We start from the raw sequence: 228,560 nt of genomic DNA, 5'->3' as shown, positions 1-228,560 counted from the left end.
CGCGGAACGCGGCGAGCGCTTCCCAGTGCAGCGTGAGCGTTTGCGATGCGTCGAACAGCCCGGCTTCCGCCAGCACGAAGCTGCCGGTGTCGATGCCGCCGAGCGTCGCGCCGTGCCGGTTCTGGCGGCGCAGCCAGTCGCCGAGCGCGCGGTCGTAGCACACGAGCGGATCGAAACCGGCGACGACGAACACCGTCTCGACCTGCGCGACGTCCGCATACGCGGCTTCGGCGGCGACCGGGATGCCGTTGCTCGCGGCGACGGGCGCGCCGTCCGCGCTGATCACGTGCCAGCGGTACAGCTCGGTGCGAAAACGGTTCGCGACGCGCAGCGGTTCGACCGCCGACATGAAGCCGAGCGCGGAGAAGCCGGGCAGCAACAGGAAGTGGAAATCCTCGGGCATCGGGGCGTGGGGTGGAATCGGGTGGTCGTCACGGACGCGACGCGGCGCGGCGTGCGACCGGACATACGCACGCCGCGCCCGGCTCGCGCAAGCCGGACGTTCAACGCCCGATTATCGCGGGTTTTGCGGGTGTTCAGCGCGTTTTTGCGCCGCGCACCGTCCGGCGCGCCGTCGTCGAAGGCAGCTCGCCGAACTGGGCCTTGTACGCTTTCGCGAAATGCCCGAGGTGGATGAACCCCCAGCGCGCGGCCGCTTCGCTGATCGGCAGGTCGGATTGCCGTGTATCGAGCAGCAGGCGCCGCACTTGCGCGAGGCGCAGCGAGCGCGTGTAGTTCAGCGGACCGGTCTGCGCGACCGACTGGAAGCTGTTCTGCATCGTGCGCCGGCTCACACGCAACTGCGTGCACAGGCTCAGGATGTCGACGGGCGCCTCCGGGTGCTCGATCACGTAGTCGTGCACGCGCCGCACGATGTCGGCATGGCACGCATGCGTCAGACGATTCAAAGGCTCGGGCATTCGATACGTGAGCAGATCGACGAGCACGTTCGCGACATCGCTGCGCAGCACGGACTGCGCACGCGCCGTGTCGAACGTATCGGGCGCCGACAGCACGCGTTCGAGCAGCGTCGCGAGCTGCACGCTCGCGCGTTCGCGCGCGGCGACCGGCACGTCGGCGACGCCGCGCCGCAGCGCGCGCTCGTCGAGCCGGAGATCGGCAGCATCCTCGATTTGCTGCATCAGCTCGGAATCGACGACCACGCCGATCAGCGACATGTCGTCGGGCGAATGGAGTTCGAAAGGCGAGCCGCCGCGCGCCAATACGATCGTGCCACCCTCGATGCGCGCATCGCCGAATGCGAAGGTGCCCGAGCCGGTGAGCGGCATGCCGAACACCGTATGGCCGTGCGGCAGGCGCCCGCGCTGGATGACCCGCACGTTCGCCGCTTCCTGGAACAGTTGCACGCCGTCGAGCTCCACTTGCTTGACCGCGCTGCGATACGAGCCGGAGCCGATCTGGTCGTAGCGCTGGTCCCAACCGCGCAGCGCCTCGGCATGCCGGTCCGCGTCGTCGAACATCTGATGAAACACGAGCATGGCGCCTCCGGCGGTCGTTCGGACCGCGCAAGATTAAACCGACCGCACGGTCGGTGCAATACGGATGAGCGCTATTTCCGTGGGGTTTTGGAGGGGGCGGAAGATGTCGACCTCGGGTGCCTTTCAGGCGGTTTTCCAATATCCCGAATCGGCACGCACGCGTTGCCGGTACGGGTGCTGAGCGGATTTATTGTCGAACTACATTCGCCCCACATAACGTGAATCCCAACTGGAGGCGACATGAGAACAAGGCGACGCACCGCGGCTTTCGCGGCGACGCTGGCGTTCGCGGCGGCGTGGGCCGGCAGCGCATACGCGACGGAAAAGCCCGAGGAACTGGTCGTGCAGAAGATGCCGCCGTGGCATCCGCACGAGGTGTACGTCGTCGATATCGCAATGCCGACGATGACCGACGGGCGCATCTTCGTGTACGACGCCGATGCGAAGAAGCTGCTCGGTCAGATTGACGGCGGTTTCGCGCCCGGCTTCGCGATCTCGCCCGACCGCAAGACGAGCTTCGTTGCGACGACCTATTTCTCGCGCGGCTCGCACGGCACGCGCACCGACGTCGTCGAGATAACCGACAACACGACGCTCGACCACGCAGGCGAGATCGTGATTCCGGCGAAGCATGGGCAGCACGTGCCGTCGCCGTACAACACGGCGTTCAGCGCGGACGGCAAGCTGCTGTACATCGCGAACATCACGCCGGCCGCGTCGGTGACGGTGATCGATGCGGTGTCGAGGAAAGTGCTGTCGGAGATCGACACCGCGGCATGCGTGCTCGCCTATCCGTCGGGGAACGATCGCTTCACCGCGCTGTGTGAGAGCGGCAAGGCGCTCACCGTCACACTCGACGCCAACGGCAAGGAGGTGAAGCGCACGATGTCCGACGCATTCATCGACGTCGAAAATGATCCGGCCTTCATCAACGCTTCGCGCTACCACGGCGGTTATCTATTCACGACGTACCACGGCAACGTGCGCAGCGCCGACTTCAGCGGCGACAAGCCGACGTTCGGCAAGTCGTGGTCGTTGCTGAGCGACGCCGAGCGCGCCGAAGGCTGGCGCCCGGGCGGCATGCAGCAGACGGCCGTGCAGGTCGGGCAGAACCGCTACTACGTGCTGATGCACAAGGGCGGCGACGGCACACACAAGGATCCCGGCACGCAGGTCTGGGTGTACGACCTGAAGTCGAAACAGCGTGTCGCGCGCTGGGACCTCGCGCAGCTGAATGTCGATCCGCTCGTGTCGATCCAGGTCAGCGAGGACGAGAAGCCGCTGTTCTACGGACTGACGGGCACGTCCGATCTCGTCGTGATGGACGCGCAAACGGGCAAGCCGCGGCACGTCGAGAAGCAGATCGGCAGCACGTCGACGCTGCTCGTGAACCCGTGAGGCCGCAATGATGCTCGATCCCGTACTCGCCACCAGCGCACAGGCAGGCGCGGCCGTCGTCGTGCTGCTCGGCGCCTTCGCCAAGATGCGCCGGCCTGCGACGTTCCGGCAGGCGCTCGCCGGCTATCGCCTGCTGCCCGACGCGCTCACCTCGCCCGTCGCATTCGCGATTCCGCTTGCGGAAGCCGTCTGCGCCACGGCGCTGCTGTTTCCCGACACGCGCACGACCGGCGCGCTCGGCTTGATCGCATTGCTGCTCGTATTCGCGGTCGGCATCGCGATCAACATCCTGCGCGGCCATACCGATATCGACTGCGGCTGCTCCGGTTTCGCCGCCGCGCGCGCGGACGCGCCGCGCGGCATCGGCTGGCTGCATGTCGCGCGCGTGCTGCTGCTCATCGTGCTGACTGCGACCGCGTTCATCGAACCGGGCAGCCGCGCGGTCGTGTGGTTCGACTACCTGACGCTGCTCTCTTCCGTGCTGCTGATCGTCTGCGCGCTGCTCACCGTCGACGTGCTGCTCGCCAACGTACCACGCCTTTCCCACCTGAGGAATTCATGATGCAAACCGCTCTCACCGTTTCCACGGCCTTGCTGTGGGTTGCCGTTCTCGCGCTCGGCGCAATCTGCCTCGCGCTCGTGCGCCAGATCGGCATCCTGTACGAACGCATCATGCCGGCCGGCGCATTGATGATCGACAAGGGGCCGGCGGTCGGCGCGATCGCGCCGACGTTCGAACTGACCGACATTCGCGGCTCGCAGGTGAAGGTCGGCGGTATCGATGCATCGGGCAAGGCGACGCTGCTGTTCTTCCTGTCGCCGACGTGCCCGGTCTGCAAGAAACTGCTGCCGCTGTTGCCGTCGTTGCAGGCGAGTGAATCGACGCCAGTGAACATCGTGCTCGCGAGCGACGGCGATCTCGACGAACACACGCGCTTCGCACAGAAGCACGACCTCGCACGTTTCCCATACGTGCTGTCGCAGGAGCTGGGCCTTGCGTATCAGATCGGCAAGCTGCCGTACGCGGTGCTGCTCGACGACACCGGTGCCGTGCGCGCAAAGGGGCTCGTCAACGCCCGCGAGCATCTCGAGAGCCTGTTCGAAGCGAAGGAGCGTGGCGTTGCATCGCTGCAGCAGTTCGTGCACGGCGATCACGACCATGGCGGTCACGAAGGGCACGCGCAGCACGCGTGACCGGCCGACCCTCTTTCAACGTCAACGGAGAACAACCACATGAGCCTGTTTGATTCATGGTTCGAGCGGTCGGCGCGCGGCGTCGCGCAGCATAGTTCGCGGCGTAGCGCGATGGCGAAGCTCGGCAAGGTGCTGGTCGGATCGGCGATGCTGCCGCTCTTGCCCGTCGATCGCACCGCGTATGCAGCGGATGCGGCGTCGGGCGCATCGGCGGCTTCGGGTGCTGCCGCGCCGGGTGCGAGCGACGATCCGATGAGCTGCGATTACTGGAAATACTGCGCGATCGACGGCTGGCTGTGCAGCTGCTGCGGCGGTACGTCGAGCAGTTGCCCGCCGGGCACGACGCCATCGCCGATCACGTGGATCGGTACGTGCCGCAACCCGCACGACGGGTCGGACTACATCGTGTCGTACAACGATTGCTGCGGCAAGACATCGTGCGGAAAGTGCTTCTGCAATCGCAACGAGCGCGAGAAGCCGCTGTACAAGCTGTCGCTGAACAACGACATCAACTGGTGCATGGCGAACGGAAATTCTAACTATCACTGTTCAGTTTCGGTCCTGCTAGGAGCGGCGAAGCAATGAAAACGAAGCAAGGTGGAAAGTTCGTTGTCGCGTGTGTGGCGGCTGTCGCGGGTTTTGCGTTGCCGGGCTTCGCCGATGCGCAGCAGGCCGTTCACTACCCGGCGGGCAAGAGCCTGTTCGATGCGCAGTGCGCGGTGTGTCACCAGGCGGGCGGCAAGGGGCAGGACGGCCTCGCGCCGCCGCTGACCGAGTATCCGGGCAGGTATGCAACGGCCGACGCGGGCCGCGTGCAGCTCGTCGCGACGTTGCTGCACGGGATGTTCGGCGAGATCACGGTGCACGACAAGCGCTACAACTTCAAGATGCCGTCATTCGCGAGTGCGAGCGATGACGATATCGCGAACGTGCTGAACTATGTCGTGTTCGATCTCAACGACAAGCACGGCGACGCGAAGCCGTTCACGGCGGCCGACATTCGCGCGGCGCGCGCGAACGAGATGGACGGCACGGCCGTTCATGCGCAGCGTGCGGTCGTGACGAAGGGGCTGGGGCTTTGAATGCCGTGCGCATGCGCTTGCGTGGCGGCCGGCGCGCGGCGGCGTGCCCGAACGGTTCATTCATGGCACGGTGCCTGTCTTCGATGCTGGTCACTGCCGCATTCGCGATTGCCGTACCCGCGCATGCCGACGGCGTGATCGACGCGACGCTCGCGCGACAGCACTGGGTGCTCAACTGCATGGGCTGCCACACGGCGACGGGCGGCGGCATTCCGGGCAAGGTGCCGCCGCTCGCGAATTCGCTCGGTTATTTCACACATCTGCCGGCGGGACGCGAGTACGTGATGCGCGTGCCCGGCGCGTCGAATTCGGCGCTGTCGGACGAGGATCTCGCCGACGTGCTGAATTGGGTGCTCACGACGATGAACCGCGATGCGCTGCCGCACGACTTCAAGCCTTATACCGCCGCCGAAGTCGCTGCGCATCGGCGTCCGGCGTTTTCGGACGTCGCGACGGTACGCGCCGGGCTGGTCCGCGCACTGCATGAGCGCGGAATCGCGGGTGTGTCCGAGCGGTACTGATCGGCTTTGCCGATGGCGCTTGGGCGCAGGCGTCGTCCGGTTGCCCCTGCTGCGGCGCGACTCGCGGGGGCGCTTCGTCGAGATGGCGGCGGTGCGCCTGCGCCACGCTCAGATCTGCTGCTGGCCGCCATCGACGAACAGCTCGATGCCGTTCACGAAGCTCGCGTCGTCCGACGCGAGGAACAGTGCGGCGCCCGCGATCTCTTCCGGCTCGCCCAGGCGCCCCATCGGAATCTGCGCGGCCAGGTAATCGGCGAGACCTTGCCGTTGCGCGGCGTCCTGGCCGGCGAGGTCGAGCAGGCCCGGCGTGCGGGTTGCGCCCGGGCTGATCGTGTTCACGCGGATGCGGCGCTCCTTCAGATCGAGAATCCAGCTGCGAGCAAACGCGCGCACCGCTGCCTTCGAAGCCGAATACACGCTGAATGCAGCGGTGCCCGCGCTGCCGGCCGTCGAGCCGGTGAGGATCACCGATGCGCCGTCGGCGAGCAGCGGCAACGCCTTTTGCACCGTGAACAGCACACCTTTCACGTTGCGATTGAAGGTGTCGTCGAAATGTTCTTCCGTGATGCTGCCGAACGGCAGCATCGAACCGCCGCCGGCGTTCGCGAACAGCACGTCGAGGCGCCCGTGTTCTTCGTTGATTTGCGCATAGAGCGCGTCGAGTTCGTCGAGCTTCGTGGAGTCGACGCGTACGCCCGTCGCGTTGCCGCCGCCTTCGCGGATCGCGTTGACCGCGGCATCGAGTTCGGCCTGCCGGCGGCCGGTCAGGTAGACGTGCGCGCCTTCCGCCGCGAAGCGCTGCGCGGTGGCGAGGCCGATGCCGCTGGTGCCGCCGGTGACGAGTGCGATCTTGTTGTCGAGCTTGCGTGCCATGGTGTTTCTCCTTTCGTTCAGTGAGTGGGTGACTGCGTTTCGGTGTTGCGTGCTGCGATGTAAGGAGAATATCGACGCGCCCTTCGTTTCGAAATAGAATTGATCGCAAGTCAACGTTGCATAAATGAAAAGATGAGGGGAAATGGCCAGGCTGCCTGACTTCGAAGGGCTCGCGATGTTCGCCAAGGTCGCCGAGGAAGGATCGTTCGCGGCGGCGGCGCGCGCGATGGGCGTATCCGTGGCGACCGTTTCGCGCGGCGTCGCCCGCCTGGAAGACCGTTTGGGCGGACGACTTTTCAACCGGACATCCCGTCAACTGGCGCTCACCGAGTTCGGCCGGACGATCTGCGAAAAGGCCGGCGAGGTGTATCGCCATGCCGAAGAAGCGGAAAGTGCCGCGCGCGAGATGGCCGTGCAGCCGCGCGGGCTGGTGCGCCTCGCGGTGCCGATGTCGTTCGGGTTGCGCTGGGTCGCGCCGCTGCTGCCCGGTTTCTTTCGTGCATATCCGGACGTGTCGATCGACTTGCATCTGTCGGATGCGTCGGTTGACCTGATCGCCGACGGTTTCGATGCCGCATTGCGTATCGCCGCGCTGCCGGATTCGTCGCTGGTGGCCCGGCGGTTGTGTGCAGTGACGCAATACGTGGTGGCGTCGCCTGCATACCTGAAGCGCGAAGGACGGCCCGCGCATCCGCGCGAACTGGCGGGGCGGCCATGTCTCTCGTACGCGTATCGGGCGCATAGCGATGTGTGGCGTTTCACGAACGACGCGGGTGACGAGGAGGCGGTCATGCCGAACGGTCCGCTGCGCGTGACGAACGCCGATGCGCTGTTGCCGACGCTGCTCGCCGGTCTCGCGATTGCGGAGCTGCCTGAATTCATCGCCGGCGAATATCTGGCCGATGGCCGCCTCGAAGCGATCCTGACCGAGTGGTCGTTGACGCGGGGTGGCCTCTACTTCGTCACGCCGTCCGCGCGCGCACGGCCCGCGAAGGTTGCCGCGCTGTCCGACTACTTCGCCGAACATCTGTCGGATCCGTCCTGGCGATGGCCGAAGTGATCGATTGCCGCAGTGCGCCATGCGGCACACCAAAATCCCCTGACGTCAGACGGCTTTCGCTAGAATCGATCATCGTTCAGGTACAAGCGCAGAAATGCATCGGTGCGGCGGTATCCACTACGCGAATGCCGCTCGCGCTCATCCCATGGTTCATCCTTTACCGGAGGCGAACGTGCCAGGCTTACTTCCCGATGTCGATCGTGACGGGCTTCTCGAATATTCGGTGGTGTACACCGACCGGTCGATCAATCACATGTCGCAGCGCTTTCAGGGCGTCATGCGCGATATTTCCGCGGCGCTGAAGAAGGTCTACAACGCGAAGGCGGTGGCGATCGTTCCGGGCAGCGGGACGTTCGGCATGGAAGCCGTTGCGCGCCAGTTCGCGACGGACACGAAGTGTCTGGTCATCCGCAACGGCTGGTTCAGCTTCCGCTGGTCGCAGATTTTCGACATGGGCCGCATTCCGTCCGAGTCGATCGTGTTGAAGGCGCGTCCGGTCGAGCCGGGCAGGCAGGCGGCGTTCGCGCCGGCCCCGATCGAGGAGGTCGTCGCCGCGATTCGCGAACACAAGCCGGATCTGGTCTTTGCTCCGCATGTCGAAACCGCCTCCGGGATGATGTTGCCCGACGCGTATCTGCGCGCGGTGGCCGACGCCGTGCACGCGGTCGGCGGCATGTTCGTGCTCGATTGCATTGCGTCCGGGACGATCTGGGTCGACATGGAGGCGAGCGGCGTCGACGTGCTGATCAGTGCGCCCCAGAAGGGCTGGAGCGCGTCGCCAGGCTGTGCGCTGGTGATGATGAGTCCGCTTGCGCGCGAGCGAATCGATGCGACGACCAGCACCAGTTTTGCATGCGATCTGCGCAAGTGGCTGCAGATCATGGAAGCGTACGAGAACGGCGGGTTCGCGTACCACGCGACGATGCCGACGGACAGCCTCGCGACGCTGCGCGACGTGATCAAGGAAACGGAAGCGTACGGCTTCGACAAGGTGAGGGCGGAACAGCTCGAACTCGGCACGCGGATTCGCGCGTTGCTGGCCGAGAAGGGGTTCCGGAGCGTGGCGGCGGAAGGCTTCGAGGCGCCGGGCGTCGTCGTGAGCTACACGGACGATGACGACATCCGGTCCGGCAAGAAATTCGTCGACGTCGGCATGCAGATCGCGGCTGGTGTGCCGCTGCAGTGCGACGAGCCGGCGGATTTCAAGACGTTCCGGATCGGCTTGTTCGGGCTCGACAAGCTGCATGATGTCGATGCGGCGGTCGGGCGATTTGCTGACGCGTTGGAACGCGTTCTGTAGCGCGCGTTTTCGATCGGCCGAGGTCGGAAGCCGCCAAATCCGGCGATGACTTCCGACCCAAACAAGCCGGACGTTGCTGTTCGTAAAGCGCTGTTGGACTGCGGACGGTTTCCCGCGCCCGTACTCAACCATTTTGGACAGTGACATGACCGAATGCGCTCTGACATTTGCCAGTCAAACCGAATGGGAAAGCTGGTTGGCGCAAAACGGCGGCACTTCGAGCGGAGTATGGCTGCGTCTGGCGAAAAAAGGTGCCACGCAGCGAACCGTCACCTACGACCAAGCGTTGGAAAGCGCGCTCTGTCATGGCTGGATCGACGGCCAAAAACGGGCTGAGAGCGAGACGTACTGGTTACAACGCTTCACGCCGCGCTCCGCAAAAAGCATCTGGTCCAAACTCAACAAGGACCGGGCCGAAGCGCTGATCGCCGCAGGCAGGATGCGCGCGTCCGGCATGCGCGAGATCGAGAAGGCGCGGCGGGACGGCCGCTGGAAGGCTGCTTATACGTCGGCCAGCAACTCGACCGTGCCGGACGACCTGCAGGTGGCGTTGGACGCAAATTCGAAAGCCAAGGCGTTCTTTGCAACGCTGAATAGCCGCAACCGCTACGCGATCCTGTTCCGGATACAGAATGCGAAAAAACCGGAAACACGGGCGCGTAAAATCGCGGAATTCGTCGACATGCTGAACCGCGGTGAAACCTTCCATCCGTAAATCTTGTGCTTCTGATGGAGATCTTGCGAAACGCGGGCATCGAATCCGTGATGGCCGCTTCTGTCCGGCAGCCGTCATGCGCGGGAAAGGTTGTGTCCGCAACAAATGTCGAAAGTTGTGTCTGCTCGCGTGCGCTTCATTCGGCGATTCGTTGATCGTCCGAAGAATCTCGTCGGCCAGCGCGATATCCGCGCCGGTTGTGGTGCAGACCGTAACCCGCTGACCGATGGGGTCGGCCGTAGCCGACCCCGCATCAACCGCAATTACACGGCCGCGTTGCGATTCGCCTCGATCACCGTCAACGCCGTCATGTTCACGATCCGTCGCACGGTCGCACTGGACGTGAGGATGTTCACCGGCCCGTTGACGCCCAGCAGGAACGGCCCGACCGCAACGTTACTGCCGGCCTCGGTCTTGAGCAGGTTATAGGCGATATTCCCTGCATCGACGTTCGGACACACGAGCAGGTTCGCCGCACCCTTCAGCGGCGACATCGGCAGCAGTCGTGCCCGCAGCGCCTCGTCGAGCGCGCAGTCGCCGTGCATCTCGCCATCCGCCTCGATATCCGGCGCTTGCGCGCGAATGATTTCCAGCGCCCGGCGCATCTTCACGCCCGAAGCCGCGCTCCCCGACCCGAAGTTCGACCGCGACAGCAGGGCAACCTTCGGCGAGAGATTCAGCCACTCCATCTGCCGCGCGGCCGCGATCGTGAATTCCGCGATCTGCTCCGCATCAGGGTTGTCGTTGACGTGCGTATCGACCAGCGCGACCGTCCGCTGATTCAGCAGCAGGATGTTCATCGCGGCGTAGGTCGACGCATCGGGCTTCCTGCCGATCACTTCGTCCACGAATCGCAGGTGATTGTGGTACTCGCCGACCGTCCCGCAGATCATCCCGTCCGCATCGCCGAGCCGCACCATCATCGCGCCGATCAGCGTCAGGCGGCGCCGCATTTCGACGCGCGCCATTTCCTTCGAGATGCCGTCGCGACAGCGCAATTCCCAATACGTCGTCCAGTATTGCGGGAAACGCTCGTCATATTCCGGGTTGGTCACTTCGACATCCTGACCGAGACGCAGGCGCAGGCCGAACCGCTCGATACGCGCGAGCAGCACTTCCGGACGCCCGACCAGGATCGGACGCGCGAGTTTCTCGTCGACGATGACCTGCACCGCGCGCAGCACACGCTCGTCCTCGCCCTCGGTGAACACGATGCGTGCCTTGCCGCCATCACGCACGAGCTGACGCGCGGTCGCGAACAGCGGCTTCATGAACGCGCCCGAGTGGTAGACGAACTGCTGCAGCTGCTCGACATACGCGTCGAGATCCGCGAGCGGGCGCGTCGCCACGCCGCCTTCGATCGCGGCCTTGGCCACGGCCGGCGCGATGCGAACGATCAGGCGCGGATCGAACGGCTTCGGAATCAGGTATTGCGGACCGAAGGACACTTCATCGCCGCCATAGGCCGCCGCGACGATGTCGTTCTGCTCTTCCTGAGCGAGGCCGGCAATCGCGTGAACCGCGGCGATTTCCATTTCGCGGGTGATCGTCGTTGCGCCCACATCCAGTGCGCCGCGGAAAATGTACGGGAAGCAGAGAACGTTGTTGACCTGGTTCGGGAAATCCGAGCGGCCCGTCGCGATCACGACGTCGTCGCGCGTCGCATGCGCGAGTTCCGGGAAGATTTCCGGCGTCGGATTGGCGAGCGCGAGAATCAGCGGACGCGCGGCCATCGCCTTCAGCATCTCCGGTTTCAGAATGCCGCCGACCGACAGCCCAAGGAATACGTCGGCGTCGCCGATCACTTCGGAGAGCGTGCGCGCGTCGGTTTCCTGCGCGAAGCGTTCCTTGGCGGGATCCATCAGCGTGGTGCGGCCGCGGTAGACGACGCCTTCGATATCCGTCGCCCAGATGTTCGCGACCGGCAGCCCGAGGTCGACGAGCAGGTCCAGGCAGGCCAGCGCCGCGGCACCGGCGCCCGACGTCACGACCTTCACCTCGGAAATCGACTTCCCGACCACCTTCAGCCCGTTGATGAATGCGGCGGCCACGGTAATGGCGGTGCCGTGCTGGTCGTCGTGGAAGACCGGAATCTTCATGCGCTCGCGCAACTTGCGCTCGACGGTGAAGCACTCGGGCGCCTTGATGTCTTCGAGGTTGATCCCGCCGAAAGTGGGCTCGAGGCCGGCGATGATGTCGACGAGCTTGTCCGGATCGGTCTCGTTGATCTCGATGTCGAACACGTCGATCCCCGCGAACTTCTTGAACAGCACGGCCTTGCCTTCCATGACCGGCTTCGACGCGAGCGCGCCGATGTTGCCCAGACCCAGCACGGCGGTGCCGTTGGTGATGACGCCCACCAGATTCCCGCGGCTCGTGAAGCGATGCGCGTTCAGCGGCTCGGCGGCGATCGACTCGCACACGCTGGCGACGCCCGGCGTGTAGGCGAGCGCGAGATCGCGCTGCGTCACGAGCGGCTTGCTGGCGACGACGGAGATCTTCCCCGGGGTCGGAAACTCGTGATAGTCGTACGCGGCCTGCTGCTGAGTCTCTGTCTGTTTCATGTTTTTGGGTCCGGGCGTGCGCGCCAGGCCAGTCCCGACGCGATCCATGAGGTGATTCTAGGGATCAGCCATAAGGAGATGATTCTGTTTTAATATCGGTCCATCACTTTTTCATGATGGTGTGGCGGTTCGGCAATGACATTCGACGCGAACGACGTGGTCCGGCGGCTCGGTGCGCGCCTGAAGATGCGGCACCTGATGCTGTTGCTGCAGATCCAGCAGCACGGGTCGCTGACGCGCGTCGCGGAGCACATGGCCAGCAGCCAGCCTGCCGTGACGAACGCGCTGTCCGAGCTGGAAAGCATGTTCGGCACGCCGCTGTTCGAGCGCTCGTCGCGCGGGATGCGGCCGACCGCGCTCGGCTCGGTCGTGCTCGAGCGCGCCCGGGCGATGCTGAAGGACCTCGACCATCTCGCCCGCGAGATGGAGGCGGTCGCCGCCGGCCACGCGGCCCACCTGCATATCGGCGTGATTCCGTTTATTTCGGGCCAGATGCTGTCGGCGGCGCTCAAGCGGCTGCAATCCCGGATGGAGCGCCGCCTGACCGTGACGATCCACGAAGGCACCAGCGACCAGTTGCTGCTCCAGCTCAAGGACCACAGCGTCGATCTCGTGATCGGGCGGGCGTCGTCGGCGGTCGATCTGGGGCAGGTTTCCTTCGAAGTTCTGTACCAGCAGCAGCCGCGGATGATCGCGAGCCGGCGCCTCGCCGCGAAACTGGCGCGCATGAAGCTCGACTGGGAGAAGCTGCGCGAACTGGACTGGATTCTCGGCGCGCCGCATACGCCGATGCGGGAGCAGGTGACGGACCTGTTCCTGTCGGCCGGCATCGCGCCGCCCGTGCCGATCGTCGAAAGCTACTCGTCGAAGCTGATCGGCGAAATGATCGCGTCGAGCGACGACGCCGTATCGATCGTGCCTGCCGATATCGCCGAAGAAATGGTGCGCATCGCCGGCGTGGCGATCGTGCCTTACTCGCTGGTCTGGACGCTGCCGCCCATCGCGCTGTTTACGCGCGCCGCCGAATCGCATGCACCGACGCGGGATCTGCTGGTCCAGGCGTTGCGCGAGATCTGCAGGGAAACCTACGTCGAGGTACCGCGATAACGTGTCGGGCGCCGGCCCGCACCGGCCCGGCCGGAATCGACATCACGCGCGTTCCGGCGCCACCGCCGAAGCACGCTCCGTCGGCATCCGTCACGCCGCATCCGGACAACCCCCGCTTCGCCGAAATTCGCCTCAAACCCCCGCCGCACAAGACATTGCTCGCGCATAGTGGTTTCCACTCATAGTCGCAAATAGTCAAGAAAAGGTCGCCGCCGGTCGTCTTTCGACCAATATGGCTCGTTACTTTTACTCCCACGATGCAGGCCGGGACGCACTCCGCGAACCCGTCGGACATCGGTCCAATCGGGAGAGAAACCATGAAGTCGACAAAGATCGCCGCGTTCGTCGCGGCCGTGCTGGCGACCGGCGCATTCGCGACCGCGGCGCACGCCGAAACGGAAGCAGCGACCTGCCGCAACGTACGCTTCGCGGACATCGGCTGGACCGACATCACGTCCACCACGGCGCTCGCGTCGACGGTGTTCGAAGGGCTCGGCTACAAGCCGACGACGACGATCGCATCGGTGCCGATCTCGTTCGCCGGCCTGAAGAGCAAGCAGCTCGACATCTCGCTCGGCTATTGGTGGCCGGTGCAGCAAAAGCAGCTCCAGCCGTTCCTCGACAGCAAGTCGATCAACGTGGTCGAGACGCCGAATTTGTCGGGCGCGAAGGCGACGCTCGCGGTGCCGAGCTATGAATACCAGGCCGGCCTGAAGACCTTCGATGACATCGCGAAACACCGCGCGGAACTCGACGGCAAGATCTACGGGATCGAGCCGGGCAGCAGCGCGAACGCGACGATCCAGAAGATGATCGACACGAACCAGTACGGCCTGGGCGGCTTCAAGCTGGTCGAATCGAGCGAGGCCGGGATGCTCGTGACGGTCGAGCGCGCGATCCGCGAGAAGAAGTGGGTCGTGTTCCTCGGCTGGGAACCGCATCCGATGAACATCCAGATCAGCATGAACTACCTGTCCGGCGGCGATGCGAGTTTCGGCCCGAACTACGGCGAAGCGCGCGTGTACACGCTGACGGCGCCCGACTTCATCGCGCGCTGCCCGAACGCGGGCAAGCTCGTCGAGAACCTGCGCTTCACGACGCAGCTCGAGAACCAGCTGATGCAGTCGGTGATGAACAAGACGAAACCGGCCGACGCCGCGAAGGCGTACCTGAAGAAGAATCCGCAGGTGCTCGATGCCTGGCTCGCCGGCGTCAAGACGTTCGACGGCAAGGACGGCCTGCCTGCCGTGAAGGCGTATCTCGGCCTGTAACGGCCCGCGCGCGCCGCAAGCGGGCGGCGCGCAGCGACAAATAATCTGCAGTACGACGGAAAACGAGCGACACGAACAGCATCAAGCGAGGGCATTCAGCATGAACCACGAAGTCATCATCACCTGCGCGGTCACCGGCGCGGGCGACACGGTCGGCAAGCATCCGGCGATTCCGGTCACGCCGAAGGAAATCGCGGCCGCCGCGATCGAAGCGGCGAAGGCCGGCGCGACGGTTGCGCACTGCCACGTGCGCGACCCGCAGACGGGCCGCGGCAGCCGCGACCCGAACCTGTACCGCGAAGTGGTCGACCGGATCCGCTCGGCGGACGTCGATGTGATCATCAACCTGACGGCCGGCATGGGCGGTGATCTGGAGATCGGCCCGGGCGAGGACCCGATGCGCTTCGGCAAGGGCACCGATCTCGTCGGCGGCCTCACGCGCCTCGCGCACGTCGAGGAACTGCTGCCGGAAATCTGCACGCTCGACTGCGGCACGCTGAATTTCGGCGACGGCGACTACATCTACGTATCGACGCCCGCGCAACTGCGCGCCGGCGCGAAACGCATCCAGGAACTCGGCGTGAAGCCGGAACTGGAAATCTTCGATACGGGCCATCTGTGGTTCGCGAAGCAGTTGCTGAAGGAAGGGCTGCTCGACGATCCGCCGCTGTTCCAGCTGTGCCTCGGCATTCCGTGGGGCGCGCCGGCCGACACCGGCACGATGAAGGCGATGGTCGACAACCTGCCGCCGGGCGCGCACTGGGCTGGCTTCGGGATCGGCCGCATGCAGATGCCGATGGTCGCGCAGGCGATGCTGCTCGGCGGTCACGTGCGCGTCGGCCTCGAAGACAACATCTGGCTCGATCGCGGCGTGCATGCGACCAACGGCACGCTCGTCGAGCGTGCGCGGGAAATCGTCGAACGCCTCGGCGGCCGCGTGCTGACGCCGGCCGAAGGGCGTCGCAAGCTCGGCCTGCCGGCGCGCGGCGAGCGTCCGCTCGAACGCCGCGCGGTGACCGAATTCGCGTGAGTTTGCAAGGCTGATTCCGATTCAATGCGGCGGCGCGCACGGGCGCGGTCGCCGTCCGATTTCCCCCGATTTGAAGGATGCGTGACATGGCAGTGAAGACCGACATCAAGACGTTCGCCGCGATCGGCACCGGCGTGATCGGCAGCGGATGGATTTGCCGTGCGCTCGCGCACGGTCTCGACGTGGTCGTGTGGGACCCCGCGCCGGGCGCCGAGGAGCGGTTGCGCGCGAACGTCGCGAATGCGTGGCCCGCGCTCGAACGCGTCGGCCTCGCGCCGGGCGCCGATCCCGCGCGGCTGCGCTTCGAGTCGACGATCGACGCCTGCGTCGCCGACGCGGACTTCATCCAGGAAAGCGCGCCCGAGCGCGAGACGCTGAAGCTCGAACTGCACGAACAGATCAGCCGCGCGGCGAAGCCCGACGCGATCATCGCGTCGTCGACGTCGGGGCTGCTGCCGACCGACTTCTACGCGCGTGCGACGCACCCGGAGCGCTGCGTGGTCGGCCATCCGTTCAATCCGGTCTACCTGCTGCCGCTCGTCGAGGTGCTCGGCGGCGCACGCACGTCGCCGGAAGCGGTCGAGGCCGCGATGGCGATCTATCGCAAGCTCGGCATGCGGCCGCTGCACGTGCGCAAGGAGGTGCCGGGCTTCATCGCGGACCGGCTGCTCGAAGCGCTGTGGCGCGAGGCGTTGCATCTCGTCAACGAAGGCGTCGCGACGACCGGCGAGATCGACGATGCGATCCGCTTCGGCGCGGGCATCCGCTGGTCGTTCATGGGCACGTTCCTGACCTACACGCTGGCCGGCGGCGATGCCGGCATGCGACACTTCATGCAGCAGTTCGGCCCCGCGCTCGAACTGCCATGGACGAAGCTGGTCGCGCCGAAGCTGACCGACGAACTGATCGACAGCGTCGTCGAAGGCACGAGCGAGCAGCAGGGCACGCGCAGCATCAAGGAACTCGAACGCTATCGCGACGAGTGCATCACCGAGGTGCTGAAGGCGATCGCCGCGGTGAAGGCGCGGCATGGGATGCGATTCGAGGACTGAACGAACATGACCGGCGATACCCCGCTGACGATTTACCACGACGTCGTGCGGCCCGAGTGGGTCGACTACAACGGCCACCTGCGCGACGCGTTCTATCTGCTGATCTTCAGCTTCGCGACCGATGCGCTGCTCGACCGCATCGGTCTCGACGACGCCGCGCGTCGCGAGCGGGGCCGCTCGGTCTACACGCTCGAAGCGCACGTGAACTATCTGCAGGAGATCAAGGAAGGCACGCGCGTGCGCGTCGATGCGCGGGTGTTCGCGCATGACGCGAAGCGGCTGCACCTGTATCTCGAGCTGTTCGCGGACGGCCATGACGGCGCGGTGTCGGCGAGCGAGCAGATGCTGCTGCACGTCGATACGCGCGACGGCGCGAAATCGGCGCCGTTCGACGACGACGTCGCCGCGCGCGTGGCCGAACTGCATGCGTTGCAGCGCGATTGCGCGGCGCCCGCGTATGCGGGGCGCGTGATCGGACTGCCGCCGCGTCGCTAGCGTCGACGTTCAACGTTCAAATTTCAGCGTTCAACCCTCGACCGCGGAGCGCACACGATGCTCGAACCGGAAATCGCGGCGTTCGTTGCAGCCGTCGACACTTGGTATCCGGCCGACGCGGCGGCGCGCTCGCCCGTCGAGCAACGCCGCATCTACGATCGCTTCGCGGCCGCATGGACGCCCGCCGAACTGCCGCCCGGCATCGTGCAGCAGGACGCCGCGTGGCACGCGCCGGACGGCCGCGCCATCGCACTCCGGCGCTACGCGCCTGCGCACGGCGAGCCGCGCGGCACCGTGCTGTTCTTTCATGGCGGCGGCTTCGTCGTCGGCTCGCTCGACAGTCACGCGCTGATCACCGCGCAACTGGCCGCCGACACGGGGCTGGCCGTGATCGCGGTCGACTACCGGCTCGCGCCCGAGCATCGTGCGCCGGCCGCGCTCGAAGATTGCCTGGCCGTCACGCGCGCCGCGCGCGACGCAGCGGGCTGGCCGTTCAACTCATGCGCGCGACCGCTGACGCTCGCGGGCGACAGCGCGGGTGGCAATCTCGCGGCCGCCGTCGCGACCGCGCTGCGCGATGCGGGCGAAGGCGGCATCGACGGGATTGCACTCGTCTATCCGATGCTCGGCATCGAACCGCAATCGCCGGCGCGCGAGGCGGAAGCGCACGCGCCGATGCTGACGCTCGACGACGTTCATCGCTATCGCGCGCTGTACTGGGGCGATGCGGATGAAACCGCGCTGAAAGACGATCCGCTGCTGCGCGCATCCGTGCCGCTTGCGGCGACACGCTTCGACGGGCTGCCGCCCGTGCTCGCGATCGGCGCGGAACACGATCCGCTGCGCGACGATGCGCGCGTCTACGTCGAACGCATCCTTGCGGCCGGCGGCGCCGCGCGTTACTGGAGGGGAGAGGGGCTGGTGCACGGCTGCTGGCGCGCGCTCGGAACGAGCCCGCAGGCGGCGCGGATGCACCGGATGATCGGCGGGTTTCTGCTCGCACCACACGCGTAGCGGGCGTTTCCGGGAGGCAACGATGCAGGCAGCGCAACACCGTATCGAGGACTGGCGGACCTTTTCCGCCGACGCGGCCATTGCGGCGGCGACGATCGGCGATGGAACGGTGGACGTCGAGTGGAGCGACACGCGACGATCGCCGTTTCACTTCGACTGGCTGCGCGACAACTGCGCGTGTTCCACGTGCGTGCATGCACTCACGCGTGAGCAGGTGTTCGAGATCGCCGACGCACGCGAGGATTTGTCTGCGCTCGCCGTGCATGTCGAAACCGACGGCGCGCTGCACGTCGAGTGGAACGACGGACATCGCAGCACCTGGTCGCCTGGATGGTTGCGTGCGCATGCATACGACGATGCGTCGCGCGCGGAACGCCAGGCCGCGCACGGGCGGCACGTATGGGCCGGCGACGATGCGACGGCGATCGGCGTGTTCGCATGGCGTGACGTGATGGAGGACGACGGCGCGTTGCGCGAGTGGCTTGCCGCCTTGCAGCGCACGGGATTGACGCTCGTCGAGGGCGTGCCGGCCGAACGCGGCCGGGTCGACGAGATCGCGCGTCGTGTCGGCCTGATCCGCGAAAGCAATTTCGGCGTGCTGTTCGATGTCGAATCGAAGCCGCGACCGGACAGCAATGCCTATACGTCGCTCAACCTGCCGCCGCACACCGACTTGCCGACGCGTGAATTGCAGCCGGGCGTGCAGTTCCTGCATTGCCTCGCGAACGACGCAACGGGCGGAGACAGCATCTTCCTCGACGGCTTTGCGCTCGCGCAAGCGCTGCGGCGCGACTACCCGGCCGATTTCGAATACCTTGCCTCGACGCCGTTCGAGTTCTGGAACAAGAGTGCGAACAGCGACTACCGCTGCTCGGCGCCGGTGATCGGCCTCGATGCACGCGGCAACGTGACGGAAGTGCGCGTCGCGAACTTCCTGCGCGGGCCGCTCGATGCGCCGGCCGGATCGGTCGCGGCCGTCTATCGCGCGTACCGGCGGTTTCTCGCGCTCGCGCGCGAGCCGCGTTTCCGGGTGCAGCGCCGCCTGCGGGCGGGTGACATGTGGGCGTTCGACAACCGGCGCGTGCTGCATGCGCGCACCGAGTTCGATCCGTCGACGGGCCGCCGGCATCTGCAGGGCTGCTACGTCGATCGCGACGAACTGCTGTCGCGCTGGCGTGTGCTGTCGCGTGCGGCGCCTGCTGCAACCGCTGGGCGTTGACCGACGCATACGGCAACGCCACGCATACCTCGCCGTGGAAAAAGCGCCCGGACGCAGCGCGCCCGGGCGAAGCCACCCGCTGCCGGGCGGCGGAGGTATGCGTTTCACAAAACAAGACGAGCCCGCATCAGGGGCTCGTCCGGGTACAGCTTCGTCGCGCGATGCGCGGTGCGCCCGCCAGGGGCGCGTCGGCTTACTGGCCGAAGAAGATCGAGTCGCGCGCGTTCGACGACGCTGCGGCGACCGGGGCGCCCGAGTGGACGACCGGAACCGGTTGCGCGCCGTAGCCGCTGGCGTCGGCACCATGAACACGCGCTTCCGCCGACTGGATGTCGTTCGGGTAGTACGGGCTCGACACGCCCGGCTTGTAGCCGGCTTGTTCGAGCTGGACCAGTTCGTTGCGGACTTGCGCGCGGGTCACGGTGCTTTGTGCGAAAGCGCCGAACGAAGCGGACAGGGCGACAGCGGCAACGACTGCGGAAACGAGCGATTTCATGATGACCTCCGGTGTTTTATTGGGTTCGCTTTCGACACCATGTCTGCAGCGATTGACTAAATGTTAGTCACCGGGTCGTGCAGGGTAAACGCTGATTTTGACGATAGATTGTTTCCGGACTGGTAACAGTGGGCCGTTCAGTCATGCTTTCACCAAGCTTTCATTTCTGCGAGTGTAATAAGCATGACAAATGTTGAGGCGAGCGGCGCGTGATTCAACGCACCTCGGTCGCCGGGTCGAACGGCGTGGCGGGCGGGCGACCCTCGGCCACGCCCGAGCTCAGGAAATGCACGCCCGTCGCGGCTTCGGAGGCCTCCCACAGCAGCGCGGCGGTCGCCACATCGCGCGCCGCGCGCGGCACGCTCGCCGGCGCCGGCAGGCCGCTCGACTCGAACCAGCCGGACGGTCCGATGTACGAGCCGCCGGTGAGGTCGGGTGACGTCGCCGCGTGAATCGCGGGAAGCGCACCCTGATCGGCCGGTTGCGCGAGATAACGGTTCGCCGCGCGCATCAACGCGGCGCGCGTGGGCGAACTGTCCATCGCGGGGCCCGCGAACTGGAGATTGGTCGCCGCATAGCCGGGATGCGCGGCGACGCTGATGCCCGCGAACGCCGCGCGCTGGAAGCGGCGCTGCAGTTCGATCGCGAACACGAGGTTCGCGAGCTTGCTGTCGCAGTAGGCGAGATAACGGTTGTAACCGCGCTCGGCCCGCAGGTCGTCGACGCGGATCCGGCCGCCGCGGTTGAAGCCGCTCGACATCGTCACGACCCGCGCGCGCCGGGCGGCGCGCAGCGCGGGCAGCAGATGCCCGGTCAACGCGAAATGGCCGAGGTGGTTGGTGCCGAACTGCATCTCGAAGCCGTCTTGCGTGTGTCGCAGCGGCAGGAACATCACGCCGGCGTTGTTGCAGAGGATGTCGACGCGGCCGTGGCGGTCGGAGACGTCGGCGGCGAAGCGCTGGATCGACGCGAGATCGGCGAGGTCGAGCGGATCGACTTCGACCCGGGCGGCGGGATGGAATCGGCGGATCGCATCGGCGGCCTGCGCGCCGCGCGTGGCATCGCGGCAGCCCATCACGACCGTCGCGCCCTTGGCGGCCAGCGTTTCCGCGATCTGCCAGCCGAGCCCGCTGTTGGCGCCGGTCACGACCGCGACTTTGCCACCTTGCGCCGGGACGTGGCGCGCGCTCCATGCATGCATGTCTGCCTCCATCGGCGTGGCCGGTGCGCCACGACGTGTAATCGTTACATTGAATGCTGTAACGATAGTCCGCGCGGGCGGGGCAGACAAGCGGGGGAACTAGACCGGCGGTTCTAGGCCGGCTTGCGTGTCGCGCGACGGACGTTACCGGCTGCCGGCCAGGGCGAGCACTTCGGCGGCGGAGATCATCGCGGCCGCGTTTGCCGGTGCCGGGCGCTCGGCCGGGCGGAAGACTTCGTCGCCGCGCTGGATGACCTGACGCGACAGCGCGCAGGTGCCGGTGCGCTGCGCGAAGCGGCGGCGCCAGCGCTGTTCGCCGTAGTGACAGCGGCCCGGTTCGACCCAGCGGACGACGAGCAACGTATCGGAGCGTTCCAGAATTTCGACGTGGACGTCGGCGGGATCGAGCACAGGCAGGGATTTGGAGGCCTTCATTTGCCGTTTCCTAAAGCTCGTGCGGTTTCGCTCGTGGCAGTGGATGTCACTACCCAACGGCGATTCCGTAGCGGTTTCCATGAGTGGTGCGCTAAATGTAAGCGTCTGTGACCGGAAAAAACATCCTGTCTGGCTCAAATTACCTTTTGCCGATTTAGAAACAATCGACGCGCATTTTCTTGAAAAACCAACGACAAAAGCGCCCCGGACGCGAACGCCCGGGGCGGAAAATCGGCCCGCGCCACCATGTCTGCTCGCTCAGTCACGTGGACACCGCGGGGGACGGAGGTGCCCGTCAGGGATCTGCGACGGGCGGGGTGCGGTGGTCCGGGCAGCGCGGTCCGGCAACGCCATGATCGCGCGCGCCCCCCGTTGACACCCTGACGGGAACATGACTTTTTTGTCAGTTTCGTCGCGACGGCGGCGCGACACAGGCACCCGAGGCCGGCGCAAACCCGCGCCGGCATTGGCTTTGCGGGGCAAGTGATTGCTCTCCGGAATCAGAAAAAGACGGTAACCGAAGTACGTCGCACCGCCCGCCGGCCCGATTTTGCCGTTCGGGAAAATACTGAATCACGCGATCGTGACAAATCCGGAATCTGTTCCTATGATTGGTTGGACCTTTAGTCCTTTGTGCCAATTGGTCGGCTCGGCCGGCTTCTACAGGAGTGGTGCTCATGAGATTGCAGGGCAAGCGCGCGCTGGTGACGGCGGCCGGGCAAGGTATCGGCCGCGCGACCGCGCTGCGGTTCGCAAGCGAGGGGGCCGACGTGCTGGCGACCGACATCAACGAAGCCGCGCTCGCGCAACTCGCGGCCGACGCCGAACGCGCAGGCGGCAGGCTGGCCACGCGGCGGCTCGACGTGACCGATGCGGGCGACGTGTCGGCACTCGCCGCGCAGGAGCGTGCGTTCGACGTGCTGTTCAACTGCGCGGGGTTCGTGCACCACGGCTCGATCCTCGATTGCGACGATGCCGCGTGGGCGTTCTCGCTGAACCTCAACGTCACGTCGATGTACCGGCTGATCCGCGCGCTGCTGCCGGCGATGCTGGCAGCGGGCGGCGCGTCGATCATCAACATGGCGTCGGCCGCGTCGAGCGTGAAGGGCGTGCCGAACCGCTTCGTCTACGGCACCACCAAGGCGGCCGTGATCGGCTTGACCAAGTCCGTCGCCGCCGATTTCGTCGAGCAGCGCATCCGCTGCAACGCGATCTGCCCGGGCACGATCGAGTCGCCGTCGCTGGAACAGCGGATCGCCGAGCAGGCGCGCACGCGCCAGGTATCGACCGACACCGTGCGCGAGGCGTTCGTCGCGCGCCAGCCAATGGGCCGCATCGGCACCGCGGACGAAGTGGCTGCGCTGGCGTTGTATCTCGCGTCGGACGAAGCGTCGTTCACGACCGGCGCGATTCACCTGATCGACGGCGGCTGGTCGAACTGACCGCGTCTAGCGAACCGCGCCGTTCCATTCACTTTCCGTTTCCTCACACAACATGAAACTGCTGAGATTTGGCGACAAACACCACGAAAAGCCCGGCCTGCTCGATGCGCAGGGAAAGATTCGCGACCTGTCTGGCGTGATCGACGACATCGCCGGCGATGCGCTCACACCCGCGTCGCTCGCGCGGCTGTGTGATATCGACCCGTCGTCGCTGCCGCTCGTCGAAGGCACGCCGCGACTCGGCGCGTGCGTCGGCCGCGTCGGCAAGTTCATCTGCATCGGGCTCAATTATTCCGACCACGCGGCCGAATCGGGCATGGAAGTCCCGAAGGAGCCGGTCGTGTTCGGCAAATGGACGAGCGCGATCTCGGGCCCGAACGACGACGTCGAGATTCCGCGCGGCTCGGAGAAGACCGACTGGGAAGTCGAGCTCGGCGTGGTGATCGGCCAGGGCGGCCGCTACATCGACGAGGCCGACGCGCTGTCGCACGTCGCCGGCTACTGCGTGGTGAACGACGTGTCGGAGCGCGAATACCAGCTCGAGCGCGGCGGCACGTGGGACAAGGGCAAGGGCAACGACACGTTCGGCCCGCTCGGCCCGTGGCTCGTGACGGCCGATGAAGTGCCCGATCCGCACGCGCTGCGGCTGTGGCTCGAGGTGGACGGTCACCGCTACCAGAACGGCACGACTGCGACGATGGTGTTCCGCGTGCCGCATCTGATCAGCTATCTGAGCCGCTTCATGAGCCTGCAGCCGGGCGACGTGATCTCGACCGGCACGCCGCCGGGTGTCGGTCTCGGGCAGAAGCCGCCGGTCTATCTGCGCGCCGGGCAGGTGATCACGCTCGGCATCGACGGGCTCGGCGAGCAGCGCCAGCGCACCGTGCAGGCCTGATTTCCTTTTACGGACCGTTCGTCATGCCTATCATTCGATCGATGCGCGTCCTCGACGTGCGCTTCCCGACCTCGCAGCAGCTCGACGGCTCCGATGCGATGAATCCGGACCCCGACTATTCGGCCGCGTACGTCGTGCTGGAAACCGACCACGACGGGCTCGAAGGCCACGGGCTCACGTTCACCATCGGGCGCGGCAACGAAATCTGCTGCGCGGCGATCGACGCGATGCGTCACCTCGTCGTCGGTCTCGACCTCGACTGGATCCGCGAGGACATGGGCCGCTTCTGGCGGCACGTGACGTCGGACAGCCAGTTGCGCTGGATCGGCCCCGACAAGGGCGCGATCCATCTGGCGACGGGCGCCGTCGTCAACGCGGTGTGGGACCTGTGGGCGAAGGCAGTCGGCAAACCGCTGTGGCGGCTCGTCGCGGACATGAGCCCCGAGGAAATCGTGCGTGCGATCGATTTCCGCTACCTGACCGACTGCCTGACGCAGGACGAGGCGCTCGATCTGCTGCGTCGGCAGGCGCCGGGCAAGGCCGCGCGGATCGCGACGCTCGAGCGTGAAGGCTACCCGTGCTACACGACGTCGGCGGGCTGGCTCGGCTACAGCGACGACAAGTTGCGCCGGCTGTGCCGTGAGGCGGTGGACGCCGGTTTCGACTACGTGAAGCTAAAGGTGGGCGCGAACCTGGAGGACGACATCCGTCGCGTGACGATCGCGCGCGAGGTGATCGGCCCCGACCGCAAGCTGATGATCGACGCGAACCAGGTGTGGGAAGTCGACGAGGCGATCGACTGGGTGCGCGAGCTGGCCTTCGCGAAACCGTGGTTCATCGAGGAGCCGACGAGCCCCGACGACGTCGAAGGGCATCGCAAGATCCGCGAGGCGATCGCGCCGGTGCAGGTTGCGACCGGCGAGATGTGCCAGAACCGCGTGCTGTTCAAGCAGTTCATCGCGCGCGGCGCGATCGACGTCGTGCAGATCGACGCATGCCGGCTCGGCGGCGTGAACGAGATTCTCGCGGTGATGCTGCTGGCCGCGAAGTACGGGCTGGCGGTGTGTCCGCATGCGGGCGGCGTCGGGCTGTGCGAATACGTGCAACATCTGTCGATGATCGACTACGTGTGCATTTCCGGCACGAAGGAAGGGCGCGTGACCGAATACGTCGATCATCTGCACGAGCATTTCGTCGAACCGTGCGTCGTGCGCGGCGCGGCGTACATGCCGCCGACGGCGCCCGGCTTTTCGATCGAGATGAAGCCCGAATCGCTGGAACGGTATCGATTCCGCGGCTGAAGCACGTGGCATGCGGCATGCGGCACGAGAACGCACGATGCACCGCGCGCGGCCCGCGCGGCGACAACATGAACGACGGAGACGCGAAGTGGATTTGAATCTGCAAGACAAGATCGTGATCGTGACGGGCGGCGCGTCAGGCATCGGCGCTGCGATCTCGATGCGGCTGGCCGGCGAAGGTGCGATTCCGGTGGTATTCGCGCGCCACACGCCGGACGACGGCTTCTGGCGTGAACTCACGCGCAAGCAGCCGCGCGCCGCGTGCATGTCCGTCGAGCTTCAGGACGACGCGCAGTGCCGCGACGCGGTCGCGCAAACCATCGCGCGCTTCGGCCGCATCGACGGTCTCGTCAACAACGCGGGCATCAACGACAGCGTCGGGCTCGATGCCGGGCGCGACGCGTTCGTCGCATCGCTCGAACGCAACCTGGTCCACTACTATGTGATGGCGCATTACTGCGTGCCGCACCTGAAGGCGACGCGCGGCGGGATCGTCAACATCTCGTCGAAGACGGCCGTCACCGGGCAGGGCAACACGAGCGGCTATTGCGCATCGAAGGGCGCGCAACTCGCGCTGACGCGCGAATGGGCCGTCGCATTGCGCGACGACGGCGTGCGCGTGAATGCCGTGATTCCGGCCGAGGTGATGACGCCGCTCTACCAGACCTGGATCGCCGGTTTCGACGATCCCGAAGCGAAGCTCGCGGAAATCGCCGGCAAGGTGCCGCTCGGCAAGCGCTTCACGACCGCCGACGAGATCGCCGACACGGCCGTGTTCCTGCTGTCGGACCGCGCGTCGCACACGACGGGCCAGTGGCTGTTCGTCGACGGCGGCTATACGCATCTCGATCGCGCGATCAGCTGAGGGCATCGAGCCATGCAACCTGATCTGAACCCGACCGCCGCACCCGCCGCGCTGATTGCGCTGACCGGCATCGGCAAGCGCTTTCCGGGCGTGCAGGCGCTCGACGATTGCCGGTTCGACCTGCATGCCGGCGAAGTCCACGCGCTGATGGGCGAGAACGGCGCCGGCAAGTCGACGCTGATGAAGATTCTCGCCGGTGTCTATCAGAAGGACGAAGGCGAGATCCGGATGGACGGCCGCGCGGTGGAGATCGACGATCCGCGCGCCGCGCAGGCGCTCGGCATCGGCATCATCCATCAGGAACTGAACCTGATGAACCACCTGAGCGTCGCGCAGAACATCTTCATCGGGCGCGAGCCGCGCGGCCGCTTCGGCGTGTTCGTCGACGAGGACCAGCTCAACCGCGACGCGGCCGCGATCTTCGCGCGGATGCGGCTCGATCTCGATCCGCGCACGCCGGTCGGCCGGCTGACGGTCGCGAAGCAGCAGATGGTCGAGATCGCGAAGGCGCTGTCGTTCGACTCGCGCGTGCTGATCATGGACGAGCCGACCGCCGCGCTGAACAACGCGGAGATCGCCGAGCTGTTCCGCATCATCGGCGACCTGCGCGCGCACGGCGTCGGCATCGTCTACATCTCGCACAAGATGGACGAACTGCGCCAGATCGCTGACCGCGTGACGGTGATGCGCGACGGCAAGTACGTCGCGACCATGCCGATGGCGGACACGTCGATGGACGCGATTATCGCGATGATGGTCGGCCGCCAGCTCGATACGACGTTCCGCACGCCGCCCGATACGTCGGCCAACGAGGTCGCGCTCGAAGTGCGCGGGCTGTCGCGCGGCCGCGCGATCCGCGACGTCGGCTTCATGGTGCGGCGCGGCGAGATTCTCGGCTTCGCGGGGTTGATGGGCGCGGGCCGCACCGAGGTCGCGCGCGCGGTGTTCGGCGCGGACCCGGTCGACGCGGGCGAGATTCGCGTGCACGGCAAGACCGTGACGATCCGCACGCCGGCCGACGCGGTCGCGCACGGGATCGGTTATCTGTCGGAGGACCGCAAGCACTTCGGGCTCGCGGTCGGGATGGACGTGCAGAACAACATCGCGCTGTCGAGCATGCAGCGCTTCGTGCGCCGCGGCATGTTCCTCGATGCGCGCGGGATGCGCGACACCGCGCAGTCGTACGTGCGGCAGCTCGCGATCCGCACGCCGTCGGTCGCGCAGCCGGCGCGCCTGCTGTCGGGCGGCAACCAGCAGAAGATCGTGATCGCGAAGTGGCTGCTGCGCGACTGCGACATCCTGTTCTTCGACGAGCCGACGCGTGGCATCGACGTCGGCGCGAAAAGCGAGATCTACAAGCTGCTCGACGCGCTCGCCGCCGACGGCAAGGCGATCGTGATGATCTCGTCGGAGTTGCCCGAGGTGCTGCGCATGAGCCACCGGATTCTCGTGATGTGCGAAGGGCGCGTGACCGGCGAATTGCGCGCGGCCGACGCCACGCAGGAAAAGATCATGCAGCTCGCGACGCAGCGCGAGTCGACCGTATTGTCCTGATTCAGACGCCGATCCTTAGGCTTACCGACCATGTCCAACGATACGCATCCCGTCCCGCCCCTTGCTTCCGGCGACACGCCGGCCGCCGCATCGAGCCTGAAGTCGCGCTTCTTCAACCCGGCCGCGCGGCAGAAGCTGCTCGCGTTCGCGAGCCTCGTGCTGCTGATCGTGTTCTTCAGCTTCGCGTCGTCGAACTTCCTCGAAGTCGACAACCTCGTGGCGATCCTGCAGGCCACCGCCGTGAACGGCGTGCTGGCCGTCGCGTGTACCTACGTGATCATCACGTCGGGCATCGACCTGTCGGTCGGCACGTTGATGACGTTCTGCGCGGTGATGGCCGGCGTCGTGCTGACGAACTGGGGCATGCCGCTGCCGCTCGGCATCCTGGCCGCGCTGTGCTTCGGCGCGCTGTCGGGCAGCGTGTCGGGCTTCGTGATCGCGAAGATGAAGGTGCCGCCGTTCATCGCGACGCTAGGGATGATGATGCTGCTCAAGGGGCTGTCGCTCGTGATCTCGGGCACGCGGCCGATCTACTTCAACGACACGCCGGGCTTCACGTCGATCGCGCAGGATTCGCTGATCGGCAGCCTGATTCCCGCGCTGCCGATTCCGAACGCGGTGCTGATCCTGTTCCTCGTCGCGGTCGGCGCGTCGATCGTGCTGAACCGGACCATCTTCGGCCGCTACACGTTCGCGCTCGGCAGCAACGAGGAAGCGCTGCGCCTGTCCGGCGTGAACGTCGACGCGTGGAAGATTGCCGTCTACACGTTCAGCGGCGCGGTGTGCGGGATCGCCGGGCTCCTGATCGCGTCGCGGCTGAATTCCGCGCAGCCCGCGCTCGGGCAGGGCTACGAGCTCGATGCGATCGCGGCCGTCGTGATCGGCGGCACATCGCTGTCGGGCGGCGCGGGCAGCATCGTCGGCACCATCATCGGCGCGTTCATCATGAGCGTGCTGACCAACGGCCTGCGCATCATGTCGGTCGCGCAGGAATGGCAGACGGTCGTCACGGGCGTGATCATCATCCTCGCCGTCTACGTGGACATCCTGCGCCGGCGCCGCCGCTGACGCACGCACGAACACACATGTGCTTCACCGCCGGCCCGTCCGGCATTTCAGTCGATACCAACCAAGGAGACGCGAAGTGATCAGGAGCAAGGTGTTGAACGCGATCGTCGGACTGACGTTCGCCGTGGGCGTGACGGCCGGCGCGCAGGCGCAGGAAACCTACATCCCGCTGATTTCGAAGGGCTTCCAGCATCAGTTCTGGCAGGCCGTGAAGGCGGGTGCGATGCAGGCCGCGAAAGACTACAAGGTGAAGGTGACGTTCGAAGGCCCCGAAACCGAGGCGATGGTCGACAAGCAGATCGACATGCTGTCCGCCGCGATCGCGAAGAAGCCTGCGGCGCTCGGCTTCGCGGCGCTCGACAGCAAGGCTGCGCTGCCGCTCCTGAAGAAGGCGCAGGCCGAGAAGATCCCGGTCATCGCGTTCGACTCGGGCGTCGACAGCGACATCCCGGTGACGACCGCCGCGACCAACAACAAGGCCGCCGCCGCGCTCGCCGCCGACAAGCTCGCCGCGCTGATCGGCGACGAGGGCGAGGTGGCCGTGGTCGCGCACGACCAGACGAGCCGCACCGGCATCGATCGCCGCGACGGCTTTCTCGAACGGATGAAATCGGCGCACCCGAAGATGCGGATCGTGACCGTGCAGTACGGCGAAGGCGACCAGCTGAAGTCGACCGAAGTGACGAAGTCGATCCTGCAGGCGTACCCGAAACTCAAGGGCTTGTTCGGCACCAACGAAGGCTCGGCGATCGGCGTGGTGAACGGCGTGCGCGAGATGAAGCGCAAGGTCGTGATCATCGGTTACGATTCCGGCAAGCAGCAGAAGGACGCGATCCGCAGCGGGATGATGGCCGGCGCGATCACGCAGAATCCGGTCGGGATCGGCTACAAGACCGTCGAGGCGGCCGTGAAGGCGATCAAGGGCGAGAAGCTGCCGAAGGTCATCGATACCGGTTTCTACTGGTACGACAAGACCAACATCGACGACCCGAAAATCACGGCGGTGTTGTACGACTGAACGTGACGTGACACGGCGAACGACGGCGAAACGCGAGGACACCATGGGCGCAGTGCGCATCGATTCTCATCAGCACTTCTGGCGTTATCGCGCGGCCGACTTTCCGTGGATCGGCGCCGGCATGGGCGTGCTCGCCCGCGATTACATGCCCGACGCGCTGTGGCCGCAGATGCATGCGCAGGCGCTCGGTGCATCGATCGCGGTGCAGGCGCGCGTCGGACGCGACGAGACGGCGTTCCTGCTCGATCTCGCCCGCGACGAAGCGCGCATCGCGGCCGTGGTCGGCTGGGAGGACCTCGGTGCGCCGGCGCTCGCCGACCGTATCGCTGAATGGCGCAGCCCGAAGCTGCGCGGCTTTCGTCACCTGCTGCAGGACGAAGCCGACGTCCGCGCGTTCGTCGCGGATCCCGCGTTCAATCGCGGCGTCGCCTGGCTGCAGGCGAACGGCTACGTGTACGACGTACTCGTGTTCGAACGTCAGTTGCGCGACGTGCGCGCGTTCTGCGCGCGGCACGATGCGCACTGGCTCGTGCTCGATCACGCGGGCAAGCCCGCGCTCGCCGAGTTCGACCGCGACGACACCGCGCTCGCCCGCTGGCGCGCCGGGCTGCGCGAGCTGGGCGCGCTGCCGCACGTCGTGTGCAAGCTGTCGGGGCTCGTGACCGAGACGGACTGGCGGCGCGGCCTGCGCGGGCAGGACATCCGCCATATCGAGCAATGCCTCGATGCGGCGCTCGACGCGTTCGGCCCGCAGCGGCTGATGTTCGGTTCGGACTGGCCCGTGTGCCTGCTCGCGGCGTCGTACGACGAAGTGGCGTCGCTGGTCGAGCGCTGGGCCGAAGCGCGGTTGTCGGCGGCCGAGCGCGACGCGTTGTGGGGCGGTGCGGCCGCGCGGTGCTATGCGGTGCCGGGCGATACGAAGCCCGGCATATAGAATAGGCGCGAACGGCCTGACGATCCCGCATTCGTCAGACCGTCCGCCACGCAACCGCTTACCTGTATCAACGTATGTCCATCCAGCCGATTCAGAACCGCCGCCTCTACCAGCAGATCGCCGACAAGCTCAGCGCGATGATCGAGTCAGGCGACTTCCCGCCGGGCAGCTACCTGCCGCCCGAGCGCGAACTGGCCGAGCAGTTCGGCGTGTCGCGCACGTCGGTGCGCGAGGCGCTGATCGCGCTCGAGGTGAACGGTCTCGTCAGCGTGCGTGTCGGCGACGGCGTGAAGGTGCGCCAGCCCGAGGCGGCCACCGCACCGCAACCGCAGATCGACACGACGGTCGCGCCTTTCTCGATCGTCGAAATCGATCCGGAGCTCGGCATCGCGATCGACCTCGATACCGAAATCCCGCCGTTCGCGCTGCTGCAGGCGCGCCGGCTGATCGAGCCGGAAGCCGCGTCGCTCGCCGCGAAACATGGCTCGGACGCGCAGATCGAGGGGATTCACGAGGCGTTCCTGCGCAATCAGGAAGACAACCGCAGCGGCTCGCTCACGCATCCGGGCGACCGGCTGTTCCATATCCGTATCGCGGAAGCGAGCGACAACCCCGCGTATGCGCTGATGATCAAGCAGCTGCTCGCGCACAAGTACGACCTGATGTTCCAGCGGCTGCAGTCGCTGTACATGCCGAACGACATGCCGCATCGGTCGGAGCTCGAACACCGCGCGATCCTCGACGCGATCCGCGCGCGCGACCCGGAGGCCGCGCGCCGCGCGATGGCCGAGCATCTCGACGAAGTGATCCGGATCTTCGGCCGCGCGCTCGACTGAGCGCGGGCGATCGGCATCAGAAGCGGTCGGCGCGGTAGGGCGTCGGATCGGTGAACGGCGTCTCGCCGGTCATCATCTCGGCCAGCAGGCGGCCGGAGACGGGGCCGAGCGTCAACCCGTGATGGTTGTGCCCGAACGAGAACCACAACCCGCGATGCGCGGGCGCGGGGCCGATCACCGGCCGCATGTCGGGCGTACACGGCCGGAAGCCGAGCCACGGGTGCGGGTCGAGCCGCTCGCCGAAGCCGAACACCGGGCGCGCGACGCGTTCCGCGCGATCGAGCTGCACGCCCGTCGGCGGCAGGCCGCGTCGGGCGATCTCGACGCCGGTGGTCAACCGCAATCCGCGCCGCATCGGCGCGATCACGTAGCCGTATTCGCGATCGACGATCGGCGCCGACGGCGCGCCGCGTTCGGACGGCGCGTAGTGCATGTGATAGCCGCGCTTCTCGCGCAGCGGAATCTTGTAGCCGAACTTGCCGAACACCGTGTCGGACCACGGGCCGAGCGCGACGACGACGGCCGGCGCGGCGATCCTGCCGTCGTGCGTCGTGACCTGCCAGCCGGGCGACAGCGCGTCGAGGCTCGCGGCATCGCCGGTGAGCAGCGTGCCGCCGCCTTGCACGAAGAGTTGCGCATAGGTTTTGACGAGCGCGGACGGATCGACGACGCTTTTCGGATCGAGCCAGTGCAGCGCGCCGCAGAAGCCCGCGGCGAGGCTCGGTTCCTGTGCGCGAAGTGCCGCGGCATCGAGCGGCGTGATGCCGAGCCCGTGGCGGCGCGCGGTGAGTCCCGCATCGGCGACCGCGCGGTCGAACGCGGCCGGCGTGCGGAACGCTTCCATCCAGCCGCTGGCGCGCACCAGTTCCCCGGCGCCGGCGCGCGCGATCAGCGCGTCGTGCTCGACGATGCAGCGCTCGATCAGCGGCAGCATGTCGCGCGAGGCTGCCGCGTGACGCAGCGGCGCCGATTCCCACCAGAAGCGCGCGAGCCACGGCGCGAACGCAGGCAGCGACGCGCTGTGCCAATAGAGATCGGTGGAGCGGTTGAGCGCATAGCGCATCAGCGTGAACGGGCTGCGCGGGAACGGATACGGTTCGATCGACGAGCGCTCGATCAGCCCCGCGTTGCCGAAGCTCGTGCCTTCGCCGGGCGCGCCGCGGTCGACGAGAGCGACCTTGCGGCCGCGATCCTGCAGGTGCAGCGCGGCGGAGACGCCGACGATGCCCGCGCCCAGAACGATTACGTCGAAGTCCATGAGGGAAGACGAGATAGACGGTTGATGATCGACACTCGGCGTCGGCGACGCGCGCGACGGTCCGGTGCGCGGAACTGCAATCGAATGATCAGCAAGGATACTCGGGAACGCGGTGATGTGCGAATTGCGCTGCGACTTCCCCCGGCTTCGCATCGGTGCATGGGGGAAACCGGTCCGGCGCGCCACTGCGGAACGTATGAAGTTTGCGTCGCGCTGTCGTCCCGTCAGCGGATCAATCTCCGGCATCGCATCGCCACGAACGGCGCCGATTCCGCATACTTTCCGACATGAATCGCGGGTGTATCCCACTGGTTTGGGATACGAATTTTTACCTAAGATGGAAGCACTCGTGCGCGCGACACGGTGCCTGCGCGCGCACGGCAGGCAGGAGGCAGGGCCGGGAACGACTGCAGCAGATGTTTCCATCATGGATGCGAGTGTGTGCGCGACGGCCGCGAGTCATGCGGCCGCATCGACGCCAGCGGGCGCGGCGGCAATCGCCGCGCGGACGGCGTCCGGCCGGTCGGGCCGAGTCGCCGGATTGCGCCACGCGTTCATCGCAATCGTTTGCGTTCTGAGCGTTGCCCCGGCCGTTCTTGCCGGGGCGCCTGGCGATGCCGACGAGCCGAACGACACGGTGCGGCTCGTCGGCACCACGACACCCGTCAATCCCACGAGTCCCGCCTTTTCGTCACACGACTCCGCCGTACGCCAGGTCGTGCTCGGCATCGTCAGTTTCACGCGCTGGCCGACGACGCCCGTTCGCCTGCATCTGTGCGTGACGGGCAGGCCCGACTACGCCGGCGACCTGACCGACTCGATGCAGGCCGGCTCGACCGTGCTCGACGTGCAGCGGGTCCGCTTCGACGACCCCGCGCTCGGCGTCGCATGCGACGTCGTGTATCTCGGCGCGCTCGGAAGCGACGAGCGAAAGCGGGTACGAACCGCGCTGGTCGGCCGTCCGGTGCTGACCATCGCCGAACACGATCCGTCATGCACTGCGGGCAGCATGTTCTGTCTCGCTGTCGAAGGCGAACACGTCACGTTCGACATCAATCTCGACGCCGTCGCGCGCAGTGGCGTGCGCGTGCATCCGAACGTGCTCAATCTCGCGCGGCGGACGCTGACGCCATGACACGTTCCGCACCCTCCATTTCGCCTTCGCGTGTGCCGCGCCCGACGCTGCAAAGCGTGTTGCGCCGCGCGCATTTGCGCCTCGCGTTCGTCGCGGTCGCGATGGCCGCCGTGTCGCTGATCGTCGTCGCCGTGATCGCGCTGCGCGCATACGCCGGCAACAACCTGAACCTGCTGGCGCGCTCGCTCGGTTACACGGTCGAGGCGGCGCTCGTGTTCGGCGACCACGTCGCGGCGAACGAGGCGATCGCGATGATCGCCACCGACGAGGACGTCGCGCAGGTGGTGGTCACCGATGGCAAAGGCCAGTTGTTCGCGACGTGGAAGCTACCCGCCGAAGGCCGGATCGCCCGGCTCGAGCGCGGCGTCGCGGCGCTGGCGCTGCCGGGGCCCGTGAGCGCCCCGGTGATGCACGACGGCATCGTCGTCGGCCAGGTCATCGTGCGCGGTCGCGGGCATCAGTTCTTCGGATTCCTGCTCGGCAGCATCGGCGGCATTCTCGGCGGCCTGGCCGTCAGCGTGCTCGGCGCATATGTCAGCTCGAAGCGTTTGCTGCGCAACATCGTCGCGCCGCTGCGCGCGCTGGCCGGCGTCGCGCACGCCGTGCGGCGCGAGCGCGCGTTCGCGCGTCGCGTCGAGCCGGTGGCGATCGCCGAACTGAATCAGCTCGGCGACGACTTCAATGCATTGCTCGACGAATTCGAAGACTGGCAGAACACGTTGCGCGACGAAAACGCGTCGCTCGAACACAAGGCCACGCACGATGCGCTCACGGGGCTGCCCAACCGCGTGCAGTTCGAGTCGCGTCTGTCGCTTGCACTCTGCGACGCCGTCGTGACGGGGCAGCGGGTCGCCATCCTGTATCTCGACTGCGATCGCTTCAAGGAAATCAACGACGGCCTCGGCCACGATGCCGGCGACGCGGTGCTGATCGGCGTGGCGGCGCGGTTGCGCGCGCAGGTGCGCGAGACCGATCTCGTCGCTCGGCTGGGCGGCGATGAATTCGCGGTGATGCTGACCGCTGTGCGCGATACGGACAGCGTGTGCCGGATCGCCGACGAGATCTTGTCCGGCATGGTGCCGTCGATCGAACTGCCCGACGGACGCATGGTGGCCACCATGATGAGTGCCGGTATTGCGCTGTATCCCGATCATGCGTCCGACGCGAGCGGCCTGCTGCGCGCGTCGGATGCCGCGATGTACCGCGCCAAGCGTGCGCGGCCGGGGTCGTGGCAACTGGCGGAGGGCATAGCGGGACGGGTTTGATGTCTATCGTTTCGCGCCGCGGGCGAGGCCGCGGCGGCGGGATAATAAGCGCGCGCGAAGCGGGCGCGTACGAAGGGGTCGATCATGGATGACTCGTTGCCTGTGAGCATTGGGAGGATGTGCGTCGCGAGCGCGGTGCTTCTGTGCCTGCTGCTCGGCGGATGCAAGACGCCGCCGCTTCATCGTGGGCTCACGCAGACGCAGGTCACGGCGCTGAAGTCGGCTGGCTTCCAGGAGACCGAGCAGGGGTTCGAGTTCGGGTCGACGGGGCCGATTCTGTTCGATTTCGATCGGTACAACCTCAAGCCGGATGTCAGGCGGATCGTCGAGCGGATCGGCAGGACGTTGAGGTCGGCGGGGATCAACGGAGTGCGGGTTTATGGATATTCCGACGAGGAAGGGGAGGCTGCTTACGATCTCGAGTTGTCACGGCGGCGGGCGGAGGTGGTGGCGATCGAGCTTGTGGATGTCGGGCTGGACGGAAAGCGGATTGCGGTTGTCGGGAAGGGGAAGAGCGATCCGGTGGGGGATAACCGGACGCCAGCCGGGAGAATGCAGAATCGGCGGGCGGCGATCGTGGTTTCGCCGAGGTGAGGTGCGTCACGTCTGGATGATCAGCGACGTCAGTTGCCCTGCGCGCGCCACTTCCGTCTTTGTATCGATCGACTTGATCAAGCTTGTGTGCCGCGTGTGGTGCAATGCGAGCAAACTGAGTCAGATCTATCGCGAGGAAGGCACATGCTCAACATAAGCGCAACGTTTCATATCTCGGCGGACGTCGCCGAGCCCAAGGTTCGTGGCGTGCGTAGCGGGTACGCACCCCACCACAGGCTGCCGTTCATTGACCATCTATTCAGTGGACACCATTCCTACGTAGACAACGACCTGCACTACCCGGGAGAGGCCCTGAAGGCTGACATTGCATTCGCGAGTTGGGCGCAATTTTCCGAACACGTAAAAGTCGGAGAGAGGATTGAGGTCCTCGAACTTGAACGGGCAGTGGGCTATCTGATCGTCAACGAAATTTACGGCCATCAAGGCTGAGTGCGCTACAACTGTGAATAGCCGCTGTCCTGCAATTCGAGGGGCAGCTTCCGGTCGCTGCGATCCCTGCGTCCGGCAGTAGTCGGCCATGAGCGGTTGGTCAAGCGAGCCGTTGGAAGCTCATTCGAGAGTCCGTTTTAACACCAGTTGCAGACGCTACAGGGGACGCGTTGTGGCACCTATGCCGATGGGCAAGGCTACGAGGGGTTGGCTTCAGGTATGGCGGTCTTGGAAACTCATAGTCTGCAATTCGAAGATTTGAGCTAAGTTGGGTGCTCAATCTAGCTCCTGTTGGCTACGTTCCATGCAATCTCGCTCTGTGTTTGTGGGACCTGTTACTTGATATGAGCGACCGCTTCAATGGCGCACGGACTTTGAAAATCCGACCTCGAAGCGGAGGATTGTCCGACGACGTTCTGTCAGAATACCCGATTAATCCCCCTGGCCGATCGCGGAATGGAACTCAGACAACTACGCTATTTTCTCAGCGTCGTGGAACACGGAAGCATGGGCAAGGCAGCGCTGGAACTCGGCGTGGTGACCTCGGCATTGAGTCAGCAGATCAGCCGTCTCGAAGGCGAACTGTCCACGCGTCTGCTGCAACGCACCTCGGGCGGCGTCGTTCCGACCGACGCAGGTTTGGCGTTCTGGCGTCAAGCGCAACTCGCGCTGCGTCATATCGACGATGCCGCGCTCGCTGCACGCTCAGCCCGTCTGTCGGGCCATGTCAGCGTCGGCATGGCGCCGAGCACGGCGAGCGTGCTGGGTGTCGCATTCATGCAGGCCATGCGCTCGCGCTATCCCGATGTGCGGCTGCACATGGTCGAAAGTCTCTCCGGCTATCTGGCATCCATGTTGAGCGCGCGTCAGATCGATCTCGCCGTGCTGTTCCGCGAGGAGTCCGCGCAACGCTGGAGTGTGCTGCCGCTGCTGGATGAGCGGCTGTTCCTGATCGGCGCGGGCGATCTCAATGGCATGCCGACGAGCGCATCCGTCCGGCTCAAAAATCTCGGCAGGCTTCCGCTGATTCTCCCCAGCAGCACGCACGGGCTGCGTTCGCTGCTGCTGTCAGCATTCAGACGCGCCGAGTACGAGCCGAACATCGTCGCCGAAGTCGACGGCCTCGCGCTCCTGATGGACTTCGTCCGCACCGGCATCGGCGCGACGATACAGCCGGGCGCGGCGCTCGCAAGGCCCGAGAACGTGATATTGACGAGCGTGCCCGTCGCCGAGAAATACGCCACGCGGCCCAACATGCTCGCCAGCATCTCCGATGACGAACTGTCTCCCGCCGGTCTCGCCGCGCGCGTGGTGCTCGCCGATGTCGCCCGTCAACTAGTGCGGGAAGGCCGCTGGCCCGGCGCACGGCTGCGGGAACGTCAGCCTTCACAAAAAGTGAACACCCGTTGACGGCTGGCTCGTAGCGGCGCGGACACGAGGCCTTTACGATTTGCCCAAAAGGAGGCAAGTCTGATGGTCGATGTGCTCGTAATCGGAGGAGGCAATGCCGCGCTGTGCGCCGCATTGATGGCGCGCGAAGCGGGCGCCTCGGTGCTGCTTCTCGAATCCGCGCCGCGCGAATGGCGCGGCGGCAACTCGCAACACACGCGCAATCTGCGCTGCATGCACGATGCCCCCCAGGACGTTCTCGTCGATGCCTATCCGGAAGAGGAATTCTGGCAGGACCTGTTGAAAGTCACCGGCGGCATCACGAACGAGCATCTCGCGCGGTTGACGATCCGCGCGTCGTCGTCGTGCCGGCCGTGGATGCGGAAGCACGGCGTACGCTTCCAGCCGCCGCTGTCCGGTGCGCTGCACGTGGCACGCACCAATGCGTTCTTCATGGGCGGCGGCAAGGCGCTCGTCAACGCGTATTACCGCAGCGCCGAAGCACTCGGCGTCGATATCCGCTATGAAACGCCCGTCGATTCGCTTGAACTCGACGGTAGCCACTTCATCGCAGCGCGAAGCGGCCGCCAGCGCTTCGAGGCGCACGCCTGCGTGCTGGCGGCGGGCGGCTTTGAATCAAATCGCGAATGGCTGCGCGAAGCGTGGGGGCAAAACGAGCGCGGCGAATGGCCCGCCGACAACTTCCTGATTCGCGGCACGCGCTTCAACCAGGGCGTGCTCATCAAGCATATGGCTGACGCCGGTGCCGACATGATCGGCGACCCGTCGCAGTCGCATTGCGTCGCCATCGATGCACGCGCCCCGCTGTATGACGGTGGCATCTGCACGCGCATCGACTGCGTGTCGCTGGGCGTCGTGGTGAATCGTGACGCCGAGCGCTTTTACGACGAAGGCGAGGATTTCTGGCCGAAGCGCTATGCAATCTGGGGACGGCTCGTTGCGCATCAGCCGGGGCAGATCGGCTATTCGATCATCGACTCGAAAGCAATCGGCCGCTTCATGCCGCCGGTGTTTCCGGGCGAAAAGGCCGACACGCTGCCGGAACTCGCGCGCAAGCTCGGGCTGCCGGAAGCACGCTTCATGGAAACGCTCACGCGCTATAACGATTCGTGCCGCGACGGCACCTTCGATCACACCGCACTCGACGACTGCCACACGGAAGGTCTCGAGCCGCCCAAGACGCATTGGGCGCGTCGCATCGAGACGCCGCCGTTCTACGGTTATGCGTTGCGGCCAGGCATCACGTTCACGTATCTCGGACTGAAGACCAACGACCGCGCGCAGGTTCATTTCAGCGGCACCGCCAGTGAGAACCTGTTCGTGGCCGGCGAAATGATGGCCGGCAACGTGCTCGGCAAGGGCTATACAGCGGGCGTCGGCATGTCGATCGGCACGGCCTTCGGGCGCATTGCCGGGACGCAGGCTGCCCGCGCCGCACTCAAAACAACGGAGGCAACCCGTGCAGCAGTCTGACCCGCTCGCGCCCGAACACACGCGCACGGCCTTTTCGGTCGATACGAAAAAAACGCCACGCGACAGCACAGCGCGCGTGATTCCCATTGTGCCGATGAGCGCCAGCGAAACCGAAGTCGCTCGGCAGATGCAGATCTGCAACGCCTGCCGCTACTGCGAGGGCTTCTGCGCCGTGTTCCCTGCCATGACGCGCCGCCTGGAATTTGGCAAGGCGGACGTCAACTATCTGGCGAATCTCTGCCACAACTGCGGAGCGTGCTATCACGCGTGCCAATACGCGCCGCCGCATGAGTTCGGCGTGAACGTGCCGAAAGCGATGGCCGAAGTCCGGCTCGAAACCTACACCGAGTATGCGTTTCCCGCGTCGTTCGGCGCGCTGTACAAGCGCAACGGCTTGACTGTGTCGGTCGCGCTGGCGGCCGGGCTCGCGCTGTTTCTGCTGCTCGGTACGGCATTGCACGGCGGCTTGTCCGGCGATGTCGCACCCGCGAACTTCTACGCGATATTCCCGCACAACCTGCTCGCGGTGATGTTCGGCATCGTTTTCCTGTTCGCCATTCTCGCGCTCGGTATGGGCGTCACGCGCTTCTGGCGCGACGTGTCGGCAGGACCGGCGAGCGCGCCAGCCGTCGCGGAAGCGGCCAGGAACGCACTGACGCTCAAGTACCTGGACGGCGGCCACGGCGACGGCTGCAACGAAGAGAACGATACGTTCACGCTGGCGCGGCGCCGTTTCCATCACCTGACGTTCTACGGCTTCATTCTGTGCTTTGCGGCGACCGCCGTCGCGACGCTCTATCACTACGCCTTCGGCCTGGAAGCGCCGTATCCGTTTCTGAGCGTGCCGGTGCTGCTGGGAACCGCAGGCGGCATTGGACTGATTGCGGGGCCGGCGGGACTGCTGTGGCTGAACCTGAAACGCGTTCCGGAGCGCGGCGATGCCCGTCAGCGTCCGATGGACCGCGGCTTCATCGCGCTCCTGCTTCTGACGAGCACATCCGGTCTCGCACTGTTCGCGCTCCGCACGACCTCGGCAATGCCGTCGCTGCTCGCGATTCATCTTGGCATCGTGATGGCGCTGTTCGCCACGCTGCCTTACGGCAAGTTCGCGCACGGCATCTTCCGCTCGGCGGCGTTGCTCAAATCGTCGATAGAGAAGCGGCAACGCAACACACTGAGCCTCGGTTCGGATTAGCCCGTTACCCGGGTGCGCGTTGCGCGCCCATCACTATAGACAAGAAGCAGGAGACGCAATGAACCGTACCGAACCGATCGCCGCGACGTCCGGCGTTTCGCCCATGACGAGGGCCGCCGCCGTGTTGCGTGTGACGAGCGGCAATTTCATCGAACAGTTCGATTTCTTTCTGTTCGGTTTCTACGCGACATCGATCTCGAAGATCTTCTTTCCGTCTACCAGCGAGTTCGCGTCGCTGATGCTCACCTTCGCGGTGTTCGGCGCGGGCTTTCTGATGCGTCCGCTCGGTGCGATCTTTCTCGGCGCGTATATCGACAAGGTCGGACGGCGCACCGGGCTGATCGTTACGCTGTCGATTATGGCGAGCGGCACCATTCTGATTGCCTGCGTGCCTGGGTATGCGACCATCGGTCTGCTCGCGCCGGCGCTCGTGCTGCTCGGGCGTCTGTTGCAGGGCTTTTCGGCAGGAGCCGAACTCGGTGGCGTATCCGTCTATCTCGCGGAAATGGCGACGCCCGGCAACAAAGGTTTCTACACGAGTTGGCAGTCGGCGAGCCAGCAGGTGGCTATCGTCATGGCAGCGGCCATCGGTTACAGTCTGAACGAATGGTTGTCCGCACCGCAGATCGCCGCATGGGGCTGGCGCGTGCCGTTCTTTATCGGCTGTGCGATCGTGCCGTTCCTGTTCGTGTTGCGCCGCTCGCTGCAGGAGACCGCAGCGTTCGAAGCGCGACGGCATCATCCGCAGGCACGCGACATTTTTGCGATGCTGCTCGGCAACTGGCGCACCGTGATCGGCGGCATGCTGCTGACGGCAATGACCACCACCACCTTCTATCTCATCACGGTCTATACACCGACCTTTGGCAAGTCGGTACTGAAGCTGTCCACCTCTGACAGCTTGATGGCGACGCTGCTTGTGGCTGCATCGAATTTCGTCTGGCTTCCGATCGGCGGCACGATCTCCGACCGCATCGGCCGCAAGCCGGTGCTGCTCGCCATTTCCGTGCTGGCGATCTTCACGGCTTATCCGGCGCTGTCCTGGCTTGCCGATGCACCGAGCTTTGCGCGCATGCTGATCGTGCTGCTGTGGTTCTCGTTCTTCTTCGGCATGTATAACGGCGCGATGGTCGCCGCGCTCACTGAAGTGATGCCGGTCGAAGTGCGCGTCGCGGGCTTCTCGCTGGCGTTCAGTCTCGCGACGGCGCTGTTCGGCGGCTTTACGCCGGCGGTATCGACGTATCTGATTCAGGTCCTGCATGACAAGGCCGCGCCCGGTTACTGGCTGAGCTTCGCTGCGCTCTGCGGCTTGTGCGCGACGCTCGGGCTGTACCGTCGCCGCGCGGACAGCAACGCGTCGGCGGCATCGTCGGCCTGATAACGATTGCATCAGCGCGTTTCAGTCACCCCGGCTTCGCGCCGGGCTTTCGTTTTCCAGCGGGGGCAAGAAGCGTCGATGCGGTCCAGCTTGCGCAGCAACGCAGGTCACGCCATCTTGCCGTTGGAGCGGCGTGTCCCCCACGCAGCATGTGCCCGTGTCGCACTGAGCAGCGCAGCACGCTGAGCAGGGCAGCAATCACTATCCGCCACCACCAACCATCACCAAGCGATATTGCAAGACGACCGCGATGCTCCCGCACCGCCGGTAGCCGTGCAATGCGAACCCGTGCCGTTGTCGTAGAACGTCCGCGTCACCGGCTGCGGCATCGATGGGTCGTACGGATTCGGCGCACCGTGCGGACCGCGCGCGGCATCGAAAGGTCGCGTGGGTGCATATGAATTCTTGCCGCCAGGCGCTTGCGACCCGTTGGCCCTCAGATAATCAGTCCAGTTCTGCGCGCGCTGTTCGTATCGGGGCAATGCGCGACCGAAGCTATCGCTGCCGCCCGCGCCGAGCGCAACGCGCTTCGAAGGCCATGCAGAATTGCCGGCCCCGTGTTCAACCGAAGGCTGCGGCTCGAGCGTATCGCCCGAAACCCGCAACGGCCGCGTATCAGGCGTATCGAACGGACTACGTTCAGGCGGCGCCGCGTACTTCACGCGCCGCGTCGTTAGCGCGGCACGCGCGTCATCCCTGGCCACAGCCCGGCGTTCCGAACGAAACACATTGGCCCCGCCAGAACGATCAACCAGCGAATCGCGGCCCGAGGCGTCGGCAGTCGAAACAGAAATCGCACAAGCCAGCGCGGCGGCGGAAGAAAAACGGAGAGGATGATTCATCGGGATCCGAACCAGGTGATGTGCAATGAGAAAAAACGGCAGATCACTGGCTGGCGGCTCGGCGACGTATGGGCGTCGAAGCGGCCCTGAAGCGACTGCGAATCGCGGAGAGGCGACTCACAGGAAGGCTGGCTGGATTGCAGAAGCGAGGGCGCATTATTTCATAAAAATAACAAACAGCTTTCGTGCGACTGATGGATGTCGGCAAACAGAAGGATTGGCGGCACAGTCGCATCCCCCCGACACGGTGCGCGCCGACACAATCATCAGTCGATTGATCTTCGGCGATCGGACCCTAAGCATCCAAAAATGCACACGACGCACGACGACAAATCGCCGAAACCTAAACCCGGCAAGGAATCCGTCGACAAGCCCACCCAAAATCGCAACCCAATTGCACCCGCCGCAAACGTTCGCCGCCCACGCCAGTTGCTCCCCCATCGCCACCTTGCGCGAGCCAAGTTTCTCCGTGTTTTCCCTCATAGAAGCGGCATTTTTGACAGACGATTTAAAAACCCCCATATAATTTCGACTGCCTTGCCAACGGCTGTCGGACCATCCCTCCGGACGAGCAGTTGGCAAGCGGGGCAGGCGAAACGCTTGCGCAATGCAAGACGCATCACGATGTCTTTCCGAACCAGACGTCCCCCTTGGGGGACTGCAAGAGCCGGGCCCCGCTACGCAACATCCATCCGCAGGTCCGTCTTCATGTGTCTCGGGCGTGTCCCATGTCCTCGCCCCGGGTGCTGTTCGATTGCGCAAGTCATGCCGCCTTTGCCCGTATGACTAAACAACATCGAGGAGCTCCCAGATGACGCTGTCCCGTCTTACGTCCATTTCCGCCGCCGCCGTGCTGTTCGCCGCCGGCGCCGCCGCCGCGCAAGCGGAAACCGTGAAGATCGCCATCGCTGGTCCGATGAGCGGCTCGGTCGCCCAATACGGCGACATGGTGAAGGCCGGCGCGCTGACCGCGATCGAACAGATCAACGCGGCCGGCGGTGCGGGCGGCAACAAGTTCGAAGTCGTGCAGATGGACGACGCATGCGAACCGAAGCAGGCCGTCGCCGTCGCCAACAAGATCGTCAGCCAGAAGATCAAGTACGTGATCGGTCACGTGTGCTCGGGTTCGACGATCCCCGCATCCGACATCTACGAAAACGAAGGCATCGTGATGGTCACGCCGTCGGCCACCGCGCCGCAGCTGACGGAAGGCAAGAAGCGCCACTTCATCTTCCGCACGATCGGCCGCGACGACCAGCAAGGCCCGGCTGCCGCGCACTACATCATCAACAACGTGAAGCCGAAGAAGGTCGCGGTCCTGCACGACAAGCAGTCGTACGGCCAGGGCATCGCGTCGTCGGTGAAGAAGGACCTCGAAGCCGCGAAGATCCCGGTCGTGCTGTTCGAAGGCATCAACGCCGGCGATTCGGACTACTCGGCGATCATCACGAAGCTGAAGTCGCAAGGCGTCGATTTCGTCTACTTCGGCGGCTACCACCCGGAAATGGGCCTGCTGATGCGCCAGGCGCGCGAGCAGGGCGTGAAGGCCACGTTCATGGGGCCTGAAGGCGTGGGCAACAAGGACGTGACGGCGATCGCCGGTCCGGCTTCGGAAGGCATGCTCGTCACGCTGCCGGCCGACTTCTCGGCCGATCCGGCCAACGCGGCGCTCGTGAAGGCGTTCGCGGACAAGAAGCGCGACCCGAACGGCCCGTTCCAGATGCCGTCGTACGCAGCGGTGAAGATCATCGCCGACGCGATCGCCGGCGCGAAGACGACCGACCCGACGAAGGTCGCCGCGTACATGCACAAGACGACGTTCGACACGCCGATCGGCAAGGTCTCGTATGACGCCCAGGGCGACCTGAAGGCGTTCAAGTTCGTCGTCTACACGTGGCACAAGGACGCGACGAAGACCGCCGCCAAGTAACAACGGAGTATCCGCCCGCGCGCCCGCCCCGTCCGAGACCCGGACGGGGCGGGCGCGCATTCGCGCCGTGCATGACCGCATTGCGCGGCCGACGGGCGGCCCGAGACGACACCGTGCGTTGCGCGCGGCCGAACGCCGTGATCCGGCGACGGCACGCGACCCAGCGCCAACGGGAGCTTCCCGCACATGACTGACTTCTTTCCTCAATTCGCCCAGCAGCTGGTCAACGGCCTGACGCTGGGTGCGATCTATGCGCTGATCGCCATCGGCTATTCGATGGTCTACGGCATCATCGGCATGATCAACTTCGCCCACGGCGAGATCTACATGATCGGCGCCTACGTGGGCCTCGTGACCCTCACCGCCATCGGCATCTCCGCCGGCTATCCGCTGCCGCTCGTGCTCGGCGCCGCACTGATCGTGTCGGTGATCGTCACCGGCCTGTACGGCTTCGCGGTCGAGCGCGTCGCGTATCGCCCGCTGCGCGGCGGCCCGCGCCTCGTGCCGCTGATCTCCGCGATCGGCATGTCGATCTTCCTGCAGAACTACGTGCAGATTGGCCAGGGCGCGCGCGACGTGTCCGTGCCGGTGCTGATCTCCGGCGCATTCGACATCCACCTCGGCGGCGACTACGACGTGACGATTCCGTATGCGCGTCTGTTGATCGTCTGCGTGACGATCGTGCTGATGATCGCGCTGACGCTGTTTATCTCGCATTCGCGGATGGGCCGTGCCTGCCGCGCATGCGCTGAAGACATGAAGATGGCGAACCTGCTCGGCATCGACACGAACCGCGTGATCTCGTTCACCTTCGTGCTCGGTGCGATGCTGGCGGCCGTCGGCGGCGTGCTGATCGGGCTGACGATTGGCAAGCTGAATCCGTACATCGGCTTCGTCGCGGGCATCAAGGCGTTCACCGCCGCGGTGCTGGGCGGGATCGGCAGCATCCCGGGCGCGATGCTCGGCGGCGTGCTGCTGGGCCTCGCCGAAACCTTCGCCGCAGGCTACATGCCGGCCGAGTACAAGGACGTCGTCGCGTTCGGCCTGCTCGTGCTGATCCTGCTCTTCCGCCCGACCGGCCTGCTCGGCAAGTCGGACATCGAAAAGGTTTGAGGGAGACGCAGATGAGTCAAGTCATTTCCGTTCGCCGCCCGGCCGCCGACGCTTCGGTCGGCCAGGCGCTGAAGAATGCCGCGGCCGCCGCGCTGTTGACGGCGATGCTCACGATTCCGGTGCTCGGGCTGCAGCTGAAGCTCGACGGCTATCAGGTCGTGCTGACGCCGCACTGGCGTCCGGTGTGGATCGCGGTCGCGGCCGTGTTCCTGTTCCAGTTGTTCAAGCCGTGGCTCGTGCGCGCGAAATCCGCCGTGAAGCTGCCGGCGATGCCCGCGATGGGCGCGCAGCAGCAGCGCGCGATCATCTGGGTGCTGCTCGCGGTCGGCCTCGTGTGGCCGTTCTTCGGTTCGCGCGGTGCCGTGGACGTCGCGACGCTCGCGCTGATCTACGTGATCCTCGGCCTCGGGCTGAACATCGTGGTCGGTTTCGCGGGGCTGCTCGATCTCGGCTATGTCGGGTTCTACGCGGTCGGCGGCTATACGTACGCGATGCTGAACCAGTATTTCGGGCTGTCGTTCTGGGAGTGCCTGCCGATCGCGGCGATCGCCTCGGCGACGTTCGGCTTCCTGCTCGGCTTCCCGGTGTTGCGTCTGCGCGGCGACTATCTCGCGATCGTCACGCTCGGCTTCGGCGAAATCATCCGCCTGCTCGCCAACAACCTGACGAGCCTCACGGGTGGCCCGGACGGCATCTCGAGCATTCCGAAGCCGACGGTGTTCGGCTTCGAGATGGCGCGCTCGGCGAGCGTCGAGGGCGCGAAGACCTTCCATGAACTGATCGGGCTGGAATACAGCGGCGAGCACATGGTGATCTTCCTGTACCTGATCGCGCTGGTGCTGGTCGGCTTCACGCTGTTCGTGACGAGCCGCCTGATCCGCATGCCGATGGGTCGTGCGTGGGAAGCGCTGCGCGACGACGAGATCGCATGCCGTTCGCTGGGCCTGAACCCGACGCGCATCAAGCTGTCGGCGTTCACGCTCGGCGCGGCGTTCGCGGGCATCGGCGGCGCGTTCTTCGCCGCGCGTCAGGGCCTCGTGAATCCTGAATCGTTCACCTTCATCGAATCGGCGCTGATCCTCGCGATCGTCGTGCTCGGCGGGATGGGTTCGCAGCTCGGCGTGATTCTCGCGGCGATCCTGCTGACCGTGCTGCCGGAAGTCGCGCGCGGCTTCGCCGAGTACCGGATGCTGATCTTCGGTCTGGTGATGGTGTTGATGATGATGTGGCGTCCGCAGGGCCTGCTGCCCGCGAGCCGTCCCCACGTGGAGCTGCCGCAATGAGCGCGAATACGGAACTGTTGAAGGTCGCCGGGCTGCAGATGCGCTTCGGCGGGTTGCTCGCGGTGGACGGTATCGATTTCGACGTGCGCCGCAACGAGGTGTTCGCGATCATCGGGCCGAACGGCGCGGGCAAGACCACGGTGTTCAACTGCGTCGGCGGCTTCTACAAGCCGACCGGCGGCGACGTCGTGCTCGACGGCCACGCGATCGCCGGGTTGCCGAGCCACAAGATCGCCTTGAAGGGTCTCGTGCGCACGTTCCAGAACATCCGCCTGTTCAAGTCGCTGACGGTCGTCGAGAACCTGCTCGTCGCGCAGCATCGCAAGGTGAAGTCGGGGATGCTGCACGGCCTGTTCGCGACGCCCGCGTATCGCCGCGCGGAGAGGGAAGCGCTCGAACGCGCGGCCGTATGGCTCGACCGGATGGGGCTGACGTCGGTCGCCAACCGGCAGGCCGGCACGCTGTCGTACGGGCACCAGCGGCGCCTGGAGATCGCGCGCTGCATGATCACCGAGCCGCGCCTGTTGATGCTCGACGAGCCGGCGGCCGGTCTCAACCCGCAGGAGAAGATCGAGCTGCAGCACCTGATCGACAAGCTGCGCCACGAGTTCGGCGTGTCGGTGCTGCTGATCGAACACGACATGAGCCTCGTGATGGGCGTGTCGGACCGCATCCTCGTGATGGAGCACGGCCGGCCGATCGTGATCGGCACGCCGGAAGCGGTTCGCAACGACCCGCGCGTGATCAAGGCGTATCTGGGGGAAGAGTGATGCTGAAGCTGGAACAGGTCCATACGCACTACGGCGCGGTCGAGGCGCTCGCGGGCGTGTCGATCGAGGTGAACAAGGGCGAGATCGTCACGCTGATCGGCAGCAACGGCGCCGGCAAGACGACGCTGATGATGACCGTGTGCGGCACGCCGCGCGCATCGTCGGGCCGCGTGCTGTTCGAGGGCAACGACATCACCGCGATGTCGACGCACCAGATCATGCGGCAGGGGATGGCGATCTCGCCGGAAGGGCGGCGCGTGTTCCCGAGCCTGACGGTGCTCGAAAACCTGAAGATGGGCGGCTTCTTCGCGAGCCGTCACGAGATCGACGACGGCATCGAGCACGTCTTCAAGCTGTTTCCGCGCCTGAAGGAGCGCGCGGCGCAGCGGGCCGGCACGATGTCGGGCGGCGAGCAGCAGATGCTCGCGATCGGCCGCGCGCTGATGAGCAAGCCGCGCCTGCTGCTGCTCGATGAGCCGACGCTCGGTCTCGCGCCGCTCGTGATCGCGCAGATCTTCGACATCATCCGGACGATTCGCGACGAAGGCGTCACGGTGTTTCTCGTCGAGCAGAACGCGAACAAGGCGCTCGGCGTGGCCGATCGCGGCTACGTGCTCGAAACGGGGCGCGTGGTGCTCGCCGATACGGGCGCGAACCTGCTCGCGAACGACCGGATCAAGCAGGCGTATCTCGGCGGTTGATGCTGGATGCCGCCGGCCTGCAACGGGCCGGCGGCACGTGGTTCCGCTGACGCCGACGGGCGGCCCGCTTACAGCGCGCGCGTGATCGCCTGTTCCAGTAGCGACAGCCCGAGATCGATTTCCGCTTCGCTGACCGTCAGCGGCGGCGCGATCCGGAACACGCCGCCCATGCCGGGCAACTGCACGATGTTCATGCTGAGCCCGAGGTTCATGCACTCGCGCGTGATCTTCGCGCCGAGCCCGTCCGCCGGTTCCTTTGTCTTCCTATCCTTGACGATCTCGACGCCGAGCAGCAACCCGCGTCCGCGCACGTCGCCGATGCAGTCGAAGCGTTCCATCAGATCGAGCAGCCCGCGCCGGAGCCGGTCGCCCATCACGTTCGCCCGCTGGACGAGGCCGTCGCGCTGCACCACGTCGAGCACGCGCAGGCCGACCGCCGCCGGCAGCGGGTCCGACACGTGCGTCGTGTAGAACAGGTAGCCGAGTTCGTGCGCGCGTTCCTCGATCCGCGCGGACGTGACGACGGCCGCGAGCGGCAGCCCCGCGCCGAGCGTCTTCGACAGCGTGAGGATGTCGGGCGTCACGCCGTCGCGCTGGCACGCGAACATCGTTCCCGTGCGCCCGACACCGGTTTGCGCTTCGTCGAGGATCAGCAGCATCCCGCGCTCCTCGCACTTGCGCTTGAGCGCCGCCATGTAGCCTTCCGGCAGTTCGATGATGCCGCCCGAACTGAGAATCGGCTCCGCGATGAACGCGGCGAGGTTGCCGCTCGACTGGCGATCGATCAGGTCGAATGCGTAGTCGAGTTCGGCGAGCGGATCGTAGGCGCCGTTGCGCTCGAAGCGCGGCCGGTACGTGAACGGCGCCGGAATCGCGAACGAACCGACAGTGGCGGGGCCGACGCCCTTGCGGCCGGCGCTGTACGTGGCGGACGCCGCCGCGCCCGTCATCCCGTGCCATGACTGCGCGAAGGCGACGATCTCGTACTTGCCGGTGACGAGCTTCGCCATCCGGATCGCCGCTTCGTTCGATTCCGCGCCGGTGCTCAGCAGCAGCGCGCGATCGAGCCCGGGCGGCGTGATGTCGGCGAGGCGCGTCGCGAGATCGACGACGGGGCGCGACAGCATTCCACTGAACAGGTGATCGAGCTTGCCTGCGTATTCGACGATGACGGAAACGATCTCCGGATGGCTGTGCCCGAGCACCGCGCTCATCTGCCCCGACGTGAAATCGAGGATCGCGCGGCCGTCGGCGTCGTAGACGAAGCTGCCTTGTGCGCGCTCGATGATCATCGGCTCGAACGTGCCGCCGTAGCGGATCAGGTGCTGCCTGGCGTTGTGCCAGAAGATTGCGTCGTCGTTCAGGGACATCGGGCTTCTCCGGACAAGGGCCAGGGAACGCTTGCAGTCTAGGCGCCGGTCTGGTTTTATGGAAACGAATAGTGCTTATGCAAGGTAGAAAGGGAGCTAATACCTTGGGACGTTCGCTCGACATAGACCTGCTACGCTCGTTCGTCGTCATCGCCGAGATGCGCTCGCTGAGCCGCGCGGCGGCGCGGGTCGGCCGCACGCAATCCGCGCTCAGCCAGCAGATGCGGCGGCTCGAGGAGAGCGTCGACCAGCCGTTGTTCCAGCGCACCGGCCGCGGCGTGGTGCTGACGCATCCCGGCGAGCGGCTGCTCGTGCATGCGCAGCGCATCCTGCGGCAGCACGACGAGGCGATGGCCGACCTGTGCGGCACCGGGTTGTCGGGCACGATCCGGTTCGGCTGTCCGGACGATTACGCAGCCGTGTTCCTGCCATCGCTGCTGCGACAGTTTTCGAGCCAGCATCCGCAGGCGATCGTTGAAGTCGTGTGCGGGCCGACGCCGCGGCTGCTCGAACAACTCGACAAGCGGGCGGTCGACCTCGCGATGATCTCGATGCCGGACGACGATTCGAGCGACGATTTCATCCGCCGCGAGCAACTGGTCTGGATAGGGTATCCAGGTCTCGATGCCGCACAGTTCGATCCGTTGCCGCTCGCACTGTCCGATCCCGATACGCTCGATCACATCGCGGCCTGCGACGCGTTGCAGCGAGCGGGCCGCGATTATCGCGTCGCGTATGCGAGCAGCAGTCTTGCGGGGCTGACTGCACTGGTGCGTTCAGGGCAGGCGTTCGCGGTGATGACGCAGACAGCGGTGCCGGCCGATCTGGCGATTCTGGCCGGCGATCGCGGGCTGCCGCCGTTGCCGGCGGTGGGTATTACGCTGCGGTTCGACGGGAAGCGGCCGGCGCATCTGACGGCGACGTTTGCGGAGCATATCCGGCTCATGCTGCCGTTGTTGTGACGCGCGGCGCGAGGTCGACTGGGCTTCGTAAATCCAGATCGATCAGTAAGACTTAATGTTGTGCGGGTCGAATCGCGAGCGCATTCACGCGCTGCTGCCCGACTGCTTCCGCACGAAATCGTGCTGCTCCGACGTTCGACCCAAGGCGGCCGGCAAATCCACTCGTGTCGTCGCGTGCCTATGCGCTCTCTGCATAGGAAATGCCGAAACTTTGCATTGGACCGCATATTTTGCGATTTCTAGAATCGGGCGAACGTCGAGCCTTGTTCGACAGATTCGTTCAGCCACGCCGCGCTTGTCGCGCGGCAGCAATCCCCGAGGAATCGCTCAATGCAGATCAGTACACCCGTCGCCGCACTGTCCGAGGACATGAAAGCGTGGCGCCGACAGATTCACAGCCGCCCGGAAATCGCGTTTCAGGAAACCGGCACGGCCGCGTTCGTCGCGGAGTTGCTGCGCTCGTTCGGCATCGATACGCATACCGGAATCGGCCGCACCGGCGTGGTGGGCGTCATCGACGGCAACGGCGGGCCGGGCCCCACGATTGCATTGCGCGCCGACATGGATGCGCTGCCGATCCAGGAAGAAGGCCGGCCGGTTTATCGCTCGGTCCATCACGGACTGTTTCATGGCTGCGGCCACGACGGACACACCGCGATCCTGCTCGGCACGGCGAAGCTGCTGGCCGGCCGTCGCCAGTTCAAGGGGCGGGTCGTGTTGGTATTCCAGCCGGCCGAGGAAATCGTCAAAGGCAGCCAGGCGATGCTCGACGATCAGTTGCTCGAGCGTTTCCCGTTCGACGAAATCTATGGGTTGCACAACCATCCGCAGCTCGAGCCGGGCAAGATCGGCGTGCGCGTCGGATCGCAGCTTGCCGCGGTGGATTTTTTCTCGATCGCGATTCGCGGCACCGGCAGTCATGGCGGAACGCCGCATCGCGGTGTCGATCCGATCGCCATCGGCGCGTTGCTCGTCACTGCATTGCAGACCGTCGTCAGCCGCGCGATCGATCCGCTCGACAGCGCGGTGCTGAGCATCTGTCAGTTCGTTGCGGGGGCGACGGCGAACGTCATTCCCGATCGCGCGTCGCTGCAAGGCACCACGCGCGCGCTGTCGCCGCTGGCGCGCGAACGCTTGCACCGGCGCATGCGAGAGATCTGCGACGGCGTTGCGCTGTCGCACGGATGCGCGATCGATCTCGACATTTCGCACGGCACGCCGCCCACGATCAACGCGGAAGCTCCGGCGCGATGTGTCATGGCGGCTGCCGATACCGTGGTCGGCGCCGCTAACGTGCTGACCGACGTGGCACCGTTGATGGCGGGTGACGATGTCGCGCGCTTTCTCGAGGTGCGGCCCGGTTGCTATTTCTTTCTCGGGCAGGGCGGTCACATGTGCCATCACCCCGAATACGACTTCAACGACGACGTGGCACCGATCGGTGTCGCGATTTTCGACGAAGTCGTGCGGCGCCGTCTCGGCGTCTGACGGAAAACGTCGCGCGGCCGAAGCATTCATAAAAAAATGGAGGAGAACATCATGGAGCATGCAGTGTTCCGAGCTCGGCGGACGATGGCCGCCCTGTCGGCAGGCGTGTGCGCCGCGGCCCCAATGGGCGCGGCATGTGCGGCCGAAGCACCGGCGCAGCGCGTCGCAAGCGGGTATACGCTTGCGCCGTTTCTGCTCTTCGTCGCGTTGACGCTCGGCATCACGTACTGGGCATCGCGTCGCAACCGCTCGGTTTCGCAGTTCTATACGGCCGGCGGCGGCGTCACGCCCTTGCAGAACGGCTTCGCGCTCGCCGGCGACTACATGTCCGCATCGTCGTTCCTCGGTGCGGTCGGCATGATGGCCGGCTCGGGCTACGACTCCATCATTTACGGCGTCGGCACGCTGATCGGCTGGCCGATCCTGCTGTTCCTCGTCGCGGAACCGCTACGCAATCTCGGACGCTTCACCCTCGCCGACGTCGTCGCGTTTCGTCTCGAGGAGCGTCCGGTTCGGAGCCTGGCCGCGGTGAATTCGCTGGTGATCGTGTTGTTCTATCTCGTCATCCAGCTGGTCGGCGCCGGCAAGCTGATCCAGCTGCTGTTCGGCGTGCCTTACATGGTGGCGATGCTCGCGGTTGGCGCGCTGGTGCTCGTGTACGTGCTGATCGGCGGGATGCTGGCTACCACGTGGGTGCAGATCGTGAAGGCGGTGCTGATGGTCGCGATCGGTACGTATCTGGCGTTCGAGGTGCTGCAGGCGACCGGCTTCAGCGCGAGCCGGCTGATCGGCGCGGTGGTGCAATTTCATCCGGCCGGCACGGCCGTGCTGGCGCCGAGCCGGCTCGTCACGAACCCCGTGGATGCGATTTCGCTCGGCATGTCGTTGATCTTCGGCATGGTAGGCCTGCCGCATATCCTGAGCCGCCTGTTCACCGTACGCGACGGCGCCGCGGCCAGGCAATCGGCTTTCTACGCAACCGCGCTCATCGCGTGGTTCTATACCGCGGTCGTCGTGATCGGCGCGGGTGCGATCGTATTCGTGCTCCGCAATCCCGCTTTCCTGGACCCGGCCACGCACACGCTGATCGGCGGCGGAAACATGGCGGCGATGCATCTGAGTCATTACTTCGGCGGCGAGGTCTTCCTCGGCATCATGTCCGCAGTGGCGTTCGCAACGATCCTGGCGGTCGTCGCGGGGCTCACGATTTCGGGCGCATCGGCGGTCGGTCACGATCTGTACACGCGCATCCTGTGCAGGGGGCAAGCCGATCCGGCACGCGAACTGGCGGTGTCGCGCCGGGCCACGTTCGTATTGGTGGTGGCTGCGCTGCTGCTGTCGCATCTCGTGCAAAACCTGAACATCAGCTTCCTGGTCGGGCTCGCGTTCTCCATTTCGGCAAGCACCAACTTCCCGATCCTGATGCTGTCGATGTTCTGGCGACGATTGACGACGCGCGGCGTACTGGCTGGCGGAATTGTCGGGTTGGTGTCGTCGGTCGGGCTGCTCGTTACCGGGCCGACGATGTGGGTGGGCATCCTGAAGCACGACGGTGCGCTCTTTCCGTACGCGAATCCGACCTTGTTCTCGATGACGCTGGCGTTCGCCGTCGCATGGCTCGCATCGATTACCGACTCGTCTGCCCGCGCGGCGGCGGAGCGTGCGCGATTCGATGCGCAGATGTTCCGCAGCGCGACCGGGATCGGCATCAGCGCCCCCCAAACTCACTGATCAGTGGAGCAACCATGTCGAACCTCAATCACGCGGCAATCGTCGCGCGCAGTACCGATGCGAACGCAAGCGTCGACGCACGCACGCGAGACGTGGTCCGTCTGGTCCGGCGTCGCACACGCCTGAGTATCGGTATGAGCGTGCTCGTGCTGGGCATCTACTTCGCGTTCATCCTGACCGTCGCGTTCGCTCCGGCCGTGTTGACACGTCACTTCCCGGTCGAATCGCCGATGACGATCGGAATCGTCGTCGGGATCGGGCTTTACTGGTTCTGCGCGATCGCAACGGGCGCGTATGTGTGGATAGCCGGTCGCTGGATCGACCCGCTCGTCGGGCGGATTGCCCGATGAACGGGCGGGCGGGTCCGGGTTCGCGATGACGAGGCGCGCCGAATTGTCCGGGAGTTGCGGTCGAGCCGGATGGATGTCCGGCTCGTCGTGAGTCGCGGTAGCCCAAGGTCAGAACGCGTCGTTCGCACGATCCGCATCAGAGCTGTGTCTCCTTGCGCGTGTCAGTCATGAAACTGATACGCGCTTTTTTTTGCGAGGACGGCCATGACGGTCCCGGAGCGCGTTTCGTTCGACGGGATCGAGGCGCGCCGGCTCGTGTTTTCCGCACGCAGTTATCGGAGGGTCATGCAACTCTTGCATCGACTGACAACAAGAATCTCATTGGATGGTGATTTTTTAGCTGAATACGATGCATCGCGGTCTCGAAGATCCACCCGGACGCATGCACCTATGCCGTACATGCAATGAAGCAAATCGGCTGTCTGATGATTCGGTATGCGAATAAAAATGGACGTGCTGTAACGAGCGGGAATGCTTGGGACCGGATCGCAGCACAATCCCAATCAATCGATGGAACGACATGAAACATAAGAAATCAGTGAGGAGACTGGCGACGACCGTGCTGACACTTGCGTGCGCGACGGGGGTGGATGGCGCCCGCGCGCAGGGCTCGGTGGTCATGTACGGCATCCTGGATATCGGCATCCAGAGCTTGACCAATGCCGGATCGAACGGGAAGTCGTCGCTTGGCATGCTGGGCAGCGCGTTTCTGCCGTCCCGCTTCGGCTTCAAGGGCGACGAGGATCTCGGCGGGGGCTACGGCGCAATCTTTCAGCTCGAAAACGGCTTCGACCTCGGCAAGGGCACCCTCGTGACGCCGGGCACGTTGTTCAACCGCCTTTCGAGCGTCGGGTTTCGATCGCCTTATGGGCGGCTGACGTTCGGGCGGCAATACAGCATACAGTTCGACAAGACGGTACTTTATGATCCGACGTATTTCGCCAACGACTCGACGCTTTCGCTGAACGCGATCCCGCTGGCGACGCTGAGGCTGAACAATGCGGTGAAGTTCCAGTCGGAGCCGTTTTACGGATTCAATGTCGAGGCTGAATATGGCTTCGGTCAACAACTGCCGGGCAACGGCCTGGCCGGCCGGTATGTCGGCGCGGCGCTCGAATATGTCCGGGGAGCGCTTGCCGCTCGCGTGCTTTACGAGCAGAGTCGCGGTACGAGCGCGGGCGGCATCGATGCGTCGGGGCGGGTCGATGAGCGGTACAGCGCGGCGCTTCGTTATACGGTGGGCGGCGTGACCGTTTCCGCGGGCGTCACGCGCGTGGTCGGAGACCTCCAGTTGACGCCGCGCGGAGCGGCTTACTGGGGCAGTGTGAAGGGCTTCGCGACGCCGACGATTCAGTGGTACGTGCTGGGCGGCCGCTACGCTTTCCAGAGCACGCCGGGACACCCGACGCTGTTGGTCGGTGGAGGCGAGTATCTGCTGTCGAAGGCAACGTTTCTGTATGCGCATGTCGGCACGGTCTGGAACTCCGACGGGAGCGCGTTCGGAGTCAACAGCTTTTCCGGTGTTGGCCAGCCTGGCAAGAGTCAGGTCGGCGTGAGCGTCGGCATTCATCACCGGTTCTGACGCGCCATGCGGGCGTCCCGATCGCGACGTTGCGGCGAGGGGGAGGCGACTATACTTGCCGCACGTGGGCAGGGTCGCTGCCCGTGAACGCCTGATTTCACATGAATCTTCGCAAACTGCAACATGTCCTCGCGCTCGCTCGGTGCCAGAATTTCAGTCGCGCTTGCGCGGAGGTGCACCTGAGTCAATCCGCGCTGTCCCGCAGTATCCAGTCGATTGAAGCGGAGTTCGGTTTTTCGCTGTTCGATCGCAGCGCGCAACGTATCACGCTGACGCCGCACGGCAAGGTATTCGTCGAGCGGGCGCGCCGGATTGATTTCGAAGTGCGGGAGCTCAGGCGCGACCTCGCGCTGCTCGAGCGCGGGGAGTTCGGCGATCTCTGCATCGGGCTGGGCGCGACGCCAGCTGCATTGCTCAGGCAACCCATCCTGACGTTCGGGGCCGTCAATGCGCCCGAAGTGCGCGTGATACTCAAGCGCGGCAATACCGCCGACCTGCTCGGCATGTTGCTGGCGGAGCGCATCGACATGTTCGTTGGCGATATCGCGTCGCTCACGCCGCAGCCGGAAATCGAGATCATTCCGCTGCCGAGATGGCGGGCCGCATTCTTCTGCGGCCACGCGCATCCGCTTGCGGGTATGGCGTGCGTATCGCCGGAGGATCTATTGAAATATCCGGTCGGCTGCACCCACCTGTCGAAGTACGCGCTCGACGATCTTCAGCAGCATCTCGGATTGCCGATCGCGGATCGCATCAAGCTCCAGAGCGACGATTTCGGCGAACTGGAGGCGGCGGCAGCCGTCAGCGATGTCGTCATTCTCGGCAGCCAGCCCGTATTCGACGAGGCGGTTCGGGCGGGAAGGTTGCATCCGGTGCCGCTCGATCCGCCGCTGGCGGGTTCGGCCCGTTTCGGGATCGTCGTGCTCGCGGGCAGAACCCAGTCGGCCACGATGCTGAGAATCAATGCCCTGGTGCAACGTGTGTTCGACGATTTCGCGGAAGATTTGTCGACAAGCTAGCGTTGCTCCGGATGCGCGCCGCGCCGGTTACGTGCGGGCAAACCGACGTGCGGCCGGCGGTCCGGGAACGAGGAGCACCGCGACATGCGCGGCGTTGGTTGCCCGCGCGGCGCGCCTCGTCGCGCAACGCGTGAGTTGATCTCGGTCCCCCGGATATGGCGGCGCGTCGGCAGGCGATATCCGTTCTTTCCTGAACCGGGCGGACGAGCATTGATGCGTGTTTGCGTGCGGCTCCTCGTATGCGGGAGGCGCAGGTGCGAAAGGGCGCATGCGGATGCGGGCTGCCGTTTGCGCAGTCTCGCCGGCCGGGGTTGCCTCGGTCGTTCCGCAGCAGGCAACAAAAAACCCGCGAAGCCATGCGCTGTCGCGGGTTTTTTACAGATGCACGAAACACGGAAAAACCGCATTTGGTGCCGACGGCGAGACTCGAACTCGCACAGCTTTCGCCACTACCCCCTCAAGATAGCGTGTCTACCAATTTCACCACGTCGGCACTGCAAGGGGCCGAATTGTAGCGTTACATTGCGCGTTTGTGAAGGGGGTGTGACACGGCGAGCGGAGACCCGAATGCGATCCCGGTAGAATTCGGGCGATCGGTCCGACGACCATCGCCATGGCTACCCGTTTTCCACCGTGACCACCACCCTCGAACAACTGCAGGCCGGCCAGCTGTCGGGCGCCCGGCAACTCAAGCTCGCGTGCGGGCTGACCGAATTTCCGCGCGAGATCTTCGATCTGGCGGACACGCTCGAAGTGCTCGACCTGTCCGGCAATGCGCTGTCGGCGCTGCCGGACGACCTGTCGCGGCTGCATCGCCTGCGCATCCTGTTCGCGTCGGGCAATCGCTTTACCGAATTTCCCGACGTGCTCGGCACGTGCGCCCAGCTCGACATGATCGGCTTCAAGGCGAACCGGATCCGCACGGTGCCGCGCGGGTCGCTGCCGCGCGCGCTGCGCTGGCTGATCCTGACCGACAACGAAATCGATGAGCTGCCCGCCGGGATCGGCGATTGTTCGCGCTTGCAGAAGCTGATGCTCGCGGGTAACCGGCTGCGCGCGTTGCCGCCCGAAATGGCCGCGTGCCGTGCGCTCGAACTGGTGCGGCTGTCGGCGAACCGGCTCGACGCGCTGCCGGATTGGCTGTTGCGCCTGCCGCGCCTCGCGTGGCTCGCGTCCGCGGGCAATCCGTTCGGCGCCGCGCCGGAAGCAGCGGCGTCGGCCGAGCCGGGCGTCGCGGACATCGACTGGACGTCGCTCGCGCTCGAACAGAAGCTCGGCGAAGGCGCATCGGGTGTCATTTATCGTGCGCAGTGGCGGGCGGACGGCCAGGTGCCGCGCGCGGTCGCGGTCAAGCTGTTCAAGGGGGCCGTGACGAGCGATGGCCTGCCCGATTGCGAAATGGCCGCGTGCCTGCACGCCGGGCGTCATCCGAACATGATTCCGGTGATCGGCAAGGTGCACGGCCATCCGGAGGGCACGCACGGCCTCGTGATGGAACTGGTCGATCCGGCGCTGACGAACCTCGCCGGGCCACCGAGCTTCGCGTCCTGCACGCGCGACGTATATGCGGTCGACGCGCGATTCGCGCCGGCCGAGGCATCGCGGATCGCGCTCGGCATCGCGTCGGTTGCAGCGCATCTGCACGCGCGCGGCATCATGCACGGCGACCTGTACGCGCACAATATCCTGCACGACGGCAAGGGCGGCGCGCTGCTCGGCGATTTCGGCGCGGCATCGGTCTACGACGTGAACGACCGAGTGCGCGCGGCACGGCTCGAACGGCTGGAAGTCAGGGCGTTCGGCTATCTGCTCGGCGAGTTGCTGGCGCGATGCGAGCCGCGTGCGTGGGAAGGTTCGCATGCGCTCGACGCGCTGGCGGCCGCCTGCTTGAACGAGGAGATCGACGCGCGGCCGTCGTTCGGCGAGATTGCGGCCGTGCTGGCCGCATCGAAGGGCTGACGGTTCCGCCGGTGCCGTGGCACCGGCCGTCACCGCAGGAATGTTTACGCCTGCCGCGCAGTCAGCAGCTTGATCCCGAGGCCGACGAACAGCAGCCCGCTGGCACGCTTGGCCGCGCGTACCCACGGGCCGACGCCGATGCCGCGATGGAGCCGGCGCACACCGAACGAATAGACGCTGTGCACGACGACGACGGTGCATGCGATCGTCACGTACATCACGACGAACTGCATCGCGAGCGGGCGACCATGTGCAATGAACTGCGGCATGAACGCCGACAGGAAGATCATCGTCTTCGGGTTGCTGCCCGACACGAACAGCGCCTCGCGGAACAGCTTCCTGCGGTCGGGCTCGACGATCGCGGCCCGGCCGTCGGGCGAGCGCGCGTTGCGGTCGCCGCGCAGTTGCCGGATGCCCAAAAAGATCAGGTACGCGGCGCCGACGACCTTCATCGCGATGAACAGCGGCGGCATCGCGGCCAGCACCGCGCCGACACCGAACGCGACGAGCATGACCACCGCGCCTTGCGCGACGAGGTTGCCCGCGATCGTCGCGGCGGTGCCGCGCGAGCCGTAGCGCACCGTGTTGCGGATGACGAGCAGCACGTTCGGGCCCGGCGACAGCGTCGTCGCGAGATAGGCAGCGGCAAACAGCATCCAGGTCTGAATCGACATGCGTTGCTCCGAGAGGCGGTTCCGGCGGTCGGGATGAAGCGATGATGCCACGCCAAAATGACGCGGACCGCCGCCGGAACCGGCGCGGCGCGTCAGCGTGCGTCGCGCACGCAGTATGCGGCGATCGACGACGGCGAATCGATCGCGGACGGTCGCGTCATCCACGCGATCCACGCCGCCCATAACCCGCAGGCGATCAGCACGGCGACGTTCAGCGGCGTCCGGTAGCGGACGATCAGGCTGGCCAGCGGCACGCGTTCCTTGCTCATGTGCATCTCCTTCGGTCGTTGCGGATGCGGCGTTACTGGCCGGTGTAGGAAGGCGCTTTCGCGTCGCAGGTCACGGACACCGTCGCGCCGTCGGCGAAATGCAACCGGAACGGCACCTTCGCGCCGGGCGCGACGGGCTGGCGCGGTTCCTCCAGCATCACGTGATAGCCCTTCGGCCTGAACGTCACCGAGCCGTGCGCGGGCACGTCGACCGCTTCGACGTGAACCATCTTCGCGGTGCTGCCGGCCGTCTGCGTTTCGTGCATCATCGCCATCCCGAACGCGGGCGTATCGACGCCCGTGAGCGTGACGGGCTTGTCGCCGTCGTTCTTCAGCGTGAAATAACCGGACGACGGCACCGTCGCCGGCATCGTGCGGATCCAGCATGCATCGGCCTGGACGGCCGATGCGGCGAACGTGGCGGGCGCCTGCAGCGCCAGCAGTGCAAACAGCAGGCTGGTCGGAATCGAGCGTTTCATCGAGTGTGTTCCTGATCGGGTAGGGAAGAGCGCCGCGCGGGCATCGTGCGCGTTATTTCACCGTGAACGTGTAGCGGCCCTGCGTGCGGTGCCCGTCGCTCGCTACCGCAACCCATGCGACCGTGTACGTACCAGGCGTCAGGTTCGCCAGCGCCACATGCATCCGCTTCCGGTTGCCGGCGTCGATGGCGGATTTCCCGTCGGCGACCGATTGTCCGTGGCTGTCGGTGACGGCGATCGAACTGAATGCGGGTTCGAGCGTTTCGCTGAAGTCGATCGTGACCGCGTGCGGCGCGCTTGACAGCGCGGCGTCGGCGGCCGGTTCGAGGTTTTTCGGGTGTGCGTGCGCGTGAGCGGCCTGGGCGACGACGAAGCCGAGTGCGACGAGTGCGCCGCGGACGAAAGCAGTGGTTTTCATGATGGGATGATCCGGTTGGAAATGACAAGGAGAACGATGCATTCGACGAACGGCCGCGCGTTCGTGCACGCGCAACCGCCGGAGGCGGGTGAGCGCACGCACGGCGCGACGCCGCGAGCGATACGGTCGAACATGAGATCGTCCTTCGAAACGTGACACGGCATGCACGCGCAGCGCGCGTGCGGACGGCGTGATGCGCGACGGCATCACGCGCGGTGACGACGAATCAGGACGCGAGCGGCGGGGCGCGCGGTTGCGCGGCCGTAAGCGGCTGCGAGCGGCGCAGGCTTTCGAAGCGGGTTGCTTCGCGATGCCGGAGCGGTTGGAAGTTGGCCGCGAACGTCAGTTCGGGCGCGGGCAGGGCGGGTGTATGGGCGAGCAGGCTGCAATAGCCGCATGCCTGCAGATGGGCCTGCAGGCTTTTCGACGACGCATCGCCGGCATGGTTGCCGCCCGCCGGCCCGGCCGTGCAGTAGCCGGCAAGCAGCGAATCGACGCGGTCTTGCGTCGTCAGCGCTTGCGAGATCGTCGGCGCGAGCGCCGTCATCAGGATGGCGAGCATCCCGATCAGACTGACGATCTTCCGGAAACGACGACTCAGCATGCGATGCGCGGGGCGGCGTATGAACGACGATGGAGCGGATTATGCCACGCACCCGCCGCGAGGGCATGCGGGCACGCGGATTCCGGGAATGATGCGCGGCACGCTTACGCGTGCTTCGCGAGATATTTCGTGATCAGCATCATCTGCGCGGCCCAGCCGTGATCGTTCATCTCGCGCGCCTTCGCGCGACGCGTTGCGATCAACTGGTCGAAACCCGTTTCGGTGATCGTCAGCAGCGTGCCGCCGTTCGCTTCGGCGAGTGCGAACGTGACGAGCGTCATCGGCTCGGACGCGTAATCGATGTTCGGATCGATCGCGAACGGGTGCCAGCGAAAGGAAAACCGTTGCTTCGGCTCGACGCGATCGACGACGATTTCGAACACGGTGCCGGCATACGGCTCCTGTGCCTTGGCGACGTCGTCGTCGACGCGCGTCGGCGTGATGCGGCCGAACAGCGGCCGGTCGGCGACGAACGGTCCGTCGAACGTCACGCCGAACCAGGTGCCGAATTCCCAGGCATTGCTGACGGCTTCCCAGACGCGCGCCAGCGGCGCGGCGAGCAAGGCTTGTTTCTCGATGCGATCGGTGGACTGGGTCATCGCGTTCTCCTGGCGGGCATGCTTGATGCGGGACGGCGCACGGCCGCGCGCCGCGTTCAGTCGATCATCACCGCGTCGGGCACGTCGAGCACGACATCCGAGGTTGCGACGGCCACGCACGGCAGCGTATAGCCGTCGGCCTTTTCCTCGCGGCTCAGGCCCGGCCATTCGATCGTATAGCGTACGCTGCCGCTGACGATCCTGCACAGGCAGCTTCGGCACGTGCCGTTGCGGCACGAGCGCGGCAGCCGGACGTGCGCGAACGCGGCGGCCTCGAGGAGCGTCAGCGAATCGGGCGCGTCGAACGTCGCGCCGAGCGGCTCGATGCGTACGAGAGGCGGGTGGTCGGGATCGGTCATGGGGCGAAGCGGGCGGCGGCGCGGCGGTAACACAAGGCAAGCGCCAAGCATACCCGAAGGCGGTGCGGCCGGCGCCCGTCGGGCAGCCGGCCCGGGACGTCAGTGTCGGCGCAGGTAGCGGTACACGGTATTGCGCGCGAGCCCGAGCTCCCGTGCGGCGGCCGATACGTTGCCGCCGTGCCGCGCGAGCACCGCGTCGATCACCGCGGCCTGGTGGCTCTGCAGTGTGGTTGCTTCGCGCGTGTCGGACGGCGCGGCCTCCGCCGCGGGCGCGTCGTCGCAGTCGAGCCAGAAATCGTCGGGCAGATGCGCAAGCGTGATTTCGGCTTCATCTTCGGCGAGCATGCCGGCCGTGCGCAGCACGTTGGTCATTTGCCGCAGGTTGCCGGGCCAGCGGTGCCGCATGAACGCGTCGAGCACGTCGGTCGCGAGGCGGCTCGGCATCGGCTCGCTGCGACCGAGCCGCGCGAGGATCCGCTCGACCAGTGCCGGCAGGTCGGTGCGCGCGGCGAGCGGCGGCAGCGTGACGGCAAGGCCGTTGATCCGGTAGAACAGGTCTTCGCGGAACGTGCCTTCGGCGATCATCGCACGCAGGTCGCGGTGGGTCGCGCAGACCACGCGCACGTCGACCGGCACCGCGCGTGCGCCGCCAAGCGGCATCACCGCGCGCTCCTGCAGCACGCGCATCAGCCTGACCTGCTGCGCGAGCGGCATGTCGCCGATTTCGTCGAGAAACAGCGTGCCGCCGTCGGCCTGCGCGATCTTGCCGGGGCTGCCGCGCTTGCGCGCACCGGTGAAGGCGCCGTCCTCGTAGCCGAACAGTTCGGCCTCGATCAGCGAATCCGGCAGTGCCGCGCAGTTGACCGCGACGAACGGGCCGTCCGCGCGCGGCGAGGCCTGGTGCAGCGCACGCGCGAGCCATTCCTTGCCGGTGCCGGTCTGGCCGAGGATCAGCAACGGCAGGTCGCGCCCACGAATCTTCGCGACGCGTTCGAGCACGGCGGCCATCCGCGCATCGCCGGTGTCGAGCGTCGCGAACGTGATCGCGTCGGGGTCCGGCGCCCGTGTGCGCGCGGCGGGCGCGGGTGGCGTGACGGCGACGGCCGTCTTGTGCGCTTCCGCGAATTCGCAGCGCGCGAGCACGCGCACGCCGGTCGACAGCGTGAGGCGGAACGGTGCGCCGGGTGCGCGGGCCGCCTGCTGTGCGAGCTGTCCGAAATGCATGCCGAACAGCGCATCGCAGCCTTGATGCTGCAACGCATCGAAGGTCGCGCCGAGCTGGAATTGCGCGCTGCGGTTCGCGGCGATCAGCCCGCCGTCGGGGCCGAACGCGACGAGCCCGGCGAACAGCGAGTCGACGCAATCCTCGTGGGCGTGGAAGCGCAGCCGCAATGCTTCCGCGCACTGGTTCGCGAACAGATGGTTCTCGATCAACTGCGCGGACATCCGCACGAGCGCGAGCGTATGGGGGCTGAAGCCGCGCGGGTCGCCGCTCACGTCGAGCGTGCCGAGCGTGCGGCCGAACGGGTCGATGATCGGCGCGCACGAGCAGGTGAGGATATGGTTCGCGCGCAGGAAGTGTTCGGACCCGTGCACGGCGACCGCCTGGCCCGATGCGAGCGCGGTGCCGATCGCGTTGGTGCCGCGTGCGCCTTCGGCCCACGACACGCCGGTGCACAGCGCGACGCGGTTTGCTTTTTCGATGAAGTCCGCGTCGCCGATGCTGTGCAGGATCACGCCGTCGGCGTCGGTGAGCAGCACGAGGCTTTGCGTGTCGGCGATCTGCGCGTGGAGGTTCTCCATCACCGGGCGCGCGTGCGCGAACAATGCGTGGTTCGTGTCGAGCAGTTCGCGCAGAGCGAGCCGCGACAGCGGCGAGAAATCGGGGCGCTCGTTTGCGCGCAGGCCGACCGCGGTCGAACGGGCATGCGCCTGCGCGAGCAGGTCGTTGCGGCCCGCGGTGGCGGGCAGCACGAAAGGTTGAGGCATGTCTTGTCTCCTGTCGACCAGAGTTAGCGCTTTAGCGCTTACTCTGGTCCCATGCTTCGCGGTCGGCCGGAGTTAGCGCTTTAGCGCTTACTCTGGCCCCATGCTTCGCGGTCGGCCGGAGTTAGCGCTTTAGCGCTTACTGGGGCCCCATGCTTCGCGGTCGGCCCCAGCTCATGCTTTGCACCGCACCATCCGCCACTCGGGCCGCCGCCATCGATATCGCCTCATCATACAAGCGCCGCGCGCGTTGTGCGACTGCGTACAAAACCCCCTTGCTTTTAAGCGTCCGCCTGCAATGATGAAAGTGGAGCACGCACGCGCCGTGTTCCGCATCGCAACATGCATGCGACGTGACATGCATCCGTTCGGGAGACCCATCATGGTTCGGACGGAACTGAGAGTCGTGTTGGCGGCCATCGCCACTTTCATCATGCTGGGCGGCATCGCCGTCGCGATCCACGGTCTGCTGTTCGACCTGAGCGATGCGGTGCAATACGGGGCCGCCGCGATCGCGGTAGGTGCCACGACCGCCGCAATCGCACTGAACATCTGGCCCACCGATCCCCACTGACGCCGCTCGGCAAAACGGTGCCGGATGTCGCGCTGGTCTGATGAAAAAGCGCGTCGGAACGACGCACATCGTAAATTTTGCCTCCTGCGCGAAACCGTCTACAGTGGAATGCAACCGGCACGCATTGTCCGCGCCATACCCCGTGGATCTGCCTCTGCCGGCGAGCCCGCGTAAATTTTCGTCCGGCCGGTAGCGGACGACGGACGCGGTCATTTGCTTTCTACCGGACAAGGCGGCTCCCATGCAGATCCATTTCACGAATGAGAAGCCCGAATATTCGGGGCGCGACCTGATGCTTGGTTTCACGGCGCTGGTCAATGGCGAGCGCGTCCAATGTCAGATCACCGCCGAGGCGCTGGAGGATCATTTCGGTGCGGCATCGCCGCGCTTCGAGGACATGGTCGGTGCGTACGATCAGCACCGCGAGCGTATCGAGGCGGCCGCACGGCGGTTGCTGTCCGAGACGCGCGCGCAATGCGTGACGCTGCGCAGCGGCTACGTGCGCTTCTACGAGGCGAACTGGCGCTGAACCGGACGACCGGGCAGCGACGGAGCGGGCGTCGGATACCGGCGCCCGTGTCATATCGGCGCATGCTCGTCCTGTAGTGCGCCCGCGCGGGGCGATGCCCGGCACGATTCGAACGTCTTGCCGCGCGCTGGCGTGCGCGCATTCCCGCGTTCCCACGTTCCGTTTCGCTCAATCCGCGCCGCTCAGCACGTACGCGTCGCCGGTTGCGCCGTTCGCGCGCGCGATGCGTGCGAAGCCCGTGTCGGCGAGGTGCATGCCCGCAACCAGCAAGTTATCCGAAGCGACTTCGGCGAGCGTGGCCGCGCGCGTCGACGATGCCTGCGACGGATCGTGATCGAACGCGATCGACACGTCGGGGCGAGCAACTTGAATCGGCGCGAAATGCACGAGATCGCCCCAGATCAGCAGGCGCTCGCCGAGCGATTCGACGCGATAGCCGGTGTGGCCGGGCGTGTGCCCCGGCAGCGGCACTGCGACGATGCCGGGCAGCACGTCGCCTGCCGCTTCGATGGTGCGTAGCTGCGCGCGATACACGTCGAACGTGCGCCGCGCGATCTGGAAATTGCCGCGTGCGCGCTCGCTTGCCCGCTCGTACATGCCGTCGTCCAGCCAGAACGCACGTTCCCGTTCGTGAATGAACACCTCCGCTTGCGGAAAGGCCGGCTGTCCGTCCGTGTCGAGCAGGCCGCCGATGTGGTCCGGATGTGCATGCGTCAGCAGGACCGTGTCGATATCGCGTGCATCGATGCCGGCTCGCGACAGCGACGGACGCAGCAGTCCGCCCCAGTTCCGGATGCCGCCGGCGCCGGTGTCGACGAGCACGGTGCGCCCGTTCCCGCGTATGACATAGCAGTTGATGTTGACGTCGGACGGCGCGTGTATGCCGGCCCTGTGCATGATGCCGAACGCGTCGTCGACGTCGATGTTCGACAGCAGGTCGAGGCCGGCCGTCAGCGTGCCGTCGCTGATCGCGGTCACCGTGAAATCGCCGATCTGGCGGCACGGGAAAGAAGGGCGGGGAACGGGGGCGCTCATGGGTCAATGTCGGGCGTGAAGGTGGGTGGTGTCATAGCCGAAGCAGCGGATCCGTGCGACGAATCCGGTGTGGCGAAGAATCTCGTGATCCAGTTCCGTCATGAACCGGTCCATCAGTTCAGTGGTGCGAAATGATGTGATGCGAAAGCGGATCTCCGCGCTGACCGGACGTCCGCAGCCGTGCCGGACCGGCATGTATACGACATGGACCGTGCCGGGTGCGGCGCTCAACACATCGGTACAAAGCCTCTCGCAGGCCGACGACAACGCGTCGAGCGCCGCGCTGGTCGGCATGCTCGCCTCGGGGATCAAAATCGTGACGCTGGGCATGGCTGGGCTCCGGTCAGCGCGCGGTTGTCGATGTCGGTGCGCTGACGAGTTGGTCACCCATCGGCGCATAGAGCCGGATCGCGGCATCGGACGCGAGCCGAGCCTGATCGTGCGCGAGGACGGCCAGCCAGCGTGCCGCCGGCCGGCGATCCAGCGCGACTGCATGCATGGCCGTGGTTGCAATACCTGCTCGCGCGAACGGGGCGAGGTCGTCGCAAACGGCCAGCCATTGATGGCCGGAGACGGCCGGCGCGGGTGCCGCGCAGTCGTATACGTTGCGGCGCCACTCGACGATGTGCGGCTGCCAGCGCGCGAAATTGCCGCCGCCCTTGTCGCGATACTCGGCCGACGTCAGCACGTCCGGGCCGTCGATCGTATGCAGCGCGAGGTAGACGGGGCCGTCGTCGCCGAGCGCGCGAAAGCGTTGCGACGTGCGAAAGCCGGATACGGAAATCAGCGCCGGCAGTTTGATCCGGCTGTAGAAGTCGTTCCATTCGGCTTCGACGGCGGGCTCGGCGATGCTGCATTCAACGGCATAGATCATGACTTCTCCACGTGGGGCGAGCGGCCTTCGGAATCGAACGGCTGGCTCGACGGGTTGAGTTTTTGTCATGATAATGAGCGGCACGACGGGCGAAAAACGATGATTCGTCACCGTTTAATGACATTTGATCAAGCCATGACCGACGGCGGTCGGACCGGGAGCAATCGTGACGCGACGCAGGATTCCGAGCAATTCGGCATTGATGGCATTCGAGGCCGCGGCGCGGCATGGAAGCTTCGCGCGCGCCGCTGACGAACTGGCGTTGACGGAAGGCGCGATCAGCCGGCAGATCGGCCGATTGGAGACGTTCCTGGGCGTCGCGCTGTTCGAGCGGGTCGGCAACCGCGTGCGGTTGGCGCCGAACGGCGTGCGCTACGCGGCGCAGGTTCGCGAAGTGCTGGACCGGCTCGAGCGCGACAGCCAGTACATGATGGGGCAGCCCGGCGACGGCGGCAGCGTCGATATCGCCGTGACGCCGACATTCGCGACGCGCTGGCTGATTCCGCGGCTCAAGGAATTCCAGACGCAGCATCCGAACATCACGGTGCACTTCGCCGATCGCGCGGAGCCGTTCGTGCTGGCCGGCAGCGGTTTCGATGCGGCGATTCACTTCGAACATCCGGCCTGGGCCGGCATGCACACGTACCGGTTGTGCGAGGAGGTGCTGGTGCCGGTCTGCCATCCGTCGCTGCTCGCGGGCGGGCAGCCGGACATGTTGCTGGGCACGCTGCCGCGCCTGCACAAGCGCCAGACGCCCGATGCGTGGTCGGCGTACGTGCAGGAAACGGGGTTGCCGGTGAGCAATCCGGCCGCCGGCGCACGCTACGACCTTTACTCGATGCTGATCGCGGCGGCGCTGGCTGGGCTCGGCGTCGCGCTGGTGCCGCGTCTCTATGTCGACGCCGAGATCGCGCAAGGGTTGCTCGCGGCGCCGTGGCCCGACGGGCGGGGCGTGGTCAAGCGCTTCTGTCTTGTGTTGCCCGATGCGCTGGAACTGGGCGAAGGGCCGCTGCAGACCTTCGCGCGCTGGGTGCTCCGGCAGGCGGAAGCTTGACCGGCGCTCACTCGCACCACGCGCGTAGCCAAATCACGAACACAACAAAAACGCCACCCGAAGGTGGCGTTTTCACTTCATCTTGCAGCGCATGGGGGCGCGCGTGCGTCACTCGCTGCCGAGATAGAAGAAGCGGAACAGGAACACGGCCGCGATGATCCACACGATCGGCTTGACCGTGCGGGCCTGGCCCGTCAGCAGCTTCAGGCCGCCGTACGCGATGAAGCCGAACGCGACGCCGTTCGCGATCGAGTACGTGAACGGCATCAGCAGCGCGGTCAGTGCGGCCGGCACGGCTTCGGTCGCGTCGTCCCACGGCACGTCGACCATCTCGCGCAGCATCAGGCACGACACGTACAGCAGTGCCGGTGCCGTGGCGTAGGCCGGCACGACGCCGGCGAGCGGCGCGATGAACAGGCACGCGAGGAACAGCACGGCGACGGTGATCGCCGTCACGCCCGTGCGGCCGCCGGCCTGCACGCCCGACGCGCTTTCGATATACGCGGTGGTCGACGACGTGCCGAGCACCGAGCCCGCGACGATCGCGGTGCTGTCGGCGAGCAGCGCCTTGTTCAGGCGGTTCATCTTGCCTTCAACGAGCAGGCCCGCGCGGTTCGCGACGCCCATCAGCGTGCCGGTCGCGTCGAACAATTCGACGAGGAAGAACACGAGGATCACGTTGATGATGCCGGTCGACAGCGCGGCGCCGATGTCGAGCTTGAACAGCGTCGCGTCGATCGACGGCGGCGCGGAGAACACGCCGTGGAACTGGTTGTCGCCGAAGAAGAACGACAGGATCGTGACGCCGATGATGCCGATCAGGATTGCGCCGCGCACGCGCAGGTGGTCGAGCGTGACGATCGTGAAGAAGCCGATGATCGCGAGGATCGTGTCGTGCTTGTGCAGGTCACCGAGCGTGACGAGCGTGGCGGGGCTGCCGACGATCACGCCCGAGGTTTTCAGCGAGATGATGCCGAGGAACAGGCCGATGCCGGCGGTGATCGAGATGCGCAGCGATTTCGGAATGCCGTTGACGATCGCCTCGCGCACGCGGAACAGCGTGACGAGCAGGAACAGGCAGCCGGAGATGAACACGGCGCCGAGCGCGGCCTGCCACGTGAAGCCCATCCCCTTGACGACCGTATACGCGAAATACGCGTTCAGGCCCATGCCGGGCGCGCAGGCGATCGGGTAGTTCGCGTACAGCCCCATGATGATCGACGCCAGCGCCGCGACGAGGCAGGTCGCGACGAACACGGATTCCTTGGGCATGCCGGCATCACCGAGGATCGCGGGGTTGACGAAGATGATGTAGGCCATCGTCAGGAACGTGGTGACGCCCGCGAGTATTTCGGTGCGGAAGTCGGTGCCGGCTTCGTCGAAGCCGAAATACCGCTTGATGGATTCCATGAAGGCGTTTCTCCGGTCGGGTTGTCGTGTTGCTTGTTGTTTATGCCGAATTGTTGTAAGGCAGCGCGAGGCCGGCCTACTGTAACCAGCCACTATTGCGACGCTATCGGCGGATTGTAATAGCGCGGATAGCTCGGACGATATAGTTGCGGGGCACGATCGGCAGCGTTCGCGCGACCGGTCGGACAGGCCGGCCGCGCGACGAAGGCGCGCATTTTACCGGTTCGGACGAGGCGGGCAGGTAGAAACGATGGAAACGATTCGATGGCGGGCGGGACGTGTGGGCCGATGCGGGCGCAACGGCATGATCGACACGCAGCGTGCGGCCGCCACGCGACGGCATGCGATGGTACGCGACTGCAACGGCACGCCCGCACGAGGGGCGAACAGAGGACGGACGCAATGCGCGCGCGCATGGCCGGCGCGGGTGCGCGGCGGCGTGCAGCGGCCATTCGTCAGTCCAGGCGGTTGCAGATATCGGGCTATCCTGCGCCGAAGCCGTCGCGTCCGCAACTGTCATTTCGCGGTGCGAGCCGGACTGTGGTTTCTGTGTAAAAGATTGCAAGACGTCATCGCGTTAACCGGCAAGTCTTTCTAGGATAGATACACCGCGCACACACGTCGGCCAGTCGTTGCCGACGCGGGGGAGTCGCAGTCCGTGCAGGCCAGGCGGTGAAGCGCGGTGACGGTCGTTGCGCATTCGGGCAGGCGCGACCGGTTGCGATTGCCCGATGCGGGTTCGTCCGTCATCACGGAGGTCAGCATGTTGAACTGGATCAGCCGTTGGGCGATGCGGCACGCCCCCACGCCGGAAAAAACCGCTGCGTCGATGCTCGTGACGGCGCGCATGGAACTGTTCGCAGCCGAACAGCGCGTCATCGATGCGAAATTACAGGCGGATTACTGGCGTACGCGGGTGTCATTTCTCGAGGAGGTGCAAAAGCAAGGCATCGACCCGTGGGTGACCTCGCAGGCGGCGCAACGCCCCGACCTCGATTCCACGCCTCGCAGCACGGGCCCGCGTCTCGCCGCCAGCACCTGATGCACGTGATGCATGTCAGGGTTGCGCACGGCGCGCGATCGCTCGCGGCACGCACGTGCGTGCCGCGTCATTCGATGCGCACCTGCGACGCGTCGCGTCGCGGGTGCGTCCGTTTTCGGATGCGCTGATTCCGCGCGTCCCGGCATCCCGTCGCGCGCGTGAGCGCGCATCGTCAATCCCGTCTTCGCCATCGTCCGACGAGCAAACGTTGCATTCGCGTGAGCGTGCGTCTCAGCCGTTCGCCGCGCTTCACGTACGCCGTCGTGATCGATGCCTCGGCCGGCCGGTCGTCATCGGTGCCGAGCCAGATGCGATCGCCGCGCGCGATGCGCAGCACGTCGCCGGGTTGTACCCAGTAGTCGTCGACGCTCGGCGGCCGCGTGATCCACAGCGGCGCGCCGTGCGCGCGGATTTCCGCATCGCTCGGCGCGCGCCAGGTCAGCGTCGTGCGCGGCGCGACCGCGAAACGGATCACGACGGTCGGTAACGCGATCGCGCCGGCGCGGCGCGAATCGGGACGGTCGAACAACGGGCTTGCCTGGTCCATCGTCTTCTCCATTCGTTGAGCCGGACGGATGACGCGCACCAGAACAAAAAGGCCTCATCCGTTTCCGGTGAGGCCTTGTGTGACATGCGGTACTGCTCGGATGCTAACGCACAAGCGCCTCCCGTGATCCATTCTTTCGAATGTTCACCGGGCAATGATTCGCGATGGCGGTGAGCTTGAACGTAGGCATGCGAACGAGTTTGTCGATGTCGTACGGCGTTGTCAACGACAATTTTCGAGATATGTGGCGATCACGCGTCGCGCTGGGCGAGGCCGTTGACGAGCAGTTCGGACAGCAGGCCCGTCATCCCGTTCGGATGCGTGGCGGCGCGTGCCTTCAGCTGTTCGACGAGGTCGGCGTTGAGCTTGCACGCGAACGGCACGAGGCCTTGCTCCTGGTCGAGCTTGCGCTGCGCGCGGCGGTCGAGCTTCGCCGCGTCCTCGGCGCCCTTGCCGAAGCGGGCGGAGCCGGACTGCTTCATCGCGTGCGTCAGCTTGAGCGCCTTGTTCTTTTCTAGATCGGTTTTCTTCATGGCCATCGCGGCACCTCCGGGAAATGAAGCCGCGATTGTACGCATTTCGGCCGGCACCCCCGCCGAAACCGTCGCGAACCCGCGTGCGGGCCCGGTCACGCGCCCTTCGTCGTGCCCCAGTTGCCGCCGTGCGCGGCCGCCTGCGCGGCCGGCGAGCGCGCCAGATACGCGAGCGCCTGCTCGGTCGAGCCTTCGTGGTGCGGCGTATAGCCCGGCCTGAAATAGCGCAGCGCCGCGCCGATCACCTTCCAGAACGACGGCAGGTGCCCGCGCCGCGAACCCTTCCACCACGACAGCACGAATCCCGGATAACGGCCGGCGGCGGGATCTCGCCGGTACATGAATTTCGCGCCGCTCGTGATGAAGTAGAGCAGCAGCACGATCACGAACGCCATGTGCACGCAGCGTTCCGGATAGTTGCCGCCCATGTGGTTGTAGATGTCGAACGCGACGGTCCGGTGTTCGACTTCCTCCGCGCCGTGCCAGCGCAGCAGGTCGACCATCGTCGGGTCGGCACGGCCTTCGTCGAGCCCGTGCGCGTTGAGCACCCAGTTGCCGAGATAGCCGAAGAAATGTTCGAGCGACGCGATCACCGCGAGCTGCTGACGCAGCCAGAAGCGCGTGTGGCCGATCTTCAGCCCGAACGGCGCTTCGCCCAGCACGCGCGTGAACAGCCAGTTCAGCTTCTGCGTGAACGGCTTCGTGTCGATCCCGTGCCGGTCGTAGTAATGCTTGAGCACGCCGCCGTGCGAGCGCGAATGCACGGCTTCCTGGCGCAGGAAGCCTTCGGCTTCGTCGCGCAGGCGCGCATCGGTGATGTTCGGCAGCGCCTTGTTGTATACGCGGCAGAACCACAGTTCGCCTTCCGGGAACAGCAGGTTCAGCGTGTTGATGATGTGCGTGCTGCCCGGGTCGTTGGGCACCCAGGTGATCGGCGTGTCGCTGAAGTCGAACTTCACGTGCCGGGCCTTGATCTTGTGATAGTCGGCGGTAGCGGTCATCTGTGTCTCCGTTCCTGTGCGGCGCGCCGCGCCGTCAATGCGATGCCATGCTGACGCGGGCGAGCATCCGGCCGAGCCACGGCATGAAGCGGCCGACGAAGCGCAGCGCGTGCGCCTCGGTGCCCACGGCCACGACCGGCCGGTTACGCAGCACGCCGTCGACCATCGCCTGTGCGACGGTTTCCGGCTTCAGGCCGCGCATCTGGTACAGCTTCGTCGCGCGTTTGCGCAGCCGCGCTTCGTCCTGTGCGTTGGCGCCCGCGTATTGCGTCGACGCCATGATTCCGGTTTCCGCGAAGCCGGGGCAGACGGCCGTCACGCCGATGCCTTTTTCCGCGAGTTCCGCGCGCATGCATTCGCTGAGCATCAGCACGGCGGCCTTCGTCGTCGCGTACGCGGGCAAGTCGCGCGACGGCCCGAACGCGGCGGCCGACGCGGTGTTGACGATGTGGCCGCCCGTGCCGCGTGCGGCCATCTGCTGCGCGAACAGCCGCGAGCCGTGGATCACGCCCCACAGGTTCACGTGCAGGATGCGCTCCCAGTGCCGCTCGCTCGTGTCGAGAATGCCGCCGGCCATGCCGATGCCCGCGTTGTTGATCACGACGTCGGCGCCGCCGAGTTCGCTGCCGACCCATGCCGCGAGCGCTTCCATCTCGTCGGCGGAGCCGACGTCCACGCGTTTCGCATGCGCCTGCGCGCCGGTCAGCCCGAGCAGCAGCGCGGTGCGCTCGGCGCTCGCGAGATCGATGTCGCACGCGACGACGGTCGCGCCTTCGCGGGCGAATGCGAGCGCCGCGCAGCGGCCGATGCCGCTGCCCGCGCCGGTGACGACCGCGACCTTGCCGCTGAAGCGGCCGCTGGTCGCGCGGCGGCGTGCGTTCGCGAGCGCGGGCGGCTCGTCGCCCGATTCGACCGCGTCGATCAACTGTTCGGCGAGACCCGCGAAGCGCGCGGGATCGGCGAGCGGCAGCCAGTGGCCGGCCGCGACTTCGCGGCGGTAATACTGCGGCACCCAGCGCGACAGGTTCTCGGACAGCGCCGGGCTCACGTACTTGTCGCCGAGTGGCACGATCGTCTGCACCGGCGCGTGCGCGTAGCGCTCGCGCGGCGCGAACAGGCAGCGGATGAAGTTCGCGCGATAGAGGCGCACGCCGCGCGCGCCGTCGTCGGCCTGCGTCGGGCGCGGCGTGGCGGGGGTCTTCTCGACCCGTCGCAACAGGCCCGGCCATGCGCGGCCGAGCCACAGCCGCCAGCCGAGCTCGGGGATGAACGGCAGATGGAACAGATACACGTACCACGAGCGCACGAGCTGCCCGCCGAGCCTGGCCAACGACGCGGGCGTCGGATGCAGCACGCGTTCGCGCAGCCAGAAGCCGACGTGGTCGAGGCACGGCCCCGAGCACGACGTATACGACGCGATGCGGCCGGCGAGCCGCGGATCCGTGACGAACTCCCAGCCCTGGATCGAGCCCCAGTCGTGCGCGATCAGGTGCACCGCGCGGCCGGGGCAGAGCGCGTCGATCACCGCGATGAAGTCGTCGGTCAGCTTCGCGAGGTGGTAATCGGCCGTGCGCTTCGGCGCGCCGGACAGGCCCGCGCCGCGCACGTCGTAGGCGATCACGTAGTGCTTGCGCGCGAGCAGCGGCGCGACGTGTTGCCAGACGCTGCTGTCGTCGGGGTAGCCGTGCACGAGCACGACCGGCGAGCGGGCCGGGTCGCCCCAGGTCCTGACCGCGAGCGTCAGGTCGCCGGAGGCGACGGCCGTCTCGCCGTGAACCGATTCGAACAGGGCCAGCGGCGCTTCATCGGAAAGAGGCTGCATCGTGAGTCCGTCGTTCAGGGATTCGGTGGAAGGCGGCGTTCGTGTCAGGCGGCCGCCGGCACGCTCGCGACGGCCTGCGCGCGTTCGGCCTGGCGGCGCTGCCAGCGGCGCACGTGCGGCAGGTCGTCGTCAAGCCAGTACGCGTCGTCGTCGGTGATCACCAGCAGTTCCTCGAATTTCGCGCCGACGCCGGCGAAGCCGAGATGCGGCTCCACGGCCCACAGGCCCGGCACCGGCGCGTGTTCGGAGCGGCGGTCGATCGACCACAGCGGCGACCAGCCCTGCTGCTTCGCCGCGCGGCCCTGGTCGAGCAGCAGGTTGCGCGTCGCGTTCAGCCCGAAGCGCGCGACGAAGCGCGGTGTCGACAGTTTGTGGATCTTCGCGACGCGATGCGCGAGCACCTTGAACGGATAGGCCTTGTGGCGCGGCTCGACGCCCTGGCGGCGGCACAGCGCGTCGACCGCCTGTGCGACCTCGGCCATCGGGCGACGCTCCTTCACCAGCCGCACGATCATGTCGCGATGGTCCATCAGGTCGTCCTGCAGCTGTTCGAGGATCGGGTTCTGGCCGAGACAGTGCGCGTAGCCGACGTCCGCGACGATCCCGTCGAGCACGGGCGCGACGTCGAGGATCACGGGCATGTCTGTCTCGAGCTGGCGGTTGCTCGGGAAGAACGCGAGGTTGAAGCCGCCCATGTGCTTCAGGCCGGAGAAGCCTTGGAACGCCGTGCGGTCGCCGAACCACGCGAACGGCTTGTGCAGCCAGTCGTGCACGCCGTTGTCCTGCAGCCATTCGGTCAGCAGGCGCGCGGCCTCCTTCTCGGTGATGCCGGGGTAGAGCATCGCGCCGACGGTCTCGACGCAGCGATAGGCAAGCTGCTGGACCGCGCGGAATTGCGGCAGCTCGTCGAGATGGACTTCCGGCAGCGGATGATCGGGCATGTTGCGTCTCCATGTATCGGCCTGCGTTCGGCGACGCGGGCGAATTATTCAGTCAGCATTTAATGTGTCATTGATCGATGTAAAGATCATAGCCGGTTCGACGTGGCGCGGAGGTGAGGGCTTCTCCTAATGAAGGCCGAAATGGAGGGGACGCTCTAGGTTTCCGGCGGGCGGGCCGGATGGCCGTCGCCGTGCACGTGGCCGGTGCGGGAGGGCCGGCCGGAGCGCGCGCGCGGTGGCGGCGCCGGCCCGGTATGTCGCGCCGGATCAATTCCCCGTCGTGTCGTGGCGAGACGCTGTCAAATTGCCGAAATAATTTCGTCACATCATTCGCCCCCGATTCGAAGCCTTTCCGGCTTCGCGGAGCGGGTGTGCCGCGCGTTGCGCGGGGCAGCGACCCAAGCCGATTCGACAATTCCACGGAGAGAGACCATGCAACGCCGCAAGTTCATGAACACCCTTGCCGCTGCGACCGCTGCGACGCCGCTGATGCTCAAGGCCGGCATGGCCGGCGCGAAGAGCGCGACCGCGCCGGACGCGCTGGACCCGGGCCGCTGGTCGCCGTTCAACGCCGCGCGCCTGCAGGCGGTGCTCGACCGGCACGGCGTCGCGAGCGCGCGCTACGACGGAAAGCGCCGCCCGTACGCGGTGTTCGACTGGGACAACACGTGCATCATGAACGACTGCGAAGAGGCGTTGCTGATGTACCAGATCAACCATCTGCAGTACAAGCTGACGCCGGACGAGTTCGTCGGCGTGATGTGGAAGGACGTGCCGAAGGGCGCGTTCATGAAGGACTACACGACCGTCGACGGCAAGCCGGTGACGATGGAGGATCTCGCCGCCGACGTCGAGTCCGACTACCGCTGGCTCCATGCGAACTACAAGGGCCTCGGCGGCGACAAGAGCCTCGACGAGATTCGCGAGACCGACCAGTTCAAGGATTTTCGCGCGAAGCTGTACTTCATGTACGACGCGATCTGCGACACGCATCCGCTCGAAGTCGGCTACAAGTGGATCATCTATTTCTACAAGAACATGACGACCGCCGAGCTGCAGGCGATGGCGGAAGCGTCGAACAACTACGGTATCGGCGACGCGCTGCGCAAGGTCCGCTACGAAAGCCCGAAGACGCTGCCGGGCAAGGCCGGCGTGGTGGCCGACACGCATTTCCACGGCATCCGCATTCACGAGGAAATCCGCGCGGTGATGCACACGCTGCGTGCGAACGGCATCGACGTGTACGTGAGCACCGCGTCGCTCGACGATGTCGTGCGCGTATTCGCCGGCAATCCGAACTATGGCTACGGCGTGCCGCCCGAGAACGTGATCGGCCTGCGGCTCGACATGCAGGACGGCAAGTACACGAGCACTTATCCGGCCGGCTGGCATTTCAACTGGGGGCCCGGCAAGACGGTGGGCATCCGCAACGTGCTCGCGTCGAAGAAGGGCTACGGCCCGCTGCTGGTGTTCGGCGACAGCGACGGCGACGCGTGGATGCTGCGCGACTTCAAGGACACCGCGGCCGGCGTGATCGTCAACCGGATGAAGAAGGGCGAGATCGGTGCGGACAGCAAGCTCGCGGCCGAACAGATCGGCAATCCGGACGCGCGTTTCCTGCTGCAGGGCCGCGACGAGCACACGGGCCTGATGATCCCGGACGAGAAGTCGATCAAGTACGGCAAGGCTGATCGCAAGCTGCTGGCTTGACGCGTGGCGGGCGCCGGGCCGCCGCAGCCCGGCGCCCGCGCGCGTCTCACCGCTCGCGCGGCGGCCCCAACCGATCCAGCAACGCGCTCAGCAGATCCACCGGCAGCGGAAAAACGATCGTCGAATTCTTGTCCGCCGCGATCGTCGTCAGCGTCTGCAGATAGCGCAGCTGCATCGCCTGCGGCTGCTGCGCAAGCCGCTGCGCCGCCTGCAGCAGCTTCTCCGACGCCTGCAATTCGCCTTCCGCGTGAATCACCTTCGCGCGCCGTTCGCGTTCGGCCTCGGCCTGCCGCGCGATCGCCCGGATCATCGTTTCGTTCAGGTCCACGTGCTTGATCTCGACCGTCGACACCTTGATTCCCCACGCATCGGTCTGCGCATCCAGCGTCTTCTGGATGTCGGCGTTCAACTGCTCGCGCTCGGCGAGCAACGCGTCGAGTTCGTGCTTGCCGAGCACCGCGCGCAGCGTCGTCTGCGAGAGCTGGCTCGTCGCCTCGAAGAAACGCGCAACCTGGATCACGGCCTTTTCCGGATCGACGACGCGGAAATACACGACCGCATTGACCTTCACCGACACGTTGTCGCGCGTGATCACGTCCTGCGGGGGCACGTCGAACACGACGGTGCGCAGGTCGATCCGCACGACCTGCTGGACGATCGGGATGATCAGCACGAGCCCCGGCCCCTTCACCTTCCAGAACCGGCCGAGCATGAACACGACGCCGCGTTCGTACTCGCGGAAGATGCGGATCGACGATGCGACCAGCACCACGACGAAGACGATCAGGACGCCGCTGAAGCCGAACGTGTAGCCCATCATGACGGTGCTCCCTGGTGTTGTTGTTCGTGTGCCGGCACGTCGTAGAGCGGCGCGACGGTGAGCGTCAGCCCGTGGCGGCCGGTGACGCGCACGCGGCAGCCGGCGGCCAGCGGCGTGCTGCTCGCGACGCGCCAGCGCTCGCCGTGCACGCGCGCCCAGCCCGCCGCAGACGGGGCGGGGCCGGCCGCGTCCTGCGGCTGGTCGGCGCGCAGGCCGTCGTCGAGCACTTCGCCGATGCTGCCGACTATCGCCTCGGCGCCCGTCACGACCGGCCGCCGCCGCGCGCGCAGCGCGACGCTCGATACGCCGGCGACAAGCAGCCCGCCGCCGACCGCGAGGCCCGCGATCACCTGCCACGGAATGCCGTAGCCGGGCACGTCGGTATCGATCAGCATCAATGCGCCGATCGTGAACGACACGATTCCGCCGAACCCGAGCACGCCGAAGGTCGGCAGGAACGCCTCGGCGACGAGGCAGCCGAGACCGAGCAGCACGAGCCCGAGGCCCGCATAGCTGATCGGCAGCAATTGCATCGCGAACAGCCCGATCAGCAGGCAGATGGTGCCGGCGACGCCCGGCAGCACGAAGCCGGGATTCGCGAATTCGAAGAACAGACCGTAGATGCCGATCGTCAGCAGGATCAGCGCGACGTTCGGATCGGCGATGATCGACAGGAAGCGGCTGCGCCAGTCGGGCGCGAGCACGACGAGCGGCGCATGCGCGGTCGCGACGTGCACCGTGCCGGCGGTCGTCGTCACGGTGCGGCCGTCAAGCTGGCGCGCGAGGTCGGCCGGGTCCTGCGCGATCAGATCGACGACATGCTGCGCGCGCGCCTCGGTCGCCGACAGGCTCAAGGCCTCGCGCACCGCGCGCTCGGCCCATCCGGCATTGCGTCCGCGCAACTGCGCGAGGCCGCGGATGTACGCGGCGGCGTCCTGGGTCGCCTTGCGGATCTCGGTCGACTGCGTATCGTTCGGTAACTCGGCCGGCGTTGCAGATGCGGCCGATGCACCGGCCGCACCCGATGCGCCGGACGGCGACGATCGGGGCGCGCCCGGCGTCCCTGGCGCGCCCGGCGCGCCACCGCCGATGCCGAACTGCACCGGCGACGCCGCGCCGAGATTGGTGCCGGGCGCCATCGCGGCGATGTGGCTCGCGTAGACGATATAGGTGCCCGCGCTCGCGGCCCGTGCGCCGCCCGGCGCGACGAACGCGGCGACCGGCACCGGCGAGCCGAGGATCGCCTTGATGATCTGCCGCATCGACGTGTCGAGGCCGCCCGGCGTATCGAGTTGCAGGATCGCGAGCGGCGCGTGCTCGCGCGCCGCGCGGTCGAGCGAGCGGACGATGAAGTCGGCACTGGCCGGCCCGATCGCGCCGTTGACCGGAATCACGAACACCGGCGGCGCGGCCGCGGGTACGGCGGCGGGAGGCGGGGCGGCAACGGCCGCGCACACGACGAGCAGCGCCGCGAACAGCGCGGCGCGCGCGACCCGCGCGGACAGCGGGTGACGGGGGCGGGCGCCGGGCGATGCAGATGCCGGCGGCGGCCCATGACGGTGAATGCGCATCGGGGCGTCCGGGCGGCGCGCGGCCGCACGCCGTCCGGCTCGCGGAAAGGGCGTTGGCCCGATATTTGAAGATTAGGCGGTTTCGGCGGAAAGCGCGAAGGCGACGCGGCAGGCCGCGGAATCAGCCGGCGCCGCCGCCGCGCGCGAGCGCTTCTTCCCGATATTCGGCCGGGCTGCGCCCGCTCCATTTGCGAAACGCGCGGTAGAACGCGCTCGGTTCCGCGAAACCGGTGGCCGCCGCGACGTCGGCGATGGTCCGCGACGGATCGGCCAGCGCCTCGAACGCGAGGTCGCGCCGCAGCGTGTCCTTGATCGCCTGGTACGCATGGCCTTCCTGGTGCAGCTTGCGGCGCAGCGTCGCCTCGGCCACGTGCAGCCGCGCGGCCATCCCGTCTGCGCCGGGCCACGCGGCGGGCGGCATGCCGCGCAGCACGGTGCGCACGCGTTGCGCGAGCGCGTTCGGGTTGCGGTACTTGACGATGAAGCTGGCCGGCGCGTTGCGCAGAAACGTTTTCAGCGTCCTGGCGTTCTGCACGACCGGCAGCGTCGCGAATTCGGGATCGAAATCGACATACGAATCGGGCTGGTTGAACCGCATGTCGTCGCACAGCATCGACGGGTATTCGTGGTCGGCCGGCGGCGTGTCGCAGCGGAAGCTCGCGTGCAGCAGCGGGATGCGCCGCCCGATCAGCCAGCAGGTCAGTCCGTACACGATGATGAAATAGGTCGCGTACGTGAACATCGCGGGCGTCGCGGTGCTGTTGCGGTGCACGAAACGCAGCCGTACGCGCTGCGGGTTGGCGTCGAGCTCCGCGTGCAGGTCGTCGAGTACGCAGTGCATGAAATTCACCGCGCGCGCCATCGCGTGCAGCCCGTCCTGCGCGGACAGCGCCGCCTGGCTCATCGCGATGAAGCTGCCGCTGCGCATCGGATGGCGATCCTGCCCGAAAAACTCGTCGTCGAGCGCGCGCGCAATGGCGTTCCACAGCGCGCCGTATTGCTGCGCGGACACCCGTGCACGCGGCTGCGCGAGCAGCGCCGGCGGGATGCCGGCCTGCGCGAGCAGCGGCTCGGCCGCGACGCCGCGCCGGGTGGCGAGCGCCACGCTGTAGGCGACGAGGCTGATCGCAACGGTTCCCTTGTCTTCCTGCTTCATCGAAGCCGCCGGTATGGCAAAAACGCTCAGTGTAAATGAGCGCCGCGAGCATCGAACAGTCGCGCGCGCTTGCCTACACTTGTTGCATCGAAACGAAAGGTCGGTCGCGGCACGCGGCCGCGGGAGACAGCAGCGCCATGGACGAGCTTTACACCGAAGACCAGCGGATGATCCGCGACGCCGCGCGCGCTTTTGCCACCGAGGTGCTGGCACCGAACGCCGCGCAGTGGGACCACGACGCGCACCTGCCCGACGCCGTCGTCGCGCAGCTCGGCGAACTCGGCCTGCTCGGGATGATCGTGCCGCAGGAGCTGGGCGGCGCGTATACGGATTACGTCGCCTACGCGCTGGCGATGGAGGAAATCGCCGCCGGCGACGCCGCATGCGCGACGATGATGAGCGTGCACAACTCCGTCGGCTGCGGGCCGATCCTCGGCTTCGGCACGCCCGCGCAGAAGGATCGCTGGCTGGCCGAGATGGCGGCGGGCCGCATCATCGGCGCGTTCTGCCTGACCGAGCCGCAGGCCGGCTCCGAGGCGCACAACCTGCGCACGCGGGCGGAACTGCGCGACGGCAAGTGGGTGCTGAACGGCGCGAAGCAGTTCGTGACCAACGGCCAGCGTGCCGGGGTCGCGATCGTTTTTGCCATGACCGACCCGGAAGCCGGCAAGCGCGGCATTTCCGCGTTCCTGGTGCCGACCGACACGCCCGGCTTCATCGTCGGCAAGCCGGAAAAGAAGATGGGCATCCGCGCGTCCGACACGTGCCCGATCACGTTCGAGAACTGCGCGATTCCGGAAGAAAACCTGCTCGGCAATCGCGGCGAAGGATTGAAGATCGCGCTGTCGAACCTGGAAGGCGGGCGCATCGGCATTGCTGCGCAGGCGCTCGGCATCGCGCGCGCCGCGTTCGACAAGGCGCGCCGCTATGCGGGCGAGCGCGTGCAGTTCGGCAAGCCGATCGCCGAGCATCAGGCGATCCAGCAGAAGCTCGCCGACATGGCCACGCAGATCAACGCGGCGCGCCTGCTCGTGCATCACGCGGCGAAGCTGCGCACGGCCGGGCTGCCGTGCCTGTCCGAGGCATCGCAGGCGAAGTTGTTCGCGTCCGAGATGGCCGAGCGCGTGTGCTCGGATGCGATCCAGATTCACGGCGGTTACGGCTATCTCGCAGATTACGAAGTCGAGCGTCACTATCGCGACGCGCGCATCACGCAGATTTACGAGGGCACCAGCGAAGTGCAGCGGATGGTGATCGCGCGACAGCTTTGAGTCCTGAATCGCGACGCGCGCCGCACCGGCAATCACGCAAACAAATAAGTCAGGCAGGCAAGGCACGAAGGCAGCGCGGCAAACGCGGCACGCAACGACGTGACCGTGCGCCGTGCGACACGGAACCGGGCATGCGCGCAGCGCGTGCCCGGTTGACCGCTGGGCATGGAGACTCGAGACGGAGACGACACGATGACGGTACAGGCATTCCTGGACGCACGCGACTTTCTGCTGCGTCATCGCACCGACTACGAAACCGCGTATCGCGATTTCGAATGGCCGGTGCTCGATGCATTCAACTGGGCGCTCGACTACTTCGATCCGATGGCGCGCGGCAACGACAAGCCCGCGCTGTGGATCGTCGACGCGGCAACCGGCACGGGCGACCCGTATTCGTTCGCGCAGATGTCCGAGCGCTCGTCGCGGATCGCGAACTGGCTGCGTGGCATCGGCGTCGTGCGCGGCGACCGGATCCTGCTGATGCTGCCGAACCGTGTCGAGCTGTGGGACGCGATGCTCGCCGCGATGAAGCTCGGCGCGATCGTGCTGCCCGCGACCACGCAGCTGTCGGCCGACGACGTGCGCGATCGCGTGCAGATCGGCGGCGCGAAATACGCGATCGTCGACGAGAGCGAAGCCGCGAAATTCGAACAGGCCGATCTCGGCCTCACGCAGAAAATCGTCGCCGGCGCGCCGCGCGCGGGCTGGCTCGCGATGAACGACGGCTACGCGGCGAGCGTCGCATTCGAGCCGGACGCCGTCACGCATGCGAACGATCCGATGCTGCTGTACTTCACGTCGGGCACGACGTCGAAGCCGAAGCTCGTCGAGCATACGCACCGCACCTATCCCGTCGGGCACCTGTCGACGATGTACTGGGTCGGCCTGCAGCCGGGCGACATTCACTGGAACATCAGCTCGCCGGGCTGGGCGAAGCATGCGTGGAGCTGCTTCTTCGCGCCGTGGAATGCGCAGGCGTGCGTGTTCGCGTTCAACTACGCGCGCTTCGAGCCGAAGGTGGTGCTCGACGCGCTCGTCAAATACCAGGTGACCACGCTATGCGCGCCGCCGACCGTGTGGCGCATGCTCGTGCAGCAGCCGCTCGCGTCGTTCGACGTGAAGCTGCGCGAGATCGTCGGCGCGGGCGAGCCGCTGAATCCCGAGATCATCGAGCGCGTGAAGAAGGCGTGGGGCATCACGATTCGCGACGGCTACGGCCAGACCGAGACGACCTGCCTGATCGGCAACACGCCGGGTCAGCCGGTCGTCGCCGGTTCGATGGGCCGCCCGCTGCCCGGCTACCGGATCGCGCTGCTCGACCCGGACGGCGCGCCCGTCAGCGAAGGCGAGGTCGCGCTGCCGATCGGTGCGGGCGTGATGCGTCCGGTCGGGCTGATGACGGGCTATGCGAACAATCCCGACGCGACGGCCCACGCGATGCGCGATGGCCATTACCGCACGTCGGACATCGCGATGCGCGGCGACGACGGCTACTACGTCTACATCGGCCGCGCGGACGACGTGTTCAAGTCGTCCGACTACCGGCTGAGCCCGTTCGAACTGGAAAGCGTGCTGATCGAGCATCCGGCGATCGCGGAAGCGGCCGTCGTGCCGAGCCCGGACCCGGTGCGGCTGTCGGTGCCGAAAACCTTCATCACGCTGCGCCAGGGCTACGAGGAAAGCCCCGCGCTGGCGCTGGAGATTTTCCGCTTCTCGCGCGAGAAGCTCGCGCCGTACAAGCGCATCCGCCGCCTGCAGTTCGCGGAGCTGCCGAAGACCATCTCCGGGAAGATTCGCCGCGTCGAGCTGCGCCGCCGCGAGATCGAGCGCGGCGACGATGCGGCCACGCGGATGCCCGGCGAATACTGGGAAGAAGATTTCGCCGCGGAACTGAAATGACCTGTCGCGGGCCATGCGCGCCGCATGTCGCGGCCGTCGCCCGCAACACCGATTGAACCGGCCGCGCGTGGCATGACGCTACACGGCCCACTGCAAGGAGAGTGCATCGATGAACGCGAATCCGACGCCCCGCACGGGGCAAGACGTGCCGACGGTCAAGCTGCTGATCGACGGCGCCTTCGTCGAGTCCACCACGAGCGAGTGGCGCGACATCGTCAATCCGGCGACGCAGCAGGTCCTCGCGCGCGTGCCGTTCGCGACCGTCGCGGAAGTCGACGCGGCCGTGCAGGCTGCGCACGCCGCGTATGCGACGTGGAAGAACACGCCGATTTCCGCGCGCATGCGCATCATGCTGAAGTTCCAGGATCTCGTGCGCGCGAACCTGCAGCGCATCGCGAAGACGCTGACGGCCGAGCAGGGCAAGACGCTGCCCGACGCCGAAGGCGACATCTTCCGCGGCCTCGAAGTGGTCGAGCACGCGTGCTCGGTCGGCACGCTGCAGCTCGGCGAATTCGCGGAGAACGTCGCGGGCGGTGTGGACACCTACACGCTGCGCCAGCCGCTCGGCGTGTGCGCCGGCATCACGCCGTTCAACTTCCCCGCGATGATTCCGCTGTGGATGTTCCCGATGGCGATCGTGTGCGGCAACACGTTCGTGCTGAAGCCATCGGAGCAGGATCCGATGTCGACGATGGAGCTCGTCGAACTCGCGATCGAGGCCGGCGTGCCGAAGGGCGTGCTGAACGTCGTGCACGGCGGCAAGGAAGTGGTCGACGCGATCTGCACGCATCCGCTCGTGAAGGCGATCTCGTTCGTCGGCTCGACGGCCGTCGGTACGCACGTGTACAACCTCGGCAGCCAGCACGGCAAGCGCGTGCAGTCGATGATGGGCGCGAAGAACCACGCGATCCTGCTGCCCGACGCGAATCGCGAGCAGGCGATCAATGCACTGGTCGGCGCCGGCTTCGGCGCGGCCGGCCAGCGCTGCATGGCGACCTCCGTCGCCGTGCTCGTCGGCAACGCGCGCGACTGGCTGCCGGACATCGTCGCGAAGGCGAAGCTGCTGAAGGTCAACGCGGGCTCGGAAGCGGGCACCGACGTCGGCCCGGTGGTGTCGCGCGGCGCGAAGGCGCGCATCCTGTCGCTGATCGACACGGGCATCAAGGAAGGCGCGAAGCTCGAACTCGACGGCCGCGACGTGAAGGTCGCCGGCTTCGAGGAAGGCAACTTCATCGGGCCGACGATCTTCTCCGGCGTGAAGACCGACATGACGGTCTACACGCATGAAATCTTCGGGCCGGTGCTGGTCGTGATGGAAGTCGACACGCTCGACGACGCGATCGCGCTCGTCAATGCCAACCCGATGGGCAACGGCGTGGGCATCTTCACGCAGAGCGGCGCGGCCGCGCGCAAGTTCCAGAGCGAGATCGACGTTGGCCAGGTCGGCATCAACATTCCGATTCCGGTGCCCGTGCCGTTCTTCAGCTTCACCGGCTCGCGCGGCTCGAAGCTCGGCGATCTCGGCCCATACGGCAAGCAGGTCGTGCAGTTCTACACGCAGACCAAGACGGTCACCGCGCGCTGGTTCGACGACGACACGACGGCCGGCCCCGTGAACACGACGATCCGGCTGCATTGAGCCGGGGAGGACACGAACATGAAGATCGGATTTATCGGACTGGGTCACATGGGTGCGCCGATGGCGCTGAACCTCCTGAAGGCCGGCCATGAAGTGCACGCGTTTGACCTGAGCGCCGACGCATTGCGCGCGCTGCAGGACGCCGGCGCGCAGGTGGCCGCGTCGCCGCGCGATGCGGCATCGGGCGCGGCGTTCGTGATCACGATGCTACCGGCCGCGCCGCACGTGCGCTCGGTGCTCGCCGGCGAGAACGGCGTGCTGGCCGGCCTCGGCGCCGGCGCGACCGTGATCGATTCGAGCACGATCGACCCGGCGAGCGCGCAGGCGTTCGGCGCGCTCGTGCGCGAGCACGGCGGCGCGTTCGTCGATGCGCCCGTGTCGGGCGGCACCGGCGGCGCGGCGGCCGGCACCCTGACCTTCATGGTCGGCGGCAGCGACGCCGATTTCGAGCGCGTGAAGCCCGTGCTCGCCGGCATGGGCAAGAACATCGTCCATTGCGGCGCGACGGGCATGGGGCAGGTCGCGAAGGTCTGCAACAACCTCGTGCTCGGCATCTCGATGGCGGCCGTGTCGGAGGCGATGTCGCTCGGCGTCGCGCTCGGCATCGATCCGAAGGTGCTGGCCGGCATCGTCAACACGTCGACGGGCCGCTGCTGGAGTTCGGACACCTACAACCCGTATCCGGGCGTGATCGACACCGCGCCGTCGTCGCGCGGCTACAGCGGCGGCTTCGGCACCGACCTGATGCTGAAGGATCTCGGCCTTGCGAACGACGCCGCGAAGCAGGCGCGCCAGCCCGTCTATCTCGGCGCGCTCGCGCAGCAGCTTTACCAGACGATGAGCAGCCGCGGCGACGGGCAACTCGATTTCTCGGCGGTGATCCGCCTGTACCAACCGGCCACGAAGAAGGACGCCTCATGATCGAACTGGACTACGTCGACGACGGCGCGATCGCGTGCGCGACGCTCAAGCGTCCGCCCGCGAACGCCTTTACCGCCGACGGGCTGCGGCAACTGCAGGACACCGTCGCCGAATTGAACGCGAACCCGCGCGTGCGCGCGTTGGTGATCACCGGCGACGGCCCGAAGTTCTTCAGCGCGGGCGCCGATCTCAACACGTTCGCCGACGGCGACCGCGCGGTCGCACGCGCGATGGCCGCGCGCTTCGGCGCTGCGTTCGAGGCGTTGCATGACGCGCGCGTCGTGACGATCGCGGCGATCAACGGCTACGCGATGGGCGGCGGCCTCGAATGCGCGCTCGCGTGCGACCTGCGGATCGCCGAGACACACGCGCAGATGGCTCTGCCCGAACCGTCGGTCGGCCTGCTGCCGTGCGGGCTCGGCACGCAGACGCTGCCCTGGCTCGTCGGCGAAGGCTGGGCGAAGAAGATCATCCTGGCCGGCACGCGCGTCGACGCGGCGACGGCGCTCAGGATCGGCCTCGTCGAGGACGTGGTCGAAAGCGGCGCGGCGCGCGATGCGGCGCTGGCGCTCGCGCGCAACGTCGCGCGGCAGAGCCCGCACGCGGTTGCATACAGCAAGGAACTGATCGGCCTCGCGCGCCGCGCCGTGCCGCGCAGCGCGGCGCTCGCGGTCGAGCGCGAACGCTTCGTCGACCTGTTCGACACGAACGATCCGCGCGAAGGCGTGGCCGCGTTTCTCGGCAAGCGCGCGCCGCAATGGCATACCGATGGAGAGCCGCAACGATGAGCACGCCGGTCACGACTCATGGCAGTTTCGTGGAGCCCGCACCGGAGGTGCTGTTCCGTGTGGTGAACCGCGTGGCGCTCATCACGCTGAACCGGCCGGCCGCGCTCAATGCGTTGTCCTATCCGATGATCGGCGAGCTGGCCGCGCGTCTCGAACGCTGCCGCACCGACGACCAGATCGTCGCGGTCGTGCTGCGCGGCGCGGGCGAGAAGGGCTTCTGCGCGGGCGGCGACGTGCGCGCGCTGCACCGGATGGTCGCGCAGCGCGAGACCTGGCTGCCGTTCTTCGTCGACGAATACCGGCTCGACTACGCGATCCATACGTTCCCGAAGCCGATCGTCGCGCTGATGGACGGCGTGACGATGGGCGGCGGAATGGGCCTTGCGCAAGGCGCGGCGCTGCGCGTCGCGACCGAGCGCAGCAAGATCGCGATGCCGGAGACGCGCATCGGCCTCGTGCCCGACGTCGGCGCGACGCATTTCCTGTCGCGCATGCCGGTCGAACTCGAACTGTATGTGGGGTTGACGGGCGCGATGTTGTCCGGCGCCGATGCGCTGACCGCGAAGCTCGCGGACCTGTGCGTGCCGTCGTCGTGGCTCGATACGTTCGAGACGCGCATCGAGAGCGTCAAGTGGGATGGTGACGTGCTGCCGGCGCTGCGCAAGGTGTTCGAGCCGCCGTGCAACGTCGTGCCGCATTCAGCGCTCGACAGCCAGATGGCGTGGATCGTTCGTCACTTCGACAAGCGCTCGACAGTCGAACGGATCGTCGCGACGCTGAAGCAGGATCTCGAACGCGACGAGCTGGCGCGCGAGCATCGTCAATGGCTGCAGGCGACGCTCGACGCGCTCACCGGCCATTCGCCGACGATGCTGTGCGTGACGCGCGAAGCGCTGCTGCGCGGCCGTCAGATGACGCTGGCCGAGTCGTTCCGGATGGAACTCGGCATCGTGGCGCGCGCGATCGAGGAGGGCGACTTCTGCGAAGGCGTGCGCGCGCATCTGGTCGACAAGGATCGCAAGCCGCGCTGGGCGCCGGCGTCGCTCGTCGAGCTGCGTGCCGAGCGCGTGCGGCATTTCCTGACGTCGCCGTGGAAACTGTTCGCGCATCCGCTCGCCGATCTCGGCGCGGCGTGAAGTGACGCGATGTGCCGACGCGCCCGTGCGGCGCGTCGGCTTCAACCCGTTTTTCTTTCCGCGCTTTCGCGCTCAGCGCTCGATCATCGGCGGCACCGCCTGCACGAGCGCGTCGATCACGCAGCGCGTCTTGCGCGGCAGGTAGCGCGTTTTCGGCCAGATCGCGTGGATGTCGCCTTCGCACACGAAGCAGCGATCGAGCACGACGACCATCTCGCCGCGCTTCACGTAATGATCGAGCAGCCAGCTCGGCAGCCACGCGATTCCGAACCCCGAGGCGCCTGCCGCCGCGATCGCCTGCACGTCGTCGAAACTGAGCTGGTGCGGCATGTCGATGCGCACCGTCGAGCCGTCCGGCGCGCGCAGGTCCCACGGCTGCACGACGCCCGAACGTGAATACGCGATCGTCCGGTGGTGCCTGAGGTCGTCGAGCGATTGCGGTATCCCGTAGCGCGCGAGATACGACGGCGCCGCGCCGAGACTGCCGTATTGCGTGCCGAGCCGCCGCACCGCGAGGCTCGTGCTGTCCGCGAGCGTGCCGATCCGCACCGCGAGGTCGATCCCTTCCTCGACCAGATCGACGAACCGGTCCGTGATCGACACGTCGATCCGCAGATGCGGATAGGTGCGCGCGAGGTCGAGCACGATCGGCGTCACGCAGTGATGCCCGAATGCGAGCGGCACGCTCAGCCGCAGCTTGCCGCGCGCTTCGTTGCGGCCGCTATCGAGATCGGCTTCGGCCGCTTCCAGCTCCGCCAGCGCGCGCACGCAGCGGTCGTAGTACGCCTGGCCGTCGTCGGTCAGGCTCTGGCTGCGGGTTGTGCGCTGCAGCAGCCGCGCGCCGAGCCGCTTCTCGAGCCGCGCGATCGCCTTGCCGACCGCCGAGCGCGTCATGTCGAGCCGTTCCGCGGCGAGCGCGAAGCTGCCGGATTCCACGACCTGGACGAAGGTCGTGACGCCGTCGAGTCTGTCCGTCATGGCAGGATGAGTTGATTGCGTCCTGTGATTCCCCAGTCTGGAGAAATGGTCGCGTCAATGGGGAGAGAAATTCTCACTATAGTACCGATTCCCGTTCAGCGTGCGTTGCCGGCCGCACGCGGCGCATCTTTCTTATCTGGAGGCGCGCGGCCTGTCGCGGGCCGTCGCGCAATACGCATGACGCTATCCGACTCCCGCAGGAATGCGGTCGCGCTCGCGGCCGTCTGTCTCACGTCGCTGATGTTCGGCCTCGAGATATCGAGCGTGCCGGTGATCCTGCCGACGCTCGAACACGTGCTGCACGGCGACTTCAACGGCATGCAGTGGATCATGAACGCGTACACGATCGCGTGCACGACGGTGCTGATGGCGGCCGGCACGCTCGCCGACCGGTTCGGCCGCAAGCGCGTGTACGTGATCGGCACCGTGCTGTTCGGCGCGACGTCGTTGCTGTGCGGGCTCGCGCCGAATGTGCCGGTGCTCGTCGCGGGCCGGCTGCTGCAGGGCGCGAGCGGCGGCGCGATGCTGATCTGCCAGATCGCGGTGCTGTCGCACCAGTTCCGCGAAGGGCGCGAGCGCGGTCGCGCGTTCGGAATCTGGGGGATCGTGTTCGGGATCGGTCTCGGCTTCGGGCCGATCGTCGGCGGCGCGATCGTCGCGCTGGCGAGCTGGCCGTGGGTGTTCCTCGTGCATGCGCCGCTCGCGGCCGTCGCGCTCCTGCTGATCGGCGGCGCGGTGCAGGAGTCGCGCGATCCGCATGCGGGCACGCTCGACGTCGCGGGCATCGTCACGCTGTCGCTGGCCGTGCTCGGTCTCGCGTTCTATATCACGCAGAGCGCGGAGCTGGGGCTCACGAGTGCGGCCGGGCTCGGCGTGCTCGGCGCGACCGTGCTCGCGCTGGCCGGCTTCTTCATCGCGGAGCGTACGAGCGCGCGGCCGATGTTCGACTTCTCCGTGTTCCGGATTCGTGCGTTCACCGGCGCGATCTTCGGCTCGATGGGGATGAACTTCAGCTTCTGGCCGTTCATGATCTACCTGCCGATCTGGTTCCAGGTCGCGCTCGGCTACGACAGCGTGACGGCCGGCCTCGCGCTGCTCGCGTACACGCTGCCGACGCTCGTCGCGCCGCCATTCGGCGAGCGGCTCGCGCTGCGCTACGGGCCCGGTGTCGTGATTCCGGGCGGCCTGTTCACGATCGCGGCCGGGTTCGCGCTGATGCGGATCGGCAGCGGCGTCGAGCCTGCCAACTGGCTCACGATGCTGCCAGGCTGCGTGATCGCCGGCATCGGGCTCGGGCTCACCAATACGCCCGTCACGAACACGACGACGGGCGCGGTGCCGAGTTCGCGGGCCGGGATGGCGTCGGGCATCGACATGAGCGCGCGGATGATCTCGCTCGCGCTGAACATCGCGGCGATGGGCTTCGTGCTGGTCGCGGGGATCGTCGCGAGCCTGAAGGCGGGCGTCGCGGGGGCGGTCGATGCGGGAACGCTGCGCATGCTGGCGCAGCAGATCGCGTCGGGCCGCACCGACGGGCTGCAGGCGATCGCGCCGGCGCTCGCAAAGGCCGACCCGACCGGCACGGCGCTGCACGCGGCGCTCGTGCACGGGTTCGGCTGGGTGATGGTGTACGGCGCGGCCGGCGTGGCCGTGCTCGCGACCGCGAGCGCGGTGGCGTTCGCGCCGGCAAGGCGCAGGGCGGCGGTGTGCGAATGATGCGCGCAGTGTCGCGCGCGGCCGGTTCCGCGCGCTTACGTGCCGTCGCCGCGAGCGTCGATCCGGCGTTGCGTGTCCGCGTCGACGATCGCGCGGATCGCGCCGAACAGCGGCGCCGCGTCGGTGTAGCGCCGGCCGTAGCCGAGATTGAACGCGTAGTCGAAATCCGGCGGATTGCTACCTTGGTTGTGCTGGAGGATCGTTTCGAGCTTGTCGAGTGCCTTCGCGGCGCGCGCTTCCGATGAGGCCGCCGCCTCGTATTCGTCCCACAGTGCGACGATCTCGTCGCGCAGCGCGCGATCGAGCCCGGCCGTCAGCGTCAGCAGGTCGTCGCGTTCATGCGTGCTCTTGTCCGGATGCGCGGCCTGCTCGATCGCGGGGATGTCGCCGTGCAGCGCTTCGCCGAGATCGTGGACGACGCACAGCTTCAGCAGCTTTGTCGTGTCGACGTCCGGCAGCGCATCGGCGAACACGAGCGCCATCAGGCACAGCCGCCAGCTGTGTTCGGCCGTGCTTTCGGCGCGCCCGGTCGACGTATGGCCGCTGCGCAGCACGTTTTTCAGGCGTTCGGCTTCGCGCAGGAAATCGAGCCGCGCGTGGATCGTGTCGAGGTTCATGGCAGTGAAGTGCTGGAATCGAGCCTTCAAGCGTACGTCGCGCGGACGCGATGCGTCCACGCATGAAATATGCGCGTCGCGCTTGCTACAGCGTTTCGACGAGCCGCGCGGCGGAGCCGTCCGATAGCGTCATCCGCGTCCATCGGCAGGTGCTGCCGCGGATCGGCACGATGCGCGACGCATTGGCGCCGGTCGCGAACTCGACGTTCGGCGGCCCCGCGCGATCGTGCCAGCCGAGCGGGTCGAGCGCGGCTTCCATGCGGACGATTTCCGGCGTCGCGTAGCGCCACAGCGATGTACCGAGCAGCATCGGCAGCGGCCGCGAAAACTCGGCCGCGCGCGACGGCGAGCAGGCGAGCAGACGGTGCGTGAGATCGCACACGAGATGCATGCGCGCCGTGCTGCTCGCGATCAGCCGCGCGAGCGCGTGGTCGCCGGCCGAATCGAGACGCGCGGCAAGCAGCCGCTCGGCCATCGCGCGCTCGTCGGGCGACATCTGCTGGATGCCGGCTTCCCAACGCGAAATCGTCGATTGCGCGACGCCGAACAACTCGGCCGCGTGGCTCTGCTTCATGCGATGCAGTGTGCGCCAACGCTTGAGTTGCGGGCCGAGCGGCGAGGTGTGAAGCGGTGAGGCGGGCATGTTCGTGTTCCGTTCGGGATGCGGGCCGTGCTGGCGCCGCGTTGCGAAATGGATGAATCGGCCGTTATTCCAAGGGTGCCTGGATCACGAAGAGCGTGACGTCGGGCGTTCTGACTCGCCGGAATTGTTTTCGCCAGGCTTTCAACCAGCTCCTCCATATCTTATTATTCGGCGAAAGCGGAGCGCGCCGGCTGCCGTTGTTCATGTCGAGGCATGATGCGGCGGTCGGCATGACAGGAGATGCGTGCCAGCGCGTATCCCGAAAATACATACGAGGGCGCCATGGTACGACTGGTCTTGCTGCTGCTGGGCATCGAATATCTGCGAACGCGCTGGCGCGGGCTGACCGTGCTGGGCTGGATGTGGGTCGTCGCGGGCGTCGGCATCTTCGTCGACGCGCTCGATGGTGCGCTGCATTTTCCGATCGAACTGTTCGCGTGGCTGTTCCTGATCGAGGGGCTCGCGACGCTCGCGGTGGCCGGCAGCGGCGTCGGCGGGCAGCGCATCCTGCGCTACGTGAAGGGCATCGCGGTCGTGGTGGCCGCCGGGCTCGTGTTCGCGGGCCATCATCACGGCCACTTCCTGTTGTCGATGATCTTCGGCACGCTGTTCCTCGTCGACGGGCTGCTGCAGTGCACGTCCGCGTGGATGGTGCGTTACCGGCGCTGGAACGTCGCATTCGCGTGGGGCGTCGTCGAGATCCTGCTCGCGGTCTTCTTCTATCAGCCGTATCCGACCCATTATGTGGGCACCGTGCCGTACTGCCTCGGCCTGCTGCTGATGTTCGGCGGGATGCACATGCTGAGCCTTGCCGCGCGCGTGCGGCGGCTGACGCGCAACCCCGCGTTCGTGACGTCGCCGGCGCCGTCGATCGTGCCGGACATCGACGCGGCGCCCGACATCCCGCGCTTCACGCAATCCGAATGGGACGGCCCGCCGGCCGACCACGAGCACGCGCTGACCGTGCACGTGTGGACGCCGACCGGCACGTCGAAAGCCGAAGCCCAGCGCTATCCGGTGATCGACCGCTACATCGCGGCGGTGGACGTCAACGGCGTGATCTCCACGGGTCATGCGGCGCTGGAATCGCCCGAGGGCGTCTACATCAGCCTCTATCCGGCCGTCGAGATCGATCGTTCTCCGGATGAATTTACCCGGATCCTGCGTGCGACGCGCGAGAACGATGTACCGGGCCTGTTTCAGCCCGACTATGCGACCGAGTCGAAAGCGTGGTGTCCGTCCACCGTGCGCGTGCGGATCCGCAATTACGATCCGGCGAAGCTGGCCGCATTCTGGTCGTCGTATCGGCAGACCGTCACGTACAACCTCACGCACCGCAACTGCTCGAGCACCGTGTCGAACGCGCTCGAAGCAGCGCTCGACGGCGCGGTGTGGCGGCTCAGGGGCACGCGGGCCGGGTGGGGCGCATTCATCCGGCTGCTGCTCACGCCCGAGCTGTGGGTCGCCGCGCAGATCCGCAAGCGTGCGGTGACGATGGCCTGGACGCCCGGCCTCACGCTCGACTATGCACGCGCGCTCAGCATGCTCGCCGATCCGCGGCCGTTCGCGTGGTGGAAGGTCGCGCGCTCGGCCGTGAAGGCGATCATGGCGTCGCGCCGCGCGTGGCGCGAGCAGGACAGTGCGGCACTGTCGCCGGGTGGCTCGGAAGCCGCGTCGGTGAAATAATCGCGTGGCGCCGGTCTCGCGCGTGCGCGCACGCAGCTCGGCAGCGGGTCGTGAGCGCGGGGGTGTCGTCGGTGAGCACATGGCTTCGCCCGTTTCCGATCTCGACGCGGTAGGGCTTGCCTGGCCGGGTGGCCGTCATCGTTGGGAGGATCCGTTGCAGGAAACAAGAGGTTCGGCGTTGCACTACGAATTCCTTCGTCCACCTTCATATTGATGCAACGTTGCGCAGGCAACAATCGCGGGCAGACATTCGACAATCTTGCGGCGCATCCCGCGACCGCAAGCCTTTTCCGAGGAAACGCCATGCTCAAGACGCTCGCCCGCGCCGCGGCCGCACTCGCCGTCGCATCCGCCTCGCTGCACGCCGTCGCGCAGACCAGCTACGACTACTTGTTGCTCGCGGCTTCGTGGGAGCCCGGCTTCTGCGCGTCGCACGACACGCCGGAATGTACGAACCTTGCCGGCACGTACGCGGCGACGAGCCTGTCGCTGCATGGCCTGTGGCCGAACAGGTACGACGGCAACCAGCCGTTCTACTGCGGCGTGCCGCAGAGCGACGTCGATCTCGACAATGCGCACCAGTGGTGCAACATGGATGCATATCCGATCAGCACCGCGACCCGCAACACGCTGTCGACCTACATGCCGGGCGTGGCGTCGTGCCTCGACAAGCACGAATGGTTCAAGCACGGCACCTGCTCGAATTCGGCGTCGCCGGATGCGTACTGGAACGAGGCAGCCGGCATGATCAGCCGGCTCGGCAACACGTCGTTCAACGCGTTCCTGCAGGCGAACGCGGGTAAGACCGTGACACGCAATCAGCTGTTGTCCGCGTTCGAAGGCGCGTTCGGCAGCAATACGCGCAGCGCGGTGTCGCTGAAGTGCACGAAGACGAATGGCGTCAGCTATTTCACGGAAGCATGGATCGCGGTCAAGGCGAATGCGACTACCCAGTTTCCGAGCGCGGCGTCGCTCGTGACTGACGGGAATACGCAGGGCACGTGCCCGACGTCGGGCGTGTATATCGCGAAGTAACGCGCGAAGTTGCTTGGGGGCGCCGGTCGGGTGCGTTCCGGCCGGCATGGTGCGGGTGTTGCGTGTTTATGCGAGCAGTCGGAGTGCGTCTGTGAGCGACAGCACCGTCGTGCGCGTCTCGAACGCGGTCGCGAACAGATGCTCGTGCACGACCTCATCCGGGTCGTAGCAGCAGTCCTTCACCGTATACAGCCGGAAATCCGCATCGCTTGCGTGCGCAACCGACGACAGCACGACGCCGGTCGACGCGATCCCGACGAGGATCAGCGTGTCGATGCCCTGCGCGACGAGCCGTGCCTGCAAGTCGGTGCGAAAGAACACGCTCGCGCGATGTGCGATGGTCAGCGGCTCGTTGTCCAGCCGCCCGAGTTCCGGGCACAGGCCGTCGTCGACGAACAGGCCGAGCTGCTTGATTCCCTGGCCGTTCTTGTTGCGTGGACTGACCTCCGGATAGCCGGGGCTGAAGTGGAGATTCGCGAAATAGACATGGACGCCGCCCGCCCGGGCTGCATCGCACAGCTTGCGCGTGTTGGCGAGCAGGGTGGGGGCGACCGATGGAAAGAGACCGAGGATGTCGGTCTGGTAGTGCATGACGATCAGTGCGGTTTGCGCGGGCACGATCGGGGGAATTGGTGTGCGCGTGCGGCTTTCCGCGTTGGCGTGATGAGTCGTTGCGAGATCTGAAGCGTGTTCCGGTTGCATGACTGATGCTCTCCCATGAGTCATTTCGGTGTCTCAGAAAATCGATCGCTCGTTATACGTCGTCAACCATCTCAGTGCAAGGGGGGCGGAACTCGGTCAATATGATTGGACATGCAATCTCTGCGGGCGAGTGGAGAGGTTGTTGACGACTGGGTTCGGCCATGAAGCGACGGTTGCCGCGTGACGTAGTTAGACATTTGAGCGTCAGCAGGAATCCGGAAGCGGCCACCGAATCTAGGAGAGGTAATCGCAGTTGGGTGGCCAGAGCGTTCCTGATAGACTGTCGACGCGAGCAGCAATAATAATTCGCCTTGGACCAAGGCTTGAATTTGGAAAACGAAAATCAATCTATAAATAATGAAGCTTATACATTTTTCGGCTTTTGGTGTTTTTGAGTACATGAGCATATCATGTTCATTTCGACCCGATATAACGTTCATAACCGGAATTAACGGGGCCGGGAAAACAACCGCTCTACGTTTAATTTTGGCGATGTTGAAGGCGAGCCTAAAAGATCTCGATGCCATTCCGCACGCATATGCAACGTTGAATTTTGAGCATGATGATGGAAGAGTTCTGTCGATAACGACATCTTCTGGACCAGAGGGGACGCGCATATCCCTTGCTCATATCGGGGAGGCTTTGACTTATACGAACCTAGACCCTCGGTCGTATAGATTGCGAGCGAGACCCGAAGAGCGACTTGAAGAGCATTATTCCATATTAGAAGAACGATTCTCCAACCATCCGGTAATGCAGTTTCTCAGAAGTGACGTCCGAACACCTATATTCTTGGGACTTGATCGCAAAGGCACGCAGCAATTCACCCCGGATCAATCGAGCTACAACCGCGATCCCGCGCGAATGCGCGCAGGAAGCGATAGATTTTCGAGTGATCATAGCGCTTCTGCCGGACTTGCAGATGTGCAGTCCATGCTTCTCAATGAGGTTCGTCGAGTGCGCGAACGCACCGATAAAAGCGCTGAAAAATTGAGAGCAGATATATTGCTATCTGCTTTTGAGTACGACGCGATTGACGAAATTTGGGATTTTCATACAAGCCGTCAAAAAGATCGCCTAATAAGAGACTTACTTCAGAAGCGGGGGCGAATCGAGCATGGCTTGTCAAGTCTTGGCATTGAAAAGGAGAAGTACTCTCCCCTGCTGAATCGCTATTTCGGAAAATTCGAAGAATTGGCCCGCCCTATTGAGCGCAATGGAAGTGCCGATCAGGTGAAGAGCGCAGAAATAAATCAATTGATGCGATTGATGGCGAGTCGCCCAATGGTTGATCGAATGATTAAGTTGGTTGATTTGCTCGACAAGCACAGCTCGCATGTTTCATCGCTCTGGCGACACGTTAATAGATTTACGGAGCTCGTAAATCGTTTTTTTCGAGATACAGGTAAAGAGCTATTGGTTGATTCGGTAGGACGCCTTCAAGTTCGCATTGAAAATGGAGACAAACGTTCCGTATCTATTCTGTCATCGGGGGAGAGACAGATTGTCGTCATGCTCGGCCATCTAACCATTGCGGCACGGACGCTGCACAAAGGAATTTTTTTAGTCGACGAACCGGAACTTTCGCTCCATTTGAGGTGGCAAGAAAAATTTGTGGAGACGATGCAGGAGGCAAGTCCGAATGCCCAAATAATTATGGCCACTCATTCGCCTGCAATTGTGATGGACATGGATGGCAACTGCGTTGATATTCGGGGTGACCGTGATTAAATGGCCAGAACGCGCTTTGCGCAGCATGCCGGCGTTTTTTCAAGAGTGGAATGATCTTGATGTATACATCGAAGATAAGCGAAAAATTACGCAAAATATATATGTAGAGTTAATTAATAGGGTTGGCAATGGAAAATTCAAAATTGATAGGGTCTTTCCGCTTGGTGGTCGAAAAGAAGTAATCGAAAAGTGCGCTTCCGATGCCGGCTCCTCCAATCGTGCAAGGCTTTATTTAATTGATGGCGATTTGGGTTTGGCGGATGGGGTTGTCGGCCCTACCTTGCCGCAGCTTTTCGAACACCGAGTCTATTGCGTCGAAAACTATCTGGTCGACGATACAGCGGTCGTTGAATTTCTGTTCGAGGAATTTGGTGATAAAACGCGGGCGGAGATTCGATCGGAAGTAGTCTTTTCAGCTTTTGAGGAGGAGGTTCGCTGTTTAGTCGATTTGTTTGCAATGTATGCAACACTGAGAAAATTTGAACCGACCAAGCCATCTGTTTCTCTCGGGTTAAGTGGGCTGGTCAAATATGATCCGCACCCGCACTTGAATAGAGAGGCGGTCGAGGCGAGGATTTGCAATATTTATTCTGAGCTTATCAGAGACCACAGCCAAGAGGCGGTATTCGAATATTATTTATCCTCAGTGTTGCGCTGTGATTCGCTTCCTGTCGGAATAAATATTATCTCTGGAAAGGATTATTTGCTGACGCTGCTTAGGCACTTCGTGGGGAGATTTGGCAAGATCCGATGCACAAGTGAAAGTTTCGAGATCCGATTGGCGAGGAACTGTTCAATTGATAGGCATGGTGATTTTGTGAGTGCGATTAACGAAGCAATAGGTGTAAAGAGCCTTACCAGCTAGTCATCGTGCTGGCTGGATTCGTCTCGACCGCCAGTAAGGGCGAAATGCGCCTGCCTTACTCAAGAGACGTTCATAGATGTCCCTGCAGTTTGCGAGTCCGCCGCAGGTTGGTTCCACGGTGCGCTCTAAAGCAATGGACATTCGGTCGCAGCAGGATATGCCGTTGCGAATGTTCGCAACGGCCGAGGATTTGCCGGCTGTTGGTAGGCGCGGAATGTCCCATGTACTTTGCGAGCTGCCAGCTGGGCCGAGCTGCAGCAAAGGACAGCAACGGGTCGATTCCTGCCGAAAGCCGAATTCCCCATCGAACGCAGCGGCGCCCGCCGCTATGAACCCACCGGCATTGCGCCAAATGAAGTACGCCTAAACCCAACCACGCCCCCTCAAAAAATCGACCTCCCCGTATAAGTCGTCAACCACTCCAACGCCAACGTCCCCGCCAACGAGTTCCCGTTCGCATCGAGCCCCGGCGCCCACACGCACACGGCCATGTCACCCGGCAGCACCGCGACGATCCCGCCGCCGACCCCGCTCTTGGCAGGCAAGCCGACGCGATAAACGAAGTCGCCCGCCGCGTCATAGGTGCCACAGGTCAACATCAGCGCCGACAACCGCTTCGCCGAGCTCGCATCGACGACCCGCTCGCCGGTGACGGGCGCGATGCCGCCGTTCGCGAGAAACAGCGCCGCTTGCGCAAGCTCGATGCAGTTCATCGTGATCGCACACTGGCGGCAATACGCGTCGACCACCGTGTCGGGCGGCATCTGCATGTTCCCGAAGCTCGCCATGAAATGCGCCATCGCGCGGTTGCGTTCCGCATGTTCCAGTTCCGACAGCGCGACGCGCGAATCGTAGTCGACGTCGCCAACACCGATCAGCCGTCGCACGAACTCGACGAGCGCCGTCTCGGCCTTGACGAAGCGGCGGCACAGCACGTCGGTGACGACCAGCGCGCCGGCGTTGATGAACGGGTTGCGCGGCTTGCCGCGCTCGCTTTCGAGCTGAACGAGCGAATTGAACGCGGTGCCGGACGGCTCGCGGCCGACCCGCTCCCACAGCGCATCGCCCAGCAGCTGGAACGCGAGCGTGCACGCGAACAGCTTCGAGATGCTCTGGATCGAGAAGCGCTCCTGCGCGTCGCCGACGGTGTAAACGTTTCCGTCCAGCGTCACGACGGCCATCCCGAACTTGTCGGCGGGCACTTTCGCGAGCTCGGGAATGTAGTCGGCAACGCGTCCCTGGCCGATCCAGGGGGCGAGTTCGGCGTGGATGCGTTCGAGGATCGGCTGATAGTTCATCGGGTACGAGGCAGGGCGGGCGCGGAGCCCGATTTTCAAAGAGCCCGTATGGAACCGTTTCGGCGCCGATTCGTCAAGCGTGGCAGCCATCGCGCCCTTATTCTCCAGATCTTCAAACGGGCAATCGGCGGGCGCAGTATCATGCGGTACGTTTCGGCCGATGGCCGGCGGCCGGCGCAAGCCCGCCGCCGCCACGGTCTCCCCGTATGATCCGACCGTTGCCCATGTCTTTTCGCATCCTGCTCGTCGAAGACGACACCCGCCTGTCCACGCTGATCGCCGGCTACCTGCGCAAGAACGACTACGAAGTCGACACTGTGCTGCACGGTGACGCCGCCGTGCCGGCGATCCTGTCCACGCGCCCGGATCTCGTCATTCTCGACGTGAACCTGCCGGGCAAGGACGGCTTCGAGATCTGCCGCGAGGCGCGCAAGCAGTACGACGGCGTGATCATCATGGTGACGGCGCGCGACGAGCCGTTCGACGAGCTGCTCGGCCTCGAATTCGGCGCCGACGACTACGTGCACAAGCCGGTCGAGCCGCGCATCCTGCTCGCGCGGATCAAGGCGCAGCTGCGTCGCGTCCCCGCGCGCGCGGCCGAGGGTGCCGCGCCGCAGCCGGAGCGCTACACGTTCGGCCAGTTCTCGATCGACCGCACCGACCGTTCGGTCGTGCTGCCGGGCGGCAGCTCACCCGACCTCACGTCGGCCGAGTTCGACCTGCTGTGGGTGCTGGTGTGCCACGCGGGAGAAGTCGTCAGCCGCGACGACCTGATGCTGCAGCTGCGCGGCGTCGAGTTCGACGGTCTCGACCGCACGATCGACGGGCGCATCTCGAAGCTGCGCCGCAAGCTGCACGACGACGCGGGCAACCCGCAGCGGATCAAGACGATCCGCAGCAAGGGTTACCAGTTCAGCAAGCATGCGTGGGAATGACGCTGGCCCGGCACGACGCCGTCGGCCGCCGCATCCCCGCATCGCAAGATAGCCGGAAGCCGCGATGATCCGACGCACCCCTTCGCATCCCGACGCAGCGCCGCTTTCGGCGCCGCGCTATGTCAAATGGCGCTGGCTGCATTTCCGCCGCGCGTGGACCGACACGCGCGCCGACCGCATTCCGAGCTGGTCGCGCCTGTACGTGCGGACTTACCTGCATCTGCTCGGCCTCGTGCTGCTGACCGCGCTCGTGCCGGCGCTCGCGTTGTGCGTGGTGCTGTCGCCGGAAGTCGTGTGGCACGCGTTCGACGCGCTGCCGGGCGATATCTGGATCGTGCTCGCGTTCGTGTTCGCCGCGCCCGCGCTCGCCGCGTATCGGTGGATGCGGCCGGTCTGGTCGGATCTCGTGATGGTGCGCGAGCGCGCGATCGACTTCACCGGCGGGCGCTTCAACACGCGCGCGCGGGAGTCGCACAGTGTGATCATCGGCCCGCTCGCGCGCACGCTGAACGCGCTCGCGATGCGCATGGAACGGCTGATCGCCGCGCAGCGCGACCTGACGAACGGGATCTCGCACGAGCTGCGCACGCCGCTCGCGCGCGTGCGTTTCGCGCTCGAGATGCTGCGCGAGCCGGGCTCCGCCGCCGAATACAACGGTGCGCTGGAGAGCATCGCGCAGGACGTGACCGAGCTCGAGGAGCTGATCGACATGAGCCTCACGTATGCGCGGCTCGAATACAGCTCGCTGCAGTCGAACCTCGAACTGACCGCGCCCGTCGCGTGGTTCGAGCACCAGATCAGCGACGCGCAGCTGCTGTATCCGGAGCGCGCGATCGAGTCGCGCATCGCGATCGCGTCGGATCTGCGCGTGAAGATGGACCGGCGGCTGATGTCGTACGCGATGCGCAACCTGCTGCGCAACGCGAGCAAATATGCGGCGTCGCGGATCGTCGTCGGGATCGCGATCGAGCACGGCAACATCGCGATCTTCGTCGAGGACGACGGCCCGGGCGTGCCGGAGAGCGAGCGCGAGCGGATCTTCGACGCGTTCGTGCGTCTCGACCGCCGCACGGGCGGCTACGGGCTCGGCCTCGCGATCACGCGGCAGGTGCTCCACGCGCACAACGGCCGGATCGCGGTCGTCGATCCGGTCGAACTCGGCGGCGCGCGCTTCGAGATCAGCTGGCCGATCTGAGCGCCGTCAGTACGTGCGGCCGAGCTGCAGGTAGATGTTGCGCCGGCCGCCCGGCGCGAGCGCGACACCCATGTACAGCGGACCGAATGCGGTCGACAGGCTCGTGAAGAACGTGTAGCTCTGCTTGAGCGTGCCGCCGCCGACGTTCACGCCGCTCGACCACACGTTGCCGACTTCCGCGCTGGCGCCGACCGACAGCGCCTTGATCGGGGACGCGTTGAAGGTCATCAGCTGGTTCATGTAGGTCACGTTGCCGTACGCGAGTTCGTTGCCGGTCAACTGGTCGGCCGCATACGCGGCCAGATGCTGGAATCCGCCGAGCGTGAAGTTGAACGCGTTGATCAGGTTGGTGCCGCCGATGCTCTTGCCGCCCTCGATCGTCGCGCTGACGCTGTGCCGGCCGAACTGCTGCGCGATCATCGCCTTGCCGTAGAGCTCGGTATAGGGCGTGTTGGACGCATCGGCGAGGTCCTGGGCGGACTGGGTGTTGTGCGACCACAGCGACCGTTCGACACGGAATTCGCCGTAGTAGCCGCGCCGCGGGAACATCGGATCGTCGAGCTGATCGATGACGAGCCGCGCACGCGCAGTCAGCGCCTGTGACGTGAAGCTCGGCCAGATCAGCGTCGAGCTGCCGTCGTCGAACGGGAATGGCAGGTTGTAGTTCGGCGAGCCATGCCCGGTCGCGTAGCCGATACCCATCCGGAAGTCGCCGAGCCGTGCGATCGGCAGGCCGAAGTCGAGCCCGGTGCGCGCCGTCTGCATCAAGTATTGATTCAGCTTCACCTCGCCGCTGTTGTCGTACAGGTTCACGTAGCGGCGCTGGTATTCCGCATAGGGCGAAATGTAGAAACCGTACGCGGCCGGCAGCGGCTGGCGCAATTCGACGCGCGCCGACTGCAGATCGCTGCCGATCGTCGTGTCCGCGCGGAACTCGAGGCCCGATTCGGTGAGCCACGGCCGCCGGTAGCCGACATGCAGGCGGAAGCCGCCCTCGTCGGTCGAGCTGCTCGACATCCCGACGCCGAACAGCAGGAAATTCGGCCCCCAGTACTTCTCCCGCGCATCGATCTCGAGCACGTTCTCGTCGCCGTGGCTCACGATCTGCTGCGTCACGCTCTCGAAATTGCCGCCGGTCGTCAGCCCGAGCAGGTCCTGGCTGACGGTCGCCGGATCGTAGGTGTCGCCCGGTTTCACATGCAGCGCGTCGCTGACGACACGCTTCGGCACGCCGCCGGTCGTCTTGATCTCGATCCGCGTGATGCGGATCGGCGGCGGCAGCGGTTGCGCATGCGCGGACCGGTAGGCCGCGTACTGTTCCGGCGTGAGCGCGAAGTGCCTGAGCCGCGGCAGCGCCGCGGTCGCGGCGGCCGCGCCGGCGGCGATCGCCTGCTTCGCGTTCTGGAAATCGGTGAACGCGAGCGCGCCGAGGTCGGGCGTGAGCAGTACGTCCTGCGCGGCAAGCTGCTTGCGCTGCGACGTCACGTTCTGGCGGATCAGGATGCCGACCATCTGCTGCATCACGTCGGCCGGCGACGCGAGCGCGTCGAGCGGGCGCAGCGGCGAGCCGATGTCGACGGCGATCACGACCTTCGCCCCCATCTGGCGCGCGGTGTCGACCGGCAGGTTGCTGACGAGCCCGCCGTCGACGAGTGCGCGGCCGTTGATCTCGGCGGGCGCGAACAGGCCGGGCATCGCCATGCTCGCGCGGATCGCGAGCGGCAGCGATCCGCGGTCGAGCACGACCATCTGGCCCGTCTGCAGGTCGGTCGCGACCGCGCGATACGGGATCGGCAACTGGTCGAACGGCTGGTTGGTCGGCACGGCGGCGGTCCAGTTCGCGAGCAGCGCCTGCAGCCGGTTGCCCTGCACGAGGCCGACCGGCGCCTTCACGCCTTTCTTGCCGAAGCCGAGCGTCAGGCTGTTGATGTACAGTCGCTCGTCCTCGCGGCTGCTTTGCGGCAGGTCCGCGCGGTCGGTCACGTCGAACGCGATGTCGGCGAGGTTCACCTCCGACAGCTGCTTCTGCATCTCGTCGGCGGCCATCCCGCTCGCATACAGGCCGCCGACCACGGCGCCCATGCTGGTGCCGGCGATGCAGTCGATCGGAATGCGGTTCTCCTCGAGTACCTTCAGCACGCCCAGGTGCGCGTATCCGCGGGCGCCGCCGCCGGACAGCACGAGGCCGATCGCCGGCCGGCCGGCCGGGCCGCCGTCGGCGTTGCAGGTCGGTGCGGGCTTGGCGGCGGGGGCGGCGGCCGTCGTGGCGAGCGCGCCCGGTGCGGCGGCAGTGGCCGCCGTCACGGGGCCGGCGGGGGTGTCGGCGGCCGGCAAGGGCTGCGCGGCAACGGTGCAGCACCAGAGCGCAACGAGCGTTGCGCCGAGTGGGCGCACCCCGAGCCAGCGGGGAAAAGCGGTCGCTGTCATGGAGGAATACCTGGCGTGATCGGTCGTCGGACGCCTGCCGGGAGCAGGCAAGACCGAGAGATTACCGTGTTTTACAAGCGCGACGCGAGAGGCCGATGCGTAGCCGCGGGCCTGCCGGAACGCACATTCGGCAATCGCGTCGCGAAAAAATCATGGGAATTGTCTAAAGTACCGGAACGATTTGCCGCTAAGTCCATGATGGGGCGGTAAAAGCGCGCCGCGGTGACGCGGCCTGGCCGTTTCGGCCGGTTTGTTCAAAAAAAGGCTTGATATGTCGACACCGCTGTTCGGAAAGTTGTTTGCGCAACCCGTTGCGATCGACCCTGGAACGGCGAGTACGCGGATTTATACACACGAGCGCGGCGTGGTGCTGAACCAGCCGTCGGTCGTCTGCTTTCGCAAGGGCGGCGCGACCGACGCGCGACCGACGCTCGAAGCGGTCGGCGAGCTCGCGAAGGCGCTGCTCGGCCGTGAGCCGGGGCATCTGGAGGCCGTGCGGCCCATGCGGCATGGCGTGATCGCCGATGCGCACGCCGCCGAGCAGATGATCCGCCGTTTCATCGACATGTCGCGCACGCGTTCGCGTTTCAGCCGCCGCGTCGAGGTCACGCTGTGCGTGCCGTCGGATGCGACGGCGGTCGAGCGCCGCGCGATCCGCGAGGCCGCGTTCGCCGCCGGTGTATCGGACGTCGAACTGATCGAGGAAGCGCTTGCCGCCGGGCTCGGCGCGGGCCTGCCGGTCACCGAGCCGGTCGGCTCGATGGTGATCGATATCGGCGGCGGGACGACCGAAGTCGCGGTGATCGCGCTCGGCGGCATCGTCTACCGCGAAGCGATCCGCGTGGGCGGCAACCAGTTCGACGCGGCGATCGTCAACCACGTGCGCAACTTGTACGGCGTGCTGCTCGGCGAGCAGACCGCCGAGCGCGTGAAGAATTCGATCGGCTCGGCCACCAGCGCGGTGCCGCGCACGTCGACGCGCGCGATCGGGCGCGGCGTCGCGGACGGCCTGCCGCGCTCGATCGAGCTGTCCAACCACGACGTGGCGGACGCGCTGGCCGCACCGCTCAAGCAGGTGATCGGCGCGGTGAAGTCGGTGCTGGAAAATGCGCCGGCCGAACTCCTGACCGACATCGCGCATCGCGGCGTGGTGCTCACGGGCGGCGGCGCGCTGCTCGCGGGCCTCGAACGCCTGCTGCGCGACGAGACCGGGCTGACCGCGCGGATCGCCGACGAGCCGGCCACCTGCGCGGTGCGCGGCGCGGGGGAGGCGATGGGGCGGCTCGCGACGTGTCCGGTGGATTGACGCCGGCCGGGCCGGCGCATTGGCGTTCCTCGCCGGTCTTCCGAACCCCGAATCTCCAGCATGCCGAACGTCGTCCGGATTCTCCGGACGCGCTCGGCAGGTCGTGTCGACCGCGTTACCTGGACAGGCGCGAGCGCGCCGTGGCAGCATGCCGGGCCGTGTGCCGTGCAAACCGGCGGCGCGCTTCCCCAGGAGTCCGACAGCTTTGAACCAGCGTTTCAAGAAGGGCCGTGCGGCCCGAATCGGCCGCGTGCTGGCCGCATTCGCGTGTTTGTGGATCGTCGCGGCCGTCATGCTCGTCGGAACCGGGATGCGGATGCCGAGCGCGCCGGCCGACGTCGCGGTGATCTTCGGCAATGCGCTCGACGACGGTGGCGCGCCGAAACCGGTGCTCGCGGCGCGGCTCGACGTCGGCGTGCGCTGCTATCGCACCGGGCAGTGTCCGGCGTTCCTCGTCAGCGGCGCGATCGACGGCCCCGGGCTGAACGAGGCGACCGCGATGCGCGACTATCTGGTCGCGCGCGGCGTGCCGGCCGACCGGATCGCCGTCGACGACCAGGGCGACAACACGCTCGCGACCGCGCAGCACACGCGCGCGTACATGCAGGCGCACCGGATGTCGCGCGTGCTGATCGTCAGCCAGTATTACCACCTCGCGCGGGCGCGCCTCGCGTTCGAGCGGGTCGGCATCGCGCCCGCGAACATCTTCGCCGCGTATCCGCGCCGCTTCCAGTGGCGCGATATCTATTCGAGCTGGCGGGAAGTGCCCGCATACGCGATCTACGCGCTGCGCCTGTGGCTCGATCCCGATGCGCGACCCATGTCGTTCCGGCCGATGCTCTATCTGATAAGCCTGTTTTCGTAACATGCCGTGCCGGCCGGGAATCGATCGATTTCACGGCTTTCATTTTCATTTCAAAGCGGCGATTTCATGTGCGCCTGATTCGAACGTGCTTGGCGGGACGTTGAAAATCCGTGCTTTCAATTAGCAAATGAAATGGATCCGGATAATGTGTGCCGGCTGCCGCCGTCATCATTCATATCGCACCGCGAAAATCCAGCCGGCGATTCAGTGCGAAATATCGGTGTTTTCACGGATTCCGCGGCGTCGGTAGCTTGGCCCCGGATTTTGCCGGAATGACCGGGAAGCCTGCGTAAGCCGGTCGCTCCACGCATTTTCCCAAGTAAAAAATACGCATTCGATTGACCTCGATCAGATAACGAAACATCGACTGGAAAACCGCGTTTTTTTGATATAGCCTAGTCTGACAAAAGCAGACGGAAATCAAATCAACCAGAAAGTCGCTGCATAAAAAAACGAGGGGTCGCGATCATGGCATCCGGTTAGTTTTGCGTTCGCAAACGAGAATCGATTAACCAGCAGTTCATCCACGAATAAACCGACGTCGTTCCGCGACCGCCGGAGGGCACGCTTGCGTCCCGGATTTTCCGCTGTCGCCGGTCCGATCAGCATCCATGCCGATGATGAGGGGAAGCATGAACATTGCGCATTCGAAGAAGAGCGGGGAGCCGTTTCCGAGATTCCTGTTGCCGACGGGGGTTTTCCTGGCATTGTCCGGCGCGGGCATCGTTCCCGCGTACGCGACCTGCAGCACGGCGGGCACCACGGTAACCTGCTCGGGCGTCGCGAATCCGCTGGCGCCGAGCTATGCGAATAGCGCGAACAACCTGAACGTCACCGTCAATCCCGGCGCGAGCGTCGGCGTGTTGCTGGGCGTCGGCGGCACCGCGATGTCGCTGACCGGGAACAACAACACGCTGACCAACAACGGCTTGATCGACCCGTCCGCGCTCGGCTCGGGGCTCGGCGTGCTGTCGAGCGGCGCGGTGGTCGGCAATGCGTCGGCGAGCAACACCACCGTCACCAACAACGGCACGATGAACGGCTCGACCGGGGTAGCGATCAGCGGCGTGACCGGCATGGCGCTGTCGGTCCAGAACGGCACCGGCGGCACGTCGACCATCAATAACACCGGCACGATCGGCTCGAACCCGCTGGTCGGCGCGACGCTGTCCGGCGCGGATGCACCCGTGGTCGCCGCGTACGGCGGCGGAACGGTCAACATGACGAACAGCGGGACGATCAACGGCCGCGTGTCGCTCGGCACGAACGGTACGCCCGGGCAGGGCAACACGTTCACCAACTCGGGCACGATCAACGGCGGCGTGTCGATGGGCGCGAACAGCAACAACACGTTCAACGCGGTGACAGGCTCGTCGGTCAACGCGGCGGGCGGCACCGGCGGCGCGTTCAACATCACGATCGGGCCGAACACGATCAACGTGGCGGCGACGGGGATCGTCGACGGCGGCGCGGGCGGCAACAACACGCTGAACCTGCAGCAGGGCACCTCCGCGAACGGCACGATCGCGGTCAACAATTACATCAACTTCAATCATCTCGACGTCACGAGCGGCAACTGGACGATCAACGGCCCGTCGACCGCGCAGGACGCGACGCTCGCGGGCGGCGTCGCGATCATCAACGACAACGCGTCGCTCGGCACGGGCACGATCACGGCCAACGGCGGCGCGTTGCAGGCGGGCACGGCGGGGCTCAACGTGTCGAACAACGTGGCGCTCGGCACCGCGCTGACGGTGCAGGGCGCGACCGGGCTCACGCTGTCGGGCACGGTGTCGGGCAGCGGCGCGCTGACGAAGAACGACGGCGGCACGCTGACGCTGTCGGGCGCCAACACCTATGCGGGCGGCACGAACTTGAACGGCGGCGGCCTCGTGGCCGGCAACAACCTGGCGCTCGGCACGGGCGCGCTGAACGTCAATGCGGCGGCGTCGCTCGACACGAGCGCGAGCGTCACGCTCAACAATGCGGTCAATCTCAACAACAGCGCGACGCTGACGCTCGGCGGCAGCAACGACCTCGGGCTGTCCGGCACGATCAGCGGAAACGGCGGCCTGGTGAAGAACGGCGCGGCGACGCTGTCACTGAGCGGCGTGAACACCTACACGGGCGACACGACGATCGTCAGCGGCACGCTTGCGCTGAGCGGTGCGGGCAGCCTCGCGGCGACCGGCACGGTGAACCTGACCGGCGCGGGCGCGACATTCGACTTGGGCGGCGCGTCGGGCGCGCGGACGATCGGCGCGCTGTCCGGCGCGGCCGGCACGAACGTGAACCTCGGCGCCAACACGCTGACCCTCAACGGCACCGTCAACGCAACCTACGCGGGCACGATCGGCGGTGCGGGCAGCGTGACGCTGTCCGGCCCCGGCACGCAATCGCTGACCGGCACGAACACGTATACAGGCGGCACGAACCTGAACGGCGGCAACCTCGTCGTCGGCAGCAACGCGGCGCTGGGTTTGGGCGCGGTGAACGTCAACGGCTCGTCGACGCTCGATGCGACCACCAACGTGTCGCTCGCGAACGGCATCAACGTCGCCACCGGCACGACGCTGACCGTGGTCGGCAGCACCGATCTCGGGCTCGGCGGCACGATCTCCGGCGGCGGCGGGCTCGTGAAGAACGGCGCGGCGACGCTGACGCTGAACGGCGCGAACAACTACACGGGCGGCACGACGCTGAACGCGGGCGTCCTCGCGCTCGGCAATGCCGCGGCCCTCGGTACCGGCACGTTGACCGTCGGCGGCGCGGCGACGCTCGATGCGACCACGAACCTGGCGATCGGCAACGCGATCGATCTCGGCGCGAGCACGGCGCTCACGCTGGGCGGCAGCAATGCACTCGGGCTGGGCGGCGGGATTTCCGGCACGGGCGCGCTCGTGAAGAACGGCGCGGCGACCGTGACGCTGACGGGCGCGAACACGTATACGGGCGGCACGACGATCAACGCAGGCACGCTGGCGATCGGCGCGGGCGGCAGCCTGGCGGGGACCGGCGCGATGAATCTGGCGAACGCGGGCGCGACGCTCGACCTGAGCGGTGCGACGACGGGCACGCAGTCGATCGGTGCGCTGGACGGCGTGGCCGGCACGAACGTGAATCTCGGCGCCAACACGCTGACGCTGGGCGGGGCGACCGGCGGCACGTTCAACGGGGCGATCGGCGGGACCGGCAGCCTGACGCTGGCGGGCACCGGCACGCAGACGCTGAACGGCGCGAGCACCTATTCGGGCGGCACGAACCTCAATAGCGGCGGCCTGGTGCTCGGCAACGCCGCGGCGCTCGGCACCGGCGCGCTGAACGTCGGCGGCGCGGCGACGCTCGATACGAACGCGAGCCTGTCGATCACCAACGCAGTCGATCTCGGCACGGGGGCGACGCTGACGCTCGGCGGCAGCAACGCGCTCGGATTGAGCGGCGCGATCTCCGGCGCGGGCGCGCTCGTGAAGGACGGCACGGCGACCACGACGCTGACGGGCGCGAACACCTACACGGGCGGCACGACGATCAATGCGGGCACGCTGGCGATCGGCGCGGGCGGCAGCCTGGTCGCGACCGGCGCGATGAATCTCGCGAACGCGGGCGCGACGCTCGACCTGAGCGGTGCGACGGGTGCGCAAACGCTCGGCGCGCTGTCGGGCGTGGCCGGCAGCAACGTGAATATCGGCGCCAACGCGCTGACGCTGGGCGGGACGGGCAACGGCACGTTCAACGGGGCGATCGGCGGGACCGGCAGCCTGACGCTGGCCGGCACAGGCACGCAGACGCTGAACGGCGCGAGCACTTATTCGGGCGGCACGAATCTCAATAGCGGCGGCCTGGTGCTCGGCAACGCCGCGGCACTCGGCACCGGCGCGCTGAACGTCGGCGGCGCGGCGACGGTCGATACGAACACGAACCTGTCGATGACGAATGCGGTCGATCTCGGCACGGGGGCGACGCTGACGCTCGGCGGCAGCAACGCGCTCGGATTGAGCGGCGCGATCTCCGGCGCGGGCGCGCTCGTGAAGGATGGCGCGGCGACCACGACGCTGACGGGCGCGAACACCTACACGGGCGGCACGACGATCAATGCGGGCACGCTGGCGGTCGGCGCGGGCGGCAGCCTGGCCGCCACCGGCGCGATGAATCTCGCGAACGCGGGCGCGACGCTCGACCTGAGCGGTGCGACGGGTGCGCAAACGCTCGGCGCGCTGTCGGGCGTGGCTGGCAGCAACGTGAGCCTCGGCGGCAATGCGCTGACGCTGGGCGGAACCGCCAGCGGCGTGTTCGGCGGGGTGATCGGCGGCACCGGCGGCCTGACGGTCGCGGGCTCCGGCATCCAGACACTGACGGGCGCGAACACGTACACGGGCGGCACGACGATCGCGGCGGGCGGCACGCTGCAGCTCGGCAACGGCGGCACGTCGGGCAGCGTGGTCGGCAATGTCGTCGACAACGGCGCGCTGATCTTCAACCAGTCCGCCAACGTGACGCTCGCGAGCGTGCTGTCCGGCACCGGCTCGCTGACCCAGGCCGGCAGCGGACAACTGACGCTGACCGGCACCAGTACGCTGAGCGGCCCCACCACCGTCGCCGCGGGCACGCTCGCCGTCGACGGTTCGCTCGGCCAGTCGACCGTGACCGTGCAGAACGGCGCGACGCTGACGGGCACCGGCACGGTCGGCGGCCTCGTCGTGCAGAGCGGCGCGTTCGCGGCCGTGTCGCAGCCGGGCGCGGCGCTGAACGTCGCCGGCAACGTCACGTTCCAGCCGGGCTCGACGCTGCAGGTCGCGGTCACGCCGCAGCAGGGCGGCAGCATCGCGGCGAGCGGCGCGGCCACGCTGAACGGCGGCACCGTGCAGGTGCTCGCGAACCAGGCCAGCTACCAGCCGACCACGAAGTACACGATCCTCACCGCATCGTCGGGCGTGCAGGGCACGTTCAGCCAGGTGAATTCGAACTACGCGTTCCTGATGCCGACGCTCAGCTACGATCCGGACCACGTGTACCTGCAGCTCGTCACGAACGGCACGTCGCTGCCCGATGTCGCGACGACGCCGAACCAGCGCGCGGTCGCGACCGCGATCGGCGCGCTCGGCACGGGCAACCCGCTGTACGACACGATACTGACGACCGACGCGGCCACCGCGCGCCGCGCCTACGGGATGCTCGACGGCGAACTGCAAGCGAGCCTGAAGAGCATGCTGCTGCTCGACAGCCGCTACGTGCGCGATGCCGTCACCGATCGCGTGCGCCAGGGCCTCGCGCCCGGATCGGGGCCGCTCGCTGCGCTGTCGTCGGGCGGCGCCGCGCTGTGCGGCGACAACACGGCCGGTGTCGCCGACCCGACGTTGCCGCCGGAACGCCGGATCGGTTCGCGGGAGGGCTGCTATGGCGGCACGCCGTATCAGCCGGTGGTCTGGGGGCAGGCGTTCGGCGGCCGCAGCAGGCTCGCGGGCGACGGCAACACGTCGGCGATCAACCGCAGCATGACGGGCTTCATCGCCGGTGCCGACATGGCGCTCAACGACAAGTGGCGGGCCGGCCTGGCCGCCGGCGTCACGCACAGCTCGCTCGACAACGACCAGAGTTCGTCGGCGTCGGTCAACAGCTATTACCTGTCGCTGTACGGCGGCGCGCAATACGGTGCGCTCGGCGTGCGCGGCGGCGCGTCGTACACGTGGTACCGGATCAACAGCGACCGCAATCCGGGCTTCGCGGGCTTCTCCGATCACGATTCGGCCGGCTACAACGCGCATTCCGCGCAGGTGTTCGGCGAAGTCGGCTATGCGCTGCCGGTCGGGCCGGTCGCGCTCGAACCGTTCGCGGGTCTTGCCTACGTGAACCTGCATACCGACGGCTATACGGAAAGCGGCGGTGCGGCCGCGCTGCGCGCCGGCGGCGAGACGACCCACGTCGGTTTCTCGACGCTCGGCGTGCGTGCCGCGTCGCAGCTCGGCACGATCGCGAGCGGCACGTTCACCGCGCGCGGGACGGTCGGCTGGCGGCACGCGTTCGGCAACGTGCAGCCGTCGTCGGCGTTCACGTTCGCGAACGGCGGTACGTCGTTCCAGGTGTCGGGCGTGCCGATTGCTCGCGACAGCGCGGTGCTCGAAGCGGGGATCGACGCGGCCATCACGAAGCGCCTGACGCTTGGCCTCACGTTCAGCGGCCAGTACGGCAGCGGCGTGCGTGACAACGCGGTGCTCGGCAACATCCTGTGGAAGTTCTGAGCACCGCCTGATGTGCCTGTGCGCGACCTCGTGCGGCGACGGCAACGCCGCGGGGGTCGCGTCTTTTTCGTCGCTGCGCGCACTCCCCGTTCTGGCCTATCCTGTGCGAAACACGCGACGCGCACCGCGCGTTGCGCCTCGACACAGGAGCATCGATGCCGAATCACGCCGAAGCCACCACGACGCAGGCGCCGCAAGTCGCGCCGGTTCCCCCGACCCAGGCGACGGGCGCCGCGTTCATCGCCCCCGAAGCCGATCCGCAGGCACTCGCACGCAACAACCAGTACGTATTGAAATCCGGCGACGCGTTCGTGGTCAGTGACGCGCTCGGCGACATCGGCGGCCATGACGACGGCCTGTTCGTCGACGACATGCGCGTGCTGTCGACATGGCGTCTGACCTTCGGCGGCCGCGCGCCGTCGCTGCTGTCGGGCGCGACGAGCGCGGACAACGCGTCGTTCACCGCGCACCTGACGAACCGCCCGCTGCCGCCGCTCGGCGGCCGCGAGACGCCCGAGGGCGTGATCCACATCGAACGGATGCGCGTGCTCGCGGGCGACGTGCTGTACGAAGCGCTGACACTGACGAACTACGGCGCGAGCGAGGCCGAGGTGCCGCTGTCGCTGTCGTTCGCGGCGGATTTCAAGGACATGTTCGAAGTGCGCGGCACGCCGCGCCCGAAGCGCGGCACGGTGGTCGCGCCGCGCGTCGACGCCGGTGCGGTGCGGCTGCGCTACGACGGCCTCGACAAGGTCGAGCGCAACGTGACCGTGCATTTTTCGCCGGCGCCCGACGCGCTGTCGGTCGATCGCGCCGATTACACGCTGACGATCGCCGCGCAGGCGTGCGTGTCGATCTACTTGACCGTCGACGCGACGCTCGGCCCGGCGCACGACGGGGAAGGCCCGGGATGCGGCCGCGTCGCACTGCGCACCGCGCTCGTCGGCGTGCATCGAGAGATGCGTTCGCGGCGCGAGTCGATGGCGCGCGTGAACACCGGCAATCCGCTGTTCGATGCGTGGCTCGACCGGTCGCTCGCGGATCTCGGGCTGCTCACGACGCAGCTCGACACCGGGCCGTATCCGTATGCGGGCATTCCGTGGTTTTCGACGCCGTTCGGCCGCGACGCGGTGATCACGTCGCTGCAGATGCTGTGGCTGCAGCCGTCGCTCGCGCGTGGCGTGCTGCGCTTTCTCGCGGAGCACCAGGCACGCGAGACATCCGCGTTCCGCGACGCGGAGCCCGGCAAGATCATGCACGAGTTCCGCCGCAGCGAGATGGCCGCGACGGGCGAGGTGCCGTTCGCGCTGTATTACGGTGGCGTCGACACGACCCCGCTGTTCATCGTGCTCGCGGGCGCGTACGTCGAGCACACCGGCGACGACGCGCTGATCGACGAACTGTGGCCCGCGCTCGAGCGCGCCGCGCAGTGGGTGATCGACAAGTGCGACCGTAATCCGTACGGGCTGCTCGATTACCAGCGCACGTCGGAGCGCGGCCTCGCGAACCAGGGCTGGAAGGATAGCCACGATTCGGTGTTCCACGCGGACGGTCACTTCCCCGACGGCCCGATCGCGCTCGTCGAAGTGCAGGCGTATGCGTGCGCTGCGCTCGATGCGATGTCGATGTGCTCGCACCGGCGCGGCCACGCGGCCGACTCGACGCGCTACGCGTTGCGCGCGAAGGCGCTGCGCGACCAGGTCGACGCGCTGTTCTGGATGCCGGAGGGCGAGTTCTACGGGATCGCGCTCGACGGTCACGGCGACCTGTGCCGCGTGCTGGCGTCGAATGCGGGCCATCTGCTCGCGTTCGGGCTGCCCGACGCCGAGCGCGGCGCGGCGGTCGCCGGCGTGCTCGGCTCGACGCTGTTCCAGACGGGCTGGGGCATTCGCACGCTCGCGGCCGGCCAGCCGCGCTTCAATCCGATGGCCTATCACAACGGTTCGGTGTGGCCGCACGACAATGCGCTGATCGCGCGCGGGCTTGCGCGCTACGGCGACAAGACGGCCGCGGTGAACCTGCTGCGCGCGCTGTTCGAAGCCGCGGTCAGCTTCGAGATGCGGCTGCCGGAGCTGTTCTGCGGGTTCCCGCGCCGGCGCGGCGAGCCGCCGACGGCCTATCCGGTCGCGTGCCTGCCGCAGGCGTGGGCGGCCGGTGCGCCGTTCATGATGCTGCAGGCCTGTCTCGGCGTGAGCGTGGACGCGGCGCGCCACGAAGTGCGCGTCGAACGCCCGGCGCTGCCCGAAGGCGTCGACTGGCTGCGCATCGACGAACTGCGGGTCGGCGACGAAACCGTATCGCTGACGTTCCGGCGCGTCGATGGCCAGGTGGTCGCGGCGGCGGCGCAGCCGGGGCGGGTGAAGGTGGTCGCGGTGCTGTAGTCGTGCAGCGGCCTGCACGGACGTTGCGCGATGTCGCGCCACGTCCGCGCGCAGCGGCATAGAATCGTGACATGACCCTTGAACGATGGCGGAGGCACCTACGATGACGACCGACAATCGGCCCGACGACGGCGAGCACAAGCTCGAGAATCTGGAAGCGGCGGTCGACCACCTGCACAAGTCGATCGAGTCGCAGAGCATCGCGGCTGGCGCGGCGAAGGGCATCTTGTTCAGCCTGATCGAAACGCTCGGCGCGCTGATCGGCGATCCCGACCTGCCCGAACATGCGCGCTCCGGATACGAGGCGCTGCGCGACAAGGCGCGTGATTTGCGCGGCGGGCTCGACCGGCATTGATGAACCGGCAGCGCGGGCGTCGGCCGCACGGCCCGCGCCGGTGCTGCCCAATCCTGCGCGGCGCGCACAAAACCCCGTGCGCTCAACGAGTTAGCCCGCCGGTGCGCAGGATATCCACAAGCTTGCCAACACAATCTGTGGAGAACCGTCCGGCCCCCAAAACCGGCTGCGTGGTGCAGGCTTTGAGGCCGCAAACGATGCCGCGTCATTGACCTGCCTGCCCCGATCTACTGAATCCCCTTTTGTATCAGGATGTTACGCGTCACATTGGTGGATTATCCACAGGCTTGCCAACAAAATCTGTGGATAAGTCTGACGTGATTGCTTCCTGATGGTTGAGGATCCGGCGCGCGGCGGCCGGCAGGCTCGCGCCTTTGCGCACGGGCTGCCCGATGCGCGCATCGGCGCGGTAATTCGTGCGCGATCAACGGGTTAGGCCCCGGGTACCCAGGATATCCACACCCTTGCCAACACAATCTGTGGACAAGCAGGGCGCCATCATGCGACCGGCGCCGCGTCGGCCGCTTCCGCAACGATCCAGTCGCGAAACAGCGTCATCGCCGGCGTGAGCGGCTTCGACTTCAGCGACGTGAGCCAGTAGCCGCCCGCGCGCACGTCGATGTCGAGCGGCCGCGCGAGCTGGCCGAGCTGCAGTTCGCGCGCGAACATGCAGGCTGGCGCGAGCGCGATGCCCGCGCCCTGCATCGCGGCCTCGACCATCAGCCGCGACGAATCGAACACGGGCCCGTTCACCGCCCACGGTTCGAGCTGCGCGGCGTCGAACCAGCCGAGCCATTCGTCGGTGCGGTACGAGCGCAGCAGCGTTTCGTTCGCGAGATCGGCCGGCCGTGCGAGACGCCGCGCGATCTCCGGCGCGCACAGCGCGGTGAGCGGTGCATCGAGCAGCCGCTCGTTGCGCGTCGCCGGCCAGTTGCCTTCCCCGAAGCGGATCGCGAAATCGAGGCCCTCGGCCGCGAGGTCGACGACGTTGTTGTTGGTCCGCAGCCGCAGCTCGACGAACGGGTGCGTGTCGCCGAAGCGCTTCAACCGTGGCATTAGCCAGCCTAGGGCAAAGGTGCCGACCGCGCCGAGCGTCAGCACCTCGCGGAAGCGCCCGCCCTCGAACTGCTTGAGCACGGTCTCGATCCGGCTGAATGCGTCGCTGAGCACCGGCAGCAGCGCGCGCCCTTCGTCGGTGAGCCCGAGGCCGCGCGGCAGCCGGGTGAACAGCGAGCAGCCCAGCCGCTCCTCGAGCGAACGCACCTGCTGGCTCACGGCGGCCTGGGTCACGCTCAGCTCGAGGCCGGCGCGCGTGAAGTTCAGGTGGCGCGCCGACGATTCGAACGCGCGCAATGCATTCAGCGGAAGATGAGGGCGGAGCTTGGTCATAAGAATTTCTTGTGGCAGCGCTCAATTATCGTTGCTTGTCAGGCAACCGTAAAGTCACGATAGTGCTGTCTCGCCGGCCGGCCGTTCCGCATTCATTCCACCACGAGAGACACGACATGACCTACTCATCGCAACGTCGAACCCTGTTGCTGGCCGCCGCGACGGCGCCACTCGTCCTGACCGTCGCCGCGTGCGCGTCGCCGCCGGCCGCGGGGCGGGACGTTTCGTCCGCGACGTCGTTTGCCGCGCTCGAGCGCGCGGCGGGCGGCCGTCTCGGCGTGTGCGCGATCGACACCGCGAGCGGCCTGCACGCGCTGCATCGCGCGGACGAGCGCTTCCCGTTCTGCAGCACGTTCAAGGCGATGCTGAGCGCGGCGGTGCTCGCGCAGAGCGTCGAGCACCCGGGGCTGCTGCAGCAGCGCGTGACGATCGCGCAGTCCGATCTCGTGAACTACTCGCCGGTGTCGGGCAAGCACGTCGGCACCGGGATGACCGTCGCCGAATTGTGCGAGGCGGCGATCCAGTACAGCGACAACTCGGCCGCGAACCTGGCGATGAAGCTGATCGGCGGGCCGGAGGCGGTGACCGCGTATGCACGCTCGATCGGCGACGACATGTTCCGGCTCGATCGCTGGGAGACCGAACTGAACACCGCATTGCCGGGCGACCCGCGCGACACGACGACGCCCGCCGCGATGGCCGCGAGCATGCGCGTGCTCACGCTCGGCGACGCGCTTCCGCCGGCGCAGCGTGCGCAGCTCGTCGCGTGGCTGCGCGGCAACAAGGTCGGCGACAAGCGGATTCGCGTGGGCGTGCCGGCCGGGTGGCAGGTGGCCGACAAGACCGGCACCGGCGACTACGGGACGACGAACGATGCAGGAGTGATCTGGCCGCCGTCGCGCGCGCCGATCGTGCTCGTCGTGTACTACACGCAGGCGCGTGCCGATGCGAAGGCGAAGGACGACGTGATCGCCGCCGCCGCGCGCATCGCGGTCGCGACGTTCGCCTGAGCGGGCGGCGCGGCGTGCGTTCATCGACGGATGGACGAAGCGATGGAGGCACGTCGTGCCGCGGTCGTGACCGGCAGGTCGAAACGTTGTGCGATCAACGACTTAGGTCATGCATGCTCAGGATATCCACATGCTTGCCAACAAAAATTGTGGACAAGCCCGCAAGCGGTCGCGTTCAGCGCGCGGCGTCGGTATGCCGCGGGCCTGCCTGCACGATTCGAAGCGGCATGGACAAAGTCTTTCGGATCAAGCGCTTGTGCGTGGTATGCGCAGGCTGTCCACAAGCTTGCCAACACAATCTGTGGACAAGCCCGCTCGATGTTCAGCCATGCCGATCGTCGACCGACGGCCAGCGCGCGAACGCGAACACCCACAACATGATGAAGTTCAGGACCGGGATGAACATCGTCAGGATCCACCAGCCTGAATGTCCGGTACGCCGAACGATCCGGACATACGGATAGACGACGATCGCGACGAGCACGAGCGAGACGATCAACTGCCCTGCGGTGAAGTGTTCCATGGTCTTCCTCGGATGATGTGTCGTTGTCCGATGCGGGCCGAACGGCCCGCACGTGGCGCCGCGCGTGCAGTCGCGCGATGCGCGGCCGCGTGCGGCTCGTGTGATCCTGACGCGTCGTGTGCATGAACGTCAAGCTGCGTTCGGGGTGCCGCCGTTGCGCCGGATCGTCCGATCGCGCGCGTGAGCGGACCGCGCGCTGCCGCAACGGTGGCGCGGCGCATGAATCGTTGGCCGATCAACGGGTTAGGCGATGCGTGCGCAGGATATCCACAAGCTTGCCAACAAAATCTGTGGGTAAGTGGCGCGACGATCGTGTCGCGTATCGAACGCACATCGGAACGCACATCGACGTGGCATCATGATGCGAAGTGCGGCGAACCGGCGCGTCTGACGGCGCGGCGCGCGCCGCGTCTGCATCACGCGTGCCAAAGTCCGTCGGATCAAGGGCTTAGCGTCGCGGTGCGCAGGATATCCACAAGCTTGCCAACATTTTCTGTGGAGAAGTCCGCGTGGCGATCGCGCGATGAAGCCGGGTCGAAATGAATCCGGGCCGCCGTTTCATGAACTCGGCGTCGTCGTTCCACACGGCCAGGAAATCCGCTTTTGGCAGGAGAGGGGATCGGTACGCGATGTCGCGTCGAGACGTGCGCGTGTCCGGCGCGGTTTGGCGCATTCGCTGCGCACGACCGCCAAACCCTTTCGGATCAATTGCTTGCCGTCGTTAGCGGCCGGTTGTCCACAAGCTTGCCAACACAATCTGTGGAAAAGCCGGCCATCGGGCGAGCGTCAGGCCGGCGCGGGAAAACGCACCGTCACGGTCAGCCCGCGCCCGCCTTGCGTCGTGCCGAGCGCGACCGTCGCGCGATGCTGTTCGGCGATCCGCTTGACGATCGACAGGCCGAGTCCGCTGCCCGACGACGTGGCCGCCTGCGCGCCTTCGCCGCGATAGAAGCGCTCCCATACGTCCGTGCGTTCGGCTTCCGGAATACCGGGGCCGTCGTCGGCGACTTCGAGCACGGGCGTCGCGCCGTCGAGGCGCGCGGACACGTCGACGCGCGCACCGTCGCCCGCGTAGCGGATCGCGTTGTCGACGAGGTTGTTCAGCAGCACGCGCAACGTGTCCATGTTGCCCGCGGCCATCACCGGCGACGACACGATCGCGCCGAGGTCGATATGGTGCGCATCCGCGACGCGCGTGCGGTCGGCGACCACCGAGCGGCACAGCGCGGCGAGATCGACGGGCGCGGATGCCGCGGCGGACGCCTGCGCGTCGGGTTCGAGGCGCGCGAGCGTCAGCAGCTGTTCGGCGAGGTGGCCGAGGCGCGTCGTGCCGGCCTGGATCTGTGCGAGGATCTGCTCGCGTTCGTCAGCCGTCGACGCGCGCCGCAGCAACTGCGACTGGATCGACAGCCCCATGATCGGCGTGCGCAACTCGTGCGCGGCATCGGCGATGAAGTGCCGCTGCAGCGTGAACGAGCGGTCGAGCCGCGCGAGCAGATCATTGATCGCTTCGGCGAGCGGGCGGACTTCGTTCGGCATCGACGCGATGTCGACCGGTTCGAGATTGTTCGCATTCCTGCGCTTCAGGCCGGATGCGATCGTGCGCAGCGGCCGAAGCCCCGCGCCGATACCGAACCACAGCCCGATCGCGAGCACCGGCAGCATCGAGAACACCGGCCACAGCAGGTGCACCGCGATGCCCGCGATCGCTTCCCAGCGCGCGTGGCGCGCCTGCGCGAGCCGGATCGTCGTGCCGCCGCGTTCGGTCACGTAGGTGCGCCACGGCTGGCCGCCGACGTCGACGCTGCCGATGCCCGTCTGCGCGGGCGGCGGCAGCGCGGACTTGCGATCGGTCGAGTAAACCAGTGTGCCGTTGCGCCAGACCTGCAGCAGCACGGCGTCGGGATCGCTGGCCTCGAAGCCGTGCTTGCCTTCGCCGTGATCGCGGAACGACAGTTCGCCGTTCGGGCCGACGACGATTTGCTTCGACATGCTGCGCATCTGATCGTCGAGGAGATCGTCGAGCTCGCGCAGCGCGCCCCAGTAGGTGCCCGCGCTCGCGACGAGCCCGATCACGCACGCGGCCGGCAGCAGCCACATCAACAGGCGCCGCCGCAGCGATGCGCTGCGCCAGCGCGCGATCGCGTGTTGCAGATGCGTCATGCGCCGTCACCGATCCGGTAGCCGACGCCGCGCACCGTGCGGATCATGTCGTGGCCGAGTTTCTTGCGCAGGTTGTGGATGTGCACCTGCACCGCGTTGCTTTCGATTTCCTCGCCCCAGCTGTAAAGCCGTTCCTCGAACTGTTCGCGCGAAATCACCGCGCCGGGGTCGCGCATCAGTTCGTGCAGCAGCACGAATTCCTTCGGCGACAGCGTGACTTCGTCGTCGTTGAGCCAGACCAGGTGCTTGACGGGGTCGAGACGCAGCGGGCCGATCGCGAGCGTCGTCTGCGCGCGCCCCGCGTGGCGGCGGTTGACCGCGCGAATGCGCGCGAGCAGTTCCTCGAGCACGAACGGCTTGACGAGGTAGTCGTCGGCGCCGCTGTCGAGGCCGGCGATGCGGTCCGGCACGCCGTCGCGCGCGGTGATGATGATCGCGGGCAGGGTTTCGTCGCGGCGGCGCAGCGACGCGAGCACCGACAGGCCGTCGCGGTTCGGCAGCCCGAGGTCGAGCAGCAGCAGGCCGTAGCTGGTGGCGCGCAGCGCGAGCGTCGCGGCGTCGCCGTCCTTGACCCAGTCGACCGCGAAGCCTTCCTGTTTGAGGCCCTGTTCGAGCCCGCTGCCGATCAGCGGATCGTCCTCGACGAGCAGTACGCGCATGGATTCGTGTCCGTTGGCGGGCGTGGCGCCCGGGGTTCCCATGATAAGCGCAGGTGTCTTAGGCCGAGCTTAAACACGGGCGCCTCCGTGCGTTCGCGCACCGAAAGGCCGCGACGGCATGCCGCGGCCGACGGCCTTCAGGTTTGCTTAATCTTACGCTCCGTAATCTCGGGGCCGTCGCGTTCAACGGGAGCGCGGCGCACTCGAAAAAATGGAGGAACGAGATCATGAAACACCTGACGAGAATCCTGGCGATCGCGCTCGCCGTGCTGCCCGCCGCCGTCTACGCGGAATACACGGGGCCGTCCACGCTGACCACGACGACCGTGAAGGAACTGCTCGCGAACGGCAAGGACGACCAGCACGTGCAACTGCAGGGGCGCATCGTCAAGCACACCGGCGGCGAGGACTACGAGTTCGCCGATGCAACCGGCACGATCCGCGTCGAGATCGACAAAAAGCTGTGGGCGGCCGGCCAGCCCGTCAGCGACAAGAGCGAAGTGAAGCTGACCGGCGAGTTCGAGCGCAAGTGGTCGGGCAAGGTGAAGGTCGACGCCGATCACGTCGAAGTGCTGCGCTGACCGGTGCAGCGGTGCGGACGGGGCCGGTGATACCATGGACGACCGGTTCCCGTTCTCACCAAGATGGCTGCCAATTTCGATGAACTCGCGTCCCGGATCCGGGCGCAATTTTCCGAACTGAGCCCGCAATTCCAGGCGGGCGCTGCATTTCTGCTCGATCATCCCGACGAGGTTGCCACCTCGTCGATGCGCAAGGTCGCGCAGCGCGCGCAGGTTCAACCCGCGTCGCTCGTTCGGCTCGCGCAGCAATTCGGTTTCCCCGGCTGGAACGAGCTGCGCGACCTGTGCGTCGCGCGCGTGCGCACGCGTCCCGAGCCACTTACGCAGCGCGCGCGTTCGCTCGTGCGGCCCGACGCGAAGGCGTCGCTCGCGCACGATCTCCTTGCCGCGCAGCAGCACAATCTCGCCGCCACCGCCGCGCAGAACGCGCACGCGCTCGCCGACGCCGCGAAACTGATCCGCAAGGCGTCGCACGTGCACGTCGCGGGATTTCGGTCCTGCTATCCGGTCGCGTTCGGATTCGTATACGGCTATCGGCTGTTCCGGCCGACCGTGTCGTTGCTCAACGGCGTCGCCGGCTCGCTCGAAATGGAGCTGCGCACGATCGCGAAGCAGAGCGTGACGGTGATCATCAGTTTCGCGCCGTATTCCGCGGAAGCGACGCGTGTCGCGCAGGCGGCGAAGGCGCAGGGCAGCAAGATCGTCGCGATCACGGACAGCGCGGTGTCGCCGATCGCGCTGCATGCGGACGCGCAGCTGATCTTCACGCACGACAGCCCGTCGTTCTTTCCGTCGCTGGTCGCCGCGCATGCGATGGCCGAGGCGCTGGTCGCGCAGCTGCTGGCGATGGAAGGCAGCGATGCGATCGCGGCGCTCGAGCGCACGGAAGCGGAACTGCATGCGAAGGGCGCTTACGTCGTGTAGCCGCACGGCGGTGTGACTGGCGGCACGCCACGCCGCGCGCGAGGCCCCGGCATCCACGTCGATATTTCACCGCGCGCTGAACCGTCGCGGTATCGCGCGCGCGTATGCTGACGTCTCCATTCCGAGGAGACCGCAATGTCCGATTCCAACGTGCAGTTCCGCCAGGCCGAAACCTTCCGCGCGCTGCACACGCGCCCCGGGGCCTTCATCATCCCGAACCCGTGGGATGCCGGCTCCGCGCGGTTGCTCGCGATGGCCGGCTTCGAAGCGCTTGCCACCACGAGCGCCGGCTTCGCCTTTTCGAGAGGGCGGCCCGACAACGCGATCGACCGCGACGAAATGCTTGGCCACATCGCCGAAATCGTCGCTGCGGGCGGCCTGCCGGTCAGCGCCGATCTCGAGAACGGCTTCGGCGACGCGCCCGACGCGGTCGCCGAGACGATTCGCCTGGCGGCCGACGCCGGCGCGGTGGGCGGCTCGATCGAGGATGCGACCGGCCGCGCCGACGCGCCGATCTACCCGCACGACCTGGCGGTCGAGCGCATCGCGGCGGCGGTCGACGCGGCGCGCTCGCTGCGGTTTCCGTTCACGCTGACCGCGCGCTGCGAAAACTATCTGCATGGCCGTCCCGACCTTGCCGACACGATCGCGCGGCTCGTCGCGTACCGCGACGCCGGCGCCGACGTGCTCTACGCACCGGGCGTGACCGATCCCGACGAGATCGCGGCGATCACGCGCGCGGTCGGCGCGCCGGTCAACGTCGTGATGGGGCTGCAGGGCGGGTTGCTGAGCCTCGAGGCGCTCGCGGCGCTCGGCGTGAAGCGCGTGAGCGTCGGCGGCGCGCTGGCGCGGGCCGCATTCGGCGCGTTTCTGCGCGCCGCGACGGAAATGGCGCGCGACGGCACATTCACGTTCACGCAGGCGGCGGTGCCGGGGCGCGACCTCAATCGCTGGTTTTCGGCGCCGGACAATTCGCACGTCCGGTTCGAACAATGAGCGCCGATAAAACGTGGGAACGTTTCCAACCGAAATCCGATTGACAGTAATCAATCGAAACCGCCGCGGATTTGAAGTTCGATGACGGCGCGAAATTCATCGTTTATTCTCCGCACTCCGGCTGTTTGACCATATTCGGCGCGCAAGCCGCGCCGAATATGGTGTCAGAAGCCCGCCGCGCGAACCGCTGCCGCGTATCGTTGCGATTTTCAGGTCGATGTTTTGGGGTATTCGGGAGTTGCCGGTTATTTATTGGGTTGGTAATCTGCCGCGTATCCGAAAGACCTGTCAGCGGGCCGCCGGAAAATGAATATATAAAAAATCGAGAGAGCGATGACAATCCGAGAAAATCACAGCAACGGCTTTCGCGTCGGCGATGTCGTGACGCTGAAAACCGGCGGGCCGCGCATGACGGTCACCTATGCCGGGCCGGTCGTGTTCGACGATGCCGACTGGCTCATCTGCCAGTGGTTCGACGACGGCGGCCACTTCCGGCAGGAAATGTTTCATCACGAAACGGTGGTGCCCGAACCGCGTGCGATTTCCGCCGGGCGCGTCCGACTGCGCATGCAGGCGCATCGTTATCGTTCGGCAGCCTGAGACGACGTCCGTCACGACGCCGCTTGCCGGCGGCCGACCGCTGCGTCGCAGCAGCCCGCGGTGCAGGCGTGGGCGTGACCGCGACATCCGCGACATTTCACGTCAACCCGAAACATGCGGCGGCCCGACGCGCCGATACTGCACGCATGAACCCGACCAATCCGATTGCCGCGGTCACGCACCGCGATCCCTACCCGTACTACTCGACGCTCGTCGACGGGCCGCCGCTCGCGTTCGACGCCTCGCTCGGCCTGTGGGTCGCGAGCCGGGCGGCGAGCGTGACGGCCGTGCTCGGTCACCCGGCGTGCCGCGTCAGGCCGCTCGATGCGCCGGTGCCGCCCGCGCTGCGCGGGACGACGGCGGGCGCGCTGTTCGGCGATCTGGTGCGCATGAACGACGGCGCATTGCGGCACGACGTGCCGAAGCAGGCGCTGCGCGCGGCGTTCGCGCCGATCGACGTCGACGCCTTGCGCGAGCGGGCCGCGCAACTTGCCGGCCGCCGGCTGCGCGCATCGCATGACGCCGATGCACTGAATGCGTGGTGCCTGACGGTGCCCGTTTGCGCGGTTGCCGATCTGCTCGGTTTCGACGACGCGCAACTCGACGATATCGCTGCGCTGGTCGTCGACTTCGTCGCCGCGCTGTCGCCGCTGTCGGACGACGCGGCGCTGGCCCGCGCGAGTGAGGCCGCGCGGCAGCTGCTCGACCGGATGACGGAGCGCGTCGCGCGCACGCGTGCGCAGGACGGCTCATGGGTCGCGGCGATTCAGCAGGCGGCCCGTGCCGCGGGCTGGCACGCAAGCGGCGCGCTCGTCGCGAATCTCGTCGGGTTGCTGTCGCAGACGTGCGAGGCGACGGCCGCGTGGCTCGGCAATGTGCTGGTCGCGTGGGACGCAACCGGCGCCGAACGCGCGCTGCCGGATGCCGCGACGCTCGACGCATTCGTCGCCGAGGTCAGCCGCTTCGATGCGCCGGTGCAGAACACGCGCCGCTTCGTCGCGTCGCGCACGACGATCGAAGGCGTGACCGTCGATGCCGGCGCGGCCATTCTGGTCGTGCTCGCGGCGGCGAACCGCGATCCGGCCGTGCATCGCGAGCCGAACCGATTGTTGCCGGGCCGCGCGCCGGGGCCGAACTTCGGGTTCGGCACGGGGCCGCACAGCTGCCCGGGCGAGCGGATCGCGCGGGCGGTGACGGCGGGGGCGTTCGGGGCGTGGCTGCGCGCAGCCAGCGAAGTGCCGCGCGACAGGCTGGTGTGGGACTATCGGGCCTCGACCAATGTCAGGATGCCGAAGTTCGAAGCGGCGAGGTAAGGAGAACAGTGGGACTGGCTAGCGGCAACCTTGCTTCTCGGCCCATTGCTCCTGGGCGGCGACGCGGCGCTGCACGCGTTCGACGAGGCCGGCGGAGAAGGTCCGCATGCTGATGCCGCGGCGCTTCGCGAGGATGGTTTGCGCGACGTCGGTTTGCGGGTTCGGCTGGCATGCCCAGTAGAGCGTCATCAGCCAGCCGATGCCCGTCCACGCGAACAAGGCGTTGAACATTGCGATCGTCAGCTTGTCGTGCCGGGCGCGCCGGTCGGCGACGATGGCCGGAAGAAAATAGAGCGCGATCGCCGCGACCGAACCGGCCACCTGAATCAGGACTGCGTGTTCCATGTTGCTGCTCCGTCCGAACTGCAATGAGGCCGATTGTCGCGCTTTTTCCGTTCGTGTGCCGGCAATTGATTGTTGCGTTTTTAATGACGATCAGCGCGTGGCGACGTCCTCCGGCTGCGCTTCGTTGCACAACGCGAAACCTTCGTCGAGCCAGCCCGTGACGCCGCCGATCATCAGCTTCACCGGGCGGCCGAGGCGCGCGAGCCGGATCGCCGCGCGCGCGGCGCCGTTGCAGTGCGGGCCGGCGCAGTAGACGACGAACAGCGTGGCGGCCGGATGGTCGGCGAGCTTGCCGGCGACGATCTTGCGGTGCGGCAGGTTGCGCGCGCCGGGCACGTGGCCGGCGGCAAACTGCTCCGGACCCCGGACGTCGAGCAACACGAAATCGGGCGCGCCGGACGCGAGCGCGTCGTGCACGTCCCAGCAATCGGTCTCGAAGCGCAGCGACGCTTCGAAGTGCGCGAGGGCGGCGGCGCTGTCGGCGGCGGGGACGTCGGTGACGTAAGACATGAAAGGCGCTCCTGAAGGGCGGCGCGGAATGCGCCGGGATGAAGGGCAGTATCGCGGTTCGGCGGCCATCGCGGCAGTGGCGCGATCGACAAGTTCCGGTAACATCGCGCCATGCACAATCATCTCGTCGTCGCGCTCGCCTACGATCGCCTCTGCACCTTCGAATTCGGCTGCGTGGTCGAACTGTTCGCGCTCGAACGCCCGGAACTCGGGGTCGACTGGTATCGCTTCGCGGTCTGCGCGAGCGAGCCGGGCCCCGTGCGCGCGGCGGGCGGCATCACGGTCGCCGCGCCGTACCGGCTCGCGATGCTCGATCGCGCGGACACCATCGTGATTCCCGGCTGGCGCGATCCGGACGAGCCGCCGCCGGAACCGCTGCTGAAAAAGCTGCGCGCCGCGCATCGCCGCGGCGCGCGGCTCTGTTCGATCTGCTCGGGTGTCTTCGTGCTCGCGGCGGCCGGCGTGCTCGACGGGCTCACCGTCACGACGCACTGGCGCTACGCCGAGCGCCTGCAGGCGCGCTATCCGGCGCTGCGCGTGAATCCCGACGCGCTGTACGTCGACGAAGGGCAGATCGTCACGTCGGCCGGCTCGGCGGCGGGGCTCGACATGCTGCTGCATCTCGTGCGCCGCGACCACGGCGGCGCGATCGCGAACCGCGTCGCGCAGCGCCTGGTGCTGCCGCCGCATCGCGACGGCGGCCAGGCGCAGTTCGTGCCGCGACCGGTCGCACCGGGCGGCAGCGACCGGCTCGCGAAGCTGATCGACTGGATGCGCGCGCATGCGGCCGAGCCGCACACGCTCGCGTCGCTGGCCGCGCAGGCGGCGATGAGCACGCGCACGCTGCAGCGGCAGTTCGCGGACGCGACGGGAATGTCGCCGCTCGCGTGGCTGATCCGCGAGCGCGTGAACGTCGCGAAGGACATGCTCGAAGCGCATCCCGGGTTGTCGCTCGCGCAGATTGCCGCGCGCGCGGGGTTCGGTTCCGAGGAGTCGTTGCGCCGGCATTTCCGGCGCGTCGCGGCGACGAGCCCTGCCGCATACCGGCGCGGGATGGATCGCGGCGTGAGGCCCGCGGACGCGTGAGCGTCGCGTCTTCCTTCGCCACGGCGGTGCGCGGTCGTCGTTCGCTTCCTGCCGACTTCGGGCGCGCGTAAGATGGCGGTCGCCGTGCGGCGATCCGGTTCACGCGCGCTGCGCTTCTTGCGCCGCTGCGACCAGCCGCCATTCACCCATCACAACGACAAGGACAATCGCCATGGGCCTGCTGGGAAAGCTGTTCGGAAAGAAACCGCGTGATGAAGCGGCGACGCCCGCGCCGTCCGCGAACGACGCATCCGACGCATCCGAAGGCGCGAACGATCAGAACGGCCCCGACATCGCGCCGGAGCTCGCGTCCGCCCTGAAGGCATTCCAGGCCGGCCGGCACGAAGCCGCGATCGCGGCCGCCGCGCCGCATGCGGAGCGGCTGGCCGATGCGGCGCGCCTGTGCGCGTTGTCGTACTCGGCGATGAAGCGTTACCGGGAAGCGTTTCCGTACTGGCTCGCGCTGTTCGACCGCGAGCCGAGCGCGCACAACGCGGTGCAGCTCGCGACGACGTCGGTGATGTGCGACGAAGTGGAGCGCGGCGAAGCGTGGATGCAGAAGGCCGCCGAGGTCAATCACGACACGCACGAGCAGTCCGACGTCGCCGCGCGCGTGAACTTCATTTCCGCGCTGATGCAAAGCGGCCACCTGCGCGAGGCGCTGCCGCATCTCGCGTGGGTGCGCGACGTGTATGGCCACGTGCGGATCACCGACTCGACCTTCCTCTACATGCGCGGCATTCCGTTCTTTGCGTCGTTCCTCGAGAACAGTTTCGAGATCCTGAAGGCCACGCAGCCGGCCGACGCGATCGCACCTTGGTACGGAGAACTGAAGGGCAAGCTCGACGAAGAAGGCGAAGCGCAGCTTGCCGCGTGGGTCGGCCGGTTGCCGGCATGACCGGCGAGTCGTCACGCATCGCGACGCCGGCCGCATTCTGCCGGCGCGGCGTCGCGGCGCGCATGCTCAACGCGTGTTGGTGTCGCGGGCGGTTTCCTTGATGCACGCGATCCGGTACACGCCGTCCTCGACTTCGACACCATGCGTGTCGTGCGTGAAGCCGGGGAAGCGCAGGTCGTACTGCTCGAGCGCCTTCAGGTAGCCGAGCAGCGGGCCGTCGGCCGGCCCCGCGTTCTCGCCGGGCATCAGCAGCGGAATGCCGGGCGGATAGGGCACGACGCCCGTCGCGACGGTGCGGCCTTCCATTTCCGACAGCTCCAGCATCTCGATGTCGTTGTGCACGAGATGTTCGAACGCCTCGGCCGGGCTGAAGTCGGGCTGCGGCAGCGTCGAGAAGCCGCGCGACATCATCTCGGTCGTCTTCAGGTCGCTCATCGCGCTGAACATCAGGTCGCACAGTTCGCGCAGGCCGAGCTTGCCGTAGCGGTCCGGATAGCGCGCGACGAGGTCCGGCAGCGCCTGTTCGAGCGGCACGTTCGCGTCGTAGTCGCGCTTGAAGTCGAGCAGCGTGTTGACGAGCGTGCCCCACTTGCCCTTCGTCACGCCGAGCGAGAACAGGAACAGGATCGTGAAGTCGGTCGTCTTCTCGACGACGATTCCGTGCCGGTCCAGATACGCGGTGACGACCGACGCCGGAATGCCGACCGGCATCAGCCCGCCGTGCGGCGCGACGCCCGGCGTGACGATCGACACCTTGATCGGATCGAGCATGCAGTAGTCGTCCTCGATCTCGCCGAAGCCGTGCCACGTCTCGCCCGGATGCAGCACCCAGCACGACGGATCGGTGGCGAGCAGCGTTTCGTCCGCTTCATGGAACGGCACGCGCCGGCCCGTCTTGCGGTCGACCACGGTGTCCGGCTGCCAGCCGTTGAAGAACCAGTCGTCGTTTTCCTCGCATTCCGCATGCAGCCGCGCGAGCATCCGGCGGAACGACACGGCCTCGCGGATCGCGTCGGTCGTCAGCGCCTCGCCGCCGGGGCCGTCCATCATCGCGGCGCTCACGTCGTTCGACGCGATGATCGCGTAGTTCGGCGACGTCGACGCATGCATCATGTATGCCTCGTTGAAGCGTGCGTGCTCGATCGGATTGCGGCCATCGCGGACGTGGATGAACGACGCCTGCGACAGCGCGGCGAGCAGCTTGTGCGTCGACTGCGTCGCGAACACGGTCGGCTTGCTGGCGTCGTGCTGCGCCGGATCGCCGTGCATCGCGTGGCGATCGCGGTAGATCGGGTTGAAGCGCGCATAGCCGTACCATGCTTCGTCGAAATGCAATCGGTCGACGCTCTGGCCGAGCAGTTCCTCGACGCGCGCGACGTTGTAGCAGAGGCCGTCGTACGTCGAGTTCGTGATCAGCGCATGCACGGGCGTCGGATCGATGCCGTCGCGCCCGCGCACCAGCGGGTTCGCGTCGATCGCGAGGCGCACGGCGGCGGCCGTGAGCCGTTCCGGCATGATCGGCCCGATGATCCCGTAATGGTTGCGTGACGGGATCAGGTAAGTCGGAATCGCACCGGACATCGTCATCGCGTGCTCGGCCGACTTGTGGCAGTTGCGGTCGCACAGCGCGACCTGGTTGCGCGTGACGCTCGCCATCAGGATCACGCGGTTCGACATCGACGAGCCGTTGGTCACGTGATACGTGCGGTGCGCGCCGAACACGCGCGCCGCGTAGCGTTCGCTTTCGCCGATCGGACCGGAGTGATCGAGCAGCGAGCCGAGTTCGCCGACCGAGATCGACAGGTCGGAGCGGAACAGCGCCTCGCCGAAGAATTCGAAGTATGCGCGGCCGACCGGCGATTTCAGGAACGCGGTGCCGCCCGTGTGGCCCGGCGTGTGCCACGAGTATTCGTACACGCGCGAGAACTGCGCGAGCGCGCGGAACATCGGCGGCAGCACGGTTTCGCGGTAGCGTTCGATCGCGGCGACGATCCGCCCGCCGATGAACGCGGTGGTGTCTTCCAGCATCCAGATGAAGTCGTCGGCCTTGCGCATCGCGTCGACGGGAATCGCGGCCGCGCTCGCGCGGCTCGCGAGCAGGAACACCGGCACCGTCGCATTGCGCGCGCGCATCGCGTCGAGCACGGCCTGCGCGGGCACATGGGCGGGATCGTTGCCGAGCTCCCAGTTGAGCAGCAGGCACTGGATCGCGGGATCGGCGTCGACCACCGCGCGCGCGTCTTCGGCGGAGGTCGCGATGACGACGTCGACGAGCCGCGTGCGCAATTCTTCGACGAGCGCGGTGGCCGCGCGTCCGGTGGCCGTGCGTTCGTCGATGTCGTGCTGCACGAGCAGCGCCTTCATGCCGAGGCGACGGAACGCCGGTTGGGTCAAGGAAGCGGTCATGGGTTATTCCCCCGTTTGCTGGGTTGCCTGGACGCCCGCGGCCGGCGAGCGTGCGTGAAGGATGTCGGCCGTGTGTCGGCCCACGGAGATCCAGAAGGTCGCGACGAGCGCGACGATGGTGACGCCGAGCGCGAGGTAGCGCACCCAGCGCGGCGAGCGGCCGCCCGGATGGATATGGGTTTCCTCGATTTCGCGCTGACGGTTGATCGACAGCTCGTAGAACACGATCGTCGCGATCACGAAGATCAGCGACCAGCGCGTCTGCTGGCCGTCGGAGCCGACCATCGCCCACAGCGCGTAGACGGCGCCGATCAGGCCGACGATCGTGTAGAAGGTGAACTGGTGCGACGGCATCTTGCCGTAGCCGAGCACCTTGATCGCGATGCACGAGTAGATGTACGGCAGGAGTGTCATGATCACGGCGATCGACGCGATCTTGCCGAACTGCTCGCTCGCGCTCGGCGACATCGTCGCGAGCACCTGCACCGACATGATGACCGCGACGATCGCGAGGCCGGCCGACGGCACGTTCTTCGAGTTGACGCGGGCGAACACGCCGGCGAACAGGCCGTCGTCGGCCGCGGCCTTCGCGGTCTGGCCGACCAGCAGCGTCCAGCCGGCGAGCGAGCCGAGGCAGCCGAGCGCCGCGCAGATCGCGACCGCGTTCGCGGCGGTGTCGCCGAGCGCGAGGCGCGCGGCATCCGCGAACGGCGCGCTCGATGCGAGCAGCGCCTTGTTCGGGATCATCCCCATGATCACGGTCGAGCTGAGCACGTAGCAGACGGCCGCGAGCACGACGCCGCCGACGGTCGCGATCGGCACGTTGCGCGACGGGTTTTCGACGACACCGGCCGACACCGACGCGCTCTCGACGCCGATGAACGCCCACAGCGTGAAGTTCAGCGTCGCGCCGATCGCGCCGAAGCTGCTCGCGCCCGACACGTTCCAGCCGGCGAAGTACACGTCCTTGCTGAACCAGAACCAGCCGAACACGGCCATCCCGAGGATCGGCACGAGCGCGAAGATCGTCGTGACCGACTGCACGCGGCCGACCACGTTCGGCCCGAGGATGTTCGCGTAGGTGAACAGCCAGATCACGAAGATCTGCGCGAGCGCGAATACCAGCGGGTCGCGCAGCATCGGGAAGAAGTGCGTGAGATAGCCGAGGCCGGCGACCGCGAGGCCGACGTTGCCGAGCACGTTCGCGAGCCAGTAGATCAGGTTGGTCTGGTAGCCGATGTACGGGCCGAACGACTTGCGCGCATACGCATACGGGCCGCCGGCGGCCGGGTCGATCGCCGCGAGCTTCGCGAACACCAGCGCGAGCGACACGGCGCCGACGACGGTGATCAGCCAGCCGAAGATCGCGATGCCGCCGGTGGCGGCGAGGTTCGCGGGCAGCATGAAGACGCCGGAGCCCATCATGTTGCCCGCGACCATCAGCGTGGCGGGGACGACGCCGATTTTCGGCGCGGCGGTCGCGGCTGGCGCGGCGGTGGAACGGGAGGAAGACGAGCTGGCATCGGACATGCGAGGCTCCTTGAATGATCGTGATGCTGTTGAGGTGGCGCGGCCCGGCGCCGTGTCGACGAATCCGGAATGGTCCGTCGCTTTATTGAACGACAGCATCTTATCTCTTAATTGAGTTTCAATAGGAGTAAACGATGCAATTTAATATCTTGAATATTGATCATCATCATTGAAGAAGATGAAATGTCATGGTGCGAACGGATGAGTGCGTATGAGGCCGGGCGGCGGGCCTGGGCCGGTCCGGGTCATGTTCGAGGGTGACGGTGCGGTATCGCGAAAATTGAACGGATAATAGATTTTTTGCCGAACTGGTTAATTCAATTCATGGGCTGAATGACTCGGGAAACCCTGATTGAATTAGTCGGTTATTATCGAGCGCTTGAAATGCGCTTGCCGGCGCCAGTGATTGTTTCTACCGAACGGTGATGCCGATGACGATGCTGCCTTCCCGCCTGCCGCTGATCCAGGCGCCGATGGTCGGTTCACTGAGCCCGCTGACGATCGCAGTCTGCGAGGCGGGCGGGCTTGGCTCGCTCGCGTGCGCGGCGCTCGGCCCTCGGCAGGTGCGCGATGAAATCGCGGCGATCCGCGCGCGCACGCCGGCGCCGTTCAACGTCAACTTCTTCTGTCATACGCCGCCCGCGCCCGACGCCGAGGTCGACGCGCGCTGGCGCGCGGCGCTTGCAAGTTATTACGCGGAAGCCGGGCTCGATCCGGCCGACGTGAAGGGCGGCCCCGGTCGCGCACCGTTCGACGACGCGATGTGCGCGGTCGTCGATGAACTGCGGCCGGCCGTCGTGAGTTTTCACTTCGGGTTGCCCGACGATGCGCTTCTGGCGCGCGTGCGACGCACTGGCGCGCTGATCGTCTCGTCGGCGACGACCGTCGAGGAGGCGCGCTGGCTCGACGCGCGCGGCGTCGATGCGATCGTCGCGCAGGGCGCCGAGGCGGGCGGGCATCGCGGGATGTTCCTGACCGACGACATCCACGCGCAGCCGGGCCTGTTCGCGCTGCTGCCGCAGATCGTCGACGCGGTGCGCGCGCCGGTGATCGCCGCCGGTGCGATCGCCGACGGCCGCGGCATCGCGGCCGCGTTCGCGCTCGGCGCACGCGCGGTGCAGATCGGCACCGGCTACCTGCTGACGCCCCAGGCCGGCCGCTCGGCGCAGCATCGCGCGGCGGTGCGGGCCGCGCGCGACGACGGCACGCGCGTGACCAACCTTTACACGGGCCGCCCCGCACGCGGCCTGCTGACGCGCTTCATGCGCGAACAAGGGCCGATGAGCGCGCTCGCGCCGGCGTTTCCGCTCGCGACGGCCGTCGTCGATCCGCTGCGCGGCGTGTTCGAGCGGCAGGGACGCGACGATTTCTCGCTGCTGTGGTCGGGCGAGGCCGCGGCGCTCGCGCGCGAAGAGGACGCCGGGGCGTTGACCCGGCGCCTGTGGGATGACGCGCTCGCGTGCGCGGCGGGGCTGCGCGACTCATTCCCGCAGGCAGTTTGAGCGGGTGCGCCAAGCACCAAGGGAAACGAATCCGAACGCGCCCTGAATACGGCCACGGAAAGCGCTCCCGGGAGCGGGGGCATCGGCGTATCATCCGGTGTTTCGTCAGCCCTATCCAGGCCCCCCACCATGACCTCCGTCGACACTACCCCCGTCCTCGACCATGACAAGCTCGTTACCTTCGTCGAGCGCAAGTGGAACGATGAAATTCTTCACGCACTGACCGACTACATCGCGATCCCCGCCAAGAGTCCCGCGTTCGACCCCGACTGGGCGAAACGCGGCTATCTCGAGCGGGTCGTCACCGATGCCGCGCAGTGGGCGGAACGCCAGCCGGTGAAAGGCCTGAAGCTCGAGATCGTGCGCTTGCCCGGCCGCACGCCGGTGATCTTCTTCGAAACGCCCGCGACACGCTCGGGCAGCACCGACACGATCCTGTTGTACGGCCACCTCGACAAGCAGCCCGAATTCGACGGCTGGCGCGCGGACCTCGGCCCGTGGACGCCGAAGTTCGAGAACGGCAAGCTGTACGGCCGCGGCGGCGCGGACGACGGCTATGCAATCTACGCGAGCCTCGCGGCGCTCGGCGCGCTCGACGAGCAGGGCGTCGAACGGCCGCGCTGCGTCGGCCTGATCGAGACCTGCGAGGAGTCGGGCAGCTACGACCTGCTGCCGTACGTCGACGCGCTGCGCGACCGGCTCGGCCAGGTGTCGCTCGTCGTGTGCCTCGATTCGGGCGCCGGCAACTACGACCAGATGTGGCTCACGACGTCGCTGCGCGGGCTGGTGTCCGGCGACCTGCAGGTCGAGGTGCTCGAGGAAGGCGTTCACTCCGGCGTCTTCGGCGGCATCGCGCCGTCGAGCTTCCGCGTGATGCGCCAGCTGTTCGAGCGCCTGGAAGATGCGAAGAACGGCAACCTGCTGCCCGGCGTGTTTCATTGCGAGATTCCCGACAGCCGCGTGCGCGAAGCCGACGCGGCCGCCGCGATCCTCGGCGACGCCGTGTGGAAGGGGCTGCCGTGGGCATGCGGCGCGGACGGCAAGCCGGTGCTGCCGACCACGACCGATCCGCGCGAGGCGCTGCTGAATTCGACGTGGCGTCCGTCGCTGTCGGTGACGGGCGCGGCCGGCCTGCCGGCGCTCGCCGACGCGGGCAACGTGCTGCGTCCGCGCACCGCGTTCAAGCTGTCGCTGCGCCTGCCGCCGCTCGTCGATGCCGCACAGGCCGTGCAGCAGCTGAAGGACCTGCTCGAACTCGATCCGCCGTACAACGCGAAGGTCACGTTCAAGCCGGACGCGGGCGCCGCGACCGGCTGGAGCGCGCCGGATCTCGCGCCGTGGCTCGCGTCGTCGCTCGACGCCGCGTCGCGCCGCCACTTCGGCGCGGACTGCGCGTACATGGGCCTCGGCGGCACGATCCCGCTGATGAACGTGCTGCAGGCCGGCTTCCCGGCCGCGCAGTTCATGGTGTGCGGCGTGCTCGGGCCGAAGTCGAATGCGCACGGCCCGAACGAGTTCCTGCACGTGCCGTACGCGAAGAAGCTGACCGCGGCGGTGGCGGACGTGATCGCGTCCGCGCGCTGAGCGTTCGCGCTGCCCGACCCGAACGGATTCCACCGGATTCACCCCGACCTCACGGAGCCTTGCCGATGACCGCGCTGCCGATCTCCGATACCGACCCGCTGCGCATGCGCGCCGAACCGCTGCATGCATTCGTCGCGGCACTCTGGGAGCGGGCCGGCAGCAGCGAGCGCGAGGCACGGCTCGTTGCCGATCATCTGGTCGGCGCGAATCTGGCGGGTCACGATTCGCACGGGATCGGGATGATCCCGAACTACGTCGCGTCGTGGCGGGAGGGGCAGTTGCAATTGAACGGGCACGCGTCGATCGTTCGCGACGGCGGCGCGGTGCTGACGATCGACGGCGGTCGCGGCTTCGGCCAGGTGATCGCGTTCGAGGCGATGGTCGAAGGGATCGAGCGCGCGCGACGCATGGGCATCTGCGCGCTCGGGCTGCGCGACGTCCATCACCTCGGCCGCATCGGGCACTGGGCCGAGCAGTGCGCGCGTTCGGGGCTCGTATCGTTCCATTTCGTCAACGTGCCGGGCGACCTGCTCGTCGCGCCGCTGCACGGCACCGATCCGCGTTTCGGCACGAATCCGTTCTGCGCCGCGTATCCGCGCGCGGGCCGGCCGCCGCTGCTACTCGATTTCGCGACGAGCGCGATCGCGTACGGCAAGACGCGGGTGGCATACAACCAGCGCAAGCGCGTGCCGGCCGGGTCGCTGATCGATCATCGCGGCCAGCCGACCGACGATCCGGCCGTTATGCACGAGCAGCCGTTCGGCTCGCTGCTGCCGTTCGGACTGCACAAGGGTTATGCGCTGGCGGCGATGTGCGAGATCTTCGGCGGCGCGCTGGTCGGCGGGCATACGACCTACGGCGGCACGCTGCAGAAGACGAGCGCGATCGTCAACGGGATGCTGTCGGTGCTGATCGATCCGAACGCGTTCGACGCGGCCGACGCGGAGCGCGAAGCCGATGCGTTTGTCGAATGGGCGAAGGCGTCGCCGCAGGCGGGCGATGCGCCGGTGCGGATGCCCGGCGAGCCGGAGGAGGCGAGCCGCGCCGCGCGCGGCGCGGACGGCATTCCGGTCGATCGTGCGACGTGGCGGCAGATCCGCGAGAGCGCGGCGGCCGTCGGCTTCGACGACGCGGAACTCGACGTGTGGACGCAGCGCTGCACGGAGCCCGCATGAGCTGGCAATCGGAGAAGGCGCACGGCGAGGAGATCGCGTATCGGCTCGCGCCGCTCGGCAACGTACAGGTCGTGCGGTTCTTCAGCGGCGCCGCGATGCGGCTCGACGGCGTGATGTTCGGCTTCATGTCGCGCGGGTCGCTGTTCCTGCGCGTCGACGACGTGAACCGCCCCGCGTTCGTCGCGGCGGGGATGGGACCGTTCTCGTATGAGCGTCCCACGCGCACCGTTGCGCTCGAGGGCTATTACGAAACGCCGGCCGACGTGCTCGAGGACGCGGGCGCGCTGTTCGACTGGTGTCGCGGCGCGTATCGCGCGGCGCTGCTGGCGGGGGCGCCGAAGCGCAAGGCGCGGCCGAAGTCGAAGCCGGCGCCGAAACCGGAAGCGACGCGCAAGCGCACGTAGCGCCGGGCGTACGGCGGCGCATTTCCTTTTTCTTACTTCCTTTCTTTCGGTTCACGTCGGGTGCGCGCAAGCGCCGGGTTTGACGCACCGCATGTTCCGGCTGCTTCACAACGGCTGCCCCGGCGTTTATGATCGGCGCGATTGCGACCGTGCCCGGCGCAACCCGAGCCGGTCCCGCTGCCGGCCTCGCGAACGGCGCATCGAAAGCCGCGCGAATGATTCCCCACTCATCGTTCCAGACGGAGATAGCCGATGCTCGTCCTGATTCTCGGTTTAGCGATCTTCCTCGGTGTGCATTCGATTCGGATCGTCGCGGACGGCTGGCGATCCGCGACCATCGAGCGGATCGGCGAGAAACGCTGGAAGGGCCCTTATGCGCTCGCGTCGATCGTCGGCTTCGTACTGATCATCTGGGGTTACGGCGTCGCGCGCCAGGGCGGGACGCTGCTGTGGGTGTCGCCCGTCGGCGTTCGCCATCTCACCGGCATGCTGACCGCGATCGCATTCGTGCTGATCGCCGCGTCCTACGTGCCGCGCAACCGCATCAAGACGCTCGTAGGTCATCCGATGGTGGCCGGCGTGATGGTGTGGGCGGTCGCGCACCTGCTCGCGAACGGCACGCTGCACGCGGTGGTGCTGTTCGGCGCGTTCTTCGTGTGGTCGCTGGTCGATTTCGTCGTGTGGCGCGCGCGCGATCGCCGCGACGGCGTCCGCTATCCGGCCGGCAGGCTGTCGGGCGATGCCGTGACGATCGTCGCCGGGCTCGTCGTATGGGCCGTCTTCGCGCTGTTCCTGCATGGCCCGCTGATCGGCGTGCGACCGTTCGGTTGAAGGTGAACGCATACGCCTGCGGGCATTGAAGCGCGGGGCGCGCAAGCCGCCTCGAAACGCCCGCGATATCGAGGTGGGCGCGTTACTCCGCCGTCGCTCGCCGCACGGACGCTTGCCCGTCGATTGCGCGTTCGTCAGATCGGCTTGGCGAACAGCCCGACGGTCAGCGCGGCGCCGATGCAGACGATCGCAATCCGCAGCACGCGCTCGTTCACGCGATGCAGCGCCCACGCGCCGAGCAGGCCACCGACGATCGCGCCGCCGCCGAGCGCGAGGGCCTCGCGCCAGTGCAGGTGCGGCGAGGTCAGGAACAGCACGACCGCCGACGCGTTCATCACGCCCGCGAGCGCATTCTTCGTCGACATCGCGTGACGCGGCGACAGGCCCGCCATCGTCAGCGCGGCCATCATCAGGAATCCGATGCCTCCGCCGAAGTAGCCGCCGTAGATCGCGATCAGGAATTGCGAGATCGCGGCGGTGACGGGGCCGATATGCTGCGTGCCGGCGCCGGGCTTGCGGAAGAAACTGCCCCATGCAAACACGACCGTCGCGAACAGCACGAGCCACGGCACGAGGTGCGAGAAGATCGACGACGGGGTTTTCAGCAGCAGCAGGCCGCCGAGCGCGCCGCCGACCACGCTGATCGCGAACAGCGCGCGAAAGGGCAGCTTGCCCGCGCCGCGCACCATGTTCCGGCTCGCCCAGCCCGTCGTGACCTGGCCGGGGAACAGCGCGACCGTCGACGTGATGTTCGCCGCGAGCGGCGACATCCCCGACACGATCAGCGCGGGCAGCGTGACGAACGAGCCGCCTCCCGCGAGGGCGTTTTGCAGGCCAGACCACAGGCCGGCGAAGATGATGAGGGCGAGCATCGGTGCGGGAGCGCAGAGGTGGCGGAGCGCGCGGGTACGCGCGGTGGACGCACGATGGTAATGCAGGATCGTGGCGGTGCAAAGAGGAGCGAGCGTGCCGTGTATCGGGTGCGCAGCGGGCGCGGTCGATCGGTCGTAGCTTGATCTCCGCCGCACCGCATTAGCGGATTAACCGGACGCGATTAGCGCACGAAGGGGCTTCATTAGCAGAAGCTACGAAACTTCAACAACTACATCGAAATGTTTTATGACCCGGTTCGTCGGCGTGGCTCCGCCGGCGATCTTTCACCGATTGAGTCGCGCCGGAATGAATCAGGACACTGATGCGCATTTGCAGCTCTGCGTTTCAGTCGAACGTACGCACGATGGCAGACGCCTTGGTGGCGATCAGCCAACTGCCGTCCACCTTGTGTATGACGAAGTGATCGTTGAACAGCCTGCTTCCGATCCGCACTCGCACCGTGGCCGCTGAAAGGCCGTCCGAGATGTGCTCCATGGAGAGGATCGCCTCGTCTCTTGGTGCGCCGGTTGACCGGGGGCTCGGCCTCCCGTTGACGAGCGCCTCGTACTCCGACGACGACAGGGTGCGCAGCCGACCTTCATCCAGCCACTGAATCAGGCAGCTCGGATGAAAGACCTTGTTGAAGTCACGGCTCTTCGGCTCGTAAGCCAGATTGAAGTAATCCTCGATCAACGCGACGACGGCTTGGGTCTGGGTCATGACTGGCTTTCCTCGATAGTGAACGGCTCGTATAGTGAGCGATCGTCCTCGGCTCGGCTACGGCGGCCCGGTTATCGCTGTCATTACAGGAACTCATGGATCATGGAAGACCTCGACGGAGGACTTGTCAGCGGCTTGCTTGTACTCGCGGCCATCGCCGAATCCGGGAGCTTTGGCCGTGCCGCATCTCGTCTGGGCAGGACTCAGCCTGCAGTCAGTCGCGCCATTCAGCGACTGGAGGACCGCCTGCACGCGAAGCTCGTGCATCGCACCAGCCGGCACGTCGAAGTGACGGACGCTGGCCACGAGCTGCTGTCAAAGGTGCGGCCGTTGCTCCAGGGAATCGAAGAGGCAACCGCCGAAGCCTCCGGCCAGACCTCGCTCGTCAACGGAACGCTCCGTGTGGCGTGCGACGCGGCGTTCGCTCGCCTGGTGCTGGCGCCGGAGCTGGCCCAGTTCATGAAGGATTACCCTGCGCTTCATCTGAAGCTGGAAACCCGGAACGACGTGCCAGACCTGGTAAGCGACGGATTCGATCTCGCCATACGATTCGGGACGCCATCCGTTTCCACGTTGGTCTGTCGCAGGCTGTATAGCCCGCGGGTCCTGACGGTGGCCGCGCCGTCCTACCTGGAGCAACGCGGTCGGCCGAGGTCGCCGCAGGATCTGGTCGATGACGGCCATGAATGCATCCTGGCCATCGATCCGGCTACCGGTCGGCCCTTCGACTGGGAATTCTGGCGCGACAACGAGAAAGTGAAAGTGGCTGTCAACGGGAATCTGACCGTCACGGATGCGGGAACCAAAATCGGCGCGTGCGTTGCAGGCTTCGGGATCGCTCAGCTGATTGACCTCGGAATCGACGCGCACCTGCGTGCCGGCACGCTGGAGCCGATCCTGACGGACTGGCGCGACGAGACGTTCCCGCTTTATGTCTACTACCCCAGTCGGAATCACGTTCCGGCCAAGGTGAGAGCGTTCATCGACTTTGTCGTCGGCATGATGCCCGGGCTGCAGTCGAAGGGCCATGGCGCTTGCCAGCGACCGTCATCCGCTGTGCTCGAAACGCTGCATCGCGAGTAGAAGGCGACATTTCCAAAGCGCTACTACATGGCTCGCAGGAGCACTCCTGCGAATTGACAAATCGCACCGCCCCCCCTGAAAAGCGCCCAACTATAGTTCGTCGGACCACAAGACGTGCCCTCATTCTCCCGCTTGCTCTCGTGAAATTGCCGTGCTAATTTTTCATGAAATTATCCGGCGAGAATTTCACGGGAGTCCGCATGTTCGTGCAGTCCGACCGTCACGTCGCAAGCTACTACGCCGGCACTTACCCGGCGCCGATTCCGCGGCGGCCCGAACTGGACGAACGCGTCGACGCCGACGTGCTGGTCGTCGGCGCGGGCTTCAGCGGGCTGCATACGGCGTTGCGCCTCGCGCTTGCGGGCAAGCGCGTGGTCGTGCTCGAGGCGAGCCGCGTCGCGTGGGCCGCATCGGGCCGCAACGGCGGGCAGGCGCTGCTCGGCTGGTCGTGCGACATGCAGCCGCTCGAGGATTCGCTCGGCCGCGACGGCGCGCGCGTGCTGTGGGACAGCATGCGCTGGGCCGCGGCCGAAGTGCGCGAACTGCCCGCGCGGCACGGCTTCGACATCGACTACCGGCCCGGCAGCCTGTGGGCCGCGGTGCGGCCGCGTCGCGTCGCGATGCTCGCGCAGGCCCGCGACGAGGCCGCGCAGCGCTGGGGCTACGACCGGCTGCGCGTGATCGGGCCGGACGAGATGCCCGAGTGGATCGGCAGCGCGCGCTATCTTGCCGCGCTCCACGATCCCGAGGCCGGCCATCTGAATCCGCTGAAGCTCGCGCTCGGTCTCGCGCAAACGATCGAACGGGCCGGCGGGCGCATCTTCGAGCAAAGCCGCGTGCTCGACTGTCGCGAGACCGCGGGCGGTCACGTTGCCCGCACCGCGCGCGGCGAGGTGCGCGCGGACGTGCTGGTGCTCGCGTGCAATGCGTATGTCGACCGGCTCGATCGCGAACTGTCGCGCCGGTTGCTGCCGGTCGGCACCTACCAGGTCGCGACCGTGCCGCTCGCGCCGGACGTCGCACGCTCGCTGCTGCCGCGGAACAGTTGCGTGATCGACAACCAGTTCGTGCCCGACTACTTCCGCCTGAGCCCCGACAACCGTCTGCTGTTCGGTGGCGGTTGCACGTATCTCGGCGGGATTCCGATGGACATCGCGGCCGCGACGCGCCCGCACCTCGAACGCGTGTTTCCGCAACTGGCCGGCGTGCCGCTCGACTACGCGTGGGGCGGCCACATAGACATCAGCATGCGACGCACGCCGGACATCGGCCGTCGCGGCCAGCGTTTCTGGCTGCAAGGCTTCTCGGGGCACGGCGTGTTGCCAACGCTTGCCGGCGCGCGCGCGGTCGCCGATGCCGTGCTCGGCGACGATCGCCTGCTCGCGCAGTACCAGCGCATCCGCAACCCGCGCTTCCCCGGCGGCGATCGTCTCGCCGCGCCGCTGGAAGCGATCGGCAAGGCCTGGTACCGTTTGCGCGATACCGTCTGACGCACCGGAATCCACCATGAACGAACAGGAAGAGATAGAAAGTCTGGCGATCCTGATCCGCGATCTGCGCAAGCATCGCAAGGTCACGCTCAACGATCTCGCGGAACGGATCGGCCGCTCCGTCGGCTTTCTGTCGCAGGTCGAGCGCGGGCTGTCGCGTCCGACGGTCGCGGATCTCACCGCGATCGGCGAGGCGCTCGGCGTGCCGACCACGTATTTCTACAGCCTCAGCAAACCGCGCAGCGTGCCGTGGGTCACGCGGCCCGACGAGCGGCGCACCGTGTATTACGCGGCCGGCATCACGGACATCCTCGTGTCGCCGAACATGCGTTCGCGCTTCTCGATCCTGGAGAGCCATCTCGCGCCCGGCGCGAGCAGCGGCGAGCGCTCCGTCGACGACAGCGACGAGCAGGGCGGCTTCGTGCTCGAAGGCGAGCTGACAATCTGGATCGACGGCGACGACACACCCGTCACGCTCGGCCCGAACGACGCATTTCAGCTTCCCGCGCACAAGCGGTTTCGTTACGCGAACCTGAGCGATGCGCCGGCACGCGTGATCTGGGTGTTCACCTGAGGTTGTCGGACGGCGGCGCGACGGGGCGTCGCGCCGTGCTGCCGGTTTGCAGTACTGATCGATAGCGGGCATGTGACGTGCCGCATGCCGATGAGTCCGGTTCGCCGCGCCGCGGCACCGCCATACAAGACATGGAAAGGATGAGACATGGCTGACGTCGTTCCCGTGCTGGTCGATGAAATCCGCGCATTCCGGCAGGCGCATCCCGAGATCCGTTATGTCGACCTGATCTGTCTCGACCTGCCGGGCCATTTCTACGGCAAGCGCTATCCGATCGATGCGCTCGAGAAGGTCGCGTCGGGTTCGCTGCTGAAGCTGCCGCAGAACTGCGTGCTGCTCGGCACGCAGGGCGGTCTCTACAAGATCGGCGACTACTGTTTCAACGACGGCGACCCGGATGCGCCGCGTCGCCTGATTCCCGGCACGCTGAAGCCGGTGCGCTGGGAGCGGCAGCCGCTCGCGCAAATGCTGATCAGCTCCGACGGCACGGATGCGCCGATCGAGTTCGAGCCGCGCGAAGTGCTGGCGCGCGTGCTGCGGCGGTTCGCGGCGCGCGGTATCCGGCCGGTCGTCGCGTTCGAGCTCGAGTTCTATCTGTTCGCCGCGCAGCTCGCGGACGGGATGCCGCAGTATCCGCGCGATCGCTTGAGCGACGACCGCGACGACCAGCCGAACATGCACATCGAACGCCTGTCGCGGTTTTCCGACGTGCTGCACGAGATGGTCGAGGCCGCGTGCGAGCAGGGCGTCGACGCGACCGTGATCACGGCCGAGCTCGGCCCCGGCCAGTTCGAGATCAACTTCGGACACACCGACGACGCGTTGCGCGCGGCCGATTGGTCGGCGCTGTTCTGTCGCAGCACGCGCGGCGTCGCGTTGCAGCACGGCTATCGCGCGAGCTTCATGGGCAAGCCGTATCTGCATGCGCCGGGCAGCGGGATGCACGTGCACGTGAGCCTGTACGACGACGCGGGCCGCAACCTGCTCGCCGCGGACGGGCAGCGGCCGCTGCGGCATGCGGTGGCCGGCTGCCTCGAGCTGCTGCCGCACTGCATGCCGGTGTTCGCGCCGAATCACAATGCGTTCCGGCGCTATGGATCGATGGTGAACGCGGCGAGCCGTGCCAGCTGGGGCTTCGAGGATCGCGATGCGTGCATCCGGATTCCGGAATCGGATGCGCGCAATCTGCGGATCGAGCATCGGCTCGCGAGCGCGGACGCGAATCCGTACCTCGTGCTCGCGGCGATCCTCAGCGGGATGGAGCACGGGCTCGACGCACGGATCGAGCCGATCGCGCCGCTCAACGACGATCGCGGCAGCGGGATCGATTTTCCGAAGGAGATGCTCTCCGCCGTCGCGGCGATGCAGGATCACGCGGCCGTGCGGGAAGGGCTCGGCAGTGAATTCGTGATGGTGTATTGCGAGAACAAGCGGCAGGAGGAGCTGGATTTTCGAAACGAGATCGGGGCGCGGGAGTATCGGTGGTTTCTGTGACGGTGTGACTAAGGAAGCGCACGCCAATAGCGGATCTCTTCGATCGGCACACCGTCGATCTCGAACGTCTTGGCGTCGCGCTCGGCGACGAAACCTTCGCGTTCGTAGAATGCCTTCGCCCGACGATTCTCGACGAGGACCCACAGCGATACCCACCGATGCCCCGCGTCATGCAGCGATCGGCGCGCATGGGCGACCAGCGCGGCACCGATTCCCAGGCCGCAATGCGACGGATGCAGATAGATCGCCTCGATTTCGCCCCATGCGGGATCCTTGTCGGAGTCGCGCGTCGGACCATAGGCGATCCAGCCCCTCGGCTCGCCTTCCGTGAAGGCGAGTGCGACACGTGGCCGTCCAGCGTCGAGCACGTCGCGCCAGGCGGTGCTGCGCTGTTCGACCGACAGACCGGCGAGGTACGAGGCAGGCATGATGCCCGGGTAGGTTGCGCGCCACGATGTGACGTGGATTTCGGCGATGGCCGATGCATCGACGGACGTTGCGGCGCGGATGTCGATCGTCGTCATGTTCGATGTCGTCGATATGCCATCGGGTTGCCGAATGACGGACGGTGCACGAAAGAAGGTACCGCGCCGCGAATCGACTCACGGCGCGGCACCCGGTCAGCCCTTACTCCCCGAGCTTCGCCGTCACGCACCCCGTGCTCGAGCACTCGCGCTCGCGTTCGCGCAGGAACGACAGGCGCGATTGCGTGTAGTCGATCGCGCATTGCAGATTCACGAGATAGCCGTCGTCGCGCGTTTCGCTGCAGCGGTCGTCACGCTGCTTCATCCACGCGAGCTGACCCGTCTTCAGCTTCGCCTGCTGGTCGCCGCTCAACTGCTTGCGCACGCGGCCGTACTCGTCGTTCAGCTCGCGGTCGAGCTGCGAGAACTCGTTGCTGCTGCAGTACACCTGGTCGAACGCGCTGCGCGGTTTGCCGCAGCCGGCCGCATGCGCGGCGAACGGAACGGCGAGCGCAAGCAAAGCGCAGGATACGAGCAGATTCTTCTTTTTCATGGCACTCCTCCTCACTGGGTGAAATCCGTTGAAAACCAACGGGCGTTACCTTTACCTGGCCGCCGTACACACGTCGATCCCGCCCGCGATCGCGGTGGCGAGGCGCTGGATCGTCTCGCGCTGCGCGAGACGTTTTTCCTCGTCGGGATTGACGATCACGCCGGCCTCGACCAGCACGGCCGGAATCGGCGCGGTGCGCAGCACGACGAGATCGTCGAAGCGGTGGATGCCGAGTTGCGGATCGATCAGCGGACGGTTCTCGCCCTTGATCGGCTGCGCGTGATACAGCGATGGCCGTTCGCCGGTCGCGATCAGCCGCTCGGCGATCGCCTTCGCGCAACGCAGGCTTTCCGCGTAGTGCGGATTGCGCTCCGACACGAACACGGCGAAACCGCGGAATTCGCGCTGCCGGCCCGCGTCGATGAACTGCTGTTGCATCGAATCGTGATGGATCGACACGAACAGGTTCGCGTCGGGGGCCTGCGTCGAGCGCTGGTCGAGCGCGATCTCGCGGCCGTCGGCCGACGTGCGCAGTACGCGATCGCCGTGCGCGGCGAGCTTCTCCGCGACGGCGGTGGACAGGTCGAGGTTGTATCGGTATTCGACGCGGCCGCTGGCGCCGGTGGCGCCCGGGTGGGCCGGCGTATGGCCGGTGTCGACGACGACGTAGCGGCCGGAGGCCGGCTGCGCATCCGGGCTTGCGGCATCGGCCGCATGCAGCGCCGGCGGCACGCCCAGCAGCGGCGCGCACGCGAGCAGGCGCGCGGCTGCGCGTACGAACGGGCGAAGGCGTCGAACGGTTCGGTTTGTCATTGTTGTTGTCGAGGAGGGCATGCGGCGCGTCGTATGGCGCGCACCGTCGGCCTGTTCAATGCAGTCGGAATGTCGCGCGATTATAGCGGTTGCCGGCGGCGCCGCAATGACGAAATGACCGCTGCCCCACGGCGTCGCGCGCCGGCGATCAGGCGAGCACGCGCCGGGCGGCGAGCATGCCCCAGTACGACGCTTCCTCGAACAGCGACAGCCCGGACAGGTCCGCGTGCGCGAACACGACGGGGCCGTCTGCCTCGCGCAGCGCGAGCAACCCCGGCCGGCTCAGGAATCCGACGTCGGGCGTCGCCATCGCGTGGCCGCGCACGGTGATCTCGAGCGCGGTCGCATGTTTCCACAGCTCGCGTCCGTAGACGGCCTGCAGGTCGATCGCCGCCTGCTCGCGCAGCGCGTCGGGCTTTGCCTGCGCGAGCCAGCGACGCGTGTCGTCCGGCGAGCGCGTGCTTAGCGCCTGATAGGCGGAGAACACCGAACGCGTCGGCGGCGACATCCGGATCAGCTGGTGCGTCGACACGACATAGCCGAGCCCCGCGCCTTCGTAGACGACGTTGTCCCATGCGAGCGGCACGCCGGCCTCTTCGGCCGGCATCCCGTCGAGCAGGAAGTTGGACACGAGCCACGGCGCGCGCGGTGGCAGGTCGCGCACGGGATCGAAGCCGTATGCGTGAAGCTGCGGGAACACGCGCGCCGCGACGAACAGCGGCATCGCGCTGACGACGCGCCGCGCCTTCAGCATGAACGTCGTCAGCGTACCGTCGTCGGCGAAGCGTGCGCACAGCACGTCGACGCCGCCGTTTCGTTCGGTCGCGCGAACGGCGAACCCGTCCCGCGACCACGCGTTCGAGCCGGCGCGCGCGGTGATCGAGTCGCTCAGCTTCGTCACCATCGTGTGGAGTCCGTCGGGCCAGGTCAGCACCGCGCCGTCGCCCGCATCGCTCGCGTGACCGCCGCGCGACGCGAAGTAGTGCAGACCGGCCCATGCGGACACGCGCTCGTAGCCCGCGCCGTAGTCGTCGCGGCAGCAGTAGTTCAGGTACCAGTGCAGCGCGCTCGCGGTGTAGCCCTCGTCGAGCAGCCACTGTTTGAACGAACGCCGGTCGAGCGCGCGCCAGCGCGGGTCGCGCGACGATTCGGCGATCGGGATGCAGAACACTTTGCGGCCGTCCGTGCCGCGCGCGGCGCGCAGACTGTCGGTGTAAGCGAAGAAGAGCGTTTGCTGCGCGAGCGCGGCCGCGTCGAGGCCGGTCGTCGGCACGATGCCGTCCTGCCACTGGCCGGCGATGAACAGCCGCTCGTCGGGCGCGTGCACGAGCGCGCGCTCGTCGAATGCGGGATGCGCGGAGAACGGTGCCGATTCGATCACGCCGAGATCGGCGAGCATGTCGCGCAGATGCGCGGATTCGAGCGACGGCAGCGGCAGGTAGTGCGCGCCTTTCGGATAACCGAGCTCGCCGAAGCGGCCGCCGGCCGCGTTGCCGCCGAATTCTGGGCCGGCGAGCACGACGAAGCGCGCATGACCGGCGCGCGCGAGCTGCCACGCGCATGACAGGCCGGCCGCGCCCGCGCCGAGGATCGCGACGTCGGTCTCGATCGTGCCGGACGGCGGCGGCAGCGCCGCGTGATCGCGCAGCGCGTGACCTTCGCGCATGCCGGGGTAGCCGACGCGCGGCGTCGTCTCGATCCAGCCGGTGCGCCCGCACGCGGCAAGCGATGCGGCCGCGGACGCGACGAGGAACGTGCGGCGATCCATCAGCGCAGCACGTGCTTCCAGTCGTCGTCGAAGCGTCGCACGAGCGGCTGGTCGTTGAGTTCGTTCGGCGACATCGGCAGCGCCGGCATGTCGGCCGGGAAATGGAACATCTCGGCGGCCGTCTGCGCGTCGAGCCAGCGCGTCGGCACCGAGTAGCGCGTCGGCACGGTGAAGTCGTGGCGCTTGCCCGCGATCACGAAGCCCCAGTCGCCGAACGAGGGCACGTAGCAGTGATACGGCCACGTGTTGAGCCCGGCTTCGTGCAGCGTCGCGATGATCGTCCAGTATGCGTGCGGCGCGAAGTACGGCGACGTCGACTGGATCACCGCATAGCCGTTTTCCGACAGGTGACGTGCGAGCAGCCGGAACACCGGCACCGAATACAACCGGCCGAGCCCGAAGTTGGTCGGATCGGGGAAGTCGACGACGATCGCGTCGTACACGTCGGCGTTCGATTCGAGCCAGCGCACCGCGTCGTCGTTGATCACCTGCACGCGCGGGTCCTTCAGTGCGCCCTGGTTCAGTTTCACGAGCGGCGCCGAGGTCGAGAACAGCTTCGTCATCGCGGGATCGAGATCGACGAGCGTGATCCGTTCGAGGTTGCGGTGCTTGAGCAGTTCGCGCACCGCGAGGCCGTCGCCGCCGCCGAGCACGAGCACGCGTTTCGCCCACGGCAGCGCCTCGATCGTCGGATGGATCAGCGCCTCGTGATAACGATGCTCGTCGCGCGACGAGAACTGCAGGTTGCCGTTCAGGTACAGCCGCATGTCGTCGTGCCATTGCGTGAGCACGATGCGCTGGTGCGGCGTCGTTTCCGAATAGATTGTCTCGTCGCCGTATACGCCGTGCTCGGCCCAGTGCGTGATGCGGTCTGACAGCGCGAAGCCGGCGACGAGCAGCCCGATCACGAGCGACGCGCGCATCAGCTTGCCGCGCACGTTGCGGATCTCGTCGCGGAACAGGTGCGTGGTCCACAGCGCGACGAATGCGTTCAGTAACCCGAACAGAAAGCTCGTGCGCAGCAGGCCGAGACGCGGCGCGAGCACGAGCGGGAAGATCAGCGACACGGCGAGCGAGCCGAGATAGTCGAAGGTCAGCACCTCGCTGACGGTATGGCGAAACGCCTGGCGGCGCTGCTGGAACGCGCGCATCACGAGCGGGATCTCCATCCCGATCAGCAGGCCGAGCGCGAGCACGAGCGCATAGAGCGCCGCGCGGAACGGCGCGGCGAGCCACGCGAACACCGCGAACAGGAGTGCGGCCGATACGCCGCCGACCAGGCCGACGAGCAGCTCGATGTCGACGAAGCGATCGAGCACGTCGTCGTCCTCGACGAACTTCGCGAGCCACGAGCCGATCCCCATCGCGAACAGATAGCAGCCGATCACCGACGAGAATTGCAGGATCGAATCGCCGAGCAGGTAGCTCGACAGCGCGCTGCTGATCAGTTCGTAGCCGAGCCCGCACGACGCGAGCACGAGGATCGACAGGACGAGCGCGCGCTTATGCAGCATGGCGCGTCCGTTGTGCAGGGCTCGTCAATGTGGATATACTGGCGCGGATTTTCGTGGGGCGGCCCGCCATGGGCCGGCCGGCGAGGGGGCGGCGAACCGAGCACAAAATCCGAGGAAAAGAATGAATAGTGCCTATCTTTATGCGGTTCATTTGCTGTCGGCGTTCGTGCTGCTTTTCGTGTTCGCGGCAGTGTACCTGAAGGTCACGCCGTTCGACGAACTGGCACTGATCCGCGACGGCAACGCGGCCGCGACGCTGTCGTTCGGCGGCGCGCTGATCGGCTTCTGCCTGACGCTCGCCTCCAGCATCGCGCACAACTCGACGCTCGGCGAAGTCGTGCTGTGGGCCGTCGGCGCGATGGCCGTGCAGCTCGCCACCTATGCGGTGCTGACGCGCCTGATTCCCGGCATGAATCATGCAATCGAGGATCGCAACATCGCGATGGGCGGCCTGATGGGCACCGCGTCGCTCGTCGTCGGCATCATCAATGCCGCGTGCCTGACCTGACGCGCCACGCGCTCGAGGAGACCGACATGAGTCTGGGTTCGTTTATCCGCAAGCAGTTCATCGACGTCCTGCAATGGACGGAAGACACCGACGGCGTGCTCGCCTGGCGCTATCCGATGGAAGACCAGGAGATCCAGTACGGCGGCCAGCTGACCGTGCGCGAAACGCAGGTCGCGATCTTCGTCAACGAAGGCAAGGTCGCCGACGTGTTCCAGCCCGGCCTGTACAAGCTGGAAACGCGCACGCTGCCGGTGCTCACGTACCTGAAGAACTGGGACAAATTCTTTCAGTCGCCTTTCAAGTCGGACGTGTACTTCTTCAGCACGCGGCTGCAGCTCGGCCGGCGCTGGGGCACCGCGCAGCCGGTGACGATCCGCGATCGCGAATTCGGTTTCGTGCAGCTGCGCGCGTTCGGCATCTACTCGTACCGGATCGTCGACGCGGCCGCGTTCCACCGCGAGGTGAGCGGCACGCGCGCGCAGTACACGGTCGACGATCTCGAGCAGCAGCTGCGCAACCTGGTCGTCACAGCGATGAGCACGACGTTCGGTTCGGCCGACGTGCCGTTCGTCGACATGGCCGCGAACCAGACGCTGCTGTCGCAACGCGTCGCCGAGGCGCTGGTCCCGGTGTTTACGCGCTACGGCCTCGCGCTCGATGCGTTCGCGGTCGAAAGCGTGTCGCTGCCGGCCGAGTTGCAGAAGGCGCTCGACCTGCGGATCGGCGCGGGGATGGCCGGCGATCTCGCCCGCGCGACGCAATACCAGACGGCACAGGCGATCCCGCTGGCCGCGCAGAACCCGGGCGGCATCGCGGGCGTCGGCGCGGGGCTCGCGGCCGGCGCGGCGATCGGGCAGGCGATGGCCGGTCAGATCGCGGGCGCCGCGCAACCGGCGCCGTCCGCACCGCCCGCGCCCGTCGCGGCACCGGTGGCTGGCGCGCAGCCGGCCGCACCGGCCGAGGGAACCGATTACGTGCAACGCCTCGAACAGCTGAAGGCACTGCTCGACAAGGGCCTCGTGACCGAAGAGGACTATTCGCGCGCGAAGGCGGAAATCCTCGCGAAGCTCACCCGGTAAGCGTCGCGCATGTTCAGCACTTCGTGCCCCCAGTGCGGCGCGCCGGTCGAGTTTCGCTCGGCGGCGGCGGTGATGGCCGTCTGCGCGTTCTGTCGCAGCACGCTGCTCAAGCGCGGTGCCGACGTCGAACGCATCGGTGAGCTCGCCACGGTGCTCGACGACGCGTCGCCGATCCAGATCGGCACGGCCGGGCGCTACGGCAAGCGCGCCTTCACTGTGCTCGGCCGCCTCCAGATGACCTACGACGCCGGCGCGTGGAGCGAGTGGTACGTCGTGTTCGACGACGGCGCGTTCGGCTGGCTGTCGGATGCATCGGGCCAGTATGCGGTCACGGTGCGCGAGCCCGACGACGCATCCGGCGGCGCGTGGCCTGCGTTCGGCACGCTGGAACCGGGCATGCGGATCGATCACGGCGGCCGCGCGTTTCTCGTGTCCGATGTGCGCACCGCGCGCTGCACGGGCGGCGACGGCGAGTTGCCGTTCCGCGTCGATGCGGGCTGGGAAGCGCGCGTCGTCGACCTGCGCACCGGCAACGCGTTCGCGACCTTCGACTATTCCGACGCCGATGCGAACGGCGGGAGCCCCGCCGTCTATACGGGCGAGGCACTGGAGTTCGACGCGCTCGCGTTCGCGGGGCTGCGCGATACCGAAACCGATACGCGGGAGAAACGCGGCGCGGAGATGGTGCCGTTCGCGTGCCCGAGCTGCGGCGCGCCGCTGTCTTATGTGCCGAACGTGGCCGATTACGTCGTGTGCGGCAGCTGTCACGCGGGCGTGCAGTGCACGGCCGAGCAGCAGACCGTGTTCGCTGCACAGCGCAAGCTCGATGCGGTGAAGGGCGCGCTGGAACTCGGCGCGATCGGCACGTTCGACGGCGTGAAGTACACGGTGATCGGCATGATGCGTTGCCGCGTGCCGGGTGACGACGAGACGTGGGACGAATACCTGCTGCTGAATCCGAAGCGCGGCTTCCTGTGGCTCGTGCAGAGCGAAGGGCGCTGGGAGCGCGTGCAGGTGCTCGATCGCTGGCCGACGATCGGCGGCGAATCCGACGTGACCGACGACGGCAAGACCTACCGGCTGCGCGAGACGTACGACTCGGAAGTCGTGTACGTGGTGGGCGCGTTCAACTGGCGGGTGCAGGTGGGCGACCGCACGTCGATCGTCGACTATGGCTGGCAGAAGGACAAGCTCACGCGTGAGCGCAGCGCCGCGGAAATCGTCTGGTCGCGCGCGCAGCCGTTGTCGGCCAGCGCGCTGGCCGAACGCTTCACCACGCCGGCGCTCGCGAAGGAGGCGGTTGCGTCCGCAACTGGTTCCGCCGGGCAGTCGACCGGCCTGTTCGGCGCGAAGCACCCGCACAGCTTCGCGCCGCTGCCGCTCGTGTTCAGCGCGATTCTCGTGATCTTCAACATGGGTTCGCTGTTCTCGTTCAGCGGCCGCTCCGTCTACGTGCTGATCGGCCTGCTCGTGCTGTGGCTGCCTGAATGGCTGTGGAAGAGTTTCGCGTCGGACGGGGGCAACGCGTAATGCGCTACATCCTCTACGGACTTTACGGGCTGATCGTCGTCACGTTGTTCAGCTGCGCGTCGCTCGGCGGCAGCGGCTCGGGCGGCGGCGGGTGGGGCAGTTCGTCGGCGCGCAGCGGCTACTCGTCGTACGGGTCGCACAAATGACGGCGCGCGACGGTCTCGCCGCGCCGCGTGCGATGCTCGGCTCGCACGTGCTGGCCGATCTCGCCGGCATCGACGCGGCGCTGCTGCGCGACGCCGCGCGGCTCGAGACGATTCTCACGAACGCCGCGCGGCAGGCCGGCGCGCACGTGATCGGCGCGCATTTCCATCATTTCGGCGGCGAGCACGGCGTCACGGGTGTCGTGCTGCTCGCGGAATCGCACATCACGATTCATACGTGGCCCGAGCACGGCTTCGCGGCCGTCGACGCATTCATGTGCGGCGCCGCGCGCGCGGCCGATGCGGTCGATGCGATCGCCGCCGCGCTCGGCACGCATGCACAGGTTCGGCAGCAGGTGGCGCGCGGCGTCGCGTGAGCGACGCTCAGTGCGGCAACGCTTCGGCTTCGGCCCAGCGCTTGAACGAATCGAGACGCCGGCGCGTGTGCACGAGATAGAACGCGCCGATCAGCGGTTCGAGCAGCCAGCGCAGCCAGGACGGCTGCGCGCGGAACTGGTACGTAAACTTCACTTCGGTCGTGCCCGGCGTGCGCTCCGTGAAATTCCAGCTGCCGCTGAAGCGTTCGAGCACTTTCGGCCCGTCGACCATTTCGATGGCCGCGACCTGCGGCGGACGGTACGAGATGTAGCGCGACACCATCGTCGCGCCCGACTGGCTGCGGCAGAACGCGTCGACGCCGACGTCGGCCGTCATCCCGTCGAGCAGATACGCGTCGGCGAGGAAGCTGTCCCACACGAGCCGCCGCGCGTAGTCTTGCGACCACGTGAAGAGGCGTCTGCGATCGACGCCAACGATCCGGCTGACTGAGATCCTCATGATGGATGGCGGGCGCCACGGCGCGGATTGGGATGAAATCGAGTGTACCGCGCCGGCGCCGCGCGTTTCGTCAGACTTCGTCAAGTCGAGCGCGTGCTCGATTGACCTTCTCCGGGAATTCCCCTACGATCGATTCCATGCCTTCGGGAAAGACCCGAAGCGTTTCAATCTCTTGAGGGAGCCTCATGAGTACGCAACAGAACCGGCGCTTCGACGCGCTCGTTTTCATTGGTCGTTTCCAGCCCCCGCATCGTGGTCACCTGAACGTGCTGAAGTCGGCACTGAGCCGGGCCGAGCGCGTGTGCGTGCTGATCGGGTCGACTGACAAGCCCCGCACCATCAAGGATCCGTTTTCGTTCGACGAGCGCTGCCAGATGCTGGCTTCGCTGCTCGAGCCGTCCGAGCGCGATCGCGTGACGGTCGCGCCCGTGCAGGATTCGACGTACAACGACGGCGACTGGGTGCGCTGGGTGCAGGATGCCGTGGCCGCCGCGCTCGGCGACGTCGCGCAGCGCAAGGTCGGGCTGATCGGCCACGAAAAGGACGCCACGTCGTATTACCTCCGGATGTTCCCGCAATGGGAGCTGGTCGACGTCGATGCGACCGAAGACATTTCCGCCACCGAAATCCGCGACCAGTATTTCGCCGAACGCACCAACAGCTTCGTGCAATGGGCGGTGCCGGAACCCGTGTTCGGCTGGCTCGAACATTTCCGCACGCAGCCGCAATTCGCGCAGTTGAAGGCCGAAGCCGAATTCATCGCCGCGTATCGCAAGGCTTGGTCGGCCGCACCGTATCCGGTCACGTTCGTGACGGTCGATGCGGTGGTCGTGCACTCGGGTCATATCCTGCTCGTGCGCCGGCGCAGCGAACCGGGTCGCGGCCTGTGGGCGTTGCCGGGCGGCTTCGTGAACCAGGACGAACGGCTCGACGCGGCGTGCATCCGCGAATTGCGCGAGGAAACCGGCCTGAAGCTGCCGGAGCCCGTGCTGCGCGGCTCGATCAAGGATCGCCAGGTGTTCGATCATCCGGCCCGCTCACTGCGTGGCCGCACGATCACGCACGCGTGCCTGTTCAACTTCCCGACCGGCGAGCTGCCGCGCGTGAAGGGCAGCGACGACGCCGACAAGGCGCGCTGGGTGCCGCTCAACGAATTCGCGCAGATGCGCAACGTGATGTTCGAGGATCACTTCGAGATCGCGTATCACTTCCTGGGGAAGCTGTGACGCGCTGATTCCCCGGATTCCGGTCCGCCGCGACAGACGCGGCGGCACTTCAACGGCCTAGAGGAGCTCTAGCCATGCAAAACGATCCCGGCGGCTTTGCCGCGGTTCTCGCCAATCCGATCCTCAACACGGATTCGTACAAGGCTTCCCACTTCCTGCAATATCCGCCCGACGCGCAGGCGATGTTCTCGTACGTCGAGTCGCGCGGCGGCCGCTACGACCGCACGCTGTTCTTCGGCTTGCAGATGCTGCTGAAGGAATATCTGTGCCGGCCCGTCACGCACGCGATGATCGACGACGCCCGCGATTTCTTCGCGGTGCATGGCGAGCCGTTCAACGAGGACGGCTGGCGCCATATCGTCGAGCATTACGACGGTTACCTGCCCGTGAAGATTCGCGCGGTACCCGAAGGTTCGATCGTGCCCGTGCACAACGTGCTGATGACCGTCGAATGCGACGACCCGAAGGTGTTCTGGCTCGCGTCGTATCTGGAGACGATGCTGCTGCGCGTGTGGTACCCGGTGACGGTCGCGACGCGCAGCTGGCACCTGCGGCAGACGATCCGACGCTTTCTCGAGAAGACCGACGACGATCTCGCGCAGTTGCCGTTCAAGCTGCACGACTTCGGCGCGCGCGGCGTATCGAGCGCGGAATCGGCCGCGATCGGCGGCGCGGCGCATCTCGTGAGCTTCATGGGTTCGGACACGGTGCTCGGCGTGCTGGCCGCGAACCGCTTCTATCGCGAGCCGATGGCCGCGTATTCGGTGCCGGCGGCCGAGCACAGCACGATCACGTCGTGGGGGCGTGAGCACGAAGCCGATGCGTATCGAAACATGATCGCTCGCTTCGGTCTGCCCGGCGCTATCGTATCGGTCGTGTCGGACTCCTACGATCTGTTCGACGCGCTCGCGACGTGGGGCGGCGCGCTTCGGCAAGCCGTGATCGATTCGGGCGCGACGCTGGTCGTGCGTCCCGATTCGGGCGACCCCGTGGCGATCGTGCTGCAGACCGTGCGCGCGCTCGACGCATCGTTCGGTTCGTCCTTGAACGGCAAGGGACGGCGCGTGCTGAACCACGTGCGCGTGATCCAGGGCGACGGCGTCGACGAGCTGTCGATCGACGCGATTCTCGCCGCGCTCGACGACGCGGGCTATGCGGCCGGCAACGTCGTGTTCGGGATGGGCGGTGCGCTGCTGCAGCAAGTCAATCGCGATACGCAGCGCTTCGCGATGAAGTGCTCGGCGATCCGGCGCGACGGCGTGTGGCACGACGTGAGCAAGGATCCGGTCACCGATCCGGGCAAGCGCTCGAAGAGGGGGCGGCTCACGTTGCTGCGCAATCGGCGCACGGGAGAATACCGGACGGTGACGCTGCCGGTCGCGTGGGACGATCGCGCGCTCGAAGGCGAGTGGGACGATGCGCTCGAAACGGTGTTCGATACGGGGAGAATGCGGGTCGATACGACGTTCGCGGAGGTGCGGGCGAGGGCGCACGCGGCGGAAGTGTGACGGTGGCGGCGGGGCGTTCGTGCGTCCCGCCGCCTTCGATGGTCATCGGTCGCCGGCCAGTGTGCTGTCGCTGCGTTCCGCCGCACGCGTCGCGTCCATCGCCCGCGCCAGCGCATCGAACACCGCCGGCCCCTTGCAGCGCGACACGTTGAAGCGCATGAACGACGTCGCGCCGTGCGACGCGCTGAACACGTTGCCGGGCGCGAGCACCACATCGTGGTCGAGTGCATGACGCGCCACGCGCGCGGCATCGAGCCCGTCGGGCAGTTCCGCCCAGACGAACAGGCCGCCGCGCGGTTCGGTCCAGATCCCGAGCCCGGCGCGCGCGAGCCGCCGGATCGTTTCGCCCATCGCATCGGCCAGCTACGCACGCAGGCCGTCGAGATGGCGCCGGTAGGTGCCGTCGACCAGCAGCCGGTGCACGACGTTCGCGCCGATCTGCGCATTGCCGAACGACGTCGCGAGCTTCAGGTCGACGAGCGCGTCGATCCATTCGGGGCGCGCGGCGACATAGCCGCAGCGGATTGCGGCCGACAGCGTCTTCGAGAAGCTGCCGATCGACACGACGCGCGACAGCCCGTCGAATGCCGCAAGGCGCGGCGCGGGCGTGCTCTCGAAATCCGCGAAGATGTCGTCCTCGACGATCAGCAGGCCGTGCTCGGCCGCCAGCGTCAGCAGCCGGTGCGCGACCGGCGGCGCGAGCGTCGCGCCGGTCGGGTTGTGCAGCGCCGCGTTGGTGATGTACAGACGCGGCCGATGCTCGGCGAGCACCTGCTCGAAGCGTGCGAGATCGGGGCCGTTGGGCGTGAACGGCACGCTGACGATCCGCGCGCGATGTGCGCGCAGCAGCGCCTGGAAGTTGAAGTAGCACGGATCGTCGAGCACGACGGTGTCGCCCGGCTCCAGCAGCAGCCGGCACACGAGATCGAGCGCGTGCGTTCCGCCGTCGGTCAGCATGATCTGCGTGGGCTCCGCATGGACGCCGTGCTGCGCGAGCCGCCACGCCAGCTGCTGGCGCAACGCGGGCAGCCCGAGCGGCGTCGCGTAGTCGGTCAGCGCGTCGGGTTCGTCGCGCGACGCCGCGCGTAGCGCCCGTCGCAGGCTCTCGTCCGGCAGCCACGACGACGGCAGCCAGCCGCAGCCCGGCTTCACCGAGTTCGGCGCCGCCTCGAGCGCCTGGCGCGACAGCCACAGCGGATCGAGTTCGCGATCGAGGCGCGGGCCGAGTTCGGCGAGCGCGAGCGGCGGCGCGTGGCCCGACACGTAGAAGCCGGAGCCGCGCCGCGCGACGAGCACGCCTTCGCTCGCGAGCCGCTCGTATGCGTCGACGACGGTCGACTTCGACACGTGCAGTGCGTCGGCCATCATGCGGATCGACGGCACGCGCGCGCCGGGCATCAGCGCGCGGCTCGCGATCCTTGCACGCAGCGTGTCCATCACGGTTTCCACGCGCGTGCGCGACGGCGCGGGCGGAGCAGGGGCTTGCACGGAACGGCTCATGGCGAGAGGGAACTGTACGGTCGGTTGTCCAGTACAGTTTGTCTGGATTGTATTGGGCTGTAGCTTACGCGCTTTTCGCGGGCGGCGGATCATCGGTCATCCACCTTGTTCCGATCAGGATTTCCCGTGCAAAAGACGACCGACGGATGGCTCAGCGGCCTGCTGGGCGTGATCATCTTCAGTGGCTCGCTGCCCGCGACGCGCGTCGCGGTGCAGGGGCTCGACCCGCTGTTCCTCACGTTCGCGCGCGCGACGATCGCCGGCGTGCTCGGCTTGATCCTGCTCGCCGGGCTGAAGCAGAAGCGGCCGACGCGTGCCGAGACCGCGTCGCTCGTCGTCGTCGCGCTCGGGGTCGTGGTCGGTTTTCCGTTGCTGACGGCGCTGGCGCTCAAGCACGTGACGTCCGCGCATGCGATCGTGTTCGTCGGGCTGCTGCCGCTCGCGACCGCGCTGTTCGGCGTCTGGCGGGGCGGCGAACGGCCGCGGCTGCCGTTCTGGATCTTCTCGCTGGTCGGCAGCGGTGCGGTGGCCGCGTTCGCGCTGCGCAACGGCGGAAGCGCGTCGGTGGTGGGCGATGCGCTGATGCTGGCCGCGATCGTCGCGTGCGGGCTCGGCTATGCGGAAGGCGCGCGCCTGTCGCGTCAGCTCGGTGGCTGGCAGGTGATCTCGTGGGCGCTCGTGCTGTCGCTGCCGGTGATGTTGCCGCTCGCGTGGTTTACGTGGCCCGCGACGTTCGACGGCGTCGACGCCGCCGCGCTGTGGGGGCTCGCGTACGTGTCGCTGTTCAGCATGCTGATCGGCTTCGTGTTCTGGTATCGCGGCTTGGCGCTCGGCGGGATCGCGGGCGTCGGCCAGCTTCAGTTGCTGCAGCCGTTCTTCGGTTTCCTGCTCGCGGCCGGGCTGCTGCACGAGACGGTGCCGCCGTCGATGCTCGCGGTGACGGTCGTGGTCGTCGGCTGCGTCGCGGGTGCGAAGTACTTCTCGAAGATGGCGCCCGTGCGGCGCGCGAGCTGATTCATGCACCGCAGTCGCGCGACGACGTGACGGGTGCCGCCCGTTCGCCGTCGCGCACGCGTGGCTTGCGGCTTATCCCATCACGACGTTCGCGAGCCGGAACTGATACGCGGTCGCGGTGGTGCCGCCGCCGCCGCCCGTCATCACGATGTCGGCGCTCTTGATCCCCAGCAGCGACAGTTCGGTGTTGATGTCGGACAGCACGGCCGAGTTCATCACCGCGCCCTGTTCGATCTGCGACGCGGTGCCGATCCACAGCGTCGGCTTGAACTCGAACACCGCTTTCTGCCCCGGCACGATTCCCGTCTTGTGCGCGAGCAGCCGGTTGTCCTTGAAGACCGACGCGGTGATCGCCCCCTGGCTCAGGTCGTTGCGCAGCTGGATCTCTCGCGACGTCGGCGCGGGGCCGGCCAGCGCGAGCACGTTGCCCGACGTCGAGCGCGACACATTGAAGACCTGTCCGTTGTCCGCGCGCTTCTGCGGCATGTAGTTGCCGTCGGCATCGCTCGCGGAGACGGTCGTCAGCATCGGGAACACGAACGGATGGTTGTCGCCGCGCCCGCAGTTGGTGATGACCTTCCACGCGATCGCGAGCTCGTCGAAGTCCGTCGACACGTTCTTCTGGAAGATCACGATCTGGCTGTTGTTGACGTCGTTCGACAGGTTGACGAAGTTGAGATTGATGTCCATGAGTCACCTTGATTCGATTTGGATAACTGATTGAAGGGGCGCCGGCCGTGCGTCGCCGGCGCACGGACCGTTACGCCATCACCACGTTTTCCAGCCGGAACGTGAACGGCATCGAGTGCGGGCCGGGGCCGCCGCCGGTCATCACGATGTCGGCGCTCGCGATGCCGAGCAGCGACAGTTCCGTGTTGATGTCGGAGATCACCGCGGAATTCATCAGCGCGCCCTGTTCGATCTGCGACGCGACGCCGATCCAGATCGTCGGCTTGAACTGGAACACGGCCTTCTGGCCCGGCGCGACGGACGTCTTGCGCGCGAGCGCGCTGCCGTCCTTGTAGATCGTCGCGTTGATCGCGCCGGCCGGCAGGTCGTTGCGCACCTGCACCTCGGAGCTCGCGCCCGGGTCGCCGCCGAGCTGCAGCACGTCGCCCGAGCTGGAGCGCACGACCTGGAACACCTGGCCGTTCGCGGCGACCTGCTGCGGCATGTAGTTGCCCCAGCTGTCGCTCGCGCTCACGCTCATCGTCATCGGGAACTTGAACGGATGGTTGTCGCCCTGGCCGCAATTGCGGATCACCTTCCACGCGATCGCGAGTTCGTCGAAGTCGGTCGCCACGTTCTTCTGGAAGATCACGACGCTCGAGTTGTTCGCGTCGTTCGAGCGGTTGATCAGGTTCAGTTGGATATCCACGTCGTTGCTCCTTGAGTTTGAAAAAAACGGCAGTCGGTCTGCCGCACACCTTTCCCGCCGGCCCGGCCGCGAAGCCGTGCCGTCAAGCCGGTTCAAGCCGTGTCAGGCGGCGCTACGCGCGCACGATGTGTTCGAGCGCGAACGCAAACGGCTGCGCGTCGGTGCCGGCGCCGCCGCCCGTCATCACGATGTCGGCCGCGGCGACGCCCGCCAGCGGCAGAAGCGTGTTCGCGCTCGACATCACCGCCGCGTGCAGCGCGCGGCTTTCCTGTATCTGCGACGCCACGCCGATCCAGAGCGTCGGCGTGAAGCGGAACACGGCCTTCTGCCCGGGCGCGACCGCTTCCTTCACCGCGATCAGCCGGCCCGCGCTGAACGCGTTCACGTTCACGGCGCCGCGCGGCAACCGGTTGACGACCTCGATGTCGCCGCCCGGCGCGTCGGCCGGGTCAGGCACGAGCCGGCCGCGTCCGGTCGGCTGCGCGTCGACCACGAAGCGCACGCCGGCGGGCGCCGTGACGCGCGGCGAGAAGTTGCCGTGCTCGTCGCCGAGCGCGACGTCGATGTCGGTCGAGTAGTCGAACGGATGGAAGCAGTCGCGCCCGCAATAGCGGATCACCTTCCACGCGATCGCAAATGCGTCGAGATCGGGGATCACGTCGCGCTGGAACAGCACGACCTCGCTGTTGCCGCAGTCGTTCGAGCGGTTGATGAAGCGCAGCTTGATGTTCATGACGTTTGCTCCTGATCGGACGTGCCGCGATCGTCGCGCAGCGTGCGGTCGGCCCACTGCGCAAGCGCGGGCGCGACGCCGTTCGCGAGCGACGCGACGTGCAGCGCATGGGCGCGCGCCTGGGCCTGCAGGTCGCCCGCGAAGCGGCCGAGCGCCATCGCGGCATCGGCGGGGCCGCGAGTGCGGGCGAGATCGTCGAGGTATTGCGCGGCCGCGTCGGCCATCGCGCCCGCATGCTGCAGGTGGCTCTGCGTGAAGCGTGTCGCGAGATCGGCGTTCAGCGCCGCCAGCTCCTTGACCGCGGCGGCCGAACTGCCGAGCGCGAACCGTTCGAGCTGGCCGCGCCACGATGCGTCGATCGCGGCTTGGCAGGCGTCGGAGTAACGGTGGCCGGCGAGCAGCGCGGTGTGCGCGAACGCGCGCCACGCGGGGCCGCCGGACGTGCCGCCGGTGCCGGTCGTCTGCGCGGCGACCTTGCCGAACAGCTGGAGCGCGTCGGCGTGCGCGCGTTCCCATTGGGCGATGAACGTGGAGAACATGGCGATTCCTCGTGATGAAGGGGGGGACGGCGTGACGGCGGCCGGTACGCGGGTTACTGACGCGCGGCGCCGAGGCGCTGCACCATCCGCATCACGGCGGCCATCTGCGGCGCGTCGCGGCGGTAGAAGCCGGGATTGAGCGGATCGGTGCTCGTATAGCCCCAGAAATCCCAGCAGCCGAGCGGATTGACGGCCGATTTCTCGACCTGCGGATAGAGCACGATCAGCCGGTTCGTGTCGGCGATCTCGTTGTAGCCGACGCCGCGAATCATCTTCTCGCCGACGGCCGCGACGTTCTGCACGCAGCCGTGGAACACCACGTGCACCGCGCAGGCCACGCGCTCGCAGTCGGCCGGCACGTATGCGTAACCCGTGTCGCCGAGCGACGCGCCGCGCCGCGGATCGAACGCGCGCTGATCGAACTTCAGCAGCTTGCCGCCAGCCTGGGCGGCCGGCGGATTGAGCGGCTTGTCGGGTGTGCCGTAGATCCAGCGCACGATGTCGTGCGCCTGCTGGAAGTCGCAGTTGTCGATATACGGGCTCGCGTTCGCACTGCATGCGTTGTCTTCGGGGCGGTTCGTGATGAACGCATGGCCGGCGTCCGGCGATTCGCGGTACTGAAGGTTCGCGGCCGGGACCTGTGCGAGCGTATAGAAGCGCGCGGTCTGGTCGACGACGCGCGTCGACACCACCGTATCCTTCGCGCCGCTGAACACGTAGATGCGCTGAGCGCGCAGCGCGGCCGGATCGTCGATCTCGCCGCGCTGCGCGAACATGCGCGCGGCGCGCCAGGCATCGGCCGCGGATGGCGCGGGGCCGATCGGCTGCATGCACAGCGTGGTCGCGGCCACCGCCGGCGGGATCAGCGCGTTCACGCCCGCGCAGTAGAACGGGCCGCCCGCGACGATGCCCGCGCCGATCAGCCGGCTCGAGAACGCGACGTCGAACTGCGCGGCCATGAAGCCGCCGGACGACAGCCCCGATACCGACGTGCGCGAGAGGTCGGCGCCATATGCGGGCAGCGGATCGGCGGAGGCGGCGACGGCGTGCGGCGCGACCGTCGCCACGGCGGCGACGGCAACGCATGCGGCGCCGAGCACGCGGCGCAGCGTGCGCGCAACGGTGAAACGGGGTGACGTCGTGCGGCCGGGCGAGCGAGCGATCTTCATGCGGGGCTCCTGTCGTGACGAGTAACGAATGGCGAATGACGAACGGCTGGAACGGATGCGGCAAGATTTCAGCGACGGTTTCAGCTTACGGGCAGCCGACGACAGGCGAAATGGCGCGAACGACATGCGCGGCGACCCGTGACGTTCGGCCGGTGCGGTGTCCCGTCGCTCACGACAGGAACAGCGCGCGCTCGGCCTGGCGGCGCTTCGTGAGCCCCGCGAGCGGCTTGCCGCCGGCCTTGTTCCAGACGAGGAACTGGTCGGCCGCGCGCGCGCTCGCGCTGGCGTTCAGATAGCGCAGCAGCGTGGACGAGCGCAGCCGTCCCGCGCCGAGATTGAAGACAAACGACATCAGCGCATCGAACTGCTGCTGCGTGACCGGCACGCGCAGCAGCTTGCGCAGGTTCAGCTCGGCGCCGCGCAGGTCGCGCCGCAACAGCGCCTCGGCTTCGGCCGGCGTGAGCGGTCGCGTGAAGCGCTCGTTCGGCAGGATCAGGTGCCCGTAGCCGATCGTCGGCTTGCCGACCGCGTCGAGATAGCGCGCGAGCCGCAGCCCCTCGAACTGCTTGATCAGCGCGATGCCTTGCTCACCGGTGTGTTCAGGCTGGTTCGCCATCGTCGTTCTCCTTGCTGCCCGGCCGTGCGCGCGGCACCAGGCGATGCGTGTATTCGTCGATCACGCGCATGATCGCTTCGGGCGGCGGCAGCGCCGCGAACTGCATTTCGATGTCGATGTGCTCGGTGTCGCGCTGCCGCGCGCTGCCCTGTGCGTCCTTCTTCCCGGAGCGCGGCGCGAACGTCACGTAGAAGCGGCTGCGCTGGTCGTCGTCGCCCGCGACGCCGCCGGCCGGCAACGCCTCGGTGAAGTCGCCGCGCACGGTCAGGTGCACGATCATCCGGTCGAGCGCGAGCCCGCGCGGCGTAGCGAGCGCGACGAGCGGCACCGGCATCGTGTGCTCCGCGTCGAGCGCGACCGTGACTTCGCGTGGCGCGAGCAGGCCGTCGTCGCGCAGGTCGAAGAACTGGTCGAGCACGGCCGTGTACTGGTGCGCGAGCAGTTGGTTCGCGGCGGCCGCGGCGTGCTGCATCCCGCGCGCGATTTCGTCGAGCGCGATGCCGCGTGGCGGCGGGCGCTCGTCGTCGGCAGGCGTCCCGGGCGGCGCCGGTGGGGCGGGCGGAGCGGGAGGCACGCCGCCGGCGGACGCGCCGGGCACGGCGCCCGGTGCGTCGTGCGTGCCCGGCGCGGCCCCGGCCGGCGAGCCGGAGGCGTCAGGCGGCACGTGGCGCGCCGGATCGGCGGTTACCGCCGCCGGCGCGGCGGTGCCCGCGACCGTCCCGGCAGTGCCGGCCGCTGCCTCGGCCGGTGGCGGGACCGGCCCGTCCGGTTCCTGTCGGGCGGTGTTGCTGCCCGGACGCGTATCCCCGTCGTCCCGCCCGCCGCCCGCGCGGTGAGACCGTCTGAAGAGCCTGAACATGGCCGGTCCGCGCGCTTACGCGTGCGCCGGCTGCTGGGCATCCGCACCGGCGCCGGCAGGCGCGGCCGCGCTACCGCCCGCGCCCGACGCATCGCCGACCAGCTTGCCGTCGGTCGGCGTCGCCGGCAGCGGCTTCACGGCCTTCGCGTTGCCTTCCGTGACGACCGGCTTGGTCGCGGCTTCGGTCAGGAAGTCGATCACGCGCATCAGCGCTTCGGGCGGCGACTGGCGCTTTACCTGCGTATGGATCGAATATTTCGCGCGCGTGTCGGTGCTGCGCGTCTGCTCCGCCTTGTGCGACACGCGCCCGGACACGCTGACGCTGATCGGCCCCCAGCCGAACTTCGCCTGGAATTCGCCGCCGGCCTCGGTCGACGACGACGACTTCTCCGATTGCGTGATCTCCATCTCGAAGTCGATCGTGCCTTCCTCGATCGCGATGATCGGGTGGACGATCGCCGCGAGCAGCGGGATGCGCATCGTCTTCTGCACGACACCCTTCGACACGCCGCTTTCGTCCACCAGCGTCTCGTCGTAGTCGAACTGGACGGCCACGGCCTTGCCGCCCTGGATGCAGACCTGCATCAGGAAATCCGCGTAGCTCTTCGCGGCCTGTGTCTGCGCGCTGATCATCGCCTTTAACGGGCCGGCGATCATTTGGTCCATGGGTAAAGCGTTAATCACTGAGCCGATGAAATTCGCGTCCATGAATAAACTCCTCTTCGTGTTGAAGACAACGGAAATTCGTTGTCTTTATTCACGTTAGGAAATTGAAGACGTTTACAAAATATGACGTCCGTCACGTCCGGCGGCCCTGGCCGGCCCGCGGCGGGTATCGGTATGCGCGGCGGGTTGGGGCGTGGATGAATTAGGCCATTCGTCACGGAGCGACGGGCCTAGTGCGCGGCGGGTAAAACAGCGGTAAAAAAAACGCCGGGTAGGGAAGCAAAAAAACCTAAACCGAGCATCCCGATTTCGAGGAAACCGCGCAATGAACGTTCTGATGATCGATAGCCCGCCGTTATTCGTCGCGGGCGTGGCGGACGTACTGTGTAAACGCGATGTCGACTGGCACGTATGGTCGGCCCGCCGTCCCGAGGACGTTTTGCGCTTGCGCGACGCGTTGCTGCCCGGGACGGTCGAGGCGATCACGATCGAATGCGGCGAGCAGGCCGCGCGGCCGAGCTGGCCGAGCGTGCTGAACGAGACGTTCGCCGGCGCGCCGTGGCTGTGCGTGGTGGCCGCCGTGTGCCGCCGCACGATTGCCGATGCGCTGCTGGCGGGGGCGGCCGGCATCATCGACCGGCACGCGAGCGCCGACGAGTTCGCGGACGCGCTCGGCCGGGTCGCGGCCGGCGCGATCTACGTGCCGCCGAACGACGGCGGCGCGACGCAGGCGCGCCCGGGCGGCGCGCCGGCCGGGGACGATCGCGCATTCGAGCGTCTGACGCCGCGCCAGCGCGAGGTGCTGCGGCTGCTGGCCGAAGGCAAGTCGAACAAGCAGATCTGCCGTGTACTGAATGTCGCGGAGGGCACGATCAAGAACCATCTGTATGCGCTGTTCCGCCAGATCGGCGTGAGCAACCGGACCGAGGCCGCATTGTGGCTCGCGCGCCACGTGCCGTCCGAGCCGGCGGCATTCGCATTCGCGCCCGTTTGCAGTTCGCCGGGGTGATGCCGGTCGCGGCGGGCCCCGGTGTGTGCCAGCATCCGGTGTCGCGTCGCGTTGAAGTCATACGGCCTGAGGCGGGGTGCCCGGGCGGCCATCGGTAGCGGCGAGCCGCGTGGCCGAGTACATCGCGCGCGGCGACGTGCGTGCGGGAAACGGGGAACGGGCCGCGCAGGCCGCGCGGCCCGTTCGGCGGCGCCCGTCGACAACGGGCGCCGGCGTGCTTACGCGACGTGCGCGACGCCGTATTGCGAGGACAGGTAGCGCCGGATATCGGCCGGCGAATCGATGAAACGGCGGCCGTTGTGTTCGCGAATCCCGACCGCGTCGTCCTTCGGCGCCTGCCCGTCGCCCAGCACGAGCACCGGCGCAGACTGGTTGTCTTCGCCGATCAGCGCGACGATCGGCTGGCGCGGCCGCGGCGCGTCGACGTACTCGACCGCGACGGCGTCGCGCAACTGCGGGTAGAAGCTCAGTAGTCCTTCGACGGCAACCGAGTCGCCGCAGTAGAACGGACCTTCGGAGTCCTTGAAGAAACCCGGGCGGAGAATGAACAGCGTATCTTTCATGATGGCCTCGCTATCAGTGGTGGTCGAACGTTGAAGAAAAACGGGATGCTTGTGACGTGCCGGATTTCAGGCTTCCGCGAGCGCGGCCGCGGCGGCACGCATTCTCGCGAAACCGGCGTCGAGGTCGGCGATCATGTCGTCCGGATGCTCAAGCCCTGCGTGGATGCGCAACAGCGGGCCGGCCGCCAGCCATTGCGTCGCGGTACGGTGGCGCGACGGATTCGACGGGATGATCAGGCTTTCGAAGCCGCCCCAGCTGTAGCCCATGCCGAAGCACGTCATGCCGTCGAGCAGCGCGCGCACGGCATCGTCGGGCTGCGGATGCAGCACCAGGCCGAACAATCCGCACGCGCCCGTGAAGTCGCGCTGCCACAGCGCGTGGCCGGCATCGCCCGGCCGGGCCGGATACAGGATCTGCGCGACTTCCGGCTGCCGCGCGAGCCATTCGGTCAGCACGTGCGCGTTGCGCTGGTGGCGTTCGAGGCGCACCGACAGCGTGCGCAGCCCGCGCAGCGCGAGATACGCATCGTCGCCGCTGACGGTCATGCCGAGCTGCCGGTAGCAGCGCGTGACCTTCTGCGCGAGCGCCTCGGTCGTCAGGATCACGCCCATCAGCACGTCGGAGTGTCCGGCGATGTACTTGGTCGCCGCGTGAATCGACACGTCGACGCCGTGCGAGAACGAGCGGAAATTCAGCGGCGTGCCCCACGTGTTGTCGAGCAGCACGACCGCATCGTGCTGGTGCGCGACGCGGCAGATCGCCGGAATGTCCTGCACCTCGAAGGTCAGCGAGCCCGGCGATTCGGTAAAGACCGCGCGCGTGTTCGGCCGCATCAGCGCTGCGATACCGGCGCCGAGTGACGGATCGTAGTAAGTCGTCTCGATGCCGAGGCGCGCGAGCGTCTCGTCGCAGAACGAGCGGGTCGGGTCGTACACCGAGTCGGCCATCAGCAGATGGTCGCCGGGGTTCAGCACCGCGAGCAGCGCGGTCGTGATCGCGCTGAGCCCGCTCGGCGTGAGCAGCGCGGCGTGCGCGCCTTCGAGGCGCGCGAGCGCCTTTTCGAGCGCCCGCGTGGTCGGGCTGCCGTGGCGTCCGTACGCGAGCGGCGTGCCGCGCACCGCGTCGAGCGCGTCGGTGCCGTGAAAGAGCAGCGTCGACTGGCGATACACGGGCGGGTTCACCGGCGAGCCGGGCTGGCCGTGCGCGCGGCCTTCGTGAGCGAGCAGGGTGTCGGTCGAGTGCGGTTGGTTCAAGATGTCGTCCTTTGAAAGTCGGTCAAATCGGAGCGAAGCCGTCGCGCGGTCAGTGCAGGATCTTGTCGAGGAAGTCGCGCGCGCGTTCGGAGCGCGGCGCGGCGAAGAATGCCTCGCTCGCCGCATCCTCTACCACCGCGCCCTGGTCCATGAAGATCACGCGATGCGCGACCTTCCTCGCGAAGCCCATCTCGTGCGTGACGCACACCATCGTCATGCCGTCGCGCGCGAGCTCGACCATCACGTCGAGCACTTCGTTGATCATCTCGGGATCGAGCGCGGAGGTCGGCTCGTCGAACAGCATCGCGACGGGGTTCATCGACAGCGCGCGTGCAATCGCGACGCGTTGCTGCTGCCCGCCCGACAACTGTCCCGGATACTTGTGCGCGTGCGCCCGCAGGCCGACGCGATCGAGCAGCTTCATCGCATTCTCGATCGCTTCGTCCTTGCGGCGGCCGAGCACCTTGACCTGCGCGAGCGTCAGGTTGTCGGTGATCGACAGGTGCGGGAACAGCTCGAAATGCTGGAACACCATGCCGACGCGTGCGCGCAATTGCGCGAGTTTCGCGGCGGGATCGCCGAGCCGCATGCCGTCGACGACGATGCTGCCTTTCTGGAACGGCTCGAGGCCGTTGATCGTCTTGATCAGCGTCGATTTGCCGGAGCCCGACGGCCCGCAGACGACGACCACTTCGCCTTTCGATACCGCCGCGCTGCATTCGGAAAGGACCTGATGCTTGCCATACCACTTGGAAACGTTGTCGAGCGTAATCATGGTTGTCCGTGATTGAGGTTCGGGTTGAACGAGGTGCGCATGCTCAATGCGTGGACGGCAGCGAGAGGCGCGTCTCGACGCGGCCCTGCAGTCGCGTGAGCAGCGTGCTCAGCACCCAGTAGATCGCGGCGGCCGCGAGGTACAGCGGCAGCGGCTGGAACGTCGCGGCGATCACTTCCTGCGTCGAGCGCAGCAGCTCGGTGACGGTGATGACGGACACGAGCGACGTGTCCTTGATCAGGCTGATCAGCGTGTTGCCGAGGCTCGGCACCGCGAGGCGCAGCGCCTGCGGGCAGACGATGTAGCGCAGCGTCTGCACGTGCGTGAGGCCGAGGCTGTGCGCGGCCGCCCATTGTCCGCGGCCGATGCCGAGGATCGCGCCGCGCATGCTTTCCGACAGGTACGCACCGGCGTTGAGCGTCAGCGTGAAGATGCCGGCGGTGGTCGGATCGAGCGTGATGCCGAGATCGGGCAGCCCGTAGTAGACGACGAACATCTGCACGAGCAGCGGTGTGCCGCGCATCAGGCTGACGTAGCCCTGCGCGAGACCGGACGCGAGCCGGTTGCTGCCGATCCGCATGATCGCGACCACGAGCCCGACGACGAGGCCGAGGGCCATCGACGCCACCGCGAACTTCAGCGTGAGCAGCGCGCCCTTCACCATCACGGGCAGCGTTTGAATGACCAGATCGAGTGCTTCCATCGCGTGTCTCCTGATTGTGTGTCGTGTGCCGCCGAGATGGCGGCAGGCCCGCGCGTGCGCGCGCGGGCGCGTGACGGATGCGTTATTGCGCGATCGGTTTCGTCGTGTCCGAGCCGAACCACTGCATCGAGATTTTCTTCAGCGTGCCGTCCTGCTGCAGCGACGCGACCGCGTCGTCGATCGCCTTCGCGAACTTCGGGTTGCCCTTGCGGAACGGGATCCCCATCCGGTCCTCGCCGCCGGCGAGCACGGAACCGGGGCGCAGCGGCAGGTGCGAGTTCTTGATCAGATAGCTGAGCATCAGGCGATCGTTGACCGCCGCGTCGATACGCCCCGCCGCGAGGTCGCGCAGGTTTTCCGGTGTGCCCGGATAGACCTGGAGATCGATCGCGGGCACGGTCTTCACGAGATCGACGTAGTTGCTGCCCATCGTCACGCCGACCTTCTTGCCCTTCAGCTCGTCGAGCGACTTGAACGCACGCGTGTCGTTCTGGCGCTGCAGAAGCTGCGCGGACGAATACACATACGGCATGCTGAAGTCGAGCGCCTGCTGACGCGACGGCGTGATGGCGACCTGGTTGACGATCACGTCGAACTTGCCGGCCTGCAGCCCCGCGAGAATCCCGCTCCATTCGGTCGTGACGAATTGCGGCTTCACGCCGAGCCGCGCGGCGACCGCCTTCGCGACGTCGACGTCGAACCCTTCGAGTTGTCCTTCGGCATTGCGGTAGTCGAACGGCGGGTAGGTGCCTTCGAGCGCGATCTTCAGCACGCCGGCCTGCTTGACGGTGTCGAGCAGGTCCGCCGCGTGCGATGCCGTGGCCACCACGCAGAGGAGGGCGGCAGCAAGGCCTTGCTTGAGCGTCGGGGTGAAGGGCTTCATGGTTGTCTCCGGGTTGTTGTCGAAACGTCGTTGTCGAAAATTCAGGATGAGCGCGTCCGCGGCGACGGGCGGCGTCGCCGTGGGCGGAAAGCGGGAAACAGTGCGGCGAGAGACGGCGCGAGCCGTGTGCCGCGAGGCGTTACGGCATGCGTTCGCGCACGGTGGCGTAGCGGTGCGCGGCGAAGAATTCAAGCATCGTGTTCATGAGTGCCCGTGCGGCTTGCGAGTGGGGTAGATCGGCTGCATCGTCGACGCGTGTCGGGTGACGCAAATGCTGAACGACTGAGGGCAATCTTAGATTTGTCAAAAAGGAAAGTGCTTCCAAAAATGCATGGACTTTCCACGTGGCGTGGAAAGTTTTTCTCCATGCATGAAGCACGATGCAAGCGATCTGCTGCGGTTGCACGGGGTGCGCAGCATCGGGTGCTACGGCGTGGTCGAGCGGTTGCCCCGAGGGCAACCGCCGAAAAGCAAAACGGCCACGCATGCCGGTAGCGGCAAGCGTGGCCGTTGGCGTCCGATTCGTCGAACGCGGCGCGAATGCGCGTGTTACTCGAACGTTTCGAGCGCAAGCAGTTCGTCGATCGTCTGCCGGCGGCGGATCAGCCGCGGCGTGCCGCGATCGACGAGCACTTCCGGCGCGAGCGGCCGGCTGTTGTAGTTCGAGGACATCGATGCACCGTATGCGCCCGCGTCGTGCAGGAACAGCAGGTCGCCGATCTGCGGCTGCGGGAGCTTGCGGTGCGTGACCACACCGCCCGCGTCCTGCGTGAACACGTCGCCGGACTCGCACAGCGGCCCTGCGATCGCGATGTCGACGAGCGGCCGGCCGGCGGGCAGCGCGCCGTCGTGCGCGTGCACGGACACCGCGTGGTAGCTGCCGTACATCGACGGACGCATCAGGTCGTTGAAGCCCGCGTCGATCAGCACGAAGTCGTGCTTCGGCCGGCGGTTCACGGCTTGCACTTCGGTGACGAGCGTGCCGGCTTCCGCGACGAGGAAGCGGCCCGGTTCGATCTCGATGCGCACCGCGTGGCCGAGATGCCGTTCGATCCGCTTGCGCGCGGCGTCCCACTGGCTGAAGTAGTGGCCGACGTCGACGCGCGGCTCGCCGTCGCGATACGGAATCGACAGCCCGCCGCCTGCGGAGATCGCTTCGATGTCGTGGCCGAGCGACGTGACGAGGTCGACCATCGCGTCGCACACCTGCGACAGATGGCCGTAGTCGACGCCCGAGCCGATATGCATGTGGATGCCGACCAGCTTCAGCCCGTATTGGCGCACGATCTCGATCGCGCGCGGCACGTCGTCGATCCAGATGCCGTGCTTGCTTTGCGGGCCGCCGGTGTTGGTCTTGTTGCTGTGACCGTGGCCGAAGCCGGGATTCACGCGCAGCCATACGCGATGGCCGGGCGCATGCTCGCCGACGCGCGCGAGCATGTCGAGCGAGCCGGCGTTCACGGTCACGCCGTGCTTCAGCACGGCCGCAAGCGTCGGGCGGTCGATCAGGTCGGCCGTGAATACGACGCCTTCCGGTTCGCCTGCCGGACTGAATCCGGCCGCAAGGCTGCGCTCGACCTCGCCGAGCGACACGGCGTCGACGCACGCGCCTTCGTCGCGCATCAGCTTCAGGATATGCAGGTTCGAGTTCGCCTTCTGCGCATAGCGGATCACGTCGAACTGGCGCAGTTGGGCGATGCGATCGCGGATGACGTCGGCGTCGTACACCCACAGCGGGGTGCCGTATTGCTGCGCGAGCGCCGCGAGCTGGCGGGAATCGAGGGACATGGCGGAAGAATCGGATCGATGAACGGATAGCGTGAATGATGCGCCTGAACGGCTATACAGTAAAATGCCTGTTTTTATAGATTCGATTCATTTCTGATATAGGCGATCATGCTTACGCACCGGCACATCGAGGTCTTCCGCGCGCTGATGGTCACCGGCAGCACGACGCGTGCGGCCGAGATGCTCTATACGTCGCAGCCGACGATCAGCCGCGAGCTCGCGCGCATGGAGCAGGTGATCGGTTTCGCGCTGTTCGAGCGCTCGCATGGGCGCTTGCGGCCGACGATGGCCGCGCTCACGCTGTTCGACGACGTGCGGCTCGCGTATGTGGGGCTCGAGCGCGTCGCGGCGACGGCCGCGCGGCTGCGCGAGTTTCGCGACGGGCAGTTGTCGGTGATCGCGCTACCGGCGTTTTCGCACGCGATCCTGCCCGGCGCCTGCCGGCGTTTCCATGACGCGCATGCGGGCGTCAGCGTGTCGGTCGCGACGCAGGAGTCGCCGGTGCTCGAGGAGTGGCTGACCGCGCAGCGCTACGATCTCGGGCTGACCGAACACGACATCGCGCCGGCCGGCACGGTTCTCACGCCATTGCTCGAAGTCGACGAGGTATGCGTGCTGCCGGACGGCCATCCGCTGCTCGCGCAGCGCGCGATCGATCTCGCGGATCTCGCCGATCGCCCGTTCGTGAGCCTGTCGCTGAACGACCCGTACCGGATCCTGATCGACGAGGCGTTCGCGCAGCTCGGCGTCGCGCCGCGTTCCGTCATCGAGACGCCGTCGGCCGTGTCGGTCTGCGCGTTCGTGCGGCAGGGGCTCGGCGCCGCGATCGTCAACCCGCTGACCGCGCTCGATTTCGTCGGGCGCGACCTGCACGTGCGGCCGCTCACGCGCTCGTTTCCGTATCGCGTCAGCGTGATCGTGCCCGAGCACCGGCCGAAGAGCCTGCTCGTCGACGCATTCGCCGATGCGCTGCGCGGCGAAGCGCACGCGATTCGCCAACGGCTCGCCGCGCTGCCCGTATGATGGGCGTTTCGCTGCGCGCTGGGTCAGCCTCCTCGTCATCTTCATGGAAACGCAACCCGTCATGACCGACGCTTCATCTTCCCTCGAACTCGAACAACCGACGCTCGCCGGCGAGCGCATCGTCCTGCGGCCGCTGGAGGCATCCGACCGGCAGGCGCTGCTCGATGCGGCGGCGGACGGCCGGTTGTGGAATCTGAAGGTCACAGTCGTGCCGGGCGAGGACACGGTCGACGCCTATATCGACACGGCGCTGCAAGGTCGCGCGGCCGGCACCGTGATGCCGTTCGTGATCGTCGATTGCGCGTCGGGCCGCGCGATCGGCAGCACGCGTTTCTGGAAGATCGACCGCAAGAATCGCAAGCTCGAGATCGGTCATACGTGGCTGAGCGAATCGGCGCAGCGCACGCGCGCGAATACCGAAGCGAAATGGCTGCTGCTCTCGTACGCGTTCGACACGCTGCACTGCGTGCGCGTGCAGTTCACGACCGACGAACTGAACGAGAAGTCACGCGCGGCGATTCTGCGGCTCGGCGCGAAGCAGGAAGGGATCGTGCGACACGAGCGGATCATGCCCGACGGCCGCAAGCGCAATTCGGTGCGCTTCAGCATCATCGACGACGAATGGCCGGACGTGCGCGAGCGGTTGCGGGCGAAGCTCGCGACTTGACGCGAACCGGGTGCCGCTGGCGTCGCGCCGCCGGAAGGGGGCGGCGACGCGACGAGGGGGAAGCGGGGCGCCGCGCGCGATGCGCGGCGGGGCATCGCGTTACTGCGCCGATGCGAGGTGGTGACGCTGCGCAAGCTTCTGCGCGTCCGCGTAGTGCGCCTGCAGGATCGGCAGCGCCTGACGTGCGACTTCCTTCAGCTTCGTGTCGCGGCCCGAAGCGATTTCAGCCTGGAATGCCGAGATCGTCTTTTGCTGGCCGGCGAGCGCGACCTGCTCGATGTATGCCTTGTCGAATTCCGCGCCGCGCAGGTTCTTGATGCTGTCCAGCACGGCCGTGTCGGGATCGTTGGCCGGTACGTCGACGCCGCGCGGGCTGGCCGCGCGCATCGCCTGGATGATCTTCTCATCGTCGGTCGACACGCGCTGCGCGAACGCCTTCACCTGGCTGTCCGACGTGCGCGAATTGGCGATGCGTGCGGCGTCGTGCTGCGTCGACACGGTCTTCGTGCCGTCGGTGATGAAAGCCTGGTCGGCTTCGTGGATACGCGTTTGCGTGGCGGCGGCCGGTGCGGACGGCGCCGGTTGCGCGGTTTGCGCAGTCGCCGTCACGGCGACGAGAAGCAGGCCAGCGGCAGACAATGCAAGGCGCGAGATGTGGGGAAAGCGGTTCATGGGACCTCCTTTCTATCGGGGCTCTGATTAACGGGCGGATCGGATGATCCGCAGCTGTGCGAGAGACCGGGCGCGCCCGGGCCGGATTCGATGGCCGCTCTGCCGCGGCGGCGTTCGAAGTGTTTCCCGGCCCGACTGATTCTAGGAGAGCGCTCAGGTAGCAGGTGCAACCGCGCTGTGGTTTGTGTAACGGATGGTAAGACGAATCGGTGCGGGCGCGAGCGGGCAGGTAGGGCGTACCTGTCGCGCGCATTGTGGCGGCAATTTTTGCGTGCGCGTGTCATCGGCGTTTCATCGTCTTGCGCGGGAAACGCGTCGATTATTTCGCGACGAGACGCGACGCATCGAATGCGCGATGCGCGCTGCGTCCTTACACGCGATCGAGCAATGCGTCGAGATGCGGCAGCAACGGCGTCGCGCAATGCGCCTGCAACGCATCGGCGGCCGTGTAACCCCATGCGACGCCCTGGAAGGCGATCCGCGCGCGGCGTGCCGCGTCGGCGTCGCGGATTTCGTCGCCGACATACAGCACGTCGTCGGGCTGCATGCCCGCTTCGCGCACGAGCGCGCGCAGCCGGCGTGCCTTGCCGAACAGCGGAATGCCGCACGCGAACGTATCGACGCATCGGCTCGCATGCGGGCCGAGCCGGTCGCGCACGATGTCCTCGCTGTTCGACGTCGCGATCGCGATGCGGATGCCGCGCGCGGCGAGCGCGTCGAAGGTCGTGTCGACGCTGGGGAACAGCTTCACGTGCGCGATGCGCGGCCGCATCAGCCGGCGCATGTCGAGCGTCACGCGCGGCACTTTCCACATCGGCACCTCGAGCGCGCGGATGATCTCGCGCGCCGACATGCCGCGCAGCGCCGGACGCAGTTCGGGCGTCGCGTCGCGAAAGCCGTGCATGCGCGACGCTTCCGTCAGCGCCGCGAGAAAGCAGTCGAGCGAATCGGCGAGCGTGCCGTCGAAGTCGAACGCGATGAGTCGATAGGGCATGAAGCGATGCGGCGAGTTCATGGAGCCGGTGACGATATCACCGAATCGAGCCGGATGTGCCCGGGGCGAGGCGGGATGGTCGAGCAGACGCCGGGGGTGTCGCGCGGCTGGGTCGTCACCAACGAGGGGATGCACGGTTACGGCTGCGCATGCCTTGACCTGGAAATCGACTCGCGCACCCGCGAGGTGACGCGGATCGTGGTGGCCCGGCCGCTCCGGTTGAAGCGCTGCAAGACCGATCGGGCGTTGCCGGCTTCATAAGCGGCGGCGGGGACGGAGGCGGGATTGGCACTACGCGTAATGGTAGCGGCAGGACACGATGCTGATCTGAAGATCGTCCGCTTCATAGACCAGACGGTTCGTATCGTCGATGCGGCGCGACCAGAACCCGGACAGATTGGCCTTCAGCGGCTCAGGTTTGCCGATGCCTTCGAACGGCGTCCGTTGGGCTTCGCGAATGAGCTGGTTGATGCGCTTGAGTGTCTTGCGGTCCTGCCCTTGCCAATAAACGTAGTCGTCCCACGCGTCGGAAGTAAAGAGCACGCGGCGTACGCTCATTCATCGTCCCCCGCCAGCTTGTGCTCTTTCGTCTTGCCCTTGCGCAGTTGCGCGATCGAGCGTTCGAGATGAGCGACGTTGGCCGGGGAGCGGAGCAGATGAACTGTCTCCATCAGGCTGTCGTAGTATTCCTGCGACATGATGACTGCGTTCGGCGCGTCGCGACGAGTGATGAGCGTCACGTCAGCGTCGTCGACAACCTGGTCGATGACCGTCTTCAGATTGCCGCGGGCATCCGAAAAGTGAATGGTGCGCATGATTTGCTCAACTTGTACTTGAAATTGTACAAGTATAACATGGGCGCATTTTCTGTACGGATTGTTGTACATGTCGGCTCGGCGTCGCTTGTCGCCCACCCCGTGCCGCGCTATCGTTGCTGCTCCGCCCCCGACCGACCGGAGAGCCGACGTGCCCGCAGCCACTCCCGCCACGCTGAGATTTTCCACCGACAAGCGCGAACTCGACATCGACGCGATCTTCGATTTCCTGCATCGCGATGCGTACTGGTCGCAGGGGATTCCGCGCGATGTCGTCGAGCGCGCGATCGACGGCTCGCTGTGCTTCGGCGCGTATGTGGACGACCGGCTCGTCGGGTTCGCGCGGCTCGTGACCGATCACGCGACGTTCGCGTACCTGTGCGACGTCTTCGTCTTGCCGGCCGACCGCGGCAACGGCTATGGCCGCGCGCTGATCGACCACGTATTCGCGCAGCCGATGGTGCGGAGCCTGCGCCGCATCATGCTCGTGACGACCGACGCGCACGAACTGTATCGGCCGGTCGGCTTCGGGCCGTCCGCGAATCCCGAGCGGCTGATGGAGATTCGCCGCCCCGACATCTACGCGAAACGCTGACGCGCGGCGAGCGCATACAATACGCGCTTTCGTTTTTGCCGAAGGGAAACAGATCATGACCGAACAGGAAGCCGAACAACTCGCCACGCATCGTCACTACAAGGGCGGCCTGTATCGCTATATCGGCGTCGCCCGTCATTCCGAAACCGAGGAATCGGTGGTCGTGTACGAGCATCTGTGGCCGCATGCGCGCGGCCTGTGGGTGCGGCCGGAAGCGATGTTCAACGAGAACCTGCCGGACGGCACCCCGCGCTTTCGCAAGCTGCGCGACTGAGTCGTGGCTGGTGGCGGGAGACGGGCGCGCCGCCGTGCAAGCGCAAGCGGCACGCGCGTCGCCGTTTCGCCGGCGTTACGCGCCGGCCAGCGCCTTCGACAATTCGGGCGGCGCGTGCGCGACCGTCACCTCCGGCGTGCCATGCCACGCAGCCAGCCGTTTCACGGCCTTCGCGACGTCGGCCGCGAGCCCCGTGCCGAACCGCACGCCCGGCTCGACATGCACCGCCTTCAATTCGAACGTTCCGAGCGCGCGATGCGCTTTCGCGTCGACGCGCCCGATCAGCCGGCCGCGATGCAGCACCGGCAGGCAGAAATAGCCGTAGCGCCGCTTGTGCGCGGGCGTATAGCACTCGATCGTGTAGTCGAACCCGAATAGCGTCGACGCGCGCCGCCGGTCCCACACCACCGGATCGAACGGCGACAGCAGCGTCGTGACGGTCGAGCGCAGCGTATCGTCCGCGGCGGCCGGCAGCAGCGCCTCGAGCGAGCGATGCACGTAGGCCGGCTCCTTCCAGTCCGTGATCTCCACCGGAATCAGCTCGCCCGCCTCCGCGAGCCGCTCGAGCTCCGCGCGGTACGAACGGCGCGGCAGCCGGTAGTAATCGGCCACCCAGTCCGCGCGCACGATGCCGAGCGCGCGGCACGTGTAGTCGAGCAGCGCGGGCAGCACCGCGTCGCGCGGCGGCAGGTCGCGCGCATCGTCCCAGTCGGGCAGCACGCGCTCGCGCACATCGTAGATCCGCTGAAAATTGCGGCGTTCCGACACCATCAGGTCGCCGGTCGTGAACAGCACCTCCAGGTGCTTTTTCTCGGGCTTGCGGTCCCACCATCCGTTGCCCTTCGCGCCGTCTTCACGAATGAAATCCGCCGACCGCACCGGCCCTTCGTCGCGAATCCGCGCGAGCATGCGGTCGATGTCCGCGCGATTCTGCTCGTGCCATTCGGCCGCGTATTTCCAGCCCATTCCCGACGGATCGAGCATCTTGTAGCGCATCAGCCCGAATTGCTCGATCGGCAGGAAGCACGCCTCGTGCGACCAGTATTCGAACAGGCGCGCCTCGGCGAGATGCTCGTCGAGCCACTGCGGGGCGAAGTCGCCGAGGCGGCTGAACAGCACGAGATACGGGCTGCGCGCGACGACGTGAATGGTATCGATCTGCAACTGCGCCATCCGGCGGATCGTGTCGAGCACGTCGGCCTTGGTGGCTTTGCGGCGGGGCGGGGTCAGCAGGCCCTGCGCGGCGAGATGCAGCGCGCGGGCAGCGGCGGGCGAGAGCGTAAGCATCGGAACGGCGGCTGAGGGTGGCGGTCGGGCACCACTTTAGCGCGAAAGCGGCGCACGTGTGCGATGCATGCATGCAACGCGTCTGACAATGGTTGACAGATGCGCGGCGCGACTTTCCCTATAGTGCAGTCATGGCGCGACGAAATGTGCGCGCAACGATTCGGCTTCCGACGCACATATGTCAATGGCACGCAGGAAGCAGATCCGGGATTCTCAACCCCCAACGAGAGACCCGGAGCCCTGAGCGGACATCCATGCGGCTGTGCACCGGCCCCGTGTGGATGTCCGCTGATTTTTTTGCTTTTCCCGTTCTTCCGCCGCCTGCCTTTCCCTCTCCAGCCAGCACGTTCATTGCCGCTTGCCGCGCGCGACTTCGTCGCCGGCGCCGGGCGGCAGCCGGCGCGTGATCGGAATCGACGCGAACGAACACAGCCCGACCACGACGAACGCGGGCCAGAAATCCGACCACACCATCGTCTGATGCCCCTGCAGCCAGTGCGACACGTGCAGCACGAGGCCGGCGACCGTCACGCCGAGCCCGAGCGACATCTGCTGCACGACACTGCCGAGGCTCGTCGCGCGGCCTGCATCGGCCTGCGAAATATCCGCGTAGATCATCGAATTCAGGCTCGTGAACTGCAGCGCGGGGAAGATGCCGCCGACCAGCACGATCGTCCAGATCGCCCAGGTCGGCATGCCCGGATGGAACACGCCGTAGGCGGCGATCGCGAGCCCGGCGAACGCGGCGTTGTAGATCAGCACCGTGCGAAAGCCGAAGCGGCGCAGCGTATGGGTGGCCGTCGAGCGGCTCACCGCGCCGCCGAGCGCGGATGCGCAGGTGATCAGCCCGGAGTGGAACGCGCTCATCCCGAGGCCTTCCTGGAGCGCGAGCGGCAGCAGGAACGGCACCGCGCCGAGGCCGATGCGGAACAGCGACCCGCCGACCACGCTCGCATGGTAGGTCGGGATCTTCAGGAAGCTGAGGTCGAGCACCGGGCGCGTCTTGCGGCGCGCGTACGGCACGTAGAGCGCGAGCATTGCCGCGCCGGCCGCGCACATCAGGAGCGCGTTGCCGCGCGACGTGAGCGAGCCGTCGATCAGCGTGAGGCCCATCAGCAGCAGCGCGGCGCCGCTCGCCGACAGCAGGAATCCGAACCAGTCGAGCGGGCCGGGATCGGCCTCGTGCGTGTTCGCGATGTGCTTGCTCGCGAGGTAGATACCGTAGATGCCGATCGGCACGTTGATGAAGAAGATCATCCGCCAGTGCAGGTAGGTCGTGATGAAGCCGCCGACGAGCGGCCCGAGCGTCGGCCCGAACAGCGCGGGAATCGCGAGGTAGTTCATCGCGCGCACGAGATCGGAGCGCGGCACCGCGCGGAAGATGATGATCCGGCCGACCGGCACCATCATCGCGCCGCCGACGCCCTGCACGAAGCGCGCGAACGTCAGCACGCCGAGCGAGTTGGAGGCCGCGCACATCAGCGAGCCGGCGACGAAGATGCCGATCGCGGTGCGGAAGACGGAGCGCGCGCTGAAGCGGTCGGCAAGCCATCCGCAGATCGGGATGAATACGCCGAGGCCGACCACGTAGGACGTGATCGCAATGTTCAGTGTGACGGGATTGTGCCCGAAGTCCCTCGCCATCGCGGGCAGTGCGGTGACGATGATGTTCGCGTCGACGCTTTCCATGAACAACGCACAGGCAACGATGAGCGGTGCTAGAAAGACGGGCGACATGGGCAGGGCGCGCGGTAAAGGCGCCATTATGCCCACAATGTGGTCGTTGCGTCACGCAAGACAATGGTTGTTCCGCATGTTGCAACAGTCGTTCCTGTTACCGCGTGTGAAAGAAGGGACGACTGCGATGCCGGATGCGATTCGTGACATGACACATGACGCACGCCCGCGGTGGCCACCGCGAAACTTGCGTGCGATGCGCGTTTCGTGCGACAGTCGGAACTCATCTGCGTAATACAACGACGCGCATCGATCGACGGCCATCGAGACGAGCGCACGCGCGAACGAGACCCCTGCCGAACCATTCATCATCGAAAGGAGGGGACACGTCATGACGCCACGTCGTGCCGCATCGACCGCATCGCATCCTGCCTCGCATCCGTCCGTTCCCGCGCCGCGTCTGCGCTGGGCCGCCGTCCTCGCCGTCGCTTACCTCGCCGTCGCCGGTTGCGCGGCGCAGGCCGACAGCGCAAATCAGGCCGCGATGCAGGCGGGCAGCCAGTCCGCCGCGCCCGCCACGGCGACGCTCGCGAGCCCGGCTTCCGGCACGCTGCTGCCGCCACCGAGCCAGCTCTACGGCGACCTGTTCGTCGCGGTGCAGACGGCGCAAATCTATCCCGACCAGAAGACCTTCGTCGACGCGACGCCCAACACCGATCCGGCGACGATCGTACAGTTGTATCAGCAACAGAAGTCGCAGCCGGGCTTCTCGCTGAAGGCGTTCGTCGACCAGCACTTCACGCCGCCGCCGGAAGGCGGGGTCACGCCGCCCGCGAACCAGACGCTGCGCCAGCACATCGACTGGCTGTGGCCGCAGCTCACGCGCTCCAACACGACGGTGCCGCCGTACAGCTCGCTGATCGCGATGCCGAAGCCGTACGTGGTGCCGGGCGGCCGCTTCCGCGAAGGCTACTACTGGGATACCTATTTCACGATGCTCGGGCTGCAGGTGTCGGGGCGCGAGGATCTCGTCGACGACATGCTCGACAACTTCGCGTATCTGATCGACACGATCGGCCACATCCCGAACGGCAACCGCACGTATTACGCGAGCCGCTCGCAGCCGCCGTTCTTCGCCTACATGGTCACGCTCGCCGCGCAGGCCGAAGGCGACAAGGTCTACCAGAAATACCTGCCTGCGCTGCGCAAGGAACATGCGTACTGGATGCAGGGCGAAACCACGACGCCGCGCGGGCGGGCGGCGCGCAACGTGGTCGCGATGCCGGACGGCGCGGTGCTGAACCGCTACTGGGACGCGAGCGACACGCCGCGCGACGAGTCGTATCTCGAGGACGTGACGACTGCGAAGTCCGTACCGAATCGTCCCGCTAACGAGGTGTACCGCGACCTGCGCGCGGGCGCCGAAAGCGGCTGGGACTACAGCTCGCGCTGGTTCGGCGACGGCAAGACGCTCGCGACGATCCGCACGACGTCGATCGTGCCGGTCGACCTGAACAGCCTGATGTTCCATCTCGAGACGACGATCGTGAAGGGCTGCGCAGTCACGCGCGACATCGCATGCGTGGCGGATTTTTCCGGACGGGCGGCGCGGCGCGCGGCGGCGATCAACCACTATCTGTGGAATCGCCGCGGCTATTACGGCGACTACGACTGGCAGTTGCGCAAGCCGCGCGACGGCGTGACGGCCGCCGCGCTGTATCCGCTGTTCGCGGGCGTCGCATGGCCAGAGCGCGCGAAGGCGACCGCGCGCGAGGTGCGAAAGACGCTGCTGCAACCGGGCGGCCTCGCGACGACGACCGAGAACACCGGCCAGCAGTGGGACGCGCCGAACGGCTGGGCGCCGCTGCAGTGGATCGCGGTCGACGGGCTGCGCCGCTACGGCGAACCGGCGCTCGCGAAGGACATCGGCACGCGCTTCCTGGCCGACGTGAAGCATGTGTATGCGACCGAAGGGAAGCTCGTCGAGAAGTACGTGGTCGAAGGGGCCGGCGCGGGCGGTGGCGGTGGCGGCGAATATCCGCTGCAGGACGGCTTCGGCTGGACCAACGGCGTCACGCTGAAACTGCTCGGGCTGTATGGCGAGTGACGGGCCGCATGCGTTGCATGCAGGCACGTAAACGGACACGGGCCGGATCGCCGCGCGTGCGGCAGTCCGGCCCGTGTCGCATGCGCGGGTGTCAGAACGTGATCGTCGTGCGCACGCCGACCACCGTTTCGTCGCCGATGCGCGCGCCGGCCGCGTTCGGGTTCGGGATGCCGCCGCCCGGCCGGAAGAAGTGCTGCACGTCGGCCTGCAGTTGCCACCACGGCGCGACCTGATACTGATAGGTTGCCTCGATCACCGTTTCCGCGCGACGCACCGGATAGCCGGGCGTCGTATACGTGCCGGTGTCGCCGTCGAGCGCACGTGCATGCGAGCCGATCTTCGCGTAGCCGATCGCGATGCCGGCCGTATCGTCGTCGCGACCCTTGAACGGCGCCTTGAGTGTCACGCCCGCATTCGCCGCGAAATCGACGACGTTGCGATCGCCCGGCGCGCCCATCACGCGCGCGAACACGCCGACCGAACGCGGGCTGTCCGCCGACGGCCGCCACACCATCTGATCCGCGACCGCATAGAAACCGTAGTTGCCGCGATGCGTGGCGGGGATGCCGTTGCTGGCCGGATTCGCGAGCGACAACCCGTCGGTGCCGAGGCGCGGATCGTTCGTGTGCTGCGACTGATACCAGAAGCCGAGCTTGTACGTGCCCGGCAGGCCGGCCGGTTGCGGCGCCTTCGGGTCGGCCGGCGGCGCGTTCAGCGCGTACTGGAGTTCGCCGATCACGAATGCGCCGCTGCGCAGATTGAAGTTGGTGCCGTGCGCGTTCAGCACCTGCGCGTCGCCGTCGCTGCGGCCGGCCGGGTTGCCGTCGAACACGCCGACCATCGCGGTCCACGCGTCGGCCGGCTTCACGCGCAGCCGCACGCCGAGCGACGACAGCGGATACGCGGGGCCGCCGGACGGCAGGTCGGTCGACGGCAGCACGGGCCAGCCGAACGTCGCGTTCATGAACGTCGCCGCGTACTGGCTCACCATGAATTCCTGGTCGACGCTCTGCTGGCCGACCCGCACGTCGGCCTTGCCGGCGAGGAACGCCTGCTGGTACCAGAGCTCCCACAGCCGCGTGGTCGAATTCGCCTCGATGCCGGTCGCGGTCTGCAGCGTCTGCAAATAGCGCTGCGTGAGGTTGGTGCCGTGGATCTGCAGCGCCGACACGTTGAACGTTCCGCCCGGCAGCCCGACCGCTTTCTCCGTATCGACGTTGAAGCCGAATTGCGTGAGGCCCTGATAGGCGCCGCCGCGCTGCGTGCCGCCCGCGGCGTTGTACAGGTATTCGCTGGTTTCCTGCAGGTTCAGCGTGACGCCGTGATCGCCGAGCACGTCGCGCAGGCCGCCCATGTTGCCGAACAGGTTCGAGCGTTCCCAGAAACCGGTGGTCGCGGGCGCGGCAGCGTCGGCGGCCGGTGCGGGGGCGGCGTCGCCGACGCCGGGCGCCGGCTCGGCCGCGGCGGCCGGCGGCGACGATTGCGCGAACACGGGCGCGGCGGCGAGCGACAACAGCAACGCGGCGAGCGCATCGAGGCGCGGTGTACGCGGTGCGGATTCGAAGCGATTCTTCATGCGGGCTCCGTTGTTTGATTGATTAGCTTGACTGACGAAATGGAAACGTGAAGCGATGGCGCAGGTACGGGCGGCGCGCAGGCATGTGGCGCGTTCCGCATCGCCGTTCATGGCAGCCAGCCCCCGATCCGCCATACGTGCGCGAAGCCGAGGCGCGACGCGGCCGTGCAGAGCAGCGCGACGAGCGCGATGGCGGCCGCCATCGCACCGACCAGCGCGCAATCGAGCGGGCGCGGTGCTTCCGGGAGGTGCGCGAGGGCGCTGCCGCGCCAGTTGCCGAACGCGTGGACGAGCGGCGAAACAGCCGAAACCAACGAGCGGTCGGACGCGACGTGGATGAGTCGCTTGAGTCTGGCCGCGAACGATTGAAAGAACATGACGAACCTCCGTCCGGTCCGGCGCATGCCGGACGACGTGATCGAGCGCGGGTGCATGACGCGACCTGCGATCGGCGGTTGGAACGTAACGGAGCGTGCGACGGACGGGCCGACTATGCCGGCACCGGGGGAAGCGCGCTAACCCGACGAATGCGAGCTAGCGGCGAATGACATGCGTCTGGCTGCTATCTCGCGATGGCTTGGCCGGCCTGGACCGGCATCGAACTGCAACTGGAGCATGTGTCCACGAAGGGACTCCCTTGATGAATTGGGGCGGATTGTAGTCGCGAGCTTTGCTGCGGTGCAAGTAAAAAAGCAGCGGCGTTGCGCGTATTGCGCCGGCAGCAGCACCGCGCGCGAGCCGGCCGACGCCCGGCGCGACCGCCCGCCGGCGGCACGCGGCGACTGTTGCTCGCACGCATCGGCGGCGCGCGCCATGCGACGCATTGAAAGGTTGCGGCGCGTCATTCCGGGCGCGAATCTTTCAGCGTGTAGGGGACGGAAAAAATATTCCCCGGAGGGCGTGCCAGAGGGTTGACTTCCGTTTCGGCCGGTCCATAGAATCCGGCATCTTCACTCTTGGGGCCGCCGCCTTGGACGCCTGCAGTAGTCGATCTTCGAACGAAATTTCCGCCTGAGCGACCGACGTCCGCGCCTCATCGAAGCCGCCGTTTGTCATCCAGGCAAACGGTGCGCGCAGCAGTATTCCGCAGCAACTCCCTACGTGCACCCTGATTCGCGCCGGTTAGCGTGATGCGTTTGCGCATGCGCCATCCGGTTTCGCCGCCGCCCGGCGCGCGGCCGCGTTCGCGCATGCGTTTCGCATGCACCCGAACGGCGGCCCGCGCCGCGCGGCGGTCAATCGTGTTCTCCGGAACACCGCACAGGAGCCGCCGTGAACGACAGTGACAGTTGTCCCTTATGCCCGTTGCACCAACAGACCCTTTTGAACCCGGGTCGCAGGGACAATCCGGCCGACTAGCCTGACACGTCGTTCAGGCCCCGGACTGGCCCCGCGCCCACCACGCGGCCGGCACGCATGCCGTCGCCGCCAGGAGCCAGCCCATGAACTTCGGCCTTCTGCTGTCGAACCTCCCGCACGTCACGGAATCGCGTCCGCATTACGACGCGATGCTGACGCTCGACGCCCGTCCGCGGGTGTTCTCCCGTTTGCTGAACCACCTGAAATCGTTGATCCGCTGAAGAAGCGCCGAGCGCGTCTCGGCATGCGCGCGCGGCCCCGTTCTGCGCGCGTATTCCAAGGCCACACGCTTGCCGGATAAAAAACCAGCCGTACGGAATTCATCATGTCCACGCCATCGAACGTCTCTCCACCGATCGCCGTCGAACGCAGCGCCGTGCTCGACGAAGCCCACCTGGGCGACATCCGCGGCGCGCTCGGCACCATCGCGCATCACGACACCGCCGCGCGCGGCACGTGGTGGGCGCGCCTGCGCACGCTGCTCGCGATCATCGGCCCCGGCCTGATCGTGATGGTCGGCGACAACGATGCAGGCGCATTCGGCACCTATACGCAGGCCGGCCAGAACTACGGCACGACGCTGCTGTGGACGCTGCTGCTGCTCGTCCCGGTGCTGTACGTGAACCAGGAGATGGTGCTGCGCCTCGGCGCGGTCACCGGCGTCGGCCACGCGCGCCTGATCTTCGAGCGCTTCGGTAAGTTCTGGGGCGCGTTCAGCGTAATCGACCTGTTCCTGCTCAATGCGCTGACGATCGTCACCGAGTTCATCGGCATCACGTTCGTGCTGGCTTTCTTCGGGCTCCCGAAGGTTGCGGGCGTCTGCGTGGCGGCCGCGTTGACGATGGCGGCGGTGAGTACCGGCGACTTCAGGCGCTTCGAGCGGTTCGCGATCGTGCTGTGCGTGATGAGCCTGCTGCTCGTGCCGGTGCTCGTGTCGATCCACCCGCCGGTGGCGCAGATGTCGCGCGACTTCTTCGTGCCGAATTGGCCCGCGCACGCGAAGCTGTCCGACGTGATGCTGCTCGTGATCGGCATCGTTGGCACGACGGTCGCGCCATGGCAGCTGTTCTTCCAGCAGAGCTACGTGATCGACAAGCGCATCACGCCGCGCTTCATGAAGTACGAAAAGGTCGACCTGTGGATCGGCATCGCGTTCGTGCTGATCGGCGCGGTCGCGATGATCGGCTTCAGCGCCGCGCTGTTCGGCGGCCATCCGGAAGCGGGCAGCTTCACCGACGCGGGCGGCGTGATCGCGGGCCTCGAGAAATATGCGGGCCGCACGAGCGCGACGCTGTTCGCGGTCGCGCTGCTCGACGCGTGCATCATCGGCGCGGCGGCGGTGTCGCTGTCGACCGCGTACGCGATCGGCGACGTGTTCAAGATCCGCCATTCGCTGCATCGCGGCGTGTCCGATGCGAAGGGCTTCTATCTCGTCTATTTCGGCATCGTCGCGGCGGCTGCCGCGCTCGTGCTGATTCCGGGCAGCCCGCTCGGCCTGCTGACCGAAGCGGTGCAGACGCTCGCCGGCGTGCTGCTGCCGAGCGCGACCGTGTTCCTGCTCGTGCTCTGCAACGATCGCCAGGTGCTTGGGCCCTGGGTCAACTCGACGAAGCTCAACGTGTTCACGGGCGCGGTGATCTGGGTGCTCGTGCTGCTGTCGATCATCCTGACCGCATCGGTGATGTATCCGGACATCAGCGGCGAAGCGATCGTCGACGTGCTGGTCGGCGGCACCGTGCTCGCGATCGCCGGTTATCTCGCGACGGTGCTGATTCGCCGCAACAAGCGTGTCGTCGAGCCGGGCATCGACCGCGCGCTGCGCCCCACGTGGCGCATGCCGCCGCTCGAAACGCTCGAGCCGCAGAACATGACGGTCGCGACGCGCGTCTGGATGGCCGTATTGCGCGGCTATCTGGTGATCGCCGTCGGTCTCGTGATCGTCAAGGTCGTGCAGATGACGCTGCTGAAGTAACGCCGCTCGGCGTGATCGTCAGGTGTACGGACATGCCGGCCCGCGAGGCCGGCATGTCCGTTTACGCGGGTTCGTCGCGCGCGCGTCAGATCAGCTCGAGCTTCGACGTCAGGTACGTGAGCTGGATCCGGTTCGCGACGCCGAAGCGTTTGCGCAGCTTGCGCAGGTGATAGTCGACGTTGTGCGCGCTGGTGTCGAGGCGCCGGCCGATTTCCTTGTCCGACGCGCCTTCCGCGATGCCCAGCAGCAGTTCCTGTTCGAACGGCGTGAGCCCGTTCACGGCGCGTTCGCGCGACGTCGCGATCAGTTGCGGCGACGCGAACTTGTGCACCGACAGCCCGATCGACAACGCCTGCTCGATCGTCGCCGGCGTGATCCACTCGCGCGTGCGGCGCGGCGCGGTGAAGCTCATGAACGCATGCAGCCGCGTGCCGGGCACGGCCATCGAATACATGATGCCGCTGCACATGCCGTCGTCCTGCATCGTCTGCAGGAAACCGTCGAGCGCCGCCGGCGTCACGCACGGGCCGTCGTCGCGTTCGCGATGTTCGCGGCGCAGTTGCTGCAGGTCCCACACGATCGGCATGTTGCATACGCGCGCGCCGAGCGTGCGCGGATCGATGTCGTGATGGTTGTGCCGCACGTAGTCGCCGCGATAGGTGGTCGGCGTGAACGCCTCGTGCAGGTAGAGACTTTCGACGCGCTCCCGCGAGAATTCGAGCGCGAAATAGGCGAACGTCGAGAAGCCCGTCAGGTGCAGCAGGCTTGTGACGATACGGTTGCGTTCGGCGGTGCTCTGCGCGTGCTCGAGCGTATCGGCGACGCCGAGCTTCGGCGCGTGCGGCTGCACGATGTCGCCGCGCTTGACGTCGTCGCACCAGACGACCTGCACCGGGCGCTCTCTCGACGCGTCGGTGCTGGAGGCCGTCCGTCGCGACGGACGGGACAACGTTGGGGCGACCGCTTCTTCTTGCAATGCAATATCGGACATGTGCCATCCCTCGGAATCGACGCGCATCGCGTGGCGGCAGCCGTGTCGTGCACGGCGTTCGCGACGATGCGATCGAGCATCTTTATGATATGCGCAGATCATCATCCAGACGAAACGCGGGGGCATTGTACAAAAATGCCTGTGTACGCGTAATATGCCGTAATACTAATTCGGGCGAAAGGTTCATATTCGCACCGGTATAGAGACAACCAGAAAAACATAAAGAAAAGACCAGATCGTGACGGGGCAGGTTCACATATTGGGAAAGGGTGGGCTCCTCATGACATATGCTGACGACGCGCCACGCGTCGAGTGGTTCTCGCAAGCCGATATTGCGGTCGCTGCCGCTTATTCGAAAGAAATTCATGCAATCGAGCGTGACGTTTTTACCGGCATTCAAATCGCGCCAGGTAAATCCGACCTTGCGCCTGTCGATTTCGCCCAATGCCATTCGCGATTGCGGCAAATCGGTTTCAGCACGCTCGGATACGGCGCGTATGAAATGATCGGGCGGCGCATTCTGTGCGCGCATCTGCTGCGCGACCTCGCACCCGCGACGTTCATGCAGCCGTATATCGAGGGCATGCTCTACGAGAGCGACCCGCGTTTCGCGCAGGTGCGGCAGAGCGGCTTTCCGGTCGCGTGGCGGCTCGACGAGATCGAGTCGGCCGCGCAGGGCAGCGGCGACCGCAAGGTGCTCGCGCTGGCCGGCCATCTGCGTGCGCATGCAATGAACAGCGGCGTGATTTTCAGCCTGTCGGCGCCGCGGCTCGACTTGCGCGTCGCGGTGAACGTGACGTCGGAAGCGCACGGCACCGAGTGGATCGACGATCGCGTGATCGGCGGCGCGCTGTCGGTGAGCCTCGCCGTGCATCGCGTCGCGCTGCCGTTTCTCGAGGCGCGCATTGCGCGCATGCGCGGTTTCGCGCTGGGCGACGAGCAGCAGCAGGTGCTCGAGCGCCTCGTGCGCGGGCTGTCCGACCAGGAGATCGCGAGCGCGCTGCGCACGTCGCTGCACAAGGTCGGTCACCATATCCGTTCGCTCGAAAAACTCTTCAACGTCCAGAATCGCGCGCAGCTCGCGTATCTCGCAGCACGCCGTCTGGAGTCCTGACCCTGTCTGCGCGCGCGGCGCCCGCCGCGCGATGGAAGCGGTTCCGGCGATGCGCGCGAGCAGGCGTCGCCGGGTTTCGTAGTCGGATCGGATCGTCACCGGAAAACCGCCGCGCCGCTACGAGGCGCATCCCTTTTTGCGCGGTGTCGCGTCGCTACACTCGTCCCATTCAACGGTCCGCGCGACACGGGGCATGACGGCCCGTGCCCGGCGGCGACAACGACAGGACGACGGCACGATGGCAGAACCGAAGGCGCTCCCTCGCGACTGGCAGCGGATCTTTTCCGCCGGCCGCAGCGTGTCCGGGCGACGTCTCGGGGCATCGCCGCGCGCCGACCTGTTTCTCGCCGCGTTCATCGTGTCGGTGGTCGCGCTGTTCATCCTGCCGCTGCCGCAGGCCGCGCTCGACGGGATGATTTCGCTGAACCTCGCCGCGAGCGTCGTGTTGCTGACGGTGTCGACCTACGTGCCTTCGGCGGTCAGCTTCTCGTCGTTTCCCGCGCTGCTGCTGTTTACGACCCTGTTCCGGCTCGCGCTGAACATCGCGTCGTGCAAGCTGATCCTGCTGCACGCGAATGCGGGCCACGTGATCGACGCGTTCGGCCGGCTCGTGGTCGGCAACAACGTCGTGGTGGGCGGCGTGGTGTTCCTCGTGATCGCCGTCGTGCAGTTCATCGTGATCGCGAAGGGCTCCGAGCGGGTCGCCGAAGTCGGCGCGCGCTTCTCGCTCGATGCGATGCCGGGCAAGCAGATGAGCATCGACGCGGACCTGCGCGCGGGGATCATCAGCGCCGATGAAGCGCGCGAGCGTCGCGAGAAGCTCGAACAGGAATCGCAGATGCACGGCGCGATGGACGGCGCGATGAAGTTCGTGAAGGGCGACGCGATCGCTGGCCTCGTGATCGCGTTCATCAACATCGTCGCGGGCATCGCGGTCGGCACGCTGATGCACGGCATGGACATCGGCGAGGCGCTGCAACGTTACGCGATCCTGACGGTCGGCGACGGGATGGCGTCGCAGATCCCGTCGTTGCTGGTGTCGATCGCGGCCGGCATCGTCACGACGCGCGTCGCGACGCGCGACACGCGGCAGCGCCAGCTCGGCGAACAACTGGGCGAGCAGCTCGGCGCGCATCCGCGCGCGCTGCTGATCGCGGCGCTGGTGCTGGCCGGCTTCCTCGTCGTGCCCGGTTTTCCGAAGTGGTCGTTCGCGCTGATCGCGTTCGGCCTCGGCGCGTTCGCATTCACGCAATTGAAGCGCAAGACGACCGCGCCGAGCTTCAACCTGATTCATATCGCCGGCCGCATCGGCGCGACCGACGACGGCCAGCCCGCGAAGGTGTCGCATGCGGCGGGCGTGACGTCGCTGATCGCGGTGTCGCTGTCGGACGACCTGCGCACGACGCTGAACCTCGCGCAGCTGCAGACCGCGCTGTCGAGCGCGAAGGCGCGCGTCGACGCGGATATCGGCACGGTGTTTCCTCGCATCACGCTGAACGACGACGAGGGTGCAGCGGCCGGCACGTACCGGATCTATCTGCAGGACGTGCTCGCCGCGCATGGCGCGCTGAAGCCGGGCTGGCTGCTGTGGGACGGCGTCGCGCCGCTGCCCGAGCGCGCGGAGCGCCAGCCGGCCGAGGCGTTCGGCCCGTTCGCGACCGCGCTGTGGATCAAGCCCGACGGCGCGGCGCCGGACGGCAAGTGGCTGACGAGCGAAGGCGCGCTCGCCGCGCACGTCGAACAGATCGTGCGCCAGCATGCGGACGAACTGCTCGGCATCCAGGAAACGCAGGCGCTCGTGCACCTGGTGCGCCGCGAGCATCCCGAACTCGTCGGCGAACTGACGCGGCTCGTGCCGCTGCAGCGCGTGACCGAGGTGCTGCGCCGGCTGCTTGCCGAACAGGTGCCGATCCGCAACCTGCGCGTGATTTTCGAAAGCCTGATCACATGGGCGCCGAACGAGCCGGACGACGTGATCGCGCTGGTCGAACTGGTGCGCGTCGACCTGCGCCGGATGATCACCGATCGGCATGCGGGCGCGACGCGGCAACTGCGCGTCGTGCTGTTCGAGCAGAACCTGCAGGAGCGGATCGAGAACGCGGTAATGCGCACGAAGCAGGGTAATTTCCTCGCGCTGTCGAGCGCGATCAAGCAGGACATCGGCGAACAGGTGCGCGCGATCGTGCAGGCCGCGACGTCGGCGCAGGCGGCCGGCGCGGGTGGCCACGGCAACCCGCAAGGCGCCGCGCGGCTCGCGGTGATGGTCGCGCTCGGCGCGCGCCGCTATGTGAAGACGATCCTGCAGCCGGTGCTGCCCGAACTCGCGGTGCTGTCGTACCAGGAGGTCGAGGAGGACGTGCAACTGCATACGGTCGGTTGGGTGAAGAACCCGCCCGACGACGGCACGCTCGGCGCGGGCGCCGGCGTGCGCGCGCCGGGAGTCGCGCAATGACGAGCTCGACGATCCTCGACCTGACCCGGCAGGCGCTGATGCTGGTGCTGCTGCTGTCGCTGCCGATCGTGCTGATCGCCACCGTCACCGGCCTCGTGGTCGCGATCCTGCAAGCGGTCACGCAGGTGCAGGACGCCAACATCGGCATCGCGGTGCGACTGATCGCCGTGATGGTCGCACTCGTGCTGCTGTCGGGCTGGCTCGGCAGCGAGGTGCTGCGATTCGCGCAACAGGCGCTGGAACGCATGTTCGTTTCTTCCTCAGGAGTGCTTTGATGCGTCGACGCGTCACCCCGATCCGGTTTCAACCGCGCCGCCTGCAACGGGCCGCGCTCGCCATGTGCGCGACCGCGCTGCTCACGGCATCGCTGTGCATGACGGTCGCGCATCCGGCGCGCGCGGCGGACCTGCGCTGGCGCAACAAGCCGTTCACGATCGTCGCGAACGGCAAGAAGATCGGCGATTTCATTCGCGAGCTCGCATCGTCGCAGGGCGTGACGGCCGTGGTCGACCCGAAGGTCGACGGCGTGATCAGCGGCCGCTTCTCGGGCACGCCGCAGCAGACGCTCGACACGATCTGCTCGACCTACGGGCTCACGTGGTACTACGACGGCTCGTTCCTGTACGTCGATCCGGCCGACCAGTCGCAGACGCAGATGATCCCGATTCCGCCGAACGCGGCCGGCGAGATCGGCCGCGCGCTGCAGGCGATGCAGATTCCCGACAAGCGCTACACGCTCGTGATCAACGACCGCGCGAACAGCGTGTACGTGGCCGGCCCGCGTCGCTACGTGGAGCTCGTGCGGCAGGCGGTCGGCTCGGTCGGCGACCCGTCGGCGAACGGCGCGCATGCGGACATTCGCGCGTTCCGGCTCAGGTACGGCTGGGCCTCCGATTTCACGATCAACCGCTCGGGCAAGGAAGTGACGGTGCCGGGCGTCGCGACGATCCTGCGCCGGCTGTTCGGCAAGGGCGGCGGCACGAGCGAACTGCCGTCGAGCACGCCGCTCGGGCAGGCTGCGCGTCAGGTGAAGCTCGGCTCGGGGCTGACGATCGCGGTTCCGCGGCTCGACTTCCCGGACATGTCCGGCGGCCCGCGCCAGGGCGGCTACGGCGGTGCGGACGGCAGCGCGGGCGGCTTTTCGCCGTTCTCCAGCGGCGGCGGTGGCGACACGCTGCCGCAGATCGTCGCCGATCCGGCGATCAACGCGGTGATCGTGCGCGACCTGCCGGAGAACATGTACCGCTACCAGTCGCTGATCAACCAGCTCGACGAGCGGCCGCGCATCGTCGAGATCAACGTGACGATCATCGACATCAACGAGGATTCGCTCGATAGCCTCGGGATCGACTGGCGTCTGCACACGACGCACGGCGACGTGCAGATCGGCAACGGCCAGAACCCGCTGAACGGCAACACGCAGTTCAACGGCGCCGGCAATCCGCCGCTGACGTTCGGCATCGGCACGTCGGAAACCGGGCAGACCGGCGCCTTCCTGCCGACCGGCATCGCGCTGACCGCGTCGATCGGCGGCTCGTTGCGCAACTACCTGCTCACCCGCGTGAACGCGCTCGCGCAGAAGGGGCAGGCGCAGCTGCGCTCGAAGCCGAAGGTGCTCGCGCTCGACAACACCGAGGCCATTCTCGAGAACCTTACGCAGTTCTACGTACAGGTGCAGGGCTACCAGGATTCGTCGCTGTACAGCGTGACGACCGGCACCAGCATCAAGGTAACGCCGATGATCGTCGACGAGGCGATCCGCAACGCGGCCGCCGTGTCGGGTAACCCGCAGAGCGTGATGATGTCGATCGACATCCAGGACGGCAACATCGTGCCGGGCCAGGCCGTGTCGAACGTGCCGGTGATCCAGCAGCGCAACATCGTCACCAAGACGATGATCGACGAAGGCAAGAGCCTGCTGATCGCGGGCTTCAACGACGACGAGGTGCGGCTGAACAAGAGCGGCGTGCCGTGGCTGTCCGACATCCCGTTGATCGGCAACCTGTTCAAGTACACCGACAAGTCGGGCAACCACATGGAGCGGTTCTATTTGCTGACGCCGCGCGTGGTGACGACCGCGTCGATGTACGCGCCGGACGGCTCGCCGGTGAATCCGGGTGCCGACGGGCCGGCCGGTTCGAACGGCACGTCGATGTATCGCCCGCCGGACAACGACATCGCGGTGCCGCTCACGCCCGCGCCGCTGCCCGGCACGAAGTTCGGCCCGCCCGCGCTGCCGCCGCCGAAGGATTCGGCCGCGCAGCCCGTGGCGACGACCGCAGGAGCGCCCACTCATGTCGACGACCATCATTGACCCGCACGGCGACGGCGCATTGCCCGGCGGCGGCGCGGCCGGATCGGCCGCGCTCGCGTCGCCGTGGAACCTGTGCTTCCTCAGCGGGCCGATGTACGGCCGCACGATGTCGCTCGCGCGCGGCGCGAACTGGGTCGGCACCGCGGCCGACTGCGAAGTGATCCTGCCCGATCGCGAGATCGGCGCAAAACAGGTGTGCCTGCAGGTCGGCGCGCTCGCGGTGACGGTGCAGAACCACGGCGGCGACGGCGGAGCGCCCGTGCTGTTCAACGACGAGCCGCTCGGCGCGGGCCGCCGCTCGATGACGCCGCAGGACGTCGTGACGGTCGGCTCGATCAAGCTCGGCATCGCGCGTCATGCGCAGGCGAGCGTCGCGGTGCCCGACGAGGCCGACACGCAGGACGCCGCGCGCGAGGCCGCGTGGCTCGGCTGGCTCACCGGCGGGCTGCGACGTCTCGGCAGCCGGCGGCTCGTGATCGCGGTCGTCGCGCTGTGGATCGGCGTGCTGCTCGGCGCGCTCGGTTACGGCTTCGTCGCGTGGTCGGGGCGCCTGCCGTGGCAGCACGAGTCGGTGCTCGCGCGCACGCACCGGCTGCAGCAGCTGCTGCACGCGTATCCGGAGCTCGCCGTCGCGCCGCGCGACGACGGCGTGATCGTGTCGGGCTACGTGAGCGACCCGGCGGCGCGGGAACGCGTCGCGCAGATCGTCGCGGGCGTCGACAACGCGGCGCTCGGCAACATCTACGTGGTCAGCGATCTCGTCGCGACCGCGCAGACGTATTTCAGCGACACGGCACTGACGGTCACCTATCTCGGCCGCGGCCGGATCGAATTGACGGGCGCGGCCGAGCGCGCGCAGATCGAGCCGCGCATCCGCAACTACATGAAGGACGCACGTCCGGCGCTCGAGGTGGTCGACCACGTGCGCGACGCCGATGCCGCCGCGCCGCGCACCGCGACGACGCTCGGCGGCGTCGCGGGGATTCCGGAGATCACGACGGTATTCGCGGGCGACGGCGACCAGCGTTACATCGAGACGGCCGACGGCAGCCGCTATTTCGAAGGCGCGCGGCTGAAGGAAGGGCCGACCGTCGTGTCGATCGGCCCGGACGAAGTCGTGTTCGAGCGCAACGGCCAGCGCATCACGATGCCGCTTGGCGGCGCGTCCGCAAGCACGCCGGAGCGGGCGCCGGCGCCGCCCGTGCCGCCGCTCGCGAGCGGTGCGGCGGCTGGCGTCGCGCAGCCGGTGCCGGGCCCGACGCTGCCGCAGGATGCGCCGGCGACGCCGGCCGTCGCGGCCGCCGGTGCCTCGAAGGAGGCGGCGCACTAGCGTCGCGACAGGTTTTGCGCATCGCGCGTCGCGCGGTGCGCGCATTACGCGACACGCCGCATGCACGCGGCGCGTCACGTCGCCGGCGGGGCATGGGGTCGCCGCCGGAAAGTGGATGACGTTCTTCACGCAAAAGGAGCGAAATATGGGTGCCTCAGCAGCAGGTAGCGCGGGTGGTCCGAACGATACGACCCAGGTTCAGCAGCAGGCGGACGACCTGACCAAGACGCAGCTCGAACTGACGAAGATCAACTTCCAGGTTCAGCAGTCGACCGCGACGTTCGAAACCAGCAACGCAGTAACCGCGCAGGAAGGGACGGCGAACGCCCAGGTTGCGCAACACCTGAGTTCCGCCGGCCGCGCATGAAGCCGGTCGCCGGCCGCGCCGTGCGACGCCACATGCCCGGGCCGCCCATGACGGGCGCCCGGCGGGGCGTGTGCGCGTGCCGGCCGGCTCGTTTCCGGCTCTGCCGGTCAAGGAGGACACGATCATGTCGGTAACAGGCGTAGGCGCGGCGCCGCCGGGCGCGGCCGCGCTCGCGGGCGCCGTGCAGCAGGCGGGCACGACGTCCGATCCGGCGCAGGTGCGCCAGTTCGATGCGTTGATGCAGCCGGGTGCAGCCGCGGCATCGCCGTCGGCGTCGGGCGTCGCGATGTCGCGCGCGCCGGCCGATGCGGCGCCGGCGGTGCAGATGACGCCCGCGACACCCGCGCAGGCGAACCATTCGTCGCTGGTCGAGCGGTTGCGCACGTACGGCAACGATCTCGACACGCGGTACGCGAACATCGACAAGCATCGCACCGAGATGCTGACGTCGATGGCGGACAACCGCAGCGATCCGCTGATGACGATGGTGAAGGCGATGGATTTCCAGTGGACGGCGACCACCACGATTTCCGAATACCAGTTGAGCCTGTCGGTCGCGCAGGCGGCGAACGGCTTCACGCACACGGTGCTGAAGACGCAGGAGTGACGAAGGCCGGTGCGTGTGCCTGAAGCGGCCGCGCGCCCTGAAGCGGACAAACGATGACGACGATCGATTCGACGCCGCGCATGCATGCGTGGCGCAGCCGGGCAGCGCGAGCGCTGCTCGCGGGACTGCTCGCGCTGCTGGCCGGCTGCCAGAAGGAGCTGTACTCCGGCCTGTCGGAGCGCGACGCGAACCAGATGGTCGCCGTGCTCGGTGATGCGGGCATCAGCGCGTCGAAGGACAACGACGCGCGCGACACGTCGGATCGCAACGCATGGCAGGTGAGCGTCGCGGACGGCGACATGCAGTCGGCGCTCACCGTGCTGCAGGCGAACGGGCTGCCGAAGCCGAGCTATGCGAGCCTCGGCGAGCTGTTCCAGAAGCAGGGGCTCGTGTCGACGCCGGCCGAGGAGCGCGTGCGCTACCTGTACGGCGTGTCGCAGGACCTGTCGCGCACGCTCCAGGACATCGAGGGCGTGGTGGTTGCGCGCGTGCAGGTCGTGATTCCGGAGAACGATCCGCTCGCGGACAAGATCAAGCCGTCGTCGGCGGCCGTGTACATCCGCTACCGGCCCGGCGTGGATCTGCGCGCGATGGCGCCGATGGTCAAGGATCTCGTCGCGCACAGCATCGAAGGGCTGCAGTACGACAACGTGTCGCTGTTCCTGCAGCCGGCCGCCGCGCGCGCGACGCGCGTGGACGGCATCGGCAGCGCGGTGTCGGACGTCCTGCGGCTGCGCTCGCCGCTCGGCTGGCTGGTGTTCGCGCTGATCCTGCTGACCTGCGCGGTGATCGCGCTGTCGGCCGCGCGGCGCGGGATGTTCGGCGCCCGGCTGGCCGGGCTGGTCGGCACGCCGCGCGGTGCGAACGGGGCCGGCGGTGCGTCCGCGTCGTCGGGCGGCGGCCTGCGCACGCCGGACGGCGCGCGCGACGGCGCATGAGCGAACACGCCGCGCTGCCGCCGGGTGCCAAGCCCGATGCCGCGCCGCTGCCGTGGCTGCACCCGCTCGCGCCGCCGCCACCCGCGCGGCTCGCAGCGTTTCACGCGCTCGTCTGCGAATTCAACCTGCGGCCCGATCGCTATCTGCACGTGACGCGCGTGCCGGCCGAGTGGCCCGCGCGCTATCGCTCGCCCGACGCGTTCGGCCTGGCCGGCCGCAAGCTGCTTGCGCGCCATCTGCTCGACGCGAACGACGTGGCCGCGCATCACGACTTCGACGTCGCCAATCCGTGTGCGCGGCTCGCGCTGCTGCCCGGCGCGGCGCTCGAGCAGCTTGCGTCGTATGCGGGGCTGCTGCTGCATCGCGGCTGGCTGCGCGATGCGCTGACCGTGCGCCGCATTCGCGCGGAAATCGCGGCGAAGCTCGGCGGCGACGCGCTGGAACTCGCGCTCGAGCGCGCGCCGGAATTCGGCGCGCTCACGGACACGCTCGAACCGTGGCGTGCCGATCCGGCCGCGTTGCCGGTGGTGATCCGCGCGCGCGGCGGGCGGCTGCTCGCGGATTTCATCGGCGTGGCCGGCGACGCGGTCGCACGGCGCGCGCGCCTGAAATTCAACCGCGCGATCGACGACGAAGCGCCGTACTGGCTGAACCGCGCGCAGCGCGACCAGTTCGGCGAATTGCTGTTCCTGTTTCTGATTCCCGAGAGGCTTGCGTCATGGGACTGGCTTTTCTGATCACGAGCGACAACCTGCAACTGCTGTCGGAGCGCAAGGTGCTCAAGGAGCGCGAGTACGCGGCGCTGCTCGACGCGTCCGCGGTGATCGCGACCGCGCGCGACGAGGCCGCGCGTATCGTCGCCGATGCGCAGCGCGAATTCGACAAGCGCCAGGCGGCGGGCTACGACGAAGGCATGCGCCGCGCGCAGCGCGAGCATGCGGCGCAGGCGTACACGCAGGCGCTGGCCGCCGCGCGCACGATGGAGTCGATGAAGGATTCGATGGCCGACATCGTCGTGAAGGCCGTGCGCGCGATCGTCGGCGAGATGGGCACGCAGAAGCTCTACGAGGCCGCGCTCGCGCGGATCGCGCCGCTCGTGCGCGACGAAGCGTTCCTGATCGTGCGGGTCGCGCCGGGCCGCGAGGACGAAATGCGCGACGCGCTTGACCGCGCATTCGCCGGCCAGTCGAATCGGCAACGGATCCGCATTGTCGAGGACGCCCAGCTCGAACGCCACGCGTGCACGGTCGAGACACCGTCCGGGCGCATCGACGCGAGCCTCGACCTGCAGATCGACGCGCTGCGCCAGGCGATCCGCCGCGATGCGCTGAAGGGCACGACGCGATGAACACGCCGCTCGACGATCCGCAGTCGTTCGGCGGCGACAGCGACGACGATGCCGCGCCGTTCGATCGCGGCCGCCTCGTCGGCGACCTCGACGCGGGGCTCGCATTTTTCTCGCCGGTGTCTGTGCAGGGCCGCGTCAATCACGCAGTCGGGCAGATCCTCAACGCGACCGGCATCCGCGCGCGGCTCGGCGAGATCTGCGAACTGCGCACGCCGAACCAGCCGACGCTGCTCGCCGAAGTGGTCGGCTTCTCGCGGCAAACCACGCTGCTCACGCCGCTCGGCGACGTGGCCGGGCTGTCGCCGGAGACGACCGTCGTGCCGTCCGGGCGCGAGCACGTGTTCCCGGTCGGCGAAGCGCTGTTCGGCCGCGTGCTCGACGGGCTCGGCCGGCCGCTCGACGATCGCGGGCCTGTGACGGGCGCCGCGTGGGTATCGACGCAGCAGGACCCGCCGAACCCGCTCGCGCGCAAGATGATCGACACGCCGTTTCCGACCGGCGTGCGCGTGATCGACGGTCTGATGACGCTTGGCATCGGCCAGCGCGTCGGCATCTTCGCACCGTCCGGCGTCGGCAAGAGCACGCTGCTCGGGATGATCGCGCGCGGCGCGCAAGCGGACGTGAACGTGATCGCGCTGGTCGGCGAACGCGGCCGCGAAGTGCGCGAGTTCATCGAGCACAGCCTGTCGCCCGAGGTGCGCGCGCGCTCGATCGTCGTCGTGTCGACGTCCGATCGTCCCGCGATGGAGCGCGTGAAATCCGCGCTGGTCGCGACCGCGATCGCCGAGCACTTCCGCGACGCGGGCAAGCGCGTGCTGCTGCTGGTCGATTCGCTGACGCGCTTCGCACGCGCGCAGCGCGAGGTCGGCCTCGCGAGCGGCGAGCCGCCGACGCGGCGCAGCTTCCCGCCGTCGACGTTCGCCGTGCTGCCGCGCCTGCTCGAACGCGCGGGGCAGGGCGCGACCGGATCGATCACCGCGCTGTACACGGTGCTCGTCGAAGGCGATGAGGAATCCGATCCGATCGCCGAGGAAGTGCGCTCGATCCTGGATGGCCACATCGTGCTGTCGCGCAAGATCGCGCTCGCGAACCGCTATCCGGCGATCGACGTGCTCGCGAGCCTGTCGCGCGTGATGCCGCTCGTCGCGAGCCGCGCGCATCAGCACTCGGCCGCGCGCGTGCGCGAGCTGATCGCGAAATATCAGGAGATCGAGCTGCTCGTGCAGATCGGCGAGTACCGCGAAGGCAGCGACCGGCTCGGCGATCTCGCGCTGCGCGCGCGCGATGCGATCGGTGCGTTCTGCACGCAGGCGTCGCACGAGGACGTGCGTTTCGACGCGCTGCTCGCGAAGCTGACGAAACTCGCGAACGACCATGTCTGAAGCCGACGACCGTCTCGTGCTCGCGACGCTCGCGCGCCTGAAGCGCGTGCGCGAGATGCGCAGCCAGATCGCGCGTGTGGCGGCCGCGCGCCAGCAGGGCATCGCCGCGCAGAGCCGCCGCGCGCTCGATGCCGCGCACGCGCAGCTCGCGCGGCAGGTCGCCGCGAAGGCTGCGATCCAGACGCGGCTCGCCGACGACCTGCGCGAGGCGCGCGCGCTGCAGAATGCCGCGGCCGACACGCGCACGTTCGATCGTCACATCGGCGTCGCGAATGCGTCGGTCAGCGAAGCCGCGCACGTGCACCGCGATCAAGAGGCGACGCTCGCGGACCTGCAGCGCGCCGCGCGCAAGGCGAAGGCCGCCGAGGACAAGCTCGACAAGGCCGGCGAGAAGGCATTGCAGGCGCGTGCCGCGCGGGTCGAGCGCGACGCAGACGAGGTCGCGGATGCGCATGCGGTGCGGCGTTTCGCGACAGCCGGCGTGTGGGCGGGCGATGCGCCGGAGCATGCGGCGGGGCAGCCGGAGATGGCCGCCGTATTCGATGCGGAGATGGTGTCGCGGCCGGCGGATGCGGATGCGACGGCCGCGGCCGACACCGTCGACTCGACCGCTGCCGACGCTGCAACCCCTCCCGCCGCTGCGGACCGCCGATGCTAGACCACGCCGCGAATTTCAACGACATCGCCGGCACGCTGCGGCCGCTGCTCTACGTGATGCCGCGCCTGCTGCCGGTCATGTTCGTGGTGCCGGTGTTCAACGAGCAGATCGTCACGGGCCTCGTGCGCAACGGAATCGCGGTGGTGATCGCCGCGTTCGTCGCGCCGGTGATCGATCCGGCGCAGGTCGCCGCGCTGCCGTTCCTGATGTGGTGCCTGCTCGTCGCGAAGGAGGCGGTGGTCGGCATGCTGCTCGCGGGCGCGTTCAGCGCGGTGCTGTTCGCGATCCAGGGCGTCGGCTACCTGATCGATTTCCAGACCGGCAGCGGCAGCGCCGCGTTCTTCGATCCGATGGGTGGGCACGAGGGCGGCCCGACGTCGGGATTCCTCAATTTCGTCGCGATCGCGCTGTTCGTCACCGCGGGCGGCCTTCAAGCGCTGGTGCAACTGTTCGCGCAGTCGTACGCGTGGTGGCCGATCGGCTCGCTCGGCCCCGATTTCTCGTCGATGCTGGAGACCTTCGTCGTGCGGCAGACCGACACGATCTTCGAATGGATGGTGAAGCTCGCCGCGCCCGTCATCATCGTGCTGGTGCTCGTCGAGCTCGGCATCGGTCTCGTCGGGCGCGCGGTGCCGCAACTGAACATCTTCGTGTTCGCGCAGCCGGTGAAGAGCGCGCTCGCGGTGCTGATGATGGTGCTGTTCCTGCCGGTGGTGTACGCGTCGCTGCATGCGCTGCTGAGCCCCGACAGCGGACTGATGGCGCTGTTGCGCGCGCTGTTCGCCGCGCACGGCGGCGCGTGACGGCCCGCCGGAACCGGAGCGACGATGGCCGAAAAGAACCAGCAGCCGACCGCGAAGCGCCTGCGCGAAGCGCGCCAGAAGGGCGACGTGCCGAAGAGCGCGGAGACGATCTCGTCAGCGTTCTTCGTCGGCGTGTGCGTCGCGCTCGCGGTCGGGCTCGGCACGTTGTTCGCGCGGCTGCAGGCGCTGTTCCGGCTCGTGTTCGATGCGGCCGGCGCGGCCGATCCGTCCGCGCGGCTCGCGACGCTGATCGACGGCGCCGCGCGCGACTGGGCGCTGCTGTCCGCGCAGATCGTCGCGGCCGGGCTGCTGGCCGGCCTGCTCGCGGGCTTCGTGCAGGTGGGTGGCGTGATGGCGTGGAGCCGGCTCGTGCCGCAGCTGTCGCGGCTCAATCCGGCCGAGGGGCTGAAGAACATGTGGTCGATGCGCAACCTCGTGAACCTCGCGAAGATGCTGCTGAAGACCGTGCTGCTCGCCGCGACGCTCGGCTGGCTGATCGTCGAGTCGCTCGACCCGTCGGTGCAGTCGGGTTTCACGCGGCCGATGTCGATCCTCGCGCTGATCGTGAAGCTGCTGATGCTGCTGTTCGGCTGGGCCGCGCTGATCTACATCGTGATGGCGCTGATCGACATCGTTCACCAGCGCCATGAGTTCAACCAGAAGATGAAGATGTCGATCGAGGAAGTGCGGCGCGAGCACAAGGAAGACGAGGGCGATCCGCACATCGAGGCAAAGCGCCGGCAGCTCGCGCGCGAAGCGCAGTTCTCGTCGCTGCCGGACCGGATCGGCTTCGCGTCGGTGGTCGTCTATTCGTCGAGCGTCGCGGTTGCGCTCTATTACGGCGGGATCGGCACGCTGCCGTGGGTGCTCGCGCGCGGCGAGGGCGAGGCGGCCGAGCGGATCGTGCGGCTCGCGCGCGACGCGCTGCGCCCGACGCTCGCGAACGCCGGCCTCGCGCACGCGCTGTACGAGAGCACGCCCGAAAAGGGCACGATCCAGCAGCAGCATTTCCGCGAGGTCGCGCAGTTGCTGAAGTGGGCGACCGGCGCGGCATGACGGGTACGGCCCGCCGGGCCCGGAACGCCGGCATGCACGCCGTTCGCCGATGCGGAATGATGTGGACCCGTTTCCGGCTTGCCGGGCCGATCGCACGTCGGACTTGACGCGGCTTTTTTTCCGGATTTGTCCGACATTCATCCATGAATTATTGCTGATTTATTTCTTCGTAATATGGCTCGACCGTCAGCCGGGCGGCGGGCCGCGAGGTTGCGCCGCCGCTGACGGACCAGGTCAACAGAGGCAGACAAATCAAATGTGCGGAATCGACGGCTTTCTGAATAGCGTCGCCTTCGATGAGGAGACAGCGCGCGGCACGCTCGCGCGAATGACGGCGAGCGTCGCGCATCGCGGGCCCGACGGGCAGGGCCTCTGGGTCGACCCGGAGGCTTGCATCGCGCTCGGTCACCGGCGGCTTGCGATCGTCGATCTGTCGGTCCACGGCCGGCAGCCGATGGCATCCGCGTGCGGCCGCTACGTCATGGTCTTCAACGGCGAAATCTACAACCATCGCGAGTTGCGCGCGGAGCTCGAGCGCGCGGGTCGTGCACCGGCGTGGCGCGGCCACTCCGACACCGAGGTGCTGATCGCGGCGATCGTCGCGTGGGGCGTCGAGGCGACGCTGCGGCGCGCGACCGGCATGTTCGCGTTCGCGCTGTGGAATCGCGCGTCGCGGGTGCTGACGCTCGCGCGCGATCGGATCGGCGAGAAGCCGCTCTATTACGGCCGGATCGGCGACGCACTGGTGTTCGCGTCGGAGCTGAAGGCGCTGCGCGGCTATCCCGGCTTCGACGGCACGATCGATCGCGACGCGCTGTGCCTGTACCTGCGCCAGTCGAGCGTGCCGGCGCCGCATACGATCTATCGCGGCATCAGCAAGCTGCCGCCGGGCACCTTCATCCAGTTCGAGCATGCGCGCGACACGCCGCGCGTGCGTGCGTACTGGACGCTCGAGCAGGCGATCGAAGCGGGTCGCGAGCGGCCGTTCGAGGGCAGTGCCGACGAGGCCGTCGGGCAGCTCGACACGGTTCTGCGCCAGGCGGTTGCGCGGCAGATGGAAGCCGACGTGCCGCTCGGCGCGTTCCTGTCGGGCGGTATCGATTCGTCGGCGATCGTCGCGCTGATGCAGGCGCAGTCGGCGAATCCGGTCGACACGTTCACGATCGGCTTTCACGAGGCCGGTTACGACGAAGCCGGCTACGCGAAGGCGGTTGCGCGCCATCTCGGCACGCGCCACACCGAGCTTTACGTGACGGCCGACCATGCGCTCGGCGTCGTGCCGAAGCTGCCGACGATCTACGACGAACCGTTCGCCGACGCCTCCCAGATTCCGACCTTCCTCGTGTCCGAGCTGACGCGCCGGCACGTGAAGGTGAGCCTGTCCGGCGACGGCGGCGACGAGCTGTTCGGCGGCTATACGCGCTATTTCCTGACGCCGCGCCTGTGGCGCAAGCTGCATCGCGTGCCGGCGGCGGTGCGCGCGCGGATCGCCGCCGCGCTGCACGCGCTGCGCCCCGATCACGCGGACCAGCTCGCGGCGGTCGCGCAGGGCGCATGGGGCGGCGTGGAAGCGCGCGACTCGGCGACCCGCATCGGCGACCGGCTGCACAAGCTCGGCCACGTGATGACGGCCGAGAGCCGCATCGGGCTGTACCGGCTGCTGATGTCGTCGGTGCATCATCCGGAGCGCATCGCGCTCAGCGGCCAGGAGCCGCCGACGCCGCTCGATACGGTGTCCGCATGGCCCGCGAACCTGAGCTTCGCCGAGCAGGCGATGGCGATCGACACGCTCACGTACCTGCCGACCGACATTCTCGCGAAGGTCGACCGCGCGGCGATGGCGGTCAGCCTCGAGACGCGCATGCCGTTCCTCGACCATCACGTCGTCGAATTCGCGTGGCGGCTGCCCGCGTCGGTGCGCTTGCCGGAAGGGCAGTCGAAGGCGCTGCTGCGCCGGCTGCTTTATCAGTACGTGCCGCCGGCGCTGATCGACCGGCCGAAGCAGGGCTTTTGCGCGCCCGTCGATCACTGGCTGCGCGGCGCATTGCGCGACTGGGCCGACGCGCTGCTGCAGCCTTCTCGGCTGCGCGACGAGGGCTTCTTCGATGCAACGGCCGTCGAGCGGCTGTGGCGCCAGCACCAGGCGGGCCGGATGAACTGGCAGCACCAGCTGTGGACGGTGCTGATGTTCCAGGCGTGGCTGGAACATCAGCGGGCGGCGTAACGCGCGGCGCAGATTTCAGCCCACGATCAGCGGCGTGCCGATCGACAGGCGATTCGGATCGTGCGCGACCGACGGATTGAGCTGCAGGATCTCGTTCAGCGCGCGCGCATCCTGTTCGCCGCGCGTCATCGTCTGCTGATCGGCGCGCGACACGTGCGCGGCATCGAGCAGCGACTGACGATGCTGGTCGGCGATGACCCACAGCGAATCGCCTTCGACGACGATGTAGGGCTGCGCGCTGGACGTGCTTGGCGTGCTCGGCGTGCTCGATGTGCCCGACGGGGCAGTCGGCGTTGCCGGCGTCGCCGGTGCCACGTGCACGTGCGTGCCTGACGGCGGCCCCACCGGCGGGCTGGGCGGTTTCGTCGAGCCTGTCGGCGGCGTCGATTTGCCGCTGCCGCTGCCGCCGAACGCCGTATAGAGCCAGTTGCCGACGTAGATGCCGATCGGCGCGAGCAGCAGGATCGTCGGCATCTTGCCGGTGACGCGCTTCGTCAGGTTCGGGAAATGCGTGTCGGTGCGTGCGAGCGCGAGCAGCGTCGCGGAGCTCAAGGACGAGATCGCCATCGGCAGGTTCGCGTGAATCGTCGGCGCCGAGCCGACGAACGGCCCGATGTAGCCGCCCGCGATGCTCGCGAGGTCGGAGGCGGTGTCGATGAAGCGCACGACGCGGCTGCGCCGCTCGATGCTCAGGTGCGTGAACGCGCTCGCCTGAACGAGCCCCGTGTAGGTGAGGCCGAGCAGCGCGCCGGTGGTGCCGAGGAACGGCACCAGCGAAGGATCCTGGAGCAGCGTATGCAGCGACAGCTCGCCGAGGCTCGCGTAGCCGGCGATCGCCGCCGTGCGGCCGACCTTGCCGAGGAAGCGGCGCGGATTGCCGTGATGGAGCTGCTGGATCGACGTGCCGGCCAGCACCCCCTGCATCTGCTGGACCATGTCGTTCGCGATCAGCTTCGTGTATTCGACCGTCTTGTCGGCGGGCAGCGACTGCCTGCGATGCAGTTCGAGCTGCAGGTTGATCTTCGCGCGGCCTTCGTCCGCCAGCCGGATCAGCGACGCGCGACGCTGGTCCTCGTGCATCCGGTGCGCCGACAACTGATTGTTGAGGCCGCTCATGAAGCGGTCGATCACATGGTTGAAGAGCCGCGGATCGCCGCTTTGCAGCGCGCGCAGCGTGTCCTGATGCAACGCCTGGACGAGGCGGCCGGTCCGCACGCCGACGAACGTCGTGTTGGCCGCCTGCTTGTAGTTCGTCGGCGTGAGGCCGATGTGATGGACGGCGACGCCGGCACCGATGCCGACCATCCCGGACAGCACGTTCTTCCAGTTGAGCAGCGACCATGAGCGCTCCACCTGCTGCAGGCGCAGCGCATTCAGTTCGGCGTAGGCGGCGAGCGGATCGTCTGCCGCGACGTGCGCGACCGCCTGCGCGCTGACGAGCCGGCTGTCGCTGACGGGCAGCGAGTCGTCGACGATCAGTGCCGGTTGTCGGACGATCTCGCGCCACGGCGCGAGTGGTGCCGGGCCGCTCTGGCCGGGCCGCAGCGTCGTGTCCTGGCCGGGTGCGCGCAGCCGGGCGCCGACGCTCGCCAGCCAGGTCTCGGTGAACTTGCGTCCCGGCGCGTCCGCCTTCGGTGCGGATTGCCGGTTTGCCGCCCAGGCCCGGGTCGCGAACGTCGACGTCGCGTAACGCGCGCGATTCAGCAGCCGCGTCGTGTTGCCTTCGTAGATCCCCTGCCGCAAGGCCGCGATCGCGTCGGGCGGCAGGCCCCTGGCGCGGCCGATCCGCTCGATTTCGGCCAGCAGCATCTGGTGCTGGTCCGCCAGCGTGGCGCGGTCGATGCGCTCGAACACGCGCGTCAGCGCATCCGAGCCGTGCAACCGCTCGAGCGTGCTTTCGACCGGTTTCGCGCCGGCCCGCGCGGCGGCTTCCGCCTGCGCGCGGTCGACGAGCATCGTGGCCAGCGCGGTCGTCAGTTCCTGATTCGCGATGAAGTCGGCGCCGTGCGTGGCGTACGACAGGCCGACATGCACCCATTTGAGCGTCGGCCGGTCGAGCAGCGAGTTGACGAGCGCCAGATGGCCCGCGCCCGGCACCGGCTCCGGCACGGCATCCCAACCGTGAAACGTCACCATCACGTGCGGCGCGGGGGAGCCCGGATGCGCGTCGGCCCACGATTCGAGCAGCTCGCCGAGGCGTGCGTGATGGTGATAGCCGTCGTTGGTGCCGGCCAGATGCCGGTTGTCCTCCGACGACACGAGCGCGCGCGCGGGCGCCATTTCGAGGCGCAGCAGGAAACCTGCCTGCGATGCCGCGTCGAGCCACCGATGCAGATTCGCCTCGGTCAGGTCGTCGAGATGCATGACGGCGCCGTTCTCGCCGGTGATCGTGCCTTCCCAGTAATCGATCTTCGCGGTCTTCTGGTTGCCGATCGATTTCACGTCGTCGACGAATTCCGGGTCGTGTTTCGCGCCGCGCGTGGCGTTGAGCGTGTGCGGATCGATCGGGATCGTCACGACCGGCATCACGCCGCCGTTGCGAACGATCTGCCGGACGAACGGCGCCGGATCGTCGGACAGCCGGTGCGCGCGGCTCATCGGTACCATGCGGTTCTGCAATGCCTCGCTGGTCCCGAGGAACGCGCGCCGCAGCGCGCGATCGGTGGCCGCGGCCGTGCTCAGGCCACGCTGCGCGCGCTTCCAGAACGGCACCGGCGCATAGCGTGCGCCACCGCCGGACCAGTCGCGCGCCACGTACAGCGGCATGCCGGTGCCGCGCCACGCGGCTGCGTCGGCCATCATCGCCGGCGGCGGCGCATCGGGCGGCGTGTCGATCAGCTCGAGCGACGCGAGGCGCGGGTCGCGTTCCCGCTTCGCGAGCGCGTCGATCCGTTCGAGGTGCGCAAACAGGCCGGACACGTTGCCGTCGCCATACAGGCGCTTCCATTCGACGAGCGTCGCGCTGACGAGCGACGGCTGGTAAGGCCTGATCCTGAGCTTCGGGTTGGCGGGCACGGGTTGGCCAAGACGCTTGGCAGCGTCCGTCTCGGTCTTGATCTGCTTCTTCAGTGCACTTCGCGCGCGGCGCGCGTCACGCGCCTGCTGGCTCGCCCACGTGCGCAGCGACGCGAACGTGCCGGGCGACTTGTCCCGTTCGATCGCTTCGAGGTGCGCGAGGCGCCGCGTCAGCGCCGCGAGCCGTGTGCCGCGCGCATGCGCGGCCAGTTCGGCGGGCGTCAGTTCGGTCAGCAGCAGATGCACGTTGGCGCCGTATGGGCCGTCGCCGATCGGCGACGACTCGAGCGGCACGCCCGGCGCGGACGGGTTGAGCGGGTCGTGCCACGTCAGCTTGCCGTTCGCGTCGGGCACCAGCATGCCCTCGGGCGCGTCGAGCCGGTCGGTCAGCGGTTCCGCGGTGTCGTAGACGTAGATGTGATGCTTGCCCGCCTCGAGGCCGCCGAATTCGGCGACGCTGAGCAGGTGCACGGCGTTGTGGCCGCTGAAATCGAGTGCCGCGTCCTTGCCGGCGGGCAACACGTTCTTCTCGAAGAGCCGCGTAGCCGGATCGGCCGCGCGCGTGCCGCCGGCGGGGAGGGCGGCGCCGGTGCGCCCGCGTCCGAGTACCGCGGCGGCGCGGTTGCGTGTCAGCAAGGCGACGCGGCGCGGCGCGTTCAGCGTTCTCGTGAGCCCCAGATGGCCGAGATAGCGCAGGCCCGGCCGCGGCAGCTTGTCGGGCTTGCCGGCTTTCGGCGGCTTGACCGGATCGAAGCGGTTGCCGATCCGTTCGAGCGTCGCCGGGGCGATGCTGCTGACCGCGAACGTCATGCCGCGCGCGCGCGCTCGCGTGAGCGGCACGCCGTGCGATTTGCCGTGCGGCCGCACGCGCACTTGCGCACGTCGCGGGTACGCGCCGGCCAGGGGCCGTTGTGCGACACGGGTGTGCGCCAGTGGAGCGTTCTCCTGGTATTGCCAGACGCCGTGGCTGCTGTCGTAGCGTGCGTGGCCGCGAATCTCGCCGCTTGCCTGGTCGACCGCGTAGATCGTGTCGGACTCGGCGGCCGCCGCGATCGCCTTGTGCGCGCTGCGGTAGTGCTTCGTATTGTCCAGCGCGAGGATCGCGGCGACGTAGCGGTGGGTCACGCGGCCGGGCTGCGTGAACGTCACCGGCTTGCCGTCGCGCACGGGCTCGATCTTCGCGGCCCCGCCGAGCGCCCGCAGTTCGTTGAGCGACACCGGCGACGCATGGAACGCGAAGGCCTGGCGGGCGGCCGCGGCCTGCGTGGGATCGGCCGCGTCCAGCGCGGTGTCCAGCGCGGCGCCGAGCAATTCCCGTTCGTCCTGCGTGAGCGTGTTGCCGACGAATTTCGGCGGCTTGATCGCGCCGTTCGCATCGATGCGCGCGGACGCGACGAATTCGGGCGCCGCGTCGGGCGTCACCGGGCCGGCGCGCGCAATCAGCAGCTCGGTATCGACGCCGGTTTGCCGCACGAGTGCGCGCAGCGACGGCGCATGCGTGCCGTCGACGCGTCTGAGCGTGCGCATGCCGCGTTCGTCGAGCCACGCCCGCGCCCGCGTCATTTCCGCGCTGTCGATCGCGTAACGGCCGCGCCGCGCGCCGCCGCGCGCCGGTGCCGCGAGCTTCACCGGCGCCGGCCGGCCGGCGAATTCGGCGCGCGCCTGCCCGGCGTACAGCGTGCGATAGGTCGGCTTGCCGGGCAGCGACGTGCGCATGTCGCCGAACGTATCGGCGAGCGCATCGAGCGCTGCCTCGTCGCCGCTCGCGAACGCGTGCTCCGCCGCGCGTGCGAGCGTCTCCGGAAGTTGCGCGTGCGCGGCGATGTCGGGGCCGCCGGCCGCCAGGATTTCGTCGCGCACGCGACACGCGTTGAGTTGCGCACGCGCTTCCGCGAGCAGCAGGCTCCTCACATACGCTTCGGGGCTGCTGCGGTCGATGCCGAGGGTGTCCGTCGAGATGTCGACGCTGTGCTGCGCCTCGTGCGCGAGCGCGAACACCAGCGTGCCGGCACGACGCGTGTTGCCGTCGAGGACGATCACGCGCCGCGCCGCGTCCACGTATTGGCCGCCGCCGGGGGCGCCGAGCTTCACCTTCCACCCGTCGCACCGCGCGAGCCGCATCTGCGCCCGCAGCGTCGGCGAACGCGCGGCCAGCGCGTGCGCGTGCAGCTTCAGCACGATGCCGCGGAAGGTCGTGACGACGCGCCCGATCGCGCCGGGCCGCGGCGCATACGCGCCGGCTTCGACGAACGCCGGATGCGCGAGCCGGATACGGCCGGTCGCGATCCCGTCGTGGATCTTCGCGGCGACTTCGTCGATTCGCCCGAGTACGCTGCCGTCCGGGTCGGCGCCGGGCCTGAGGTGGCCGGGATCGTGCAGCATCACGTCGCCGTTGCGGCCGAACAGCACCTGGAAGTCGTACAGCAGATGGTGCGTCTGCGTGACGCCGCGGATCCGCTCGAGGTCGGCCAGACCCTTGCCCGACACCACGCTCGGCAGGCCGATGTCGAGCTCCACGTCGACGCTGCTGAGCTGCGCGGACGGCTTCAGCACGACCGCGACGCGGTTTCCGACGGTGAACGGCCCGTCGGTGGTGCTGGTCGGCAACTTGTAGACGTCGTGCAGCATCGCGAGCCCGCTCTGTTCGAGATCGACCGCCGCATGGGCGTCGACGACGCCGTCGGCCGAGTCGTCGCGGTACACGCCGATCGCTTGCCCGGCGCCGCCGTCGAACACGGTCTTGTCCGCTCCCGAGCCCAGCACCGGCCCCAGGAAATCCGCCGGATCGGCGCGCCTGGCGGGATCGCCGCCGATATGGAGATGGCCGTGCACGGGGTCGACCGACAGCTCGCCGAGCGACGGCTGGCGATACGCGGCCGGCACGTAGCGGTTCATTCCGGACAGGTCGGTCAACGCGCCCGCCGCGCCGACCGCGTCCGGATGCGCGGTGTAGATCGCGCGCTGCCACAGGTTCGTGAGCTGCGCGGCCGCGCCTTCGTTCGCATGCCGCGCCGACAGGATCGTCGTATAGCCCGGGTCGGACGGCGGCGGATTGAGCAGCGTGAACGTGTGCGGATCGACGGGCTGCCCGTCGGGGCCGAGCAGCGTGCCGTCGGGCAGCGTCTCGGCGGGCACGATCGCGAGACGCGTGACCGGATCGATCAGGATGCGGCCGTCGCGCAGGAACGACAGCGTATCGAGCGGCGGCGGGCCGCCGGCGCCGAACGGCGACGCGTCGTGCGCGGCGTTGGCCTGCGACCACGCCGCACGCTGCGCCTGGATCTCGCGCATCGTATGCGGCCCGTCGTTCGCGTCGCCGCGCGTGGCGCGTGTTTCCGGCGCCGGCATCGCGCGCATGCCGCGTGCCTTTGCACGCGCGTGCGCGTCGCCGTAGAACGCCGTGTACGTCTTGCCGCCGGTGCCCGACACAGCCGCATCGGCGAACGCATCGGCGAGCCGCGCGACGGCGACGGCGGGATCGGTCGACGGTTGCCACGCGTCGGCTTCGCGCTGCAGCGCATCGGGCAACCGCACCGTCGCGGCGATGTCGATGCCGCTCGTCAGCTTGATCTCGTAACGAGCTTCGAATGCGTTGATCTGCGCGCGTGCCTCGGCCTCGAAGGCCGTCCGCGAGAAACGGCCGCGGTCGCTGTAGTCGAGGCCGAGCGTGCCTTCGATCGCCTCGACCGCATGCTTGGTCTCGTGCGCGAGCACGTACGTCATCGATTCGGGGTCGGCCAGCGCGCCGTCGATCGTCACGCGCCTGTGCTTCGTATCGATCCGGCTGCCGCCGCCGCGCTTGCCGACGCGCACGCGCCAGCCGTTGGCGTCGAGCATGCGCAATTGCGCCGCGAGGGTGTCCGACTGCAGCGCGAGCGTGGTGACGGCGTCGGGCAGCGGTACGCCGCCGACGCGCATCCGCACGCGCATGATCGGCGACGGCTTCTGCACGAACGCGTCGGACGGCAGCCCTCCGTCACGTTGCGCGAGCGTGGTGCCGGTTTCATTCGACTGGAGCCAGCGTACGACGCCGCGCTCGATTTCCGCGAGCCGCGACAGCGACATCTGGTGCGATCCGTAGTCGTCGCGGCGAATCCGTCCGGGATCGCTGACCAGGAAGTCGCCGGAGCGCGTGAAGATGCCCTGCAGGTCGAAGCCGATGTCGGACTGGTGGAGCACATCGTGCAGCCGCAGGATGTTCTGGATTCCCGCGCGCGAGATGTAGGACGGCAGGGCGCCTGTCGCGAACGCGTCGCTGTGGAACACGCCGAGCGGATGGACCAGCGCGGAGACGATGCCGCCCAGCGAGCGAAACGGACCATGCAGCTGCACGGTGCGTACGCCCAGCGCTTCGAGTTCCTGAAGCGCCTGACGTTCGGCATTCACGAGCTGCTCGTCGGCCGCGCGCCGTGCGTCGAGCGATTCGGGCGCCTCCAGCGGCGCCGATGGCGTGGGGCCGTGATCGACCGTGACGAGCGCCGCGTCGTCGCCGAGCGTGAACGCGGTCTTGCGCGCGCCCGCGCCAAGCAGTGCGCCGACGTTGTGCTCGACGTCGATCCGCGTGCCCGGGTCGCCGGCGAGATGGACGCCCTCGGCGTCGGCCGCGAGTTCGCCGAGGGCGTGCGGCGCCGCGGGCGCCGGGTCGAAGCGGTGGAACACGCGCGTGTCGAGCACGGCCGCGTCGTCGCCGACGGCGCGCTCGGGCGGCGCGTAGACGGCGCGCTGCAACACGTTCGCGAGCCGCGCGGCGGTTTCATTGCCGCCGTGCTTCGCGGACAGCACGATCGTGTCGGCGTCCTTGACCAGCCTCCACGGCGCCTGGGCGAGCGTGTATTCGTGCACATTGACCGGCTCGCCGTCGACGAGCAGCGTGCCGTCCGGCAGCGTGTCCGCGTGCAGCACGAGCAGGTTGCGGTCCGGCAATCGCGCCATGTGCCCGTCGCGGCGCGCGTGCAGGGCGGCCGGGTCGGGTGCCGGGCGGCCGTCGCCGAACGGCGACGCGAGCACCGCATGCGCGTGGCTCCACGCGGTGCGCGCGTCGAGATGTTGCCTGCCGTCCGGCGCGTCGCCGGCGGCGTGCATGCGCGGCGCGGGCATGCGGCGCGGGATGTCGCCGCGGCGCTTCTGGTGCGCCCATACGTCGTCGTAGAACGCGCTGAAGGTCTGCCCGTCGCGTCCTGACACCGGCGCATCGGCGAACAGGTCGGCGAGCCGCCCGACCGTTCCCGTGTAATCGCCCGACGTGCGCTGCCAGTCGACGCCCTCGCGCGCGATCCCTTCGGGCAGATGCGCGTGTTCGGCGATGTCGACACCGCTCGAGAGGGCGATCTCGTAGCGCGCCTCGAACGCGTTGATCTGCGCGCGCGCCTCCGCTTCGAGGGCCTTGCGCGTGAAGCGGCCGCGATCGCCGTAGTCGGGCTTCAGCACACCGTGCATCGCTTCCACCGCTTGTCGCGCCTCGCCGGCGAGCGTGTACGTGATGCTGCCGGGATCCTTGAGCGCGCCGTCGATCGTCATGCGGCGCCTGCGCGGATCGATGTAGCTGCCGCCGCCTCGCTTGCCGACCTTCACGCGCCAGCCGGCGTCGTGGAGCATGCGCAGTTGCGTCACGAGGGTCGCCGATTGCATCGCGAGCGCCTGCACGGCCTCGGGGAGCGGCGCGCCGCCGAAACGGAACTGCACCTGCGTGAAGCGGCCGGGTTTATCCGGCGCGGCCGCTTCGGGCGGCGCGGCTTCCGTCAATTCCGGGTGCGCTGCCGCGAGATCGGTATCGGTCAGCGCCGCGGCGTCGCTCGTCGTTGCGGATCGCGGCTTTGCGCCGTCCGCGCGCGCGGCGGGCGCCGCGCGGGATTCGTCCGGTGCCGTCCCGTCGCGGGCAGGCGCACGCTGCGCCGCATCGGTGCGTTCCGGGCGGATCAGCACGAGCACCCGGTTCGGCGGGCTGAACCTGCCGTCGAGCGCGTTCACCGGTTGACGCGTCGCGCCGGGTTGCGGCACCGCAGGCTCGTTCGGGCCGCGCCTGCCGGCGAGCACGATCACCGTATCGCCGCCTGGGTTGCGTGGCGAACTCACGTGCGGCGTTTCGTCGGGGGGCGCATCGCCGGTCACGGCGCCGGCCGCCGTCTCGGTTTCCGGCGCCGGATCGAAGCGGAGCACGCGCGCATCGGGGCGCAGCTGGCCGTCGGTGCCGAACGCGTCGGGCGCGGCCGCATAAATGGCTTTCTGCCAGCGGTTCGCGAGTTCGGGCGCGAGTAGCCCGTCGCGTTCGCCCGCGACGACGATGACGGGTTCCTCGAGGTCCTGCGGGCGGACGCCGCCGACAGCGGGGGCGTCCGCTTCGGTGCCGTCGCGCACGATGTACACCGTGCGGTCGCCGATCTTCATCGGTTCCGCGCGCGGCCCGCGCGGTACCGCGATGCCGGCCGGGTCGGACGTCGCCGGGCGCGTGGCGGGCGCCTCGTCGGCGAGATCGACGACCCGGACGTCGACGCGCGGTCGCGCGGCCCCGGGCGTCTCGCGATTGCCGGCGCCGGCCGGCGTATCGGTGTCGAACGGGCGATACCGCATTGCGTGCGCGTCGGCGCTGCGCCGGTTGCTGCCTGCATTCGTCGCGTGATCGGCATCGCTTTCGTCGCGCTGCTCGTCGATACGTGCGCGTTCCTCGCTCGTGCGCCGCGTGCTGCGCGCGTCGGTCGCGGCGCTCGCCGTGTCGTCCTGGGTCGTCGTCTGCGCGAGGCTGCGTGCCGTCTGTTCGCCGCCGTTCTCGGCGGTGTACGCGTCGCGCGCCTGCTGCAACGCGCTGTCGAGCAGATCGAGCCGCGTTCTCGCCGCGATCTTCGGCGTCGTGCTCATCCGGCCGCCGGGGCCGAACGACAGGCTTTCGCCCGTATCGGTCAGCGAGTCGATGCGCGTGCCGTTGGTCCAGTTCTTGTCGGAAACCGAAGCGAGCGACAGTTTTCCGTCCGCGCCGAGCACGACGGATTCGCCCGTCGGCAACGCCTTGCGCGACGCGTTGTCGAGCATGCGGATCGGCTTGCCGTCATAGGTCAGCACGTTGTCGCCGACCATCAGCGTGCCGTCGTGCGACACCGTCACGCGCTCGCCGTCGAAGGTCGCGCGATTGCGGCCGGCCGCAAGCGACGCGTCGCCGCCGTTGTTCAGCAGTTGCCGGATCGTCTGGCCGTCGATCGTCACCGCCTTGCCGTCCGTCGTGCGCGCGACGATGCCGGTGCGATTGACGACGCCCGTGACCGCGCGCGCCTTGAGCCCGCCCGCGGCGATCAGCGCGACGTTCGTGAGGCCGCCGACGAGCGCCTTGTTGCCCGCGTCGGCATTGCCGCTGAGGTAGTCGGCCCCGGCCTCGAAGAACGACTCGGTCGCACCGGCCACGCCGGTCCCGACCGCGAAGACCTTCGTGGCGCCGCGGAGGAACGACGCCACTTTCGGCATGCGCGTCAGCCCCGTGACGCCGCGCATGAACAGCTTGCTGCCGACGAGCTTCGAGGCCCCCGCCGCGCCCATCGGTATCAGGTTGATGAAATCCGAGCGCGCTCCCGCGTCGCTCAACGGGTTGAAGCTGCGGCCATGGTCTGCACGGTTCGCGAGGTCGAGCGCCGAACTCGTCATCGTCGCGGCGATCGACGTATACGCCATGCCGGTGCCGATGACGTTCAGCGTCGCGCCAAGCGGCAGGCCGAGCACCGTCGCGTCGAGCACGCCGCCGATGCCTTCGAGCACCATCCCGCCGATCAGCATCCCGAGATTGAGCTTGGTGCCCGTCAACGTGTTGAGGAAACTGTCGAAGCCGCTGTCATGGTGCGCCGCGCGCGACACGATCTGCAGCGTGCCGTCCGCGTTGTGGCCGGTCGCGATGTCCACCGTGCCGTCCGACGACAGTTCGTTGTTGTCGATGTAGTCGTTGATGTCGTGGTACGTACTGCCCGTCTCGTCCACGAACTGCGTGACGCCTTTGGTGTCCTTGACCTCGAAGAGCGCGGTCGTCTGCATGCCGATGTCTTTCGCGGCATACACGATCGGCCGCACGCTGATCTGCGTGCCGGCGCCGCCACCGATCTTCAGCAGCGTGTTGCGCACGCCGTCGATCGCCGACAGCTTGTCCTTGTCGGTGAAGTGCGTTTGCGTGTCGTTGGCGACCGAGGAGGTCGACGAAGGATCGCCGCCGACGTCCGGCGACATGCCGAGCGCGACTCCGATCAGGTTGCGCTGCTGCGTGTCGCTCAGCTTGCCGAAATCGATCTTCGCGCCGTTGCCGGTGTTCACGCCCGCGACGTCGAGCAGCGTGTTCGACATGTCGCTGCGATGCGCCGAATAGAAGTCGCGCGCTGCCTTCTGGTAGTCCTTGTACGCGTCCGAATGATCGTCCGTCACGTAGCGCAGGCGCTCGTCGAGGCCCGCATCGAACTGGTCCATCAGCACCTGCCGATGCGCCAGTTCGCCCATCAACTGCAGCCGCTGCACCGTGTTGTCGGCGTTCTGCGCGTCCTGCTTCGCCTGGTCGAGCTCGCTCTGGTGCGGGTTCGGCAGCGGCGGCGAAAAGGCCGGCAGGATGTCGCCGTCGGCGACTTGCCGGAAGCGCGGCGGTGCCGGATGCGACGCCTGCCAGTCGTCGTATTTCTGCTGGATATTCGTCAGCGAGTCGTGCTTCTGCGATTGCAGGTCGCGCGCCTGGGCGAGCGCCGCGTTCGTGGCGCGCTCGTTGACCGAATCGGACAGGCGATCGTCGGCCGCGCGGATCGCGCCCGCGACGACGCGCAGGCGTTGCGCGTCGGCCAGCGTCGGGCCGGTGTTCGCCGTGTCGCTCGCCGTCGCATCGCTTTGCGCGGGCTGGAGCGGGTTCGTCACGAACGGCGACGTGTCGAGCGACGGCGTGCCGCCCGCAAGCGGATTCGCTGCCGGGTTCGCCGCCGAAAACGGCGATGCGAACAGCGGCGCCGCGCCGGCCAGGTTCGCCGTGCCGTTCGCGGCCGTGCTCCACGACGGCGCAAACAGCGGCGACGCATTCAGCCAGTTCGGCTGCACGCGGCACATGGTCGGCGGCTTCGCCGTCGCCTTCACCGTCGCCTCGATCTGCGCGGCCTGGTCGTCGTACTGCTGCGCGAGCGATCCGCCATACGCGACGACGAACGCATCGTGCGCGATGCTTGCCTGCTGCTTCGCCATTTGCAGTTGCGTGTACGGGTCGCTCGGATCGTCGTCGATCCTCGCATGCTTGCCGCGGAAGTTTGCCTGCAGCGTGTCGGCCTGCTGTTGCGTGGACAACATCTGCAGATAGCTGCTGCTCGTGCCTGCGGCGGTCTGCGCGCGATCGAGCGCGGTCTTGTCCTTCTCGATCGCGCCGGGCGCGACGACCATCGGGCCTTCCTTGCCGTGGTCCGCGTCCGATTGCTGCTGCGCCTGCACGAGCGTCACGTTGTCGTTTGCCGCCGAGAGCGCGGCATTGGCGTAGTTCGCGTCCTTCGCGGCGGTCGTGACGGCCTGCTGCGCGGCGTCCGCGGACGCCGGTGCATCCGGCAGCGACACCTCCAGGTTCAGCGGCGCGAGCGCGTCGTTCAGCTTCCCGACGCCGGCGTCGACGGCCGCCTTGTAGTCGGGATCGGCGAGGTATGACTGAAACTGCGTATAGGCGAGATTCGAGTTCGCGATATCCGCGTAGTATTTCGCCTCGCCCGCGGCGGCATGTGCGTCGGCGGTCTGCCAGTCGTCGTACGCGCGGATCTGGACAGGTGTCTTGCAGTCGCTCGCCTGCGGCGCCCAGTTCTTGTCGTTCGGATCGTGCGGGGAGTCGGGGAACAGCGCCTGCAGCGCGGCGAGCTTCTGGTCGGCGAGATTGCGCGCGTCGCCCGGATTCGTGATTTCGCCCGTATCCGACTGCACCATGCCGGCGGGCATGTCGTTCGTCGCCTGTTCGCCGTACAGGATCATGTAGCCCGCGTCGGTCGTGACGTTCAGGTTGCGCTGCGCATCGTCGGCGGCGGCACGCGCTTTCGCGTAGCTGGCCTGGGCGGCATTGCGTTCGTCGGGCGTCGACTCGGGGTCGCGGTTGGCGAGGTGCAGCACGTTCTGCGCGCCCTGCAGCGATTGCGACGCGGTGTCGTATTGCGTCTGCGCGTCCTGGATCGCCTTCTGCACCGCCCGCGTCTTGTCGTTCTCGACCGTGATGTCGGGCGGCGGCGGCCTGTATTGCGCGGCCATGTTCTGGATCAGCGACGTCGCGGATGCGATTTCCGGGTTGGTCGGCTTCGACGGGTCGGTGAACGGCGTGGCCGTCACGGGAATCGGCGGCGCCACGGTCGGGTTGGCCGGGCCGGTCGACGAATCGTCCTTTTGCGGCGGGGGAGGCGGCGCGACGACCGGGTCCAGCGTGTCGGACAGGAAGCGTTGCCAGTTGACGCCCAGTCCCATTCCGTCGATCGACAGCATGCTCGTCTCCCTTACGCGCGCGATGCGCGTCCCGCACGGCGCCACGTGCGCCACGATGCGATCCGACGAGTGTAGGGAGACGAATTGCGGCCGGATCCTCGCCGTTTCGTAGCGCGGCGTGCCGGCCGCCGCGCGCGGCCACGGTGCGCTACGAGACGCGCGCAGCCCCGCGCCGGCGGCGTGCCCGGGGCTGCGCGGCCGATGTTCCCGCCCCGGAAAACGGGCCGCGCGCCGTTACTGGTCGAGGCACCGCACGCACAGCCGCTTCGCCTGGCTCGCCGACAATCCGCGACACATCATCACGACCGGTCGCGCATGGCACGACGGCGCGTCGGCGGAGGCCGCGGGCGACGCGAGCCTGCGCGCGCGCTCGGGCGGTGTGGTGGCGGCCGCGTCCATGCGCCGTTGTCGCGCGGGCGGCGGCATGTCGCGCACGACCGGAATCGGTTCGACGCCGCCTTCGCGTGCGTTGCGCTGCGCGCTCGCGACGACGCGGCTCACATAGCCGCTCGAGAACCCGGTCGTGAAGTTGCCGCTGTAGTAGCACGACAGCGCCGCGCGCAGCGCGGCCTGCGCGGGGCGGCCGGTGTTCGACGAGCGCGCGAAGCATTCGGTCAGGATCGCGCCGCCCGCCCGCAGGTTGCGGCACGGTTCGAACATCGTCGTGTCGTCGAGGCCGTATTTCGCGAAGTTTCGTTCGTTGACCTGAGCGAGGCCGACGCTGTAGCTGAAGCCGCGCGCGGCCAGCTCGCTTGCGGTCGCGCGTGCTTCGTCGAGCGACGCGGGCTGGCGCGTCAGATGGCCGCCGACCACGCCGATCGCATACGGATTGAAGCCGGATTCGGTGCGCACGAGCGCGGCGAGCGTGTCGGGATCGACGTTCGGCGCGCAGGCGCGCGCGAGCTGCGCGAAGCCCGCGGCGCTGCCCGCCGCGTGCGCGCCGCGCGGCTGCATGCCCGCGCATGCGAGCGTCAGCGCGAGCATCGCGCACAGGCTCGCGACGACGCCGCGCGGGCCGCGCGCGCTCATCCCGCCCCCGCCACGCGATACGACAGCACGAGCCCGTGCACGAGCAGCGACCAGCCGTCGAGCGCGACGAACAGCAGCAGCTTGAACGGCACCGAGATCGTCGTGGGCGAGATCATCTGCATGCCTAATGCGAGCAGGATGTTCGCGACCAGCAGGTCGACGACGATGAACACGATGTAGATCACGAAACCGATCTGGAATGCCTTCGTCAGCTCGGCGAGCGTGAAGCTCGGCACCAGCACGAGCAGGTCGTCGTCCTTGATGCCGTCCGCGCGGTTCTTCGGCCAGACCGACGTCGCGGTGCGCACGAAGAATTCGCGGTCGCGCTGCCGCGTGTGCGACACCAGGAAATCCTTGACCGGCGGCAGCGCGGCATCGGCGAGCGCGCCGATGTCGGCGGTCGACAATTGTCCCGATGCGTCGAAGTGGCGGGCTTGCAGCGCGTCGCGGATCGACATCCCGACCGGCGCCATGATGAACAACGACAGGATCAGCGCGATGCCGTTGAGCACGAGGTTCGGCGGCACCTGCTGGATCCCGAGCGCGGAGCGCAGCAGGCCGAGCACGACCACGAGCTTCGTGTAGCTCGTCACCATCAGCGCCGCGAACGGCGCGATGCCGAGCGCGGCGATCACCGCGATCAGCGCGACCGGATTCGGCAGGCTGCCCATCGTTCAGCGCTCGCGCGGCGCGGGCTGCGTCAGCGTGACGACGCGCACGCCGAGCTTCTGGCCGACCGCGATCAGATGGCCGGTGCCAATCAGCATCCCGTTCGCGACGAGATGGATCACGCTCTGGTTGATGCCTTGCTGCAGTTCGATCACCGCGCCGGGCTGCAGCGTGCCGAGTTCGCCGAGCGGGATCGACGTGGGCGGCAATTCGAAGCGTAGGTCGACCGCGAGGCCGTCGAGCGAGCGCGGCGCATCGTCGGGCGACGCATCGTGCGCGGTCGCGGTGGCGGGCGGGGTGTCGGTGCGGGTCGGTTCCAAAGGCATCTCCCTGATTCGTTCGACGGTCAGCCGGTTCCCCGACGGCCGTCCGGTGATCTCCCACGCCGGCGCGGCCGGCACCCTCGCCACGCACAGCAGGTTCTGCTCGTGCGCGCGCCAGCGCTCGATCGCGATGATGTCGCCGCTGACGACGTCGGCCAGCTCGGCCGTCGTCAGCTCGGTCCGGCCGATCTCGAATACCAGCGGCACCGGCAGGCTTGCATACGCGGCGCGCGTGTCGGGCCGCGCGGCCGCCGGCGCCGCGAAGAACACCGCGAGCGCGTCCGGCGCATCGAACAGCAGCGCGCCGTGGCAGCGCCATGCGCCGTCGGCGCGACGCAGTTCGAAGCGCAGCGCGGCCGGCGCGGTGCGCCATGCGGGCACGCTCGCCGGCGGCGGCAGCAGTTCCACGCGCTGCCGTGTCGCGGCCTGCAGCACGGCCGCGAGCGGCGCGGCGAGGTCGGCGAGCAGCGCCGCGCGGATCACGGCCGGCACGGCCGGGTCGGCCGCGTCGCCGAGCCATGCGCTTTCCGCGACCGGATCGATCCACAGCGTGCCGGCGGCCGGGCCGATGACGAAGCGGTACGCGTGCGCGTCGGCGGCCGGTTCGGCGTCGACGCGCCAGCGCACCTCGTACGCGTGTTCGCCGAGCGTGACCGGGACCGCGCCCGTGGCGCCGTACGCATGCGACAGCCCGCGCGCGGCGGCGGCGGACAGGCGCGGCAGCCACGGCGACGCGTCGAGCGCGACCGGCGGGGGCGGGATGGCGGGCGCCGCGGCGGGCGGGGTGGCAGCGGCGGGCGAGGCCCGGTTCGCGGCGTCGCCGGCGTCGGCATTCGTCAGGGACAGCGCAGGCACGGCGGGATCGGGGCGGATTCGGCGTTGGTTCGACGGGTTGTTGTGGCCGGCGGCGCAGGGGGCGCGCGGCTGCTGCGTCGATTGTAGGGACGGCGCCGGCCGCGTGCCGCGCCGGAATCCGTAGTCGCGCGCATCCGCCGGCCGCGCGGGCGGCGGCGAGCTACGAAGCCTGCTGCGCGGCGGCGTGGCCGCGTGCGGCGCGTCGCGCGCACAAAGGCAACCGCCGCCCGGAGGCGGCGGTCGTGGCGCGGCGGGGCACGTGTGCCGGGCCGCGCGGCGCCGCACGGCGGATGTGCGGCGCGGTGGGGAGTCTTGCCGGCGCGCCGCGCAGTGGCGGCGCGCGGGTGAGCCGTGACGCGTTACGCGTAGTCGGCAGCCAGCGCCTGCTGCGGCGCGGCGCGCAGGATCGGCGCCGCGTCGTGGCGCTCGACGTGCGTCATGGCCGCGCCGAACAGCACCAGCCGATAACCGACCGCATAAATCGGGATGATCCGCAGGTTCTTGTCGTGATCGAGCTGCAGCTTCGAACGGATGCGCGAGATGTGGGTGTCGAGCGTGCGCGACGACACGCCGAGCTCGCGGCCCCAGACCGCTTCCTGGATCGCTTGCCGCGGCACGATCTTGTTCATGTTGTCGAGCAGGAATTCGACGACGTCGAATTCACGCGGCGTGACGTCGACGACTTTGTTGTCGATTTCGATCGTGCGGCGCACGAAGTTGATTTTTATATTGTCGATGTACAGGTATTTGCAATCCATGTTGGCCCTCGCATGTCCGTAAAGGAGTGTTTGCGGGTCATGTACCGCAACTTCCGGGCCAGGGATGGTCCGTCGGGCGTCGACGGGGGGCGGGGGCGGGGCTGGCGGCGCGCCGGCCTTGAATCTAAAAGAATTTTTAACGCGGGATGCGCGGCGCGCTTCGGAAGGGTCGGAGCAACATTGAAGGATTGTTACGTAGCATCCGGGGGGAACGTTACGGGCGTTACGGGCGGTGTTACGTGGGGGGAATGGGCCAACGGCAGGCGACGCGTTCGCGCAGCATTGGCGCAAAATCGAGCAAAATCAACTCTACATCGAACCCTACATCAAACCAAACAAAGAATCATTGAAAACGCATATAAATCATGGATATAAGTCGCTATAATCGGCGACATGAAACCCTACATTCAACCCGACATGGAACCTTCCGGCGAAGCATGACAACCGTTGCCACCTTCGAACCGCTGTTTCCCGAGGACCGTGTCCTCGATCCGCTGCTTGATCAGGCCGGCCAACTCGTCGATTCGTCGCAACGGTTGCTCGCGGTCAGGGATACGCCATTGGCACGCGCGCTCGTTCCGCAGTTGCGCGCAATGAATTCGTACTATACGAACAAGATCGAAGGTCAGCATACGACCCCCGCCAAGATCGAGGCCGCGCTTCATCGGGATTACTCGACCGATATCGTCGAGCGCAAGAAGCAGCGCTTCGCGGTCGCTCATATCGCAACGGAAGCCGCGTTCGAGGAAGAATGGGGCGGCCTTCCGCTCGCCGCGCTGTTTGAGCCTGCGCGCATTTCCGCCATCCACGAGCGGTTCTTTTCGTGTCTTCCTGCAGATGAGCGAATCACCGACGATGGTCAAATCGTTGTTCCGGGCGAGCTTCGGCGCTCCGATGTGACGGTCGGGCGTCATCTGGCACCGGAGCCCGAGATGATCGAGCCGCTGCTTCAGGCCTGGGCGACGCGTTACGCCCGTATCCGCGCGAGGGAGTATCAAGTGATCGGGATCGCTTGCTCGCATCATCGCCTGGCGTGGGTGCATCCGTTCATGGACGGTAACGGCAGGGTTGCGCGTCTGCATTCGCATCTTGGACTGCGCGCTGCCGATCTCACCCACGGGCTGTGGTCACCGCTTCGCGGATTGGCGCGCGAGCATGAGCAGTATTACGCGAAGCTGAGCGAAGCCGATCAGTCCCGGCGCAATGATCTGGACGGTCGGGGCAATCTGTCTCAGGAAGGGCTCGTCAGATTCGCGCGGTTCTTTCTGGCCTGTTGCGAGGATCAGGTCGGATTCATGGTGCGTATGACGGAATTCGACGGAGTCACCGGACGCATGCTCGATCTATTGCGGTACCTCGAATTCAATCCATGGAGCATCCGTTCGGAAAAGTCCGTCATCAAGGCGGAAGCCGCTGCGCTGGCCATGGAATTCGTCGCACTGCGTCGCGCCGTCACGCGCGCGGAATTCACGCAGATGCTGGGGGTCAGTGACGTGCTGGGACGCCGTATCGTTCGATCGCTGCTCGATTTCGGGCTTCTGACTTCTCCTTCGCACCGCGGTGAGCTTTCCTTCGGGCTGCCGCTGGCGGCACTGCGATTTCTTTTCCCCAGGCTTTGGCCGGAAGTCGAACAGGAGTGATCGGTCCGGCGTGATCGTGTCGCGTGCCGCAGGTGCCAGCGCAATAAAGAACCGGCCGCGCGACACTCCCGCCGCGCGGCCGGCGTTTCACTTGCCCGTCAAGCCTTCGCCGTATCGCCCGAATCGAACGGCAGCACGTAATGCCGCTTGCCGGTCGCGGCGAAGATCGCGTTGGCGACCGCCGGGCCCACCGGCGCGACACCCGGCTCGCCGACGCCGGTCGGCGCCTCGGCCGACGGCACGATGTGCACCTCGACCTTCGGCATCTCCGCCATCCGCAGCACGTGATAGCCGTCGAAGTTGCGCTGCTCGACCTGGCCGTCCTTCAGCGTGATCGCGCTGTGCAGCGCCGCGCCGAGCCCGAAGCCGATGCCGCCTTCCATCTGCGCGGCGACGATGTCGGGGTTGATCGCGATCCCGCAGTCGACCGCGCACACCACGCGGTCGACCTTCACCTTGCCGTCGGCGTCGACCGACACTTCCGCGACCTGCGCGACATAGCTCTTGAACGCCTCGGCCACCGCGATCCCGCGCCCGCGGCCCTTCGGCAGCGGCTTCGCCGGATCCCAGCCGGCCTTCTGCGCGGCCAGCTCGAGCACGGCGCGCATCCGCGGCTCCTTCTCGAGGAGGTCGCGGCGGAACAGGTACGGATCCTTGCCGGCCGCGTGCGCGGCTTCGTCGATGAACGCCTCGACCGCGTAGGCGGTGTGCGAGCTGCCGACCACGCGCCACCACAGCACGGGCAGGCCGACCTTGGTGGTCGTGAGTTCGACCGATACGTTCGGCACCGCGTACGGCAGGTTCGCCGCGCCCTCGACCGACGTCGCGTCGATCCCGTTCTTGACCATGAACGCTTCGAACGGCGTGCCGGCGAGGATCGACTGGCCGACGATCCGGTGGCGCCAGCCGACCAGCTTGCCGTCCGCGGTCAGCCCCGCGTCGAGCTTGTGGAAGTACATCGGGCGATAGAAGCCGCCCTGGATGTCGTCCTCGCGCGTCCACTGCAGCTTGACCGGCTTGCCGTCCGCGCCGAGCGCCTTCGCGATCGACACGGCCTCGACCACGTAGTCCGACCACGCGTTCGCGCGCCGGCCGAAGCTGCCGCCCGCGTACAGCGTGTGGATCTGCACCTGCTCGGGCTTCAGGCCCGCGACCCGGGCGGCGTTGCCCTGGTCGACCGTCTGGAACTGGTCGCCGGCCCAGATCTCGCAGCTGTTCGCGGTCAGCTTGACGACCGCGTCGAGCGGCTCCATCGGCGCGTGCGCGAGATACGGGAATTCGTACGTCGCGCTGACCTTGCGCGCGGCACCCGCGATCGCCGCGTCGGCATCGCCGTCCTTGCGCGCCGACGCGCCGGGTTTCGCCGCGAGCTGCCGGTACTCGCGCATGATCTCCGCCGACCCGCGCTTCTCGGCGTTCGTTTCGTCCCAGTCGATCTTCAGCGCGTCGCGGCCCTGTTTCGCGGCCCAGAAGCCGGTCGCGACGACCGCCACGCCGCCCGGCACCTGCACGACCGACACCACGCCCGGCACGGCCTTCGCGGCCGTCGCGTCGAACGACTTGACCGTCGCGCCGAAGCGCGGCGGGCGCTGCAGCAGCGCGACGCGCATGCCGGGGAAGGTCGTGTCGAGCGTGAAATGCGCGGTGCCGTTCGACTTGGCCGACCCGTCCACGCGCGGAATGCGATGGCCGATCAGCTTGAAGTCGGCCGGCTGCTTCAGCGTGACCTTGTCGGGCACCGGCAGTTTCGATGCGTCGGCGACCAGCGTGCCGTAGGCGGCCGTCTTGCCGCTCTTCGCGTGCGTGACGACGCCGTCGGCGGTGGTCAGCTCGCCGGCCGGCACCTTCCAGCGCGCCGCCGCGGCCGACACGAGCATCGCGCGGGCCTTGCCGCCCGCTTCGCGCAGTTGCTGCCACGAGTTCGACATGGCCGAGCTGCCGCCCGTGCCCTGCATCGTGCCGAACGCGAGGTTCGCGTAGCGTTTCGCGTCGGCCGGCGCGCTTTCGACGCGTACGCTCGACCAGTTGGCGTCGAGCTCGTCGGCGACGATCGTCGCGATGCCCGTGTACGCACCCTGGCCCATTTCAACGTGTTTCGCGATGACGGTGACCGCGCCGTCGGGCGTGATGCGCAGGAATGCGTTCGGCGCGAAGTCGGCGGCGGGGGCCGTCGCGGCGAGCGCGCGGCGGCCGAGGCCGGCCCATTCGAAACCGATCGTCAGGCTGACGGCGGCCGCGGCGCCCGCGGCCTTCAGAAACGTGCGGCGCGACGGCCGTACCGAATCGCGATTGTCGAGTTCGATCGTCATGGTCAGGCTCCCAGCGTCGCGGCCGCGTCGTGGATCGCGGCCCGGATGCGGGCGTAGGTCGCACAGCGGCAGATGTTGCCGTTCATCGCGGCGTCGATGTCCGCGTCGGTCGGCTTCGGGTTCTGTTCGAGCAAGGCGGTGGCCGACATGATCTGGCCGGACTGGCAATAGCCGCACTGCGGCACCTGCAGCTTCACCCAGGCGGCCTGCACGGCCTGCGCGGGCTTGCTCTGCAGGCCTTCGATCGTGGTGACGTGCTTGCCCGCGATGCCGGCGAGCGGCAGCACGCACGAGCGCACCGCCTGGCCTTCGAGATGGACGGTGCACGCGCCGCACTGCGCCATGCCGCAGCCGAACTTCGTGCCGGTCAGTCCCGCGTGCTCGCGGATCGCCCAGAGGACGGGCATCGACGGATCGGCGTCGAGCGTAACGTTCTTGCCGTTGAGGACAAACGAGGTAGGCATATTGGTATGTCTCCATGGGGAAAACCCGGCATGCGCCCGGTTAGCGGGCAGTGTGCGCGAGCGCGCGTTTTTTGCGTCTACCCAATCCTGCAAATTTATTGAACAATCCTGCAAATCCCCGGCGCGGCGGCGAGCGATTCGCTATGCTCGCGCGATTCAGGGAAACGAAGCGAGGAACCCGTCATGGACATGACCGATATCGCGGCGTCGCGCGAATCCGGGCGGCGCGAACTGGCATCGCTGATCGCCCGCTTCGCGCCGACCGACGGCTCCCACTCGACGGCCGTGCCGGCGCTGATGCTGCACCGGCACGGGCATCCGGTCGATCTCGGCTGCGGCGTGTCGCGCGCCGCGCTCGTGATCGCCGCGCAGGGCGCGAAGCGTGTGATCGTGGGCGGCCAGGCTTACGAATACGACACGCGGAACTGCCTGATTGCGTCGATCGACTTGCCGATTCTCTCGCGCGTCACGCAGGCGTCGCCGGACGCGCCTTACCTGTGCCTGTCGCTCACGCTCGATCCGCAGCGCATCGTCGAACTCGCGGCCGAGATGCGGCTGCCGGAGCCGGATGCCGGCCCCGAAGGCGAGGGCATCGCGCTTGCCGAGCTGACGCCGCCGCTGTTCGATGCCGCGCTGCGGCTGTTGCGGCTGCTCGATACGCCGGCCGACATTCCGGTGGTCGCGCCGCTGATCGAAAAGGAGCTGCTGTACCGGCTGATGACGAGCGGGCAGGGCACGCGGCTGCGGCACATGGCCGTCGCCGGCAGCCAGACGCACCGGATCGCACGCGCGATCGAATGGATCCGCGATCACTACGCGGAGCCGATGCGCGTCGACACGCTCGCGCAGGCGGTCAACATGAGCGTGTCGTCGCTACACCATCACTTCAAGCACGTGACTACGCTGAGCCCGCTGCAGTATCAGAAGCAACTGCGGCTGCACGAAGCGCGGCGGCTATTGCTGCGGCAGGGCGGCGACGTCGGGTCCGTGGCCGCGACCGTCGGCTATGAAAGCGCGTCGCAGTTCAGCCGCGAATACAGCCGGCTGTTCGGCGCGCCGCCGATGCGCGACGTCGTGCATCTGCGCAAGAAGGAATTGCTCGGCACATAGCGGTGGCGCGGTTCATTTCGATTGCATCGCGCGTGGCTTCGTCGCGCGCTGCGCGGCGTGCCGAATCGGGACGACATTCAAGCGTCGTGCCAGGGTTGCCGCATGCGGATGCGAGGGAGCAGCGGACGGCGCTGCCACGGCGCGCACGAACTTCTGTTTCACGCATGTATCCGTGGATTGCGCGAACCGGTGTGAAAACTGCCGGCAGCATTCGAACCGGCCGGTCGAAACGCGCAAAAAAGTCGCGCCGTCACGAATGTTCAGCATGAATCACGCTTTGCACGAATATGTTTCAGCGATGAGATTCGCGGCCGATATCGCATCGGAAATGTTTCTCGCGCGCATCGTGCGTCGTTATCCGGCGATTGGCGCGCGGCGGTTATTGACATCGAATGTCGCCGAATTGAATGACGCCAGTAAAAATGGATAAAGGGTGTTGAAGGGTTCGTGCGGCGCATGCTGTCATCTTTTCCGATATGCCGGCAGCGCGAACGCCATGTCGGCCTGCACCGCAATTGTCGTCTTTTGCCGCGCGTTCACATTGTCGGTCGACGCTTGATCCCGTCGGTATTTTCACGGATGAATCAATTGCGTTTCGCGGCGGCCGGCGTGCACAGCCGGAAGCTTGGCGATATCCGCCGTGCAGGCTCCGCTGCATCGGGTGCCGCGCGTTTCGATTCGTCGTTTATCAGGTATGCGAACGCTGTCGAACGGGCCGCAGCAAGCGGTTTGGCAGGGCCGATGTGCGGATCGGCACGCAATGTGCGACCCCGCACTTCTCAAGTATGAAACACCCGTTCGTCACCCCCTTGCGCGAGGCCCCGCGGGTCGCATTCGTCCGCCTTTTCCGGCATTGCTTCGCGGCATTCAATGATCGGCGCAAGCCGCCCACGGTTGTCGCGATACATTCCTGAAACAAAAAATGCGATTCCCGGCGAAATGGCCGGGCTTCGCGGACGGTACGCGTCAAGCAACCGTCGGTGGAATCACGCATGGCATGCCGCTTGCGACATTGGACGCACCGGCGAGCGGTCGACCTGATGCGACAAAGATGGGGGGCGACGCGTTCGTCAATAAGCAGTCGGGGAAATAGAGATGAAGACCAGAAGCAGTCATTCGTTCCGCGCATTCCTTGCGCATCCGTGGGGTAGTCGGACAGCTCGGAGTACGGCTCGCGATGCAGTGCCAGCCTCGCGGGTTCGTCGCCGGTTTCCCGGCATCCGCGTGTCGCACGTGCTGGAACGCCTGTCGTTCCGCATGACGACCGGCCGACAGCGGTGCTCCCTTTCATTCAGCGCGTCCGGGTGGACCGGGCTGTTCGTGCCGGACAGCTTGACCCCGACTCGACTCCGACCGTGCAGGGCCGTATCGAGTGCGCCGGGCAAATACCGGCGCTCGCCGGACTCGCTCGAATATCCGACGGCCGGATGACCCGGAAGATCATTGACTGGTAGCTCAGGGAGAGGCGATGCCGACAGACCGTCATGCAGGCCCGTTATCGCCACGATGACGTGCATGTTTTGGATGGCGCTGCATTTTCGGTACTTAACCATTTTCACGCATTTTCGATCGCTGAAGCGAATGCCGTGTGCCGGTGTGTCGCGGGAGCGGATTTCGAAAAAACCAGATCTGGATTTCGAATGCCTGCATTCGGGTGCGTGAAGCGATTTGTTTTCTGATTTTTAAAAATCGATATGAGATATCGAGAATTCCTATAAAAAATTCGTAAAACTAAAAAATACTAACCTGAACTTCGACTGGCCAAAAGTTACGTGGTCTCGGATTCGAGATGAATCGTTGCTTTGTGATTGGATAGTGATCCTTATTTTTAGGGATTGCTCGAGGCAGGGAAGTTGAAGGCGTGCAGCTTTCCTCGCTTGTTCCGTCCACGCCGTTATGGAGTCGACCATGAAGAAGCTTCTGATTGCAGCAGCAGTGATGGCGGTTTCGGGTGCAGCGTTC

The 228,560-nt window shown here is 67.2% G+C and carries 205 protein-coding genes, 1 tRNA gene and 2 pseudogenes (2 of these 208 running past the window's edge); 121 read left to right on the top strand and 87 right to left on the bottom strand.

Annotated features, from left to right (window positions below):
- Positions 1-403 carry the start of a GlxA family transcriptional regulator gene (locus tag WS87_RS26345; protein ID WP_059819533.1) on the bottom strand. The gene continues 542 nt to the left of window position 1, outside the view, so 403 of the gene's 945 nt are visible here — the first part of the coding sequence; its start codon is at positions 401-403; the stop codon falls past the left edge of the window.
- 133 nt (positions 404-536) lie between these two features.
- Entirely contained in the window at positions 537-1,499 is a 963-nt protein-coding gene (locus WS87_RS26340) for a helix-turn-helix domain-containing protein (RefSeq protein ID WP_059819532.1), read from the bottom strand.
- A 240-nt stretch (positions 1,500-1,739) separates the two neighbouring features.
- Here WS87_RS26340 and WS87_RS26335 point away from each other — a divergent pair, with 240 nt between their 5' ends.
- The 6 genes from WS87_RS26335 to WS87_RS26310 are packed head-to-tail and all read left to right on the top strand — an operon-like array spanning position 1,740 to position 5,694.
- Complete coding sequence (locus tag WS87_RS26335; RefSeq protein ID WP_059819531.1) at positions 1,740-2,897, top strand: amine dehydrogenase large subunit; 1,158 nt, start codon at positions 1,740-1,742, stop codon at positions 2,895-2,897.
- A gap of 7 nt (positions 2,898-2,904) precedes the next feature.
- Positions 2,905-3,459, top strand: coding sequence for a MauE/DoxX family redox-associated membrane protein (locus WS87_RS26330; protein ID WP_059819530.1), 555 nt, complete (start codon positions 2,905-2,907; stop codon positions 3,457-3,459).
- Positions 3,456-4,091 carry a methylamine dehydrogenase accessory protein MauD gene (gene mauD, locus WS87_RS26325; RefSeq protein WP_059819529.1) on the top strand — a complete coding sequence of 212 codons (636 nt, stop codon included), beginning with the start codon at positions 3,456-3,458 and terminating at the stop codon, positions 4,089-4,091. The genes WS87_RS26330 and mauD overlap by 4 nt, the downstream gene beginning before the upstream one ends.
- 39 nt (positions 4,092-4,130) lie before the next feature.
- Positions 4,131-4,676, top strand: a complete 546-nt coding sequence (locus tag WS87_RS26320) for a methylamine dehydrogenase light chain (protein ID WP_059819528.1) — start codon at positions 4,131-4,133, stop codon at positions 4,674-4,676.
- Positions 4,673-5,173 (top strand): c-type cytochrome, encoded by a 501-nt coding sequence (locus WS87_RS26315; protein WP_059819527.1) that lies wholly within the window; start codon positions 4,673-4,675, stop codon positions 5,171-5,173. The genes WS87_RS26320 and WS87_RS26315 overlap by 4 nt, the downstream gene beginning before the upstream one ends.
- Positions 5,174-5,184: 11 nt before the next feature.
- Entirely contained in the window at positions 5,185-5,694 is a 510-nt protein-coding gene (locus WS87_RS26310) for a c-type cytochrome (RefSeq protein ID WP_082750675.1), read from the top strand.
- Between the two features lie 108 nt (positions 5,695-5,802).
- On the opposite strand, the gene WS87_RS26305 is transcribed toward WS87_RS26310, so the two are convergent.
- Positions 5,803-6,567: an SDR family NAD(P)-dependent oxidoreductase gene (locus tag WS87_RS26305; protein ID WP_059702324.1), complete on the bottom strand. Its 765-nt coding sequence runs from the start codon at positions 6,565-6,567 to the stop codon at positions 5,803-5,805.
- A gap of 142 nt (positions 6,568-6,709) precedes the next feature.
- Here WS87_RS26305 and WS87_RS26300 point away from each other — a divergent pair, with 142 nt between their 5' ends.
- The 3 genes from WS87_RS26300 to WS87_RS26290 all read left to right on the top strand — a co-directional run bounded on the left by WS87_RS26300 (position 6,710) and on the right by WS87_RS26290 (position 9,642).
- Positions 6,710-7,627: a LysR family transcriptional regulator gene (locus WS87_RS26300; protein ID WP_059819525.1), complete on the top strand. Its 918-nt coding sequence runs from the start codon at positions 6,710-6,712 to the stop codon at positions 7,625-7,627.
- A 172-nt stretch (positions 7,628-7,799) separates the two neighbouring features.
- A complete protein-coding gene (locus WS87_RS26295) occupies positions 7,800-8,927 on the top strand; it encodes an aminotransferase class V-fold PLP-dependent enzyme (protein WP_059819706.1) in 1,128 nt (375 codons plus the stop codon).
- A gap of 145 nt (positions 8,928-9,072) precedes the next feature.
- On the top strand, positions 9,073-9,642 hold the full coding sequence (locus WS87_RS26290) for a YdeI/OmpD-associated family protein (RefSeq protein WP_059819524.1): 570 nt from the start codon (positions 9,073-9,075) through the stop codon (positions 9,640-9,642).
- Between the two features lie 263 nt (positions 9,643-9,905).
- Here the strand turns inward: WS87_RS26290 and WS87_RS26285 are convergent, their stop codons facing one another.
- Positions 9,906-12,206: an NADP-dependent malic enzyme gene (locus tag WS87_RS26285; RefSeq protein ID WP_059534353.1), complete on the bottom strand. Its 2,301-nt coding sequence runs from the start codon at positions 12,204-12,206 to the stop codon at positions 9,906-9,908.
- 135 nt (positions 12,207-12,341) lie between these two features.
- Between WS87_RS26285 and WS87_RS26280 the strand changes: the two genes are divergently transcribed.
- The 7 genes from WS87_RS26280 (at position 12,342) to WS87_RS26245 (ending at position 19,394) form a co-directional block, all read left to right on the top strand.
- Entirely contained in the window at positions 12,342-13,313 is a 972-nt protein-coding gene (locus WS87_RS26280) for a LysR substrate-binding domain-containing protein (RefSeq protein WP_059534236.1), read from the top strand.
- A gap of 317 nt (positions 13,314-13,630) precedes the next feature.
- A complete protein-coding gene (locus WS87_RS26270) occupies positions 13,631-14,584 on the top strand; it encodes a choline ABC transporter substrate-binding protein (protein ID WP_059692048.1) in 954 nt (317 codons plus the stop codon).
- Between the two features lie 100 nt (positions 14,585-14,684).
- Complete coding sequence (locus WS87_RS26265) at positions 14,685-15,614, top strand: 3-keto-5-aminohexanoate cleavage protein (RefSeq protein ID WP_059534240.1); 930 nt, start codon at positions 14,685-14,687, stop codon at positions 15,612-15,614.
- Positions 15,615-15,700: 86 nt separating this feature from the next.
- Positions 15,701-16,666 (top strand): L-carnitine dehydrogenase, encoded by a 966-nt coding sequence (locus WS87_RS26260; protein WP_059819523.1) that lies wholly within the window; start codon positions 15,701-15,703, stop codon positions 16,664-16,666.
- A gap of 6 nt (positions 16,667-16,672) precedes the next feature.
- Positions 16,673-17,161 carry a thioesterase family protein gene (locus tag WS87_RS26255; protein ID WP_059819522.1) on the top strand — a complete coding sequence of 163 codons (489 nt, stop codon included), beginning with the start codon at positions 16,673-16,675 and terminating at the stop codon, positions 17,159-17,161.
- A gap of 57 nt (positions 17,162-17,218) precedes the next feature.
- Entirely contained in the window at positions 17,219-18,175 is a 957-nt protein-coding gene (locus WS87_RS26250; protein ID WP_059819521.1) for an alpha/beta hydrolase, read from the top strand.
- A 22-nt stretch (positions 18,176-18,197) separates the two neighbouring features.
- On the top strand, positions 18,198-19,394 hold the full coding sequence (locus WS87_RS26245) for a TauD/TfdA family dioxygenase (RefSeq protein ID WP_059819520.1): 1,197 nt from the start codon (positions 18,198-18,200) through the stop codon (positions 19,392-19,394).
- Between the two features lie 193 nt (positions 19,395-19,587).
- Here WS87_RS26245 and WS87_RS26240 read toward each other — a convergent pair whose 3' ends face one another.
- The 3 genes from WS87_RS26240 to WS87_RS26230 form a co-directional block, all read right to left on the bottom strand.
- Complete coding sequence (locus WS87_RS26240; protein WP_059534248.1) at positions 19,588-19,890, bottom strand: DUF4148 domain-containing protein; 303 nt, start codon at positions 19,888-19,890, stop codon at positions 19,588-19,590.
- Positions 19,891-20,104: 214 nt separating this feature from the next.
- Positions 20,105-21,091 carry an oxidoreductase gene (locus tag WS87_RS26235; RefSeq protein ID WP_059819705.1) on the bottom strand — a complete coding sequence of 329 codons (987 nt, stop codon included), beginning with the start codon at positions 21,089-21,091 and terminating at the stop codon, positions 20,105-20,107.
- Between the two features lie 144 nt (positions 21,092-21,235).
- A complete protein-coding gene (locus WS87_RS26230; protein WP_044847789.1) occupies positions 21,236-21,526 on the bottom strand; it encodes a DUF3331 domain-containing protein in 291 nt (96 codons plus the stop codon).
- A gap of 677 nt (positions 21,527-22,203) precedes the next feature.
- Between WS87_RS26230 and WS87_RS26225 the strand changes: the two genes are divergently transcribed.
- From WS87_RS26225 to WS87_RS26185, 9 genes are all read left to right on the top strand, one after another.
- Positions 22,204-22,968, top strand: coding sequence for an SDR family oxidoreductase (locus WS87_RS26225; protein WP_059534356.1), 765 nt, complete (start codon positions 22,204-22,206; stop codon positions 22,966-22,968).
- A 52-nt stretch (positions 22,969-23,020) separates the two neighbouring features.
- The gene (locus WS87_RS26220) at positions 23,021-23,863 is read left to right on the top strand and encodes an ureidoglycolate lyase (RefSeq protein WP_059819519.1); all 843 of its coding nucleotides are present in this window, start codon (positions 23,021-23,023) and stop codon (positions 23,861-23,863) included.
- Between the two features lie 23 nt (positions 23,864-23,886).
- Positions 23,887-25,164, top strand: a complete 1,278-nt coding sequence (locus WS87_RS26215) for an L-fuconate dehydratase (protein ID WP_059819518.1) — start codon at positions 23,887-23,889, stop codon at positions 25,162-25,164.
- 88 nt (positions 25,165-25,252) lie between these two features.
- Complete coding sequence (locus tag WS87_RS26210) at positions 25,253-26,029, top strand: SDR family oxidoreductase (RefSeq protein WP_059819517.1); 777 nt, start codon at positions 25,253-25,255, stop codon at positions 26,027-26,029.
- Positions 26,030-26,041: 12 nt separating this feature from the next.
- A complete protein-coding gene (locus tag WS87_RS26205) occupies positions 26,042-27,583 on the top strand; it encodes a sugar ABC transporter ATP-binding protein (protein WP_059819516.1) in 1,542 nt (513 codons plus the stop codon).
- 30 nt (positions 27,584-27,613) lie between these two features.
- Entirely contained in the window at positions 27,614-28,651 is a 1,038-nt protein-coding gene (locus WS87_RS26200) for an ABC transporter permease (RefSeq protein ID WP_059534257.1), read from the top strand.
- A 76-nt stretch (positions 28,652-28,727) separates the two neighbouring features.
- The gene (locus WS87_RS26195; protein ID WP_059819515.1) at positions 28,728-29,669 is read left to right on the top strand and encodes an ABC transporter substrate-binding protein; all 942 of its coding nucleotides are present in this window, start codon (positions 28,728-28,730) and stop codon (positions 29,667-29,669) included.
- A gap of 43 nt (positions 29,670-29,712) precedes the next feature.
- Entirely contained in the window at positions 29,713-30,603 is an 891-nt protein-coding gene (locus tag WS87_RS26190) for an amidohydrolase family protein (RefSeq protein ID WP_059819704.1), read from the top strand.
- Between the two features lie 74 nt (positions 30,604-30,677).
- Positions 30,678-31,439 carry a FadR/GntR family transcriptional regulator gene (locus WS87_RS26185; protein ID WP_059534261.1) on the top strand — a complete coding sequence of 254 codons (762 nt, stop codon included), beginning with the start codon at positions 30,678-30,680 and terminating at the stop codon, positions 31,437-31,439.
- A gap of 16 nt (positions 31,440-31,455) precedes the next feature.
- On the opposite strand, the gene WS87_RS26180 is transcribed toward WS87_RS26185, so the two are convergent.
- Positions 31,456-32,697 (bottom strand): NAD(P)/FAD-dependent oxidoreductase, encoded by a 1,242-nt coding sequence (locus tag WS87_RS26180; protein WP_059819514.1) that lies wholly within the window; start codon positions 32,695-32,697, stop codon positions 31,456-31,458.
- A gap of 427 nt (positions 32,698-33,124) precedes the next feature.
- On the opposite strand from WS87_RS26180, the gene WS87_RS26175 reads away from it, so the two are divergent.
- From WS87_RS26175 to WS87_RS26140, 8 genes are all read left to right on the top strand, one after another.
- Entirely contained in the window at positions 33,125-33,832 is a 708-nt protein-coding gene (locus tag WS87_RS26175) for a YfiR family protein (protein ID WP_059702297.1), read from the top strand.
- Positions 33,829-35,097 carry a diguanylate cyclase domain-containing protein gene (locus WS87_RS26170; protein WP_059819513.1) on the top strand — a complete coding sequence of 423 codons (1,269 nt, stop codon included), beginning with the start codon at positions 33,829-33,831 and terminating at the stop codon, positions 35,095-35,097. The genes WS87_RS26175 and WS87_RS26170 overlap by 4 nt, the downstream gene beginning before the upstream one ends.
- Positions 35,098-35,181: 84 nt before the next feature.
- Complete coding sequence (locus WS87_RS26165; protein WP_059819512.1) at positions 35,182-35,691, top strand: OmpA family protein; 510 nt, start codon at positions 35,182-35,184, stop codon at positions 35,689-35,691.
- Positions 35,692-35,835: 144 nt separating this feature from the next.
- Complete coding sequence (locus WS87_RS26160) at positions 35,836-36,141, top strand: hypothetical protein (RefSeq protein WP_059819511.1); 306 nt, start codon at positions 35,836-35,838, stop codon at positions 36,139-36,141.
- 456 nt (positions 36,142-36,597) lie between these two features.
- Entirely contained in the window at positions 36,598-37,551 is a 954-nt protein-coding gene (locus WS87_RS26155) for a LysR family transcriptional regulator (protein ID WP_059819510.1), read from the top strand.
- A gap of 63 nt (positions 37,552-37,614) precedes the next feature.
- Positions 37,615-39,024: an FAD-dependent tricarballylate dehydrogenase TcuA gene (gene tcuA, locus WS87_RS26150; RefSeq protein WP_059819509.1), complete on the top strand. Its 1,410-nt coding sequence runs from the start codon at positions 37,615-37,617 to the stop codon at positions 39,022-39,024.
- Positions 39,011-40,219: a tricarballylate utilization 4Fe-4S protein TcuB gene (gene tcuB, locus WS87_RS26145; protein WP_059819508.1), complete on the top strand. Its 1,209-nt coding sequence runs from the start codon at positions 39,011-39,013 to the stop codon at positions 40,217-40,219. Before tcuA ends, tcuB begins: the two co-directional genes overlap by 14 nt.
- 58 nt (positions 40,220-40,277) lie before the next feature.
- Positions 40,278-41,597, top strand: coding sequence for an MFS transporter (locus tag WS87_RS26140; protein ID WP_059819507.1), 1,320 nt, complete (start codon positions 40,278-40,280; stop codon positions 41,595-41,597).
- Positions 41,598-41,818: 221 nt separating this feature from the next.
- On the opposite strand, the gene WS87_RS26135 is transcribed toward WS87_RS26140, so the two are convergent.
- Positions 41,819-42,439, bottom strand: coding sequence for a hypothetical protein (locus WS87_RS26135; protein ID WP_082750674.1), 621 nt, complete (start codon positions 42,437-42,439; stop codon positions 41,819-41,821).
- Between the two features lie 811 nt (positions 42,440-43,250).
- Here WS87_RS26135 and WS87_RS26130 point away from each other — a divergent pair.
- The 5 genes from WS87_RS26130 to WS87_RS26110 all read left to right on the top strand — a co-directional run bounded on the left by WS87_RS26130 (position 43,251) and on the right by WS87_RS26110 (position 48,236).
- On the top strand, positions 43,251-44,369 hold the full coding sequence (locus tag WS87_RS26130; protein ID WP_059819506.1) for a branched-chain amino acid ABC transporter substrate-binding protein: 1,119 nt from the start codon (positions 43,251-43,253) through the stop codon (positions 44,367-44,369).
- Positions 44,370-44,555: 186 nt separating this feature from the next.
- The gene (gene livH / locus WS87_RS26125; protein WP_006484734.1) at positions 44,556-45,482 is read left to right on the top strand and encodes a high-affinity branched-chain amino acid ABC transporter permease LivH; all 927 of its coding nucleotides are present in this window, start codon (positions 44,556-44,558) and stop codon (positions 45,480-45,482) included.
- A gap of 11 nt (positions 45,483-45,493) precedes the next feature.
- The gene (locus tag WS87_RS26120; RefSeq protein ID WP_059819505.1) at positions 45,494-46,765 is read left to right on the top strand and encodes a high-affinity branched-chain amino acid ABC transporter permease LivM; all 1,272 of its coding nucleotides are present in this window, start codon (positions 45,494-45,496) and stop codon (positions 46,763-46,765) included.
- Complete coding sequence (gene livG / locus WS87_RS26115; protein ID WP_059819504.1) at positions 46,762-47,535, top strand: high-affinity branched-chain amino acid ABC transporter ATP-binding protein LivG; 774 nt, start codon at positions 46,762-46,764, stop codon at positions 47,533-47,535. Before WS87_RS26120 ends, livG begins: the two co-directional genes overlap by 4 nt.
- The gene (locus WS87_RS26110) at positions 47,535-48,236 is read left to right on the top strand and encodes an ABC transporter ATP-binding protein (RefSeq protein WP_006484776.1); all 702 of its coding nucleotides are present in this window, start codon (positions 47,535-47,537) and stop codon (positions 48,234-48,236) included. Before livG ends, WS87_RS26110 begins: the two co-directional genes overlap by 1 nt.
- Positions 48,237-48,304: 68 nt before the next feature.
- Here the strand turns inward: WS87_RS26110 and WS87_RS26105 are convergent, their stop codons facing one another.
- On the bottom strand, positions 48,305-49,606 hold the full coding sequence (locus WS87_RS26105) for an aspartate aminotransferase family protein (RefSeq protein ID WP_059819503.1): 1,302 nt from the start codon (positions 49,604-49,606) through the stop codon (positions 48,305-48,307).
- Between the two features lie 77 nt (positions 49,607-49,683).
- On the opposite strand from WS87_RS26105, the gene WS87_RS26100 reads away from it, so the two are divergent.
- The 6 genes from WS87_RS26100 (at position 49,684) to WS87_RS26075 (ending at position 56,738) form a co-directional block, all read left to right on the top strand.
- Complete coding sequence (locus WS87_RS26100; RefSeq protein WP_059819502.1) at positions 49,684-50,568, top strand: LysR family transcriptional regulator; 885 nt, start codon at positions 49,684-49,686, stop codon at positions 50,566-50,568.
- A 330-nt stretch (positions 50,569-50,898) separates the two neighbouring features.
- Positions 50,899-52,056 carry a M20 aminoacylase family protein gene (locus tag WS87_RS26095; RefSeq protein WP_059819501.1) on the top strand — a complete coding sequence of 386 codons (1,158 nt, stop codon included), beginning with the start codon at positions 50,899-50,901 and terminating at the stop codon, positions 52,054-52,056.
- A gap of 51 nt (positions 52,057-52,107) precedes the next feature.
- The gene (locus tag WS87_RS26090) at positions 52,108-53,787 is read left to right on the top strand and encodes a sodium:solute symporter family transporter (protein WP_236873243.1); all 1,680 of its coding nucleotides are present in this window, start codon (positions 52,108-52,110) and stop codon (positions 53,785-53,787) included.
- A gap of 14 nt (positions 53,788-53,801) precedes the next feature.
- On the top strand, positions 53,802-54,137 hold the full coding sequence (locus WS87_RS26085) for a DUF485 domain-containing protein (protein WP_059819499.1): 336 nt from the start codon (positions 53,802-53,804) through the stop codon (positions 54,135-54,137).
- Positions 54,138-54,657: 520 nt separating this feature from the next.
- Complete coding sequence (locus WS87_RS26080) at positions 54,658-55,719, top strand: porin (protein ID WP_082750673.1); 1,062 nt, start codon at positions 54,658-54,660, stop codon at positions 55,717-55,719.
- A 101-nt stretch (positions 55,720-55,820) separates the two neighbouring features.
- On the top strand, positions 55,821-56,738 hold the full coding sequence (locus WS87_RS26075) for a LysR family transcriptional regulator (RefSeq protein ID WP_059819497.1): 918 nt from the start codon (positions 55,821-55,823) through the stop codon (positions 56,736-56,738).
- A 408-nt stretch (positions 56,739-57,146) separates the two neighbouring features.
- On the opposite strand, the gene WS87_RS26070 is transcribed toward WS87_RS26075, so the two are convergent.
- A tRNA-Leu gene (locus WS87_RS26070) sits at positions 57,147-57,231 on the bottom strand.
- Positions 57,232-57,371: 140 nt separating this feature from the next.
- Between WS87_RS26070 and WS87_RS26065 the strand changes: the two genes are divergently transcribed.
- Positions 57,372-58,697, top strand: a complete 1,326-nt coding sequence (locus WS87_RS26065; protein WP_059819496.1) for a leucine-rich repeat-containing protein kinase family protein — start codon at positions 57,372-57,374, stop codon at positions 58,695-58,697.
- Positions 58,698-58,741: 44 nt separating this feature from the next.
- On the opposite strand, the gene WS87_RS26060 is transcribed toward WS87_RS26065, so the two are convergent.
- From WS87_RS26060 to WS87_RS26025, 9 genes are all read right to left on the bottom strand, one after another.
- Positions 58,742-59,371, bottom strand: a complete 630-nt coding sequence (locus tag WS87_RS26060) for a LysE family translocator (protein ID WP_059819495.1) — start codon at positions 59,369-59,371, stop codon at positions 58,742-58,744.
- A gap of 92 nt (positions 59,372-59,463) precedes the next feature.
- On the bottom strand, positions 59,464-59,640 hold the full coding sequence (locus WS87_RS34065; RefSeq protein ID WP_175908825.1) for a hypothetical protein: 177 nt from the start codon (positions 59,638-59,640) through the stop codon (positions 59,464-59,466).
- 32 nt (positions 59,641-59,672) lie between these two features.
- Entirely contained in the window at positions 59,673-60,119 is a 447-nt protein-coding gene (locus tag WS87_RS26050) for a copper chaperone PCu(A)C (RefSeq protein ID WP_059819493.1), read from the bottom strand.
- 52 nt (positions 60,120-60,171) lie between these two features.
- Positions 60,172-60,537 carry a copper homeostasis periplasmic binding protein CopC gene (gene copC, locus WS87_RS26045; RefSeq protein ID WP_059699197.1) on the bottom strand — a complete coding sequence of 122 codons (366 nt, stop codon included), beginning with the start codon at positions 60,535-60,537 and terminating at the stop codon, positions 60,172-60,174.
- The gene (locus WS87_RS33730) at positions 60,534-60,671 is read right to left on the bottom strand and encodes a hypothetical protein (RefSeq protein WP_159085707.1); all 138 of its coding nucleotides are present in this window, start codon (positions 60,669-60,671) and stop codon (positions 60,534-60,536) included. The genes copC and WS87_RS33730 overlap by 4 nt, the downstream gene beginning before the upstream one ends.
- A 92-nt stretch (positions 60,672-60,763) precedes the next feature.
- A complete protein-coding gene (locus WS87_RS26040) occupies positions 60,764-61,141 on the bottom strand; it encodes a DUF2946 domain-containing protein (protein WP_059692073.1) in 378 nt (125 codons plus the stop codon).
- A gap of 104 nt (positions 61,142-61,245) precedes the next feature.
- Complete coding sequence (locus WS87_RS26035) at positions 61,246-61,740, bottom strand: SRPBCC family protein (protein WP_059819492.1); 495 nt, start codon at positions 61,738-61,740, stop codon at positions 61,246-61,248.
- A gap of 56 nt (positions 61,741-61,796) precedes the next feature.
- On the bottom strand, positions 61,797-62,099 hold the full coding sequence (locus tag WS87_RS26030; RefSeq protein WP_059527056.1) for a 2Fe-2S iron-sulfur cluster-binding protein: 303 nt from the start codon (positions 62,097-62,099) through the stop codon (positions 61,797-61,799).
- A 99-nt stretch (positions 62,100-62,198) separates the two neighbouring features.
- Entirely contained in the window at positions 62,199-64,088 is a 1,890-nt protein-coding gene (locus WS87_RS26025) for a sigma-54-dependent Fis family transcriptional regulator (RefSeq protein ID WP_059819491.1), read from the bottom strand.
- Between the two features lie 379 nt (positions 64,089-64,467).
- On the opposite strand from WS87_RS26025, the gene WS87_RS26020 reads away from it, so the two are divergent.
- Both WS87_RS26020 and WS87_RS26015 read left to right on the top strand, forming a co-directional pair.
- Positions 64,468-64,659, top strand: coding sequence for a DUF2964 family protein (locus WS87_RS26020; RefSeq protein WP_059527249.1), 192 nt, complete (start codon positions 64,468-64,470; stop codon positions 64,657-64,659).
- Positions 64,660-64,900: 241 nt separating this feature from the next.
- Complete coding sequence (locus WS87_RS26015; protein ID WP_014898618.1) at positions 64,901-65,188, top strand: DUF1488 domain-containing protein; 288 nt, start codon at positions 64,901-64,903, stop codon at positions 65,186-65,188.
- 168 nt (positions 65,189-65,356) lie between these two features.
- On the opposite strand, the gene WS87_RS26010 is transcribed toward WS87_RS26015, so the two are convergent.
- Genes WS87_RS26010 through WS87_RS26000 form a run of 3 tightly spaced genes read right to left on the bottom strand, consistent with a single transcriptional unit; the run spans position 65,357 to position 67,097 of the window.
- On the bottom strand, positions 65,357-66,223 hold the full coding sequence (locus WS87_RS26010; RefSeq protein WP_059819490.1) for an MBL fold metallo-hydrolase: 867 nt from the start codon (positions 66,221-66,223) through the stop codon (positions 65,357-65,359).
- 3 nt (positions 66,224-66,226) lie between these two features.
- Positions 66,227-66,553 (bottom strand): hypothetical protein, encoded by a 327-nt coding sequence (locus WS87_RS26005; RefSeq protein ID WP_059819489.1) that lies wholly within the window; start codon positions 66,551-66,553, stop codon positions 66,227-66,229.
- A 13-nt stretch (positions 66,554-66,566) separates the two neighbouring features.
- Positions 66,567-67,097 (bottom strand): hypothetical protein, encoded by a 531-nt coding sequence (locus tag WS87_RS26000; protein WP_059819488.1) that lies wholly within the window; start codon positions 67,095-67,097, stop codon positions 66,567-66,569.
- A 202-nt stretch (positions 67,098-67,299) separates the two neighbouring features.
- Here WS87_RS26000 and WS87_RS25995 point away from each other — a divergent pair, with 202 nt between their 5' ends.
- Positions 67,300-68,151 (top strand): LysR substrate-binding domain-containing protein, encoded by an 852-nt coding sequence (locus WS87_RS25995; RefSeq protein WP_059819487.1) that lies wholly within the window; start codon positions 67,300-67,302, stop codon positions 68,149-68,151.
- 108 nt (positions 68,152-68,259) lie between these two features.
- Here the strand turns inward: WS87_RS25995 and WS87_RS25990 are convergent, their stop codons facing one another.
- Positions 68,260-69,561 carry an NCS2 family permease gene (locus tag WS87_RS25990; protein ID WP_059527038.1) on the bottom strand — a complete coding sequence of 434 codons (1,302 nt, stop codon included), beginning with the start codon at positions 69,559-69,561 and terminating at the stop codon, positions 68,260-68,262.
- A 763-nt stretch (positions 69,562-70,324) separates the two neighbouring features.
- Here WS87_RS25990 and WS87_RS25980 point away from each other — a divergent pair.
- Positions 70,325-70,603, top strand: coding sequence for a hypothetical protein (locus WS87_RS25980; protein WP_006480752.1), 279 nt, complete (start codon positions 70,325-70,327; stop codon positions 70,601-70,603).
- Between the two features lie 172 nt (positions 70,604-70,775).
- On the opposite strand, the gene WS87_RS25975 is transcribed toward WS87_RS25980, so the two are convergent.
- From WS87_RS25975 to WS87_RS25955, 5 genes are all read right to left on the bottom strand, one after another.
- Positions 70,776-71,150: a DUF2917 domain-containing protein gene (locus tag WS87_RS25975; RefSeq protein ID WP_059819703.1), complete on the bottom strand. Its 375-nt coding sequence runs from the start codon at positions 71,148-71,150 to the stop codon at positions 70,776-70,778.
- 251 nt (positions 71,151-71,401) lie between these two features.
- The gene (locus tag WS87_RS25970; protein ID WP_059819486.1) at positions 71,402-71,689 is read right to left on the bottom strand and encodes a hypothetical protein; all 288 of its coding nucleotides are present in this window, start codon (positions 71,687-71,689) and stop codon (positions 71,402-71,404) included.
- A gap of 89 nt (positions 71,690-71,778) precedes the next feature.
- A complete protein-coding gene (locus WS87_RS25965; RefSeq protein ID WP_059692079.1) occupies positions 71,779-72,684 on the bottom strand; it encodes a metal-dependent hydrolase in 906 nt (301 codons plus the stop codon).
- Between the two features lie 34 nt (positions 72,685-72,718).
- On the bottom strand, positions 72,719-74,506 hold the full coding sequence (locus WS87_RS25960) for an SDR family oxidoreductase (protein ID WP_059819485.1): 1,788 nt from the start codon (positions 74,504-74,506) through the stop codon (positions 72,719-72,721).
- A gap of 44 nt (positions 74,507-74,550) precedes the next feature.
- The gene (locus tag WS87_RS25955) at positions 74,551-75,447 is read right to left on the bottom strand and encodes a M24 family metallopeptidase (protein WP_059692081.1); all 897 of its coding nucleotides are present in this window, start codon (positions 75,445-75,447) and stop codon (positions 74,551-74,553) included.
- Between the two features lie 432 nt (positions 75,448-75,879).
- Between WS87_RS25955 and WS87_RS25945 the strand changes: the two genes are divergently transcribed.
- A complete protein-coding gene (locus WS87_RS25945) occupies positions 75,880-77,157 on the top strand; it encodes a haloacid dehalogenase-like hydrolase (RefSeq protein WP_059819484.1) in 1,278 nt (425 codons plus the stop codon).
- A 46-nt stretch (positions 77,158-77,203) separates the two neighbouring features.
- Here WS87_RS25945 and WS87_RS25940 read toward each other — a convergent pair whose 3' ends face one another.
- The 3 genes from WS87_RS25940 to WS87_RS25930 form a co-directional block, all read right to left on the bottom strand.
- Positions 77,204-77,977 (bottom strand): slipin family protein, encoded by a 774-nt coding sequence (locus tag WS87_RS25940; protein WP_059819483.1) that lies wholly within the window; start codon positions 77,975-77,977, stop codon positions 77,204-77,206.
- A complete protein-coding gene (locus WS87_RS25935; RefSeq protein ID WP_059819482.1) occupies positions 77,974-79,548 on the bottom strand; it encodes an NfeD family protein in 1,575 nt (524 codons plus the stop codon). The genes WS87_RS25940 and WS87_RS25935 overlap by 4 nt, the downstream gene beginning before the upstream one ends.
- A 121-nt stretch (positions 79,549-79,669) precedes the next feature.
- Positions 79,670-80,704 carry an AraC family transcriptional regulator gene (locus tag WS87_RS25930; RefSeq protein ID WP_059819481.1) on the bottom strand — a complete coding sequence of 345 codons (1,035 nt, stop codon included), beginning with the start codon at positions 80,702-80,704 and terminating at the stop codon, positions 79,670-79,672.
- Between the two features lie 137 nt (positions 80,705-80,841).
- On the opposite strand from WS87_RS25930, the gene WS87_RS25925 reads away from it, so the two are divergent.
- From WS87_RS25925 to WS87_RS25900, 6 genes are all read left to right on the top strand, one after another.
- Positions 80,842-81,975 carry an acyl-CoA dehydrogenase family protein gene (locus tag WS87_RS25925; protein ID WP_059527243.1) on the top strand — a complete coding sequence of 378 codons (1,134 nt, stop codon included), beginning with the start codon at positions 80,842-80,844 and terminating at the stop codon, positions 81,973-81,975.
- A gap of 192 nt (positions 81,976-82,167) precedes the next feature.
- The gene (locus tag WS87_RS25920) at positions 82,168-83,874 is read left to right on the top strand and encodes an AMP-binding protein (RefSeq protein ID WP_059819480.1); all 1,707 of its coding nucleotides are present in this window, start codon (positions 82,168-82,170) and stop codon (positions 83,872-83,874) included.
- 109 nt (positions 83,875-83,983) lie between these two features.
- A complete protein-coding gene (locus WS87_RS25915) occupies positions 83,984-85,513 on the top strand; it encodes a CoA-acylating methylmalonate-semialdehyde dehydrogenase (RefSeq protein WP_059699282.1) in 1,530 nt (509 codons plus the stop codon).
- Positions 85,514-85,531: 18 nt separating this feature from the next.
- Positions 85,532-86,434, top strand: a complete 903-nt coding sequence (mmsB, locus tag WS87_RS25910; protein WP_059527008.1) for a 3-hydroxyisobutyrate dehydrogenase — start codon at positions 85,532-85,534, stop codon at positions 86,432-86,434.
- Positions 86,431-87,222 carry an enoyl-CoA hydratase gene (locus WS87_RS25905; RefSeq protein WP_059819479.1) on the top strand — a complete coding sequence of 264 codons (792 nt, stop codon included), beginning with the start codon at positions 86,431-86,433 and terminating at the stop codon, positions 87,220-87,222. The genes mmsB and WS87_RS25905 overlap by 4 nt, the downstream gene beginning before the upstream one ends.
- Entirely contained in the window at positions 87,219-88,358 is a 1,140-nt protein-coding gene (locus tag WS87_RS25900; protein ID WP_059699172.1) for an enoyl-CoA hydratase/isomerase family protein, read from the top strand. The genes WS87_RS25905 and WS87_RS25900 overlap by 4 nt, the downstream gene beginning before the upstream one ends.
- Positions 88,359-88,430: 72 nt before the next feature.
- Here the strand turns inward: WS87_RS25900 and WS87_RS25895 are convergent, their stop codons facing one another.
- Entirely contained in the window at positions 88,431-89,336 is a 906-nt protein-coding gene (locus WS87_RS25895; protein WP_059819478.1) for a LysR family transcriptional regulator, read from the bottom strand.
- A 177-nt stretch (positions 89,337-89,513) separates the two neighbouring features.
- Here WS87_RS25895 and WS87_RS25890 point away from each other — a divergent pair, with 177 nt between their 5' ends.
- The gene (locus WS87_RS25890; RefSeq protein ID WP_059819477.1) at positions 89,514-91,052 is read left to right on the top strand and encodes an MFS transporter; all 1,539 of its coding nucleotides are present in this window, start codon (positions 89,514-89,516) and stop codon (positions 91,050-91,052) included.
- Between the two features lie 35 nt (positions 91,053-91,087).
- Here the strand turns inward: WS87_RS25890 and WS87_RS25885 are convergent, their stop codons facing one another.
- Both WS87_RS25885 and WS87_RS25880 read right to left on the bottom strand, forming a co-directional pair.
- On the bottom strand, positions 91,088-91,669 hold the full coding sequence (locus WS87_RS25885; protein WP_059819476.1) for an HD domain-containing protein: 582 nt from the start codon (positions 91,667-91,669) through the stop codon (positions 91,088-91,090).
- A gap of 85 nt (positions 91,670-91,754) precedes the next feature.
- A complete protein-coding gene (locus tag WS87_RS25880) occupies positions 91,755-92,312 on the bottom strand; it encodes a helix-turn-helix domain-containing protein (RefSeq protein WP_059819475.1) in 558 nt (185 codons plus the stop codon).
- Between the two features lie 282 nt (positions 92,313-92,594).
- Between WS87_RS25880 and WS87_RS25875 the strand changes: the two genes are divergently transcribed.
- Complete coding sequence (locus WS87_RS25875; protein ID WP_059819474.1) at positions 92,595-93,998, top strand: HdeD family acid-resistance protein; 1,404 nt, start codon at positions 92,595-92,597, stop codon at positions 93,996-93,998.
- A gap of 303 nt (positions 93,999-94,301) precedes the next feature.
- On the top strand, positions 94,302-95,033 hold the full coding sequence (locus WS87_RS25870) for a ribonuclease T2 (protein WP_059819473.1): 732 nt from the start codon (positions 94,302-94,304) through the stop codon (positions 95,031-95,033).
- A gap of 66 nt (positions 95,034-95,099) precedes the next feature.
- Here the strand turns inward: WS87_RS25870 and WS87_RS25865 are convergent, their stop codons facing one another.
- The gene (locus tag WS87_RS25865; RefSeq protein ID WP_059819472.1) at positions 95,100-95,735 is read right to left on the bottom strand and encodes an isochorismatase family cysteine hydrolase; all 636 of its coding nucleotides are present in this window, start codon (positions 95,733-95,735) and stop codon (positions 95,100-95,102) included.
- Between the two features lie 357 nt (positions 95,736-96,092).
- Between WS87_RS25865 and WS87_RS25860 the strand changes: the two genes are divergently transcribed.
- Both WS87_RS25860 and WS87_RS25855 read left to right on the top strand, forming a co-directional pair.
- Positions 96,093-97,466, top strand: coding sequence for an AAA family ATPase (locus WS87_RS25860; RefSeq protein WP_082750671.1), 1,374 nt, complete (start codon positions 96,093-96,095; stop codon positions 97,464-97,466).
- Positions 97,429-98,331, top strand: coding sequence for a DUF4435 domain-containing protein (locus tag WS87_RS25855; protein ID WP_082750670.1), 903 nt, complete (start codon positions 97,429-97,431; stop codon positions 98,329-98,331). The genes WS87_RS25860 and WS87_RS25855 overlap by 38 nt, the downstream gene beginning before the upstream one ends.
- A 383-nt stretch (positions 98,332-98,714) precedes the next feature.
- On the opposite strand, the gene WS87_RS25850 is transcribed toward WS87_RS25855, so the two are convergent.
- A complete protein-coding gene (locus tag WS87_RS25850) occupies positions 98,715-99,629 on the bottom strand; it encodes a glutaminase (RefSeq protein WP_059692100.1) in 915 nt (304 codons plus the stop codon).
- Positions 99,630-99,853: 224 nt separating this feature from the next.
- Here WS87_RS25850 and WS87_RS25845 point away from each other — a divergent pair, with 224 nt between their 5' ends.
- Positions 99,854-100,564, top strand: coding sequence for a response regulator (locus WS87_RS25845; RefSeq protein ID WP_059526956.1), 711 nt, complete (start codon positions 99,854-99,856; stop codon positions 100,562-100,564).
- A 64-nt stretch (positions 100,565-100,628) separates the two neighbouring features.
- Positions 100,629-101,759 (top strand): ATP-binding protein, encoded by a 1,131-nt coding sequence (locus tag WS87_RS25840; RefSeq protein WP_059526953.1) that lies wholly within the window; start codon positions 100,629-100,631, stop codon positions 101,757-101,759.
- A 6-nt stretch (positions 101,760-101,765) separates the two neighbouring features.
- Here the strand turns inward: WS87_RS25840 and WS87_RS25835 are convergent, their stop codons facing one another.
- Positions 101,766-104,186, bottom strand: coding sequence for a patatin-like phospholipase family protein (locus WS87_RS25835; RefSeq protein ID WP_059819471.1), 2,421 nt, complete (start codon positions 104,184-104,186; stop codon positions 101,766-101,768).
- Between the two features lie 271 nt (positions 104,187-104,457).
- On the opposite strand from WS87_RS25835, the gene WS87_RS25830 reads away from it, so the two are divergent.
- The 5 genes from WS87_RS25830 (at position 104,458) to WS87_RS25810 (ending at position 115,329) form a co-directional block, all read left to right on the top strand.
- Positions 104,458-105,492, top strand: a complete 1,035-nt coding sequence (locus WS87_RS25830) for a rod shape-determining protein (protein ID WP_059819470.1) — start codon at positions 104,458-104,460, stop codon at positions 105,490-105,492.
- Positions 105,493-105,697: 205 nt separating this feature from the next.
- Positions 105,698-106,357, top strand: a complete 660-nt coding sequence (locus tag WS87_RS25825) for a YdcF family protein (RefSeq protein WP_059819469.1) — start codon at positions 105,698-105,700, stop codon at positions 106,355-106,357.
- Positions 106,358-106,989: 632 nt separating this feature from the next.
- Positions 106,990-112,593 carry an autotransporter domain-containing protein gene (locus WS87_RS25820; protein ID WP_059819468.1) on the top strand — a complete coding sequence of 1,868 codons (5,604 nt, stop codon included), beginning with the start codon at positions 106,990-106,992 and terminating at the stop codon, positions 112,591-112,593.
- 155 nt (positions 112,594-112,748) lie between these two features.
- On the top strand, positions 112,749-114,974 hold the full coding sequence (locus tag WS87_RS25815) for an amylo-alpha-1,6-glucosidase (RefSeq protein WP_059819467.1): 2,226 nt from the start codon (positions 112,749-112,751) through the stop codon (positions 114,972-114,974).
- A gap of 103 nt (positions 114,975-115,077) precedes the next feature.
- On the top strand, positions 115,078-115,329 hold the full coding sequence (locus WS87_RS25810) for a hypothetical protein (protein ID WP_059527240.1): 252 nt from the start codon (positions 115,078-115,080) through the stop codon (positions 115,327-115,329).
- Positions 115,330-115,827: 498 nt separating this feature from the next.
- Here WS87_RS25810 and penR read toward each other — a convergent pair whose 3' ends face one another.
- Entirely contained in the window at positions 115,828-116,718 is an 891-nt protein-coding gene (gene penR, locus WS87_RS25805) for a beta-lactamase transcriptional regulator PenR (RefSeq protein WP_059819466.1), read from the bottom strand.
- Between the two features lie 116 nt (positions 116,719-116,834).
- Here penR and blaPEN-bcc point away from each other — a divergent pair, with 116 nt between their 5' ends.
- Entirely contained in the window at positions 116,835-117,728 is an 894-nt protein-coding gene (blaPEN-bcc, locus tag WS87_RS25800; protein ID WP_059819465.1) for a PEN family class A beta-lactamase, Bcc-type, read from the top strand.
- Positions 117,729-118,050: 322 nt separating this feature from the next.
- Here the strand turns inward: blaPEN-bcc and WS87_RS25795 are convergent, their stop codons facing one another.
- From WS87_RS25795 to WS87_RS25780, 4 genes and pseudogenes are all read right to left on the bottom strand, one after another.
- The gene (locus WS87_RS25795) at positions 118,051-118,251 is read right to left on the bottom strand and encodes a DUF805 domain-containing protein (protein ID WP_059526917.1); all 201 of its coding nucleotides are present in this window, start codon (positions 118,249-118,251) and stop codon (positions 118,051-118,053) included.
- A gap of 513 nt (positions 118,252-118,764) precedes the next feature.
- Positions 118,765-118,855: pseudogene (locus tag WS87_RS34330) on the bottom strand (antibiotic biosynthesis monooxygenase); the annotation flags it as partial.
- A 182-nt stretch (positions 118,856-119,037) separates the two neighbouring features.
- Complete coding sequence (locus WS87_RS25785) at positions 119,038-120,414, bottom strand: sensor histidine kinase (protein ID WP_059819464.1); 1,377 nt, start codon at positions 120,412-120,414, stop codon at positions 119,038-119,040.
- Complete coding sequence (locus tag WS87_RS25780) at positions 120,411-121,073, bottom strand: response regulator (RefSeq protein WP_059692107.1); 663 nt, start codon at positions 121,071-121,073, stop codon at positions 120,411-120,413. Before WS87_RS25780 ends, WS87_RS25785 begins: the two co-directional genes overlap by 4 nt.
- Before the next feature lie 227 nt (positions 121,074-121,300).
- Here WS87_RS25780 and WS87_RS25775 point away from each other — a divergent pair, with 227 nt between their 5' ends.
- From WS87_RS25775 to WS87_RS25755, 5 genes are all read left to right on the top strand, one after another.
- A complete protein-coding gene (locus WS87_RS25775; RefSeq protein ID WP_059526909.1) occupies positions 121,301-121,654 on the top strand; it encodes a YgiW/YdeI family stress tolerance OB fold protein in 354 nt (117 codons plus the stop codon).
- 63 nt (positions 121,655-121,717) lie between these two features.
- On the top strand, positions 121,718-122,578 hold the full coding sequence (locus WS87_RS25770) for a MurR/RpiR family transcriptional regulator (RefSeq protein ID WP_059819463.1): 861 nt from the start codon (positions 121,718-121,720) through the stop codon (positions 122,576-122,578).
- A gap of 135 nt (positions 122,579-122,713) precedes the next feature.
- Positions 122,714-123,574, top strand: a complete 861-nt coding sequence (locus WS87_RS25765) for an isocitrate lyase/PEP mutase family protein (RefSeq protein ID WP_059819462.1) — start codon at positions 122,714-122,716, stop codon at positions 123,572-123,574.
- A gap of 333 nt (positions 123,575-123,907) precedes the next feature.
- Entirely contained in the window at positions 123,908-124,174 is a 267-nt protein-coding gene (locus WS87_RS25760) for a YodC family protein (protein ID WP_059819461.1), read from the top strand.
- Positions 124,175-124,320: 146 nt separating this feature from the next.
- Complete coding sequence (locus WS87_RS25755; protein WP_059819702.1) at positions 124,321-125,487, top strand: cytochrome P450; 1,167 nt, start codon at positions 124,321-124,323, stop codon at positions 125,485-125,487.
- An 18-nt stretch (positions 125,488-125,505) separates the two neighbouring features.
- On the opposite strand, the gene WS87_RS25750 is transcribed toward WS87_RS25755, so the two are convergent.
- Both WS87_RS25750 and WS87_RS25745 read right to left on the bottom strand, forming a co-directional pair.
- Positions 125,506-125,832 (bottom strand): superinfection immunity protein, encoded by a 327-nt coding sequence (locus WS87_RS25750; protein ID WP_059819460.1) that lies wholly within the window; start codon positions 125,830-125,832, stop codon positions 125,506-125,508.
- Between the two features lie 90 nt (positions 125,833-125,922).
- Complete coding sequence (locus WS87_RS25745; RefSeq protein ID WP_059819459.1) at positions 125,923-126,342, bottom strand: rhodanese-like domain-containing protein; 420 nt, start codon at positions 126,340-126,342, stop codon at positions 125,923-125,925.
- Between the two features lie 111 nt (positions 126,343-126,453).
- On the opposite strand from WS87_RS25745, the gene ftrA reads away from it, so the two are divergent.
- Both ftrA and WS87_RS25735 read left to right on the top strand, forming a co-directional pair.
- Positions 126,454-127,428 carry a transcriptional regulator FtrA gene (gene ftrA, locus WS87_RS25740; protein ID WP_059819458.1) on the top strand — a complete coding sequence of 325 codons (975 nt, stop codon included), beginning with the start codon at positions 126,454-126,456 and terminating at the stop codon, positions 127,426-127,428.
- A 172-nt stretch (positions 127,429-127,600) separates the two neighbouring features.
- Entirely contained in the window at positions 127,601-128,326 is a 726-nt protein-coding gene (locus WS87_RS25735) for a hypothetical protein (RefSeq protein ID WP_059819457.1), read from the top strand.
- Between the two features lie 66 nt (positions 128,327-128,392).
- Here WS87_RS25735 and WS87_RS25730 read toward each other — a convergent pair whose 3' ends face one another.
- Together WS87_RS25730 and adiC are read right to left on the bottom strand one after the other, a co-directional pair.
- Positions 128,393-130,732 (bottom strand): Orn/Lys/Arg decarboxylase N-terminal domain-containing protein, encoded by a 2,340-nt coding sequence (locus tag WS87_RS25730; protein ID WP_059819456.1) that lies wholly within the window; start codon positions 130,730-130,732, stop codon positions 128,393-128,395.
- A gap of 3 nt (positions 130,733-130,735) precedes the next feature.
- Positions 130,736-132,262 carry an arginine/agmatine antiporter gene (gene adiC / locus WS87_RS25725; protein ID WP_059819455.1) on the bottom strand — a complete coding sequence of 509 codons (1,527 nt, stop codon included), beginning with the start codon at positions 132,260-132,262 and terminating at the stop codon, positions 130,736-130,738.
- A gap of 431 nt (positions 132,263-132,693) precedes the next feature.
- Here adiC and WS87_RS25720 point away from each other — a divergent pair, with 431 nt between their 5' ends.
- From WS87_RS25720 to WS87_RS25700, 5 genes are all read left to right on the top strand, one after another.
- Positions 132,694-133,764, top strand: a complete 1,071-nt coding sequence (locus WS87_RS25720) for an NAD(P)H-dependent flavin oxidoreductase (RefSeq protein WP_059819701.1) — start codon at positions 132,694-132,696, stop codon at positions 133,762-133,764.
- A gap of 129 nt (positions 133,765-133,893) precedes the next feature.
- Entirely contained in the window at positions 133,894-135,348 is a 1,455-nt protein-coding gene (locus WS87_RS25715) for a M20 family metallopeptidase (RefSeq protein ID WP_059819454.1), read from the top strand.
- A gap of 65 nt (positions 135,349-135,413) precedes the next feature.
- A complete protein-coding gene (locus tag WS87_RS25710) occupies positions 135,414-136,523 on the top strand; it encodes a malate/lactate/ureidoglycolate dehydrogenase (RefSeq protein WP_059819453.1) in 1,110 nt (369 codons plus the stop codon).
- The gene (locus WS87_RS25705) at positions 136,520-136,927 is read left to right on the top strand and encodes a TfoX/Sxy family protein (RefSeq protein ID WP_059527237.1); all 408 of its coding nucleotides are present in this window, start codon (positions 136,520-136,522) and stop codon (positions 136,925-136,927) included. The genes WS87_RS25710 and WS87_RS25705 overlap by 4 nt, the downstream gene beginning before the upstream one ends.
- Positions 136,928-137,179: 252 nt before the next feature.
- Positions 137,180-137,758 carry an NnrU family protein gene (locus tag WS87_RS25700; RefSeq protein WP_059819452.1) on the top strand — a complete coding sequence of 193 codons (579 nt, stop codon included), beginning with the start codon at positions 137,180-137,182 and terminating at the stop codon, positions 137,756-137,758.
- Positions 137,759-137,892: 134 nt separating this feature from the next.
- Here the strand turns inward: WS87_RS25700 and WS87_RS25695 are convergent, their stop codons facing one another.
- Both WS87_RS25695 and WS87_RS25690 read right to left on the bottom strand, forming a co-directional pair.
- On the bottom strand, positions 137,893-138,630 hold the full coding sequence (locus tag WS87_RS25695) for a sulfite exporter TauE/SafE family protein (protein ID WP_059819451.1): 738 nt from the start codon (positions 138,628-138,630) through the stop codon (positions 137,893-137,895).
- Between the two features lie 346 nt (positions 138,631-138,976).
- The gene (locus tag WS87_RS25690) at positions 138,977-139,351 is read right to left on the bottom strand and encodes a nuclear transport factor 2 family protein (protein ID WP_059819450.1); all 375 of its coding nucleotides are present in this window, start codon (positions 139,349-139,351) and stop codon (positions 138,977-138,979) included.
- Between the two features lie 102 nt (positions 139,352-139,453).
- Between WS87_RS25690 and WS87_RS25685 the strand changes: the two genes are divergently transcribed.
- From WS87_RS25685 to WS87_RS25670, 4 genes are all read left to right on the top strand, one after another.
- Positions 139,454-140,434 carry a LysR family transcriptional regulator gene (locus WS87_RS25685; RefSeq protein WP_059819449.1) on the top strand — a complete coding sequence of 327 codons (981 nt, stop codon included), beginning with the start codon at positions 139,454-139,456 and terminating at the stop codon, positions 140,432-140,434.
- A 200-nt stretch (positions 140,435-140,634) separates the two neighbouring features.
- Entirely contained in the window at positions 140,635-141,924 is a 1,290-nt protein-coding gene (locus WS87_RS25680) for an NAD(P)/FAD-dependent oxidoreductase (RefSeq protein ID WP_059819448.1), read from the top strand.
- A gap of 16 nt (positions 141,925-141,940) precedes the next feature.
- Entirely contained in the window at positions 141,941-142,498 is a 558-nt protein-coding gene (locus tag WS87_RS25675; RefSeq protein ID WP_059819447.1) for a helix-turn-helix domain-containing protein, read from the top strand.
- A gap of 147 nt (positions 142,499-142,645) precedes the next feature.
- The gene (locus tag WS87_RS25670; protein WP_059819446.1) at positions 142,646-143,992 is read left to right on the top strand and encodes a glutamine synthetase family protein; all 1,347 of its coding nucleotides are present in this window, start codon (positions 142,646-142,648) and stop codon (positions 143,990-143,992) included.
- Between the two features lie 8 nt (positions 143,993-144,000).
- On the opposite strand, the gene WS87_RS25665 is transcribed toward WS87_RS25670, so the two are convergent.
- The 5 genes from WS87_RS25665 to WS87_RS25645 form a co-directional block, all read right to left on the bottom strand.
- Complete coding sequence (locus tag WS87_RS25665; RefSeq protein ID WP_059819445.1) at positions 144,001-144,516, bottom strand: GNAT family N-acetyltransferase; 516 nt, start codon at positions 144,514-144,516, stop codon at positions 144,001-144,003.
- Between the two features lie 103 nt (positions 144,517-144,619).
- The gene (locus WS87_RS25660) at positions 144,620-145,009 is read right to left on the bottom strand and encodes a lysozyme inhibitor LprI family protein (protein ID WP_059819444.1); all 390 of its coding nucleotides are present in this window, start codon (positions 145,007-145,009) and stop codon (positions 144,620-144,622) included.
- Between the two features lie 51 nt (positions 145,010-145,060).
- Entirely contained in the window at positions 145,061-145,822 is a 762-nt protein-coding gene (locus tag WS87_RS25655; RefSeq protein WP_059819443.1) for an N-acetylmuramoyl-L-alanine amidase family protein, read from the bottom strand.
- A 148-nt stretch (positions 145,823-145,970) separates the two neighbouring features.
- Positions 145,971-147,590, bottom strand: coding sequence for an FAD-dependent oxidoreductase (locus tag WS87_RS25650; protein ID WP_059819442.1), 1,620 nt, complete (start codon positions 147,588-147,590; stop codon positions 145,971-145,973).
- Positions 147,590-149,104, bottom strand: a complete 1,515-nt coding sequence (locus tag WS87_RS25645; protein ID WP_059819441.1) for a polyamine aminopropyltransferase — start codon at positions 149,102-149,104, stop codon at positions 147,590-147,592. Before WS87_RS25645 ends, WS87_RS25650 begins: the two co-directional genes overlap by 1 nt.
- 121 nt (positions 149,105-149,225) lie before the next feature.
- Here WS87_RS25645 and WS87_RS25640 point away from each other — a divergent pair, with 121 nt between their 5' ends.
- The 5 genes from WS87_RS25640 to speD are packed head-to-tail and all read left to right on the top strand — an operon-like array spanning position 149,226 to position 152,741.
- Complete coding sequence (locus WS87_RS25640; protein WP_059819440.1) at positions 149,226-149,612, top strand: DUF350 domain-containing protein; 387 nt, start codon at positions 149,226-149,228, stop codon at positions 149,610-149,612.
- A 26-nt stretch (positions 149,613-149,638) separates the two neighbouring features.
- The gene (locus tag WS87_RS25635) at positions 149,639-150,691 is read left to right on the top strand and encodes an SPFH domain-containing protein (RefSeq protein ID WP_059819700.1); all 1,053 of its coding nucleotides are present in this window, start codon (positions 149,639-149,641) and stop codon (positions 150,689-150,691) included.
- Positions 150,692-150,700: 9 nt separating this feature from the next.
- The gene (locus tag WS87_RS25630) at positions 150,701-152,221 is read left to right on the top strand and encodes a DUF4178 domain-containing protein (RefSeq protein ID WP_059819439.1); all 1,521 of its coding nucleotides are present in this window, start codon (positions 150,701-150,703) and stop codon (positions 152,219-152,221) included.
- A complete protein-coding gene (locus WS87_RS34060) occupies positions 152,221-152,367 on the top strand; it encodes a hypothetical protein (protein ID WP_175911781.1) in 147 nt (48 codons plus the stop codon). The genes WS87_RS25630 and WS87_RS34060 overlap by 1 nt, the downstream gene beginning before the upstream one ends.
- Complete coding sequence (speD, locus tag WS87_RS25625) at positions 152,364-152,741, top strand: adenosylmethionine decarboxylase (RefSeq protein ID WP_059819438.1); 378 nt, start codon at positions 152,364-152,366, stop codon at positions 152,739-152,741. The genes WS87_RS34060 and speD overlap by 4 nt, the downstream gene beginning before the upstream one ends.
- A 7-nt stretch (positions 152,742-152,748) precedes the next feature.
- Here the strand turns inward: speD and WS87_RS25620 are convergent, their stop codons facing one another.
- On the bottom strand, positions 152,749-153,201 hold the full coding sequence (locus WS87_RS25620; RefSeq protein WP_059692120.1) for a type II toxin-antitoxin system RatA family toxin: 453 nt from the start codon (positions 153,199-153,201) through the stop codon (positions 152,749-152,751).
- A 185-nt stretch (positions 153,202-153,386) separates the two neighbouring features.
- On the opposite strand from WS87_RS25620, the gene WS87_RS25615 reads away from it, so the two are divergent.
- Together WS87_RS25615 and WS87_RS25610 are read left to right on the top strand one after the other, a co-directional pair.
- On the top strand, positions 153,387-154,427 hold the full coding sequence (locus WS87_RS25615) for a bifunctional nicotinamide-nucleotide adenylyltransferase/Nudix hydroxylase (RefSeq protein WP_059526842.1): 1,041 nt from the start codon (positions 153,387-153,389) through the stop codon (positions 154,425-154,427).
- 74 nt (positions 154,428-154,501) lie between these two features.
- The gene (locus tag WS87_RS25610) at positions 154,502-155,935 is read left to right on the top strand and encodes a nicotinate phosphoribosyltransferase (RefSeq protein ID WP_059819437.1); all 1,434 of its coding nucleotides are present in this window, start codon (positions 154,502-154,504) and stop codon (positions 155,933-155,935) included.
- A gap of 42 nt (positions 155,936-155,977) precedes the next feature.
- Here WS87_RS25610 and WS87_RS25605 read toward each other — a convergent pair.
- Positions 155,978-157,435: pseudogene (locus tag WS87_RS25605) on the bottom strand (aminotransferase-like domain-containing protein).
- 126 nt (positions 157,436-157,561) lie between these two features.
- Here WS87_RS25605 and WS87_RS25600 point away from each other — a divergent pair.
- Positions 157,562-158,449 (top strand): DMT family transporter, encoded by an 888-nt coding sequence (locus WS87_RS25600; RefSeq protein ID WP_059819436.1) that lies wholly within the window; start codon positions 157,562-157,564, stop codon positions 158,447-158,449.
- A gap of 72 nt (positions 158,450-158,521) precedes the next feature.
- Here the strand turns inward: WS87_RS25600 and WS87_RS25595 are convergent, their stop codons facing one another.
- The 8 genes from WS87_RS25595 to WS87_RS25560 all read right to left on the bottom strand — a co-directional run bounded on the left by WS87_RS25595 (position 158,522) and on the right by WS87_RS25560 (position 164,451).
- Entirely contained in the window at positions 158,522-159,139 is a 618-nt protein-coding gene (locus tag WS87_RS25595; RefSeq protein ID WP_059600109.1) for a hypothetical protein, read from the bottom strand.
- Between the two features lie 70 nt (positions 159,140-159,209).
- A complete protein-coding gene (locus tag WS87_RS25590; RefSeq protein WP_059819435.1) occupies positions 159,210-159,827 on the bottom strand; it encodes a hypothetical protein in 618 nt (205 codons plus the stop codon).
- 112 nt (positions 159,828-159,939) lie between these two features.
- The gene (locus tag WS87_RS25585) at positions 159,940-160,560 is read right to left on the bottom strand and encodes a hypothetical protein (protein ID WP_059819434.1); all 621 of its coding nucleotides are present in this window, start codon (positions 160,558-160,560) and stop codon (positions 159,940-159,942) included.
- Positions 160,557-161,099 carry a hypothetical protein gene (locus WS87_RS25580; protein WP_059819433.1) on the bottom strand — a complete coding sequence of 181 codons (543 nt, stop codon included), beginning with the start codon at positions 161,097-161,099 and terminating at the stop codon, positions 160,557-160,559. The genes WS87_RS25585 and WS87_RS25580 overlap by 4 nt, the downstream gene beginning before the upstream one ends.
- 53 nt (positions 161,100-161,152) lie before the next feature.
- On the bottom strand, positions 161,153-162,268 hold the full coding sequence (locus WS87_RS25575; protein WP_059819432.1) for an extracellular catalytic domain type 2 short-chain-length polyhydroxyalkanoate depolymerase: 1,116 nt from the start codon (positions 162,266-162,268) through the stop codon (positions 161,153-161,155).
- Positions 162,269-162,437: 169 nt separating this feature from the next.
- Positions 162,438-162,884 carry a lysozyme gene (locus tag WS87_RS25570; RefSeq protein WP_059819431.1) on the bottom strand — a complete coding sequence of 149 codons (447 nt, stop codon included), beginning with the start codon at positions 162,882-162,884 and terminating at the stop codon, positions 162,438-162,440.
- The gene (locus WS87_RS25565; protein WP_236873242.1) at positions 162,868-163,548 is read right to left on the bottom strand and encodes a DUF2589 domain-containing protein; all 681 of its coding nucleotides are present in this window, start codon (positions 163,546-163,548) and stop codon (positions 162,868-162,870) included. The genes WS87_RS25570 and WS87_RS25565 overlap by 17 nt, the downstream gene beginning before the upstream one ends.
- A gap of 210 nt (positions 163,549-163,758) precedes the next feature.
- Positions 163,759-164,451 carry a DUF2589 domain-containing protein gene (locus tag WS87_RS25560; RefSeq protein ID WP_059526817.1) on the bottom strand — a complete coding sequence of 231 codons (693 nt, stop codon included), beginning with the start codon at positions 164,449-164,451 and terminating at the stop codon, positions 163,759-163,761.
- Between the two features lie 283 nt (positions 164,452-164,734).
- Here WS87_RS25560 and WS87_RS25555 point away from each other — a divergent pair, with 283 nt between their 5' ends.
- Entirely contained in the window at positions 164,735-165,418 is a 684-nt protein-coding gene (locus WS87_RS25555; protein ID WP_059699106.1) for a helix-turn-helix transcriptional regulator, read from the top strand.
- Positions 165,419-165,636: 218 nt separating this feature from the next.
- Here WS87_RS25555 and WS87_RS25550 read toward each other — a convergent pair whose 3' ends face one another.
- From WS87_RS25550 to lysA, 6 genes are all read right to left on the bottom strand, one after another.
- Positions 165,637-165,981: a DUF3088 domain-containing protein gene (locus tag WS87_RS25550; protein WP_059819430.1), complete on the bottom strand. Its 345-nt coding sequence runs from the start codon at positions 165,979-165,981 to the stop codon at positions 165,637-165,639.
- Positions 165,982-166,047: 66 nt separating this feature from the next.
- Positions 166,048-167,235: a cystathionine beta-lyase gene (gene metC, locus WS87_RS25545; RefSeq protein ID WP_059819429.1), complete on the bottom strand. Its 1,188-nt coding sequence runs from the start codon at positions 167,233-167,235 to the stop codon at positions 166,048-166,050.
- A 49-nt stretch (positions 167,236-167,284) separates the two neighbouring features.
- Positions 167,285-168,010 (bottom strand): amino acid ABC transporter ATP-binding protein, encoded by a 726-nt coding sequence (locus WS87_RS25540; RefSeq protein ID WP_059468348.1) that lies wholly within the window; start codon positions 168,008-168,010, stop codon positions 167,285-167,287.
- 43 nt (positions 168,011-168,053) lie between these two features.
- Complete coding sequence (locus WS87_RS25535) at positions 168,054-168,713, bottom strand: amino acid ABC transporter permease (protein WP_059600099.1); 660 nt, start codon at positions 168,711-168,713, stop codon at positions 168,054-168,056.
- 82 nt (positions 168,714-168,795) lie between these two features.
- Positions 168,796-169,596 (bottom strand): transporter substrate-binding domain-containing protein, encoded by an 801-nt coding sequence (locus WS87_RS25530; protein WP_059819428.1) that lies wholly within the window; start codon positions 169,594-169,596, stop codon positions 168,796-168,798.
- Positions 169,597-170,145: 549 nt separating this feature from the next.
- Positions 170,146-171,444 (bottom strand): diaminopimelate decarboxylase, encoded by a 1,299-nt coding sequence (lysA, locus tag WS87_RS25525; RefSeq protein ID WP_257792239.1) that lies wholly within the window; start codon positions 171,442-171,444, stop codon positions 170,146-170,148.
- A 48-nt stretch (positions 171,445-171,492) separates the two neighbouring features.
- On the opposite strand from lysA, the gene WS87_RS25520 reads away from it, so the two are divergent.
- Both WS87_RS25520 and WS87_RS25515 read left to right on the top strand, forming a co-directional pair.
- Positions 171,493-172,407: a LysR family transcriptional regulator gene (locus tag WS87_RS25520; protein ID WP_059819426.1), complete on the top strand. Its 915-nt coding sequence runs from the start codon at positions 171,493-171,495 to the stop codon at positions 172,405-172,407.
- Between the two features lie 61 nt (positions 172,408-172,468).
- Positions 172,469-173,074, top strand: a complete 606-nt coding sequence (locus WS87_RS25515) for a GNAT family N-acetyltransferase (RefSeq protein ID WP_059819698.1) — start codon at positions 172,469-172,471, stop codon at positions 173,072-173,074.
- A gap of 99 nt (positions 173,075-173,173) precedes the next feature.
- On the opposite strand, the gene WS87_RS25510 is transcribed toward WS87_RS25515, so the two are convergent.
- Together WS87_RS25510 and WS87_RS25505 are read right to left on the bottom strand one after the other, a co-directional pair.
- Complete coding sequence (locus tag WS87_RS25510; RefSeq protein ID WP_059526798.1) at positions 173,174-173,746, bottom strand: DUF4142 domain-containing protein; 573 nt, start codon at positions 173,744-173,746, stop codon at positions 173,174-173,176.
- Positions 173,747-174,116: 370 nt separating this feature from the next.
- The gene (locus WS87_RS25505; RefSeq protein WP_059819697.1) at positions 174,117-174,740 is read right to left on the bottom strand and encodes an HAD hydrolase-like protein; all 624 of its coding nucleotides are present in this window, start codon (positions 174,738-174,740) and stop codon (positions 174,117-174,119) included.
- 75 nt (positions 174,741-174,815) lie between these two features.
- On the opposite strand from WS87_RS25505, the gene WS87_RS25500 reads away from it, so the two are divergent.
- A complete protein-coding gene (locus WS87_RS25500) occupies positions 174,816-175,001 on the top strand; it encodes a DUF4087 domain-containing protein (protein ID WP_059819425.1) in 186 nt (61 codons plus the stop codon).
- A 30-nt stretch (positions 175,002-175,031) separates the two neighbouring features.
- On the opposite strand, the gene WS87_RS25495 is transcribed toward WS87_RS25500, so the two are convergent.
- Together WS87_RS25495 and WS87_RS25490 are read right to left on the bottom strand one after the other, a co-directional pair.
- On the bottom strand, positions 175,032-175,298 hold the full coding sequence (locus WS87_RS25495) for a Txe/YoeB family addiction module toxin (RefSeq protein WP_012366508.1): 267 nt from the start codon (positions 175,296-175,298) through the stop codon (positions 175,032-175,034).
- Entirely contained in the window at positions 175,295-175,555 is a 261-nt protein-coding gene (locus tag WS87_RS25490) for a type II toxin-antitoxin system Phd/YefM family antitoxin (RefSeq protein WP_059526792.1), read from the bottom strand. The genes WS87_RS25495 and WS87_RS25490 overlap by 4 nt, the downstream gene beginning before the upstream one ends.
- 151 nt (positions 175,556-175,706) lie before the next feature.
- Between WS87_RS25490 and WS87_RS25485 the strand changes: the two genes are divergently transcribed.
- Together WS87_RS25485 and WS87_RS25480 are read left to right on the top strand one after the other, a co-directional pair.
- Positions 175,707-176,150 (top strand): GNAT family N-acetyltransferase, encoded by a 444-nt coding sequence (locus WS87_RS25485; protein ID WP_059526789.1) that lies wholly within the window; start codon positions 175,707-175,709, stop codon positions 176,148-176,150.
- Between the two features lie 55 nt (positions 176,151-176,205).
- Positions 176,206-176,424, top strand: a complete 219-nt coding sequence (locus tag WS87_RS25480; RefSeq protein ID WP_006751720.1) for a DUF1653 domain-containing protein — start codon at positions 176,206-176,208, stop codon at positions 176,422-176,424.
- A 75-nt stretch (positions 176,425-176,499) separates the two neighbouring features.
- Here WS87_RS25480 and WS87_RS25475 read toward each other — a convergent pair whose 3' ends face one another.
- Complete coding sequence (locus tag WS87_RS25475) at positions 176,500-177,711, bottom strand: winged helix-turn-helix domain-containing protein (RefSeq protein WP_059819424.1); 1,212 nt, start codon at positions 177,709-177,711, stop codon at positions 176,500-176,502.
- Positions 177,712-178,059: 348 nt separating this feature from the next.
- The gene (locus WS87_RS25470) at positions 178,060-179,448 is read right to left on the bottom strand and encodes an MFS transporter (protein WP_059819423.1); all 1,389 of its coding nucleotides are present in this window, start codon (positions 179,446-179,448) and stop codon (positions 178,060-178,062) included.
- A 331-nt stretch (positions 179,449-179,779) separates the two neighbouring features.
- On the opposite strand from WS87_RS25470, the gene treA reads away from it, so the two are divergent.
- A complete protein-coding gene (gene treA, locus WS87_RS25465) occupies positions 179,780-181,495 on the top strand; it encodes an alpha,alpha-trehalase TreA (RefSeq protein ID WP_059819422.1) in 1,716 nt (571 codons plus the stop codon).
- A 91-nt stretch (positions 181,496-181,586) separates the two neighbouring features.
- Here the strand turns inward: treA and WS87_RS25460 are convergent, their stop codons facing one another.
- Both WS87_RS25460 and WS87_RS25455 read right to left on the bottom strand, forming a co-directional pair.
- Positions 181,587-183,071: a carbohydrate porin gene (locus WS87_RS25460; protein ID WP_059819421.1), complete on the bottom strand. Its 1,485-nt coding sequence runs from the start codon at positions 183,069-183,071 to the stop codon at positions 181,587-181,589.
- Positions 183,072-183,178: 107 nt separating this feature from the next.
- A complete protein-coding gene (locus WS87_RS25455) occupies positions 183,179-183,448 on the bottom strand; it encodes a hypothetical protein (protein ID WP_059819696.1) in 270 nt (89 codons plus the stop codon).
- A 1,065-nt stretch (positions 183,449-184,513) separates the two neighbouring features.
- Between WS87_RS25455 and WS87_RS34055 the strand changes: the two genes are divergently transcribed.
- Together WS87_RS34055 and WS87_RS25450 are read left to right on the top strand one after the other, a co-directional pair.
- Positions 184,514-184,651, top strand: a complete 138-nt coding sequence (locus WS87_RS34055) for a hypothetical protein (RefSeq protein ID WP_175752182.1) — start codon at positions 184,514-184,516, stop codon at positions 184,649-184,651.
- A 104-nt stretch (positions 184,652-184,755) separates the two neighbouring features.
- A complete protein-coding gene (locus tag WS87_RS25450) occupies positions 184,756-186,402 on the top strand; it encodes an Nramp family divalent metal transporter (RefSeq protein ID WP_059526774.1) in 1,647 nt (548 codons plus the stop codon).
- 85 nt (positions 186,403-186,487) lie between these two features.
- Here WS87_RS25450 and WS87_RS25445 read toward each other — a convergent pair whose 3' ends face one another.
- Positions 186,488-187,393 (bottom strand): helix-turn-helix transcriptional regulator, encoded by a 906-nt coding sequence (locus WS87_RS25445; protein WP_059819695.1) that lies wholly within the window; start codon positions 187,391-187,393, stop codon positions 186,488-186,490.
- A 280-nt stretch (positions 187,394-187,673) separates the two neighbouring features.
- Between WS87_RS25445 and WS87_RS25440 the strand changes: the two genes are divergently transcribed.
- The 15 genes from WS87_RS25440 to asnB all read left to right on the top strand — a co-directional run bounded on the left by WS87_RS25440 (position 187,674) and on the right by asnB (position 203,986).
- Positions 187,674-188,507 carry a helix-turn-helix transcriptional regulator gene (locus tag WS87_RS25440; RefSeq protein WP_059819420.1) on the top strand — a complete coding sequence of 278 codons (834 nt, stop codon included), beginning with the start codon at positions 187,674-187,676 and terminating at the stop codon, positions 188,505-188,507.
- A gap of 238 nt (positions 188,508-188,745) precedes the next feature.
- Entirely contained in the window at positions 188,746-190,959 is a 2,214-nt protein-coding gene (sctV, locus tag WS87_RS25435) for a type III secretion system export apparatus subunit SctV (protein ID WP_059819694.1), read from the top strand.
- The gene (gene sctS, locus WS87_RS25430) at positions 190,956-191,234 is read left to right on the top strand and encodes a type III secretion system export apparatus subunit SctS (protein WP_011659215.1); all 279 of its coding nucleotides are present in this window, start codon (positions 190,956-190,958) and stop codon (positions 191,232-191,234) included. The genes sctV and sctS overlap by 4 nt, the downstream gene beginning before the upstream one ends.
- Positions 191,234-193,273, top strand: coding sequence for a type III secretion system outer membrane ring subunit SctC (gene sctC / locus WS87_RS25425; protein WP_059819419.1), 2,040 nt, complete (start codon positions 191,234-191,236; stop codon positions 193,271-193,273). The genes sctS and sctC overlap by 1 nt, the downstream gene beginning before the upstream one ends.
- Positions 193,254-194,603, top strand: a complete 1,350-nt coding sequence (sctD, locus tag WS87_RS25420) for a type III secretion system inner membrane ring subunit SctD (RefSeq protein WP_059819418.1) — start codon at positions 193,254-193,256, stop codon at positions 194,601-194,603. The genes sctC and sctD overlap by 20 nt, the downstream gene beginning before the upstream one ends.
- 145 nt (positions 194,604-194,748) lie before the next feature.
- Positions 194,749-194,970 carry a hypothetical protein gene (locus WS87_RS25415; protein ID WP_059527208.1) on the top strand — a complete coding sequence of 74 codons (222 nt, stop codon included), beginning with the start codon at positions 194,749-194,751 and terminating at the stop codon, positions 194,968-194,970.
- Between the two features lie 124 nt (positions 194,971-195,094).
- Complete coding sequence (locus tag WS87_RS25410; protein ID WP_059819693.1) at positions 195,095-195,577, top strand: hypothetical protein; 483 nt, start codon at positions 195,095-195,097, stop codon at positions 195,575-195,577.
- A gap of 53 nt (positions 195,578-195,630) precedes the next feature.
- On the top strand, positions 195,631-196,515 hold the full coding sequence (gene sctJ, locus WS87_RS25405; protein ID WP_059699085.1) for a type III secretion system inner membrane ring lipoprotein SctJ: 885 nt from the start codon (positions 195,631-195,633) through the stop codon (positions 196,513-196,515).
- A complete protein-coding gene (locus tag WS87_RS25400; protein WP_059819417.1) occupies positions 196,512-197,252 on the top strand; it encodes a SctK family type III secretion system sorting platform protein in 741 nt (246 codons plus the stop codon). The genes sctJ and WS87_RS25400 overlap by 4 nt, the downstream gene beginning before the upstream one ends.
- Entirely contained in the window at positions 197,234-197,863 is a 630-nt protein-coding gene (gene sctL / locus WS87_RS25395; RefSeq protein WP_059600083.1) for a type III secretion system stator protein SctL, read from the top strand. The genes WS87_RS25400 and sctL overlap by 19 nt, the downstream gene beginning before the upstream one ends.
- Positions 197,860-199,245, top strand: coding sequence for a type III secretion system ATPase SctN (sctN, locus tag WS87_RS25390; protein WP_059526754.1), 1,386 nt, complete (start codon positions 197,860-197,862; stop codon positions 199,243-199,245). The genes sctL and sctN overlap by 4 nt, the downstream gene beginning before the upstream one ends.
- Positions 199,238-199,903 carry a hypothetical protein gene (locus WS87_RS25385; protein ID WP_059819416.1) on the top strand — a complete coding sequence of 222 codons (666 nt, stop codon included), beginning with the start codon at positions 199,238-199,240 and terminating at the stop codon, positions 199,901-199,903. Before sctN ends, WS87_RS25385 begins: the two co-directional genes overlap by 8 nt.
- Positions 199,897-200,706 carry a type III secretion system export apparatus subunit SctT gene (gene sctT, locus WS87_RS25380; RefSeq protein ID WP_059819415.1) on the top strand — a complete coding sequence of 270 codons (810 nt, stop codon included), beginning with the start codon at positions 199,897-199,899 and terminating at the stop codon, positions 200,704-200,706. Before WS87_RS25385 ends, sctT begins: the two co-directional genes overlap by 7 nt.
- A 24-nt stretch (positions 200,707-200,730) precedes the next feature.
- The gene (locus WS87_RS25375) at positions 200,731-201,762 is read left to right on the top strand and encodes an EscU/YscU/HrcU family type III secretion system export apparatus switch protein (protein ID WP_059819414.1); all 1,032 of its coding nucleotides are present in this window, start codon (positions 200,731-200,733) and stop codon (positions 201,760-201,762) included.
- A gap of 256 nt (positions 201,763-202,018) precedes the next feature.
- Positions 202,019-203,986, top strand: a complete 1,968-nt coding sequence (gene asnB, locus WS87_RS25370) for an asparagine synthase (glutamine-hydrolyzing) (RefSeq protein ID WP_059819413.1) — start codon at positions 202,019-202,021, stop codon at positions 203,984-203,986.
- Between the two features lie 15 nt (positions 203,987-204,001).
- Here asnB and WS87_RS25365 read toward each other — a convergent pair whose 3' ends face one another.
- From WS87_RS25365 to WS87_RS25345, 5 genes are all read right to left on the bottom strand, one after another.
- Complete coding sequence (locus WS87_RS25365) at positions 204,002-217,441, bottom strand: LWXIA domain-containing protein (protein ID WP_059819412.1); 13,440 nt, start codon at positions 217,439-217,441, stop codon at positions 204,002-204,004.
- Positions 217,442-217,675: 234 nt separating this feature from the next.
- Entirely contained in the window at positions 217,676-218,470 is a 795-nt protein-coding gene (locus tag WS87_RS25360) for a lytic transglycosylase domain-containing protein (protein ID WP_059692142.1), read from the bottom strand.
- Entirely contained in the window at positions 218,467-219,141 is a 675-nt protein-coding gene (gene sctR, locus WS87_RS25355) for a type III secretion system export apparatus subunit SctR (protein ID WP_044847619.1), read from the bottom strand. The genes WS87_RS25360 and sctR overlap by 4 nt, the downstream gene beginning before the upstream one ends.
- Positions 219,142-219,144: 3 nt before the next feature.
- Entirely contained in the window at positions 219,145-220,317 is a 1,173-nt protein-coding gene (gene sctQ / locus WS87_RS25350) for a type III secretion system cytoplasmic ring protein SctQ (protein WP_059819411.1), read from the bottom strand.
- A 359-nt stretch (positions 220,318-220,676) separates the two neighbouring features.
- Complete coding sequence (locus WS87_RS25345) at positions 220,677-221,075, bottom strand: winged helix-turn-helix domain-containing protein (protein ID WP_059526731.1); 399 nt, start codon at positions 221,073-221,075, stop codon at positions 220,677-220,679.
- Between the two features lie 437 nt (positions 221,076-221,512).
- On the opposite strand from WS87_RS25345, the gene WS87_RS25340 reads away from it, so the two are divergent.
- Positions 221,513-222,715: a Fic family protein gene (locus WS87_RS25340; protein WP_059819410.1), complete on the top strand. Its 1,203-nt coding sequence runs from the start codon at positions 221,513-221,515 to the stop codon at positions 222,713-222,715.
- A 98-nt stretch (positions 222,716-222,813) separates the two neighbouring features.
- On the opposite strand, the gene WS87_RS25335 is transcribed toward WS87_RS25340, so the two are convergent.
- Both WS87_RS25335 and WS87_RS25330 read right to left on the bottom strand, forming a co-directional pair.
- Entirely contained in the window at positions 222,814-225,024 is a 2,211-nt protein-coding gene (locus tag WS87_RS25335) for a xanthine dehydrogenase family protein molybdopterin-binding subunit (protein ID WP_059819409.1), read from the bottom strand.
- 2 nt (positions 225,025-225,026) lie between these two features.
- Positions 225,027-225,488, bottom strand: coding sequence for a (2Fe-2S)-binding protein (locus WS87_RS25330; protein WP_059468378.1), 462 nt, complete (start codon positions 225,486-225,488; stop codon positions 225,027-225,029).
- A 183-nt stretch (positions 225,489-225,671) separates the two neighbouring features.
- Here WS87_RS25330 and WS87_RS25325 point away from each other — a divergent pair, with 183 nt between their 5' ends.
- On the top strand, positions 225,672-226,598 hold the full coding sequence (locus tag WS87_RS25325; RefSeq protein WP_059692145.1) for an AraC family transcriptional regulator: 927 nt from the start codon (positions 225,672-225,674) through the stop codon (positions 226,596-226,598).
- Between the two features lie 12 nt (positions 226,599-226,610).
- On the opposite strand, the gene WS87_RS25320 is transcribed toward WS87_RS25325, so the two are convergent.
- Positions 226,611-226,865 (bottom strand): hypothetical protein, encoded by a 255-nt coding sequence (locus tag WS87_RS25320; RefSeq protein WP_059819408.1) that lies wholly within the window; start codon positions 226,863-226,865, stop codon positions 226,611-226,613.
- On the opposite strand from WS87_RS25320, the gene WS87_RS33725 reads away from it, so the two are divergent.
- A complete protein-coding gene (locus tag WS87_RS33725) occupies positions 226,864-227,028 on the top strand; it encodes a hypothetical protein (RefSeq protein ID WP_159085706.1) in 165 nt (54 codons plus the stop codon). The genes WS87_RS25320 and WS87_RS33725 overlap by 2 nt on opposite strands.
- Positions 227,029-228,506: 1,478 nt before the next feature.
- Positions 228,507-228,560 carry the start of a hypothetical protein gene (locus WS87_RS25305; RefSeq protein ID WP_059819692.1) on the top strand. It continues 273 nt past the right edge of the window, so the window shows 54 of its 327 coding nt (coding positions 1-54); the start codon lies at positions 228,507-228,509; the stop codon falls past the right edge of the window.

This window comes from Burkholderia sp. MSMB0856 (assembly GCF_001524645.2).
In the GTDB taxonomy this organism is placed as follows: Bacteria; Pseudomonadota; Gammaproteobacteria; order Burkholderiales; family Burkholderiaceae; genus Burkholderia; species Burkholderia diffusa.
Note: the sequence above shows the minus strand (reverse complement) of the source record. Positions and strands in the feature narration are given on the sequence as shown.

Bases quoted from the DNA above. Each gene is read 5' to 3' on its own strand.
- WS87_RS25820 (WP_059819468.1), top strand. From the start codon at position 106,990: ATGAACATTGCGCATTCGAAGAAGAGCGGGGAGCCGTTTCCGAGATTC.
- WS87_RS25560 (WP_059526817.1), bottom strand. From the start codon at position 164,451: ATGGACGCGAATTTCATCGGCTCAGTGATTAACGCTTTACCCATGGAC.
- WS87_RS25765 (WP_059819462.1), top strand. From the start codon at position 122,714: ATGTCCGATTCCAACGTGCAGTTCCGCCAGGCCGAAACCTTCCGCGCG.
- WS87_RS25635 (WP_059819700.1), top strand. From the start codon at position 149,639: ATGAGTCTGGGTTCGTTTATCCGCAAGCAGTTCATCGACGTCCTGCAA.
- WS87_RS26120 (WP_059819505.1), top strand. From the start codon at position 45,494: ATGAGTCAAGTCATTTCCGTTCGCCGCCCGGCCGCCGACGCTTCGGTC.
- WS87_RS25830 (WP_059819470.1), top strand. From the start codon at position 104,458: ATGTCGACACCGCTGTTCGGAAAGTTGTTTGCGCAACCCGTTGCGATC.
- WS87_RS25705 (WP_059527237.1), top strand. From the start codon at position 136,520: ATGAGCTGGCAATCGGAGAAGGCGCACGGCGAGGAGATCGCGTATCGG.
- WS87_RS26285 (WP_059534353.1), bottom strand. From the start codon at position 12,206: ATGAAACAGACAGAGACTCAGCAGCAGGCCGCGTACGACTATCACGAG.
- WS87_RS25445 (WP_059819695.1), bottom strand. From the start codon at position 187,393: ATGTCCGATATTGCATTGCAAGAAGAAGCGGTCGCCCCAACGTTGTCC.
- WS87_RS25550 (WP_059819430.1), bottom strand. From the start codon at position 165,981: ATGAAAGATACGCTGTTCATTCTCCGCCCGGGTTTCTTCAAGGACTCC.
- treA (WP_059819422.1), top strand. From the start codon at position 179,780: ATGACGCCACGTCGTGCCGCATCGACCGCATCGCATCCTGCCTCGCAT.
- WS87_RS25675 (WP_059819447.1), top strand. From the start codon at position 141,941: ATGAACGAACAGGAAGAGATAGAAAGTCTGGCGATCCTGATCCGCGAT.
- WS87_RS25410 (WP_059819693.1), top strand. From the start codon at position 195,095: ATGTCGGTAACAGGCGTAGGCGCGGCGCCGCCGGGCGCGGCCGCGCTC.
- WS87_RS34060 (WP_175911781.1), top strand. From the start codon at position 152,221: ATGCGCTACATCCTCTACGGACTTTACGGGCTGATCGTCGTCACGTTG.
- WS87_RS25585 (WP_059819434.1), bottom strand. From the start codon at position 160,560: ATGAACATCAAGCTGCGCTTCATCAACCGCTCGAACGACTGCGGCAAC.
- WS87_RS25750 (WP_059819460.1), bottom strand. From the start codon at position 125,832: ATGGAACACGCAGTCCTGATTCAGGTGGCCGGTTCGGTCGCGGCGATC.
- adiC (WP_059819455.1), bottom strand. From the start codon at position 132,262: ATGTCCGATGCCAGCTCGTCTTCCTCCCGTTCCACCGCCGCGCCAGCC.
- WS87_RS33725 (WP_159085706.1), top strand. From the start codon at position 226,864: ATGAATCACGCTTTGCACGAATATGTTTCAGCGATGAGATTCGCGGCC.
- WS87_RS25630 (WP_059819439.1), top strand. From the start codon at position 150,701: ATGTTCAGCACTTCGTGCCCCCAGTGCGGCGCGCCGGTCGAGTTTCGC.
- WS87_RS25895 (WP_059819478.1), bottom strand. From the start codon at position 89,336: ATGACGGACAGACTCGACGGCGTCACGACCTTCGTCCAGGTCGTGGAA.
- WS87_RS26165 (WP_059819512.1), top strand. From the start codon at position 35,182: ATGGATGACTCGTTGCCTGTGAGCATTGGGAGGATGTGCGTCGCGAGC.
- WS87_RS25760 (WP_059819461.1), top strand. From the start codon at position 123,908: ATGACAATCCGAGAAAATCACAGCAACGGCTTTCGCGTCGGCGATGTC.
- WS87_RS25915 (WP_059699282.1), top strand. From the start codon at position 83,984: ATGAACGCGAATCCGACGCCCCGCACGGGGCAAGACGTGCCGACGGTC.
- WS87_RS25570 (WP_059819431.1), bottom strand. From the start codon at position 162,884: ATGGCGAACCAGCCTGAACACACCGGTGAGCAAGGCATCGCGCTGATC.
- WS87_RS25775 (WP_059526909.1), top strand. From the start codon at position 121,301: ATGAAACACCTGACGAGAATCCTGGCGATCGCGCTCGCCGTGCTGCCC.
- WS87_RS26060 (WP_059819495.1), bottom strand. From the start codon at position 59,371: ATGTCGATTCAGACCTGGATGCTGTTTGCCGCTGCCTATCTCGCGACG.
- livG (WP_059819504.1), top strand. From the start codon at position 46,762: ATGAGCGCGAATACGGAACTGTTGAAGGTCGCCGGGCTGCAGATGCGC.
- WS87_RS25515 (WP_059819698.1), top strand. From the start codon at position 172,469: ATGACCGACGCTTCATCTTCCCTCGAACTCGAACAACCGACGCTCGCC.
- WS87_RS26030 (WP_059527056.1), bottom strand. From the start codon at position 62,099: ATGACCGATCCCGACCACCCGCCTCTCGTACGCATCGAGCCGCTCGGC.
- WS87_RS25755 (WP_059819702.1), top strand. From the start codon at position 124,321: ATGAACCCGACCAATCCGATTGCCGCGGTCACGCACCGCGATCCCTAC.
- WS87_RS25335 (WP_059819409.1), bottom strand. From the start codon at position 225,024: ATGACGATCGAACTCGACAATCGCGATTCGGTACGGCCGTCGCGCCGC.
- WS87_RS25815 (WP_059819467.1), top strand. From the start codon at position 112,749: ATGCCGAATCACGCCGAAGCCACCACGACGCAGGCGCCGCAAGTCGCG.
- WS87_RS26050 (WP_059819493.1), bottom strand. From the start codon at position 60,119: ATGAAACGCTCGATTCCGACCAGCCTGCTGTTTGCACTGCTGGCGCTG.
- speD (WP_059819438.1), top strand. From the start codon at position 152,364: ATGACGGCGCGCGACGGTCTCGCCGCGCCGCGTGCGATGCTCGGCTCG.
- WS87_RS25745 (WP_059819459.1), bottom strand. From the start codon at position 126,342: ATGTCTTACGTCACCGACGTCCCCGCCGCCGACAGCGCCGCCGCCCTC.
- WS87_RS25885 (WP_059819476.1), bottom strand. From the start codon at position 91,669: ATGAACCTCGACACGATCCACGCGCGGCTCGATTTCCTGCGCGAAGCC.
- WS87_RS26215 (WP_059819518.1), top strand. From the start codon at position 23,887: ATGCCTATCATTCGATCGATGCGCGTCCTCGACGTGCGCTTCCCGACC.
- WS87_RS26135 (WP_082750674.1), bottom strand. From the start codon at position 42,439: ATGAATCATCCTCTCCGTTTTTCTTCCGCCGCCGCGCTGGCTTGTGCG.
- WS87_RS25455 (WP_059819696.1), bottom strand. From the start codon at position 183,448: ATGTTCTTTCAATCGTTCGCGGCCAGACTCAAGCGACTCATCCACGTC.
- WS87_RS25375 (WP_059819414.1), top strand. From the start codon at position 200,731: ATGGCCGAAAAGAACCAGCAGCCGACCGCGAAGCGCCTGCGCGAAGCG.
- mmsB (WP_059527008.1), top strand. From the start codon at position 85,532: ATGAAGATCGGATTTATCGGACTGGGTCACATGGGTGCGCCGATGGCG.
- WS87_RS25735 (WP_059819457.1), top strand. From the start codon at position 127,601: ATGGGCCTGCTGGGAAAGCTGTTCGGAAAGAAACCGCGTGATGAAGCG.
- WS87_RS25850 (WP_059692100.1), bottom strand. From the start codon at position 99,629: ATGAACTATCAGCCGATCCTCGAACGCATCCACGCCGAACTCGCCCCC.
- WS87_RS25670 (WP_059819446.1), top strand. From the start codon at position 142,646: ATGGCTGACGTCGTTCCCGTGCTGGTCGATGAAATCCGCGCATTCCGG.
- WS87_RS25535 (WP_059600099.1), bottom strand. From the start codon at position 168,713: ATGGAAGCACTCGATCTGGTCATTCAAACGCTGCCCGTGATGGTGAAG.
- WS87_RS26225 (WP_059534356.1), top strand. From the start codon at position 22,204: ATGAGATTGCAGGGCAAGCGCGCGCTGGTGACGGCGGCCGGGCAAGGT.
- WS87_RS25710 (WP_059819453.1), top strand. From the start codon at position 135,414: ATGACCGCGCTGCCGATCTCCGATACCGACCCGCTGCGCATGCGCGCC.
- WS87_RS25905 (WP_059819479.1), top strand. From the start codon at position 86,431: ATGATCGAACTGGACTACGTCGACGACGGCGCGATCGCGTGCGCGACG.
- WS87_RS25510 (WP_059526798.1), bottom strand. From the start codon at position 173,746: ATGAACCGCTTTCCCCACATCTCGCGCCTTGCATTGTCTGCCGCTGGC.
- WS87_RS25880 (WP_059819475.1), bottom strand. From the start codon at position 92,312: ATGCCCGCCTCACCGCTTCACACCTCGCCGCTCGGCCCGCAACTCAAG.
- WS87_RS25930 (WP_059819481.1), bottom strand. From the start codon at position 80,704: ATGAAGCAGGAAGACAAGGGAACCGTTGCGATCAGCCTCGTCGCCTAC.
- WS87_RS25330 (WP_059468378.1), bottom strand. From the start codon at position 225,488: ATGCCTACCTCGTTTGTCCTCAACGGCAAGAACGTTACGCTCGACGCC.
- WS87_RS26020 (WP_059527249.1), top strand. From the start codon at position 64,468: ATGGTTCGGACGGAACTGAGAGTCGTGTTGGCGGCCATCGCCACTTTC.
- WS87_RS26220 (WP_059819519.1), top strand. From the start codon at position 23,021: ATGAAACTGCTGAGATTTGGCGACAAACACCACGAAAAGCCCGGCCTG.
- sctJ (WP_059699085.1), top strand. From the start codon at position 195,631: ATGACGACGATCGATTCGACGCCGCGCATGCATGCGTGGCGCAGCCGG.
- WS87_RS26300 (WP_059819525.1), top strand. From the start codon at position 6,710: ATGGCCAGGCTGCCTGACTTCGAAGGGCTCGCGATGTTCGCCAAGGTC.
- WS87_RS26095 (WP_059819501.1), top strand. From the start codon at position 50,899: ATGCAGATCAGTACACCCGTCGCCGCACTGTCCGAGGACATGAAAGCG.
- WS87_RS25325 (WP_059692145.1), top strand. From the start codon at position 225,672: ATGGACATGACCGATATCGCGGCGTCGCGCGAATCCGGGCGGCGCGAA.
- WS87_RS26155 (WP_059819510.1), top strand. From the start codon at position 36,598: ATGGAACTCAGACAACTACGCTATTTTCTCAGCGTCGTGGAACACGGA.
- WS87_RS25665 (WP_059819445.1), bottom strand. From the start codon at position 144,516: ATGACGACGATCGACATCCGCGCCGCAACGTCCGTCGATGCATCGGCC.
- WS87_RS26240 (WP_059534248.1), bottom strand. From the start codon at position 19,890: ATGAAATCGCTCGTTTCCGCAGTCGTTGCCGCTGTCGCCCTGTCCGCT.
- WS87_RS26245 (WP_059819520.1), top strand. From the start codon at position 18,198: ATGCAGGCAGCGCAACACCGTATCGAGGACTGGCGGACCTTTTCCGCC.
- WS87_RS25970 (WP_059819486.1), bottom strand. From the start codon at position 71,689: ATGGCCATGAAGAAAACCGATCTAGAAAAGAACAAGGCGCTCAAGCTG.
- WS87_RS26320 (WP_059819528.1), top strand. From the start codon at position 4,131: ATGAGCCTGTTTGATTCATGGTTCGAGCGGTCGGCGCGCGGCGTCGCG.
- WS87_RS25580 (WP_059819433.1), bottom strand. From the start codon at position 161,099: ATGTTCTCCACGTTCATCGCCCAATGGGAACGCGCGCACGCCGACGCG.
- WS87_RS26015 (WP_014898618.1), top strand. From the start codon at position 64,901: ATGCAGATCCATTTCACGAATGAGAAGCCCGAATATTCGGGGCGCGAC.
- WS87_RS25680 (WP_059819448.1), top strand. From the start codon at position 140,635: ATGTTCGTGCAGTCCGACCGTCACGTCGCAAGCTACTACGCCGGCACT.
- WS87_RS26000 (WP_059819488.1), bottom strand. From the start codon at position 67,097: ATGATCTATGCCGTTGAATGCAGCATCGCCGAGCCCGCCGTCGAAGCC.
- WS87_RS33730 (WP_159085707.1), bottom strand. From the start codon at position 60,671: ATGTTCGACCGTATCGCTCGCGGCGTCGCGCCGTGCGTGCGCTCACCC.
- WS87_RS26180 (WP_059819514.1), bottom strand. From the start codon at position 32,697: ATGGACTTCGACGTAATCGTTCTGGGCGCGGGCATCGTCGGCGTCTCC.
- mauD (WP_059819529.1), top strand. From the start codon at position 3,456: ATGATGCAAACCGCTCTCACCGTTTCCACGGCCTTGCTGTGGGTTGCC.
- WS87_RS26110 (WP_006484776.1), top strand. From the start codon at position 47,535: ATGCTGAAGCTGGAACAGGTCCATACGCACTACGGCGCGGTCGAGGCG.
- WS87_RS25460 (WP_059819421.1), bottom strand. From the start codon at position 183,071: ATGAAGAATCGCTTCGAATCCGCACCGCGTACACCGCGCCTCGATGCG.
- WS87_RS26315 (WP_059819527.1), top strand. From the start codon at position 4,673: ATGAAAACGAAGCAAGGTGGAAAGTTCGTTGTCGCGTGTGTGGCGGCT.
- WS87_RS26170 (WP_059819513.1), top strand. From the start codon at position 33,829: ATGACACGTTCCGCACCCTCCATTTCGCCTTCGCGTGTGCCGCGCCCG.
- WS87_RS25875 (WP_059819474.1), top strand. From the start codon at position 92,595: ATGGTACGACTGGTCTTGCTGCTGCTGGGCATCGAATATCTGCGAACG.
- WS87_RS25475 (WP_059819424.1), bottom strand. From the start codon at position 177,711: ATGCTTACGCTCTCGCCCGCCGCTGCCCGCGCGCTGCATCTCGCCGCG.
- WS87_RS25715 (WP_059819454.1), top strand. From the start codon at position 133,894: ATGACCTCCGTCGACACTACCCCCGTCCTCGACCATGACAAGCTCGTT.
- sctC (WP_059819419.1), top strand. From the start codon at position 191,234: ATGCGTCGACGCGTCACCCCGATCCGGTTTCAACCGCGCCGCCTGCAA.
- WS87_RS25365 (WP_059819412.1), bottom strand. From the start codon at position 217,441: ATGCTGTCGATCGACGGAATGGGACTGGGCGTCAACTGGCAACGCTTC.
- WS87_RS25685 (WP_059819449.1), top strand. From the start codon at position 139,454: ATGGAAGACCTCGACGGAGGACTTGTCAGCGGCTTGCTTGTACTCGCG.
- WS87_RS26290 (WP_059819524.1), top strand. From the start codon at position 9,073: ATGACCGAATGCGCTCTGACATTTGCCAGTCAAACCGAATGGGAAAGC.
- WS87_RS25480 (WP_006751720.1), top strand. From the start codon at position 176,206: ATGACCGAACAGGAAGCCGAACAACTCGCCACGCATCGTCACTACAAG.
- WS87_RS25345 (WP_059526731.1), bottom strand. From the start codon at position 221,075: ATGGATTGCAAATACCTGTACATCGACAATATAAAAATCAACTTCGTG.
- blaPEN-bcc (WP_059819465.1), top strand. From the start codon at position 116,835: ATGACCTACTCATCGCAACGTCGAACCCTGTTGCTGGCCGCCGCGACG.
- WS87_RS25990 (WP_059527038.1), bottom strand. From the start codon at position 69,561: ATGGAATCCATCAAGCGGTATTTCGGCTTCGACGAAGCCGGCACCGAC.
- WS87_RS26140 (WP_059819507.1), top strand. From the start codon at position 40,278: ATGAACCGTACCGAACCGATCGCCGCGACGTCCGGCGTTTCGCCCATG.
- sctR (WP_044847619.1), bottom strand. From the start codon at position 219,141: ATGGGCAGCCTGCCGAATCCGGTCGCGCTGATCGCGGTGATCGCCGCG.
- WS87_RS25505 (WP_059819697.1), bottom strand. From the start codon at position 174,740: ATGCCCTATCGACTCATCGCGTTCGACTTCGACGGCACGCTCGCCGAT.
- WS87_RS25495 (WP_012366508.1), bottom strand. From the start codon at position 175,298: ATGAGCGTACGCCGCGTGCTCTTTACTTCCGACGCGTGGGACGACTAC.
- WS87_RS25890 (WP_059819477.1), top strand. From the start codon at position 89,514: ATGACGCTATCCGACTCCCGCAGGAATGCGGTCGCGCTCGCGGCCGTC.
- WS87_RS25490 (WP_059526792.1), bottom strand. From the start codon at position 175,555: ATGCGCACCATTCACTTTTCGGATGCCCGCGGCAATCTGAAGACGGTC.
- WS87_RS26105 (WP_059819503.1), bottom strand. From the start codon at position 49,606: ATGTCCCTGAACGACGACGCAATCTTCTGGCACAACGCCAGGCAGCAC.
- penR (WP_059819466.1), bottom strand. From the start codon at position 116,718: ATGACCAAGCTCCGCCCTCATCTTCCGCTGAATGCATTGCGCGCGTTC.
- WS87_RS34065 (WP_175908825.1), bottom strand. From the start codon at position 59,640: ATGAGCAAGGAACGCGTGCCGCTGGCCAGCCTGATCGTCCGCTACCGG.
- WS87_RS26230 (WP_044847789.1), bottom strand. From the start codon at position 21,526: ATGAAGGCCTCCAAATCCCTGCCTGTGCTCGATCCCGCCGACGTCCAC.
- WS87_RS25320 (WP_059819408.1), bottom strand. From the start codon at position 226,865: ATGCTGAACATTCGTGACGGCGCGACTTTTTTGCGCGTTTCGACCGGC.
- WS87_RS26200 (WP_059534257.1), top strand. From the start codon at position 27,614: ATGTCCAACGATACGCATCCCGTCCCGCCCCTTGCTTCCGGCGACACG.
- WS87_RS25340 (WP_059819410.1), top strand. From the start codon at position 221,513: ATGACAACCGTTGCCACCTTCGAACCGCTGTTTCCCGAGGACCGTGTC.
- WS87_RS25640 (WP_059819440.1), top strand. From the start codon at position 149,226: ATGAATAGTGCCTATCTTTATGCGGTTCATTTGCTGTCGGCGTTCGTG.
- WS87_RS25780 (WP_059692107.1), bottom strand. From the start codon at position 121,073: ATGCGCGTACTGCTCGTCGAGGACGATCCGCTGATCGGCAGCGGGCTC.
- WS87_RS25840 (WP_059526953.1), top strand. From the start codon at position 100,629: ATGATCCGACGCACCCCTTCGCATCCCGACGCAGCGCCGCTTTCGGCG.
- WS87_RS26175 (WP_059702297.1), top strand. From the start codon at position 33,125: ATGGATGCGAGTGTGTGCGCGACGGCCGCGAGTCATGCGGCCGCATCG.
- WS87_RS26250 (WP_059819521.1), top strand. From the start codon at position 17,219: ATGCTCGAACCGGAAATCGCGGCGTTCGTTGCAGCCGTCGACACTTGG.
- WS87_RS25945 (WP_059819484.1), top strand. From the start codon at position 75,880: ATGCAACGCCGCAAGTTCATGAACACCCTTGCCGCTGCGACCGCTGCG.
- WS87_RS26090 (WP_236873243.1), top strand. From the start codon at position 52,108: ATGGAGCATGCAGTGTTCCGAGCTCGGCGGACGATGGCCGCCCTGTCG.
- WS87_RS25690 (WP_059819450.1), bottom strand. From the start codon at position 139,351: ATGACCCAGACCCAAGCCGTCGTCGCGTTGATCGAGGATTACTTCAAT.
- WS87_RS34055 (WP_175752182.1), top strand. From the start codon at position 184,514: ATGAACTTCGGCCTTCTGCTGTCGAACCTCCCGCACGTCACGGAATCG.
- WS87_RS26280 (WP_059534236.1), top strand. From the start codon at position 12,342: ATGACATTCGACGCGAACGACGTGGTCCGGCGGCTCGGTGCGCGCCTG.
- WS87_RS25400 (WP_059819417.1), top strand. From the start codon at position 196,512: ATGAGCGAACACGCCGCGCTGCCGCCGGGTGCCAAGCCCGATGCCGCG.
- WS87_RS25650 (WP_059819442.1), bottom strand. From the start codon at position 147,590: ATGGATCGCCGCACGTTCCTCGTCGCGTCCGCGGCCGCATCGCTTGCC.
- WS87_RS25415 (WP_059527208.1), top strand. From the start codon at position 194,749: ATGGGTGCCTCAGCAGCAGGTAGCGCGGGTGGTCCGAACGATACGACC.
- WS87_RS25540 (WP_059468348.1), bottom strand. From the start codon at position 168,010: ATGATTACGCTCGACAACGTTTCCAAGTGGTATGGCAAGCATCAGGTC.
- WS87_RS25645 (WP_059819441.1), bottom strand. From the start codon at position 149,104: ATGCTGCATAAGCGCGCGCTCGTCCTGTCGATCCTCGTGCTCGCGTCG.
- WS87_RS25660 (WP_059819444.1), bottom strand. From the start codon at position 145,009: ATGAAAAAGAAGAATCTGCTCGTATCCTGCGCTTTGCTTGCGCTCGCC.
- WS87_RS25450 (WP_059526774.1), top strand. From the start codon at position 184,756: ATGTCCACGCCATCGAACGTCTCTCCACCGATCGCCGTCGAACGCAGC.
- WS87_RS25955 (WP_059692081.1), bottom strand. From the start codon at position 75,447: ATGCCCGATCATCCGCTGCCGGAAGTCCATCTCGACGAGCTGCCGCAA.
- WS87_RS25925 (WP_059527243.1), top strand. From the start codon at position 80,842: ATGGACGAGCTTTACACCGAAGACCAGCGGATGATCCGCGACGCCGCG.
- WS87_RS25530 (WP_059819428.1), bottom strand. From the start codon at position 169,596: ATGAAGCCCTTCACCCCGACGCTCAAGCAAGGCCTTGCTGCCGCCCTC.
- WS87_RS25470 (WP_059819423.1), bottom strand. From the start codon at position 179,448: ATGTCGCCCGTCTTTCTAGCACCGCTCATCGTTGCCTGTGCGTTGTTC.
- livH (WP_006484734.1), top strand. From the start codon at position 44,556: ATGACTGACTTCTTTCCTCAATTCGCCCAGCAGCTGGTCAACGGCCTG.
- WS87_RS25520 (WP_059819426.1), top strand. From the start codon at position 171,493: ATGCTTACGCACCGGCACATCGAGGTCTTCCGCGCGCTGATGGTCACC.
- WS87_RS25960 (WP_059819485.1), bottom strand. From the start codon at position 74,506: ATGCAGCCTCTTTCCGATGAAGCGCCGCTGGCCCTGTTCGAATCGGTT.
- WS87_RS25500 (WP_059819425.1), top strand. From the start codon at position 174,816: ATGGTCGAGCAGACGCCGGGGGTGTCGCGCGGCTGGGTCGTCACCAAC.
- WS87_RS25785 (WP_059819464.1), bottom strand. From the start codon at position 120,414: ATGACGCATCTGCAACACGCGATCGCGCGCTGGCGCAGCGCATCGCTG.
- WS87_RS25935 (WP_059819482.1), bottom strand. From the start codon at position 79,548: ATGCGCATTCACCGTCATGGGCCGCCGCCGGCATCTGCATCGCCCGGC.
- WS87_RS25835 (WP_059819471.1), bottom strand. From the start codon at position 104,186: ATGACAGCGACCGCTTTTCCCCGCTGGCTCGGGGTGCGCCCACTCGGC.
- WS87_RS26085 (WP_059819499.1), top strand. From the start codon at position 53,802: ATGTCGAACCTCAATCACGCGGCAATCGTCGCGCGCAGTACCGATGCG.
- copC (WP_059699197.1), bottom strand. From the start codon at position 60,537: ATGAAAACCACTGCTTTCGTCCGCGGCGCACTCGTCGCACTCGGCTTC.
- WS87_RS25360 (WP_059692142.1), bottom strand. From the start codon at position 218,470: ATGAGCGCGCGCGGCCCGCGCGGCGTCGTCGCGAGCCTGTGCGCGATG.
- WS87_RS25700 (WP_059819452.1), top strand. From the start codon at position 137,180: ATGCTCGTCCTGATTCTCGGTTTAGCGATCTTCCTCGGTGTGCATTCG.
- WS87_RS26130 (WP_059819506.1), top strand. From the start codon at position 43,251: ATGACGCTGTCCCGTCTTACGTCCATTTCCGCCGCCGCCGTGCTGTTC.
- WS87_RS26330 (WP_059819530.1), top strand. From the start codon at position 2,905: ATGATGCTCGATCCCGTACTCGCCACCAGCGCACAGGCAGGCGCGGCC.
- WS87_RS25385 (WP_059819416.1), top strand. From the start codon at position 199,238: ATGTCTGAAGCCGACGACCGTCTCGTGCTCGCGACGCTCGCGCGCCTG.
- WS87_RS26255 (WP_059819522.1), top strand. From the start codon at position 16,673: ATGACCGGCGATACCCCGCTGACGATTTACCACGACGTCGTGCGGCCC.
- WS87_RS25440 (WP_059819420.1), top strand. From the start codon at position 187,674: ATGACATATGCTGACGACGCGCCACGCGTCGAGTGGTTCTCGCAAGCC.
- WS87_RS26010 (WP_059819490.1), bottom strand. From the start codon at position 66,223: ATGAGCGCCCCCGTTCCCCGCCCTTCTTTCCCGTGCCGCCAGATCGGC.
- WS87_RS26205 (WP_059819516.1), top strand. From the start codon at position 26,042: ATGCAACCTGATCTGAACCCGACCGCCGCACCCGCCGCGCTGATTGCG.
- sctV (WP_059819694.1), top strand. From the start codon at position 188,746: ATGGCAGAACCGAAGGCGCTCCCTCGCGACTGGCAGCGGATCTTTTCC.
- WS87_RS26080 (WP_082750673.1), top strand. From the start codon at position 54,658: ATGAAACATAAGAAATCAGTGAGGAGACTGGCGACGACCGTGCTGACA.
- WS87_RS25920 (WP_059819480.1), top strand. From the start codon at position 82,168: ATGACGGTACAGGCATTCCTGGACGCACGCGACTTTCTGCTGCGTCAT.
- WS87_RS25975 (WP_059819703.1), bottom strand. From the start codon at position 71,150: ATGGACCAGGCAAGCCCGTTGTTCGACCGTCCCGATTCGCGCCGCGCC.
- WS87_RS26335 (WP_059819531.1), top strand. From the start codon at position 1,740: ATGAGAACAAGGCGACGCACCGCGGCTTTCGCGGCGACGCTGGCGTTC.
- WS87_RS26035 (WP_059819492.1), bottom strand. From the start codon at position 61,740: ATGACCCAGTCCACCGATCGCATCGAGAAACAAGCCTTGCTCGCCGCG.
- WS87_RS25810 (WP_059527240.1), top strand. From the start codon at position 115,078: ATGACGACCGACAATCGGCCCGACGACGGCGAGCACAAGCTCGAGAAT.
- WS87_RS25575 (WP_059819432.1), bottom strand. From the start codon at position 162,268: ATGAAGATCGCTCGCTCGCCCGGCCGCACGACGTCACCCCGTTTCACC.
- WS87_RS25595 (WP_059600109.1), bottom strand. From the start codon at position 159,139: ATGGACATCAATCTCAACTTCGTCAACCTGTCGAACGACGTCAACAAC.
- WS87_RS25795 (WP_059526917.1), bottom strand. From the start codon at position 118,251: ATGGAACACTTCACCGCAGGGCAGTTGATCGTCTCGCTCGTGCTCGTC.
- sctD (WP_059819418.1), top strand. From the start codon at position 193,254: ATGTCGACGACCATCATTGACCCGCACGGCGACGGCGCATTGCCCGGC.
- WS87_RS25940 (WP_059819483.1), bottom strand. From the start codon at position 77,977: ATGATGGGCTACACGTTCGGCTTCAGCGGCGTCCTGATCGTCTTCGTC.
- asnB (WP_059819413.1), top strand. From the start codon at position 202,019: ATGTGCGGAATCGACGGCTTTCTGAATAGCGTCGCCTTCGATGAGGAG.
- WS87_RS26005 (WP_059819489.1), bottom strand. From the start codon at position 66,553: ATGCCCAGCGTCACGATTTTGATCCCCGAGGCGAGCATGCCGACCAGC.
- WS87_RS25855 (WP_082750670.1), top strand. From the start codon at position 97,429: ATGGCAACTGCGTTGATATTCGGGGTGACCGTGATTAAATGGCCAGAA.
- tcuA (WP_059819509.1), top strand. From the start codon at position 37,615: ATGGTCGATGTGCTCGTAATCGGAGGAGGCAATGCCGCGCTGTGCGCC.
- WS87_RS25620 (WP_059692120.1), bottom strand. From the start codon at position 153,201: ATGAGGATCTCAGTCAGCCGGATCGTTGGCGTCGATCGCAGACGCCTC.
- WS87_RS25865 (WP_059819472.1), bottom strand. From the start codon at position 95,735: ATGCAACCGGAACACGCTTCAGATCTCGCAACGACTCATCACGCCAAC.
- WS87_RS25610 (WP_059819437.1), top strand. From the start codon at position 154,502: ATGCAAAACGATCCCGGCGGCTTTGCCGCGGTTCTCGCCAATCCGATC.
- sctN (WP_059526754.1), top strand. From the start codon at position 197,860: ATGAACACGCCGCTCGACGATCCGCAGTCGTTCGGCGGCGACAGCGAC.
- WS87_RS26025 (WP_059819491.1), bottom strand. From the start codon at position 64,088: ATGCCTCAACCTTTCGTGCTGCCCGCCACCGCGGGCCGCAACGACCTG.
- sctL (WP_059600083.1), top strand. From the start codon at position 197,234: ATGGGACTGGCTTTTCTGATCACGAGCGACAACCTGCAACTGCTGTCG.
- sctS (WP_011659215.1), top strand. From the start codon at position 190,956: ATGACGAGCTCGACGATCCTCGACCTGACCCGGCAGGCGCTGATGCTG.
- WS87_RS25655 (WP_059819443.1), bottom strand. From the start codon at position 145,822: ATGACAAACCGAACCGTTCGACGCCTTCGCCCGTTCGTACGCGCAGCC.
- WS87_RS25770 (WP_059819463.1), top strand. From the start codon at position 121,718: ATGGCTGCCAATTTCGATGAACTCGCGTCCCGGATCCGGGCGCAATTT.
- WS87_RS26100 (WP_059819502.1), top strand. From the start codon at position 49,684: ATGCAAGGTAGAAAGGGAGCTAATACCTTGGGACGTTCGCTCGACATA.
- WS87_RS26270 (WP_059692048.1), top strand. From the start codon at position 13,631: ATGAAGTCGACAAAGATCGCCGCGTTCGTCGCGGCCGTGCTGGCGACC.
- WS87_RS26185 (WP_059534261.1), top strand. From the start codon at position 30,678: ATGTCCATCCAGCCGATTCAGAACCGCCGCCTCTACCAGCAGATCGCC.
- WS87_RS26160 (WP_059819511.1), top strand. From the start codon at position 35,836: ATGCTCAACATAAGCGCAACGTTTCATATCTCGGCGGACGTCGCCGAG.
- WS87_RS26260 (WP_059819523.1), top strand. From the start codon at position 15,701: ATGGCAGTGAAGACCGACATCAAGACGTTCGCCGCGATCGGCACCGGC.
- WS87_RS25555 (WP_059699106.1), top strand. From the start codon at position 164,735: ATGAACGTTCTGATGATCGATAGCCCGCCGTTATTCGTCGCGGGCGTG.
- WS87_RS26265 (WP_059534240.1), top strand. From the start codon at position 14,685: ATGAACCACGAAGTCATCATCACCTGCGCGGTCACCGGCGCGGGCGAC.
- WS87_RS26075 (WP_059819497.1), top strand. From the start codon at position 55,821: ATGAATCTTCGCAAACTGCAACATGTCCTCGCGCTCGCTCGGTGCCAG.
- WS87_RS25860 (WP_082750671.1), top strand. From the start codon at position 96,093: ATGAAGCTTATACATTTTTCGGCTTTTGGTGTTTTTGAGTACATGAGC.
- WS87_RS26305 (WP_059702324.1), bottom strand. From the start codon at position 6,567: ATGGCACGCAAGCTCGACAACAAGATCGCACTCGTCACCGGCGGCACC.
- WS87_RS26310 (WP_082750675.1), top strand. From the start codon at position 5,185: ATGCGCTTGCGTGGCGGCCGGCGCGCGGCGGCGTGCCCGAACGGTTCA.
- WS87_RS25695 (WP_059819451.1), bottom strand. From the start codon at position 138,630: ATGCTCGCCCTCATCATCTTCGCCGGCCTGTGGTCTGGCCTGCAAAAC.
- WS87_RS26040 (WP_059692073.1), bottom strand. From the start codon at position 61,141: ATGCTGAGTCGTCGTTTCCGGAAGATCGTCAGTCTGATCGGGATGCTC.
- WS87_RS25615 (WP_059526842.1), top strand. From the start codon at position 153,387: ATGAGTACGCAACAGAACCGGCGCTTCGACGCGCTCGTTTTCATTGGT.
- WS87_RS26190 (WP_059819704.1), top strand. From the start codon at position 29,713: ATGGGCGCAGTGCGCATCGATTCTCATCAGCACTTCTGGCGTTATCGC.
- WS87_RS25730 (WP_059819456.1), bottom strand. From the start codon at position 130,732: ATGACCGCTTCCTTGACCCAACCGGCGTTCCGTCGCCTCGGCATGAAG.
- WS87_RS26235 (WP_059819705.1), bottom strand. From the start codon at position 21,091: ATGCATGCATGGAGCGCGCGCCACGTCCCGGCGCAAGGTGGCAAAGTC.
- sctT (WP_059819415.1), top strand. From the start codon at position 199,897: ATGCTAGACCACGCCGCGAATTTCAACGACATCGCCGGCACGCTGCGG.
- WS87_RS25720 (WP_059819701.1), top strand. From the start codon at position 132,694: ATGACGATGCTGCCTTCCCGCCTGCCGCTGATCCAGGCGCCGATGGTC.
- WS87_RS25965 (WP_059692079.1), bottom strand. From the start codon at position 72,684: ATGACCGCTACCGCCGACTATCACAAGATCAAGGCCCGGCACGTGAAG.
- ftrA (WP_059819458.1), top strand. From the start codon at position 126,454: ATGCACAATCATCTCGTCGTCGCGCTCGCCTACGATCGCCTCTGCACC.
- WS87_RS25870 (WP_059819473.1), top strand. From the start codon at position 94,302: ATGCTCAAGACGCTCGCCCGCGCCGCGGCCGCACTCGCCGTCGCATCC.
- WS87_RS25845 (WP_059526956.1), top strand. From the start codon at position 99,854: ATGTCTTTTCGCATCCTGCTCGTCGAAGACGACACCCGCCTGTCCACG.
- WS87_RS26340 (WP_059819532.1), bottom strand. From the start codon at position 1,499: ATGCTCGTGTTTCATCAGATGTTCGACGACGCGGACCGGCATGCCGAG.
- WS87_RS25980 (WP_006480752.1), top strand. From the start codon at position 70,325: ATGTTGAACTGGATCAGCCGTTGGGCGATGCGGCACGCCCCCACGCCG.
- WS87_RS25900 (WP_059699172.1), top strand. From the start codon at position 87,219: ATGAGCACGCCGGTCACGACTCATGGCAGTTTCGTGGAGCCCGCACCG.
- WS87_RS25995 (WP_059819487.1), top strand. From the start codon at position 67,300: ATGGCATTCGAGGCCGCGGCGCGGCATGGAAGCTTCGCGCGCGCCGCT.